Source organism: Microlunatus sp. YIM B11417, assembly GCF_059617205.1.
Map to the genome: position 1 here is coordinate 507873 of NZ_JCAMPJ010000003.1, position 229549 is coordinate 737421.

The 229549-nt window shown below is 70.8% G+C and carries 204 protein-coding genes, 1 tRNA gene and 3 pseudogenes (2 of these 208 only partly in view); 116 read left to right on the forward strand and 92 right to left on the reverse strand.

The genetic code is table 11. The annotated features are described in order from the left end of the window. The 5 genes from AC6CCG_RS17510 to AC6CCG_RS17530 form a co-directional block, all read left to right on the forward strand. Positions 1-235 carry the 3' end of a lactate racemase domain-containing protein gene (locus AC6CCG_RS17510; protein WP_496655877.1) on the forward strand. The gene continues 1295 nt to the left of window position 1, outside the view, so the window shows 235 of its 1530 coding nt (coding positions 1296-1530); its start codon lies off the left edge, out of view; its stop codon occupies positions 233-235. Beyond that, positions 232-885, forward strand: coding sequence for a hypothetical protein (locus AC6CCG_RS17515; protein WP_496655878.1), 654 nt, complete (start codon positions 232-234; stop codon positions 883-885). Before AC6CCG_RS17510 ends, AC6CCG_RS17515 begins: the two co-directional genes overlap by 4 nt. Positions 886-964: 79 nt before the next feature. After that, entirely contained in the window at positions 965-2011 is a 1047-nt protein-coding gene (locus AC6CCG_RS17520) for a GNAT family N-acetyltransferase (RefSeq protein WP_496655879.1), read from the forward strand. A gap of 10 nt (positions 2012-2021) precedes the next feature. After that, a complete protein-coding gene (locus tag AC6CCG_RS17525) occupies positions 2022-2780 on the forward strand; it encodes a YebC/PmpR family DNA-binding transcriptional regulator (RefSeq protein ID WP_496655880.1) in 759 nt (252 codons plus the stop codon). Between the two features lie 7 nt (positions 2781-2787). Continuing rightward, the gene (locus AC6CCG_RS17530; RefSeq protein ID WP_496655881.1) at positions 2788-3786 is read left to right on the forward strand and encodes a Gfo/Idh/MocA family protein; all 999 of its coding nucleotides are present in this window, start codon (positions 2788-2790) and stop codon (positions 3784-3786) included. Here the strand turns inward: AC6CCG_RS17530 and AC6CCG_RS17535 are convergent. Further along, entirely contained in the window at positions 3761-4765 is a 1005-nt protein-coding gene (locus AC6CCG_RS17535) for a helix-turn-helix transcriptional regulator (protein ID WP_496655882.1), read from the reverse strand. The genes AC6CCG_RS17530 and AC6CCG_RS17535 overlap by 26 nt on opposite strands. A 61-nt stretch (positions 4766-4826) precedes the next feature. Between AC6CCG_RS17535 and AC6CCG_RS17540 the strand changes: the two genes are divergently transcribed. After that, the gene (locus tag AC6CCG_RS17540) at positions 4827-6008 is read left to right on the forward strand and encodes an epoxide hydrolase family protein (RefSeq protein WP_496655883.1); all 1182 of its coding nucleotides are present in this window, start codon (positions 4827-4829) and stop codon (positions 6006-6008) included. Position 6009: 1 nt separating this feature from the next. On the opposite strand, the gene AC6CCG_RS17545 is transcribed toward AC6CCG_RS17540, so the two are convergent. Together AC6CCG_RS17545 and AC6CCG_RS17550 are read right to left on the reverse strand one after the other, a co-directional pair. After that, positions 6010-6786 (reverse strand): hypothetical protein, encoded by a 777-nt coding sequence (locus AC6CCG_RS17545; RefSeq protein WP_496655884.1) that lies wholly within the window; start codon positions 6784-6786, stop codon positions 6010-6012. A 55-nt stretch (positions 6787-6841) separates the two neighbouring features. Next, a complete protein-coding gene (locus AC6CCG_RS17550) occupies positions 6842-7951 on the reverse strand; it encodes an epoxide hydrolase family protein (RefSeq protein ID WP_496655885.1) in 1110 nt (369 codons plus the stop codon). A gap of 101 nt (positions 7952-8052) precedes the next feature. Here AC6CCG_RS17550 and AC6CCG_RS17555 point away from each other — a divergent pair, with 101 nt between their 5' ends. Beyond that, positions 8053-8571, forward strand: a complete 519-nt coding sequence (locus AC6CCG_RS17555; RefSeq protein WP_496655886.1) for a hypothetical protein — start codon at positions 8053-8055, stop codon at positions 8569-8571. A 10-nt stretch (positions 8572-8581) separates the two neighbouring features. Here AC6CCG_RS17555 and AC6CCG_RS17560 read toward each other — a convergent pair whose 3' ends face one another. After that, positions 8582-9526, reverse strand: coding sequence for a glyoxalase superfamily protein (locus AC6CCG_RS17560; RefSeq protein ID WP_496655887.1), 945 nt, complete (start codon positions 9524-9526; stop codon positions 8582-8584). 260 nt (positions 9527-9786) lie between these two features. Continuing rightward, complete coding sequence (locus AC6CCG_RS17565) at positions 9787-11892, reverse strand: GxGYxYP domain-containing protein (RefSeq protein WP_496655888.1); 2106 nt, start codon at positions 11890-11892, stop codon at positions 9787-9789. Positions 11893-12118: 226 nt separating this feature from the next. Between AC6CCG_RS17565 and ruvC the strand changes: the two genes are divergently transcribed. Continuing rightward, positions 12119-12700, forward strand: a complete 582-nt coding sequence (gene ruvC, locus AC6CCG_RS17570; protein WP_496656284.1) for a crossover junction endodeoxyribonuclease RuvC — start codon at positions 12119-12121, stop codon at positions 12698-12700. Then, on the forward strand, positions 12697-13305 hold the full coding sequence (gene ruvA / locus AC6CCG_RS17575) for a Holliday junction branch migration protein RuvA (protein WP_496655889.1): 609 nt from the start codon (positions 12697-12699) through the stop codon (positions 13303-13305). The genes ruvC and ruvA overlap by 4 nt, the downstream gene beginning before the upstream one ends. 19 nt (positions 13306-13324) lie before the next feature. On the opposite strand, the gene AC6CCG_RS17580 is transcribed toward ruvA, so the two are convergent. Further along, the gene (locus tag AC6CCG_RS17580; protein WP_496655890.1) at positions 13325-14848 is read right to left on the reverse strand and encodes a family 43 glycosylhydrolase; all 1524 of its coding nucleotides are present in this window, start codon (positions 14846-14848) and stop codon (positions 13325-13327) included. 168 nt (positions 14849-15016) lie between these two features. Here AC6CCG_RS17580 and ruvB point away from each other — a divergent pair, with 168 nt between their 5' ends. From ruvB to AC6CCG_RS17625, 9 genes and pseudogenes are all read left to right on the forward strand, one after another. Beyond that, positions 15017-16060 (forward strand): Holliday junction branch migration DNA helicase RuvB, encoded by a 1044-nt coding sequence (gene ruvB / locus AC6CCG_RS17585; protein ID WP_496655891.1) that lies wholly within the window; start codon positions 15017-15019, stop codon positions 16058-16060. A 9-nt stretch (positions 16061-16069) separates the two neighbouring features. Then, positions 16070-16849, forward strand: a complete 780-nt coding sequence (locus tag AC6CCG_RS17590; protein WP_496655892.1) for an SDR family NAD(P)-dependent oxidoreductase — start codon at positions 16070-16072, stop codon at positions 16847-16849. A gap of 156 nt (positions 16850-17005) precedes the next feature. Beyond that, positions 17006-17548, forward strand: a complete 543-nt coding sequence (gene yajC / locus AC6CCG_RS17595) for a preprotein translocase subunit YajC (RefSeq protein WP_496655894.1) — start codon at positions 17006-17008, stop codon at positions 17546-17548. Between the two features lie 55 nt (positions 17549-17603). Then, on the forward strand, positions 17604-19289 hold the full coding sequence (gene secD / locus AC6CCG_RS17600) for a protein translocase subunit SecD (RefSeq protein ID WP_496655895.1): 1686 nt from the start codon (positions 17604-17606) through the stop codon (positions 19287-19289). Position 19290: 1 nt separating this feature from the next. After that, entirely contained in the window at positions 19291-20544 is a 1254-nt protein-coding gene (gene secF, locus AC6CCG_RS17605) for a protein translocase subunit SecF (protein ID WP_496655897.1), read from the forward strand. Further along, a pseudogene (locus AC6CCG_RS17610) lies at positions 20541-21080 on the forward strand (adenine phosphoribosyltransferase); the annotation flags it as partial. The gene secF and the pseudogene AC6CCG_RS17610, both read left to right, overlap by 4 nt. A 134-nt stretch (positions 21081-21214) precedes the next feature. Continuing rightward, positions 21215-22246 carry a potassium channel family protein gene (locus AC6CCG_RS17615; protein ID WP_496656285.1) on the forward strand — a complete coding sequence of 344 codons (1032 nt, stop codon included), beginning with the start codon at positions 21215-21217 and terminating at the stop codon, positions 22244-22246. Positions 22247-22877: 631 nt separating this feature from the next. Then, positions 22878-25100 (forward strand): RelA/SpoT family protein, encoded by a 2223-nt coding sequence (locus AC6CCG_RS17620; protein WP_496656286.1) that lies wholly within the window; start codon positions 22878-22880, stop codon positions 25098-25100. Positions 25101-25179: 79 nt separating this feature from the next. Continuing rightward, a complete protein-coding gene (locus tag AC6CCG_RS17625; protein ID WP_496655898.1) occupies positions 25180-25668 on the forward strand; it encodes a GNAT family N-acetyltransferase in 489 nt (162 codons plus the stop codon). Between the two features lie 399 nt (positions 25669-26067). Here AC6CCG_RS17625 and AC6CCG_RS17630 read toward each other — a convergent pair whose 3' ends face one another. Together AC6CCG_RS17630 and AC6CCG_RS17635 are read right to left on the reverse strand one after the other, a co-directional pair. Then, complete coding sequence (locus AC6CCG_RS17630; protein ID WP_496655899.1) at positions 26068-26550, reverse strand: DUF1990 domain-containing protein; 483 nt, start codon at positions 26548-26550, stop codon at positions 26068-26070. A 13-nt stretch (positions 26551-26563) separates the two neighbouring features. Continuing rightward, positions 26564-27843: pseudogene (locus AC6CCG_RS17635) on the reverse strand (DUF349 domain-containing protein). On the opposite strand from AC6CCG_RS17635, the gene AC6CCG_RS17640 reads away from it, so the two are divergent. The 4 genes from AC6CCG_RS17640 to AC6CCG_RS17655 are packed head-to-tail and all read left to right on the forward strand — an operon-like array spanning position 27836 to position 32330. Continuing rightward, complete coding sequence (locus AC6CCG_RS17640; protein WP_496655900.1) at positions 27836-28546, forward strand: MBL fold metallo-hydrolase; 711 nt, start codon at positions 27836-27838, stop codon at positions 28544-28546. The pseudogene AC6CCG_RS17635 and the gene AC6CCG_RS17640 sit on opposite strands and share 8 nt — an antisense overlap. Next, positions 28543-29874, forward strand: a complete 1332-nt coding sequence (gene hisS, locus AC6CCG_RS17645) for a histidine--tRNA ligase (protein WP_496655901.1) — start codon at positions 28543-28545, stop codon at positions 29872-29874. Before AC6CCG_RS17640 ends, hisS begins: the two co-directional genes overlap by 4 nt. An 18-nt stretch (positions 29875-29892) precedes the next feature. Next, positions 29893-30849 (forward strand): SGNH/GDSL hydrolase family protein, encoded by a 957-nt coding sequence (locus tag AC6CCG_RS17650; protein ID WP_496655902.1) that lies wholly within the window; start codon positions 29893-29895, stop codon positions 30847-30849. Between the two features lie 38 nt (positions 30850-30887). Continuing rightward, on the forward strand, positions 30888-32330 hold the full coding sequence (locus tag AC6CCG_RS17655; protein WP_496655903.1) for a DUF2252 domain-containing protein: 1443 nt from the start codon (positions 30888-30890) through the stop codon (positions 32328-32330). A gap of 57 nt (positions 32331-32387) precedes the next feature. Here the strand turns inward: AC6CCG_RS17655 and AC6CCG_RS17660 are convergent, their stop codons facing one another. Both AC6CCG_RS17660 and AC6CCG_RS17665 read right to left on the reverse strand, forming a co-directional pair. Then, positions 32388-34700 (reverse strand): discoidin domain-containing protein, encoded by a 2313-nt coding sequence (locus AC6CCG_RS17660; protein ID WP_496655904.1) that lies wholly within the window; start codon positions 34698-34700, stop codon positions 32388-32390. A 128-nt stretch (positions 34701-34828) separates the two neighbouring features. After that, the gene (locus tag AC6CCG_RS17665; protein ID WP_496655905.1) at positions 34829-35449 is read right to left on the reverse strand and encodes a hypothetical protein; all 621 of its coding nucleotides are present in this window, start codon (positions 35447-35449) and stop codon (positions 34829-34831) included. 91 nt (positions 35450-35540) lie between these two features. On the opposite strand from AC6CCG_RS17665, the gene aspS reads away from it, so the two are divergent. Next, positions 35541-37325 (forward strand): aspartate--tRNA ligase, encoded by a 1785-nt coding sequence (gene aspS / locus AC6CCG_RS17670; RefSeq protein ID WP_496655906.1) that lies wholly within the window; start codon positions 35541-35543, stop codon positions 37323-37325. 44 nt (positions 37326-37369) lie between these two features. On the opposite strand, the gene AC6CCG_RS17675 is transcribed toward aspS, so the two are convergent. Beyond that, positions 37370-38518: a DUF418 domain-containing protein gene (locus AC6CCG_RS17675; protein WP_496655907.1), complete on the reverse strand. Its 1149-nt coding sequence runs from the start codon at positions 38516-38518 to the stop codon at positions 37370-37372. 142 nt (positions 38519-38660) lie between these two features. Between AC6CCG_RS17675 and AC6CCG_RS17680 the strand changes: the two genes are divergently transcribed. Next, the gene (locus tag AC6CCG_RS17680; RefSeq protein WP_496655908.1) at positions 38661-39374 is read left to right on the forward strand and encodes a hypothetical protein; all 714 of its coding nucleotides are present in this window, start codon (positions 38661-38663) and stop codon (positions 39372-39374) included. On the opposite strand, the gene AC6CCG_RS17685 is transcribed toward AC6CCG_RS17680, so the two are convergent. Beyond that, a complete protein-coding gene (locus AC6CCG_RS17685) occupies positions 39346-40239 on the reverse strand; it encodes an alpha/beta fold hydrolase (protein WP_496655909.1) in 894 nt (297 codons plus the stop codon). The genes AC6CCG_RS17680 and AC6CCG_RS17685 overlap by 29 nt on opposite strands. Further along, positions 40209-40682 (reverse strand): GbsR/MarR family transcriptional regulator, encoded by a 474-nt coding sequence (locus AC6CCG_RS17690; protein ID WP_496655910.1) that lies wholly within the window; start codon positions 40680-40682, stop codon positions 40209-40211. Before AC6CCG_RS17690 ends, AC6CCG_RS17685 begins: the two co-directional genes overlap by 31 nt. A 103-nt stretch (positions 40683-40785) precedes the next feature. On the opposite strand from AC6CCG_RS17690, the gene AC6CCG_RS17695 reads away from it, so the two are divergent. Both AC6CCG_RS17695 and AC6CCG_RS17700 read left to right on the forward strand, forming a co-directional pair. Next, entirely contained in the window at positions 40786-42177 is a 1392-nt protein-coding gene (locus AC6CCG_RS17695; RefSeq protein ID WP_496655911.1) for a replication-associated recombination protein A, read from the forward strand. A 254-nt stretch (positions 42178-42431) separates the two neighbouring features. After that, on the forward strand, positions 42432-43751 hold the full coding sequence (locus AC6CCG_RS17700) for an ABC transporter substrate-binding protein (RefSeq protein ID WP_496655912.1): 1320 nt from the start codon (positions 42432-42434) through the stop codon (positions 43749-43751). 18 nt (positions 43752-43769) lie between these two features. Here AC6CCG_RS17700 and AC6CCG_RS17705 read toward each other — a convergent pair whose 3' ends face one another. Next, the gene (locus AC6CCG_RS17705) at positions 43770-44525 is read right to left on the reverse strand and encodes an SDR family oxidoreductase (protein ID WP_496655913.1); all 756 of its coding nucleotides are present in this window, start codon (positions 44523-44525) and stop codon (positions 43770-43772) included. Positions 44526-44645: 120 nt separating this feature from the next. Between AC6CCG_RS17705 and AC6CCG_RS17710 the strand changes: the two genes are divergently transcribed. Further along, the gene (locus AC6CCG_RS17710) at positions 44646-45500 is read left to right on the forward strand and encodes a helix-turn-helix transcriptional regulator (RefSeq protein ID WP_496655914.1); all 855 of its coding nucleotides are present in this window, start codon (positions 44646-44648) and stop codon (positions 45498-45500) included. Between the two features lie 67 nt (positions 45501-45567). On the opposite strand, the gene AC6CCG_RS17715 is transcribed toward AC6CCG_RS17710, so the two are convergent. Genes AC6CCG_RS17715 through AC6CCG_RS17725 form a run of 3 tightly spaced genes read right to left on the reverse strand, consistent with a single transcriptional unit; the run spans position 45568 to position 48331 of the window. Then, a complete protein-coding gene (locus AC6CCG_RS17715) occupies positions 45568-46077 on the reverse strand; it encodes a flavin reductase family protein (protein ID WP_496655915.1) in 510 nt (169 codons plus the stop codon). Continuing rightward, positions 46074-46736, reverse strand: coding sequence for a Rid family hydrolase (locus AC6CCG_RS17720; RefSeq protein ID WP_496655916.1), 663 nt, complete (start codon positions 46734-46736; stop codon positions 46074-46076). Before AC6CCG_RS17720 ends, AC6CCG_RS17715 begins: the two co-directional genes overlap by 4 nt. A gap of 23 nt (positions 46737-46759) precedes the next feature. Beyond that, on the reverse strand, positions 46760-48331 hold the full coding sequence (locus tag AC6CCG_RS17725; RefSeq protein WP_496655917.1) for a flavin monoamine oxidase family protein: 1572 nt from the start codon (positions 48329-48331) through the stop codon (positions 46760-46762). 184 nt (positions 48332-48515) lie between these two features. On the opposite strand from AC6CCG_RS17725, the gene AC6CCG_RS17730 reads away from it, so the two are divergent. The 13 genes from AC6CCG_RS17730 to AC6CCG_RS17790 all read left to right on the forward strand — a co-directional run bounded on the left by AC6CCG_RS17730 (position 48516) and on the right by AC6CCG_RS17790 (position 61011). Beyond that, entirely contained in the window at positions 48516-50045 is a 1530-nt protein-coding gene (locus AC6CCG_RS17730; protein WP_496655918.1) for an APC family permease, read from the forward strand. Between the two features lie 10 nt (positions 50046-50055). Beyond that, entirely contained in the window at positions 50056-50811 is a 756-nt protein-coding gene (locus AC6CCG_RS17735) for an IclR family transcriptional regulator (RefSeq protein ID WP_496655919.1), read from the forward strand. Between the two features lie 117 nt (positions 50812-50928). Next, positions 50929-51354 (forward strand): DUF948 domain-containing protein, encoded by a 426-nt coding sequence (locus AC6CCG_RS17740; protein ID WP_496655920.1) that lies wholly within the window; start codon positions 50929-50931, stop codon positions 51352-51354. Further along, positions 51354-51584: a hypothetical protein gene (locus AC6CCG_RS17745; RefSeq protein ID WP_377497896.1), complete on the forward strand. Its 231-nt coding sequence runs from the start codon at positions 51354-51356 to the stop codon at positions 51582-51584. Before AC6CCG_RS17740 ends, AC6CCG_RS17745 begins: the two co-directional genes overlap by 1 nt. A gap of 34 nt (positions 51585-51618) precedes the next feature. Beyond that, positions 51619-54285, forward strand: coding sequence for an alanine--tRNA ligase (gene alaS, locus AC6CCG_RS17750; protein ID WP_496655921.1), 2667 nt, complete (start codon positions 51619-51621; stop codon positions 54283-54285). A gap of 93 nt (positions 54286-54378) precedes the next feature. Continuing rightward, positions 54379-54855, forward strand: a complete 477-nt coding sequence (gene ruvX / locus AC6CCG_RS17755) for a Holliday junction resolvase RuvX (RefSeq protein ID WP_496655922.1) — start codon at positions 54379-54381, stop codon at positions 54853-54855. 33 nt (positions 54856-54888) lie between these two features. Continuing rightward, positions 54889-55998, forward strand: coding sequence for an endolytic transglycosylase MltG (mltG, locus tag AC6CCG_RS17760; RefSeq protein ID WP_496655923.1), 1110 nt, complete (start codon positions 54889-54891; stop codon positions 55996-55998). Next, positions 55995-56855 carry a shikimate dehydrogenase gene (locus AC6CCG_RS17765; RefSeq protein ID WP_496655924.1) on the forward strand — a complete coding sequence of 287 codons (861 nt, stop codon included), beginning with the start codon at positions 55995-55997 and terminating at the stop codon, positions 56853-56855. The genes mltG and AC6CCG_RS17765 overlap by 4 nt, the downstream gene beginning before the upstream one ends. A gap of 144 nt (positions 56856-56999) precedes the next feature. Next, entirely contained in the window at positions 57000-57758 is a 759-nt protein-coding gene (locus AC6CCG_RS17770; protein WP_496656287.1) for a phosphotransferase, read from the forward strand. Between the two features lie 636 nt (positions 57759-58394). Next, complete coding sequence (locus tag AC6CCG_RS17775) at positions 58395-58961, forward strand: dihydrofolate reductase family protein (RefSeq protein ID WP_496655925.1); 567 nt, start codon at positions 58395-58397, stop codon at positions 58959-58961. Then, positions 58958-59302, forward strand: coding sequence for a DUF1801 domain-containing protein (locus AC6CCG_RS17780; protein WP_496655926.1), 345 nt, complete (start codon positions 58958-58960; stop codon positions 59300-59302). The genes AC6CCG_RS17775 and AC6CCG_RS17780 overlap by 4 nt, the downstream gene beginning before the upstream one ends. A 25-nt stretch (positions 59303-59327) precedes the next feature. Further along, a complete protein-coding gene (locus AC6CCG_RS17785) occupies positions 59328-59744 on the forward strand; it encodes a YciI family protein (protein WP_496655927.1) in 417 nt (138 codons plus the stop codon). 13 nt (positions 59745-59757) lie between these two features. Beyond that, positions 59758-61011, forward strand: coding sequence for an RNA polymerase sigma factor (locus AC6CCG_RS17790; RefSeq protein WP_496655928.1), 1254 nt, complete (start codon positions 59758-59760; stop codon positions 61009-61011). Here the strand turns inward: AC6CCG_RS17790 and AC6CCG_RS17795 are convergent, their stop codons facing one another. From AC6CCG_RS17795 to AC6CCG_RS17820, 6 genes are all read right to left on the reverse strand, one after another. Next, positions 61012-61623, reverse strand: a complete 612-nt coding sequence (locus AC6CCG_RS17795; protein ID WP_496655929.1) for a DUF1707 SHOCT-like domain-containing protein — start codon at positions 61621-61623, stop codon at positions 61012-61014. Between the two features lie 68 nt (positions 61624-61691). Beyond that, complete coding sequence (locus tag AC6CCG_RS17800) at positions 61692-62381, reverse strand: helix-turn-helix domain-containing protein (RefSeq protein ID WP_496655930.1); 690 nt, start codon at positions 62379-62381, stop codon at positions 61692-61694. An 89-nt stretch (positions 62382-62470) separates the two neighbouring features. Continuing rightward, on the reverse strand, positions 62471-63010 hold the full coding sequence (locus tag AC6CCG_RS17805) for a dihydrofolate reductase family protein (protein WP_496655931.1): 540 nt from the start codon (positions 63008-63010) through the stop codon (positions 62471-62473). Positions 63011-63056: 46 nt separating this feature from the next. Next, a complete protein-coding gene (locus AC6CCG_RS17810) occupies positions 63057-63746 on the reverse strand; it encodes a helix-turn-helix domain-containing protein (protein WP_496655933.1) in 690 nt (229 codons plus the stop codon). A 15-nt stretch (positions 63747-63761) separates the two neighbouring features. Next, positions 63762-64118: a YciI family protein gene (locus AC6CCG_RS17815; protein WP_496655934.1), complete on the reverse strand. Its 357-nt coding sequence runs from the start codon at positions 64116-64118 to the stop codon at positions 63762-63764. A 2-nt stretch (positions 64119-64120) separates the two neighbouring features. Next, entirely contained in the window at positions 64121-64735 is a 615-nt protein-coding gene (locus tag AC6CCG_RS17820; protein ID WP_496655935.1) for a DUF998 domain-containing protein, read from the reverse strand. 89 nt (positions 64736-64824) lie between these two features. On the opposite strand from AC6CCG_RS17820, the gene AC6CCG_RS17825 reads away from it, so the two are divergent. The 6 genes from AC6CCG_RS17825 to AC6CCG_RS17850 all read left to right on the forward strand — a co-directional run bounded on the left by AC6CCG_RS17825 (position 64825) and on the right by AC6CCG_RS17850 (position 71264). After that, the gene (locus AC6CCG_RS17825; protein ID WP_496655936.1) at positions 64825-65226 is read left to right on the forward strand and encodes a VOC family protein; all 402 of its coding nucleotides are present in this window, start codon (positions 64825-64827) and stop codon (positions 65224-65226) included. An 85-nt stretch (positions 65227-65311) separates the two neighbouring features. Beyond that, entirely contained in the window at positions 65312-67996 is a 2685-nt protein-coding gene (locus AC6CCG_RS17830) for an alpha/beta fold hydrolase (protein ID WP_496655937.1), read from the forward strand. Between the two features lie 5 nt (positions 67997-68001). Beyond that, entirely contained in the window at positions 68002-69198 is a 1197-nt protein-coding gene (gene aroC / locus AC6CCG_RS17835; protein ID WP_496655939.1) for a chorismate synthase, read from the forward strand. After that, entirely contained in the window at positions 69198-69743 is a 546-nt protein-coding gene (locus tag AC6CCG_RS17840) for a shikimate kinase (protein WP_496655940.1), read from the forward strand. Before aroC ends, AC6CCG_RS17840 begins: the two co-directional genes overlap by 1 nt. Further along, complete coding sequence (gene aroB / locus AC6CCG_RS17845; RefSeq protein WP_496655941.1) at positions 69740-70828, forward strand: 3-dehydroquinate synthase; 1089 nt, start codon at positions 69740-69742, stop codon at positions 70826-70828. Before AC6CCG_RS17840 ends, aroB begins: the two co-directional genes overlap by 4 nt. A gap of 64 nt (positions 70829-70892) precedes the next feature. Next, the gene (locus AC6CCG_RS17850; RefSeq protein ID WP_496655942.1) at positions 70893-71264 is read left to right on the forward strand and encodes a nuclear transport factor 2 family protein; all 372 of its coding nucleotides are present in this window, start codon (positions 70893-70895) and stop codon (positions 71262-71264) included. An 87-nt stretch (positions 71265-71351) separates the two neighbouring features. On the opposite strand, the gene AC6CCG_RS17855 is transcribed toward AC6CCG_RS17850, so the two are convergent. The 5 genes from AC6CCG_RS17855 to AC6CCG_RS17875 are packed head-to-tail and all read right to left on the reverse strand — an operon-like array spanning position 71352 to position 75002. Then, positions 71352-71738 carry a type II toxin-antitoxin system VapC family toxin gene (locus AC6CCG_RS17855; protein ID WP_496655943.1) on the reverse strand — a complete coding sequence of 129 codons (387 nt, stop codon included), beginning with the start codon at positions 71736-71738 and terminating at the stop codon, positions 71352-71354. Further along, positions 71739-71978 carry a type II toxin-antitoxin system Phd/YefM family antitoxin gene (locus AC6CCG_RS17860; RefSeq protein ID WP_496655944.1) on the reverse strand — a complete coding sequence of 80 codons (240 nt, stop codon included), beginning with the start codon at positions 71976-71978 and terminating at the stop codon, positions 71739-71741. A gap of 43 nt (positions 71979-72021) precedes the next feature. Then, entirely contained in the window at positions 72022-73581 is a 1560-nt protein-coding gene (locus AC6CCG_RS17865; RefSeq protein ID WP_496655945.1) for an alpha-amylase family protein, read from the reverse strand. 9 nt (positions 73582-73590) lie between these two features. Continuing rightward, positions 73591-74415: an SDR family NAD(P)-dependent oxidoreductase gene (locus tag AC6CCG_RS17870; RefSeq protein ID WP_496655946.1), complete on the reverse strand. Its 825-nt coding sequence runs from the start codon at positions 74413-74415 to the stop codon at positions 73591-73593. Positions 74416-74435: 20 nt separating this feature from the next. Further along, positions 74436-75002: a GNAT family N-acetyltransferase gene (locus AC6CCG_RS17875; RefSeq protein ID WP_496655947.1), complete on the reverse strand. Its 567-nt coding sequence runs from the start codon at positions 75000-75002 to the stop codon at positions 74436-74438. Between the two features lie 241 nt (positions 75003-75243). Between AC6CCG_RS17875 and efp the strand changes: the two genes are divergently transcribed. Beyond that, positions 75244-75807, forward strand: coding sequence for an elongation factor P (gene efp / locus AC6CCG_RS17880; RefSeq protein WP_496655948.1), 564 nt, complete (start codon positions 75244-75246; stop codon positions 75805-75807). An 8-nt stretch (positions 75808-75815) separates the two neighbouring features. Then, positions 75816-76229, forward strand: a complete 414-nt coding sequence (gene nusB, locus AC6CCG_RS17885) for a transcription antitermination factor NusB (RefSeq protein ID WP_496655949.1) — start codon at positions 75816-75818, stop codon at positions 76227-76229. Between the two features lie 92 nt (positions 76230-76321). Here nusB and AC6CCG_RS17890 read toward each other — a convergent pair whose 3' ends face one another. Beyond that, the gene (locus tag AC6CCG_RS17890) at positions 76322-78589 is read right to left on the reverse strand and encodes an MFS transporter (protein WP_496655950.1); all 2268 of its coding nucleotides are present in this window, start codon (positions 78587-78589) and stop codon (positions 76322-76324) included. 45 nt (positions 78590-78634) lie between these two features. Beyond that, positions 78635-79204 carry a MarR family winged helix-turn-helix transcriptional regulator gene (locus AC6CCG_RS17895; RefSeq protein ID WP_496655951.1) on the reverse strand — a complete coding sequence of 190 codons (570 nt, stop codon included), beginning with the start codon at positions 79202-79204 and terminating at the stop codon, positions 78635-78637. Between the two features lie 218 nt (positions 79205-79422). On the opposite strand from AC6CCG_RS17895, the gene carA reads away from it, so the two are divergent. The 10 genes from carA (at position 79423) to AC6CCG_RS17945 (ending at position 92189) form a co-directional block, all read left to right on the forward strand. Continuing rightward, the gene (gene carA, locus AC6CCG_RS17900) at positions 79423-80601 is read left to right on the forward strand and encodes a glutamine-hydrolyzing carbamoyl-phosphate synthase small subunit (protein WP_496655952.1); all 1179 of its coding nucleotides are present in this window, start codon (positions 79423-79425) and stop codon (positions 80599-80601) included. Continuing rightward, a complete protein-coding gene (gene carB / locus AC6CCG_RS17905) occupies positions 80601-83915 on the forward strand; it encodes a carbamoyl-phosphate synthase large subunit (protein ID WP_496655954.1) in 3315 nt (1104 codons plus the stop codon). The genes carA and carB overlap by 1 nt, the downstream gene beginning before the upstream one ends. 5 nt (positions 83916-83920) lie before the next feature. Further along, the gene (locus AC6CCG_RS17910) at positions 83921-85018 is read left to right on the forward strand and encodes a quinone-dependent dihydroorotate dehydrogenase (RefSeq protein ID WP_496656288.1); all 1098 of its coding nucleotides are present in this window, start codon (positions 83921-83923) and stop codon (positions 85016-85018) included. Continuing rightward, positions 85015-85845, forward strand: a complete 831-nt coding sequence (gene pyrF / locus AC6CCG_RS17915; protein ID WP_496655955.1) for an orotidine-5'-phosphate decarboxylase — start codon at positions 85015-85017, stop codon at positions 85843-85845. The genes AC6CCG_RS17910 and pyrF overlap by 4 nt, the downstream gene beginning before the upstream one ends. Positions 85846-86132: 287 nt before the next feature. Then, positions 86133-86477 carry an integration host factor, actinobacterial type gene (gene mihF / locus AC6CCG_RS17920; protein ID WP_312878793.1) on the forward strand — a complete coding sequence of 115 codons (345 nt, stop codon included), beginning with the start codon at positions 86133-86135 and terminating at the stop codon, positions 86475-86477. Beyond that, positions 86474-87112 (forward strand): guanylate kinase, encoded by a 639-nt coding sequence (gene gmk, locus AC6CCG_RS17925; RefSeq protein WP_496655956.1) that lies wholly within the window; start codon positions 86474-86476, stop codon positions 87110-87112. Before mihF ends, gmk begins: the two co-directional genes overlap by 4 nt. Positions 87113-87143: 31 nt before the next feature. Then, complete coding sequence (rpoZ, locus tag AC6CCG_RS17930; RefSeq protein WP_179747841.1) at positions 87144-87464, forward strand: DNA-directed RNA polymerase subunit omega; 321 nt, start codon at positions 87144-87146, stop codon at positions 87462-87464. 25 nt (positions 87465-87489) lie between these two features. Next, the gene (coaBC, locus tag AC6CCG_RS17935) at positions 87490-88725 is read left to right on the forward strand and encodes a bifunctional phosphopantothenoylcysteine decarboxylase/phosphopantothenate--cysteine ligase CoaBC (RefSeq protein WP_496655957.1); all 1236 of its coding nucleotides are present in this window, start codon (positions 87490-87492) and stop codon (positions 88723-88725) included. Positions 88726-88773: 48 nt separating this feature from the next. Beyond that, positions 88774-89967: a methionine adenosyltransferase gene (gene metK, locus AC6CCG_RS17940; RefSeq protein WP_496655958.1), complete on the forward strand. Its 1194-nt coding sequence runs from the start codon at positions 88774-88776 to the stop codon at positions 89965-89967. Positions 89968-90113: 146 nt separating this feature from the next. Continuing rightward, positions 90114-92189 (forward strand): primosomal protein N', encoded by a 2076-nt coding sequence (locus AC6CCG_RS17945; RefSeq protein WP_496655959.1) that lies wholly within the window; start codon positions 90114-90116, stop codon positions 92187-92189. Here the strand turns inward: AC6CCG_RS17945 and AC6CCG_RS17950 are convergent. The 5 genes from AC6CCG_RS17950 to AC6CCG_RS17970 form a co-directional block, all read right to left on the reverse strand. After that, a complete protein-coding gene (locus AC6CCG_RS17950; RefSeq protein ID WP_496655960.1) occupies positions 92179-92961 on the reverse strand; it encodes a glycerophosphodiester phosphodiesterase in 783 nt (260 codons plus the stop codon). The genes AC6CCG_RS17945 and AC6CCG_RS17950 overlap by 11 nt on opposite strands. Before the next feature lie 74 nt (positions 92962-93035). Further along, positions 93036-94586 carry an AbgT family transporter gene (locus AC6CCG_RS17955; RefSeq protein ID WP_496655961.1) on the reverse strand — a complete coding sequence of 517 codons (1551 nt, stop codon included), beginning with the start codon at positions 94584-94586 and terminating at the stop codon, positions 93036-93038. Further along, positions 94583-95557 (reverse strand): CE1 family esterase, encoded by a 975-nt coding sequence (locus tag AC6CCG_RS17960; protein ID WP_496655962.1) that lies wholly within the window; start codon positions 95555-95557, stop codon positions 94583-94585. Before AC6CCG_RS17960 ends, AC6CCG_RS17955 begins: the two co-directional genes overlap by 4 nt. 76 nt (positions 95558-95633) lie before the next feature. After that, positions 95634-96392 carry a creatininase family protein gene (locus tag AC6CCG_RS17965; RefSeq protein ID WP_496655963.1) on the reverse strand — a complete coding sequence of 253 codons (759 nt, stop codon included), beginning with the start codon at positions 96390-96392 and terminating at the stop codon, positions 95634-95636. Further along, a complete protein-coding gene (locus AC6CCG_RS17970; RefSeq protein WP_496655964.1) occupies positions 96389-97069 on the reverse strand; it encodes a FadR/GntR family transcriptional regulator in 681 nt (226 codons plus the stop codon). The genes AC6CCG_RS17965 and AC6CCG_RS17970 overlap by 4 nt, the downstream gene beginning before the upstream one ends. 71 nt (positions 97070-97140) lie before the next feature. Between AC6CCG_RS17970 and fmt the strand changes: the two genes are divergently transcribed. The 3 genes from fmt (at position 97141) to rpe (ending at position 100275) form a co-directional block, all read left to right on the forward strand. Continuing rightward, positions 97141-98064 (forward strand): methionyl-tRNA formyltransferase, encoded by a 924-nt coding sequence (gene fmt, locus AC6CCG_RS17975; protein WP_496655965.1) that lies wholly within the window; start codon positions 97141-97143, stop codon positions 98062-98064. A gap of 2 nt (positions 98065-98066) precedes the next feature. After that, positions 98067-99530 (forward strand): RsmB/NOP family class I SAM-dependent RNA methyltransferase, encoded by a 1464-nt coding sequence (locus AC6CCG_RS17980; protein WP_496655966.1) that lies wholly within the window; start codon positions 98067-98069, stop codon positions 99528-99530. Positions 99531-99633: 103 nt separating this feature from the next. Then, positions 99634-100275 carry a ribulose-phosphate 3-epimerase gene (gene rpe, locus AC6CCG_RS17985; RefSeq protein WP_496656289.1) on the forward strand — a complete coding sequence of 214 codons (642 nt, stop codon included), beginning with the start codon at positions 99634-99636 and terminating at the stop codon, positions 100273-100275. A gap of 143 nt (positions 100276-100418) precedes the next feature. Here rpe and AC6CCG_RS17990 read toward each other — a convergent pair whose 3' ends face one another. Then, a complete protein-coding gene (locus AC6CCG_RS17990; RefSeq protein ID WP_496655967.1) occupies positions 100419-101282 on the reverse strand; it encodes a PAC2 family protein in 864 nt (287 codons plus the stop codon). Between the two features lie 73 nt (positions 101283-101355). Here AC6CCG_RS17990 and metH point away from each other — a divergent pair, with 73 nt between their 5' ends. From metH to AC6CCG_RS18005, 3 genes are all read left to right on the forward strand, one after another. Beyond that, entirely contained in the window at positions 101356-104868 is a 3513-nt protein-coding gene (metH, locus tag AC6CCG_RS17995; protein ID WP_496655969.1) for a methionine synthase, read from the forward strand. Between the two features lie 296 nt (positions 104869-105164). Continuing rightward, positions 105165-105602 carry a hypothetical protein gene (locus tag AC6CCG_RS18000; protein WP_496655970.1) on the forward strand — a complete coding sequence of 146 codons (438 nt, stop codon included), beginning with the start codon at positions 105165-105167 and terminating at the stop codon, positions 105600-105602. A gap of 42 nt (positions 105603-105644) precedes the next feature. Then, positions 105645-106487, forward strand: a complete 843-nt coding sequence (locus AC6CCG_RS18005) for a class I SAM-dependent methyltransferase (protein ID WP_496655971.1) — start codon at positions 105645-105647, stop codon at positions 106485-106487. An 82-nt stretch (positions 106488-106569) separates the two neighbouring features. Here AC6CCG_RS18005 and AC6CCG_RS18010 read toward each other — a convergent pair whose 3' ends face one another. From AC6CCG_RS18010 to AC6CCG_RS18020, 3 genes are all read right to left on the reverse strand, one after another. Continuing rightward, positions 106570-107460, reverse strand: a complete 891-nt coding sequence (locus AC6CCG_RS18010) for an NAD(P)-dependent oxidoreductase (protein ID WP_496655972.1) — start codon at positions 107458-107460, stop codon at positions 106570-106572. A 119-nt stretch (positions 107461-107579) separates the two neighbouring features. Then, the gene (locus AC6CCG_RS18015) at positions 107580-109796 is read right to left on the reverse strand and encodes an NADP-dependent isocitrate dehydrogenase (RefSeq protein ID WP_496655973.1); all 2217 of its coding nucleotides are present in this window, start codon (positions 109794-109796) and stop codon (positions 107580-107582) included. 166 nt (positions 109797-109962) lie between these two features. Continuing rightward, complete coding sequence (locus tag AC6CCG_RS18020) at positions 109963-111513, reverse strand: alkaline phosphatase D family protein (RefSeq protein WP_496655974.1); 1551 nt, start codon at positions 111511-111513, stop codon at positions 109963-109965. Between the two features lie 339 nt (positions 111514-111852). Between AC6CCG_RS18020 and AC6CCG_RS18025 the strand changes: the two genes are divergently transcribed. The 4 genes and pseudogenes from AC6CCG_RS18025 to arc all read left to right on the forward strand — a co-directional run bounded on the left by AC6CCG_RS18025 (position 111853) and on the right by arc (position 116750). After that, positions 111853-112539, forward strand: coding sequence for an HAD family hydrolase (locus tag AC6CCG_RS18025; protein ID WP_496655975.1), 687 nt, complete (start codon positions 111853-111855; stop codon positions 112537-112539). After that, positions 112526-114007, forward strand: coding sequence for an ABC transporter substrate-binding protein (locus tag AC6CCG_RS18030; protein WP_496655976.1), 1482 nt, complete (start codon positions 112526-112528; stop codon positions 114005-114007). Before AC6CCG_RS18025 ends, AC6CCG_RS18030 begins: the two co-directional genes overlap by 14 nt. Before the next feature lie 31 nt (positions 114008-114038). Further along, positions 114039-114983, forward strand: a pseudogene (locus AC6CCG_RS18035) (tRNA (adenine-N1)-methyltransferase); the annotation flags it as partial. A 24-nt stretch (positions 114984-115007) separates the two neighbouring features. Further along, a complete protein-coding gene (gene arc / locus AC6CCG_RS18040; RefSeq protein ID WP_496655977.1) occupies positions 115008-116750 on the forward strand; it encodes a proteasome ATPase in 1743 nt (580 codons plus the stop codon). A gap of 60 nt (positions 116751-116810) precedes the next feature. On the opposite strand, the gene AC6CCG_RS18045 is transcribed toward arc, so the two are convergent. Genes AC6CCG_RS18045 through AC6CCG_RS18065 form a run of 5 tightly spaced genes read right to left on the reverse strand, consistent with a single transcriptional unit; the run spans position 116811 to position 120237 of the window. Beyond that, positions 116811-118160: a hypothetical protein gene (locus tag AC6CCG_RS18045; RefSeq protein WP_496655978.1), complete on the reverse strand. Its 1350-nt coding sequence runs from the start codon at positions 118158-118160 to the stop codon at positions 116811-116813. After that, the gene (locus tag AC6CCG_RS18050; RefSeq protein WP_496655980.1) at positions 118160-118687 is read right to left on the reverse strand and encodes a SigE family RNA polymerase sigma factor; all 528 of its coding nucleotides are present in this window, start codon (positions 118685-118687) and stop codon (positions 118160-118162) included. Before AC6CCG_RS18050 ends, AC6CCG_RS18045 begins: the two co-directional genes overlap by 1 nt. A gap of 41 nt (positions 118688-118728) precedes the next feature. Next, complete coding sequence (locus tag AC6CCG_RS18055) at positions 118729-119253, reverse strand: P-loop nucleotide/nucleoside kinase family protein (RefSeq protein ID WP_496655982.1); 525 nt, start codon at positions 119251-119253, stop codon at positions 118729-118731. A gap of 19 nt (positions 119254-119272) precedes the next feature. After that, entirely contained in the window at positions 119273-119839 is a 567-nt protein-coding gene (locus AC6CCG_RS18060; RefSeq protein WP_496655983.1) for a phosphotransferase-like protein, read from the reverse strand. Between the two features lie 5 nt (positions 119840-119844). Continuing rightward, entirely contained in the window at positions 119845-120237 is a 393-nt protein-coding gene (locus AC6CCG_RS18065; protein ID WP_496655984.1) for a DUF3054 domain-containing protein, read from the reverse strand. A 72-nt stretch (positions 120238-120309) separates the two neighbouring features. Between AC6CCG_RS18065 and dop the strand changes: the two genes are divergently transcribed. From dop to AC6CCG_RS18105, 8 genes are all read left to right on the forward strand, one after another. Further along, positions 120310-121824 carry a depupylase/deamidase Dop gene (gene dop / locus AC6CCG_RS18070; RefSeq protein ID WP_496655985.1) on the forward strand — a complete coding sequence of 505 codons (1515 nt, stop codon included), beginning with the start codon at positions 120310-120312 and terminating at the stop codon, positions 121822-121824. A 146-nt stretch (positions 121825-121970) separates the two neighbouring features. Then, a complete protein-coding gene (locus AC6CCG_RS18075; protein ID WP_496655986.1) occupies positions 121971-127490 on the forward strand; it encodes a DUF8616 domain-containing protein in 5520 nt (1839 codons plus the stop codon). A gap of 8 nt (positions 127491-127498) precedes the next feature. After that, on the forward strand, positions 127499-127864 hold the full coding sequence (locus AC6CCG_RS18080; protein ID WP_496655987.1) for a hypothetical protein: 366 nt from the start codon (positions 127499-127501) through the stop codon (positions 127862-127864). Between the two features lie 13 nt (positions 127865-127877). Beyond that, positions 127878-128159: a YrhB domain-containing protein gene (locus AC6CCG_RS18085; protein ID WP_496655988.1), complete on the forward strand. Its 282-nt coding sequence runs from the start codon at positions 127878-127880 to the stop codon at positions 128157-128159. Positions 128160-128480: 321 nt separating this feature from the next. Continuing rightward, positions 128481-128681, forward strand: coding sequence for a ubiquitin-like protein Pup (locus AC6CCG_RS18090; RefSeq protein WP_179747813.1), 201 nt, complete (start codon positions 128481-128483; stop codon positions 128679-128681). 5 nt (positions 128682-128686) lie between these two features. Beyond that, a complete protein-coding gene (prcB, locus tag AC6CCG_RS18095; protein ID WP_496656290.1) occupies positions 128687-129523 on the forward strand; it encodes a proteasome subunit beta in 837 nt (278 codons plus the stop codon). Next, the gene (prcA, locus tag AC6CCG_RS18100) at positions 129520-130326 is read left to right on the forward strand and encodes a proteasome subunit alpha (RefSeq protein WP_496655989.1); all 807 of its coding nucleotides are present in this window, start codon (positions 129520-129522) and stop codon (positions 130324-130326) included. The genes prcB and prcA overlap by 4 nt, the downstream gene beginning before the upstream one ends. Further along, positions 130323-131414, forward strand: coding sequence for a prephenate dehydrogenase (locus AC6CCG_RS18105; protein WP_496655990.1), 1092 nt, complete (start codon positions 130323-130325; stop codon positions 131412-131414). The genes prcA and AC6CCG_RS18105 overlap by 4 nt, the downstream gene beginning before the upstream one ends. A 112-nt stretch (positions 131415-131526) precedes the next feature. On the opposite strand, the gene AC6CCG_RS18110 is transcribed toward AC6CCG_RS18105, so the two are convergent. Beyond that, positions 131527-132216 carry a DsbA family oxidoreductase gene (locus tag AC6CCG_RS18110; protein ID WP_496655991.1) on the reverse strand — a complete coding sequence of 230 codons (690 nt, stop codon included), beginning with the start codon at positions 132214-132216 and terminating at the stop codon, positions 131527-131529. Then, positions 132216-132386, reverse strand: coding sequence for a hypothetical protein (locus AC6CCG_RS18115; RefSeq protein ID WP_496655992.1), 171 nt, complete (start codon positions 132384-132386; stop codon positions 132216-132218). The genes AC6CCG_RS18110 and AC6CCG_RS18115 overlap by 1 nt, the downstream gene beginning before the upstream one ends. Before the next feature lie 75 nt (positions 132387-132461). Here AC6CCG_RS18115 and AC6CCG_RS18120 point away from each other — a divergent pair, with 75 nt between their 5' ends. Continuing rightward, positions 132462-132824 carry a winged helix-turn-helix transcriptional regulator gene (locus AC6CCG_RS18120; protein WP_496655993.1) on the forward strand — a complete coding sequence of 121 codons (363 nt, stop codon included), beginning with the start codon at positions 132462-132464 and terminating at the stop codon, positions 132822-132824. On the opposite strand, the gene AC6CCG_RS18125 is transcribed toward AC6CCG_RS18120, so the two are convergent. After that, positions 132825-133826: an alpha/beta fold hydrolase gene (locus AC6CCG_RS18125; RefSeq protein ID WP_496655994.1), complete on the reverse strand. Its 1002-nt coding sequence runs from the start codon at positions 133824-133826 to the stop codon at positions 132825-132827. A 50-nt stretch (positions 133827-133876) separates the two neighbouring features. On the opposite strand from AC6CCG_RS18125, the gene AC6CCG_RS18130 reads away from it, so the two are divergent. After that, a complete protein-coding gene (locus AC6CCG_RS18130; RefSeq protein ID WP_496655995.1) occupies positions 133877-134992 on the forward strand; it encodes a DUF4272 domain-containing protein in 1116 nt (371 codons plus the stop codon). On the opposite strand, the gene AC6CCG_RS18135 is transcribed toward AC6CCG_RS18130, so the two are convergent. From AC6CCG_RS18135 to AC6CCG_RS18165, 7 genes are all read right to left on the reverse strand, one after another. Continuing rightward, positions 134965-137115, reverse strand: a complete 2151-nt coding sequence (locus AC6CCG_RS18135; RefSeq protein ID WP_496655996.1) for a glucosidase family protein — start codon at positions 137113-137115, stop codon at positions 134965-134967. The genes AC6CCG_RS18130 and AC6CCG_RS18135 overlap by 28 nt on opposite strands. A 14-nt stretch (positions 137116-137129) precedes the next feature. Next, entirely contained in the window at positions 137130-137954 is an 825-nt protein-coding gene (locus tag AC6CCG_RS18140; RefSeq protein ID WP_496655997.1) for a carbohydrate ABC transporter permease, read from the reverse strand. A gap of 10 nt (positions 137955-137964) precedes the next feature. Further along, a complete protein-coding gene (locus tag AC6CCG_RS18145; protein ID WP_496655998.1) occupies positions 137965-138837 on the reverse strand; it encodes a carbohydrate ABC transporter permease in 873 nt (290 codons plus the stop codon). Between the two features lie 82 nt (positions 138838-138919). After that, positions 138920-140194, reverse strand: coding sequence for an ABC transporter substrate-binding protein (locus tag AC6CCG_RS18150; protein WP_496655999.1), 1275 nt, complete (start codon positions 140192-140194; stop codon positions 138920-138922). Further along, positions 140191-142038, reverse strand: coding sequence for a class I mannose-6-phosphate isomerase (locus AC6CCG_RS18155; protein WP_496656000.1), 1848 nt, complete (start codon positions 142036-142038; stop codon positions 140191-140193). Before AC6CCG_RS18155 ends, AC6CCG_RS18150 begins: the two co-directional genes overlap by 4 nt. After that, on the reverse strand, positions 142035-143027 hold the full coding sequence (locus AC6CCG_RS18160; protein WP_496656001.1) for an ROK family protein: 993 nt from the start codon (positions 143025-143027) through the stop codon (positions 142035-142037). Before AC6CCG_RS18160 ends, AC6CCG_RS18155 begins: the two co-directional genes overlap by 4 nt. Positions 143028-143662: 635 nt before the next feature. Further along, positions 143663-144700 carry a LacI family DNA-binding transcriptional regulator gene (locus AC6CCG_RS18165; protein WP_496656002.1) on the reverse strand — a complete coding sequence of 346 codons (1038 nt, stop codon included), beginning with the start codon at positions 144698-144700 and terminating at the stop codon, positions 143663-143665. A gap of 123 nt (positions 144701-144823) precedes the next feature. On the opposite strand from AC6CCG_RS18165, the gene AC6CCG_RS18170 reads away from it, so the two are divergent. Next, entirely contained in the window at positions 144824-145933 is a 1110-nt protein-coding gene (locus AC6CCG_RS18170) for a DUF5005 domain-containing protein (protein ID WP_496656003.1), read from the forward strand. A gap of 17 nt (positions 145934-145950) precedes the next feature. Here AC6CCG_RS18170 and AC6CCG_RS18175 read toward each other — a convergent pair whose 3' ends face one another. Beyond that, positions 145951-146931, reverse strand: a complete 981-nt coding sequence (locus AC6CCG_RS18175; RefSeq protein ID WP_496656004.1) for an NAD(P)-dependent alcohol dehydrogenase — start codon at positions 146929-146931, stop codon at positions 145951-145953. Positions 146932-147083: 152 nt separating this feature from the next. Here AC6CCG_RS18175 and AC6CCG_RS18180 point away from each other — a divergent pair, with 152 nt between their 5' ends. The 4 genes from AC6CCG_RS18180 (at position 147084) to AC6CCG_RS18195 (ending at position 150758) form a co-directional block, all read left to right on the forward strand. Then, positions 147084-147947, forward strand: a complete 864-nt coding sequence (locus AC6CCG_RS18180; RefSeq protein ID WP_496656005.1) for a phytanoyl-CoA dioxygenase family protein — start codon at positions 147084-147086, stop codon at positions 147945-147947. 47 nt (positions 147948-147994) lie between these two features. Then, complete coding sequence (gene cmk, locus AC6CCG_RS18185; RefSeq protein ID WP_496656006.1) at positions 147995-148675, forward strand: (d)CMP kinase; 681 nt, start codon at positions 147995-147997, stop codon at positions 148673-148675. Positions 148676-148740: 65 nt separating this feature from the next. Next, complete coding sequence (gene der, locus AC6CCG_RS18190; protein ID WP_496656007.1) at positions 148741-150090, forward strand: ribosome biogenesis GTPase Der; 1350 nt, start codon at positions 148741-148743, stop codon at positions 150088-150090. After that, a complete protein-coding gene (locus tag AC6CCG_RS18195; RefSeq protein WP_496656008.1) occupies positions 150090-150758 on the forward strand; it encodes a response regulator in 669 nt (222 codons plus the stop codon). The genes der and AC6CCG_RS18195 overlap by 1 nt, the downstream gene beginning before the upstream one ends. Here AC6CCG_RS18195 and AC6CCG_RS18200 read toward each other — a convergent pair. After that, positions 150742-152049 (reverse strand): acyltransferase family protein, encoded by a 1308-nt coding sequence (locus tag AC6CCG_RS18200; RefSeq protein WP_496656009.1) that lies wholly within the window; start codon positions 152047-152049, stop codon positions 150742-150744. The genes AC6CCG_RS18195 and AC6CCG_RS18200 overlap by 17 nt on opposite strands. 121 nt (positions 152050-152170) lie before the next feature. Then, positions 152171-152596, reverse strand: coding sequence for a DUF5655 domain-containing protein (locus AC6CCG_RS18205; protein ID WP_496656010.1), 426 nt, complete (start codon positions 152594-152596; stop codon positions 152171-152173). Positions 152597-152703: 107 nt separating this feature from the next. Between AC6CCG_RS18205 and AC6CCG_RS18210 the strand changes: the two genes are divergently transcribed. Next, positions 152704-152777 (forward strand) — tRNA-Pro (locus tag AC6CCG_RS18210). Here the strand turns inward: AC6CCG_RS18210 and AC6CCG_RS18215 are convergent. Both AC6CCG_RS18215 and AC6CCG_RS18220 read right to left on the reverse strand, forming a co-directional pair. Beyond that, the gene (locus AC6CCG_RS18215) at positions 152759-153250 is read right to left on the reverse strand and encodes a hypothetical protein (RefSeq protein ID WP_496656011.1); all 492 of its coding nucleotides are present in this window, start codon (positions 153248-153250) and stop codon (positions 152759-152761) included. The genes AC6CCG_RS18210 and AC6CCG_RS18215 overlap by 19 nt on opposite strands. Positions 153251-153540: 290 nt before the next feature. Next, complete coding sequence (locus AC6CCG_RS18220; protein WP_496656012.1) at positions 153541-154005, reverse strand: NUDIX domain-containing protein; 465 nt, start codon at positions 154003-154005, stop codon at positions 153541-153543. Between the two features lie 32 nt (positions 154006-154037). On the opposite strand from AC6CCG_RS18220, the gene AC6CCG_RS18225 reads away from it, so the two are divergent. From AC6CCG_RS18225 to AC6CCG_RS18240, 4 genes are all read left to right on the forward strand, one after another. Next, positions 154038-154421, forward strand: coding sequence for a VOC family protein (locus AC6CCG_RS18225; RefSeq protein WP_496656013.1), 384 nt, complete (start codon positions 154038-154040; stop codon positions 154419-154421). 39 nt (positions 154422-154460) lie between these two features. Continuing rightward, positions 154461-154892, forward strand: coding sequence for a hypothetical protein (locus AC6CCG_RS18230; protein WP_496656014.1), 432 nt, complete (start codon positions 154461-154463; stop codon positions 154890-154892). A 31-nt stretch (positions 154893-154923) separates the two neighbouring features. Next, a complete protein-coding gene (locus tag AC6CCG_RS18235; protein WP_496656015.1) occupies positions 154924-155331 on the forward strand; it encodes an NUDIX domain-containing protein in 408 nt (135 codons plus the stop codon). Between the two features lie 209 nt (positions 155332-155540). Next, positions 155541-156353, forward strand: coding sequence for a helix-turn-helix domain-containing protein (locus tag AC6CCG_RS18240; protein ID WP_496656016.1), 813 nt, complete (start codon positions 155541-155543; stop codon positions 156351-156353). Here AC6CCG_RS18240 and AC6CCG_RS18245 read toward each other — a convergent pair. Further along, positions 156339-157523: an MFS transporter gene (locus AC6CCG_RS18245; RefSeq protein ID WP_496656017.1), complete on the reverse strand. Its 1185-nt coding sequence runs from the start codon at positions 157521-157523 to the stop codon at positions 156339-156341. The genes AC6CCG_RS18240 and AC6CCG_RS18245 overlap by 15 nt on opposite strands. A 208-nt stretch (positions 157524-157731) precedes the next feature. Between AC6CCG_RS18245 and AC6CCG_RS18250 the strand changes: the two genes are divergently transcribed. Beyond that, positions 157732-159309, forward strand: a complete 1578-nt coding sequence (locus AC6CCG_RS18250; RefSeq protein WP_496656018.1) for an alkaline phosphatase D family protein — start codon at positions 157732-157734, stop codon at positions 159307-159309. After that, entirely contained in the window at positions 159309-160163 is an 855-nt protein-coding gene (locus tag AC6CCG_RS18255; RefSeq protein ID WP_496656019.1) for a hypothetical protein, read from the forward strand. Before AC6CCG_RS18250 ends, AC6CCG_RS18255 begins: the two co-directional genes overlap by 1 nt. On the opposite strand, the gene AC6CCG_RS18260 is transcribed toward AC6CCG_RS18255, so the two are convergent. Then, positions 160164-161024, reverse strand: coding sequence for an AraC family transcriptional regulator (locus AC6CCG_RS18260; RefSeq protein ID WP_496656020.1), 861 nt, complete (start codon positions 161022-161024; stop codon positions 160164-160166). Positions 161025-161160: 136 nt separating this feature from the next. Here AC6CCG_RS18260 and AC6CCG_RS18265 point away from each other — a divergent pair, with 136 nt between their 5' ends. Then, positions 161161-161919: an SDR family NAD(P)-dependent oxidoreductase gene (locus tag AC6CCG_RS18265; protein WP_496656021.1), complete on the forward strand. Its 759-nt coding sequence runs from the start codon at positions 161161-161163 to the stop codon at positions 161917-161919. 171 nt (positions 161920-162090) lie between these two features. Here AC6CCG_RS18265 and AC6CCG_RS18270 read toward each other — a convergent pair whose 3' ends face one another. The 3 genes from AC6CCG_RS18270 to AC6CCG_RS18280 form a co-directional block, all read right to left on the reverse strand. Next, positions 162091-163527 carry a S9 family peptidase gene (locus tag AC6CCG_RS18270; protein WP_496656023.1) on the reverse strand — a complete coding sequence of 479 codons (1437 nt, stop codon included), beginning with the start codon at positions 163525-163527 and terminating at the stop codon, positions 162091-162093. A gap of 83 nt (positions 163528-163610) precedes the next feature. After that, on the reverse strand, positions 163611-165155 hold the full coding sequence (locus AC6CCG_RS18275; RefSeq protein ID WP_496656024.1) for a flotillin family protein: 1545 nt from the start codon (positions 165153-165155) through the stop codon (positions 163611-163613). Positions 165156-165169: 14 nt separating this feature from the next. After that, complete coding sequence (locus AC6CCG_RS18280; protein ID WP_496656025.1) at positions 165170-165658, reverse strand: NfeD family protein; 489 nt, start codon at positions 165656-165658, stop codon at positions 165170-165172. Positions 165659-165813: 155 nt separating this feature from the next. On the opposite strand from AC6CCG_RS18280, the gene AC6CCG_RS18285 reads away from it, so the two are divergent. From AC6CCG_RS18285 to AC6CCG_RS18295, 3 genes are read left to right on the forward strand one after another with little or no spacing between them, the layout of a single operon-like run. Continuing rightward, a complete protein-coding gene (locus tag AC6CCG_RS18285; RefSeq protein WP_496656027.1) occupies positions 165814-166518 on the forward strand; it encodes a FadR/GntR family transcriptional regulator in 705 nt (234 codons plus the stop codon). Beyond that, positions 166515-167327, forward strand: a complete 813-nt coding sequence (locus AC6CCG_RS18290; RefSeq protein WP_496656028.1) for an ABC transporter ATP-binding protein — start codon at positions 166515-166517, stop codon at positions 167325-167327. Before AC6CCG_RS18285 ends, AC6CCG_RS18290 begins: the two co-directional genes overlap by 4 nt. A 33-nt stretch (positions 167328-167360) precedes the next feature. Next, positions 167361-168254, forward strand: a complete 894-nt coding sequence (locus tag AC6CCG_RS18295; RefSeq protein ID WP_496656029.1) for a phosphodiesterase — start codon at positions 167361-167363, stop codon at positions 168252-168254. 30 nt (positions 168255-168284) lie between these two features. Here the strand turns inward: AC6CCG_RS18295 and AC6CCG_RS18300 are convergent, their stop codons facing one another. From AC6CCG_RS18300 to AC6CCG_RS18320, 5 genes are read right to left on the reverse strand one after another with little or no spacing between them, the layout of a single operon-like run. Next, the gene (locus tag AC6CCG_RS18300) at positions 168285-168965 is read right to left on the reverse strand and encodes a hypothetical protein (RefSeq protein WP_496656031.1); all 681 of its coding nucleotides are present in this window, start codon (positions 168963-168965) and stop codon (positions 168285-168287) included. A 5-nt stretch (positions 168966-168970) separates the two neighbouring features. Next, a complete protein-coding gene (locus AC6CCG_RS18305) occupies positions 168971-171316 on the reverse strand; it encodes a beta-xylosidase/alpha-l-arabinosidase (RefSeq protein ID WP_496656033.1) in 2346 nt (781 codons plus the stop codon). Between the two features lie 49 nt (positions 171317-171365). Further along, positions 171366-172271, reverse strand: a complete 906-nt coding sequence (locus AC6CCG_RS18310) for a carbohydrate ABC transporter permease (protein ID WP_496656034.1) — start codon at positions 172269-172271, stop codon at positions 171366-171368. After that, positions 172268-173287: an ABC transporter permease gene (locus AC6CCG_RS18315; RefSeq protein WP_496656035.1), complete on the reverse strand. Its 1020-nt coding sequence runs from the start codon at positions 173285-173287 to the stop codon at positions 172268-172270. The genes AC6CCG_RS18310 and AC6CCG_RS18315 overlap by 4 nt, the downstream gene beginning before the upstream one ends. A 26-nt stretch (positions 173288-173313) precedes the next feature. After that, entirely contained in the window at positions 173314-175002 is a 1689-nt protein-coding gene (locus AC6CCG_RS18320) for an ABC transporter substrate-binding protein (protein ID WP_496656036.1), read from the reverse strand. A 278-nt stretch (positions 175003-175280) separates the two neighbouring features. Here AC6CCG_RS18320 and AC6CCG_RS18325 point away from each other — a divergent pair, with 278 nt between their 5' ends. Further along, the gene (locus AC6CCG_RS18325; protein ID WP_496656037.1) at positions 175281-176321 is read left to right on the forward strand and encodes a LacI family DNA-binding transcriptional regulator; all 1041 of its coding nucleotides are present in this window, start codon (positions 175281-175283) and stop codon (positions 176319-176321) included. A gap of 18 nt (positions 176322-176339) precedes the next feature. Here AC6CCG_RS18325 and AC6CCG_RS18330 read toward each other — a convergent pair whose 3' ends face one another. Then, a complete protein-coding gene (locus AC6CCG_RS18330; protein ID WP_496656038.1) occupies positions 176340-176774 on the reverse strand; it encodes a MarR family winged helix-turn-helix transcriptional regulator in 435 nt (144 codons plus the stop codon). A gap of 83 nt (positions 176775-176857) precedes the next feature. Between AC6CCG_RS18330 and AC6CCG_RS18335 the strand changes: the two genes are divergently transcribed. Continuing rightward, positions 176858-177538: a maleylpyruvate isomerase family mycothiol-dependent enzyme gene (locus AC6CCG_RS18335; protein WP_496656039.1), complete on the forward strand. Its 681-nt coding sequence runs from the start codon at positions 176858-176860 to the stop codon at positions 177536-177538. A 59-nt stretch (positions 177539-177597) separates the two neighbouring features. Here the strand turns inward: AC6CCG_RS18335 and AC6CCG_RS18340 are convergent, their stop codons facing one another. Next, positions 177598-179712 (reverse strand): ATP-binding cassette domain-containing protein, encoded by a 2115-nt coding sequence (locus AC6CCG_RS18340; RefSeq protein ID WP_496656040.1) that lies wholly within the window; start codon positions 179710-179712, stop codon positions 177598-177600. 262 nt (positions 179713-179974) lie between these two features. Between AC6CCG_RS18340 and AC6CCG_RS18345 the strand changes: the two genes are divergently transcribed. From AC6CCG_RS18345 to dxs, 7 genes are all read left to right on the forward strand, one after another. Next, positions 179975-180796 (forward strand): hypothetical protein, encoded by an 822-nt coding sequence (locus AC6CCG_RS18345; RefSeq protein WP_496656041.1) that lies wholly within the window; start codon positions 179975-179977, stop codon positions 180794-180796. 146 nt (positions 180797-180942) lie between these two features. Continuing rightward, positions 180943-182268, forward strand: a complete 1326-nt coding sequence (locus tag AC6CCG_RS18350) for an MFS transporter (RefSeq protein ID WP_496656042.1) — start codon at positions 180943-180945, stop codon at positions 182266-182268. Positions 182269-182381: 113 nt separating this feature from the next. Next, positions 182382-182819 carry a MarR family winged helix-turn-helix transcriptional regulator gene (locus AC6CCG_RS18355; RefSeq protein WP_496656043.1) on the forward strand — a complete coding sequence of 146 codons (438 nt, stop codon included), beginning with the start codon at positions 182382-182384 and terminating at the stop codon, positions 182817-182819. A 34-nt stretch (positions 182820-182853) separates the two neighbouring features. Continuing rightward, the gene (locus tag AC6CCG_RS18360) at positions 182854-186702 is read left to right on the forward strand and encodes an ABC transporter ATP-binding protein (protein ID WP_496656044.1); all 3849 of its coding nucleotides are present in this window, start codon (positions 182854-182856) and stop codon (positions 186700-186702) included. A gap of 79 nt (positions 186703-186781) precedes the next feature. Beyond that, positions 186782-187699: a COX15/CtaA family protein gene (locus AC6CCG_RS18365; protein WP_496656045.1), complete on the forward strand. Its 918-nt coding sequence runs from the start codon at positions 186782-186784 to the stop codon at positions 187697-187699. 116 nt (positions 187700-187815) lie between these two features. Then, the gene (locus AC6CCG_RS18370; RefSeq protein ID WP_496656046.1) at positions 187816-188118 is read left to right on the forward strand and encodes a hypothetical protein; all 303 of its coding nucleotides are present in this window, start codon (positions 187816-187818) and stop codon (positions 188116-188118) included. Positions 188119-188191: 73 nt separating this feature from the next. Then, positions 188192-190123 (forward strand): 1-deoxy-D-xylulose-5-phosphate synthase, encoded by a 1932-nt coding sequence (gene dxs / locus AC6CCG_RS18375; RefSeq protein ID WP_496656047.1) that lies wholly within the window; start codon positions 188192-188194, stop codon positions 190121-190123. A 65-nt stretch (positions 190124-190188) separates the two neighbouring features. Here the strand turns inward: dxs and AC6CCG_RS18380 are convergent, their stop codons facing one another. The 3 genes from AC6CCG_RS18380 to AC6CCG_RS18390 all read right to left on the reverse strand — a co-directional run bounded on the left by AC6CCG_RS18380 (position 190189) and on the right by AC6CCG_RS18390 (position 194552). Then, positions 190189-192318, reverse strand: a complete 2130-nt coding sequence (locus AC6CCG_RS18380; protein WP_496656048.1) for a 3-hydroxyacyl-CoA dehydrogenase NAD-binding domain-containing protein — start codon at positions 192316-192318, stop codon at positions 190189-190191. Then, complete coding sequence (locus AC6CCG_RS18385) at positions 192315-193520, reverse strand: thiolase family protein (RefSeq protein ID WP_496656049.1); 1206 nt, start codon at positions 193518-193520, stop codon at positions 192315-192317. The genes AC6CCG_RS18380 and AC6CCG_RS18385 overlap by 4 nt, the downstream gene beginning before the upstream one ends. 75 nt (positions 193521-193595) lie before the next feature. Next, entirely contained in the window at positions 193596-194552 is a 957-nt protein-coding gene (locus tag AC6CCG_RS18390; RefSeq protein WP_496656050.1) for a helix-turn-helix transcriptional regulator, read from the reverse strand. Positions 194553-194645: 93 nt separating this feature from the next. Here AC6CCG_RS18390 and AC6CCG_RS18395 point away from each other — a divergent pair, with 93 nt between their 5' ends. Continuing rightward, complete coding sequence (locus tag AC6CCG_RS18395; RefSeq protein ID WP_496656051.1) at positions 194646-195476, forward strand: NAD(P)H-binding protein; 831 nt, start codon at positions 194646-194648, stop codon at positions 195474-195476. Between the two features lie 21 nt (positions 195477-195497). Here AC6CCG_RS18395 and AC6CCG_RS18400 read toward each other — a convergent pair whose 3' ends face one another. Further along, positions 195498-196781 carry an HRDC domain-containing protein gene (locus AC6CCG_RS18400; protein ID WP_496656052.1) on the reverse strand — a complete coding sequence of 428 codons (1284 nt, stop codon included), beginning with the start codon at positions 196779-196781 and terminating at the stop codon, positions 195498-195500. After that, positions 196778-197389, reverse strand: coding sequence for a DUF3000 domain-containing protein (locus AC6CCG_RS18405; protein WP_496656053.1), 612 nt, complete (start codon positions 197387-197389; stop codon positions 196778-196780). Before AC6CCG_RS18405 ends, AC6CCG_RS18400 begins: the two co-directional genes overlap by 4 nt. A gap of 107 nt (positions 197390-197496) precedes the next feature. Here AC6CCG_RS18405 and hemE point away from each other — a divergent pair, with 107 nt between their 5' ends. The 3 genes from hemE to hemQ are packed head-to-tail and all read left to right on the forward strand — an operon-like array spanning position 197497 to position 200691. Beyond that, entirely contained in the window at positions 197497-198561 is a 1065-nt protein-coding gene (gene hemE, locus AC6CCG_RS18410; RefSeq protein WP_496656054.1) for a uroporphyrinogen decarboxylase, read from the forward strand. 28 nt (positions 198562-198589) lie between these two features. After that, positions 198590-200026 carry a protoporphyrinogen oxidase gene (gene hemG, locus AC6CCG_RS18415; protein ID WP_496656055.1) on the forward strand — a complete coding sequence of 479 codons (1437 nt, stop codon included), beginning with the start codon at positions 198590-198592 and terminating at the stop codon, positions 200024-200026. Further along, a complete protein-coding gene (gene hemQ, locus AC6CCG_RS18420; RefSeq protein ID WP_496656056.1) occupies positions 200023-200691 on the forward strand; it encodes a hydrogen peroxide-dependent heme synthase in 669 nt (222 codons plus the stop codon). The genes hemG and hemQ overlap by 4 nt, the downstream gene beginning before the upstream one ends. 18 nt (positions 200692-200709) lie before the next feature. Here the strand turns inward: hemQ and AC6CCG_RS18425 are convergent, their stop codons facing one another. The 4 genes from AC6CCG_RS18425 to msrB form a co-directional block, all read right to left on the reverse strand. Further along, positions 200710-201192, reverse strand: a complete 483-nt coding sequence (locus tag AC6CCG_RS18425; RefSeq protein ID WP_496656057.1) for a 2,4'-dihydroxyacetophenone dioxygenase family protein — start codon at positions 201190-201192, stop codon at positions 200710-200712. 13 nt (positions 201193-201205) lie between these two features. Beyond that, on the reverse strand, positions 201206-201961 hold the full coding sequence (locus tag AC6CCG_RS18430; RefSeq protein ID WP_496656058.1) for an SDR family oxidoreductase: 756 nt from the start codon (positions 201959-201961) through the stop codon (positions 201206-201208). A 174-nt stretch (positions 201962-202135) separates the two neighbouring features. Beyond that, the gene (locus AC6CCG_RS18435) at positions 202136-203062 is read right to left on the reverse strand and encodes a TolB family protein (protein WP_496656059.1); all 927 of its coding nucleotides are present in this window, start codon (positions 203060-203062) and stop codon (positions 202136-202138) included. A 31-nt stretch (positions 203063-203093) separates the two neighbouring features. Next, positions 203094-203528, reverse strand: coding sequence for a peptide-methionine (R)-S-oxide reductase MsrB (gene msrB / locus AC6CCG_RS18440; RefSeq protein WP_496656060.1), 435 nt, complete (start codon positions 203526-203528; stop codon positions 203094-203096). A 120-nt stretch (positions 203529-203648) separates the two neighbouring features. Between msrB and AC6CCG_RS18445 the strand changes: the two genes are divergently transcribed. From AC6CCG_RS18445 to AC6CCG_RS18455, 3 genes are all read left to right on the forward strand, one after another. Next, a complete protein-coding gene (locus AC6CCG_RS18445) occupies positions 203649-204551 on the forward strand; it encodes a phosphotransferase family protein (protein ID WP_496656291.1) in 903 nt (300 codons plus the stop codon). A 52-nt stretch (positions 204552-204603) separates the two neighbouring features. Continuing rightward, entirely contained in the window at positions 204604-205689 is a 1086-nt protein-coding gene (locus AC6CCG_RS18450; RefSeq protein WP_496656061.1) for a DNA polymerase domain-containing protein, read from the forward strand. 165 nt (positions 205690-205854) lie between these two features. After that, a complete protein-coding gene (locus AC6CCG_RS18455; protein WP_496656062.1) occupies positions 205855-206256 on the forward strand; it encodes a VOC family protein in 402 nt (133 codons plus the stop codon). On the opposite strand, the gene AC6CCG_RS18460 is transcribed toward AC6CCG_RS18455, so the two are convergent. Next, positions 206241-207002, reverse strand: coding sequence for a dihydrofolate reductase family protein (locus tag AC6CCG_RS18460; protein ID WP_496656063.1), 762 nt, complete (start codon positions 207000-207002; stop codon positions 206241-206243). The genes AC6CCG_RS18455 and AC6CCG_RS18460 overlap by 16 nt on opposite strands. 55 nt (positions 207003-207057) lie before the next feature. Between AC6CCG_RS18460 and AC6CCG_RS18465 the strand changes: the two genes are divergently transcribed. Beyond that, entirely contained in the window at positions 207058-207966 is a 909-nt protein-coding gene (locus AC6CCG_RS18465; protein WP_496656064.1) for a PPK2 family polyphosphate kinase, read from the forward strand. 532 nt (positions 207967-208498) lie between these two features. On the opposite strand, the gene AC6CCG_RS18470 is transcribed toward AC6CCG_RS18465, so the two are convergent. From AC6CCG_RS18470 to AC6CCG_RS18500, 7 genes are read right to left on the reverse strand one after another with little or no spacing between them, the layout of a single operon-like run. Beyond that, entirely contained in the window at positions 208499-209284 is a 786-nt protein-coding gene (locus AC6CCG_RS18470) for a sirohydrochlorin chelatase (protein ID WP_496656065.1), read from the reverse strand. Next, a complete protein-coding gene (locus AC6CCG_RS18475) occupies positions 209281-210705 on the reverse strand; it encodes a sulfate adenylyltransferase subunit 1 (protein ID WP_496656066.1) in 1425 nt (474 codons plus the stop codon). The genes AC6CCG_RS18470 and AC6CCG_RS18475 overlap by 4 nt, the downstream gene beginning before the upstream one ends. Beyond that, positions 210705-211616, reverse strand: a complete 912-nt coding sequence (gene cysD / locus AC6CCG_RS18480; protein WP_496656067.1) for a sulfate adenylyltransferase subunit CysD — start codon at positions 211614-211616, stop codon at positions 210705-210707. Before cysD ends, AC6CCG_RS18475 begins: the two co-directional genes overlap by 1 nt. Further along, entirely contained in the window at positions 211613-212233 is a 621-nt protein-coding gene (cysC, locus tag AC6CCG_RS18485; RefSeq protein ID WP_496656068.1) for an adenylyl-sulfate kinase, read from the reverse strand. The genes cysD and cysC overlap by 4 nt, the downstream gene beginning before the upstream one ends. Continuing rightward, on the reverse strand, positions 212230-212928 hold the full coding sequence (locus AC6CCG_RS18490; RefSeq protein WP_496656069.1) for a phosphoadenylyl-sulfate reductase: 699 nt from the start codon (positions 212926-212928) through the stop codon (positions 212230-212232). Before AC6CCG_RS18490 ends, cysC begins: the two co-directional genes overlap by 4 nt. Next, positions 212925-213098, reverse strand: coding sequence for an Insertion element protein (locus AC6CCG_RS18495; RefSeq protein WP_179747695.1), 174 nt, complete (start codon positions 213096-213098; stop codon positions 212925-212927). The genes AC6CCG_RS18490 and AC6CCG_RS18495 overlap by 4 nt, the downstream gene beginning before the upstream one ends. Continuing rightward, entirely contained in the window at positions 213095-214828 is a 1734-nt protein-coding gene (locus AC6CCG_RS18500; RefSeq protein ID WP_496656070.1) for a nitrite/sulfite reductase, read from the reverse strand. Before AC6CCG_RS18500 ends, AC6CCG_RS18495 begins: the two co-directional genes overlap by 4 nt. 447 nt (positions 214829-215275) lie before the next feature. Here AC6CCG_RS18500 and AC6CCG_RS18505 point away from each other — a divergent pair, with 447 nt between their 5' ends. Together AC6CCG_RS18505 and AC6CCG_RS18510 are read left to right on the forward strand one after the other, a co-directional pair. Continuing rightward, complete coding sequence (locus AC6CCG_RS18505) at positions 215276-215899, forward strand: TetR/AcrR family transcriptional regulator (protein ID WP_496656071.1); 624 nt, start codon at positions 215276-215278, stop codon at positions 215897-215899. Then, positions 215896-216660: a maleylpyruvate isomerase family mycothiol-dependent enzyme gene (locus AC6CCG_RS18510; protein WP_496656072.1), complete on the forward strand. Its 765-nt coding sequence runs from the start codon at positions 215896-215898 to the stop codon at positions 216658-216660. The genes AC6CCG_RS18505 and AC6CCG_RS18510 overlap by 4 nt, the downstream gene beginning before the upstream one ends. Here AC6CCG_RS18510 and AC6CCG_RS18515 read toward each other — a convergent pair. Next, positions 216645-217220: a chloramphenicol phosphotransferase CPT family protein gene (locus AC6CCG_RS18515; RefSeq protein ID WP_496656073.1), complete on the reverse strand. Its 576-nt coding sequence runs from the start codon at positions 217218-217220 to the stop codon at positions 216645-216647. The two genes, AC6CCG_RS18510 and AC6CCG_RS18515, sit on opposite strands and share 16 nt — an antisense overlap. Before the next feature lie 131 nt (positions 217221-217351). Between AC6CCG_RS18515 and AC6CCG_RS18520 the strand changes: the two genes are divergently transcribed. Then, positions 217352-219337: a serine/threonine-protein kinase gene (locus AC6CCG_RS18520; RefSeq protein WP_496656074.1), complete on the forward strand. Its 1986-nt coding sequence runs from the start codon at positions 217352-217354 to the stop codon at positions 219335-219337. Here AC6CCG_RS18520 and AC6CCG_RS18525 read toward each other — a convergent pair. The 3 genes from AC6CCG_RS18525 to AC6CCG_RS18535 form a co-directional block, all read right to left on the reverse strand. Next, positions 219321-223784: a type VII secretion EssC family protein gene (locus AC6CCG_RS18525; RefSeq protein ID WP_496656075.1), complete on the reverse strand. Its 4464-nt coding sequence runs from the start codon at positions 223782-223784 to the stop codon at positions 219321-219323. The genes AC6CCG_RS18520 and AC6CCG_RS18525 overlap by 17 nt on opposite strands. A gap of 67 nt (positions 223785-223851) precedes the next feature. Continuing rightward, positions 223852-225135 (reverse strand): ABC transporter substrate-binding protein, encoded by a 1284-nt coding sequence (locus tag AC6CCG_RS18530; RefSeq protein WP_496656076.1) that lies wholly within the window; start codon positions 225133-225135, stop codon positions 223852-223854. Then, the gene (locus AC6CCG_RS18535; RefSeq protein ID WP_496656077.1) at positions 225132-227927 is read right to left on the reverse strand and encodes an AAA family ATPase; all 2796 of its coding nucleotides are present in this window, start codon (positions 227925-227927) and stop codon (positions 225132-225134) included. The genes AC6CCG_RS18530 and AC6CCG_RS18535 overlap by 4 nt, the downstream gene beginning before the upstream one ends. Positions 227928-228416: 489 nt before the next feature. Between AC6CCG_RS18535 and AC6CCG_RS18540 the strand changes: the two genes are divergently transcribed. Beyond that, complete coding sequence (locus AC6CCG_RS18540; RefSeq protein WP_496656078.1) at positions 228417-228698, forward strand: pyrophosphorylase; 282 nt, start codon at positions 228417-228419, stop codon at positions 228696-228698. A gap of 148 nt (positions 228699-228846) precedes the next feature. Continuing rightward, a protein-coding gene (locus AC6CCG_RS18545; RefSeq protein WP_496656079.1) for a DUF6531 domain-containing protein crosses the window boundary here: on the forward strand, positions 228847-229549 show its 5' portion. Its footprint extends 4712 nt past the window's final position; only the first 703 of its 5415 coding nucleotides appear in the window; it begins with the start codon at positions 228847-228849; the stop codon falls past the right edge of the window.

Sequence of the window (229549 nt, forward strand, 5' to 3'; positions counted from 1 at the left end):
CCACGCGTTCCACGGCGTGCACCCGTTCCTGACCTGGGCCGAGGTGACCGCGGCGACCGCCCGGCTGTCCGACGTGGTCTGGGTCGGCGGCAACCGGAACACGGTGGCGCGGATGGGCTTCCGGGCCGCGTCCAGCCTGACCGACGCGTTGGAGATGACCGCGGCCTCGGTCGGCTCCGACCCGACGATCAGCTATCTGCACAGTCCGCCGCGCCTGCTGGCGGAGGTGACATGAGCAGCGTCGCCGCGGCCGTCGAGGTCGCGTACCAGACGCTGCTCCGGCCGGCACTCCGGGCCGGTCTCTCGCTCGAGACGTACGGGTCCGCGGAACTGCGCGCCCGGACCGGGCCGCTGGTGTTCCTGGTCGGCGACGGGTCCCGGGCCGATCGCCAGCTCGCCGTGGCCGGCCTGCCCCGCCCGCTGCGCGGCCGTACGATTCCGGTCGCCGACGCCGGTCAGGCGCCCGGCCTGCTGGACCGCGGCTGGAACGTCGTCGGCACCGCCGATCAGGCGATCGCCGCGATCGCGGTGCGGTTCCGGGTGCCGATCATCCCGGTCGGGGTCCGCGGCAGCGTCGCGGCCATCGAGCCGGGCCGGATCCGGCCGGTGCCGGGCCGGCCCCGCGTCGTCGTCCGGTACGGCACGCCGCTGGAAACACGCGTCGGCGAAGCGCCGCTCGCCCTGGCCGCCCGCGCCGTCGCGGCGGTCGAGGCCCTGGTCGCCGAGGACGCCGCCACCTGGTGGACCGTACGGCAACGGCAGGCGAACGGGCTGCCGGCCGCTGCCGAGGCCCCGGCCGTCCGCGGCTGGCGACGGACCTGGCAGCAGACCGAACCGCCGGTCCTCGGCGGACCGAACCGGCGCGGACGGATCTGGCAGCGCTGAGCAGAGACCTCCGGCACGGCCACTCGCCGCAGAGTGGAGCTTCCCGCGTGCCGCCAACCCCGAGCAGGTAAGGAGCACAGTGGTAGACCAGCCGGCCAGCGACGGCCTGATCTGGCAACCCATCACCCCGGCCGACCTGGACGACCTGGGCGCCCTGCTGACCGCGATCGAGCACCTCGACGAACCGAGTGAGCGGCACAGCATGGACGCCCTGGCGGACGCCTTCGTCGGCGCCGAGACCAGCCCGAGCGCCGACACCCTGCTGGGCCGCGACGGCGGCGGCATGGCGGTCGCGTACGCCTGGAATCACCCGGTGGCCACCGACGTCGACCCGCGCCGGGTCTACCTGACCGGCGGCGTCCACCCGGGCTGGCGGAGGCAGGCGATCGGCCGGCAGTTGCTCGCCTGGCAGCTGGACCGGGCCCGCGCGTGGTACGACGAGAGCTACGCGCCGCCGATGGGACCACTGCAGCTCACCGCGTACGTCGACGAGAAGCTCGAGGTGCACCAGCGCCTCTACCGGGCCGCCGGGCTGGAACCGGTGCGCTGGTTCGCCGACATGGGCCTCACCTTCGACAAGGGTGCCGACGGCCGCCCGGTGCCGCCGCCGCCCGGCCCGGCCCCGGACGGGATCCGACTGGTCCCGTACAGCAAGAAGCTGTCCGAGGCGGTCCGGCTCGCGCACAACGACGCCTTCGCGGACCACTGGGGCTCGCAGCCGGTGGCCCGCGGCCCGTGGGAGGACCAGCTGAGCCGTTCGGTGGCCCGGCCGAGCTGGTCCTGGGTGGCGCTCGACGCGGCGACCAGCGAGGTGGCCGGCTACGCCATCAACTCCGCCTACGAGCAGGACTGGGAGGCGCAGGGCTTCTCGGAGGGTTGGACCGAACGGCTCGGGGTGCGGCACGCCTACCGCGGCCGCGGCATCGCCCGAGCGCTGCTGACCGCCTCGATGACGTCGTTCGCCGAGGCCGGGCTGGACGGCGCCGGGATCGGCGTCGACTCGGACAGCCCGACCGCCGGCATCAACCTCTACCCGGAGCTCGGCTACACCGCCTCCAGCACGATCGTCATGTACGCGAAGCTGGAGCAGCGCGGCCCTGAGCAGGCCGCGGACGATTCGCACTAGGATCGACGGCATGTCGGGTCATTCCAAGTGGGCAACCACCAAGCACAAGAAGGCCGTGATCGATGCACGGCGGGGCAAGCTGTTCGCCAAGCTGATCAAGAACATCGAGGTGGCGGCCCGGGTCGGCGGCGGAGACCCGGCCGGCAACCCGACCCTGTACGACGCGATCCAGAAGGCCAAGAAGTCGTCGGTACCGAACGACAACATCGACCGCGCCGTCAAGCGCGGCTCGGGCGCCGAGGGCGGCGGGGCGGACTACGAGACGCTGATGTACGAGGCGTACGGGCCGGCCGGCGTGGCGCTGCTGATCGAGTGCCTGACCGACAACCGGAACCGGTCCGCCTCCGACGTCCGGGTCGCGGTCACCCGCAACGGCGGCACCATGGCCGACGTCGGCTCGACCGCCCGGATGTTCAACCGCAAGGGCGTCGTCATCGTCGGCAAGGAGCAGGAGGGCAAGTCGCTCACCGAGGACGACCTGCTGGAGGCGACCCTCGAGGCCGGGCCGGAGGAGGTCAACGACCTCGGCGAGAACTTCGAGATCATCACCGACCCGAACGACCTGGTCCAGGTCCGGACCGCGGTCCAGGAGGCCGGCCTCGACTACGAGTCGGCCGAGGTGTCGTTCGTGCCGTCGTTCACCCAGGAGATCGACGTGCCGACCGCGGAGAAGGTGTTCAAGATCATCGAAGCCCTCGAGGACTCCGACGACGTGCAGAACGTCTACGCGAACTTCGACGCGCCCGACGAGGCGCTCGTCGACGCCTGAGCTCGCGATGGGCTCGGTGAAGGTCGGAGTCGTCGGCTGTGGTGCCGTCGCCCAGTACGGCCATCTGCCCGCCATCCTGCGGACGCACGGCCTGGAACTCGCGGCCGTCTGCGAGGTCGATCCCGACCGCTTGGCCGAGGTCTCCGACGCGACCGGCGCCCGCGCGTGCGCGTCGCTGGACGAACTGGCCGGCGTCGACCTGGACGCGCTGGTGATCACCTCGCCCGCGCCGCTGCACGAGGAGCACCTGGCCTGGGCGGCCGAGCACCGATTGCCGGTGCTCTGCGAGAAGCCGCTCACGCTGGACGAGGCGGGTTCGCTGCGGGCCATCGAGGCGATGGAGCGGGCCGGGCAGCCGCTCTACGTCGGCTTCACGTACCGGTTCGCGCCGGCCGCTCTGGAGATCCGGCGGCTGCTCCGCGAGGGCGCCGTCGGCGAGCCGCGGGCGTTGCGGCTGATCTATCTCTGGGACCTGCACGGCGCGTTCGCCGACCGGGAGCACTTCAGCGGCGTCAACGAACGCCGCGAGGGCCGGATCGCCGAGGGCGGTCCGATGATCGACTGTGGCGTGCACCAGATCGACCTGGCCCGCTGGTGGCTCGGCGGCGAACCGGTGCCCACCTCGGTGATCGGGATCCGCGTGGAGGGCCGAGAGACGCCGGATCACCTGGTCGCCCACCTCGACGTCGCCGGCTGCCAGGTCATGATCGAGATCAGCATCGCGTACGGGCACACGGCCCCGGCCACCCGGCCGACCTTCAGCTACGAGGTGATCGGCAGCGAGGGCGTGCTGCGCTACCGGCGCGAGGAACGCGAGTTCGTTGCGATCGGCCGGTCCGGCATCCGCGACCTGCCCTGGTCGCCGGAGAAGTCCTTCGACGGCATGTACGCCGCGTTCGCCGGCGCCCTGACCGCCGGCCCCACCGAGCTGCTGCCGACCGGCCGCGACGGCCTGGCCGCCACCAGGATCGCCACCGACCTCAGCGTTCGGGCCGCGGCGCGCTGACAGCTCGGTCGTCCGGTGCGACGGCCCGGGCGTAGCGCTCGGCCAGTTTCCGGACCTCGGCGGCGAGTTCGGGGGCGTCGGGCACCGAGAAGTCGAGATCGAGCATGCTCAGGTAGCGCAGCATCGTGGCCGGGTCGTCCGCGCCCGAGTCGAGGTCGCAGGACTCGTCGTCGACCGCGGTGAGTTCGCCGGCGGTCCGGGGGAGCCGGGCCGCGACCACCGCGAGCGGCGCGTGGATGCGGACCCGGGCGCGGTACTCCCAGGTCGACGTGGCGGCGCCGCGGGCGACGTGCTCGACCAGGCCCTCCGGGGGCGGCGGACGTGGCTCGAACCGCGGGCCGGTCGGGATCCGGGGCGTCAGCCGCTCGACCGGGAAGGTCTGCCATGCGTCGGCCTCGAGGTCGTACCCGACGAGATACCAGCGGCCGCCGTGGTTGACCAGCCGGTACGGCTCGACGGTGCGCCGGGTGGTCGTCCCGGAGTTCGAGGCGTGGTCCAGCCGGAGCCGTTCATGATCACGACAGGCCGCGACCAGCGTGGTCAGGATCGACGGGTCGACGGCCGGCGGGCCGAGCGGGCTGTCGTCCGCGACCGCGACGGTATAGGTCTGCATGGCGTTGATCCGGCGGCGCAACCGTGACGGCAGGGTCAACTCCAGCTTGGCCAGCGCCCGGACCGACGTCTCCTCGAGCCCGGTCACCGCGCCGCCGGCCGCGGTCCGCAGTCCCACCGCGACCGCGACCGCCTCCTCGTCGTCGAGCAGCAGCGGCGGCAGCGTCGCGCCCGGGGCCAGGCCGTAGCCGCCGCCGACGCCCGGCGTCGCCTGCACCGGGTAGCCGAGCTCGCGGAGCCGGTCGACGTCGTTGCGCAGCGTGCGCCGGGCAACGCCGAGCTCGGCGGCCAGGTCGGCGCCCGCCCAGTGCTGGCGCGTCTGGAGCAGTGACAACAGGCGTAGCAGGCGGGTCGAGGTCGTCAACATGAAGCCTATTCTCTCGCTAACGAGGCACGAAACGTGCCGCAATTGCTCGTACGGTCGTCCCATGACGAACAGCGAACTCCGCCCCTTCCGGATCGACCCGCAGTCCGACCTGGACGACCTGCAGGCCCGTCTCGCCAACACCCGCTGGCCGGCCGAGCTGCCCGGCGTCGGCTGGTCGCGCGGCGTGCCGACCGGCTACCTGCGGCGGATCGCGGAGTACTGGCAGCACGGCTACGACTGGCGCGCCGCGGAGGCGGACCTGAACCGGCTGCCGCAGTACCTGACCGAGGTCGACGGCCAGGAGTACCACTTCGCCCACGTCCGTTCGGCCGAGCCGACCGCCCGGCCGCTGCTGATGGTGCACGGCTGGCCGAGTTCGTTCGTCGAGTTCACCCGGCTGGTCGGTCCGCTGACCGATCCGGTGGCGCACGGCGGCCGGGCCGAGGACGCGGTGCACCTGGTGCTGCCGTCGCTGCCCGGCTTCGGGTTCTCGCCGCTCGCCGGGCCCGGCCGGGGCAATCTGTTCGGGGTCGCCGCGGCGTTCGCCGAGATCATGACCCGGCTGGGCTACGACCGGTTCCTCGCCCAGGGCACCGACGTCGGCTCCGGCGTCGTCGGTCTGCTGCCGATGGTCGCGCCGGGCCGCGTCATCGCCACGCATGTCAACGGGCCGAGCCCGTACCCGTTCGGGCCGGCGTTGTCGCTCGACGGCCTGTCCGGCGCGGACCGCGATCGCGCCGAGCGGTTCAACGCGTTCCAGCAGGACGGCGCCGGCTATCTGCACGTCCAGGCGACCCGGCCGCAGACCATCGGGTACGGCCTCACCGACTCACCGGTGGCCCAGTTGGGCTGGATCGTGGAGAAGTTCGCGGAGTGGACGGACCCGGCCAAGGAACTGCCGGAGGACGCCGTCGATCTCGACCAGCTGCTGACCAACGTGAGCATCTCCTGGTTCAACCAGGTCGGCGTCTCGTCCGCGCACGCCCTGTACGACGGCATGCAGGCGTACCGGGAGTTCGCCCGGTCCGCCTCGGACGCGGGGGAGCAGGGCGGCTGGGAGCCGCCGCCGGCGCCGCCGTCCGCGGTCGCCGTGTTCGCCGGTGATCTGACGGTCCGCCGGGAGGTCGACCCGGCCGGCGCCCACGCCCGCTGGACCGAGTACGACCGCGGCGGCCACTTCCCGGCGATGGAGGTGCCCGACCTGCTCGTCGAGGACCTCCGGGCATTCTTCCGGGAGCACTGAGTCAGGTTCGCCAGAGCCCGATCCGGTCGGCGAACGCCGCCTCGACCGCCGCGACGATCCCGTCCGGCGCCAGGGCCTCGCGCAGGCCGGCCGGATCGGGGACGACGATCGACTCGCCCCACTGGAACAGCGTGGTCAGCGGCCCGGCCCAGGCCGGTTCGAGTTCGCCCCCGCGGAGTGCTGCCGTACGGCGGTCGGTGGTCCAGGTCCGGTCCTGCACGCTGACCAGGCCGGCGACCGCGAGCAGCGTCTTCCGGCCGACCCGCCTGGCCAGCGCGGCCGGGTCGGCGTCCACGCCGTCCCGCCAGCCGGCCGCGTGGAGACCGAGGTCGCCGTTGAAGGCCCGGGCGGCCCGCCGGTCGGCGGGGTAGGGCGGCTCGACCGGGCGCTCCGTCGGGTTCAGCGGGACGCAGTAGTGGCGCCGGAACACCCGATTGCCGTACGGAACGTCGCCCTCGCCGTCGTACTCCTGCCACCCGACGACCCCCACGTCCACCGAACGGCAGAGCCCGGCGAACCGGGCCGAGAGCTCGCGGCCGAGGTCGGCGGCCGCCGTCGCCGGGAGCCCGACCGCCAGCAGGTCGACGTCGGACCGGCCGACCACCGCCTGCCCGGTCGCGACCGAACCGTACAGCTGCACCTCGACGGACCGGTCGGCCCCGGCGACCGCGGCCGACGCCGCCTCGAGGACCGGTTCGAAGGCGCCGGGCACCCGGCCGCGGGCGGCGCCGGTCACGATGCAGCCACGGTCGTCCACGCCCTCCCACGGATCTCGCACGGGCCACCTCCGATCCGGGCCGACGGTACACCGCGGAGCTCGGTGGTCCGGCAGCTCAGCGGCGCTCGAGGCCGGCGAAGAACTGGCGTACGTCGTCGATCAACAGGTCCGGCGCGTCGTAGGCGCCGTAGTGGCTGCCCCGGTCCGCCTCGGTCCAGGACACCAGGTTGTGGTGTCGCTCGACGAAGGCCCGGACCGAGGGCAGGTCCTGCGGGAACTGGATCACGCCGAGCGGCACGTCGGCCGCGTCCGGCAGCTGCTCCCGGTCGGCCTCGGCGTAGATCCGGATCGCCGAGCCGGCGGTGTTGGTCAGCCAGTGCACCGAGGCATGGGTGAGGATCGCCTCGATCTCCTGATGGCCCATGCACTGGACGTTCCAGCCGACCAGCCCGGCCGGCGAGTCGGTGATCGCGTGGGCGAGGCTCTGCGGCTGCTCGCTGTGCACCATCCCGTACGCGGCGGTCGTGGAGAACTGCTGCCAGGCCTCCATCGCGGCCCGGTCCCGCGGCGACAGGCCGGCGATCAACTCCGGGTCGTCGGGGGCGTCGAACCAGGCCTCGGTGACGTGCGCCCCGATCACCGCGGCGGGCGCCAGTCGCCCCATCTCCGGCGCGATGCCACAGCCCCAGTCGTTGCCGACCGTGCCGTACCGGTCGTAGCCGAGGCGCCGCATCAGCTCGACGAAGGCGGCCGCGATCCGGCCGACGCCCCAGCCGGTGTCCGGGGTCGGACCGGAGAAGCCGAAGCCGGGCAGCGACGGCAGCACGAGGTCGAACGCCACGCTCGGGTCCAGGCCGTGGGCGGCCGGGTCGCTGAGCGGGCCGAGGACGTTGATGTACTCGAAGACGGAGCCCGGCCAGCCGTGGCACAGGATCAGCGGGATCGCGTTCGGCTGCGGTGACCTGATCCAGCCGAAGTGGATCCGGGTGCCGTCGATCTCGGTCTCGTAGTGCGGGTACGCGTTCAGCCTGGCCTCCCAGGACCGCCAGTCGTAGCGGTCCTGCCAGTACGTCACCAGCTCCCGGACCCGGGCGCTCGAGGTGCCGTAGTCGACGTCGCCGCCGGCGGGTTCGGGCGCCCAGCGGGTCCGGGCCAGCCGGTCCCTGAGGTCGGCGAGGTCGGCGTCGGGTACGTGGATCGGCGCCGGCTGGATCTGGTCGGTCATGGGGGCTCCTTGTCTCGGTTCGGTCCTTCACCCCGGAGGTCGGAGCCGGTGCGCCGCCGTCGACATCGGGTTACCCTCGAATTCCCGCCGAGGATCCGATCATGACGACCGCCAGCGAAGCCGACTCCACCAGTCCCGCCACCGGGCCGATGAGCTGGGTGCTGGCGTCCCTGCTCGCCTTCAGCGCGATCCTGCCCCTGATGACCCTGGCCTTGGCCGTTCCGCCGCAGCTGATCGTGCCGGTCGCCGTGCTGGCGGGCGCCCTGCCGGCCGGCCTCGCCGCGAGCTGGGTCCGCAACGTCCTCGGCGCCGGCGTGCGCAGCCGCGTCCTGGCCGTGGTCGCGACGACAGCGGCGTTGTCGCTCGTGGTGGCGCTCGGCCTGTTCCTCGCCATCATGCTCGTGCCGGTGCCGATCCTCGTCCATCTGCCGGTCGCGGCCCTGATCCTCGGCGGCATCGCGACCTGGGCCGCCTGGCGATTCCGCCGTCCCGGCCGGCAGGTGGTCCGGGACGTCCTGCTCTCGCTCGCCCTGCTGCTGGCCGGTGCCTTGGTGATCATGCTCGTGCTCCGCGGCGGCTGCATGATCGTCACCTGCAGTGCCTACTCCGGACCGGTCTGACGGCCGGCGATCAGGACAGGTCGGTGTAGCCGGCCAGGATGATCGGCCATTCCGCGAAGTGGCCGCGCCGGCCGGCATTGGTCGCGTTCCAGCCGCCGTGCTCGAACCGGACCAGGGTGCCGTCGCCGTCCGCCGTGAAGCTGACCGCAAGGCTGGACGGGAAGTCCGGATCCTGGGCCAGGGTGAAGGTCTGCGCGTAGCGGCGGCCCGGCTGCCAGTCCGTGATCGTGCCGATCGAGAACGTGCCGTCGGGGTTCTCGAAGATCACCTCGCCGTCCTCGATCACGGCGCGGCCACCCTCCTTGATCCCGTAGTTGCGCCACCAGGAGAACGACGTGAACCGGTCGAACGCGGCCCCCGGGTCCAGCTCGATCCGGAGCTCGTGGACGATCGGCGGCAGCTCGTCGGGCACCCGGTCCGCCGGGCCGGACTGCTGCTGCAGGAACGTGATCCGGTTGCCGGCCGGGTCGTGCACGGTGACGGTACGGCCGCGCGGGGTGTCCTCCAGGCCGGGCCTCGCGTAGCCGTAGTCCCGGCCGGCCAGCTCGGCGTGCAGCGCCGCGGCATCCGGCACCATGATCAGGATCGCGCTGCCCGGGGTGCCGTCGCCGTGGTGCTCGGACAGATCCACCCGGATGCCGCCCGGCCCGGTCAGCCGGACGTACACCGGAAGATGATCATGGTCGTCGTGGGCTCCGTCCGGTGCCCAGCCGAGGAAGTCGGCGTAGAACGGCCGGGTCGCGGCCCAGTCGAACATGCGCAGGATCGGCACCACCGGAGCGGTCGCCGCCCCGGGGGACAGCGCCGCCAGGGTGTTCCAGTTGCGGACGCCGTGCGCCGCCGCGATCAACTCCAGGACCTGGGCATGGCCGAACTCGACGCCCTGGGCGGCCAGGGCGCGACGCAGCCGCTTCGCCTGGTCCTTGGCCTCGCGAGGGGTGGGCAGGATGATCATGAGATGTCCTCTCCGCGGAGCGAACCCCTGGGTGCCTGCGTTGCCCGGTGCTTCCGCGGATGGTGCCATCGTCGATGATCAACTTCTGCGGACGTACGGCATTCGCCGTCCCGAAGATCGGGGCAGGCGGCCGGCTGCCGCGGCCGTGCCCAGATCTTACGCCGTATCCGTCCCCTGAGCCTGTCGAAGGGGCAGGCCGGATGGAGCCTTGCCCTTCGACAGGCTCAGGGCCCCTTCGACAGGCTCAGGGAGCGTTCGGGCTAGCGCGGAGTGATCTGCGGCTCCGGGGTCGCGGCGCCGGTGCGCTGCCGGGCCGCCGCGGTCCGGGTAGGCGGCGGTGGGCCCGGGTTGGGCGTCCGGCGGAGCAGGTCGAAGAACGCGTCGCCGAGCAGCACCTGGTAGCGGTCGTCGGCCGCCAGCAGGTCGTTCAGCTGCGCGATGTCGGTCGGATTCCAGCCCCAGGCGAAGATCCCGGCCGAGATGAAGAACGGCGAACTCCCATCCCAGTCGGCGATGTAGGCGTCCAGCCCGGCCTTGAACTCGACTGCCTGACCCGGCGCCCCGAAGTGACCGATCACCGGCAGCTTCCCGGCGGCGATCACCCCGCCGCCGTCCCAGGACTGCATGATCCCGCGCAACGGCGTGTTCTCCCGGTACGACTCGATCACCCAATCCGGCATCGGGATCCAGCCGTTCTCGTCCCGGTTGTTGTAGGCGTACACAAGATCAAGTCCGGTCAGCCGGAGATAGCGCCCGGTCACCTCGGTGTAGGCGTCGAAGTCGTCCCGTGGCCAGGACCCGCCGTACGTGTAGCCGGCGCCGGACGGGCCGCAGACCAGCAGATCGTTCTCGGTCGCGGTCTCCTGGTAGTAGCGGTACAGCGCCGGAGCCGTGTCGGCCAGCACCGGGCTGATCGTCCAGTTGGTCGGCGCCTTGCCGCGGTCCGGGTTGTCCCAGAGGATCCGCATGTGCCGCTGGCAGTACTGGATGTTGTCGCCCTCGCCGACGGTCATCGTGACGTAGGCCTTGTTGGCCGGCTTGACCGGCGTGAACCTCGGCACCCGGGCCGAGATCCGGGCCGGGACTCCGCTGTGCACGGTGCCGTTGGTGAAGAAGTCGGCCGCGAACACCTCCACACTCTGGGTCGCCGCAAGATCGACCCCGCCCCATTCGCCGGCGACGTCGTTGGAGAACCAGCCCAGGTACGGCGTCGTCGGCTCGGTCGCGCCGAAGATCGTCCGGAGCAGTTCGCCCGGCTCGCCGTTCGGGTCCAGCCAGACCACCATCGCCCTGGTCGCGACCACGTAGTCCCGGAAGTGCGGGAACGGTTCGATCCGGGTCGGCGCCTTGTCGGTCGCCGAGACCAGGTACTGATTCCACAGGTCGACGGTCACCTCGAGCTTGGTGGTGCCGGCCGGCGGCGCGAACCGGTAGACGAAGAAGTTGCCGCCGTCGGCGAACCGGTTGGCGTCGCCGCCGATCGAGGAATTGCCGCCCTCGACCAGGTACTCGGCCTCCTCGGCCGTGTCCGGCAGGAAGTTCGCGATCTCGGTGCCGTCGGCGAGGACCTTCACCGAGGCGACCGAGGCGCCCCAGCCGTCGGTGCCGAACGCGTCGCCGAACTTCACGTAGACGGCCTCGCCGCCGAGCTCGGCGGACACGTCGAACGTGTAGAAGTCCCGGTTGGAGGAGTCCCGGATCTGCTCGGTCTCCCGGGCCACCTCGCGCCAGGTGACGCCGTCGACGTCGACCACCCGGGTCGGCGGCAGCCCGGTCAGCAACCGCTGCTCGCACTGCGGCCAGAGCTGGTCCAGCTGCCACTGGTAGATCTCGGTCTTGGACTGCCCGTCGAACTTCCCGCGGAGGTCCTCGATGATCTTGAGCTGGTACGTCTCCGCCTGCTCGGCCGTGGCCACCACGGCACCCTTCAGGCCGGCCAGCGTGGTGGCGATGTTGACCGTGTCCCGCACCGCGGGGTCGTACACGATCGCGCCCTTGACCTTGCCCGCATACTTCGCGACCAGGTCCAGCGGTTGATCATGAACGGTCTTCGGTACGTCGATGCCGGCGAGCCACTTGTCGTCGACACCCGAGTCGTCGTAGGCGAAGTAGAGCTCCGGCCGGTTCCGGTTGACCACGCCCTGCAGGGTCGTCAGCAGAAGTTGATCTTCGCCGAGCAGGGTGTGGATGTCGGCAACGTCGAGGTGCTTGGGCCGGGCGAACGAGGGGAGCAACCGACCCTCGGTCCAGGTCACGCCCGGCCCGGCCGCGGCGGCTCCGGTGGCCGTCACGCCGAGCCAGCCGGTCGTCAGGCCGGCCGTCGCGAGGGCGGTGTTGATCTTGAGAAAACTGCGTCGGGAAACCATGGCGCCACTCCTTTGTGTGGTGATCCCCGGGGTACGAGTCCCCGCCAGTTGCGGTGAACGTACCAACGCGAACCGGGCCCGGTCAGCGCCGCGGCGGCAGCTTCCCATTCTTTGGTCAAACAATTTGTGAAAATGGGTGCCGGGCCGTGGCTGTGGTCGCGGCGTGGCGCGCCGTGCGAAAGGTGTGACCAGAGATAGGGTTCCGAACGTGTGTTCGGATGGGTCGCTGCGTGTGCTCGGGGTGGACCCCGGGCTGACCAGGTGCGGGCTGGGCGTGGTCGACGGGCGGCCCGGGCGGCCGCCGACGATGGTCGCCGTCGGCGTGGTCCGGACCCCGGCCGACCTGGACCCGGCTCGCCGGCTGCTGCAGATCGAGCAGGGGATCGAGGAGTGGGTGGCGGCGCACCGGCCGGCGGCGGTCGCGGTGGAGCGGGTGTTCGCCCAGCACAACGTGCAGACCGTGATGGGCACCGCCCAGGCGGCCGGGATCGCGATGCTGGTCGCGGCCCGGCACGGCCTGCCGGTCGCGCTGCACACGCCGAGCGAGGTCAAGGCAGCGATCACCGGCTCGGGCCGCGCCGGCAAGGAACAGATAGGACAGATGGTGACCCGAATCCTCAAGCTGGACGCGATGCCGAAGCCGGCCGACGCGGCCGACGCCCTGGCCCTGGCGATCTGCCACGTCTGGCGCGGCGGCGGTGCGTCCCGGCTGGCCGACGCGGCCGGCGCGGCGACGGCACAGCAGGCCCGCCAGCGGGCGGCCTTCGCGGCGGCGACCGGCCGGGCGAGCCGGGGAGGTCGGGCGTGATCGCGCGGCTGTCCGGCGAGGTGGTCCAACTTGGCGCGACGTCGGCGGTGATCGAGGTCGGCGGGGTCGGGATGCTGGTCCAATGCGGTCCGAACACCACCGCGAACCTGCGGCTCGGCCAGCCGGCGACGCTGGCCACCTCCCTGGTGGTCCGGGAGGACTCGCTCACCCTGTACGGCTTCGGGACCACCGAGGAGCGGGAGCTGTTCGAACTGCTGCTCACCGCCTCCGGGGTCGGCCCGAAGCTCGCCCAGGCCTCGCTCGCCGTGCTCAGCCCGGACGACTTGCGGTCCGCGATCGCCACCGAGAACCTGGTCGCCCTCACCGCCGTCCCCGGCATCGGCCGCAAGGGCGCCCAGCGGATCGTGATCGAGCTCAAGGACAAGATCAACGCCGTCGGCCTGGCCGACCGCCCCGCCGCGCCGACGCCCAGCAGTGCGCCGGCCTGGCGGGATCAGGTGAGCCAGGGCCTGCAGGGTCTCGGCTGGTCGGCCCGCGACGCCGACGCGGCCTGTGACAACGTGGAATCACTGGTCGCCGAGGACCCCGACCTCGGCGTCGCCGAGATCATGCGGGCCGCCCTGAAGTCGCTCGCCAAGAAATGATGATCAACGCGCACTGGGGCTAGACCGGGTTCAGCTTCCACTTCTGGCAGTCGCCCTGCCAGTAGTTCCAGACCCGGACGTCGGCGCGCGGCGTGCTCGAGCAGCCGGCCACGTCGAGCGAGCGGCCGCCGATCCTGGACGTGATCCGGACGTAGTCGCCCGGCAGCCGGTCCACGTACCAGCGCTGGCAGTCGGCACCGGTGTAGCCGGACTGCACGACGTTGGCGTTGAGGTCCGGCGAACACCCGTCGAGGTGCAGCGCCTTCCCGGTGTCGGCGTTGATGATCTTGTAGGTCCCGGTGCCGTCGTTCAGATAGCTGAGCTGCCACTGCTGGCAGGCGCTGCCGACGTCGTTCCAGACCGACACGTCGGCACCGTCCGCGGTCGAGCAGTCGAGCACGTCCAGCGCCCCGGCCGGGATGTTCTTCGGCGCGATCCGGTACCTCCCGTCCGGCACCGGGGCGACGCCCGGATCACCGGACGGCAGTGCCACGTTCTGCCAGCTCGCCGACGGTACGCCGAGCTTCGGGGTGCCGTCCTTGGTGAAACCGACCTTGTCGATCCGCAGCGAGCGGTCGCCGCCGCAGCTGCCGTACGGTGCACCGCTGGAACTGGTCACCGCGTGGTAGGCGTTCCAGACCTCCTTGCCGTCGGGGGAGCGGAAGAAGCTGTTGTGCCCCGGACCGAAGACCCAGTTGGCGTCGTTGCGCTGGAACACCGGGCTGGCCGACTTCTTCCAGGACCGCCGGTCCAGCACGTTGCCGCCCTTGAACTCGAGCATGCCGACCGCGTAGTCGGGCGTCGCGCATTGGCTGGCGGAGTAGAACAGGAAGGTACGGTCGCCGCGGCGCAGCGCCGTCGGGCCCTCGTTCACCAGCCCGTGCTTCTCCCAGTCGTAGGTCGGCTCCGACAGCAGCCGGGTCGGTCCGTCCAGGGTCCACGGGTTCGTCATCCGCGAGATGAACAGGCTCTGCGGGCTGCCGTTGAGGTGGCCGGACCAGACCTGGTAGAGCTTCCCGTTCGGCATCGTCAGCACGGTGCCGTCGATCGAGAAGTCGTTCTGGGTGGCCAGTTTCGCCTTGAAGACGTACGGGCCCATCGGGTCGGAGCCCTGGCTCTCCAGCACGTACATCCGGTGCTTCCCGAGGTCGGAACTGTTCTCCTGTGCCGTGTAGTAGACGTAGAACCGGCCGTTGATGAAGTGGATCTCCGGTGCCCAGATGTGGCAGCAGCGTTCCGGCGAAGAGTCCTGCCAGATCGTCGTCGACGGCGCGGTGGCCAGTTCGGCCACCGACTTCGCCTTGACCAGGACGATCCGGTCCACCGTCGTGTACGTCAGGTAGTAGGTCCCGCGATGGGTGAACAGCCACGGATCCGCGACGCCCTCCCGGAGCGGGTTGCGCACCGTCTGCGCCGGCGTCGCGGCGGCCGGTTCGGCTTCCGCCCGGACCGGCGCGACCCACAGTCCCAGCGCCAGCAGGACGGGGAACAGCAGGGCCAGCATCAGGATCGGGTTCCGTCGGGGCACAGCTGTCACGTGCATCTCGCCTCCCGGGGTCGAGCTCACCTCAGGCGGCTCGTAGACGTCGTTGTATACGCATACATCGTCGCCAGCCGGTGCACGCCGCGTCAATGGCCCCCGCTGGACCAGTTCGACGGCCGGCGGCCCGTCGGCCCGTCCGAGCCGTCGGCCCTTGACACAATGGCCACGATGAGCGAGATCGATCTGACCAACCCGGACGCCGAGCCGGACGAGCGGGCGCTGGAATCGGCGACCCGTCCCGGCACGCTGGCCGAGTTCACCGGTCAGCCCCGGGTCTCGGACCAGCTCGGCCTGGTGCTGGACGCGGCCCGGCATCGCGAGGCCGTACCCGATCATGTGCTGTTGTCCGGCCCGCCCGGCCTGGGCAAGACGACGCTGGCCATGATCATCGCCGCCGAGCTGAGCGCGCCGATCAGGATCTCCTCGGGCCCGGCGATCCAGCACGCCGGTGACCTGGCCGCGATCCTGTCCGGACTGGTCGAGGGGGAGGTCTTCTTCCTCGACGAGATCCACCGGATGTCCCGGCCGGCCGAGGAGATGCTGTATCTCGCGATGGAGGACTTCCGGGTCGACGTGGTGGTCGGCAAGGGTCCGGGCGCGACCGCGATCCCGATCGAGATCCCGCGGTTCACCCTGGTCGGCGCGACCACCAGGGCCGGCCTGCTGCCGGGGCCGCTGCGGGACCGGTTCGGCTTCACGGCCCAGCTGGACTACTACGCCGACGACGCCCTGGAACGGATCGTCAACCGGTCGGCCGCCCTGCTCACGGTCGAGGTCCGGCCGGACGCGGCCCGCGAGATCGCCTCCCGGTCCCGCGGCACGCCCCGGATCGCGAACCGACTGCTCCGCCGGGTCCGCGACTACGCCCAGGTCCGCGCCGACGGCCTGGTCACCCGGGACGTCGCCCGCGCCGCCCTGGAGCTGTACGAGGTCGACGAGCTCGGCCTGGACCGGCTCGACCGCGCCGTACTGGACGCCGTCTGCCGGCGGTTCGGTGGCGGGCCGGTCGGCCTGTCCACGCTGGCCATCTCGGTCGGTGAGGAGGCCGAGACCGTCGAGGAGGTGGCCGAGCCGTTCCTGGTCCGGGAGGGCTTCCTGATGCGTACCCCGCGCGGCCGGGTGGCCACCGCGGCCGCCTGGCGGCACCTGGGCCTGACACCGCCGGCCGGCGTCCGGGGTGCGGTCGACGAACCGCCCGACCTGTTCAGTTAGGAAGGACCGTTGCCGCATCAGTTCCCTGAGCTCCGCTTCGACGGCCGTACGGCGCTGATCACCGGCGCCGGGTACGGGATCGGCCGCGCCTGTGCGGAGCGACTCGCCCGCGAGGGTGCCCGGATCGTGGTGACCGACCTCGACGAGTCCGCGGCCCGGGCCGTGGCGGCGGACCTGCCCGCCACGCCGGGCGGTGAACATCTCGCGTACCGGCTGGACGTCACCGATCCCGGCTCCGTGACCGGGGCCGTCGACCGAGCGGCCCAGGGCGGGCTCGACATCCTGATCAACGTCGCCGGGGGTGACACGCTGCACGGCTCGTTCGAGGAGACCGACGATGCCGTCTGGTCGCGGATGCTGGATCTGAACCTGCTGGGGGTGGTGCGCTGCTGCCGCGCCGCGGTGCCGTACCTCCGCCGGAGCACGTCGGGCCCCTCGATCGTCACGATCACGTCGATCAACGGGCTGACCTCGCTCGGCAGCGAGCCGTACTCGGCGGCGAAGGCCGGGCTCACGTCGCTGACCGGGAATCTGGCCGCCTCCCTGGCCTGGGACGGGATCAGGGTCAACGCGGTCGCCCCGGCCACGATCAGGACCCGGGTCTGGGACGAGCAGCCCGGCGGCGCCGACCGGCTCCGTGGCCTGTATCCGCTCGGCCGGGTCGGTGAACCCGAGGACGTCGCCGGGGCGGTGGCCTTCCTCGCCTCGGCCGATGCGGCCTGGATCACTGGCCACGTCCTCCCGGTCGACGGCGGTCTGCTGACCGGCTCCGGGCCGCCGTCCGATTGAGGCCAGGTCCGGACTCGCGGCCGCTGCCGTCTGTCTGTTCCCAGGGAGACTGGGTAGAGTACGGCGGTCGGCGCTTGCCGGCGCACATCCGGCGTGGGTCTCGCACCCCGCGCCCTGACGCTGATTTGTGGAGACATGGACCCCAATTCGCCAGTCATGACGATCGTCCTGATCGGTCTCATGGTCGTCGCGTTCTACTTCCTGATGATCCGGCCGCAACGTAAGCGGCAGCAGAAGCAGCAGGAGACGCTCAACGCGCTGCAGCCGGGGACCAAGGTGCTGCTGGGCAGCGGCGTGTTCGGCACCATCATTCGGATCGGCGACAAGCAGGCTGTGCTCGAACTCTCGCCGGGCAACGAACTCACCGTGCTCAAGCAGGCCATCGTGCGGGTGGCCGGGCCGGAGGACGAGGACAACCCGGAGTCGGTCAACGACACCGTGCCGGAGCCCGCCGAGGGACCGGCCTCCACGCTCGACCTGAAGGACGAGGCCGACGCCGCCAAGACCGAGGCCGACGAGCCGGGGGAGCAGACCTGGCGCGAGTACTCGATCAAGCAGGACGACGCCGACGAGACCCCGGCGGACAAGCCGGCCGACGATCAGCCGGCGGCGGAGCAGCAGCCGTCCGACCACGGCACCGGGCCGGGCACCGGCAGCGGACCGGGGACCGGCGGCGGCCCGGGCGCGCCCAAGGAATGACCGCGGCGCCCAAGGAATGACTTCGCACCAGCTCTCGACAAGGAACTAGCAGCACGTGGCATCGAACAGCGGCCACCCGGGCCGTATCCTGATCGTTTTCGCCGTCCTGGTCGCCGCCCTTTTCGGGATCATGGCGATCAACCAGACCTGGACCCCGAAGCTCGGTCTCGACCTGCGGGGTGGAACCACGATCACGCTGACGGCGAGCAATCTCACCGGCGGCGGTCCGGTCAGCGAGGAAAGTCTCAAGCTGGCCCAGACGATCATCCAGAACCGGGTGGACAGCCTCGGCGTCGGTGAGACCGAGGTGACGACGGCCAACGGCAACCAGATCACGGTCTCGGTGCCGAACGTCCAGCAGGACGAACTGGTCCGGCTGGTCGGGCAGACCGCGGTGCTGCGGTTCCGGGCGGTGTACGCGGCGGAGCAGGTGACTCCGCCGGCGCCGGAACCCACGCCGACCCCGTCGTCGAGCGAGACGCCGGCCCCGAGCGGCTCACCGTCGCCGAGCGCGTCGACCAGCCCGACCGCGTCGCCGACGGGCAACGGCCGCCCGGCGCCGCAGCTGCCGACCGCGCCGCCGCCGCCGAAGACGCCGCGGCCGACCGAGCCCGGCAAGGGCACGCCGGAGGACAAGGGCCTGACCTGGCAGCCCAGCCAGAACGACCAGGCCGAGTTCGCCAGCTACCAGTGCGGCGACGACTTCCCCGACGTGGCCGACCAGCCGCTGATGACCTGCAACCGGGAGAAGACCGAGAAGTACCTGCTCGGCCCGACCCTGATCACCGGCGACAAGCTGAGCACCGCGTCGGCGGGCATCCCGCAGAACGACGTCCGCTGGGTGGTGAACCTCCAGTTCAACGACGAGGGCACCAAGCAGTTCGCCGCGGTGACCAAGGCGCTCTCGGCGCAGACCGAGCCGAAGAACCGGTTCGCGATCGTGCTGGACAGCCAGGTGGTCTCGGCGCCGACGACGGTGTCGATCCCGGACGGCCGGGCTCAGATCGAGGGCAGCTTCAACCAGGCCACGGCGACCGAGCTGGCCAACATCCTGAAGTACGGTGCGCTGCCGCTGGCCTTCGAGGTCTCCTCGGTGGACAACGTGTCGGCGACCCTCGGCGGCGAGCAGCTGCAGGCCGGCATCATCGCCGGCATCATCGGCCTGATCCTGGTCATGTTGTTCGCACTGCTCTACTACCGCGGCCTGGCCATCGTCGTGCTGGCCTCGCTGGTCGTCGCGGCGGCCGTGACGTACGCGTTCATGGTGCTGCTCGGCTCGTCGGTCGGGTTCGCGCTCAACCTGCCCGGCATCGCCGGCGCGATCGTGGCGATCGGCGTCACGGCGGACTCGTTCGTCATCTACTTCGAACGAATACGAGACGAGGTCCGCGACGGGCGCAGCCTGCGCACGTCGGTCGAGACCGGCTGGCTGCGGGCCCGGCAGACCGTCCTGATCGCGGACGCGGTGTCGATGCTGTCGGCGATCATCCTGTTCATCCTGGCCATCGGAGCCGTGAAGGGCTTCGCGTTCACGCTCGGCCTGACCACGCTGATCGACGTCGCCGTGGTGTTCCTGTTCACCAAGCCGCTGATGAGCGTGCTGGCCCGGACCAAGTTCTTCGGCGGCGGGCACAAGCTGTCCGGGCTCGATCCGAACCACCTCGGTGTCGCGGCCCTGCCCGGCAGCCGAGGCCGCCGGCGCACCGTCAAGGTCGGCGACCCGGCCCCGAAGGAGGCCTGACATGTCCAGGCTGTCCCAGTTCGGCCACAAGCTGTACACCGGCGAGGTCTCGTACGACTTCGTCGGCAAGCGGAAGATCTTCTACCTGATCTCCGCAGCGCTGTTGGTGATCTCCCTCGCCGCGATCCCGCTCCGCGGGCTCACCCTCGGCATCGAGTTCGTCGGCGGTGCCGACTTCCAGGTCGGGATGCAGGTCAACGCCCAGACGGTCGACCAGGTGCGCGAAGCGGTCAAGGACTCGGGCGTCCCCGACCTCGACGACATCGAGGTCAACACGATCGGTGACAACACCGTCCGAGTGCAGACCCGGACGCTCGACGCCGAGACCGAGGTGCCGGAGGTCCGCAAGGCGATCGGCGAGGTCGCCGGCGTGCCCGGCGACGACGTGACGTACAGCCTGATCGGTGCGTCCTGGGGTCAGCAGATCACCCAGCAGGCCGTGATCGCGCTGTTCGTCTTCCTCGGCCTGGTCTCGCTGATGATCGGCGTCTACTTCCGCAACTGGAAGATGTCGCTGACCGCGCTGGCGGCCCTGATCCACGACCTGATCCTGACCGTCGGGATCTATGCGCTGTCCGGCTTCACGATCACGCCGGCGACGCTGATCGGCATGCTGACCATCCTCGGCTATTCCCTGTACGACACCGTGGTGGTCTTCGACAAGGTCAGGGAGAACGTCCGCGACCTCAAGACGAGCAATACCCGCACCTACTCCGAGGCCGCGAACCTGGCCGTGAACCAGGTCCTGGTCCGGTCGATCAACACGACGATCATCGGCGTCCTGCCGGTGGCCGCCCTGCTGTTCGCCGGTGCGTTCATCCTCGGCGTCGGGCCGCTGAAGGACCTGTCGCTGGCCCTGTTCGTCGGCATGGTCTCCGGTGCGTACTCGTCGATCTTCATCGCCACCCCGTTGCTGGCGCAGCTCAAGGAGCGCGAGCCGGAGATGAAGAAGCTGGCCGCCCGGGTGCTGGCCCGGCGGGCCAAGCAGGAGAAGGCGTCCGCGCCGGCCGAAGCCGCGGCGACCGCCGCCAAGCCGGCCGCGAAGAAGCCGGCCGAACCCGACGGTCCGGTCACCACCGAGGACCGGAACGACGACGCCGAGTTCGAGAACTACCCGAAGGCGAAGTCGTCGATGCCCATCTCGGTCGGGTCGGCCGCCAGCCCGCCGTCGCGGGTGAGCCGGCCGGTGTCCGACGCCGCGGCGAAGCGGCCGCAACCGCAGAACAAGCCAAGGAGCCAGCGGAGGAAATCGTGACCACCCTCGTCACCGACCAGACCAAGGAGCAGCTGGCGGGGCTGATCCGCGACGTGCCGGACTTTCCGACACCCGGCGTGTTGTTCAAGGACATCACGCCCCTGATCGCCTCGCCGGGCGGCCTCGCCAAGGCGGTGGAGGCGCTGGTGCGGCTGTCCCCGTCCGAGGTCGACACGGTGCTCGGCGTGGAGGCCCGCGGCTTCGTGTTCGCGAGCCCGGTCGCGCTGTCGCTGGGGGCCGGGTTCGTCCCGGTCCGCAAGCCCGGCAAGCTGCCGGCCGAGATCCTCGAGACCAAGTACGACCTCGAGTACGGTTCCGAGTCGCTGGCCATCCACGCCGACGCGCTGGCCCCGGGCGACCGGGTGCTGCTGGTGGACGACGTGCTGGCGACCGGCGGCACCATCGGCGCCGCGGCGGGCCTGATCCGGTCCACCGGTGCGGAGCTGGTCGGCGTCACCGTCCTGATCGAGCTGAACCACCTGGGCGGCCGGCAGCGGCTGGCCGAGCAGGGGATCACCGACGTGGTCTCGGTGCTGCAGTTCGAGGCGCCGGAGGGTACCGAGGAGGCGGCCGGCCCGGAGCACGCCGCCAGCGAAACCGCTGCACCTCGGTGAGCGCCTTCGGCCGGCAATGGGTCCGGTCCAATCGTGGGCACTGGCGCAACCAGGCGATGGTCAGCCTGCCCGACAACCGGCCGTCGCCGTCCCGGCAACTGGTCCAGCGGATCCTGCTGGCCGCGCTGCTGCTGTCGGTCTCGGTGGCGCTGGTCTGGTTCGACCGGGACGCGTACACGGACAACTACGACGGCCAGGTCTCGCTGATCGACGCGATCTACTATTCGACCGTCACCGTGACCACGACCGGCTACGGCGACATCACTCCGATCGCGCCGCACTCCCGCCTGCTCAACGCGATCCTGATCACGCCGCTCCGGGTCATGTTCCTGGTCTTGTTGGTCGGTACGACACTGCAGGTGCTGGCCACCGAGGGCCGGCGGATCTTTATGGACGGACGGTGGAGGAAACGGATGCGCAACCACGTCGTCATCGTGGGCTTCGGCACCAAGGGCCGCAGTGCCGTCGAGACCCTGGAGAACAGCGGCTGCGATCCGTCGAAGATCGTGATCATCGACGGCCGGGCCAGCGCGATCAACGATGCCAACCTGCGCGGCTACGCCGCCATCGAGGGTGACGCGACCCGGCGGGACATCCTGCGCCGGGCCGAGATCGTCAAGGCCCGCGAGGTGATCATCACCCTGGACCGGGACGACTCGGCGATCCTGGTGACGCTCACCGTACGGCAGTTGAACCCGTCCGCCCACGTCGTCGTCGCGGTCCGCGAGGAGGACAACGCCTCGCTGGTCCGGCAGTCCGGCGGCGACGCCGTGGTCACCTCGTCCGAGGCGGTCGGCCGGCTGCTCGGGCTGTCCGCGGTCAGCCCCAACCTCGGCACCGTCATCGAGGACCTGCTGTCCACGCGGGAGGGGCTCGAGGTGGCCGAGCGCCAGGTCACCGCCGACGAGGTGGGCCGGCAGCCCGCCGACATCCGTACCGAACACGTGGTCGCGGTGGTCCGCAACAAGACCCTGCGCCGGTTCTACGACCCGACCGTGGCCAGCCTGCAGACCGGCGACCAGGTGGTCGTCGTGCGGCGCGCCGAAGCGGAGCTGACCGGCGACCGGGAACCCGAGCCCGAGGTCTGATCTCCGCCCGGACCCCTGCCGCCACGCCCACCGTCGGTTTTTCACGTCCCGTGAAAAACCGTCGCTTTACCACAGACGCTTCTCTGGTATAGCGCCAACTTTTCATGTCCCGTGAAAAACCGCACCGGGGGTTCGGCACGCCTCACTGCACGAACCGGCGGCGAGGGCAAGATCGGCCCGGCGTTCCTGGCCGAGGACTTGCCAGCGGGAATGCCACAGGGCAGTCTGAGCGTTTCAACTGCGTGAACAGTCTCGGGCGTGGCGGGCGTGGGAGCCGAAGCGGTTGAACTCCCGGTCCGGTATGAGCCCTAGACTTGGCAGAACTGGTGAGGGGGTGTTCGCCGTGAGCGACCCGCGGACAGCCGTTGACGCGGCCGTCGACTCGGGCCCGGAGACGAGCCCGTCGCCCCGGCGCGCCCGCTCGGCCCCGGCTCCAACTCCGACTCCGACCGGCAACGGGTCCCGCCCGCCGTCGCCGTTGACCCCCAGGGTCCGGCCGCCGCTGGACGAGTTGGATCCCAACGCGAACGGCAACAACGGCACCTCGAACGGGACCAACGGGCACGCGGCTCCGGCCAGTCCGGCGGTGCCGGTCCGGCTGACCACCGGCCCGGAGCAGCCGCGGGTCCGGATGCGGCAGCGGTTGGCCCGGTTCGGCAGCGGCGGCCGCAGCGCCACGCCGGTGCTCGATCCGCTGTTCGCCGTGATCAAGGCGAACCACCCGAAGGCCGATCTGGGCCTGATCGCGCGGGCGTACCGGACGGCGGAGCGCTGGCACACCGGTCAGCTGCGCAAGAGCGGCGACCCGTACATCACCCATCCGCTGGCCGTCACCACGATCCTGGCCGAGCTCGGCATGACCGAGTCGACGCTCTGTGCGGCGCTGCTGCACGACACGGTGGAGGACACGCCGTACACGCTGGCCCAGTTGAGCCGCGAGTTCGGCGAGGAGATCGCCCTGCTGGTCGACGGCGTGACCAAGCTGGACAAGGTCAAGTACGGCGAGTCGGCCAAGTCGGAGACCATCCGCAAGATGGTGATCGCGATGAGCCGCGACATCCGCGTGCTGGTGATCAAGCTCGCCGACCGGCTGCACAACATGCGCACTCTGCACTACGTACGGCCGGACAAGCAGACCAAGACGGCGACCGAGACGCTGGAGATCTACGCGCCGCTGGCGCACCGGCTCGGCATGAACACGATCAAGTGGGAGCTCGAGGACCTCTGCTTCGCCACTCTGCACCCGAAGGTGTACGACGAGGTGGTGCGGCTGGTCGCGAAGGCGGCGCCGAGCCGCGACGAGTTCCTGTCCGAGGTGATCGCCCAGGTCGAGGCTGACCTGAAGGGCGCCAAGATCAAGGCGACGGTCACCGGCCGGCCGAAGCACTACTACTCGATCTACCAGAAGATGGTCGTCCGCGGCCGCGAGTTCAACGACATCTACGACCTGGTCGGCCTGCGCATCCTGGTCGACAGCGTGCGCGACTGCTACGCGGCGCTCGGCCAGATGCACGTCCGCTGGAATCCCCTGCCCGGGCGGTTCAAGGACTACATTGCGATGCCGAAGTTCAACATGTACCAGTCGCTGCACACCACCGTGCTCGGACCGCAGGGCAAGCCGGTGGAGCTGCAGATCCGGACCGACGAGATGCACCGCCGCGCCGAGTACGGTGTCGCCGCCCACTGGAAGTACAAGGAGGGCAAGGGCGGCCCGAGCCCGATCAAGGGCGACGGCACGGACCTGATGTGGGTCCGGCAGCTGCTGGACTGGCAGCGCGAGACCGCCGACCCGAGCGAGTTCCTCGACTCGCTGCGGTTCGAGATCAACAGCACCGAGGTGTACGCGTTCACGCCGAAGGGCGACGTGATCTCGCTGCCGCAGGGCGCCACCCCGGTCGACTTCGCGTACGCCATCCACACCGAGATCGGGCACAAGACGATCGGCGCCCGGGTCAACGGCCGGTTGGTGCCGCTGGAGTCGGTGCTGGCCAACGGCGACGTGGTGGAGATCTTCACCTCCAAGGCGGCCGGCGCCGGCCCGAGCCGGGACTGGCTGACCTTCGTCAAGAGCCCGCGCGCGAAGAACAAGATCAGGCACCACTTCACGCTGGAGCGCCGCGAGGAGTCGATCGAGATCGGCAAGGAGGCGCTGGCCAAGCAGCTCCGCAAGGGCGGTCTGCCGCTGCAGCGGCTGCTCACCTTCGAACACCTGACCGCGGTGGCCGGCTTCTTCAAGATGCCCGACGTGTCGTCGCTGTACGCGGCGGTGGGCGAGGGGACCGTCGGCGCCCAGGCAGTCCTGAACCGGCTGATCAGCGTCGAGGGCGGCGCCGACGCGGCCGCGGACGAGGCGGGCGAGGACCAGGTCGTCACCGGGCGCCGGCGGCGTCCGTCGACCTCGGCGAACGACTGCGGCATCCACGTCGACGGCTCCAGCGACCTGCTGGTGAAGCTGGCCAAGTGCTGCACCCCGCTGCCCGGCGACGACATCATCGGCTTCGTCACCAAGGGGCAGGGCGTCTCGGTGCACCGGACCGACTGCGTCAACACGTCCAGCCTGCGGGCCGAGCCGGAACGGCTGGTCCAGGTCAGCTGGGCACCGACGGCGAAGAGCTCGTTCCTGGTCGCGATCCAGGTCGAGGCGCTGGACCGGAACCGGCTGCTCTCCGACATCACCCGCGCGCTGTCCGACCAGCACGTCAACATCATGTCGGCCACGCTGTCCACCACGAAGGACCGGATCTGCAAGGCCCGGTTCACCTTCGAGACGGCCGATCCGACCCACCTGGACCACGTCCTGCGCGGCGTCCGCGGCGTCCCCTCGGTCTACGACGTCTACCGCATCAACCAATAAACACCCGCCGACCGGTCACAAAAGCAGGCGTTCTGACGGCGTGTCGCTGCAGAGTTGACCGGTCGCTACGGTTGGCGTCGTGGAGATCCGTACCGCGACGGCGGAGGACTGGCCTCGGATCTGGCCGTTCTTCGACCGCATCGTCCAGGCGCGCGAGACGTACGCCTACCCGCTGGACCTGACCTCCGACCAGGCCCGCGACCTGTGGCTGCAGCCGCCGCCGGATCACGCGGTGGTCGCGGTCGAGGGCGCCGAGGTGCTGGGCAGCGCCAAGATGGGCCCCAACCGGCCCGGCGCCGGCAGTCACATCGGCACCGCCAGTTTCATGGTCGACCCGGACCGCAGCGGGCGCGGCGTCGGCCGGGCCCTCGCCACGTACATGATCGACTGGCACCGCCGGAACGGCTACCACGGCATCCAGTTCAACGCCGTCGTCGAGACCAACACCGCTGCCGTGCACCTCTGGCAGGCCCTCGGCTTCACGATCATCGGCACGGTCCCGGAGGCCTTCGACCACCGCGAGCACGGCCTGGTCGGCCTCCACGTGATGCACCTGCCGCTGAACTGATGTCGCAGAAGTGACGCCAGTTCTCCCTTCCACCGTTGGAAAAGCGGGATTCGGTGAACTGGCGTCACTTCTGCGACAGAGATCGCGAGAGCCGAGGCCGATTCGGCGTGCTGCGACCTCGAGACGCGCGTGGCCGTCGTCGCTGGGGTCGAACGCGCGTTGAGGTGGCGCCGTCGTGATCGATCAGCGCCCGGCTGGTGACCACCACACCAGGGGAGCAGGAGGTCCGGAAGACCGGTGTCAGTGCGCGGGCGTGGACGGACAGGCCCGTCGCGCGCCTGCAGAACTGCGGCAGCGTCACCAAGATCACCGCGCGACCGGTTGCTCGCGCACACCTGAGTCGCAGAAGTGACGCTGGTTTCCCTTCTACCGTTGGAAGAGCGTTTCGGTGAACTGGCGTCACTTCTGCGACAGGGCACGGAGATAGCGGTCGGTGATCAAGCGCTGGACCAGGCGGGCGACCGGCCCGCCCAGGCGGGTCAGCAGGGTGGCCGGGCGGGAGAAGGCGGTGACGATCAGCCGGACGGAGTCGTCCTCGCCGTGCTCCACGACGAAGGCCTCCTCGCCGGACTCCGGGTGGCCGGGCAGGGTCCCGTACGCGAAGCCGGCCCGGCGCGGCTCGTCGACGACGTAGACGATCCGGACCGGAGCCTTCACCGGGCCGATCGTCAACACCGCCTGCAGGCCCTCGACGACCGGGCCCGTGGCATCGACGCCGAGACCGGAACGCCGTTGCAGGTCCCAGTTCAGGACACGTTCGGCAGCGGCCCGGAAACACTCGCGGCCCCGTCCGAGTTCGGCCGAACGGGCTACGTGGTGGTAGCCGGACGGCAAGGCTCCGCGGGTCGCGCCGACCTCGGCGTAACTGAGTTCGGCGGTCACCGCGCGACCAGGATCAACCGCTGAAGTCGCTGGCGGCGCGGCGGGCCTGCTCCAGCCACTGCCGGTACGTCTCGGCCGAGTTGGCCGCGTCGCGGGCGGCGCGGGCGTCGCCGCGGGCCTCGGCCTTGGCGGCCTTGGCCTCCAGCTCGCTGATCTGCGCCTCCAGCTTGGCCGCGGTGTCTTCGGCGCGGGCCCTGGTCTCCGGGTTGGTCCGGCGCCACTTGTCGTCCTCGGCCTGCCGGATCGCGGATTCGACGGCGCGCAGCCGCCCGTCCAGGGAGCGCATCGCCTCCCGCGGCACCTTGCCGATGTCGGCCCAGCGGTCGAGGATGTCGCGGTAGCTCGCCCGGGCGCTGGCCAGGTCGGTGATCGGGACCAGCCGCTCGGCCTCGACCAGCAGCTCCTCCTTCTTCACCTGGTTCTCCCGGTACTCGCTGTCCTGCGCCGCGAACGCCGCCTGCTTGGCCTCGAAGAACTGGTCCTGCGCCGCCCGGAACTGCTTCCAGAGGGCGTCGTCGATCTCGCGCGGGGCCGGGCCGGCCGCCTTCCACTCGGTCATCAGGCCGCGCAGTTCGCGGGTCGTGTCGCCCCACTCGGTCGAGTCGGCGAGCGCCTCGGCGGCCTTGACCAGCCGCTCCTTGATCACCCGGGCCGACTCGCGCTGCTCGGCCTGCTCGGCGAAGTGGGCCTTCCGCCGCCGCGTGTAGGTGGTCCGGGCGGACGAGAACCGGTGCCACAGTTCGCCGTCGGTGGTCCGGTCAAGCCGGGGCAGCTTCTTCCACTCGTCCAGCAGGGACCGGAACCGGTTCACGCCGCCGCGCCAGTCGTTGCCGCCGGCCAGCCGCTCGGCCTCGGCCACGCACTTCTCCTTGGCGGCGCGCGCCTCGTCCTGCTGCTTGGCCTTCTCTGCCCGGCGTACCGCGCGTCGCTCGTCCAGCACCGGCTCCAGCGCCTTCAGCCGGGTCAGCAGGCTGTCCAGGTCGCCGACGGCGTTGGCGTCGGTCACCGCGGTCCGTACGGTCTTGATCGACCCGGCGGCGTCGTCGGGGGACAGCGCGCCCGAGGCGATCCGCCGTTCCAGCAGGGACACCTCGAGTTCGAGCGCGGTGAAGCGGCGGACGAAGAACTGCAGCGCCTCGGCGGGGGCGACGTCGGGCACCTGGCCGACGCTGCGTTCGCCGGTCTCGGTGCGGACATACACGGTGCCGTCGGCGTCGACTCGTCCGAAAGAAGCAGGGTCAGCGTCGGGGCTCATGGATCCATCCTGCCCGATAGTGTCGCGGATGTGTTGATCGCATCCTTCCCGGCCGGTCCCTGGCAGGCCAACTGCTATCTGGTCGCGCCGGCGGCCGGCGCGGAGTGCGTCATCATCGACCCGGGAGTCGACGCCGCCGAGGGCGTCCGGTCCGTTGTCGCCGAGCACGACCTGCGACCGGTCGCGGTCGTGGCCAGCCACGGCCACCTCGACCACACCTACGCGATCGCCGAGCTGGCCGACGCCTTCGCGGTGCCGTGCTGGATCAACACCGCCGACCGGGACCTGCTGGCGGACCCGTTCGCGGCGATGCCGGCGGGGGTTGACCGGATGCTTGCCGAGTCGGGCTATCAGACCGAGTTCGCCGAGCCGGAGCGGGTGGAGACTCTCGCCGACGGGGACCGGGTGACGCTGGCCGGGCTCGAGTTCACCCACGTCGCCGCGCCGGGCCACACGCCGGGCTCGTCCCTGCTCCGGCTGCCGTACGACGACGAGGGCTTCACCGAGGTCGTCTTCAGTGGCGACGTCCTGTTCGCCGGCTCGATCGGAAGAACTGATTTGCCTCGCGGGAACCCGACCAGGATGCTGGAAACGCTGCGGACCACGGTGATCGGACTGCCGGATTCCGCGGCGGTGCTGCCCGGCCACGGGTCCCAGACGACGATGGCGCGGGAACGCGCCGCGAACCCGTACCTGCAGCCGGATCAGCTGCAGCAGAAGGAGCAAGGAGAACACACGTGAGCCGCCCCAAACCGTTGTCCGGGTTTCCCGAGTTCACCCCGGACCAGCGGATCGTCGAGCAACTCGTCCTGGACCGGCTGCGGGAGACGTTCGAGCTGCACGGGTTCGGCTCCGTCGAGACCCGGTCGGTGGAGCCGATCGACCGGCTGGCCAAGGGCGGTGAGATCGACAAGGAGGTGTACGCGGTCCGCCGGCTGTCCGCGCCTCCGGAGGCCAAGACCGACCTCGGGCTGCACTTCGACCTGACGGTTCCCTTCGCCCGGTACGTTCTCGAGTACGCGCACACCCTGCAGTTCCCGTTCCGCCGCTACCAGATCCAGAAGGTGTGGCGCGGCGAGCGGCCGCAGGAGGGCCGCTATCGCGAGTTCACCCAGGCCGACATCGACATCGTCGACACCGGCGAGCTGGCGGCGCACCACGACGTCGAGGTCGCCCTGGTGACGCTGGAAGCCCTGGAGCGGCTGCACGACGAGCTTGGCCTGCCACCCGTGCTGATGCGGGTCAGTGATCGCCGGCTGGCCCAGGGCTTCTATCTTGGCCTGGACATCGAGGACCCGACCGACGTGCTCCGGATCGTCGACAAGCTGGACAAGATCGGCCCGGACGCGGTCCGCGACCTGCTCACCGGCGAGGCCGGGCTGTCCGCCGCCCAGGCGGACCTGTGCCTCCGGCTGGCGGAGATCAACACCGCCGACGAGTCGTTCGCCGACCGGGTCGCCGAGCTCGGCGTCAAGCATGATCAACTCGAGGTCGGCGTGGAGCGGCTGGCCGAGGTGGTCCGAGCCGCGAGCCGTTACGTGCCGGGCCGGTTGATCGCCGATCTCAAGATCGCCCGCGGCCTGGACTACTACACCGGCACCGTCTACGAGACCGAGCTGGTCGGCTACCCGAACCTCGGCTCGATCTCCTCCGGCGGCCGGTACGAGTCGCTGGCCAGCGACGGCCGGACCAGCTACCCGGGCGTCGGCCTGTCGGTCGGCGTGACCCGGCTGTTGGTCCCGCTGCTCGCCGAGGGCAAGATCACCGCGTCCCGTTCGGTGCCGACGGTGATCTTGGTCGCCGTCGAGAGCGAGGAGACCCGGGACACCGCGATCGCCGTCGCCGAACGGCTGCGCCGCCGCGGCATCTCGACCGAGGTGGCGCCGAAGGCGGACAAGTTCGGCAAGCAGATCCGGCACGCGGACCGGCGCGGGATTCCGTACGTGTGGTTCGGTGGGCTGGAGGGCGGCGAGGTCAAGGACGTACGTTCCGGTGATCAAGGTCCGGCCGACCCGGACAGCTGGCGACCCGCCGAGGAGGAGTTGCGGCCCACCGTCAAACGATCATGAGCCGCTAGGCTCCTGATCATGGCTTCCGATGTGTTGATCATCCTCGGGGACTCGTACTCCTCGGGAGTCGGTGCGGGCGACTACATCGAGGACGGCACCGACTGCCTGCGCTCGCGCAACTGCTACGGCGCGGTGATCGGCCGGGACCTTCGGACCGACGTGCTGATCGCGGCCTGCGAGGGCGCGCTGACCTCCGACATCGAGGGGCAGTTGGCCAACGCCCAGGCCGGGCTGCCGGCCGGTGCGGAGCCGGCAGCGGTCGTACTGACGATCGGCGGCAACGACGCCGGCTTCGCCCGGGTGCTGACCGAGGCGGCAAGGCCGTGGTGGTGGGGCGACAGCGCCGCCGTGATCGAGGAGGCGCTGCGGTTCATCACCGATCAGCTGCCGGCCCGGCTGGCCGCGACGCTGACCCTGGTGGAGAGCCGACTCGGCAGCTCGATCGACCGGGTGCTGGCCGGCTATCCGCACCTGTTCGCCGGGACCGACTGCCACCTGGCGACCTTCTTCACCTCCGACGAGATGTACGCGCTCAACGACGCCGCCGACAACCTCGCCGACCGGCAGGCCGAGGTGGCCGCGGCCGCCGGCTGGACGTTCGTCGACGTCCGGCTGCCGTTCGCCGGCCACGCCACCTGCACCGAGGATCCGTGGATCCACAACGTCGACCTGCTGGACCAGGCCGAGTCCTTCCACCCGACCGCGGCCGGGCAGCTGGCCTACGCCGGCGCGGTGGCGCCCTCGCTGCCGAACCTGGGCCCGTCGCCGGTCCCGTCCCGGGTCACCTGCGTGCCCGGCGTGGCCTCGGACCCGTACCGCGGCCGGATCCGGGTGCCCGACCTGGACTCCGACGACGCCCGGAGCGCGGCCCGCCGGCACGACGTTCCCGACGCGGTACGGGAGCGGCTGCTGGCCGGCCAGCGGGCGGGCGCCCGGAACCGGCACCTGGTCGGCCTGGACTCCCGCCGCGGGTAGGCCGTGACCGCCATACTGAGCCTGGAGACAGGAGGGTGATGGCGCTGCCCAGGGATCCGGTCGTACGTCACGGCCACACCGTGCTGGCCACGGCCGAGAGCGACGCGTACTTCTCGTTGCGCAGGCGACCGACCTCGCGCGAGGAGCGGTACCGGATGGGCAAGGCGCTGCGGGACCGGGTGCCCCGGAAGTCGCTCGGCGAGTGGCGGGCGCCGTACGGCCGGCCGGACCCGGTGACGCTGATCCTGGAGTCGCACGAGGGCCGGCTGCCGGACCTGATCCCGATCCGGGTGGCCCGGATGACCGCGTCCCCGTACGGCTACCTGCGGGGCAGCGCGATCGTCATGGCCGAGGACGTGGCGCACCTGCCGGCGACCGGGATCATGCCGGTGATCTGCGGCGACGCACACCTGGGCAACTTCGGCTTCTACGCCTCGCCCGAGGGCGAACTGGTGATCGACCTGAACGACTTCGACGAGGCACACCCGGGCAGCTGGGAATGGGACCTGCGGCGGCTGGTGGCGAGCATCTGGGTGGCCGGTCGGCAGAACGGCTCGTCGGAGGACCAGTGCCGCGACTCGGTGGCGGCGTGCGTCGCGGCCTACCGGGCGGAGGTGCGGTTCCTGGCCGACCAGCCGCTGCTGATGCGGTCGTACAACCGGCTCGACGTGGAGCGGCTGCACGAGACCGCCTCGGAACAGACGCTCCGGGACGAGATCGACCGCTCGGCCAAGCGGGCCCGCAACCGGACCAGCGACCGTGCGCTGCCGCGGTTCACGGTGGAGCAGGAGGGCCGGCGCCGGATCGTCGAGGAGCCGCCGCTGATCACCCGGGTGCCGAAGGACGAGGCGGACGCGCTGGGGGCGGCGCTGGACCAGTACCTGGGCACGCTGGCGCTGCACTGGCAGCGGGCGCTCGGCGGTTACACGCTGGTCGACATCGCGCACAAGGTGGTCGGCGTCGGCAGTGTCGGCCTGCGCGCCTACGTGGCCCTGCTGGAGGGCAGCAGCCCGGACGACGTGGTGTTCCTGCAACTGAAGCAGGCCCGCCGGTCGGTGCTGGCGAAGTTCGTCCACGGCGACTCGGCCTGGCACGATCACCAGGGCCAGCGGGTGGTCGAGTACCAGCAGAGCCTGCAGACCGTCAGCGATCCCTTGCTGGGTTGGACTTCCGTCGGCGACCTGCAGTTCTACGTGCGCCAGTTCCGCAACATGAAGGGCACCATCCCGCTGGATGCGATCGACGCCGCCGCCCTCACCGACTACGCCGGGATCGTCGGCCACCTGCTGGCCAAGGGCCACGCCCGGACCAGCGGCGCTTCCATGATCGCCGGCTACGTCGGCTCCTCCGACAAGCTCGACCAGGCCCTCTGCCGCTTCGCCGCCGGCTACGCCGACCAGGTCGAGGCCGACCACGAGGAACTGATCGGCGCCGTCCGCCGCGGCGTTCTCCCCACCGCCGAGGACAACGAAGCGCCCTGAGCCTGTCGAAGAGCAGGTCCCCTGCAGTGGGGGACTTCTGCGACAACGTGCGTCGGATCAGCGGAGCGGGGTGATCAGGATGTCGTCGTAGCTGTGCTCCATGTTGCCCACGTCCTCGGGGTTGAGGCCGGTCTGGACGCGGAGGCCGGTCAGGGTGTCGACGTCGGCCAGGCGCTGGGTCGCGGTGCCGAGCACGGCTCCGTTGATCGCGATCTTGGTGCCGTCCGCAGTGCTGTCCAGGGCGACCGCCATCCATTGCTTGTTGGGGATCACCGGGCTGCCGGTGCGGCCTACCTCGACCCAGGCGGAGCCGTTCCAGGCCTTCACGGTCAGCACATTGGCGGTCCAGTCGGGTGCCAGCAGCAGCCGGTACGCGACCTTCTCCTCGCCGTCGCCGGACCGGCCGAGCACCTCCCAGATCGCGCCGGAGCCGTAGCCGTAGCCCTCGAAGCCGAAGCCGAAGCGCAGTCCCGCGGCCGGTTCCTGGGCCGGGATCGTCGCGGTCGCCCGGGCCGCCTGGTCGGCGTCGATCAGCACCATCCGCGCGTTCGAGTGGTCGTAGCCGGGAATGGTGCCTTTGTCGGCGACCAGGGCGTAGCGGGCGTCCTTGATCGTCCGCGGGACGGTGGTGATCGCGTCGTTCTCGAAGGTGAGCAGGTGGCTGGTGTACAGCTCGAGCTCGGTGATCGCCGACAGCGGCGCCCGGCTGTCCCGGGTGATCTTGACGAACTTCGCCCGGACCGGGTCGAGGTCCTGGTAGCGCATCGCCCAGTCGGTCCGGTCGCCGGTGCGCAGGATCGGCGCGCTCCAGGTCTCGCCGTCGGTGGAGACCTGCACCTTGGCGCTGTTCAGCTCGCCCTTGGCCAGCATCAGCCCGATCCGGTTCAGGGTGTACGTCCGGTCCAGCTCGATGATCAACTCCTGGCGCCGGTCGAACCGGGCCGCGGAGCGGTACTCGGAACTGCCGTCGACCACCGCGGCCAGCCGCTGCTCCGGGTAACGATCATCGGCCGGCGCGACGTTGCCGGTCAGTGTGACGATCTTGTCGCGGACCTTGGTGGCAAGATCAAGTTTGCCGACGCCCGGCCCGAGGGCGTCCACCTTGCGGGTCCAGATCTTGTTGTCGTGGCCGTACTCGCGGCAGAGCCAGATGTTGTGGCAGGTGTCGCCGAACGCCAGCGACGATCCGTTGTTCAGCGCGACCAGATCCATGTTGCCGCTGCTGCCGGACCAGCGCCGCAGCGGTTCGTCGGCGGGGTAGCGGGCGTAGAGCGTCTCGCCGGTGTCCCAGGTCCGGCCGGTGCCGTCCAGCGACACGACGACGTTGTTGTCCGGACGCCCGTACGTCATCAGCAGCTGGCCGTTCGGCTGCAACAGGAATTTCGGCATGATCCCGTTGTTCGGCATCCCCTCCGGCGGCTGGTACGGCTTCACATCGGTCCAGGTCTTGCCGTCGTCGTCGGAGAACGCCTGGGTGAGCGGCATCGCCGGCGGCCGCGGGTTCGGTTCGGTACCGCGCATCATCGCGATCAGTCGCCCGTCCGCGGTCCGGCCGAAGCCGAGCTCGTTCGTCGAGTACGAGGTGCCGGCGTTCACCGCGGACCGCTGCCGGAACGTCTTCCCGCCGTCGGTGGACTCGAAGACCACGCTGTATTCCTTGTCGACGCCGTCGATCACGCCCTTGCCGTAGCCGCCCAGCAGCAGGGTGCCGTCGGCCAGTTCGACCAGGTCGCGGTGCACCCGGTACCAGCCGAGCTTCCACTTGTTCTCGATCAGCGGCGCGGTCCAGGTGGTCCAGCTCTTCGCGACGTCGGTCGACTTCGCCATCGGGATCCCGAGCCGGTTCGGGGCCGGTGACGGCACCGGGACGAAGCTCGCCGACAGGATCGCGCCGTCCCGCAGCCGGGTGGTGGCGACCATGGTGAAGGTCGACGGCAACGCCTCGTACGGCGTGAAGATCTGGCCGTTGTCCTCGCCGACCGCGCGGGTGTTCAGCAGCGGCGCGGTGGGGGAGTCCTCATTGCGGCCCCAGGACGCGATCACCTTCTTGGCGGTACGGTCCTTGATCAGGTGATCCACCGAGAACGCCATCGGCACCGCGCCGAGCTCGCCCGGTCCGGGCGCCCAGGGATACCACAGCGCCCCACCGGACAGCGACGGACGATCACCGGGCAGTCCGTCGCCCGCCGGCGGCGGGTCGTCCGGGTCGCCGACGGCCCGCGCTTCTCCGGGCAACCGGACCACGGCGGCCGGATCCGGCGCCGACCCGGGCTGGACCACGGTGCCGATCCCGACCCCGATGCCGATCATGCTTGCCGCGAAGCCCAGCTGGCGCAGCCAGGTGGGTGCTCCCGTGCTCCGGTTCGTCATGGCGACCCTGCCTCCCGATGGACCAGTACATGGAACAATGTGCCATGTATCGCCGGAGCGCGGAAGGGCTTTCCATGATCAGTTCAGTCCATGATCAGGACTGGGCGAAGGGGTCGGGCGGAGGGGTGTCAGCGCGGCGCGCGGCCGGGCCGCCAGAGCCAGAACAGCGCGGCGCCGCCGACGATCGCGATGCCGAGGATCACCAGCGCGACCGTGCCGAGGGTCCGGCCGATGGCCGCGTCGGTGCGTTCTGCGGCGCCGACGTCGGCGGAGGATCCGCTGAGCGGCGCCAACGGCGTGCCGAGGTCGCGCGGCGGGCTGTTGGCCGGCATGCTGCCGTCGCACTGGGTGCTGACCAGTTCGTACGCATGCTCGACCGAGGGCTCCTGCCGCTCGGTGGCGAAGATCAGCATCGTGGACCCGATCGTCGGCACGAACCCGCAGGCCGCGGCATCGGGGGTCTGCACGATCTGCTCGGAGTAGGCGGTGCCCTTGTAGACGTACCGGACGGCGATGGTGAACTCGTGGCCGGTGGCCGGGTCGGAGACCGGCCGGACCGAGCGGACCGTCCCGTACATGATCACGTCGGCCCGTTGCACCGCCTGCGGCCGGGTGGGCGGCCGGCACTCGCAGGCATGGGCCGGCGGGGCGCCGACGACGACGAACGCGCAACCGGCGATCAGCACCAGGACGGCGGTGAGCAGGCCGGCGAAACCACGGGGTCGTCTCTTCAGCTGCGTCCTACCCATGTGTTCTAGTGTCACCCATTCTTAGGAGCCCGGGGAAACGAGCACTAGGATCGGGCGGGGCCTGGGCCAGATCGATGAAGGGACAGATGAGTTGATTCGCACGCACGACGCCGGGACGCTGCGCGCCGAGCACGCCGGAACCACGGTCACGCTGGCCGGCTGGGTCGGCCGGCGCCGGGATCACGGCGGGGTCGCCTTCCTCGACCTGCGGGACGCGAGCGGGATCGTCCAGGTCGTGGTCCGGGACGAGATCCTGGCCGCCTCCGGCGCCCACGACCTGCGCAACGAGTACTGCATCAAGATCATCGGTGAGGTCGCCCGGCGGCCCGAGGGCAACGCCAACCCGGACCTGCCGACCGGCGAGATCGAGGTCGTCACGGCCGAGTTCGAGGTGCTCAACGCGGCCGCGCCGCTGCCGTTCCAGATCGACGAGCGGGTCAACGTCGGCGAGGAGACCCGGCTCAAGTACCGCTACCTCGACCTGCGCCGGCCCGCCCCGGCGGCCGCCATTCGCCTCCGCAGCGAGGTCAACCGGGTCGCCCGCACGGTGCTGGCCGGCGAGGGCTTCGTCGAGGTGGAGACCCCGACGCTGACCCGGTCCACGCCGGAGGGCGCGCGCGACTTCCTGGTCCCGGCCCGGCTCCGGCCCGGCTCCTGGTACGCCCTGCCGCAGAGCCCGCAGCTGTTCAAGCAGCTGCTCATGGTCGGCGGCCTGGAGCGCTACTACCAGATCGCCCGGTGCTACCGGGACGAGGACTTCCGGGCCGACCGGCAGCCCGAGTTCACCCAGCTGGACATCGAGCTGAGCTTCGTCGACCAGGACGACGTGATCGCCCTGAGCGAGCGGCTGCTGACCCAGATCTGGAGCCTGATCGGCCACGAGGTGACCACGCCGATCCCGCGGATCACCTACCGGGACTCGATGAATCGGTACGGCACCGACAAGCCGGACCTGCGGTTCGACCTCGAGATCACCGAGCTGACCGACTACTTCGCCGAGACCCCGTTCCGGGTCTTCCAGGCCGACTACGTCGGCGCCGTCGTCATGAAGGGCGGCGCGGACCAGCCGCGGCGGACGCTGGACGCCTGGCAGGAGTTCGCCAAGCAGCGCGGGGCCCGCGGGCTGGCGTACGTGTTGTTCGGGGCGGACGGCGAACTCGGCGGCCCGGTCGCGAAGAACCTGTCCGAGACCGAGCGGGAGGGCCTGGCCAAGGTCACCGGCGCGGAGCCGGGCGACTGTGTCTTCTTCGCGGCCGGCGGCCGGTCGGCCTCGCAGGCGCTGCTCGGCGCCGTCCGGCTGGAGATCGGAAAGCGGATCGGCGCCATCGACGAGTCCGCCTGGTCCTTCGTCTGGGTGGTCGACGCGCCGCTGTTCGAGCCGGCCGGGGACGCCGTCGCCGCCGGTGACGTCGCGGTCGGCTCCGGTGCCTGGACCGCCGTGCACCATGCCTTCACCTCGCCCAAGCCGGAGTCGCTGGACACCTTCGACACCGATCCGGGCTCGGCGCTGGCGTACGCGTACGACATCGTCTGCAACGGCAACGAGATCGGCGGCGGCTCGATCCGTATCCATCGCCGCGACGTGCAGGAGCGTGTCTTCAAGGTGATGGGGATCGAGCCGGAGGAGGCGCAGCAGAAGTTCGGCTTCCTGCTCGACGCCTTCGCCTTCGGTGCCCCGCCGCACGGCGGCATCGCCTTCGGCTGGGACCGGATCGTCGCCCTGCTGGCCGGCTCGGACTCGATCCGCGAGGTGATCGCGTTCCCGAAGTCCGGCGGCGGCGTCGACCCGCTCACCGACGCCCCGGCCCCGATCACGCCGGCCCAGCGCAAGGAGGCCGGCGTCGACGCCAAGCCGGAGGCGGCCAAGCAGTCCTGAACCTGTCGACTTCAGCCACGACCTGGGTGGGGACCGTTGCAGGATCAGGTCCGAGTGGGACTCAAGGAGTGCCGGGTTCCGTTGAGTGCCGAGACGATCGTGGCGGAGAGCCACTCCAGCGGGCCGCGGTCGAAGCGGCGCAGCCAGACGTGGGCCAGGGTGAGGATGGTGGCACTGATCGCGGCCCAGGCCAGCACCGTGACCGGGAGGCGCAGGGCGGGGTCGAGGCTGTTCAGGCCGAGGCCCCAGCCGTAGAACAGGGCCGAGGCGATCAGGTTCTGCGTGACGTACCCGCTCAGGGCGACCCGGCCGAGCTCGGACAGTCGGCGACCCCACCAGCCGGGCTCCCGGTCCAGCGTGACGGTGGCGATCAGGGCCAGCAGGCCGAGCGAGACCAGCGGGGCGATCAGGTAGCGGACCAGGAAGAACGCGGCCGGCACCGTCGAGCCGAGGGCGAGATCGAGGGGGAGCGCCACGGCTCCGACGATGATCAGGGCGGTCCGCAGTCGGGCGCCGTCCGCGCGGAACAGGCCGGCCCGCCAGAGCCGGGCACCGAGCAGGAACAGGGCGATGCTGGAGCCGAGGATGAAGACCGGCTCGAACCGGAACGCGGTGACGTGGTCGAGCCGGAACAGCACCAGGTCCCACCAACTCCCTTGCTGGTACGGGCTCGGCAGCGGCATCGCGGCGCCCACGGTCTCGCCGCCGACCGCCAGCCCGGCCGTCATCAGCCCCACCGCGATCACCTGGATCGAGGCCGTCGCGACCATCCAGCGGCGCTGCGCGACGGGAGAGGTCAGCAGCAGCGCGGCCACCACGGCTCCGGTCACCGCATAACCCATCAGGACGTCGAACTCGACCACCAGGAGGAAGTGCACGATCCCGTCCAGGAACAGCACGACGGCCCGCCAGAGATAGCTCTGCGGCCACGGCCTGCCGCGCCGCCGGGCCGACTCGAACTGGATCGCCAGCCCGATGCCGAACATCAGCGTGAGCAGGCCGAGGAACTTGCCGTTCGCGAGTTGCTTGAGGAACGCCTCGACCGGGAGCTGCCAGGCCGGAACTCCCGGATCGGTTCGGCCCGACACGGCGCCGAGCATGCCGCCCGGATGACTGAACAACCAGATGTTGGTGCCCAGCGTGCCGAGGATGGCGATCCCTCGAGCAAGATCAAGTCCGGCGACCCGTGCCATCGGGGTGGCTCCTCTGCGAAGTTCGTACGGATGCATCACGCTTGTGATAAATAAAACGTAGCACAGTTGGGATAAAAAACTGTTCGGCTCAGTGAGTGAGGAGATACGCCGACGATAGGTACCGGCTCGTAGCGTCGGCGGGATGGATGCACGCCGCGGGCGGTTTCCCGCCGACCTGATCAAGAGTCTCTGGCTGATCGGATTCGGGCTGGCCGCGGTGGCGCAACTGATCTTCGTCGTCGCGCCGGTCCCATCGCTGGCCGACCTGATCGCCGTGACGATCGCGGCGCCGCTCCTCGCCGCCTGGGCCTGGCGCTCGGGCGGACCGAGGCTCCTGGTCCTGGCCCTGCTCTGCTGTGCCGCCGGCGACTTCTTGGGGAATCCGCGCAGGATCGGACTGAACGAGACCGGGCTGCTGTTCAGTGTGGCGGCGTTCGTCCTCGCGCAGTGCCTTCTTCTCCTGCTGTATCTGCGCAGCGGTGCGGTCGCGGCGCTGCGGGCCTCGGTCGGTGGCCACCGGCGGTGGCGGGCGGTCGTCGCGTTCCTGTACGTGGTCGCGGCGATCCTGCTGTTCTGCTTGATGTGGGGCGGCCTCGGACCGACCTTCCGGGCTGTCGCAGGCGGCTACCTGTTGCTTCTCGTCGCCACGGCCGGCGCCTCGCTCGCCGTGGACGCCTGGTCCGGGATCGGAGTCGCGGTGTTCGCCGGATCCATGCTGCTCGTCGGCGCCGGCATGGTCGGCTGGGTCGAAGGTGCGGGAACGTGGCACCGGCTGCAGGTCCGGTTGACCTACCAGCTTGGCCTCCTGCTGATCAGCGTCGCGGCGGTCACGCGGCTGGGCCGAGGAAGTCCTTGATCATCGGGTTGATCAGTGCGGGGGACTGGCGGGTGATCCAGTGACCGGTGCGTGGCAGGACCTCCAGCCGGGCGCCGGGCACCAGGCGGGCGGCCGCGACGGTGAAGCGCGGCTGGATGCCGACGTCGGAGTCGCCCTGGAGGAACAGGGTCGGGCACCGGATCTCGGCCAGCCGCGGGCGCAGGTCGACCCGCATCTGGAACGGGCCGATCGAGGCGTTCTGCCAGTCGCTCGAACTGGAGCCGGCCCGCGCCTCGGCCATGATCTCGTCGACGATCGCGTCGAAGTCGTCGGGCAGGTCGGCGAACAGGGCCCGGCGTGCGAACGCCGCGGTGCCGCGCCGGTCCCGGACCATCAGGCTGGGCAGGGTCTTGTTGAGGAACGGGACCTTGGCGGTCAGCCAGAGCAGTTGGTGCAGGCCCGGCGGGAAGTCGATGATCCCGCCGGGTGCCAGCGCGATGATCCTGGTCACCCGGTCCGGGTGGTCGATCGCGTACGAGAGCGTGACCGCGCCGCCCTGCGAGAGCCCGACCAGGGCGACCTGGTCCAGTCCGAAATGATCAAGGACCTCGGTCACGCACCGGACCAGTCGATCATGGTCGGCGATGCCCTGCCAGGGCCGGCTGTGGCCCTGCTTCGGCCAGTCCGGGGCGAACACCCGGAACGAGTCGGCCAGATCGGGGATCAGGTGGCGCCAGCTGAGAGTCGCGCTGTCGGTGCCGCCGCCACTGAGCAGGAGCACCGGTGGTCCGGTGTCGCCGGCGGTGATCACCCGCAGTCGCCCCTCCGGGCAGATCACCTCGTGCGTCTCGTACTCCAGATCAAGATCATCGATCATGGCTTCGCTCCGTTCCGGTTGTCCCACCGGTGCAGCAGCGCGGGCAGTTCGTCGGCCAGGAAGCCGTACAGGGCATGGACGTTCTGCAGGCGCTCCCGGCGTTCGGCCGGCGCGTCCCGGAGGACCTCCAGGCCCTGCCCGAGGAGGTCGCGGAACGTCGTCGCGTACCCGTAGCGGCGGGCCAGCATCCGGCTCCAGCCGTCGGCCGCGATCCGGAAGTACTCCTCCCGGTCGCCGCGCTTGCGGATCCCTTCGACGAGCCCGCTCGGGGTGAGCATCCGGGTCGCCGTGCCGATCGAGCTGCGACTGACCTGGAGCACTTCGGCGAGCCGGGCCGAGGTCTGCTCGGGTGGGTCGCTGATCAACAGCCAGCCGATCACCCGGCCCGGGATCAGCGGCATGCCCTCGCGGGCGAAGAACGCCGCGACGGCGTCGGTGAAGTCGAGCTCGGCCTCGGTCGGGGCGTCCATGCCGACCACCGTACCAGTCATTGCAGTCAGCACTGCAATGACTGCAATGTGCGCGATCCGAGGTCGGCGGGCGAACGTCGGACCCGTGTGATGAGGTGTGTGCGTGAGTGAGGACCTGTTCGGCGACCCGGTGCCGGAGCCGCGGTCGGGCCGGAGCGGCCAGGCGACCACCGGCGGCAGCCTCGGCGACACCGATCATGCCGGCACGCCACTGGCGGTACGGATGCGCCCGCGCACCCTGGAGGACATCGTCGGCCAGGGGCACCTGCTGGCGCCGGGGTCGCCGCTGCGCCGGCTGGCCTCCGGCGAGCCGATGTCGGTGTTCCTCTGGGGCCCGCCCGGGGTCGGCAAGACGACGATCGCGAGTGTGGTGTCGCGGCAGACGGACCGCCGGTTCGTCGAGATCTCCGCGGTCACGGCCGGGGTCAAGGACGTCCGGGCGGTGCTGGACCAGGCCCGCAGCGAGCTGCGGCACGGCCGGCAGACCGTGCTCTTCGTCGACGAGGTGCACCGGTTCTCGAAAGCCCAGCAGGACGTGCTGCTGCCGGCTGTGGAGAACCGGCTGGTGACGCTGATCGCCGCCACCACGGAGAACCCGAGCTTCTCGGTGATCTCGCCGCTGCTGTCCCGGTCGCTGCTGCTCACCCTGCGGCCGCTGACCGACGACGACCTGTCCGGCCTGTTGACCCGGGCCCTCACCGACGAGCGCGGGCTGCGGACCCCCGACGGCGAGACGTACGAGCTCGACGACGAGGCCCGGTCGACCCTGCTCCGGCTGGCCGGCGGCGACGCCCGGCGGGCGCTGACGTACCTGGAGGAATCGGCGGCCGGTGCCACCGCCGTGGACAGCGCGACGATCACCACCGAGACCGTGGAACGCGCCGTGGACAAGGCGGCCGTGCGGTACGACCGCGACGGCGATCAGCACTACGACGTGATCAGCGCGTTCATCAAGTCGATGCGCGGCTCCGACGTCAACGCCTCGCTGCACTACCTGGCCCGGATGATCGAGGCCGGCGAGGATCCCCGGTTCATCGCCCGGCGGATCATGATCCTGGCCTCCGAGGACATCGGGATGGCCGACCCGACCGCTCTGCCGCTGGCCACCGCGGCCGCCCAGACGGTCCAGTTGATCGGCTTCCCGGAAGCCGCGATCACGCTGGCCCATGCCGTGATCCACTGCGCGCTGGCGCCGAAGTCCAACGCCGTCGTGCTGGCCATCGGCGCGGCCCAGGCGGACGTCCGGGAGGGCCGGATCGGGCTGGTCCCGCCGCACCTGAGGGATGCCCACTACGCGGGGGCCAAGAAGTACGGCCACGGCGAGGGGTACAAGTACGCGCACGACGCGCCGCACGGCATCGCCGCCCAGCAGTACCTGCCGGACGAGCTCACCGACGCCGAGTACTACCAGCCGACCAATCACGGGTACGAGGCTCAGGTGGCCGACCGGCTGGCCAAGATCACCGGATTGCTGAAGGGCCGCGACCAGTCCTGAGCCGGCGGCGGTCCCTGGGCCTTCTCGGCAGGGTGAGCGGTCCTCGCCCGCCCGGGCCGAGCCCGGCAATCGGTTCCGTGAGCGTCCCGCGGTCGAGTCACGCCCAGGGCGCTCGGCTTGCTGCAAATACCACGGAGGTCCCGATTCTTGACGCCGTCGATCCGGTGGTGTGAAACTCCGGAAGATCAGAAAGCGGTTTCCGAGCCCTGGGCACAGACCAGGGCGCGACGTCGCAACGAGGCGAAGGGGTCGTGATGGAGTTGGCTGGGGTGAGTGCCGGTCGCCGGGCCGTGCTCGGGCTGGGCCTGGGTGCGGCGGCAGCCGCGTTGGCGGGATGCAATCGGTTCGGTGTCGGCGGCGGTGGTTCCGATGCGGCGTCGACGATCAACATGATCTGGTGGGGCGATGCCAGTCGGGCCAAGCTGACCGAGGCGATGCTCGACCTCTACCGGAAGGCCCATCCGGAGGTCACGATCAGGACCGAGTACCAGGACAGCGGCCCGTACCAGGACAAGATGGCGACCCGCTTCGCGGCCGGGGACGTACCCGATCTCTGCAACCAGCGCGGCGACGGCATCAGCGAGTACGTCGACCGTGGCGCACTGCTGGACCTGAACCAGCACCTGGACGTGATCAAGCTCGACGACGTCCCGCCGGAGCTTCCGTTCGCCAGGTTCGGTGATCGCCTGTTCGGGATCCCGGCCGGCCTGAACGCCTCCGGCATCGTGATCAACACCGCGGTGACGGATCGGTACGAGGTCGAGATCCCGGACGGCGACGCCTGGTCCTGGGAGGACCTGTGGTCGTTCAGCCAGGCCGTCACGAAGGCCGCCAAGGCTCGTGACGGCAAGGAGCTGTACGGAGTGAACCTTCCGTTCAGCGAGACCGATGCACTGGCCATCTTCCTGCGTCAGCGGGGCGAGGACCTGTACACCCCCGACGGCGACTTCGGCGGCAGCGAGGAGAGCCTGACGGAATGGTGGGCCACGTCGGTCGAGCAGCGTGCGAAGGGCGGCCTGCCGCCCGCCGGGTTCATCGAATCTGTCGGCGGCGGGTCCGCGCAGTCGCCGCTCGCGGCGGGACTGGTCGCCGCGCAGATGATCCCCACCAACAATCTGAAGGCCTACAACGATTCCGTGGACGGTGACCTGCAGCTGAACCGCTTCCCGGGCGAGACTCAGGGCGTCCGGCGGGGCATGCAGATCGGGGTCGCCATGTACTGGTCGATCGGGGCCAAGGCCCCGAACCGGGACGGTGCGCTGGACCTGCTGAACTTCATGATCAACAGCGTCGAGGCCAACCTGGCCGTCGGCCCGACCCGCGGGGTGCCGATCAGCACCGCCGTGGTGGACGGGATCTTCGACTCCCTCGGACCGGATGATCAACGGTCGGTGGAGTACATTCGCGACCTCACCCAGGAGGACCTGGTGGAGACGCGGCCGGCGCCCGCCGGTACGACGGCCGTGACGGACGCGGTCGAGGCGATCGACGCCGAAGTGATGTTCGGCCGGGTGGCACCCCGGGAAGCCGCCCAGCAGCTGGTCCGGGATGCCACCGCCGCGCTCCGCAGGTGAGCGCGACGCCGGCCGGGTTCAGACCTGGACGGTCGGCATCACCATCAACTGGCGGAGGTTGACCTGCTTGGGGCGACTGGCGGCGAAGCCGACGACGTCGGCGATGTCGGCCGGGCTGAGCGGCGGCACCTCCGCCCGCCAGGCGGCGAGGTGGGCGTCCACCGCCGGGTTGTCCATGTGATCACCGAGTTCGGTCGCGACCAGGCCCGGCTCGACGTTGGTGACCCTGATGCCCAGCGGCCCGAACTCGGTCCGCAGGTTCGCCGACAGATGGGTGACCGCCGCCTTGGTCGCGGTGTAGACGGCGTAGTTGGGGAAGGTCAGATGGGCGCCGATCGAGGAGACGTTGATCAGGTCGGCGGCGCCGTCCCGGCCGGCGGCCACCAGGTCGGCCGTGAAGGCCCGGGTGACGTTGAGCAGGCCGGTCAGATTCGTGTCGATCATCCGCCGCCACTCGTCCACCCGGCCCTCGGTGAACGGGTTGGCCAGCATCACGCCGGCGTTGTTGATCACGAGATCGACCCGGCCGTACGCGTCGTGAACGGCATCGACGACCGCGGTCAGATCGCCGGACACATCGGCGGCGATCGCCAGGGCCTGGCCGCCGTCGGCGGTCAGCTTGGCCGCGAGTTCCTCGAGCCGGTCGGCGCGGCGGGAGAGCAGGACGACCCGGGCACCGGACCGGGCCAGGGTGCGGGCGATCTCGGTGCCGATGCCGCTGGCGGCGCCGGTGACGACGGCGACCCGCCCGTTCAGTTCATAGGTGTTGGTCATGCCGACCACTGTGGTCGCGTTCCGGTGCCGGACCGGAGGCTCCGTTCGACCCTCGGTCTGCCGATCCTGGTCCTGGCAGTACCCAGCGTCCGGCGGCGCGACGTGGCCATACTGGGAGGCGTGTCCCATGACCTCGGCGAGTTCCTGCGCAGCCGGCGGGCCCGGGTCCGGCCGGAGGACGTCGGGCTGCCGGGTGGCGGCCGGCGCCGCGTCGCCGGCCTGCGCCGGGAGGAGCTGGCGCTGCTCGCGGGCGTGAGCGTCGACTACTACGTGCGGCTGGAGCAGGGCCGCACCCCGGCCGTCTCCGACGCGGTGCTGGACGCGGTCGCGCGGGTGCTGCGGCTGGACGAGACCGAGCGGACGCACCTGCGCAACCTGGTCCGCCCGGCCCGCCGGCGCCGGCCGGCCGCCACCCAGCGGGTCCGGCCCGGGCTGAGCCGGCTGCTGGAGATGGCCGGCGACGTCCCGGCGTTCGTGATGGGCCGGCGCTCCGAGATCCTCGCCTGGAATCCGCTGGCCGACGCCGTGTACGACTTCTCCGGCATGCCGCCGGCCGAGCGCAACTCGGCCCGGCACACGTTCCTGCGCCCGGAGGCCCGCCTGTTCTACCGGGACTGGCCGTCCGTCGCCGCCGACATGGTCGCCTTCCTGCGCCTGGACGCCGGCCGCTATCCCGACGACGCCGAGCTGGCCGCCCTGATCGGCGAGCTGTCGATGAAGGACGACACCTTCCGTACCCTCTGGGCGGAGCACACCGTGCTGGAGAAGACGTACGGGGCGAAGTTGATCAACCATCCGGTGGTCGGCGAACTCGACCTGGCCTACGAGTCGCTCCGGCCGTCCGGCGACCCGGACCTCACCCTCGCCATGTACACGGCGGCTGCCGGCTCGCCGACCGAGGAACGGCTCCGGCTGCTGGCCAGCTGGGCCGCCAGCCAGCCTGTCGAAGGCTCGGGCCAGAAGATCGTGCCCTGAGCCTGCCGAAGGGCCTTGGGGTCATCGGGCTTGGCCCTTCGACATGCTCGGGGAACGATGCCCGCGGTCAGCCGGCCAGTCGCAGCGCGGGCCCGCCGAGCCCGCGATAGTCGCCGCCGTAGTAGAGCAGCGGACCGGCCGCCGGATCGCCAAGCCGGAGCCGGTCGACGGAACCGATCATGATCACGTGATCACCGGCCGGCACCCTGGCCGAGACCGCGCAGTCGAGCCAGAGCAGGCAGCCGGGCAGTTCCGGGTGCCCGGCCCCGCTGGGCGTCCAGGGCAGGCCTAGCCAGCGGTCCGAGTGGGGCCGCCCGAACCGGTCGGACAACCACTGTTGATCATGGGCCAGGACGTTGACGCAGAACGAGCCGGCGTCCTCGATCACGGTCGTCGTGGCGGCGCCGGTACGGAGGCAGACCGAGATCAACGGCGGGTCGAGGGAGACGCTGCCGAACGACTGGCAGGTCATCCCGGCCAGCCGGTCTCCGGTGCGGCAGGTGATCACGGTCAGCCCGGAGGCGTACCGGCCGAGGGCCGACCGGTACGCCCGCTGATCGAAAGGATCCACGATCATCGCGGGTAGACGGCGTCGACCTCGACCTCGACCAGCCAGCCCTCGACCGGCAGCGAGGCGATCTCGAGCGCGAACCGGCTCGGCCGGGCCGGGTTGATCACCAGGGGTTCGGCCGGCTCGGCCGTGCCCAGCGGCACCTTGATCGGCTTCCCGGTCCGCAGGTCGGTGTTGGCGAAGAACTGCCGGTAGGCCCGGTTCCAGCCCGCGTAGTCGGCCCGGCCGGCGCCCGGCGGGTTGTCCAGGAACACCCGCATCGTCGTGACGTCGCTGAGCTTCAGGCCGCGGGCCTTGAGGTTCGCCTCGATCTGCCGGAGCGCGTTCATGCCCTGGGCCTCGGTGATCGTCACGCCGCCGGTCAGCACGCCGCCCGGGAACTGCCCGGCGTCGACGTAGGCGGCCGGCGTCCCGGGTGCGCCGCCCGGGTTGAGTGCCGCCGGCCCGAGCCCGCTGGACTTGTAGTTCCGCGCCCGGGACTCCAGCGTGACGCCGGTCGCGATCATGGGGTTGGCGTTGCCCGGCTCGACATGCCGGGTGTAGGGGACGCGGTGATCACGGCCGGGCTGGGCGACGGCGGTCGAGCTGCCGGCCAGGGCCGCGACGGCCGCGCAGACGGAGACGATGATCACGCTCTGCAGTGGGCTGCGACGGTTCTTGATCATGACAGGGGGTTCCTCTCGAGGGATCAGCGGTGGGCGCGCTCGTTGAGCCGCCCGACGACGGCACGGGCGGACACGAAGGCACCGTGCTGCCAGGCGATCGCGTTGGACAGGTGATCACCGGCGAAGTAGATCCGGCCGGCCGGTTCCAGCAGGGTGCGGTAGGCGGCCGACTCCTCGGCGCCGCCGGGCCAGCTGATCCAGGCGCCCTCGGAGTAGCGGGTCTGCTTCCAGGCACCGGAGAAGGTGGCGGCGATGCCCTTGCGGTACTTCTCGCCATGGACCTGGGCACCCTCGTCGAGCGCCTTGGCGACCCGGCCGGCGTGGTTCAGGACGTCGAAGCGTTCGTGCCGGGTGCCGGTGGAGTAGTAACCGACGACGACGCCGCGCTTGGCGTGCAGGTTGTCGCTCGGGTACATGATCTGGGCGATGTCCAGATCCGTGTTGGACGCGCCGCCGTAGATCCGGTCCTCCAGCTCCCACCAGCGCCGCTTGTACTCGATGCCGAGCTTGCCCGACGACACCGGGACCGGCGTCTTCAACGCGGACACGACCGTGGGCGACAGGTTGTGCTGCAGCCGCGGCACCAGGTGCGGCGGAATCGTGCAGATCACGTAGTCGGCCTCGATCCGGCGGACCCGCTTGTCGATCTTGTACTCGACGGTGACCCCGTGCGGCGTGTTCTTGCAGGAGATCACCTCGGCGCCGTAGGTGATCACGTCCCGGCCGAGCGCCCGGGCGAAGGCGCGGTGCAACTGGTCCATGCCGCCGGCCACGGTCAGCATCTGCATCGCCTGGTCGTAGCCGAAGTCGAAGGCGAAGTTGCGCCCGATCCCGCTGCGTACCGTCTCGGACAGCGATGCCGGGTCGCCGACCTCGCCGAACTCCGTGCCGGCTCCGGGCTCGGTGACGTAGCCGCGGCGGTCGCTGCCGAGATAGCGGCCGTCGGACGACAGATCGCCGTAGCTGCTCAGGAACTCGGCCAGCCGGTCCTTGTCCTCGGTGCTCAGCGTGTCGTCCAGGCTGCCGCGCTGGGCCGCCTTGGCGAGCAGCTCGCTGACGTACCCGAGCAGGTCGGCCTTGGCCTGCCGGTAGCGGATCGGCTTGTTGTTCAGTGAGGTCGGGCCGGCGTAGCGGACATAGGTGTTGGCGTTCTGGTTGCCGAACGGGATGATCGGCACGCCCAGCTCCCGGGCGTAGTCGAGGGTCAGGTGCTCCTGCGGGATCCGGGTGGCGCCGACGTTGAGATAGTGCCCGTCGCTGAACCGGCACTCCTGCGTCTCGCCACGCAGGTCGGTCTCGACCGTGCCGCCGCGGGCCGACCAGACCCGGCCGCCGGGCCGCTGCCGGGCCTCCAGCAGGGTCACCCGGTAGCCCGCCTTGCGGAGTTCGTACGCCGAGCAGAGGCCGGCCGGCCCGCCGCCGAGGACGACCACCGACCGGTGGCCGGGGCCGGGCCGGTCGCGCGGGGTCAGCGGCTGGAACGCATCGGCGGCAGCGGTGGGCGCCAGCTCGAGGCTGGCCAGGGCGCTGTACGCGAGCCCGGCGCCGCCGGCGGCGCCCAGGCGCTGGATGAAGGATCGACGAGTCGTGGCCATCGGGGCTCCTGTCGAAGAGGGGATGCCGCCGAGTCTGCTGAGCGGATGCGTCGGAGCCGGGTCGGCCGCGTTGCGGTCCGGAGGTTCCGACCAGGACCGGTCCAGGGCCGCCGTCCCACTCCGCGAAGGTCGTTCGATCCATGATCGTGACGCCGCCGAAACACGCCGGAGTTAGCGTCGGAACGTGTCGGCGTTGGGAGAGGCGATCGAGCGGTCCTTCCACGCCGCCGAGCATGATCAGCCGGTGCTGTCGCCGCATCGCCCGCTCGGCAGGCGGCAGCTGACCGGCTGGTCGGTCCTGGCCCAGGCGGTGTCCACGACCGCGCCGGCCGCGTCGATGGTGATCTTCGCGGCGTTGATCGCGCGGGCCGGCGATCCGGTCTCCGCCCTGCTGATCGCGGTCGCGGTGATCATCGGGCTCTGCCTGATCGCGGCCTGCCTGGCCCAGGTGTCGGCCCGGATGGCCGCCTCCGGCGGTCTGTACTCCTACACGGCGCGGGGTCTGGGCCGCCGAGCGGCCGGCGCGGTCGCGGCCGGCTTGTTGATCAAGTACCTGGGCAGTGCCGCGAGCTGCCTGGTCCAGCTGACGTTCGCGCTGTCGGCCCTGGCCACGGTGATCGGCGGCCGTCCCTGGGGTACGGCACCGCTGCTGCTGGTCGCGCTGACCGCGGTGGCCGGGGTCGGCTGGCTGGTCTGGCGCGGGGTCCGGGTCGCGACGTACGGCCTGATGATCATCGAAGCGGCCGCACTGGTCTTCATGATCATGCTGCTGGTGGCGCCGCCGGTGGTCCGGCTGCCCGACGTACTGCCGCCGCTGGAGACGGAACAGACGCACCGCGTGATCATGTTCACCGCGTTCGCGCTGGCCGGCTTCGAGAGCGCGGCCTTCCTCGGCCCGGAGACCCGGCGGGGGACCACGGTGGTGGCCCGCACGCTGCGCTGGACGCCGGCCCTGTGCGGGCTGGTGGTGCTGGCCGCCGGGGTGGCCACGCTGGCCGGCCGCGGCGACGTCCTGGTCAGCGCCTACCTGTTCGGCACCGGGCAGGGCGTGCCGGCCGCGATCGTCATCGCGCTGCACCTCGGCCTCGCCTCGTCCTGGCTCGGCTCCGCGCTCGGTTCCGTCAACGCGGTCTCCCGGCTGGTCTACACGCTCGGCCTGGAACGGGTCTGGCCGTCGGTGCTGGGCCGGGTCCAGGCCCGGTTCAAGACGCCCGGCTGGGCGATCCTGTTCGGCTGCGCGGCGATCGCCGCCGGGGTGGTCGTGCTGCAGCTGGCCGGGCGTGGTTCGCCGCCGTACGACTGGCTGTCGGTCTCGCTCCGGTTCGGCCTGCTCGCGGCCTACCTGCTGGCCGTCGTCGCGGCGGTCCGGCTGCTCGGCCGGCTCGGCGAGCTGACCCGGCGGGTGATCGTGCTGGCCGCGCTGGCCGTCCTCGAGCTGGTCGTGATCCTGGCCGTGCTCGTGTCCGGCAGCGCGCAGCGCGGCGACGGCGTGGTGGTGATCGTCGTCGGCGCGGTGCTCGTGCTCGGTGCCGGCTGGGCCGGCCTGGTCGCCCGACTGCGGCCGGGTCGGCGGCTGCGGGTCGGCACCTTCGACCGCCACGAGTCGATCGACGCGTTGCCCGGCGGCGCGGCGGTGCACCGGACCGCATCGGGGGAACTGGCACTGGCGGGCCGCGGCCTGCCCGGACCGGATCCCGGTCGGCGCCCGTCGTAGGCCGGCGACGGTGAGGGACGCCAGAGCCCCGGCGATCGGGGGCCATGAACCGCGAGCCGTGCAGAAGGCGCTGCATCTGCTCGAGGCGGTGGCCCGGCTCGGCCCGGGAACCACGGCCCGCGAGATCGCGGACTGGTGCCGGCTGCCCCGGTCGACCGCGTACCGGCTGCTGAACCTGCTGGTCGGCGACGGCTACCTGGTCCGGGTGGACGACCTGGCCGGCTTCGCCCTCGGCCGCCGCGCCCGCGAGTTGGCCGAGCCCGGCCCGGACCGCACAAGTCCCGGACCTGCCACCGTCAAGGAGGTGGCCGAGGACCTGCGCCGCCGGATCCGGCACGGCGTGCACCTGGTCAGTCTGGCCGGGGCCGAGCCCGCCTGGGCGGATCCGGACCCGGACCACGAGGTGACCGCCGACGACCCGATGCTGCGGGCCTGGCACGCGTCCGCGGTCGGGAAGATCCTGCTGGCGGACCGGCCGGAGCTGCTGACCGGCCAGCGGCTGGCCCGCTTCACCCCGTACACGATCACCGACTGGTCCCGGCTGCTGGCCGTCCTGGGCGAGGTCCGCAGCTCCGGCCTGGCCGTCGACCGAGAGGAGTCGGTGGTCGGCCGGGTCGGCCTGGCCGCCGCGGTCCGGTCCGGGACCGGCCGGGTCACCGGCTGCCTGCTCGTCGCCGGCCGCACCGGCCGGCTCAGCCCGGACGCCCCGGACCTGGTCCAGCCGGTGCTGGCCGGTGCCCGCCGACTGTCCGGCTGGCCCGGCTGAAGCGCATCCGGACCCTCCGGGCGCGTGCGCGTATCGGGGCTCGTGGCGACGCGATAAGGTCGTGCTGGCCCGACGGGGCCGTACCCCGCTGACTGCACTTTCCGATTGAGGAGCTTCATGACCCTGGGGGATATCGCCGGTCTCATCGCGGCCATCGCCTTCGCCATCCTGGTGATCCTCTTCGCCGTGCCGCTGCTGAAGCTGGGCCGGGTGCTCGAGGAGTTGCGGCTCGCGGTCCGCGACATCGGCCACGAATCGGTGCCGATCCTGACCGAACTGCAGGGCACCGTGCGGGCGACCAATAATGAATTGGAGAAGCTGAGCTTCGTCACGGAGGATGTGGCCAAGGTGAGCAAGCACGCTACCGTGGTCAGCGAGAACGCCGCTCAGATGGCGACCCTGTTCTCGGCGACGCTCGGCGGGCCTCTGGTCAAGACGGCGGCGTTCACGTACGGGGTGCGCAAGGCGTTCCGTGGTGAGTCGCCGACGCCGGCCCGAGCCAAGGGCGGTAGCGGCGGCGTGTTCTCGCGACGGAGGAAGTGATGATCAAGCGAGTGTTCTGGTTCCTGGTCGGGGCCGGCGTCGCTGCGTTCGTCGCGATCAAGATCAGGGACTACCTGCAGCAGGCGACGCCGGAGGCGATCGGGAACCGGGTGGCGGATTCGGCCGCCGGGATCACCGAACGCGCCCAGGACTTCGCCGACCGGGTCCGAGCTGCCATGGTCGAGCGCGAAGCGGAGATCAACGACGCGCTCGGCCGCAACCCGGAATGACCTGCTCGCACCCTCACCCTTAGGACACAGCACAATGAAAACCGCCGAAATCCGGCGTCGCTTCCTCGACTACTTCGGCAATCGCCGGCACGAGGTCGTTCCGTCGGCGCCCCTGCTCTACAACGACCCGACGCTGCTCTTCGTCAACGCCGGCATGGTGCCGTTCAAGCCGTACTTCACGGGCCAGGAGCCGGCGCCGTACCAGCGCGCCACCAGCGTCCAGAAGTGCGTCCGGACCCTCGACATCGAGGAGGTCGGCAAGACCACCCGGCACGGCACGTTCTTCCAGATGAACGGCAACTTCTCGTTCGGCGACTACTTCAAGGCCGAGGCGATCAGCTTCGCCTGGGACCTGATCACCGCGCCCCAGTCCGAGTACGGGCTCGGCTTCGACCCGGACAAGGTCTGGGTCACCGTGCTGCACTCCGACGACGAGGCGGCGCGGCTCTGGCAGAACATCGCCGAGCTGCCGCCGGACCGGATCCAGCGCCGCGGGCTGAAGGACAACTACTGGAACATGGGCATCCCCGGACCGGGCGGCCCGTGCAGCGAGATCTACATCGACCGCGGCCCCGAGTACGGCCCCGAGGGCGGCCCGATCGTCGACGAGGACCGCTTCCTGGAGATCTGGAACCTGGTCTTCATGCAGGAGGAGCTGTCCGCGGTCCGGGCCAAGGACGACTTCGACGTGGCGCGCGAGCTGCCGCGGAAGAACATCGACACCGGCATGGGCCTGGAGCGGGTGGCTTACCTGCTGCAGGGCGTCGACAATCTCTATGAGATCGACGAGGTCTTCCCGGTGATCGACGTCGCGGCGGACCTGGCCGGCAAGAAGTACGGCAGTGATCACGCCGACGACGTCCGGCTCCGGGTGGTCGCCGACCACGTCCGGTCCGGCCTGATGTTGATCTCGGACGGCGTGACGCCGGGGAACGAGGCTCGGGGCTACGTGTTGCGGCGACTGCTCCGCCGGGTGATCCGTTCGATGCGGCTGCTCGGCGTCGACCGGCCCAGCTTCGGCGACCTGTTCCCGGTCAGCCGGGACGCGATGAAGGGGTCCTACCCGGAGGTCGCGGACGACTTCGACCGGATCTCCGACATCGCCTACGCGGAGGAGGAGGCGTTCGGCCGCACCCTCACCTCGGGCACCCAGATCTTCGACACGGCGGTCTCGTCGGCGAAGAGCAGCCAGTCCGGCGTGCTGTCCGGCGACCGGGCGTTCCAGCTGCACGACACGTACGGCTTCCCGATCGAGCTGACCCTCGAGATGGCCGGCGAACAAGGGCTTTCGGTCGACGAGGCCGGCTTCCGGCGGTTGATGGACGAGCAGCGCGAGCGGGCCAAGGCCGATGCGAAGTCGAAGAAGGGGAGCGGGGTCTCGACCGAGATCTACGCCCAGCTCCGGTCGCGCGGCGAGACGCCGTTCACCGGCCTGGAGACCCTGACCGGCGAGAGCGAGGTGCGCGGCATCGTCGTCGGTGGCGAGTTGCGTGACCATGCCTCGGTCGGCGACGAGGTCGAGGTGATCCTGTCCGAGACCCCGTTCTACCCGGAATCCGGCGGCCAGTCCGGTGATCACGGCCGGATCACCGGCGACGATCTCGAGCTCGAGGTGCTCGACGTGCAGCGCCCGGTCAAGGGCCTGGTCGTGCACAAGGTCAAGATCAACTCCGGCGAACTGCGGCCAGGTGCCGTGGTCCGGTCGCAGGTCGACGCCGACTACCGCCTCGGCGCCTGCCAGGCACACTCGGCGACCCATGTGATCCACGAGGCGCTGCACCAGATCCTCGGCCCGACGGCGCTGCAGGCGGGTTCGTACAACCGGCCCGGTTACATGCGGCTCGACTTCTCCTGGAACCACGCGGTCGACGAGGAGCAGCGGCACCGGATCGAGCAGCTGTCCAACGAGGCGATTCGGGCCGACCTCGGCGTCTCGGCCTCGCTGATGCCGCTGGCGGAGGCCAAGGCGTCCGGCGCGATGGCCCTGTTCGGCGAGGTGTACGGCGACGTCGTCCGGGTGGTCGACATGGGCGACGGCTGGTCCCGCGAGCTGTGTGCGGGCACCCACGTCCTGCAGTCCTCCCAGATCGGCCTGCTGGCGCTGAACGCGGAGTCCTCGGTCGGCTCCGGCCTGCGCCGGGTGGAGGCGTTCGTCGGGCTGGAGGCGTTCCAGCACCTGGCGCGGGAGCGTGCCCTGGTGCTCGGCCTGGCCGACACCTTGAAGGTGCAGCCGGACCAGTTGGGCGACCGGGTCCGCAAGATGGTGGCGCAGTTGAAGGAGGCCGAGCGCGAGATCGCGGCGCTGAAGTCGGCGAACCTGATGACCACGGTCGACCCGATCATCGCCAAGTCGCACGACATGTGGGGCGTCGGGTACATCGCGCACCACGCCGACGGCGTGTCCGGCGGCGACCTGCGGCAGCTGGCCCAGGAGGTACGGAACCGGGTGTCCAACACCGCGGCCGTGATCTGCCTGGTCGGCGGCACCGCGGACAAGCCGACCGTGATCGTCGCGACCACCGCCGGCGCCCGGGACCGCGGGCTCAAGGCGGGCGAGCTGGTCACCATCGCCAGCCAGGCCCTCGGCGGGCGCGGCGGCGGCAAGGACGACCTGGCCCAGGGCGGCGGCAGCGACGGCACGAAGGTCGCCGACGCGCTCCGCGATGTCGAGTACGCGATCGGCGCCAAGGTCACGAGCTGACCGAAGTCGAGCCCTGAGCCTGTCGAAGGGTCCGGGTGACTGGGCCTTGCCCTTCGACAAGCTCAGGGAACGTTGTGGTTGCGGAAGGGGTCGATGGTGCGGACCGGGGTACGGGTGGCGCTCGACTGGGGCGCCGCCCGGATCGGGGTGGCGGCCTGTGACGCGGCCGGGACGCTCGCGTACCCGATCGGCACGGTGCCGGCCACCGCGGACCGGGCCGCGACCCTGCGTGCCGTGGTCGAGACGATCGCGGAGCGGGAGCCGGTCGAGGTCGTGGTCGGGCTGCCCCGGTCACTGTCCGGCGGCGAGGGGCCGGCCGCGCTGGCGATCCGGGAACGGGCCGGTGACCTGGCCATCGCGATCGCCCCGATCCCGGTGCGGCTCGTGGACGAACGACTCAGTACGGTGAGCGCCTCCCGCCGGCTCGGCGAATCGGGTCGGTCCACCAGGAAGCAGCGCTCGGTGATCGACGCCGCGGCGGCCGCTACGATCCTGGAGGACGCGCTGGCGGCCGAACGAAGCACCGGCCGGGCGCCGGGGGAAGTAGTATCGCCCGGTACCGACGACTAGCAACCTCCGAAGGAACGCCTCGACGTGTCATCGATGCTCGACCCCGAACACAAGCCGAGTGCTGGGCGGGAGGTCGCCCACCGGATCAAGGGTTATCTCGCCGTTCTGCTGGCGGCTGCGGTGCTCATCTTCGGCGTCTCGTTCGTCTGGAACAAGACGACCGAGTTCATCACGACGTTCGGCGAGGTGCCGGACTACCCGGGTCCGGGCGGTGACGAGGTGACCGTGGTCGTCCCGGAGGGCTCCTCGCTGGACCAGATCGGCGGCACGCTGCGGGAGGCCGACGTGATCAAGTCGACCCAGGCGTGGGAGAAGGTCGTCGACCGCGAGCCTCGGGCCAGCACGATCCAGGCCGGCCGGTACCGGATGCGGCTGCAGATGAAGGCGGTCGACGCCCTCACCCTGCTGGTCAACCCGGGCGATTCGCGGGTGCGGGCCCAGTTCCAGGTCAAGGAGGGCCTGCGGCTGTCCGAGCAGGTCGATGCGCTGGTCAAGAGCACCAAGATCAGCAAGAAGGATTTCGAGGCGGCGCTGAAGAAGCCGAAGGAGCTCGGCCTGCCCAGCTACGCGAAGAACAATCCGGAGGGCGTGCTGTTCCCGGAGACGTACGAACTCGTCGAGAGCGCCACCGCGAAGTCGGTGCTGAAGCAGATGACGGCGCAGTACGCCAAGGTGGCCCGGGACCTCAACCTCAACGAGCGGGCCAAGAAGCTCGGCAAGAGCCCGTACGAGGTGCTGATCGTCGCCAGCATCCTGGACAAGGAGGTCCGCCGCGCGGAGGACCGGCCGAAGGCGGCCCGGGTGATCTACAACCGGCTGGCCAAGAAGTGGAACCTCGGCCTGGACTCGACCGTGCTCTACGCGGTCAACTCCAAGAGCGCGGTGACCACCCCCGAGCAGCGGAACTCGAAGTCGCCGTACAACACGTACAAGGTGAAGGGACTGCCGCCCGGGCCGATCTCCGCGCCGGGCAAGGCGGCGATCGAGGCCGCGCTGGCCCCGGCCGACGGCGACTGGATGTACTTCGTCACGGTCAACCTGGACACCGGCGAGACCAAGTTCGTCAACACCAAGGCGGAGTTCGACCAGATCGTCCGCGAGTTCCAGGACTGGTGCCAGGCGAACACGGGGAAGTGTCGGTGACCCACCCGCTACCGGAGCGAGGCGGCGCGGTGACCCGCTGCGCCGTCCTCGGCTCACCGATCGCGCACTCGCTGTCGCCGGTGATGCACCAGGCGGCCTACGCCGAACTGGGCCTGGCCGACTGGGACTACCAGGCCTATCAGGTCGATGATCAGGAACTGGCCGGATTCGTCGCCGGCTGCGACGCGACCTGGCGCGGGCTCAGCCTGACCATGCCGCTCAAGTTCGCCGCGATGTCGCTCGGCGAGGTCGACGAGGTCGCCGCGCTGGCCGGAGCCGCGAACACGCTGATCTTCGAGTCCCTCGGCCGCCGGGTCTACAACACCGACGTCGGCGGCCTGATCTGGGCGCTGCAGTCGGCCGGCGACCGGCCGGGCCTGGACAAGATCGAGACCGCGACCGTGCTCGGCGCCGGCGCCACCTCCCGCTCGGCGCTGGTCTCCCTCGGCGAGCTCGGTGCCCGGCGGATCACCATCGTCGCCCGTACGCCGGCGAAGGCGGAACGCCTGCGCAGCCTCGCCGAAGCCCTGAAGATCGAACTCTCCGTCCAGGCCTGGGGGACCGACCTCCCCAAGGCCGACGTCCTGCTCTCGACCGTCACCGCCGGCGGCGCCGATGCCGTCGCCGACGAGGCCGCCGCCAGCGCCGACGTGATCTTCGACGCGATCTACGAAGGCTGGCCGACCGCCCTCGCCTCCGCCGCCGACCGGGCCGGCAAACGCGTCGTCAACGGCCTCGACCTGCTGGCCGGCCAGGGCGCCGTCCAGGTCCACCTGATGACCGGCCACCAGATCGACCCCCGCCTCCTCCTCGACGCCGCCCACCGAGCCCTCGCCCCGGCCCCCGAAGCGTCCTGAACGGAGAGTCCAGGAGTGACGGGCGCGCCGGACGAAGCGAGGGTGCGCCGGCTCCTGGGCGAGCAGCACCGCGATCTGGCTGATCTTGAACTCACCCACGCGGCGGGCGGCGGCGACCATTGACTGTGGCGGCTCGGTGCAGATCTGGCGGTTCGTCTGCCGGTGACGGCTGACGCGGCAGACCAGGGCGCGACCGAACTCATGTGGTTGCCCGGCATCGCCAGCAGGATGCCCGTGCCGATCCCCGTTCCGGTACGGGCGGGGCGGCCGTCGGCCACCTTTCCTCGATGTTCGATGATCACGACGTGGGTGCCGGGAAACCCGGCCGATGTCGCGCCGCTCGCTACGGCGGTCGCGGCGGATCGACTCGCGGACGCGCTCAAGGCGCTGCACGGTGTGGCGCCTCCGTCGCCCCCGGCGACGCAACGGCCCACCCTGGAACGTCTGTCCCAGCCGTTCGAGCAGAAGCTCGACTCTGTCGGCGAAGCCGAGGCTGTGACATTGCGCCGTGTCTGGCGCACGGCGCTTGCCGCCGATGTGTGGAGTGGGCCACCGGTCTGGATCCATGGTGATCTTCATCCGGCGAACGTGTTGACCGACGACGGTGATCTTGCCGGCATGATCGACTTCGGCCTGCTCTCGGCCGGTGATCCGGCGATCGATCTCGGGGCAGCCTGGGCGCTGCTGCCGGTCGCCGACGTGCCGCGGTTCCTCGAGCTGTACCAACCGTCGGACGAGTCGACGATCCTCAGGGCAGGTGGATGGGCGGCGTACATCGGCCTGAGCTTGATCTGGATGGGGCAGCCGCAGCATCGCGGCGAGCCCTGGTACCGATCAACCTTTCGTGGCGTGGGGGAGCGGACGGTGCGCGCACTGGTCGATCACTCGGCGGCGTGGTCATAAATCCGTTGACCGCCCAGGCGCCGCCTGTCAGCCTGGCGGTGATCTTGTCCGAGCGTGAGGGGAGACTGCCATGCGAGTTGCTGCTGTCACCTTCGCGTCAGCCTGTCGCTGACCTTCCTGCCTGATCCGGCGGCCCGTCGAGGCCGTCTGCGGCGCGTCGTCGCGCCTGAGTCGCAGTCACGCTTGTTCGCCCAGAAGGGCATCGTCATGAGAATCATCGCGGTCCACCTCGCCCTCCGGTACGGCGTGGGACCGATGGGCTGTCGCCCTTCCGCATAGCCGATCCCGTTTCCGCACGCCTTCCGGTGCCGGAGGAGTTCCCCCACCCCTCTGACATGTCAGCGAGCGTCACCGTGCGCGACCACGTACGGCGCTGCGCCCTGCCCGCTGACCGCGGGCGGGGCTGAGATGCGCCCCGCGAAAGCGAAGCTCAAGAAGTTCCGGCTGAACCCGAAGTACACCCATCACCGATCCGAAGGGCTCACCCGGCGGCAGAACGCCGGCACCAAGACCTTGATCATCGACCCGAAGAAGGCCGCGGAAAGATTCTTCGTCGGTGATGTCGAAAAGCGTGCCGGTCGCACGAAGGACGGGTGCGGGCCGGACCAGCCGGCCCCACGGCAGAGGAGAAATCCCGTGCGACGCATCATCGCCTCGACCTACACCACGCTCGACGGCTTCATCGACAACCCGCACGAGTGGTCGCTGCAGTACCACGACGCGGCGGCCCAGCAGTACGCCCTCGACCTGACCCTCGGCGCCGACGCGCTGCTGCTCGGTCGGGTCACCTACGAGGGGATGGCCCAGGCGTGGCCGGCGATGGGCGGCAACCCGTACGCCGATCACGTCAACAGCATGCAGAAGTACGTCGTCGCCTCCCGTCCCGTCGACACCGGCGCCTGGAGCCCGACGACGCTCATCCCCGGCGCCGAGTTGATCACCGCGGTCGAGCGACTCAAGCTCACCGAGGGCGCCGACATCCTGGTCTGGGGCCACGGCCGGCTCACCGACGCGCTGGCGACGGCCGGGCTGCTCGACGAGTACCGGATCTGGACCTACCCGGTGCTCAAGGGCACCGGCGAACGGCTGTTTCGCACCGAGAGCCGGACCGGCCTGGAGCATGTCGCCGGCACCACCTTCGCCAGCGGCGTGATCGTCTCGACCTACCGCGTCGCGCCGGCCGGGCAGGAGGGACCGCGATGATCACCGAGGTCACCGACTACCTGGCGAAGGCCCGTCCCTGGCAGCAGGAGCAGGCCGGCCGGCTCCGCGAGACCGTGCACCGCGCGCTGCCGCGGGTCGAGGAGGTCTTCCAGTACGGCAAGCCGCACTTCCGGCTGGACGGGAGGATGGTCGCGGTGCTCCACGTCGCCGCGGCTAAGGTCTCGTTCATGGTGTTCGACGCGGGCGACGTCGAACCCGTACCGGGGCTGCTCCGGTCGCTCGGAGCGGGCGACCGGAAGGTCGTCGACCTCCGCGAGGGCGACACCGTGGACCCCGCCCTCATCGCCGACCTGTTGCGCCGCACCGCCGGCCGAGACTGAGCAGAGGAGCACGAACGTGCGCGTCATGGTGATGACGAAGGGCGACGCCGCCGACGAGGGCCGCGGCGAGCCGACGACCGAGATGTTCGAGCAGATGCGCGTCTTCAACGAGCAACTGGTCAAGGCCGGGATCATGCTCGGCGGCGAGGGACTGAAGCCGAGCAGCGCCGGAGCCAAGGTCGCGTTCACGCGGTCCGGGACCGAGGTGATCGACGGCCCGTTCACCGAGTCCAAGGAGGTGATCGCGGGCTACTGGATCTGGGAGGTCAGCTCGCTGGCCGAGGCGGTCGAATGGGCCAGGCGGTGCCCGTACGATCCGGCGTACGGGGACGCGCAGGTGCTGGAGATCAGGCCGCTGTTCGACCTGGACGACTTCGCCCAGACCGTCGACGCCGAGACCCTCGACCGCAGCGAGCGGCTGCAGCACCCGGGCGCGGACTGAAGCCCGGCCGATCATGGAACTGCGTGCCTCGGTCGAGGCGCTCTGGCGGATCGAGTCGCCGCAACTGATCGCCACCCTGGCGCGGCGGATCGGGAACCTCGATCTCGCCGAGGATCTGGCCGCGGAGGCGTTCGTCGCGGCCCTGGAGCAGTGGCCCGCCGAGGGCGTACCGCCGCGCCCGGGCGCCTGGCTGATGACGACGGCGTGGCACAAGGCGATCGATCGGGCCCGGCGTGAGGAGACGGCTCGCCGGAAGGCTCCGCTGCTCGTCGCCGGGCAGGTCGGGCAGGCTCCGGACCTCGCGGCGGAGGCGCTCGACCCGATCCCGGACGACCTGCTCACCATGCTGTTCACCACCTGCCATCCGCTGCTGTCGCCGGAGTCCCGGGTCGCCCTCACCCTGCGGCTGTTCGGCGGGCTCACCACCGACGAGATCGCCCGCGCGTTCCTGGCCCCCTCGGCCACCATCGGGCAGCGGATCTCGCGGGCCAAGCGAACGCTCGCCGAGGCCAGGGTGCCGATCGAGGCACCCGCGGCCGCGGAACTGCCGGAGCGGCTGCTGGTGGTGCTGGACGTGCTCTACCTGATCTTCAACGAGGGCTACTCGGCGTCCTCCGGCGAGACGGTCGTCCGGGCCGACCTCGCCGTCGAGGCGATGCGGATGGGACGGGTCCTGGCCGGGCTGGTGCCGAACGAGCCCGAGGTGTTCGGGCTGGTGGCGCTGATGGAGCTGCAGGCCTCCCGGTTCCGGACCCGGGTGGACGACCGGGGGATCCCGGTCCAGCTCGAGGATCAAGACCGGCGACGGTGGGACCGGACCTTGATCGACCACGGCCTCGCGATGCTGGACCGGGCCTTCGCCCTGGCCCGGCCGCTCGGGCCGTATTCCCTGCAGGCGGCGATCTCGGCCTGCCACGCCCGCGCGGACCGCTTCGCCGACACCGACTGGGCCGCGATCCTGGCCCTCTACGACGCGCTCGGCCAGGTCACCACATCGCCGGTGGTGCAGTTGAACCGTGCGGTCGCCGTACTCCATGTCGACGGGCCCGCGGCGGCGCTGGCGGCGACCGAGCCACTGGTGGAGGACCGCCGGCTCGCCGGCTATCACCTGCTCGGCGCCGTCCGCGGCGATCTGTTCAACCGGCTGGGCCGGCCCGCCGAAGCCGCCGAGGAACTGGAACGCGCAGCCGGGCTGGCGCCGACGAAGCAGGAACGTCAGCTGCTGCTCAGCCGGATGACCGCCGCGCTGGCCGCCGCGGCGGAATGATCATGACCCCAGGGCGTCGGGGTGCGGGCGGCCGAGCAGCCAGTCGAGGAACCGGCGACGCGGGTGCCGCGCCTTGATCACGCCCGAGGTGACGCCGCCGGTGATTCGGAGGGTGTGACCGTACGGGCTGCCGTCGCCGTGCACCTTGTTGACGATGCTGCCGCTGGAACTGCTCACGTCCTCCATCACGACGGTCCAGCCGCGGTGTGGCACCACGAGGATCACCGAACCGGACCGTGCGCTGGCGTGGACGTGGATCTCCCGGTCCTGGACCCTGGCCTGGGTGAAGTCGAGCTTGATCGTTCCGGAGGTGCACTCGGCGACGATCTCGGCCGGCGCCGTCCAGACTCCGGCGCGCTTGATGGTGCCGCTCTTGGTCCGCAGGGTCAGCGGCCGGACCTCGCTGCGGACCGGCTCGAGGTCGAAGGTGACCGCGACCAGGTCGGCCCTGGTCTTCGCCTGGTACGCCGCCGTCAGCCGTTCGTCCAGTTCGCTCAGCTCGAGCCGGCCGTCCGACACCGCGTCACGCAACTGTTCGGCGGCGCGCTCGCGCTCGGCGTCGCTGACCCGCGCAGCCGGCTGCGGCAATGGGGGATCCGGAGTCTCTGACATCGCCGCCATGCTACCGAAGACCGCGCGCGGCCGAGGTTGTTGATCAAGGACCGTAGTTGATCTTGGCCTCAGAGCGAGACGACGATGTCGCCGCGGGCGACCTCACCGGGCGTGTGCCCGATCAGCCGCCGCACCACGCGGGTCAGCTGCGGCTGATCGTAGAACCCGGTCCGGGTGACGACATCGCGGATCGGGAGGCCGGCCCGGAGCAGGTCGGCTGCCTGCCGGGTGCGGTCGATCAGGTGCAGCGCCCGCCGGGACAGCCCGACGGCGCGCAGGAAGCGGCCCTGGGCCACCCGGGTCGAGACCGGCACCGTGCAGCCGTACCGGAAGTCCTCGACCAGCGGATCGAAGATCAACAGTCCGGCACGGTGCAGCCGGTCGACGAACACGTCGAGGTTGTCCGGCGTCGGTGCCTCCCAGGCCTGCCCGCCGAGCAGGATCCGGCCGTCCGGCAAGGTCGGCAGCACGATGTCGTTCAGGTCGAGCAGGCCGGCCGGCGGGGCCACGGTGAGGTAGGCGCCGGTCCGGAAGTCGGCCCCGAAGAACTCGGTGCCGGGCGGGCAGACCAGGGGAGTGGCGCGGGTGACCGGACCACGCAGATACACGGTGGTGACGCCGCCGGAGCGGATGCAGCAGATGCCGGAGTAGTAGGAGGCGAGCCCGGTGACCGGCGTGACGCTCTCGCAGTCGACCGCCCAGATCCGGTCCAGCAACTCGCCCGGCTTCGGCACCGCGTGCAGCCGCAACCCCGCCATTCAGACCCCCTCGCTCGGACACGTGTGTCGGCCCGCCGATCATGCCACGGGCCGACGGCCGCCACGGAGCGGAGCGAGGAACGCCCGGCCTACTTCGGGGTGTAGGTGAGCACGACGGCGCCGTTGCCGACGTCGGTGACCTCGACCAGGTCCAGTCGGCGCGTGATGCCCGGGAGCAGCGGGTCGCCCGAGCCGGCGACGAAGGGGAAGATCCACAGGTGCAACTCGTCCAGCTGGCCGCCGTCGAGGAGCGCCTGGCTGAACGTACCGGTGCCGTACTTGATCAAGGTGCCGGAGCCGCCCTGCTTCAACTCGGCGACCGCGGCGACGGCGTCGCCGGGCAACCGTTCGGCGTTCCAGGTCAGTTCGGTGTCGGCATGGGTGGCGACGTGCTTGGGCAGGGCGTTGAACTTATCGGCGAACTCGCCGGTCATGCCCGGCCAGGTCGCCGAGAACACCTCGTACGTGGCCCGGCCGAGCACCATGGCGTCGGCGGAGTCGAGCAGCTTCTGGTTGTGGGCGATGTGCCGGTCGTCGCGGAATTCGGTGTGCGCGGCCCAGAAGCTCTCCCCGCCGATCCTGCCGTCCAGCGAGAGATACGTGGATTCGATCAGTTTCCTCATGATCATGGACGGTAGGCAACGCGGCACCGCCGGTCTTGTACCGAACCGCAGCTCACAGGTCGAGGAACATCCCGCCCCGGGCGACCTCGGCCGGTGTGTGCCCGATCAGCCGGCGGAGCGCCCGGGTCAGCTGCGGCTGGTCGTAGAAGCCGGTGCCGGCGACGACCTCGCCGATCGGTACGCCGGACCGGAGTAGGCGGGCCGCGGCCCGGGTCCGTTCGATGACCCGGAACGACCGCCGGGACAACCCCACGGCGCGGAGGAACCGGCTCTGCGCGGTCCGGTCCGCCACCGTCACCCGGCTGCCGTACCGGAACTCCTCGACCAGTGGGTCGAAGGTGAGCAGACCGGCCCGTTCCAGCCGGTCGACGAACACGTCGATGGTGTCCGGCGTCGGCACCTCCCAGGCCTGGCCGCCGAGCACCACCCGGCCGTCCGGCAGGGCCGGCAGCACCGTGTCGCTCATGTTGATCAGGCGGGCCGGCTGAACGACGGTGAGAAAGGCGCCGGTCCGGAAGTCGGCGCCGAAGAACTCCGAACCGGCCGAGCAGGTCAGCGGAGTGGCCCGGGTCGCCGGGCCGCGCAGGTGCACGGTGGTGACGCCGCCGACTCGGACACACCCGATGCCCGAGGTGTACGAGGCGAGCGAGCTGAACGGGGTCGGCCGGTCGCAGGCGGCGGACCAGATCCGGGCCAGCCGACGATCGGGCTCGTCGACGGTGTCGATGCGCAGCCCGATCATCCCCGGCTCCTTCGCTCAGCCTTCGCGGCCGAAGACCTGGCGGATCTCCGACTCGCCGGACCAGCCCGGCCAGGTCCGCCGGTGCAGGTCCATGAAGCGCCGGGTCCATTCGATCACCTCGGCGCGGTCGGCGACATCGTAGACCGCGTAGGCCCCGACCGGGGCCGGCTCGTCGAACGGGCCGTCGCTGGTGGACAGCTCGCCGTCGGCGACGATGATCTTGGTCGCGGTCGTGATCGGCAGCAGCCCGGCGGTGTCGACCAACACCCCGGCCGCGGCGGCCTCGGCGCCGAGCGCGGCCATCCCCTCGTGCAGGGCGGGCGGCGGGAACCCGTACGCCTCGGAGGTGCGCAGGATGGCGATGAACCGCATGATCAACTTTCCTTTCCGGTCCGGTGGCGCAGCATCAGCAAGGTGATCCAGGTCCAGCCGAGCACCACCGCGACGCTGAAGGCGATGTTGAGCGCCGGCTGTCCGCCGCTGGCGCCGATGCCGACGAACGAGGCGAAGTAGAAGACGCCGGTGATCAACGAGAAGACCGCCCAGCCGGCCCGGCCGTCCCGGCGCAGTCGCCAGGCCAGCGCCAGGGCCGCGACGATCAGGCCGAGGAAGCCGATGGCTCCGGCCAGGAAGTGGCCGAGCCCGTGCCAGCTGATCGTCTCCGGCGGCGTGGTGGGCGTGCCGGGCGGGAAGCCGGCCACCGGGTCGGCCGTCATGATCCCGGCCGCCGTCACGCCGAGCCCGTAGATCGCCAGACCGACCGCGGTGACCCGGGGTACGGAGCCGCGCAGGCCGACGACGCCGAGCACGGTGAGCAGCCCGGTGGTGATCATCATCGCCGAGTGCACCCAGCCGCCCGGGCCGTTGGCGAGCACACTGAGCGGATGGATCCGGAGGTCGAAGCCGTCCCGGACGAGGGCCTCGACGGTTCCGATCCCGACGTAGAGGGGGCCGGCGATCGCGCCGGCGAGCAACAGGGTGTGCTTCATGGTCCCGACTCTGCGGTGCGGCACTTCAGAAACGCTTCAGATCCGGTTGTGGTCAAGAGATGTCCACAACCGTCGCTAGCCTCGGCGCCATGACTCGACTCGGTGATCATCCGCTCAATCCGATCCTCCCGGCTCAGGACGGCGATCGCGCCCGTGCGTTCTATCGCGACGTGCTCGGCCTGAAGCTGCTCTCCGCACCCGATCAGGATCCGATGGCCTTCGACGCCGCGGGCACGATGATCGTGCTGTCCGAGATGCCGGACCGGGTGCCGCCGCCGTACCCGGTGGTCAGCTTCATGGTCACCGGCATCGAGACCCTGGTCGACGAACTCGCAGCGGCGGGAGCGGAGATCCTGCCGTTGGGCGCGGGCAGCTTCGCCGGAGTCAAGGGCGTGCCGCGCGGCCGGATCATGGACTTCGGCCCGGTGAAGTCGGTCTTCGTCCGGGACTCGGAGGGCAACATCCTGGCCCTCAACGAGATCGTCGGCTGATCCGTCCCACCGAGCCGACCGGTCACAACGGCAGCGACACGCCGCGAAAACGCCTGCGTTGGTGACCGGTCGGCCATCATGAGTCATGCGTTTCGGGGTGTTGGGGCCGGTGGCGGCCTGGACCGACGACGGCGCGGCGGTGCGCGTTCCGGACCGGAAGGTCCGCGCCCTGCTCGCCCACCTGCTGCTGCACGCCGGCCGGCCGGTCTCGGCGGCCACCCTGATCGACGATCTGTGGGGCGACGCGCTGCCGGTGAACCCGACCTCGACGCTGCAGACCCGGGTCTCCCAACTGCGCCGGGCGCTGGAGGACGCGGAGCCCGGGGCCCGGGAGCTGGTCCGGACCGCGCCGCCGGGCTACCTGATCTCGGTGCCGGCGGAGGCGGTCGACGCGGGCCGGTTCCGGGCGCTGGCGGCCCGGGCCCGGCAGACCGGCAGCGTACGGATGCGGGCGGCGACCCTGGCCGACGCGCTGACCCTGTGGCGCGGCCCCGCCTACGCCGACTACGCCCAGGAGGCTTTCACCCGGGCCGCGATCGACCGGCTGGACGAGGAGCGGCTGGCCGTCCAGGAGGCCTACGCCGAGGCCCGGCTGGAACTCGGCGAGCATGATCAACTCGTGGCCGAGCTCGCCGAGCTGGTGGTGGCCCACCCGCTCCGGCAACGGCTGCGGGCGGTGCAACTGCGGGCGCTGGCCAGGGCGGGCCGGCAGGCCGAGGCCCTGCAGAGCTACGCCGACCTGCGGCACCGGCTGGCCGACGACCTGGGGCTCGACCCGAGCCCCGACCTGGCCGAGCTGCACCAGCGGATCCTCACCGACGACCCGTCCCTCGTGCCGCCACCGGACCGGGCACCGACCGGCAACCTGCCGGCGCCGCTGACCGACCTGATCGGCCGCGACGCCGACCTGGCCGCGCTGACCGCCCGGCTCTCCGGCTCCAGACTGATCACGCTGACCGGTCCCGGCGGCGTGGGCAAGACCAGCCTCGCCCTGGCCGCCGCACGACGCCACGGCGGCGACGCCTGGCTGGTCGAGCTCGCCGACCTGGAGCCGGGCGCCGGCCCGGACCGGCTGGCCGAGGCGGTCGCAGTCGCGGCGGGCGAGCGGAGACCGGACGCGCTGCTGGTCCTGGACAACTGCGAGCACGTGATCGACGCCGCCGCCGACCTGGCGACCCGGCTGCTCGCCGACGAGGCCGGGTTGCGGATCCTGGCCACGAGCCGGGAGTCGCTCGGCGTGGCGGGGGAGCAGCGCTGGCCGGTGCCGCCGCTGCCGCTGCCCGGCCCGGATCTCGAGGCGGCCGACAGCGCAGCGGTCCAGCTGTTCACCGCCCGGGCCGCGGCGGCCGACCCCGGCTTCCGGCTCGGCCCGGACAACGTCGCCGCGGTGGCCGACCTGTGCCGCCGGCTGGACGGACTGCCGCTCGCGCTGGAGCTCGCGGCGAGCCGGGTCGCCGCGCTCGACGTACGCGATCTCGCCGAACGGCTCGACGACCGTCGCCGGCAGCGCGGCCGGCCGGACCGGCAGCAGACCCTGACCGCGATCGTCGAGTGGAGCTGGGAGCTGCTGAGCACGCCGGAACGGGCGGTGCTGCGTCGGCTCGCGCCGCACCCGGGCGGCTGCACCCTCGCCGCGGCCGAGGCGGTCTGCGCCGGCGACGTGGTGCCGGTCGCCGACGTCGCCGAACTGCTCGGCCGGCTGGTCGACCGCTCGCTGGTGGTCCGGATCGACGGCAGCACCGGGTCCCGTTACCGGCTGCTGGAACTGGTCCGCGCGTTCGCCACCGAGCGGCTGGTCGCGGCCGGCGAGGCGGACGACGTCCGGCGCCGCTACGACCGCTACTTCGCCGGGCTGGCCCAGCGCACCGAGCCCCGGCTGTACGGGCACAACGAGCTGTTCGCCTACCTCGGCGGCCTCTACTCCGGCGAACCCGGCCGCCGCCGTGAGCCGGCCCGTCGGCACGAGACCGTGACCTCAGCGGACGGCACCGCGATCGCCGCCGAGGTGTACGGCAGCGGCCCGGCGATCGTCCTGGTCGGCGGCGCGCTGAACGACCGGCGCACGTTCCGGCCGCTGGCCGAGCAACTGGCCGGCCGGTTCACCATGATCACCTACGACCGGCGCGGCCGCGGCGACAGCGGCGACCCCGGCACCGACGGGCCGGCGGTGGTGGCCCGCGAGATCGAGGACCTGGCCGCGGTGGTGGGGCTGACCGGTGGCTCGGCCTATGCGCTGGGGGTGTCGTCCGGCGCCGTCCTGGCCGCCGAAGCCGCCGCCCGGGGCGTGCCGCTCGACGGGCTGCTGCTGATCGAGCCGCCGTTCATCCTCGACCCGACCCGGCCGCCGATGCCGCCCGACTTCGCCGACCGGCTGCGCGACCTGGTCGCTCGGGGCCGGCCCGGCGACGCGGTCGAGGCGTTCCTGGTCACCGCCGTCGAGATGCCGGCCGAGGTGGTCGCGCCGATGCGCAACGCGCCGCTCTGGCCCGAGCTGGAGGCGGTCGCGCCGACGCTCGCGTACGACCTCGAGGTGATGGGCGACTTCGGCCTGCCGCAGCACTGGGCGCGTTCGATCACGGTGCCCACGCTGGTCATCGACGGCGAGCAGAGCCACTCCTGGCGCCGGACCACCGCCCAGGTGGTGGCCGACCTGCTGCCGCAGGGCCGGCGGCTGACCATGGCCGGCCAGCCGCACGACGTCGAGCCGGCCGTGCTCGGTCCGATCATCGAGAGCTTCGTGCGGGAGCGTTCGGTGGCCGTGAAAGACTGACGTTCATGCTCCGTTGGCTCACCGCCGGTGAATCTCACGGCCCCGCTCTGGTGGCCACCCTGGAAGGACTTCCGGCCCACGTCCGGGTCACCTCCGACGACATCGCGCAGGCGCTGGCCCGGCGCCGGCTCGGCTATGGCCGCGGTGCCCGGATGAAGTTCGAGGCGGACGCGGTGACCATCCTCGGCGGGGTCCGGCACGGCGAGTCGCAGGGCGGGCCGGTCGCGATCCAGGTCGGCAACACCGAGTGGCCGAAGTGGGAAGACGTGATGTCGGCGGATCCGGTCGACCCGGCCGTGCTGGAGGGCCGCGCCCGCAACGCGCCGCTGACCCGGCCGCGGCCCGGGCACGCCGACCTGGCCGGCATGCAGAAGTACGACTTCGACGAGGCGCGGCCGATCCTGGAACGGGCCAGCGCCCGGGAGACCGCGGCCCGGGTCGCCATCGGCCGGGTCGCGCAGAACTTCCTCGAGCAGGCGTACGGGATCACGATCCTCAGCCACGTCGTCGAGCTCGGCACGGTCAGGGCGCCGTACGGGCTGCTGCCCAAGATCGCCGACCTGGCCGCGATCGACGAGAACCCGGTCCGCTGCTTCGACGCCGACGCCACCCAGGCGATGATCGCCGAGGTCGATGCCGCGCAGTCCGACGGCGACACCCTCGGCGGCGTGGTCGAGGTGCTGGCCTGGGGCCTGCCGCCGGGCCTCGGCTCGCACGTGCACGGCGACCGCCGGCTGGACGCCCAGCTGGCCGGAGCGCTGATGGGGATCCAGGCGATCAAGGGCGTCGAGGTCGGCGACGGCTTCGAACTGGCCCGGACCCGCGGCAGCGCGGCCCACGACGAGATCGTGCCCGGCCCGCACGGCCCGACCCGGGCCAGCCACCGGGCCGGCGGCACCGAGGGCGGGATGAGCACCGGCGAGGTGCTCCGGGTCCGGGCCGCGATGAAGCCGATCTCCACGGTGCCGCGGGCGCTGCGGACGATCGACGTCCGGACCGGCGAGGAGGCCGTCGCGCACCACCAGCGGTCCGACGTCTGCGCGGTCCCGGCGGCCGGCGTGGTCGCCGAGGCGATGGTCGCGCTGGTCGTCGCGAACGCCGCGCTGGAGAAGTTCGGCGGCGACTCGGTGGGGGAGACGCACCGCAACTACGAGGCGTACCTGAAGGCGATCGCCGACCGCGGGCTCGGGGTGAGCGGCTGATGCCGCCCGAGACCGTGACGGCCGAGGGCGGAGCCGCCGCCGCTCCGACGACGCCGACGATCGTCGTGATCGGCGCACCCGGTTCCGGGAAGTCGACCGTCGGCGCGCTGCTGGCGGACCGGCTCGGTGTGCCGTTCGGCGACGTCGACACCGTGATCGAGGAACGGGCCGGCAAGCCGATCGCGGAGATCTTCGCGGACGACGGCGAACCGGCCTTCCGCGAACTGGAGGCCGCGGTCACGCTGGAGCTGCTGGACCGGCCCGGGGTGCTGTCGCTCGGCGGCGGCGCCGTGACGTCGGTACGGATCCGGGAGGCGCTGGCCGGGCACCGGGTGATCTGGCTCAAGGTCACCGCCGGCACCGCGGCGCGGCGGGTCGGTCTGAACACGGCCCGGCCGCTGCTGCTCGGCAACGTGCACGGCACCCTGGTCAAGCTGCTCGCCGAACGCCAGCCGCTCTACGCCGCGGTCGCCACCGAGGAACTGGACACCGACGACCTGGACCCGGTCACCGTCGTCGAGCGGTTGCTCGAGGAATCGTCATGATCACCGAGATCGAGGTCGCCGCCGAGCAGCCGTACCAGGTGCTGGTCGGGCACGGACTGCTGGACCGGTTGCCGCCGCTGCTGACCGGGGCGACCCGGGTGGCGGTGCTGCATCCGCCGGCCCTGATCGGCGCCGCCGAACGGCTGGCGAAGGTGATCACCGACGCGGGCTGCGAGGTGACCCGGATCGACGTCGGGACCGGCGAGTCGGCGAAGACGGTCGAGATCGCCGCGATGTGCTGGTCGGTGCTCGGCAACGCCGGGTTCACCCGGTCCGACGTGATCATCGGCCTGGGCGGCGGGTCGACCACCGACCTGGCCGGCTTCGTGGCCGCGACCTGGCTGCGCGGGGTCGGCCTGATCACCGTACCGACGACAGTGCTGGGCATGGTCGACGCAGCCGTCGGCGGCAAGACCGGGATCAACACCGCCGAGGGGAAGAACCTGGTCGGCGCGTTCTGGGAGCCGCGCGGCGTGCTCTGCGATCTTGATCTGCTGGACGGGTTGCCCCGGGCCGAGGTGATCAGCGGTCTCGCCGAGGTGATCAAGTGCGGCTTCATCGCCGACCCGGTGATCTTGGAACGGGTCGAGGCCGACCCGGCCGCCGCCCGCGAGCTCGGCTCGCCGGTGCTGCGCGAGGTGATCGAGCGGTCCATCGACGTCAAGGCCAAGGTGGTCTCGGCCGACCTGCGCGAGTCGACCTCGGTGGGCGACCGGGTGGGTCGCGAGCTGGTCAACTACGGGCACACCCTGGGGCACGCGATCGAGCGCCGGGAGCACTACCGGTGGCGGCACGGCGAGGCGATCAGCATCGGCATGGTGTTCGTCGCCGAACTGTCCCGCCGGGCCGGCTATCTGGACGCCGAGACCGCGGCCCGGCACCGTGCGGTGCTCGGCGCGATCGGCCTGCCGACCAGCTACGCCGCCGACGCGTACGACGACCTGCTGGCCACCATGGCCGTGGACAAGAAGACCCGCGGCGGCACGCTCCGGTTCGTGATCCTGGAGTCGCTGGCCAAGGCCCGGATCCTGGCCGGCCCGGACCCGGACCTGCTGCGCGCCTCGTACCGGGCGATCGCGAGCTGATCGGCCGCCGCCGATCTTCCGGAGAATCCAGCGGCCCGGCCGGGCAGCTGGGATCGTGGTCGGCATGACCGATCACGCCGCCCTTGTCGACACCTGGGTGACCACGTTCAACGCCCAGGACGTCGCGGGCCATCTCGGCCTGCTGACCGAAGACTTCGCCTACCGGCTGCCCCGGTTCGGCCAGCAGACCGAGGGACTCGACGCCCACCGCCAGACCGTCGAGGGCTTCATCGCCGCCCTTCCCGACCGGACGATCACGCCGCGCACGTTGATCATCGACGGGGACGATGCCGCCCTCGTCTACACGTACCGCGGAACGAGCGCCGGCCTCCTCCCGGACCTGCTGCCGGCCGAGGGCGAGGAGTTCCTGCTCGAGGTGTGCGCCGTGCTGCGGTTCCGCGACGGGAAGCTGGCCGGCCAGGTCGACTACTGCTAGCCGGCCGATGACGCACACGTTCCCTGAGTCTGTCGAAGGGCAAGGCCGGCACTTCGACAGACTCAGTGCGCGTCCGGCACCAGCCTGCTAGACCTTCATGATCATTCCGGGATACTGCGCGAGGACCGGATCGCTGGTGATCAGGGTCAGCCCCTGGCGGCGGGCCTGGGCGACCAGGATTCGGTCGAAGGGGTCCTTGTGGTGCGGTGCCAGCTCCGCGACGTCCGCGGCGTGCTCACCTCGAACCGGCAGCTCGACGTACCCGGCATGAAGCAGGGCGCGATGAAAACCGAGCGCATCGACCAGGAAGTCCGAGCGGCCGAGCCCGGACTTGATCGCGATCTCCCAGATGCTCGCGACGCTGAAGTGCAACGCGTGGCCGGCATCCTCGATGATCGACCGGGCCGCTTCGGGCAGACGGTCCGGTTCGGCCGCCACCCAGAGCAGCAGCTGGGTGTCGAGCAGGTACCGCATCTACTCGGCACCGAAGACCTGCAGGATCTCGTCCCGGCCCAAGGCGTCGAAGTCCTCCGGCACCCGGAGTTGCCCGGACAGGAACCCGAGCCGCTGCTCGGCCACCGGGGCGTCGTCGAGTCCGGTCAGCTTCGCCAGCGGCCGCCCGGCCCGGGCGATCGTGATCGTTTCGCCTTGCGACGCCCGTTCGACCAGCTTGGAGAACTGGGTCTTCGCCTCGTGGATGTTCACCGTGGTCATCGCGACCTCCCGGACTTAGTCTGGTCGACTTAGTCCGGTCCGACTACCAGCTGTAGGTCACCTCGGCGGCACCCACGCGCCACCGCTGGGGATGCGAGGTGCCCAGCCAGTCCAGCGGCTCGATGCCGCCGGGGGACCCGCCGTCGAGGGCCAGCCGGATCGCGGCGCTGAGGTCGCTGTCGACCGCCTCGGTCCGGGACCGGGGATCGACCGAGACGAACAGGGCGGTGCCGGACCGGGCGACCAGGTCGAGGAACTGCCGGTTCTTCTCCCACGGAGTCTGTGGTGTCGCCGGGACGCAGTCGGCGTCGACGGTGAAGAACCGGTCCTGCTGGGCCAGCCGGAAGGCGAGCGTGTTGACCCCCATCTCCCGGGTCCGGGACCAGTCCCGGCCGGAGGTGTCGTCGCCGGTACGCTGCGCGTCGACCAGACCGGCGGCGAGGTGGCCGACGACGTTGCAGCCGAGCACGGTCGCCGCCCCGGCGGCCTCGCGGATCGCGGTGTAGAAGCGGACCAGCAGTTCGGCGTTGGTCAGCGACCGGTCGGCGAACGCCCAACCCTCGTCGGTCAGGTCCAGCGACATCCCGGGTCCCCAACGGGCGAACGTGTCGAAGGTCGAGAAGTCGTGCTTGAGGAACGTGAAGCCCCAGTCGACCAGGCGGGCCACGTCGGCCCGGACCAGGTCGATCACCTCGGGTCGGCTGAGATCGAGCGGCTGCTCGGGTACCGGCCGCGGCCCGGGCCGGAGCAGCGCCGGGTCCTCGACGGTGGTCAGCGCGGCCGGCCGGAACCAGATCCCCGGCTCGGCGCCGACCTCGCGGATCGCGGCGGCCAGTCCGGGCAGGTCGTCGAACAGGCCCGGGATCCCGTGCGTCCACGGGCCGCCGGGGGCGCCGCCGCCCTCCGACCAGCCGGCGTCGACCACGCCGTACGGCCGGACCGGGTGCCCGTCCGCCAGCTCGACGACGGTCCGGGCGTCGGCGATCACGTTCTCGGGCCCGAAGTCCTTGCCGTACGCGTAGTACCAGTTGTTGGCGCCGACCAGCGGCCGCCGAGCCGGGATCGGGTCGTCGCAGAGAGCGGCGCAGAGCCGCTGGTGCACCCGCCAGGGCGATTCGCGGGGCTCGCCGACGACGTGCACGATCGTCGCGGCATTGAGTTCGCGATCGCCCAGCAGCACGGGTGATCCGCCGTTGCGGACGTTGAGTTGCAGGGTCAGATCGCCGTCGCCGACCTCCCAGGCACAGAACGCCCCCGGCCGGACCCGGACGCCGACGCCGATCGTGACGTCGCCGGCCCGGGCCAGGAAGTACCAGGGCAGGATGCCGGTCGGGATCGGGCGCCAGGCCTGGTCGCCGTAGGTCCGTTCCCAGGCGTCGCCCAGCACCACCGTGCCCGGCGGCAGCGGGAACGGCCACCGCAACGCCACCCGGCTCACCTCGCCGGCCGACCTCAGCCGCACCGTCACGGCGCCGTCGTCATGATCAAGATCGACCCGGGCCGCCCCGGTGCCGAAGCCGGCTCCGGCGCGGGTCATCGGACTCGGCTGCCACCCGTCGGTGGCGATCAGGACGTCAACGGGCTGCTCGAACGCCGGCACCATCGCAGCAGCCTATCCAGGGGTGGGGAAGCGCGGATCGCGGGCATAGTCCTCGATCCGGAGCCCGAGGGCCTCGGCCACCTGACCGGGGGCGTCGTCGCCGACCAGCAGCCGGAGCCGCCCGTCGGCCGGGTTCGCGACGTGATCGATGATCACCCGCGCCGCGTCCGCGGGCGGCATCCCGCCGCCGGTGCCGTCGGTGGCCCACGGGACGTCGGCGGTGCCGAAGAGTTCGAGCCGGGAGTCCTGGTAGGCGGGATCCGGGGTGGCGAACCGCAGGCTGCCGGTGGCCCAGGCGGTGTCGATACCGCCGAGTTCGGCGATCGTCACCCGGATCCCGAACCGTGCGACCTCGGCCGCCAGCGCACCGCTGAAGCCCTCCAGTCCCCACTTCGCTGCGTTGTAGAGGCCGAAGAACGGCATCGTGCCGGCGGCGCCGACGGTCGAGATCTGCACGATGTGACCCGAGCCCTGGTCCCGCAGCACCGGCAGCGCCGCCCGGGTCAGCCAGAGCGGCCCGAGCAGGTCGGTGTCGATGATCTCCCGGGCCTCGGCCTCGGTGATCTCCTCGGTCGCGCCGACCAGTCCGTAGCCGGCGTTGTTGACCAGCACGTCGAGTCGGCCGCCCACCTCGACGGCGCGGGCCACGGCCGACGCCGCGGCGTCATGATCACGCACGTCCAGCCGGTGCAGGACGATCCGGTCGTGCTCCGGCAGGGTGTGCTCGCCGCGGACCGTCGCGACCACCGTGTCGCCCGCGTCGGCAGCGGCGACGGCCAGGGCGCGCCCCAGACCTCGGCCGGCGCCGGTGATCAACCAGGTTCGCGAAGGTGCCATGGCCGGCACGCTACCCGCGGTCAGGCCGGGCGCGGGTCGGTGGCCAGGATGGACATGATCAACTCGTCGTGCCACTCGCCGTCCCAGTAGAGGGCGTCCCGGTGCCGGCCCTCGAGGACGAAGCCGAGCTTGGCGTAGGACGCCTGGGCCCGCGGATTGAACGCGTACACGCCGAGGCTGATCCGGTGCAGGCCGAGCACGCCGAGCCCGAAGTTGATCACCGCGCGGCCGGCCTCGGTGCCGTAGCCCTGGCCGTAGAAGGCGCTGCCGTACAAGGAGATCCGGTAGTTCATCGACTGGTTGTCGACATCCAGGTCGTTCAGCACGACCTCGCCGATCACCTTCTCGTCGTCGGTCCGGACGATCGCCCAGTCGGCCCGGTCCGCGGCGCCGGGCAGCTTGGCGGCCCAGTCGCGGAGCTGCTGCTCGGTGAACCGCGCATGGGTCCCGGTCAACCGGCGCCCTTCCTCGTCGCCGTTGGCGTTGTCGGCGATCAGGGCCTCGGCGTGCTCCGGCCCGAACTGGGTCAGGCGCAGTCGCTCGGTCCGCAGCTCCGGTTGCCGAGCCAAGAGTTGGGTACGAATCACGCGGCAAGGCTAGTGCCCTCCGCCGGGCCTCCGACACCCGTGTCGGCGCCCTGAAGCGGCGATCTGCTGCGTTGTCGTCGGTCGACGTATGACCCGATACGCCTTCCTCCTCCGCCTGGCAGCTCACCACTTCAGCCCACCGACACGAATGCCGGATTCCCGGCGGAGGGCACTAGACTGACCCACTGCCCGGTCGCACCCGGGTTTGCCCCTTTACTCGCAAGAACAAGAAGGAACGCGCGTGGTCTCAACCAACGACCTGAAGAACGGCATGGTGCTCGACCTGGACGGCCAGCTCTGGACCGTGCTGTGGTTCCAGCATCACAAGCCCGGCAAGGGCAACACCGTGGTGCGGAGCAAGCTGAAGAACGTCCTCTCCGGCAAGATCGTCGACAAGACGTTCAACTCCGACACCAAGGTGGACACCGCGACGGTCGACCGGCGGGACATGCAGTACCTGTACCACGACGGTGCGGGCTTCGTGTTCATGGACCTCACCACGTACGAGCAGCTGTCGATCCCCGACGCCGTCGTCGGCGACGCGAAGAACTACCTGCTCGAGGAGCAGACGGCCACCGTCGCGATCCACGAGGGCAACCCCCTGTACATCGACCTGCCGGCCTCGGTCGAGCTGGAGATCACGTACACCGAGCCGGGCCTGCAGGGCGACCGCAGCACCGGCGGCACCAAGCCGGCGACGCTGGAGACCGGACTGCAGGTGCAGGTGCCGCTCTTCGTCACCAATGGCGAGAAGGTCAAGGTGGACACCCGGACCGGCGATTACCTCGGCCGGATCGGCAGCTGATCGCCTCCATGTCCGCCCGCAGCAAGGCCCGGAAACGCGCGCTCGACATCCTGTTCGAATCGGAGTTGCGTGCCCGGGATCCGCTGGAGACCCTGGCCGAACGGACCGCGGACGCCGATCCGCCGGTCCGCGACTACACCCGGGAACTGATCGAGGGCGTGGTCGCCCACGCGAGTGAGATCGACGAGCGGATCGTCGGTGCTCTGGCCGGCGGCTGGAGCCTGCAGCGGATGCCGCGGGTCGACCGCAACACGGTCCGGCTGGCGGTGCTCGAGATCGACTACCTGGACGTGCCCGACTCGGTCGCCGTCTCCGAGGCGCTGACCCTGGTCGGCGACCTGTCGACCGACGACTCGCCCGCCTACGTCAACGGCCTGCTGGGCAAGATCGTCGCGACCAAGCCGGCTCCGACCCCGGACTGAACCGGCGGCACACCCGCTCAGATCCGACGCAACCGCCGCCCTCGGCCCCGAATCGGGGCTCGAAGACGGCGGTTGCGTCGAATCTGGGCGGTTCAGCCGAGCGGCGCGTCCCGCAGCCGGTCGCCGACCTCGTCGCGCAGCTTCTCCTCGACCTTGCGCAGCTGCTCGATCCGCGACTCCAGGTCGGCCAGCTCCGTCTTCGCCTCGGTGAGCATCCGCTCGGCGTCCCGCTGGGCCTGCGTCGTCACCCGGTCGGCGGTCCGCTGGCTGTTCACCAGCAGGCCGTACTCGTAGGACCGGAGCTCGTTGCCGCCGACGCCGTCCCGGCCCAGCGAGGCCGCCTCGTTCGGCTCGGCCAGGCTGTCCCGGACCGCGGCCAGTGCCTGGTGGAAGTCGCCGATCGCGGTGTCGATCCGGCCCTCCAACTCGTCCAGCGCGGTCCGGACCTTGTCGACGGCCTCGTCGGAGGCCTTCGCCTGGTCCCGGGAGCTGGCCTGGGCCGCCGCCAGGACGTCGAGCGCGGCGACCGAGATCCGTTCGGTCGGATCGTCCAGTGCCTCGGGCAGGAACGGCTTCCCGGGCTCCGTGTCGTCCGGGTCCTGGGCGGGCTTCGCCGAGGAACCGGCAGCGGCGGCAGCCTCTGCGCGGACGGATTCGGCCTCGGCCACGGGTACGGCCGCCGGGGCGAGCGGAACCTCCGCCGAGGCGACGGCCACGTCAGCCGGCGTCACGGTGGCGACCCCGCCGGTCGCACCGGCCTGGGCGGCGGTGCCGCCCAGCTGCGGCGCCGGGCCGTCCGGCTCCGCCGCGGCCGGCTGCTTGACCAGCTCGACCGTGGTGCGCAGCGGCACCTCGCGGACCAGGATCACCGCGATCAGCGCGACCACGGCCACGATCGCCGCGATCTGGAAGATGTGCCCGGTCGCGTCGCCGTACGCGGCCCGGACGATCTCCAGCACGGCCGGCGGCAGCTGGGAGAAGTCCAGGGTCAGGTTGCCGCCGCCGCCCGGGATCTGGATCCCGTGGCTGGCCAGGCCCGCGGTGACGTCGGTCTTCACCTGGGCCGCGAGCACCGCGCCCAGCACCGAGACGCCGATCGCGCCGCCGAGGGTCCGGAAGAAGGCCAGCGTCGCCGAGGCGGCGCCGATGTCGCGGACGTCGATGGTGTTCTGCACCGCGAGCACGATGTTCTGCATCATCGCGCCCATGCCGAGGCCCATCAGCGCCATGTAGACCCAGGTCTGCCAGTCCGGCGTGGTGTGGGTGATCGTGCCGAAGCCGGCCAGGCCGGCGACCAGCAGGATGCCGCCGCCGATCAGGAAGCCCTTCCAGCGCCCGGTCCGGGTGATGATCTGGCCGGAGATCGTCGAGGAGAGCAGCATCGCCGTCATCAGCGGGATGATCATCAAGCCGGCGTGCGTCGGCGTGTAGCCCTTGGCCAGCTGGAAGTACTGACCGAGGAAGGTGGCTCCGCCGAACATCCCGATGCCGACCGCCGCGCTGGCGATGATCATCAGCGCCGCGGTCCGGTTGCTCAGCACCCGCAGCGGCACCAGCGGTTCCTTGACCCGCAGCTCGACGATGATCGCGATCGTGATCAGGATCGCGGTGGCGCCGAGGAAGGCCAGCGTCTCCCAGGACCACCAGGCGTACTCGGTGCCGGCGAAGGTCACCCAGAGCAGCGGCAGGCTGGCCCCGACGGAGATCAGCAGCGCACCGACGTAGTCGATCTTGACCGGCCGCCGCAGCGTCGGCACCCGCAGGGTCCGCTGCAGCACGATCAGCGAGATGATCGCCAGCGGTACGCAGACGAAGAAGCACCAGCGCCAGCCGAGGGCGCTGTCCACGATGAAGCCGCCGAGCAACGGGCCGGAGACCGTGCTGACCGCCATCACCGCGCCCATGTAGCCGGAGTACCGGCCGCGTTCCCGGGGCGCGATGATCGAGGCCATGATCGCCTGGACCAGTGCGGTCAGTCCGCCCATGCCGAGTCCCTGCAGGACCCGGAACCCGATCAGCCACGGCACCGTCGTCGCGAAGCCGGCGGCGACCGAGCCGATCACGAAGATCCCGATCGACAGCTGGATCAGCAGCTTCTTGTTGAACAGGTCGGACAGCTTGCCCCAGATCGGCGTGCTCACCGTGGTCGCCAGCAGCGACGCGGTGATCACCCAGGTGTACTGACGTTGGGTGCCGTTGAGATCACCGATGATCACCGGCAGTGCGGTCGCGACGATGTTGGAGGAGATCATCGCGGTGAACAGTGCGGCCAGCATCCCGGTCAGCGATTCCAGGATCCGGCGATGGCTCATCGCCTGCGGCTGCGGCATCCGTTGCTCGGCAACGGCGGTGGTGGACATGGGTGGAGAAGTTCCGTTCTGGTGAGGGGTTCGTCGGCCGGTCGATCAGGCCGGCACGGCCTGGGCGGTGGACTGGTTCGGCGGCGGGGGAGGCGGCTCGGCCCGTTCGGCCGGAGGTTGCAGGAGTTCGTCGGCGTGGGCCTGGATGGTGGCCTCCAGCCGCCGCATCAGGGTCGTCATGGTGGCGATGTCCTCCTCGGGCCAGTCCTGGAGCAGGCGTTCGATCTTGGCCTGGATCAGTTCGCGGCGTTGGGCCAGCCGGGCCCGGCCGGCCTCGGTCAGCGCCAGTCGGAACGAGCGGGCGTCGTTCGGGTCGAGCCGGCGCTCGATCTGCCCGTCGCGTTCCAGCGGCACCAGGGCTCGGGACACCACCGACGGCGCGATCTGCAGCTCCGCCGCGAGGTCGCCGGGCCGCCGGTCGCCGTCGGCGAGCAGCTTGATGATGCCGAACGGGGTGCCGCTGAAGCCCAGCTCCTCGGTCTGCCGGTGGTTCAGGGCCCGCGCGGTACGGATCAGTTGGCCGAACGTCTCGAGCAGCTCGACGGTCGGGGTCCGTTCCAGCCCGGCCGGATGCGGCGACCCGGGGTCGGGTCGCGGAGCCTGCGGGTCGGACACGTCCGCCATTGGGCGTGAGGAAGAACTGGACACGGTGGTGGCTCCCGAAGCGAGTTGTTTACTTAGCGAATGAAACTATATCGCGAATGTTTTCATAGGGCAACTATCGCTTCCGTGGCAGGGTCGTGCGTGACGCAGAACACTGGTGTGCCACTGATACGCTGCTACGGATCTCGCCAACCTTTAAGACCTGTCCCGTGAGGCAGGAAAGGACGGTCATGCCCGAATCGCCTTCGCGCGCGCCCGCAGACCCCACCTCCGGAGCCGACACTCCGGCACTCCTCGTGCTCGAGGACGGCACCACCTTCCGGGGCCGAGCCTTCGGCGCGGTGGGGGAGACCTTCGGAGAGGCGGTGTTCTCGACCGGGATGTCCGGTTACCAGGAGACGCTGACCGACCCGAGCTACCACCGTCAGGTCGTGATCGCGACCGCGCCGCACATCGGCAACACCGGCTGGAACGACGAGGACGACGAGTCCGGCAAGATCTGGGTCGCCGGGTACGTGGTCCGCGACCCGGCCCGGGTCCCCTCGAACTGGCGCGCCCGGCGCAGCCTGACCGACGAGCTCGAGGCGCAGGGCATCGTCGGCGTCAGCGACATCGACACCCGCGCGCTGACCCGGCACCTGCGCGAGCGGGGTGCGATGCGGGTCGGCATCTCCAGCACCGGCGCCTCGCCGGACGAGTTGCTGGAACGGGTCAAGGCGTCGCCGTCGATGCACGGCGCGCACCTGGCCGACGAGGTGACCGCGACCGAGCCGTACCTGGTGCCGGCGAAGGGTGAGGCCCGGTTCCGGGTCGCCGCCGTCGACCTCGGGATCAAGGCGATGACGCCGCAGCGGATGGCCGAACGCGGCATCGACGTGCACGTCGTCCCGTCCACGATCACGTATGACGAACTGCTGGCGCTGCAGCCGGACGGGGTCTTCTTCTCCAACGGTCCCGGCGATCCGTCGGCGGCGACCGGCCCGATCGCCCTGCTGCGCCGGGCGCTGGCCGACGGGCTGCCGTACTTCGGCATCTGCTTCGGCCACCAGGTCTTCGGCCGGGCCCTCGGCTACGGCACCTACAAGCTCGGGTACGGCCATCGCGGGATCAACCAGCCGGTGATGGACCTGACCACCCGGCGGGTCGAGATCACCGCGCACAACCACGGGTTCGCCGTCGAGGCGGATCCGGACGAGGTCCGCGAGACTCCGTACGGAAAGGCTTCGGTGAGCCATCTCTGCCTGAACGACCAGGTCGTCGAGGGCGTCCAGCTGAACGACGCCGACGGCAACCTGATCGCCTTCTCGGTGCAGTACCACCCCGAGGCGGCGGCCGGCCCGCACGACGCGGACTACCTGTTCGACCGCTTCATCGAAGTGATGGAGCGCAAGGCCGGAGGTGATCACTGATGCCGCGGCGCAACGACATCTCCTCGGTGCTGGTGATCGGCTCCGGCCCGATCGTGATCGGCCAGGCCTGCGAGTTCGACTACTCCGGCACCCAGGCCTGCCGGGTGCTCCGGGCCGAGGGCTTCCGGGTGATCCTGGTCAATTCCAACCCGGCGACGATCATGACCGACCCGGAGTTCGCCGACGCGACGTACGTCGAGCCGATCACGCCGGAGTACGTGGAGCAGGTGATCGCCAAGGAGCGGCCGGACGCGCTGCTGGCCACGCTGGGCGGCCAGACCGCGCTGAACACCGCGATCGCGCTGCACGAGCGCGGCGTGCTCAAGCAGTACGGCGTGGAGCTGATCGGCGCCTCGGTCGAGGCGATCCAGCGCGGCGAGAACCGGGAGACGTTCAAGACGATCGTCGAGGGCCTGACCGGGATCGCCGGCGGACCGGGCGAGGTGGCCCGCAGCATCATCTGCCACTCGATGGACGATGTGCTGGCGGCCGCTGATGATCTTGGTTACCCGCTGGTGGTGCGACCCAGCTTCACCATGGGCGGCGTCGGCTCCGGCTTCGCCCACGACGAGCATGATCTTCGCCGGATCGCCGGCGCCGGCCTGTCCGCCAGCCCGACCACCGAGGTGCTGATCGAGGAATCGATCCTCGGCTGGAAGGAGTACGAGCTGGAGGTGATGCGGGACGCCTCGGACAACGTGGTGATCGTCTGCTCGATCGAGAACCTCGACCCGATGGGCGTGCACACCGGCGACTCGATCACCGTCGCGCCCGCGATGACCCTGACCGACCGCGAGTACCAGCGGATGCGCGATGTCGCGATCGGCATCATCCGCGATGTCGGTGTCGACACCGGCGGCTGCAACATCCAGTTCGCGATCAATCCGGAGGACGGCCGGATGATCGTGATCGAGATGAACCCGCGGGTGTCCCGGTCCAGCGCGCTGGCCTCCAAGGCGACCGGCTTCCCGATCGCCAAGATCGCCGCCAAGCTGGCCATCGGCTACACGCTGGACGAGATCCCCAACGACATCACCCGGGAGACCCCGGCGTCGTTCGAGCCGACCCTGGACTACGTCGTCGTCAAGGTGCCCCGGTTCGCCTTCGAGAAGTTCCCCTCCGCCGACTCCACGCTGACCACGCACATGAAGAGCGTCGGCGAGGCGATGGCGATCGGCCGGAACTTCACCGAGGCGCTCGGCAAGGCGCTGCGCAGCCTGGAGGATTCCCGGGCCCCGTTCGACTTCGCGAACCCGGTCACGGAGTCCGTCACCGACCTGCTGGAGCGGGCGGCCCGGCCGCACGACGGCCGGCTCGGCCTGGTGATCAAGGCGCTGCGGGCCGGCGCGACGCCGGAACAGGTGCACGAGTCGACCAAGATCGATCCCTGGTTCATCGACCAGTTGATCTTGCTCACCGAGATCGCCGAGACGATCAAGGACGCGCCCGAGCTGACGCCGGAGCTGATCCTGCTGGCCAAGCGGCACGGCTTCTCCGACGCCCAGCTGGCGGCGTTGCGCCGGCTCAGCGAGGACGTCGTCCGCGGCGTCCGGTGGGCGCTCGGGGTGCGGCCGGTCTACAAGACCGTGGACACCTGTGCCGCCGAGTTCGCGGCCCGGACGCCGTACCACTACAGCTCGTACGACTTCGAGACCGAGGTCGCGCCGCGGACCAGGCCGGCGGTGCTGATCCTGGGCAGCGGGCCGAACCGGATCGGGCAGGGGATCGAGTTCGACTACTCCTGCGTGCACGCCTCGATGGCGCTCTCCGAGGCGGGCTACGAGACGATCATGGTCAACTGCAACCCGGAGACCGTGTCGACCGACTACGACACCTCGGACCGGCTCTACTTCGAGCCGCTGACCTGCGAGGACGTTCTCGAGGTCGTGCATGCCGAGGCCAAGGCCGGGCCGATCGCCGGCGTGATCGTCCAGCTCGGCGGGCAGACCCCGCTCCGGCTGGCCCAGGCGCTCAAGGACGCCGGGGTGCCGATCGTCGGCACCAGCCCGGAGGCGATCCATCTGGCCGAGGAGCGCGGCGCGTTCGGCGAGGTGCTCGCCGAGGCCGATCTGCCCGCGCCGAAGCACGGACTGGCCCGCTCCTTCGCCGAGGCGAAGCGGGTCGCCGACGAGATCGGCTACCCGGTGCTGGTGCGTCCCTCGTACGTGCTCGGCGGCCGGGGCATGGAGATCGTCTACGACGAGGCCTCGCTGGGGTCCTACATCGCCCGGGCGACCGAGGTGTCGCCGGCCCACCCGGTGCTGGTCGACCGGTTCCTGGACGACGCGGTGGAGATCGACGTCGACGCCCTGTACGACGGCACGGAGCTCTATCTGGGCGGCGTGATGGAGCACATCGAGGAGGCCGGGGTGCACTCCGGCGACTCGGCCTGTGCGCTGCCGCCGATCACCCTCGGCGCGGCCGTGATGGAACGGATCCGGACCTCGACCGAGGCGATCGCCCGCGGCGTCGGAGTGCGCGGCCTGATCAACATCCAGTACGCCCTCGCCGGCGACACGCTCTACGTCCTGGAGGCGAACCCGCGGGCGTCCCGGACGGTCCCGTTCGTGTCCAAGGCAACCGGCACCCAGCTGGCCAAGGCGGCCGCCCGGATCATGCTCGGCTCCTCCGTCGCGGACCTGCGTGGTGAGGGCCTGCTCCGGCGCGAGGGCGACGGCAGCGTGGACCGGCCGGGCGGCGCGATCGCGGTCAAGGAGGCGGTGATGCCGTTCAACCGCTTCCGTACCGTCGAGGGAATCTCGGTCGACACCATCCTCGGCCCGGAGATGAAGTCCACCGGCGAGGTGATGGGGCTCGACCACGAGTTCGGCACCGCGTTCGCGAAGAGCCAGGTGGCCGCGTTCGGTCCGCTGCCGACCAAGGGCACGGTCTTCGTCTCGGTGGCCAACCGGGACAAGCGGCACGTGATCTTTCCGGTCAAGCGGCTGGCCGACCTCGGCTTCCACATCCTCGCGACCACCGGCACCGCGTCCATGCTGCGCCGGCACGGCGTCGCCGTCACCTCGGTCCGCAAGCACACCCAGGGCCCCGGCCCGAGCGGCGAGAAGACGATCGTCCAGGCGATCCTGGACGGCGAGGTGGACCTGATCTTCAACACGCCGCACGGGCTGAGCGAGGACGGCCGGCCGCGCTACGACGGGTACGAGATCAGAACCGCGGCGGTGCTGCGCAACATCCCGTGCGTGACCACGGTGCAGGGCTTGGCCGCGGCGGTGCAGGGGATCGAGTCGGTCCGGACCGGGATCCTCTCGGTGCGCTCGCTGCAGTCCTGGTCGGCCGAGCTGGACCGGTGAGCGCCATGTACCGGCGGCTGGTGCGGCCGGTGCTGTTCTCCATGGCGGGCGGTGACGCCGAGGCCGTCCACGAACGCACCCTGGCCCTGATCGAACGCGTCGGGGCGTCGCCGGTGTTGCGCCGCCTGGTCCGGCTGGCGCTGGACCGGCGCGGCGAACCGGTCCGGGTCGCCGGGATCGACTTCCCGGGCCGGGTCGGCCTGGCCGCCGGCCTGGACAAGGACGGCCGGGCCGTGCTCGCCTGGTCGGCGCTCGGCTTCTCACACGCCGAACTCGGCACCGTCACCGCACGGGCCCAACCCGGCAACGACCGGCCCCGGCTGTTCCGGCTGCCGGCCAGCGAGGCGATCATCAACCGGATGGGCTTCAACAACGCCGGGGCCGAGGTCCTGGCCCGGCGGCTGGCGGCGGCCGGCGTCTGGCGCGGCAACGGCGTGGCCGGGATGCCGATCGGGATCTCGCTCGGCAAGACCAAGATCACGCCGCTGGAGCAGGCGACGGAGGACTACCTGACCTCCTACCGGCTGCTGGCGCCGCACGCCGACTACGTCGCGATCAACGTGTCCAGCCCGAACACGCCGGGCCTGCGCACGCTGCAGGAGGCCGGCGCCCTGCGCGACCTGCTCAGCGCGATCCGCTCGGCCGGCCAGTTCCGCCCGGTGCCCGTCTTCGTCAAGGTCGCGCCCGACCTCACCGAGGACGCGCTCGAGGAACTGCTCGGCGTCTGCACCGAGTGCGGCGTCAGCGGCCTGATCGCGACCAACACGACGCTCGCCCGGGACGGGATCCGCTACGCCGACCTCGGGCTGGCCGCCGAGGCGGGCGGGCTGTCCGGAGCCCCGCTGACCCGGCGGGCACGTGCCGTCGTCGCGTTCCTGACCGAACGCACGACGCTGCCGGTGATCGGCGTCGGCGGCATCCTGACCGCGGACGACGCGCGGGCGATGTTCGACGCCGGGGCGGCGCTGGTGCAGCTCTACACCGGCTTCATCTATGCCGGCCCGGGGTTGATCCGGGCGATCGACAAGGGGCCCAGCCGGGTCACGGCGGGGCGCGGCCGGCGCGCCCTCACGACCGGCTCTCGGAGAGAGGAATCGTCATGACGGCACCGTACGGACAGCGACTGACAGCCGCGGTCGGCGAACGGGGCGCCCTGTGCGTCGGCGTCGATCCGCACCCCGGCCTGCTGGACCGGTGGGACCTGCCGCGCGACGCCGCCGGCCTGGAGCGGTTCGCCCGCGGGGTGATCGAGGCGCTCGGCGAGACGGTCGCGGTGTTCAAGCCGCAGTCGGCCTTCTTCGAGGCGTACGGCTCGGCCGGGATCGCCGTTCTGGAACTGGTGCTGGCCGACATCGCCCAGGCCGGCGCGATCTCGCTGCTGGACGTGAAGCGCGGCGACATCGGCTCCACCATGGACGCCTACGCCGCGGCCTACCTGGCCGACGGCTCCACCCTCGCGGCGGACGCGATCACCGTCGCCCCGTACGTCGGCGTGGAGACGTTCGCCGCGACCGCCGACCTGGCCGAGAAGCACGGTCGCGGCATCTACGTGCTGGCGCTGACCAGCAATCCGGAGGCCCCGGCCCAGCAGCAGGCGCGGCTGGACGGCGGACTCAGCGTCGCCGAGACCGTGCTCGACTGGGCGGCCGCGCGTAACGCCGAGGCCGGCCCGCTCGGCTCGGTCGGTCTCGTCGTCGGCGCCACCATCGAACCGCCGGGCCTGGACTTCACCCGGCTGAACGGTTCGATCCTGGCCCCGGGCGTCGGCGCCCAGGGCGGCGAGCCGGAACACCTGCCGGCGATCTTCGGCGCGGCGACCCCACTGGTGCTGCCGTCGGCCAGCCGAGAGGTCCTCGCCGCGGGCCCCGACCCCGAGTCGCTCCGCCGCGTCGCCGCCGCCCTGAACGCCCGGATCGCCGCCATCCGCTGACCCTGCCGTATCCCGTCCGGCTGTGCTCGCACCGGGCCGGCGGACCGGCCGTTCGACGCCTCCGGACACGCCGATGGCCGCCCGGTCAGGCGGGAGGTTACCGGGGTGTCACAGGTCTGGTGGGTCGGGTGAACTCGGCGGGCGCCTTGCTATAGGTTTCCCCCTGACCCACCGCAGTGCCCGCCGCACCGATCTTGATCACGCCGCAGCGATGTTGATCATGCCGGGACGGGCCCGTTGCGACGGCGCTGCCGTACCGACGAACGAACCTGGAGACGAGGGGGATTGTGACCATTCCGCCGCTGAGTGACGCCCAGCGCGAGCAGGCCAGGCACGCCGCCACCGAAGCACGGCGCCGCCGGGCCGAGGTGAAACGCGCCCTGCGGGCCGGCGAGCAGACCCTGGCCGAGGTGTTGAGCCTGGCCGAGAGCGATGACGTGATCGCACAGATCAAGGTGGTCGACATCGTGAAGTGCGTGCCGCGGGTGGGAGACGTCCGCGCCGCGCAAGTCATGGATCGACTGGAGATCGCGCCGAACCGCCGGTTACGCGGGCTCGGCCGACATCAGGCGACCGGATTGCTGGCCGAGTTCGAGGCTCGGACCAGCCGTTCCAGCCGCAACGGATCGTGACCGGGTCAACTGCGGGACCCGGGAACGACGACCGGCGGCCGCGTCTCACCGTGTTGTCCGGGCCGACCGCGGTCGGCAAGGGCACCGTGGTGGGCCGGCTGCGCGAGACCCGGCCGGAGGTGTTCGTGTCGGTGTCGGCGACGACCCGCCCGGCCCGGCCGGGTGAGGTCGACGGCGTGCACTACCTGTTCGTCGACGATGCCGAGTTCGACCGGCTGATCGCCGACGGCGAGTTGCTGGAGTGGGCCGTCGTGCACAACTCCTACCGGTACGGCACGCCGCGGGAGCCGGTCCGGGCCGCGCTCGCGGCGGGCCGGCCGGCCATCCTGGAGATCGACCTGCAGGGCGCCCGCCAGGTGAAACTGGCCTGCGACCCGGGCCGGGGCGCCGGCGGCATCGAGCCCACCGACGTGCAGTACGTGTTCCTGATGCCGCCGTCCTGGGACGAGATGGTGCGCCGCCTGGTCGGCCGCGGCACCGAGTCCGCCGAGGAACGGGAGCGGCGGCTGACCACGGCGCGCGAGGAGATGCTGGCCGTCGACGAGTTCGACCACATCGTCGTCAACACCGAAATCGACCAGGCCGTGGCCGAGTTGGTAGTGTTGTTGGGTCTGTCCGCGCAGGTGGACCGATAACTCCCGTCCGAAGACCTTCCGAAGGACCACCTTGTCCAACACCGCCACGCCCGAAGGCATCACCAACCCGCCGATCGACGAGCTCCTCGAGCACACCGATTCCAAGTACAAGCTGGTGCTCTACGCCGCCAAGCGGGCCCGCCAGATCAACGCCTACTACTCGCAGCTCGGCGAGGGCCTGCTGGACAACGTCGGCCCGCTGGTGGAGACCTCGGTCCAGGAGAAGCCGCTGTCGATCGCGCTGCGCGAGGTCAACGCCGGCGTACTGACCTGCACCGACATCGACGGCGAGGGCGACGCGCCGGTCGAGGTGACCGACGAGCCGTTCGGCGACGGCCCCGCCTCCGCCTGATCCGACGACACCCAGAGGTGCCGAGATGAGCCGGATCGTTCTGGGTGTGGCCGGCGGCATCGCCGCGTACAAGGCGTGCGAATTGCTGCGCCGGCTCAAGGCCGACGGGCACGAGGTGACGGTCGTGCCCACCGAGTCGGCGCTGCGGTTCGTCGGTGAGGCCACCTGGGCCGCCCTCTCGGGGCAGCCGGTCAGCACCGAGGTCTGGCAGGACGCGCACCGGGTGCCGCACGTGGCGCTCGGCCAGCAGGCCGACCTGGTGCTGGTCGCACCGGCCACCGCCGACCTGCTGGCCCGCGCCGCGACCGGCCGGGCCGACGACCTGCTCACCAACATCCTGCTCACCGCCCGCTGCCCGGTCGTGTTCGCGCCCGCGATGCACACCGAGATGTGGCTGCACCCGGCGACCCAGCACAATGTCGCCACGCTGCGCGACCGCGGCGCCGTGGTGGTCGACCCGGACAGCGGCCGGCTGACCGGCGCCGACTCCGGGCCCGGCCGGCTGCCCGATCCGGAGGAGCTGGCCTCGATCGCGTTCGGCATCCTGGCCGATCCCGACCTCGCCGTACGAGCTGCCCGGCGGGACCTGGCCGGCCTGCGGGTCGCGGTCAGCGCCGGCGGCACCCGGGAACACCTCGACCCGGTCCGCTTCCTCGGCAACGCCTCGTCCGGCCGGATGGGCTGGTCGCTGGCCCGGGCCGCGGTGCTGCGCGGCGCCGAGGTCCGGCTGGTCGCCGCCAACGTCGAACTGCCGCCGCCGCCCGGCATCGAGCTCGACCGGATCGGCTCCACCGGTGACCTGGCCCAGGCGATGACCCGGGCCGCGAAGGACGCCGACATCGTCGTGATGGCCGCCGCACCGGCCGACTTCCGGCCCGCCGAGGCCAGCCAGACCAAGATCAAGAAGTCGGGCGACGACGGTCTGAGGCTCGAGCTGCAGCAGACCACCGACGTGCTGGCCGGGCTGGTCCGGGACCGGACCGATCCGGGCCAGGTGATCATCGGGTTCGCCGCCGAGACGCCGACCGAGACCGCAACGCTCGCCGAGCTCGGCGCCGCGAAGCTGGCTCGCAAGGGTTGCGACGCGCTGGTGATCAACGACGTCAGCGGCGGCAAGGTGTTCGGCAGTTCGACGAGCGAGATCTCGGTGTTCACCTCGACCCAGTACGGTGGCGGCCGGCATGGTCCTTGGTCCGGGACCAAGGACACGTTGGCGCACCGAGTTCTGGACATCGCGGTGGAGTTGCGCGCACGGCGATAGGGTGCGGGGCGAACCCACCGATACGAGACACACGCTAGGGGAGATGACATGGCTGGACGGCTCTTCACATCGGAGTCGGTGACCGAAGGGCATCCGGACAAGATCGCCGACCAGATCAGCGACTCGGTGCTGGACGCGATGCTCGCCGAGGACCCGAACAGCCGGGTCGCGGTGGAGACCCTGGTGACCACCGGACTGGTCGTGGTGGCCGGCGAGGTCACCACAGAGGCGTACGTCGAGATCCCGAAGATCGTCCGGGACCGGGTGATCAACATCGGCTATGACTCCTCGGCCAAGGGCTTCGACGGTGCTTCCTGCGGCGTCCAGGTCGCGATCGGGCAGCAGTCCCCGGACATCGCGCAGGGCGTGGACACGGCGTTCGAGAAGCGGACCGGCAGCTCCGCCGACGAGCTCGACCTGCAGGGCGCCGGCGACCAGGGCCTGATGTTCGGCTACGCCTGCGACGAGACCCCGAGCCTGATGCCGCTGCCGATCGACCTGGCCCACCGGCTGGCCGAGCGGCTGTCCGCCGTCCGCAAGGAGGGCACGATGCCGTACCTGCGGCCGGACGGGAAGACCCAGGTCACCATCGAGTACGACGGCGACCGCCCGGCCCGGCTGGAGACGGTCGTCGTGTCCAGCCAGCACGCGGCCGACATCGACCTGGACCGGCTGCTCACGCCGGACGTCCGCAAGCATGTCGTCGAGGCCGTCCTGGACGACTACGCGATCGACTCGACCGACTTCCGGCTGCTGGTCAACCCGACCGGGCGGTTCGAGATCGGCGGCCCGATGGGCGACGCCGGCCTGACCGGCCGCAAGATCATCGTCGACACCTACGGCGGCATGGCCCGCCACGGCGGCGGCGCGTTCTCCGGCAAGGACCCGTCGAAGGTGGACCGGTCCGCCGCGTACGCGATGCGCTGGGTGGCCAAGAATGTCGTGGCCGCGGGCCTGGCGAAGCGGTGCGAGGTGCAGATCGCGTACGCCATCGGCAAGGCGCAGCCGGTCGGCTTCTATGTGGAGACCTTCGGCACCGAGGCGGTCCCGGTGGAGCAGATCCAGCAGGCCGTGCTGGCCACCTTCGACCTCCGCCCGGCCGCGATCATCCGTGACCTGGACCTGAAGAACCCGGTCTACGCCCAGGTCGCCGCGTACGGCCACTTCGGTCGCGATCTGCCCGGCGTCACCTGGGAGCGGACCGACCGCGCCGAGGCGCTGGCCCAGGCCGTCAAGGGCTGACCCCGTCCTTCCGTTCCCTGAGCCCGTCGAAGGGCGAGCCCGAGCCGGCCCTTCGACAGGCTCAGGGAACGTTTTGGGTTTCCGGGCTCAGCAACGCCGTGTTCGGGCGGTGACGACTGTCAGTCCGGTCCGCCTATCATCCGGGTGTGCCCGACACCCAGCAACCGGCCCTCGATGTGGCCGCGCCCGCCCCGGCGAAGCCGGCGCGAGGCGACGCGAAGGGTGACCAGCCGCCGCAGGCCGCCGTCCGGCCGGTCGCGCGGGTGGCGGTCGACGTCTCACTGAGCCACCTGGACCGGCCGTTCGACTACCGGGTGCTGCCGGGACAGGACGAGGACGCGGTTCCGGGGGCCAGGGTCCGGGTCCGGTTCGCCGGGAAGCTGCGGGACGGGTTCATCCTGGAGCGGCTGGACGACTCCGAGCACGACGGCACGCTGGCGCCGCTGCACAAGATCATCTCGGCGGAGCCGGTGCTGACGCCCGAGGTGGCCCGGCTGATCCGGCGGGTGGCCGACCACTACGCCGGCTGCTTCGCCGACGTGCTGCGGCTCGCCGTACCGCCACGGCATGCGGCGACCGAGGCCGAGCCGCGCCGATCGTCGAGCCCCGAGACCCTCGAGAGCTCGCCCGACGACGCCTCGATCTGGACCGCCTTCCCGGACGGGCCTGGTCTGCTGGCGGCGCTCGGCGACGGCCGCAACCCGCGCGCGGTCTGGCGGCCGACGCCGAGTACCGATCCGAGCGGCGACTGGGCGACCGGCTTCGCGACGGCGGCCCGGGCCACCGTGGCCGGCGGCCGGGGCGTGATCATGATCGTGCCGGACCTGCACGACCTGGCCCGGCTGGCGAAGTCCTGCGACGAGGTGCTCGGCAAGAAGGGATACGTCCAGCTGACCGCGGAGCTCGGGCCCTCGGCTCGCTACCGCTCCTTCCTGGCCGCGCTGCGCGGCGACGTCCCGGTGGTGATCGGCACCCGGGCCGCCGCGTTCGCCCCGGTCCACAACCTCGGCCTGGTGGCGGTCTGGGACGACGGCGACGACCTGCTGTCCGAGCAGCGCGCCCCGTACCCGCACACCCGGGATGTGCTCGCCCTCCGGGCGGTGACCGAGCCGTGCGCCGTCCTGGTCGCCTCGTACGGGCGCAGCGTCGAGGTCCAGTCCTGGCTGGAGTCCGGCTGGGCGCACGAGGTGGCGCTGGAACGTACCGCCCTGCGCCGGCTGGCGCCCCGGGTCAAGGTGACCGCCGACAGCGACTCCCGGCTGGAACGTGACCCGCTGGCCCGGGCGCTGCGGCTGCCGCGCGAGGCGTTCGAGGTGATCCGGACCGGGCTCACCCAGGGGCCGGTGCTGGTCCAGGTGCCGCGGGCCGGCTACCTGCTGGCGCTGATCTGCCAGACCTGCCGGGAGCCGGTGCGGTGCCAGTTCTGCGGCGGGCCGACCCGGCAGGGGCCGGGCGACCAGCCGGCGTCCTGCACCTGGTGCGGCCGGCTGCAGGCCGACTGGGCCTGCCCGATCTGCGGCGGCCGTCGGCTGCGGGCCCCGGTCGTCGGAGCCGAACGTACCGCCGAGGAGCTGGGCCGGGCGTTCAGCCAGACCCCGGTCCGGCGGTCGGCCGGCGGTTCCGTGCTGACCGAGGTCGGCCCGGAGTCGGCGATCGTCGTGACCACTCCGGGCGCCGAACCGTTCGCCGCCGACGGGTACGCGGCGGCGCTGCTGCTGGACACCTCGATCCTGTTGCTCCGGCCAGACCTGCGTGCGGCGGAGGAGGCGCTGCGGCGCTGGTTCAACGCGACCGCGCTGGTCCGGCCCGGTGGCGACGGCGGCACCGTGCTGGCCGTGGGGGAGAGTTCCGGTCGCGCGCTGCAGGCGCTGGTCCGGCTGGACGCGGCCGGGTTCGCCGCCCGCGAACTGGCCGAACGCGGCGAGGCGCACTTCCCGCCCGCGGTGAAGTTGATCACCGCCGAAGGCCGCCGGGAGGCGCTGGACGAGTTCGTCGCGCTGGCCCAGTTGCCGGACGGCACCGAGCTGCTCGGCCCAGTCGAACTGCCCGAGCAGTCCCGGCTGTCCGAGGCCGACGATCAGGTCTGGCGGCTCACCCTGCGCGGCCCGCGGGCCTTCGGGGACCGGCTGGCCAGGGCCGCCAAGGAGGTCACCGCGATCCGCAGCGCCCGCAAGAGCGAGGGCGGCCTCCGGCTCCGGGTCGATCCCCAGGTCATCGACTGACCGGGCGGTCCGGCAGCAGATCGGTGAAGTCGGCCGGTGTCGAGGCCATCAGCCCGGCCGCGCCGTGCTCCAGGGCGATCTCGCCCTGGTCCCGGCTGGCGACGATGTGGCCGATCACCGGGCGGCCGAGCGCGGTGATGGCCTGCCAGGCCCGTGCCGGCGCGTCCCACTCCAGCCCGAGCAGGTCGAACCGCTCGGCGTCTTGGATCCGCTGGTCCAGGGTGGCCGAGTAGTGGATGCCCCAGGACGGGTAGCCGCGCTCGGCAGCCCGCCGCCGGGACTCCTGGGCCGGGGCGAACACCTTCCAGACGACCCGCTCGGTCAGTCCCGGCACGTCGTCGAGGAGGTCGAGCAGTCGGCGCTCCCGGCGGAGCACCTCCGGGTCTTCCTCACCGGCGCCGCCGGAGGTCTCCTTGTGGTCCAGGAACAGGATCTGGGACGGCGGCGCGAGGGACAGCAGGTCGGTGAGCAGCAGCAACGGGGCCGGCTCCTGGTCCGGGTCCGAGGTGTGGTCGGCGCGGGTCCGCAGCCGGCTCAGTTCGGACCACGGCGTGGTCGGGATGTCCCGGTCGACTCCCGTCACGCGCAGCGTCGAGCGGTCGTGCGAACAGACCCACTCGCCGGTGGCCGCCGGGTACACGCTCACCTCCAGCGCGCGGACGCCGAGCGCGACCGAGCCGTGGACTCCGCGTTCGGAGAACTCGGGCCAGTGCCCGCCGCCGCACCGGTGTGCCACCACGTACGGCCTCGACGCGAGAAACTCTTCGATCACCTGGACCCCAATCCCACGGCACTGGACAACCGGGGGAGTATCCCGAGCCCGAATCCCGACCGTCAACCCGCCGGTCAGCGGACCGGGGCGCCGGGGCCGAGCGGGATCCCGAGCGCCCACCAGAGGAAGAACAGGGCGGTCCAGGCCAGCGTCATGGCGACCGCGAGCGGCAGCGTGTAGGAGGCCAGGGTGCCGATGCCGGCGTTCTTCCGGTACTGCTGCAGGAAACCCAGGGCCATCACGAAGTACGGGCTCATCGGCGTGATCGCGGTCGAGCCGGAATCGGCGATCCGGAACAGCGCCTGGGTCGTCTCGGCCGGTACGGCGAGCAGCATCAGCATCGGTACCAGGACCGGTGCCGCGATCGACCACATGGCCGACCCGCTGGTGATCATGACGTTCACCACGCCGAGCAAGATCAACACCATCAGGAAGATCACCGGCACCGGGATGTTGTTCTGGTCCAGCAGCCGGGCGGACTCGACGGCGATCAGGTCGCCGATCCGGGTCCACTCGAAGTAGGCCAGGAACTGGGCGATGGCGAAGAACAGCACCAGCACCGGCGCCATCTGGCGCACGCCGCGGGCCATCAGCTTCGGTACGTCGGCGGGTCCGGTGATCGAGCCGGAACGAGCTCCGTACACGATGCCGCAGAGGGCGAACAGCAGCCCGACGACGGCCGCGATCCCGTCCAGGAACGGCGACTCGGCGAGCGAACCGCCCTCGCCGCGGAGCGGCGAGGAGGCCGGCAGCACCAGTGCGACCAAGATCAACAGGGCCAGGCCGAGCGCGATCAGGGCGAGCCGCTGCGCCGACCGCTCCCGCGCCGAGAGCTCCAGAGTGCCGAGATCGGTCAGGTCGGCGTCGGGATCCGGATCCAGGTCGGGCCGCTTGGCCAGGACCAGCTTCGTCACCACGGTGATCACGATCGCCAGCAGGATCGAGGAGGCGATGTTGAAGAACCAATTGCTCAGCGGCGAGACGTACGCGTCGGCGTCGATGATCTTGGCCGCGGCCGTGGTGATGCCGGCGAAGATCGCGTCGTTCGGTGTCGGGATCGGGCTGGCGTCGTAGCCGGACGCGATCGCCGTGTACGCGACGACGATGCCGAGGATCGGTGACCGGCCGACGGCGCGGAAGGCGAGCCCGCCCAGCGGGACCAGGATGATGTACGCGGCCGCGGAGGCGACGTGCGCGGCGGTGCCGGCGAACGCAACCGTGAAGACCACCCAGGAGGCGGGCACCCGAGACACGCCGGTCTTCATCGCCGCGGCCAGGAAACCGCTGTGCTCGGCGATCGCGACGCCCATGATCACGACGATGATCGTCGCCATCGGCGGGAACTCCGCGAAGTTGTCGATCACCCCGGACAGTGCCATCGCGAGCCCGTCCCCGCTGAACAGGTTGCGCACCGACACCGGTTCACCGTCGCCGGGGGAGATCACGGTGACGCCGGCCGTGGACAGCGCCGCACTGGCCACGCCGAGGATGATCACCAGGATCCAGAACAGCCAGAACGGGTGCGGCAGGGCGTTGCCGACGCGTTCGATCACCGCCATCGCGCGGACGATCCGGGGCAACTGGTCCGGCCGCTCGTCACGCGGCGCCTGCACCTCGGTGCTCATCGTTCGCCTCCTGCCACGGCGGCGGGTTCGGTGTGCCGGCGGAAGAACTGCCAGGCCAGGTCCTGGGCGGCGACGGTCCGGGTCAGGTAGCCGCCGCCGGAGTAGGCCCGGGCGTCGGGCCAGACGTGCCCGCCACCGGTGACGGCGACCTGCTCGACGTCGGCGGCGCAGCGGCCCCAGCGGCTGATCGTGACGTCGGTGCCGACGGTCCGCGTCGTCGGCCCGGTCCGGCACGCGTTGCGGTCCGCCGAGGCTTCGACCAGGGCGGGGATGGCCGGCAGGCCGCGGTCCGCGTCGCCGTCGTACGGGATCGTCGCGTCGCCGGTGCCGTGGATGATCATGATCGGCATCGGGCCGGCGTCGTCGCAGCCTTCGGTCGCGGCCGGGTAGAACGCGCCGGCCACGATCGCGACCGCGGCGAACCGGTCCGGCAGCCGGCAGGCGAGCAGCCCGGTCAGGCCGCCGCCGTTGGACTTGCCGGTGGCATAGCTGCGGTCCGGGTCGACGCACCAGTCGGCCTGCAGCCGGTCCAGCAGGACCGACGTGAACGCGACGTCGTCGATCCCCGGCGGCGCGTACGGGGCGCCCTGCCAGGCCCGCCGGTAGCCGTCGCCGGTGCCCAGCTCACCGTTCGGGTACGCGACGACGGCCGGCACCGTGGACAGTCCGGAGTAGCCCTCCAGCTCCGTCCCGGTGCCGCCGCGGCCGTGGAACGCGACGATCAGCGGCCAGTCGTCGCGGCCGGAGTAGCCGTCCGGCAGGTGCAGGATGTAGCTCCGCTCCCGGCCCTGGTCGGTCAGTTCGTACTTGTCGCTGGTGCCGTCCTGCTGGTCGGTCGGCTTCGCGCAGCGCGCCGCCGGTGCGGCGGGGCGCGGATCGGCCGCGGCGGACGGTGCGAGGAGCAGGGCGGCGGCGACCGCCGCGAGCGCGATCGGGCGCCAGGGCGATCGGAGTGGTCGGCTGCGCGTCATTGGTCAGGCCTTTCCGGTTCTCAGGGTGTGCTCGACCCGCCGAGTGGCGGACTCGGCCGAGCGGTGGATGCGGGAGCTAGCCTTCCGGCCACTCCTTCACGAAGGCGACGAGCCGGGCGGTCGCCCGGTCGATGATCGTGCGGCCGTCGTCGGCGGTGGCCCGACGCGGATCGCCCAGCACGCCGTCGGGGCTGAGCCGGTCGTACCCGACGGCGAGCGCGGGGTAGCGGCTGCGGGAGAGCCGGGGCAGTGGCTCGAGTTGATCAAGGGCGGTGGTGCCGGGCCGCAGCCGCTCCGGGCGGACCTGGTCGGGCGCGAGGTGCAGCATCTGCGCGGTCTCGGCCTCGCCGCTGTGGCCGTGGACCTCGCTGGTGTCCATCGCGGCCACCACGTCGCCGGCCAGGGCCGTCACCGGTGCCCAGGCGAACCCCAGGTCCGGCCGGTCCCGCAGCAGGTCCTGGGCCAGCACGTCGAGCGCGGCGTTGTTGCCGCCGTGCCCGGTGATCACCAGGAACCGCCGCCAGCCGTGCCTGGCCAGGCTGTCCAGGTAGTCCCGCAGCACCGCGACGAACGTGGCCGGCCGGAGGCTGACCGTACCGGCGAAGGCGAGGTGATGCGGCGAGACGCCGACCGGCACCGACGGGCCGATCACCGCGGCACCGCCGAGCTCGGCGGCCACCAGGTCGGCCAGCCGCTCGGCCCGGACCAGATCCGTGGCCAGCGGCAGCCCCGGCCCGTGCTGCTCGAACGCCCCGACCGGCAGCAGCACCACGGCACCCTGGGCGGCCGAGGCTGCTGCCTCGTCGGTGGTCAGCTCCGCCAGCCGGTACGTCATCGGCCCGGTTCCTCATTCGTGAGCGAGGTACGGATCGCGGTCAGGTGCTCCCGGGTCAGCCGGGCCGCGGCGTCGGGATCGCGGTCCCGGACCGCCTCCAGGATCCGTACGTGCTCGGCGTGGTCCCGCTCCCGGTCGTCGTAGCGGTGTCGGATCTCGATCTGCTCCCGCTCCCGTACCTGAAGGAGGGCCTCGACGGTCTCCCGCACGAGTGGGATGCCGGTGGCGGCGGCGAGCGCGACATGGAAGTGCAGCGCGGGCCGTTCATCGCCGCGCTGCGGGACGAGCGCGTTGCTGGCCGCGGTGCGCAGAGCGTCCAGGGCATCCTCGGTCCGGGACCGGGCGGCCGCGGCGGCCAGCTCCGGTTCGATCAGGATCCTGGTGTCGACCAGCTCCAGCACCGCGGCCAGCCCGGCCCGGTCGGCGTGCGGATTGGCCAGCAGCCGTCGGGTCAGCCCGTGGCCGACGTAGGTGCCCGACCCGTGCCGGAACTCGACCACGTCGGTCGCCTCGAGCCGCCGCAGCGCCTCCCGGATCGTCGGCGTGGTGACCTCGAAGTGCTTGGCCAGCTCTCGCGACGACCGGAACAGGTCACCGGGCCGCAGGCCGTCCTCGCGGATCAGGGCGACGATGCCGTCGGCGATCTGCTCGGACAGGGAGAGGGTGGATGCCTTCACGGCAACTGACTAAATCACTTAGACAGTTGGCTGTCAATGGGCCCGGTGGTCGACGTCTACACTCTGCGCTTGTGCGTCTCGTCTTCGCCGGAACCCCGGAAGTGGCCCTGCCCGCCCTGAACGCCCTGGTCGAGTCCGATCACGAGGTGGTGGCGGTGATCACCCGGCCGGACGCTCCGAGCGGTCGCGGCCGGACGCTGCACCCGAGCCCGGTCGCCGCTCGGGCCGCGGAACTGGGGATCGAGACGCTGAAGCCGGCCAAGGCCGGTGCGCCGGAGGTCGTCGCGCGGCTGACCGAGCTGGCGCCGGACTGCTGCCCGGTCGTCGCGTACGGGGCACTGCTGCCGCAGCGGTTGCTGGACATCCCGGCGCACGGCTGGGTCAACCTGCACTTCTCGCTGTTGCCCGCTTGGCGGGGCGCCGCGCCGGTGCAGCACGCGGTGCTGGCCGGTGACTCGGTCACCGGGGCCTGCACGTTCCGGATCGTCAAGGAACTCGACGCCGGGCCGGTGTTCGACGCGATCACCGAGGAGATCCGTCCGGACGACACATCCGGTGACCTGCTCACCCGGCTGGCCGTGCGCGGCTCGGGGCTGCTGGTCCGCACCATGGACGCCCTGGCGGCGGGCACCGCCACCGCGACCCCGCAGCCGGACGCCGACGTGAGCTACGCGTCGAAGCTGACGGTGGAGGACGGCTTGATCGACTGGACCCGCCCGGCCGTCGAACTCGATCGGCAGGTGCGCGGCTGCCAGCCGGCGCCGGGTGCCTGGACCACGTTCCGCGGCGACCGGTTCAAGATCAACTCCGCGACCCCGGTGGACGAGGACGGACTGGCTCCGGGTGAGTTGCGGGTGACCAAGAAGGCGGTCGTCGTCGGCACCGGCGGCGGCGCGCTCGACCTCGGTCAGGTGCAGGCCCAGGGCAAGAAGCCGATGCGGGCCGCCGACTGGGCCCGCGGGGTCACGTTCGCCGCCGACGACAAGCTCGGCTGATCATGGCCGGCGGCCGTACCGGCAAATCGCCCCGGGATCCCGCGCGGCGGGCCGCGTTCGACGCACTGCTGGCCGTGGAGACCAAGGGCGCGTACGCGAACCTGATCATGAACCGGCTGTTCGCCGAACGCGCGCTGGACCAGCGCGACGCGGCGTTCGCCACCGAACTGGTCGCGGGCGCCAGCCGGCTCGCCGGGACGTATGACTTGATCATCGCCTCCGCGTCCGGTCGCGATCTTGATCGGCTGGACCGGCCGGTGCTGGTGCTGCTCCGGCTGGGCGCGCACCAGCTGCTGTCGATGCGGGTGCCCCGACACGCCGCCGTCGGCACCACGGTCGAGCTCGCCCGGGAGGTGGCCGGGCCCAAGATCACCGGCCTGGTCAATGCGATCCTGCGCAAGGTCGCGGTCGAGGGCTACACCGGCTGGACGGACTGGCTCAGCCGGGACCTGCCGGCGCGGGAGGCGCTGGCGATCCGTACCGCGCACCCGCCCTGGATCGTCGACGCGTATGCCGAGGTTCTGGACGAGGACGAACTGGAGCCGGCCCTGCTGGCGAACAACGAGCCGGCGGCGGTGACCCTCGCGGTCCGGCCCGGGCTGGCGGACGTCGCGGAACTGATCGAGGCCGGCGCCGGACCGGGTCGCTGGTCGCCGTACGCCGCGACCTGGCACGGCTCGCCGTCCGACCTCGCCGTGGTACGGCAGGGGAGGGCCGGCGTCCAGGACGAGGGCTCCCAACTCGTGGCGGCGGCACTGGCCGGGCGGACAGGCTCAGGGAACGCGATCGGTGCCGCGCCCCATGGTGGATCGCCGCGAACGCGCACTGAGCCTGTCGAAGTGCCCGGCCCTTCGACAGGCTCAGGGATCGAGGTCGGCCTGGTGCCCTGGCTCGACCTCTGCGCCGGTCCCGGCGGCAAGGCGGCGCTGCTGGCCGGCCTGGCGAAGGCGGCCGGCACCAGGGTGGTCGCGGCCGAGGTGAGCCGGCATCGGGCCGACCTGGTCCGTGCGGCGGTCCGCGGGTACGACTCGGTCGAGGTGATCGTCGCCGACGGCACCCGGGCGGCCTGGGCCGCGGGTCGCTTCGACCGCGTGCTCGCCGACGTGCCGTGCACCGGCCTCGGCTCGCTGCGCCGTCGGCCGGAGTCCCGCTGGCGCCGGGACCCGGCGACGCTGGACGAACTGGTGCCGCTGCAGCGCGCCCTGCTCGGGTCCGCCCTGGACGCGGCCCGGCCGGGCGGGCTGGTCGGCTACGTGACCTGTTCGCCGCACCGCCGTGAGACCGTCGAGGTGGTCGAGGCCGTGCTCGCGGAGCGGCCCGGAGTGACGGTCGTCGACGCGGCGAGCGTGCTCGAGGAGGCCGGGCTGCCGGTGCCGCCGGACTCCGCCGTCGGCCCGTACCTCCAACTGTGGCCGCACCGGCACGGGACCGACGCGATGTTCGCGGCCTATCTGCGGGTCGGCTGACCGAAATCCAGCGGACTTCGCCGGAAAGGCGGCGAAACCGGGTCGGGGGCGAAGCGTCCGCTGGATTTCGGTCAGTAGAGTGCCGCCCGTGGGGATCAAGATCATGCCGAGCCTGCTGTCGGCCGACTTCGCCAACCTGCAGTCCGAGATCGCGGCGGTGGGCAGCGCGGACGGCATCCATGTCGACGTGATGGACTACCGGTTCGTCCCGAACCTGACCCTCGGCCTGCCGGTGGTCGAGTCGCTGCGCAAGGCGACCGACAAGCTGCTCGACATCCACCTCATGATCGAGGAACCGGACCGCTGGGCGCCGTCGTACGCGGAGGCCGGTGCGGAGTCGGTCACGTTCCACGTCGAGGCCTCGTCGGCCCCGGTCCGGCTGGCCCGCGAACTGCGGGCCCGCGGCGCCCGGGCCGGGATGGCGCTCCGGCCGGCGACTCCGATCGAACCGTACGCGGACCTGCTCGGCGAACTGGACATGATCTTGATCATGACCGTCGAGCCCGGCTTCGGCGGCCAGAAGTTCCTCGACGTGATGCTGCCGAAGCTGCGCCGGACCCGGGAACTGCTCGATGCCACCGGCGCCGACATCTGGCTCGAGGTCGACGGCGGCATCTCGGCGGACACGATCGCCCGCTGTGCCGAGGCCGGCGCCGACACGTTCGTCGCGGGTTCCGCCGTCTTCGGCGCCGACGACCCGGACGCCATGGTCACCACCCTGCGGAACACCGCCTCCGCTCGTTGATCATCCGGCCCTGCCGGTTTTCACGTCCCGTGAAAAACCGGCGCTTTACCACAGATACTTCTCGCGGGAAGCGGGGGTTTTTCACGTAACGTGAAAAACCGGCAGCGTCCTGTGACGGCTGTGATTCCGGGGACGCCCGCGGGTCAGGACTCGCGGCGGCGCAGGTAGCGCTCGAACTCGGCAGCGATGGCCTCGCCGGACGCCTCCGGGAGTTCGGTCTCGTCGCGCTGCTGCTCCAGGGTCTGGACGTATTCGGCGATCTCGTCGTCGGACTCGGCGAGCTGGTCGACGCCGCGTTCCCAGGCCCGGGACAGCTCGGGCAGATCGCCATGATCCAGCGGTACGTCCAGGGTCGACTCGAGCTTCGACAGCAGCGCCAGCGTCGCCTTGGGGCACGGGGTCCGGGACACGTAGTGCGGCACCGCGGCCCACAGCGTGACCACCTCGGTGCCGGCCCTGGTCAGCGCGTCGCCGAGCACGCCGACGATGCCGGTCGGCCCTTCGTACGTCGACATCTCCAGGCCCAGCCGCTCCGCCGTCTCGGGATCGTTCGCGGTCTGCGAGACCGGGATCGGCCGGGTGTGCGGGGTGTCGGCGAGCAGCGCGCCGAGCAGAAAGACCCGGCGCACCCCAGCCGACTCCAGCGCCGAGGTGATCAAGGTGCAGAACTGCCGCCAGCGCATGTTCGGCTCGTAGCCGTCGATCAGCACCACGTCGCGGCCGTCGGACAGCCGGCCCGCCTTGACCTGGGTGACCGGCCACGTCAGCCGGCGCACGCCGTCGTCGTCGAGCCGCACCTCCGGGCGGTTCACCTGGAAGTCGTAGAAGTCGTCGCCGTCGATCTCGTACCCGAGCTTGGCGTCGGTGATCTCGGCGAGCCGCTGTACGGTGTCCGAGGCGGCGTTGCCCGCGTCGTTCCAGCCCTGGAACGCGATCACCGCGAGGGGCTCGTTCAGCCCGCGCAGGTCGACGGTCTCGGCGGGTGATTCGGGGGAGGGATCCGGCACAGGGACAACCCTACGTCTCTCGACTGGTGGCCGGGTCCCCCGACTGTTCATCGGTCGTCGCTATCCTCGGTCGGTGAGTTCGTACAGCGCAGCCCATCAGGATCTTCGAACCGCGCTCGCCGAGCGGGTGGTCATCGCCGACGGCGCGATGGGCACCATGCTGCAGGCGTACGACTTGTCGCTGGACGACTTCGACCAGCTGGAGGGCTGCAACGAGGTCCTCAACGTCACCCGGCCGGACGTGGTCGAGGCCATCCACGCCGCCTACTACGAGGCCGGCGTCGACGCGGTCGAGACCAACACGTTCGGGGCCAACCTCTCCGCCCTCGGTGAGTACGACATCCCAGAGCGGATCGAGGAACTGGCCGAGGCCGGCGCCCGGATCGCCCGCCGCGCCGCCGACCGGTACGCCACCGCCGAGCGGCCGCGCTACGTCCTGGGCAGCGTCGGCCCCGGCACCAAGCTGCCCACCCTGGGTCACGTCACGTACGCCAAGCTGCGCGATGCGTACCAGCGGCAGATCGAGGCCATGCTGGCCGGCGGCATCGACGGCGTCCTGATCGAGACCTCGCAGGACCTGCTGCAGACGAAGGCCGCCACGGTGGCCGCCAAGCGGGCCCGCGAGGTGGCCGGCCGGGACGTGCCGATCATCGTCAACGTCACCGTCGAGACCACCGGCACCATGTTGCTCGGCACGGAGATCGGGGCCGCCCTGACCTCGCTGGAGCCGCTCGGGATCGACCTGATCGGGCTCAACTGCGCCACCGGCCCGGCCGAGATGAGCGAGCACCTGCGGCACCTGTCCCGGCACGCCCGGATCGGCGTGGCCTGCATGCCCAACGCGGGACTGCCGGAGCTGACCGCCGACGGCGCCCGCTACCCGCTGACGCCGGTCGAGTTGGCCGACGCGCTGGAGCAGTTCGCCGGCGAGTTCGGGTTGGGCCTGGTCGGCGGGTGCTGCGGTACGACGCCGGAACACCTGCGGCATGTGGTGGACCGGCTGCAGTCCAGGCCGGTCCAGGAGCGGACCCCGCAGCCGGTCGCCGCCTCCGCCTCGCTCTATGCCGAGGTGCCGTTCCGGCAGGACACCAGCTACCTGTCGATCGGCGAGCGGACCAACGCCAACGGGTCGAAGGCCTTCCGCGAGGCTCTGCTGGCGGAACGCTGGGACGACTGCATCGAGATCGCTCGGGCCCAGATCCGCGACGGCGCGCACCTGCTCGACCTCAACGTCGACTACGTCGGCCGGGACGGCGCCGCCGACATGCGCGAGCTCGCGTTCCGGGTGGCCACTGCCTCGACGCTGCCGATCGTCATCGACTCCACCGAGCCGGCGGTGCTGCAGGCCGGGCTGGAGTGCCTGGCCGGCCGTGCGGTGATCAACTCGGTGAACTACGAGGACGGCGACGGTCCGGACTCGCGGTTCACCAAGATCATGAAGCTGGTGGTCGAGCACGGCTCCGCGGTGATGGCGCTGACCATCGACGAGGAGGGCCAGGCGCGGACCCGGGAGTGGAAGGTCCGGGTGGCTCAGCGGCTGATCGAGGATCTGACCGGCAACTGGGGCCTGAAGACCTCCGACATCGTGATCGACTGCCTGACCTTCCCGATCGCCACCGGCCAGGAGGAGACCCGGCGGGACGGGATCGAGACGATCGAGGCGATCCGGGAGGTGAAGCGGCTCTACCCGGAGGTGCAGACCACTCTCGGCCTGTCCAACATCTCCTTCGGGCTCAGCCCGGCCGCCCGGGTGGTGCTCAACTCGGTGTTCCTGCACGAGTGCGTCGAGGCCGGCCTGGACTCGGCGATCGTGCACGCGGCCAAGATCATGCCGATGGCCCGGATCCCCGACGAGCAACGGGAAGTCGCTCTTGATCTTGTCTACGACCGGCGTCGGGAGGACTACGACCCGCTGCAGCGCTACCTGGAGATCTTCTCCGGCGTGAAGATGGCCGACACCAAGGCCGAGCGGGCGGCCGAGCTGGCCAAGCTGCCGGTGACGGAGCGGTTGAAGCGCCGGATCATCGACGGCGAGGGTAAGGGCCTGGCCGAAGATCTTGATCTTGCCCTGGCCGAGAAGCCGGGCCTGGCGATCATCAACGACGACCTGCTGGCCGGCATGAAGGTGGTCGGCGAACTGTTCGGCTCCGGCGAGATGCAGCTGCCGTTCGTGCTGCAGTCGGCCGAGGTGATGAAGACCGCGGTGGCCCACCTGGAGCCGCACCTGGAGAAGACCGACTCGGCCGGCAAGGGCACCATCGTGCTGGCCACGGTCAAGGGCGACGTGCACGACATCGGCAAGAACCTGGTCGACATCATCCTCACCAACAACGGCTACACCGTGGTGAACCTCGGCATCAAGCAGCCGATCACGACGATCATCGAGGCGGCCGAGCAGCACAAGGCCGACGCGATCGGGATGTCCGGGCTGCTGGTGAAGTCGACCGTGATCATGAAGGAGAACCTCGAGGAGCTGAACAGCCGTGGCATGGCCAAGGACTTCCCGGTGCTGCTGGGCGGTGCGGCGCTGACCCGGTCCTACGTCGAGGAGGACCTGCGCGCGGTGTTCGACGGCGAGGTCCGCTACGCCCGGGACGCGTTCGAGGGTCTCCGGCTGATGGACGCCGTGATGGCCGTGAAGCGGGGCGACGAGGGCGCCGCGCTGCCGGCACCGCGGGAACGCCGGGTCAAGGCGAAGGGCAGCTCCGCGGTCGCGGTGGAGGAGCGGGTCGAGCTGCCCGCCCGCTCCGACGTGGCCCGCGACGTCGACGTACCCACGCCGCCGTTCTGGGGCGAGCGCATCGTCAAGGGGATCGCGCTGGCCGACGTGGCCGGCTACCTGGACGAGCGGGCGACGTTCATGGGGCAGTGGGGCCTGAAGGGCTCCCGCGACGGCGAGTCGTACGAGGAGCTGGTGGAGCGCGAGGGCCGGCCGCGGCTGCGGATGTGGCTGGACCGGATCCAGACCGAGTCGATCGCCGAGTTCGCGGTCACCTACGGCTATTGGCCCTGCTACAGCGACGGCGACGAGCTGATCGTGCTGCGGCCGGGCAGCGAGCTCACCGACCCGGGCGCCGAGCTGCACCGGTTCGCCTTCCCGCGACAGCGCCGCGGCCGCTTCCTCTGCCTGGCCGACTTCTTCCGGGACCGCGAGCTGGCCACCGAGAAGGGCCCCGACGTGATCGCGTTCCACCTGGTCACGATGGGTTCGGCGGTGTCGCGGGCGACCGCGGAGCTGTTCGAGAAGAACGCCTACCGGGACTACCTGGAGCTGCACGGCCTGAGCGTCCAGCTGACCGAGGCCCTGGCCGAGCTGTGGCACGCCCGGATCCGTACCGATCTCGGCCTGGCCGGCGACGACGGCGCGATGGACGACATGATCCGCGACCAGGCCTACCGCGGCTCCCGCTACTCCTTCGGCTACCCGGCCTGCCCGGACCTGGAGGACCGGGCCAAGCTGGTCGACCTGCTGAAGCCGGAACGGATCGGCGTCGAACTGTCCGAGGAACTGCAGCTGCACCCCGAACAGTCCACCGACGCCCTGATCGTCCACCACCCCGAAGCCAAGTACTTCAACGCCCGCTGACCGGTCACCAAAGCAGGCGCTCTGGCGGCGTGTCGCTGCGGAAGTGACCGGTGGATGGTCGCCGGCTGGGTGCGGCGGTGGTCGGGTTGGCTGTCCGTGGTGATCGGCCCCGGTCGGGTGGATCGAATTGGCGGGCGCTGACCGAGCCGGGCTCCGCTGACGGAGCCGGGTCGCACCGATCTGACCGGCGGGCCGTGCGGGTGACCGGGCCGGTTGATCGAGCTGCCCTGGCTGAGCGCCCAAGGTGCGCCGAGTGGACGCCTTGACCCGATCTCGGCGCCGATCTGCCGGTCAAGGTGCCCATTCGATGGTCCCGTGGCCGGGCCGGCTTGCGCCGCGGCGCGGACGTCGCGGGCCGGCGTGCGGAATGCGACTTCGCCGGGCGCCTGGTCGCCGGCAGACGTACGGCGGCCGCGGCCCTGGCCGCCGTACGTCTGCGGTCCCGGTCGCCCTGGCCGCTCCGTGATCCGTACCTCGGCCGGCCCGGTCGTCCCGCCGGCGTTGTCGGTCGCCCGTCCGGCTGGCCGGCGCGGGCGGCCGGACTGTTCGGCCCTCGCGATCACCGAGGTGGTGACCAGGGCGGGCAGGCCGAGGACGAGGCGCTGCCGCGGGACATCGAGCGGCTGGTGGCGCTGCTCCGGTCCACCGCCCACGGCCGGGCGACCTGGAACTCGCCGGTCATCTGCGGAAGCGGCCGGGTGCTCCCGGGCCGGACGATCTCATCGACGAGTTGATCACCCTCGTCCGGAGGGGCTGACCGGCCTAGGATCGATACCGTGACCGACTCTGCTCGACCGACGGCCGCGGACGGGCCCCGGGTGGAACTGCGTGGTGCCGAGGCGACCATGCTCGCCACCCTGTACGGGCGCGCGCTCGACGCGCGTTCCGCCGATCCGATCCTCGGCGACATGCTGTCGGCGGAGACCCTGGACAAGATCAACTTCGATCCGACACAGACCGGCCTGCGGCCCGGTGATCACTACTCGGTCGCGATGCGGGCGGAGTTCCTGGACGGCTGGACCCGGGAGTTCCTGGCCCGGCACCGGACCGCCACCGTGCTGCACCTCGGCTGCGGCCTGGACACCCGGGTCTGGCGGGTCAACCCCGGCCCCGGCGTCGCCTGGTACGACATCGATCTGCCGGACGTGATCGCGCTGCGGCAGACCCTGTTCGGCGACCGACCGGGCAGCACCATGATCGCCTCGTCGGTGACCGACCCGGCCTGGCTGGCCGAGGTGCCGCGGGACCGGCCCACCCTGGTGGTCGCCGAGGGCCTGGTCTACTACCTGACCGAGACCGACGGCCGGGCCCTGCTGCGCCGGCTGGTCGACTCCCTCCCGTCCGGCCAGTTGATCTTCGACGGGTTCAGCCGGCTCGGCATCCGGCTGCAGCGGCTCAACGGCGCCGTCCACAAGGCGGCGGCCACCCTGCACTGGGGGATCGACTGGCCGACCGAGCTGGAGACGATCCACTGGAAGCTGCGGTGCACGGATGCCGTCGGCGTGTTCGACGCCAGCGACTTCTCCGTGCTGTCGGCGCGCTATCAGGTGCTCGCCGCGCTGGGCAAGAACCTGCCGGCGATGGCCAACATGGCCCGCTACTACCGGCTCGAGTTCTAGGGGCGACCGCGCTTCCGGGATCGCCGTTCCAGGTTGATCACGATCAGGATCGCGATGATCGAGATGATCAGTCCGGCTTCGTTCATGAGGGGTTCCCTTCCTGAGACTCGTGCCGGAGCAGGCCCGACAGACCGTCCCGGCCGTGGCCCGCGTCGATGAGCCGCCGAGCCCGGGCCGCCGCCTGGCCGATCCCGCCGTCGGCCAGCCGGTTTCCGGTACGGAGCTCGGCGAGCTGGTCCAGGACCCGCAGGTGTTCGGTCAGGTCGGCCGGGCCGCGCGGATAGTCCCTGGACTCGACCTCTCCGGCCGTGGCGGTCGCGGAGCCGACCACGTGGCCGGGCTGGATCGCGGCGGTCCCGGCGAACTCGGCCAGGTCGATGCCGTACTGGTCGGCTGTGTGCAGCGCTCTGAGCAGGCCGAGCTGGGCGTCGTACCAGACCCCGAAGAGGGCCAGGTCCCAGACAGCCGCCGCGCCCGGCGCTGGGCCGACGTAGCGCGGCGTACTCAGTCGCTCCAGGGTGGTCCGATGCCGGACGAACGCCGGCTCCGGCCCTGCATAGAGGATCGTCGCGTGTTCGGTGCCGAGGTCCTCCGGGCCGGTCTGCAGCCCAGCGGCGAGATGGTCGGCGCCGAGGGCCTTCACCCGGTCGGCCGCTCGACGCGCGTCCTCCGGCGATCCCGTGGTGAGCGTGATCACGGTCCGGCCCGGCAGGCCGCCGGTGGCCTGGTCGAGCACCGCGGCCACCGCCCGGTGGTCGGTCAGGGTCAGCAGACTGAGCGGCGTGGCGGCGAGCGCCGCACCGGCGGAGTCCGCGACCTCGGCGCCCGCCGCTGCGAGTTCCTCGGTGCGACGGCGGGTCCGGTTCCACACCACCACGGGTTGCCCGGCGCCGAGCAGGATGCGGGCCACCGCGCTGCCGATGGCACCAGTGCCGAGGACAGAAACCGGGCTGGGATCGGTGAAGTACGCCATCGCCCCAGGGGTTCAACTTCAAGGAAGCTTCAGGTCAACCCCGACGGGCGGAAAACCGTGCTGGACAACGAAAAACCCCTCCTCGGCAGGTCGTGCGCCGAGGAGGGGCTTCGTCCAGGTCAGCCGCGCAGGGCGTCGACCGTCTCGTTCAGCACCGGCGACGGCCGCATCACGGCCGACGTCTTGGCGGCGTCCGGCCGGTAGTAGCCGCCGATGTCGGCGGGCGTTCCCTGCACCGCCAGCAGTTCCGCGGCGATCGCCGACTCCTGCTCGGTGAGCCGCTCGGCGACCGGGCCGAAGGTGGCGGCCAGCTCGGCGTCCGCGGTCTGCGCGGCGAGCTGCTGCGCCCAGTAGAGAGCCAGGTAGAAGTGGCTGCCGCGGTTGTCGATCGATCCGAGCTTGCGGGCCGGCGACTTGTTCTCGTTGAGCAGTGTCTCCGTCGCTCGGTCCAGCGCGTCGGCGAGCACCTGGGCCCGCGCGTTGTCGGTGGACTCGGCCAGGTGACGCAGGCTCTCGGCCAGCGCCAGGAACTCGCCCAGGCTGTCCCAGCGCAGGTAGTTCTCGCTGATCAACTGCTGGACGTGCTTCGGCGCCGAGCCGCCGGCGCCGGTCTCGAACAGTCCGCCGCCGTTCATCAGCGGCACCACCGACAGCATCTTGGCGCTGGTGCCCAGTTCCAAGATCGGGAACAGGTCGGTCAGGTAGTCCCGGAGCACGTTGCCGGTCACCGAGATCGTGTCCTCGCCCTTGCGGATCCGGTCGATCGACACCTTGATCGCGTCCACCGGTGCCAGGATCTGCAGGTCCAGACCGTCGGTGTCATGATCACCGAGGTACGCCTTCACCTTCGCGATCAGATTCCGATCATGGGCCCGCGACTCGTCCAGCCAGAAGATCGCCGGCGAGCCGGAGGCCCGGGCCCGGGTCACCGCGAGCTTGACCCAGTCCTGGATCGGCGCGTCCTTGGTCTGGCAGGCCCGCCAGATGTCGCCGGCCTCGACGTCGTGGCTGATCAAGGTCTCGCCGGCGGAGTTGATCACGGCCACCGTGCCCGGGGCCGCGATCTCGAAGGTCTTGTCGTGGCTTCCGTACTCCTCGGCCTTCTGCGCCATCAGGCCGACGTTCGGCACCGAGCCCATGGTGGCCGGGTCGAACGCCCCATTGGCGCGGCAGTCGTCGAGCACCACCTGGTAGATCCCCGCGTACGAGCTGTCCGGCAGCACCGCCAGGGTGTCGGCCTCGTTCCCGTCCGGCCCCCACATGTGCCCGGAGGTGCGGATCATGGCGGGCATCGACGCGTCGACGATCACGTCGCTCGGCACGTGCAGGTTGGTGATGCCCTTGTCGGAGTTGACCATCGCCAGCGCCGGCCCGTCGGCCAGGCCCTGCTCGATCGCGGTCTTGATCTCGGCGCCGTTCGGCAGCTCGGCGAGCCCGGCCAGGATCGAGCCCAGGCCGTCGTTGGGGCTCAGGCCGGCCTCGGCCAGCTCGCTGCCGTACGCCTCGAACACCTTCGGCAGGAAGGCCCGCACCGCGTGCCCGAAGATGATCGGGTCGGACACCTTCATCATGGTGGCCTTGAGATGCAGCGAGAACAGCACGCCCTCGGCCTTGGCCCGGGCGACCTGTTCGGTCAGGAACGCGTCCAGCGCGGCGGCGCTCATGAAGGTGGCGTCGACCACCTCGCCGGCCAGCACCTTCAGGCCGTCCTTCAAGATCGTTTCGGTGCCGTCGGCCGCCGTGTGCTTGATCGTCAGCACGTCGTCGGCGGGCAGCACGACGGACTGCTCGTTGCTGCGGAAGTCACCGGCCTCGAGGTGGGCCACGTTGGTCTTGGAGTCGGCGGTCCAGGCACCCATCGAGTGCGGGTGCGACCGCGCGTAGTTCTTCACCGACGCGGGCGCCCGGCGGTCCGAGTTGCCCTCCCGGAGCACCGGGTTGACCGCCGAGCCCTTCACCTTGTCGTAGCGGGCCCGGACCTCGGCGTCCTCGTCGGACTCGATCTCGTCGGGGTAGTCGGGCAGCGCGAAGCCCTGGGCCTGCAGCTCGGCGACGGCCGCCTTCAGCTGCGGTACGGAGGCCGAGATGTTGGGCAGCTTGATGATGTTGGCCTCGGGCGTGGTGGCCAGCTCGCCGAGCTCGGCCAGCGAGTCCGGCACCTGCTGGTCGGCCGGCAGCCGGTCGGCGAACGCGGCCAGGATGCGCGCCGCGACCGAGATGTCCCGGGTCTCCACCTGGACCCCGGCGCCCTTCGTGAAGGCCTCGATGATCGGCAGGAACGAGTACGTCGCGAGCAGCGGCGCCTCGTCGGTCAGGGTGTAGATGATCTTGGACAAGACGGTCTCTCCTTTAGCTGCCATGTTGTCTTGACATCAAGATATCCCATGCGTGCCCGCCCTGCGACACCACCCCGACCCCGCCCGGAAGGCCCCGGGCGGGTTCGGGGAGCCAAGACCGCACGATCGTCGCACACAACGACGATCGGCTCCATCGCGCTGAGGGCTAGGCCGACCTGACGTTGACCTCCGTGATGCCGGGCACCCCGTCGAGCACCACGAACGTCGCCTCGGTCCGGACCTGGGACTCGGGCTTGGTCACGGTGTCCACCAGCTGCAGCTTCGTGGTCAGCTGCTTCCGGTCGGCCTCCATGATCAGATAGCCGCGCTGGTTGTCGATGTAGCGCCAGTGCGGGCTGTCGGCCATGATCGGGTCGTAAGTCCGGTGGAAGGCGGCCGGGTCGGCGTCGCCGCCGGAGGTGATCGAGGTGCCGGTGAACTCGGCACCGACCACCTCGGCACCCTCCTGGTCGAAGTCGGTCTTCAGATCGCAGGCCCAGGTGCAGTGCCGGTCGCCGGTCATGATCACCGGATTCCGTACCTGCCGGAACTCGTTCAGCAGCCGGCGCCGCTGCCAGCGGTAGCCGTCCAGATTGTCGAAATCGAAGGACTCCGCGGGCCCGGCGGTGCGGTCGTTCTGCGCCCACATGACCTGGTTGGCGAGCACGTTCCAGCGGGCCGGGGAGGAAGTGAGCCGGTCCATCAGCCACTTCTCCTGCTTCTCGCCGGTGATCGTCCGGCCCGGCGCTTCCGCCTCGGCCAATGTCGTGACCTGGTCCGACCGGTACTGCCGCGTGTCCAGCACCGGTACGTCGAGCAGTCGGCCGAACCGGAAGGCCCGGTAGAGCTGCATGTCCGGGCCGTGCGGGCGCGAGGTCCGGCGGAATGGCATGTGCTCCCAGTACGCCTGCAGCGCCGCGATCCGGCGGGCCCGGAACGCCTCCGGTGTCTGGTTCTGCGGGTCCTGTGGCACGTCGTCGGCCCAGTTGTTGTCGATCTCATGATCATCGGGCGTGCAGATGAACGGGTGCGCGGCGTGCGCCGACTGCAGGTCGCCGTCGGTCCGGTACTGCGCGTGCCGGTTGCGGTAGTCGGTCAGCGAGTACGGCTCGTCGGTGCCCTGGTGCACCCGCAGCGCGTTCGGATTCGGCTTGCCCTCGTAGATGTAGTCGCCCAGGAACGCGACGAAGTCGAGATCCTCGGCGGCCAGGTGCCGGTGCGCGTTGTAGTAACCGGCCTCCCAGTTCTGGCAGGAGGTGACGGCCCAGCGCAGCTTCGCCGGGTCGGACTTCGCGGCCGGCGCGGTCCGGGTGCGTCCGGCGGGGCTGAAGTGGTCGCCCTGCCGGAACCGGTACCAGTAGGTGTGGCCGGGCTGCAGCCCGCGCACGTCGACGTGCACGCTGTGCCCCTGGTCGGGATCGGCCGGTGCCACGCCGGAACGGACGACGCGACGGAACCTCTCGTCGGTGGCGACCTGCCACTCGACGCGGTAGGTCCGGTCCGGCATGCCGCCGCCCTCCAGCGGCTTCGGCGCCAGCCGGGTCCAGATCACCACGGCGTCGGGCAGCGGGTCACCGCTGGCCACGCCGAGCGTGAACGGGTCGTCCAGTCGCGGCGGCGGGGCGGCGGCCGCGGAGTCGTACCTGATCGGCAATGTGGAGCCGACCGCGGCGGTGCCGGCGGCCAGGCTGAGGAAGGAGCGGCGGGGGAGGCTCATGATCAACAGCGTCGGAAGCCACCGTGACCACCGGCTCCGGCGCCGCGTGACCAACCGGCGAACCTTGCCCGACCGCTGCCGCAGCTTGGTCACCCAGTGGCGCCACGAGTTCGGTCAGGCGTGGCCGTCGCGAAAGCTCTTGAACTCGACCGGTTCAACGTGGCCAGCGGCCCGAGCGCTTCACCAGCAGTGATTTCGCGACAGCGACTGGGTGGCAGGGGCGCGCGGAATGGTCTGCGAGAATGGCCGCGCCATGAATGCTTCTCGCGGATCCCGCCGCTTCCCGACCGCCTCTTCCTGCCGCTCCGGCCCGGCGCGCACGTATCCCGGAGTGACCCGATGACGAACTCGCTGCCCAGCCTCGCCGCCGCCCTGTGGGACTTCGACGGCACCCTGGCCGACACCGAGCCGCTCTGGGTCGCCGCCGAGTACGAACTCGTCGGCAGCCTCGGCCACGAGTGGTCCGACGAGCATGCCGAGCAGCTGGTCGGGAACTCGCTGCTCGACTCGGGTGCGTACATCCTCAACACGATCGGCCGGACCGATCTTGAGCCGGCCTGGGTGGTCGACCAGCTGTTGACCCGGGTGGTGGCGCAGTTCAAGAGCGGCGAGGTGCCGTGGCGGCCGGGCGCGCTCGATCTGCTGGCCTCGCTCAACGAGGCCGGCGTGCCCTGTGCGCTGGTCTCGGCGTCCTACCGGGTGCTGCTCGACGCGGCGATCGAGCGGCTGCCGCGGGGAACGTTCCAGACGTCGGTGGCCGGCGACGAGGTGACCAACGGCAAGCCGCATCCGGAGCCGTACGAGACGGCCTGCCACAAGCTCGGGGTGGCCGCGCACGACTGCGTGGTGTTCGAGGACTCCGGCACCGGGGCCCGGTCCGGCAACACGGCCGGGGCCGTCGTCATCGCGGTGGAGAACCTGGTGCACATCCCGTCCGCGCCGCGCCGGGTGCACGTCCGGTCGATGACCGAACTGGACGCGAAGGCGGTGGCCCGGCTGCTCGAGGAGATCAATGCCGAGTCCTAGGAGGGGCCGGATCGCCGCACTGGTCGCGGCGGCCGGACTCCTGTTGGCCGGGTGCTACACGCCGAGCGAGCCGCCCCCGCCGACGCCGAGCCCGAAGCGGCCGTTCACCGTGATGTCGACCGACCCGATCCGGGTGGTCGACCCGGCCGGCGTCGTCGACCAGGGCTCGGCGATCCTGGCCCAGAACGTGTACCAGCGCCTGATGACCGCCGATCCCGGCAGCAGCACGCCCAAGCCGGACGGTGCCCGCGACTGCATGTTCACCTCGCCGACCGTCGTCACCTGCCAGCTGAACTCCGAGCTGAAGTTCCACAACGGGCACGACCTCACCTCGAGCGACGTGAAGTTCAGCATCGAACGGCTGATCCGGCTCGACGTGCCGAACTCCTCGGCGATCCTGTTCTCCTCGCTGCGCCGGATCCAGACCCCTGACCCGCTGACGGTCGAGTTCGTGCTCAGCCGGCCGGACAGCCAGTTCCGCTGGGCGCTGGCCTCGATCGGCGCGTCGATCGTCGACGAGGAGACGTACGACGCGGACGAGCTCCGGCCGGCCGACCAGCCGATCGTCGGCTCGGGGCCGTACCAGGTCAGCCGGTTCGCCGAGAACGAGCTGCAACTGGCGATCTTCACCGGCTACAAGGGCCGGACGCCGGGCCGGTTGCAGGGGCTGGTCTATCGCACCGAGCCGGACTCCGGGGTCATCGAGGAGGCGATCGCGGACGCCGAGGTGGACGTGGTCTGGCGCGGCCTGAACGCGGCCGCGGTGACCCGGCTGCGGCAGCAGGCGACCGCGGCGCCCAACTCGCCGGAGGGATTCGCCAGCCGCGAGCTGGCCGGGGCCCGGGTGCAGCAGCTGATCTGGAACCCGGATTCGCGGGCCGGCCAGAACGCCGCGGTACGGAAGGCGATCGCACTCGCCCTGCAGTCGGACCGAACGCTGGACTCGATCGTCCCGCCCACGGTGACCGGCTACGTGTCGAGCTTTCCGGTCGGCGGCGTCGCGGACCCGAAGGTGACCTGGTCGAAGCGGATCCAGCTCACCCTCTCGTACGATCCGACCAGCCCGGACGAGCGGGACCTGGCCAACCAGATCCGCAGCCGGCTCGAGGACACCGGCGGCCTGAGCGTACGGCTGCGGCCGATGGACGCCGCCGCCGATCTCACCCTGGCGGACCGGAAGGCCTGGTCGGCCACGCCGGTGGCCTGGCTGCAGCCGTACCTGTCCGCGCCACCGGAGTCCAGCAAGACCGCGGTCCAGACGCTGGAGGCGCAGTACCGGGCGACCTCGGACAACGCACAGGCGCAGACCGTGATCGCTCAACTGCAGACCAAGGCGGCGGCGGACCTGACCGTGCTGCCGATCAGTCAGAGCGACGAATACCTGTTCATCCGGGTCGGGGTCGACGTCGACCCGCTGTCCTTCGGGCCCGGCTGGCAACTCGGATTCTGGGGGATGAGCGGTGGTTGAACCGACGCAGGACTACTCCGGTGTCCGCCGCGGCGACCTGCGCCCCGGCGAACGCGTCACGCTGACCGACCCGAAGGGCCGCCGGCACTCGGTCGTGCTCGCCGAGGGCGCCAGGTTCCACACGGCCAAGGGCGTCGTCGAGCACGACGAGCTGATCGGGAAGCCGGAGGGCCGGGTCGTCCGGTCGGTCGGCGGCACCCAGTTCCTGGTGATGCGGCCGCTGCTCGGCGAGTTCACCACGACGATGCCGCGCGGCGCCGCCGTGGTCTATCCCAAGGACGCCGCGCAGATCGTCACCGGGGCGGACATCTTCCCCGGTGCGCGGGTGATCGAGGCCGGCGCCGGGTCCGGCGCGCTGACGCTGAGCCTGCTCCGCGCGATCGGGCCGACCGGCCGGTTGATCTCGTACGAGCGCCGGCAGGACTTCGCCGAGGTCGCGGCCCGCAACGTACGGAACTTCCTCGGCACCGAGCACCCGTCCTGGACCTTGATCACCGGGGACCTGGTGGAACGGCTGGCGGCCGAGGACCCGGGCCCGGTGGACCGGGTGGTGCTGGACATGCTGGCGCCCTGGGACTGCGTCGAGGCGGTCGGCCGGGTGCTGATCCCGGGCGGCGTGTTCTGCTGCTACGTGGCGACGGTGACCCAGCTCGGACGGGTGGTCGAGACGCTGCGGGTGCACGGCGGCTACACCGAGCCGGAGGCGACCGAGTCGATCATCCGCGGCTGGCAGGCCGAGGGACTGGCGATCCGGCCGCAGCACACGATGGTCGGCCACACCGGGTTCCTGATCACCAGCCGGCGGCTGGCGCCCGGCGAGACCGCCCCGGTCCGCAAGCGCCGGCCCGCTCCGGGAGCGTACGGCGCCGACTACGACGGCCCCCGGGCCGCGGTGCAGAACGGGCCGACAGCCCCGGACGACGCCGCGTCCCAGGACGGTGATCAATTCCCGGGCGGGAGTTCCGCTGCCGGGTAAGGTCTTCGGAGGAGGTGAGGGGGAGTGACCACACCGAACGAAGGCCGGGACGTCCTGGTAGCCCAGATCGCATCCCTGAGAGCCGAATTGGATCGCCTCCGCGAGCGCATCGCGGCCCATCCACACGACATCGCCGTTCTCGAACGCCGACTGGCGGAAGCCCGCCAGGACGCCCGGAACACGGCGGCCAACAATGATCGACTGGCGTCCACCCTGCGTGAGGCGCGAGACCAGATCGTCGCCCTGAAGGCCGAGGTGGACCGGTTGGCGCAGCCGCCGGCGAGCTTCGGGGTCTTCCTCGGGGCGCCGGAGGACGGCACCGAGGGCACGGCCGACATCTTCACGGCCGGCCGCAAGATGCGGGTCAGCGTCAGCCCGGACGTGTCCGCCGACCTGCTCGAACCGGGCCGTGAAGTGATGGTCAACGAGGCCCTGAACGTGGTCGGCGTGCTCGGCTACGACCGGGTCGGCGAGGTGGTGCTGCTCAAGGAGGTGCTGGACGACGGGCTGCGTGCGCTCGTGGTCGGGCACGGCGACGAGGAGAGCATCGTCTGGCTCGGTCTGGCGCTGCGCTCGACGCAGCTCCGGTCCGGCGACTCGCTGCTGATCGACCGGCGGGTGCACTTCGCCTACGAGCGGATCCCGAAGCTCGACGTCGAGGAGCTGGTGCTGGAGGACGTACCGGACATCGACTACGAGGATCTCGGCGGGCTGGGCGGCCAGATCGAGTCGATCCGGGACGCGGTGGAGCTTCCGTACCTGCACAAGGAATTGTTCGCCGAGCACCAGTTGAAGGCACCCAAGGGCGTCCTGCTGTACGGGCCGCCCGGCTGTGGCAAGACCATGATCGCGAAGGCGGTCGCGAACTCGCTGGCCAAGAAGGTGACCGAGCGGACCGGCCAGGAGGGGCGCAGCTTCTTCCTCAACATCAAGGGCCCGGAGCTGCTGAACAAGTACGTCGGGGAGACCGAGCGGCACATCCGGCTGGTCTTCCAGCGGGCCCGCGACAAGGCCTCCGACGGCATGCCGGTGATCGTCTTCTTCGACGAGATGGACTCGTTGTTCCGGACCCGCGGCTCGGGCGTCTCCTCCGACGTGGAGAACACGATCGTGCCGCAGTTGCTCAGCGAGATCGACGGCGTCGAGGGCCTGGACAACGTGATCATCATCGGTGCCTCGAACCGCGAGGACATGATCGATCCGGCGATCCTGCGCCCGGGCCGGTTGGACGTCAAGATCAAGATCGAACGCCCGGACGCCGAGGCTGCCCGGGAGATCTTCAGCAAGTACCTGACGCCGAACCTGCCGCTGCACGCCGATGATCTTGCCGAGTTCGAGGGCGATCCGAAAGCCACCACGGCGGCCATGATCGACCGCGTGGTGACCCGGATGTACGCCGAGTCGGAGGACAACCAGTTCCTCGAGGTGACGTACGCCGGTGGCGACAAGGAGGTCCTGTACTTCAAGGACTTCAACTCCGGCGCCATGATCCAGAACGTCGTCGACCGGGCCAAGAAGATGGCGATCAAGGACCTGCTCGACACCGGCGTCCGCGGCCTGCGGATCGAACATCTGCTGCAGGCCTGCCGGGACGAGTTCGCCGAGAACGAGGACCTGCCGAACACCACCAACCCGGACGACTGGGCCAAGATCTCGGGCAAGAAGGGGGAGCGGATCGTCTTCATCCGCACCCTGATCTCGTCCTCGAAGGGCACCCAGCCGGGTCGTTCCATCGACACGGTGTCGAACACCGGTCAATACCTCTAGGTACGCAACGGTCGAAGGCCCCGGGTTCGCAGGAACCCGGGGCCTTCGCCTTCGGTACGGTCAGCGCAGCCGACCGGTGTACCACGCCGTTCCGTCGCGGTCCGGGTCCTGCACGGTCCAACCGATGGTCCGCCCAGCGAGCCGCACGGCCGCCCGCTCCGGAAGATCGGTCAGTCGGTGCAGGCGGCAGCCGTCCCGGAGATCGAGCAGCAGAGCGAGCCGGATCGAGTTCTCGCTCCTGCGGACCGTGTCTCTCGAGATGATCGCGATCACGCCGTCGCCGGCGACGACCGAAGCAGGGGTCTGGCCTTGGCCCGGGACGACCCGGGCGATCGGCGAGGCGCCGCGGTAGACGATCACCTCGGAGCCATCGATCCAGGCGGTGAGGTCCCCGAAGGCGACCAGGCCGCCGCCGCTGGCGCCTTGGTGGACCGCCTCGGTCTGCCCGCCGGTCAGTGAGGTGCGAAAGAACCCATGGTCATCCGAACCGAAGGAGTACGGCTGGTAGTAGAGCCAGCCCTCCGTGATGACCGGGTCGATGGCGTTCTCAGCGACCAGCCGAATCGGCTCGTCGCCGGCAACCTTGCGGCCATAGACGTTGTAACCCGGATTCGGGTCGGTCTCGCCGCGCAGCTCGGCCCAGTACACCGTGCCGTTCCAGATCAGCACCTGATGTGGCGAGGGATCCCTCTCGGATGAACCGCTCGAGCCGGCCACCCGGCTGATCTTGCTCGTGGAGCGGTCGAAGGCGTAGATCTCCCAACCGGCCTCGCTGCCCACCTCGACCCAGACCACGAAGCTCTCGTCGAGTGACGCTGCCACGGTCATGGTGCGCGGGTGCAGGTCGTCCGTGCCGCGGACCTCGGTGCGACGGCCGGAGTCCGGGTCCTCGACGTACAGTCGCCCGGGCTGCGGATCCGTCGTCTTCTCGTTCGGGTTGACGTTGCCGGCGCCGGCCCGGTGGCCGACCTCCAGCAGGACCTCACCGTTCGGCGCGACCTCCAGCACTCGGACCGCCTCGCCACCATCCTCGGCCGGGCGGAGCTTCGCCTCGACGACGAGCCGCTGGGCGGGGTCGGTGACGGCGTCGGTGATCGAGATCCTGGCCGGCGCGCAGACACCCGCCGGCGCGGGCGAGGCCGGCGCGGTCGGCTGCGGTGCCGTCGAAGGTGGCACGGCCGAAGGTGGCACGGCCGGGTCGAAGATCGGGCGGGTGGCTTGCGACGTCACGAAGGGAACGGCGACCACCAGGGCCGCGACCGCGATCCCGACTGCGGCGACGGTACGCCGCCGGCGGCGGCGCAGGCGGTACTGACCGCGAGCAAGGTCGTCTTCGGTGGACATCGGTGCGGGCTGGCCCGCGAAGCATTCTTCGAAGTCGTCCCGGTTGAGCTGGAGATCGTCAGACATCAGGGTTCTCCGATCATTTCGGCCTTGGGCTGCGGTGAGTCAGGTGGCGCTGCGAGGAGGACCTTGAGTCGTTCCAGCGCGCGGGCGGTCTGGCTCTTCACCGTTCCCTGGGTGATCCGCAGGTCCCTCGCGACTTCGGCTACCGAGCAGCCCCACCAGTGCCGCAGAACGACCACCTGGCGTTGTCGCGGCGGCAACCGGCGCAGGGACTCCAACAGCACGCTGCGCTCCTCGTACGCGAAGCCCTCCGGTGCGGCCGAGGTGAGCTCGATCAGGCTGCCGCCCGGCAGGACCGCCCGGCGGCTCAATCGCCATTCGTCGACCGCGGTCCGGGCGATCATCTTGCGTACGTAGCCGTCGGCGCCGTCCTTGCGAACCCGAGGCCAGGCCAGGTAGGCCTTGACCAGGACGATCTGGACCACGTCCTCGGCCCGCTCCCAGTCACCGCAGAGCAGGTACGCGGCGCGTAGGAAGGTCGTCCGTCGTTTCGTGACGTACTCGGTGAACTCTGCATCGCGTTGTGCCATCGATCCTCCCGAGTCCGGGACCTGCCGAGCCTGAGTGACATCTATACGGCGCGGCCGCCGGATCGGTTGTCATCCGTGGCGAAATTCGTTTCCCGGCGGTGGACCGTCACCTCGTCCACGGCCGCCATCTCCTCCTGGGTCGGTGGCTCGAACCGGGCCAAGATGATCTCGAGGTCGGTACCGCTCACCGGCGCCGAGCCGGGTGCCGCAGTCCGGCCTCGTTCCTCGAGCCGGCGCCGCAGTTCCGCCGGCGGGACGTCGAAGACGTGCCAGCTGATCCGGGCGCCGCGGGCCCGGGCGTCGGCGAAGACCCGGGTCCGTTCCTCGCGCCGCCAGAGGCCGTCCTCGAGGATCACGTCGACGCCGCGGGAGAGCAACTCCATCCCCAGCCGGTAGAGCCGCAGCTGGAGCCGGCCGTGCGCCGCATCGTCGGTCAGCGGGATGCCGAGCTCGTCCTGCCCGTCGTCGGTGCACAGGCGGAGGCCGGCGCCGGCCGTCTCGAGCCGGCGGGCCAGGGTCGTCTTGCCGGACCCGGGCGGTCCGCAGAAGAGGGTGAGGGTGCTCACGCCGGAGCGGTCCTTTCGGCTAGGCCGGACGGTGCGGCACCGGCGGGCGGGCTCGGAGCCGTTCGAACGCGGACGGCTGCGGCGGGTCGTCCAGGACCGGCAGGATCAGGTCGACGACCTGGTCGGGCGTATTCCGCGCGGTGTCCACGACCAGGTCGTAGCAGTCGTGATCATGAAGTTCGCGCAGCTCCGGTTGATCAAGATCCATCGGGCCCTTCCGCCGGTCGTCCCGTACGTCCTCGCGGGCCTGGGCCACGGCCAGGTCGCAGGTCAGCCCGACGAAGATCACCGGGAGCCCCTCGAACAGGTCGAGGTAGAGCGCCTCGTTGTGCGGCGCCAGCATCGCCTCGGCGATCACCGGATGCCCCGCCCGCACCATCCCCGCCAGCATCGGCAGGTAACCCCGGACCGTGCGCTGGAACAGGTCACCGTGATCGGCCAGCCAGACCCGGTCCAGGTAGCCGCGGCGGAACTCGTCCAGGCCGAGATAGAAGTGCGGCTCGGCGAGCCGCTGCTGCAGCGCCCGCGCCGTGGTCGACTTGCCGGCGCTCGGCGTACCGTTCAGGAAGATGATCCGCGCCGCCATGCCGATCAGCCGGCGGCGGCGTGCCTGGCCTGGCGGATCAGCCGGTAGCCGAGGCGCCAGCCGATCAGCAGCACGGCCAGGCTGATCGTGGCGACGACGATGAACGGCGTCTCCGCCGTGTCGCCGCTGGCCAGCCGGAGTGCGATGCCGCCGACGACCGTGCAGGCCCAGACGACGAGCCCGGCGGTGAGACCGGCCGGTGCCGCCGACTGCAGCGACGGCCGGAGCCGGTGCCAGAGCAGCGCGAGCAGGGTGCCGACGGCGGTGCCGACGAGGAACGGCCAGGCGGTGAGCGTGACGCCGACCAGATCGACCGACTCGGCGTGGCTGTTGCGGCCGACGATGGCGAAGCCGAGGACCGCGATCAGATCGATGGTGAATGCCAGCGGGAGCTTCACGGCAGCACTGTAGCCGCAACCCGGGCACGATGCTGCCGCCCCGGGCGGTCGGCCGGAACGTAGGCTGATGCCGTGGACGGTGTGATGGGGATCGAGACCGAGTACGGGATCAGCGCGATCGGGATGCCGGCCGAAGAGGAACTTCATCCGATGCAGCTGTCCAACCACGTCGTGAAGGCGTACGGCTGGTCGTCGGCGGGCGGTGCGTCGGGCTGGGACTACGAGACCGAGACCCCGCTGCGGGACCTGCGCGGGTACGAGCTCACCCGCGGCCAGGCCCACCCGGACCAGCTGACCGACACCGACCTCGGCATGGCCAACCTGATCCTGACCAACGGCGCCCGGCTGTACGTGGACCACGCCCACCCGGAGTTCTCCGGCCCGGAGGTCACCTCGGCCCTGGACGCGGTCCGCTACGACAAGGCGGGCGACGCGATCATGGCGATCGCGGCGCGCCAGGCCAGCGAGTCGATCGGCCGCCAGATCCGCCTCTACAAGAACAACACCGACGGCAAGGGCGCCTCGTACGGCACCCACGAGAACTACCTGCTGTCCCGGACCACCCCGTTCGACCGGATCGTCACCCAGTTCTCCGGCCACCTGGTCAGCCGGCAGGTGATCACCGGCGCCGGCCGCGTCGGCCTGGGCCAGTCCAGCGAGCAGGCCGGCTTCCAGATCAGCCAGCGGGCCGACTTCTTCGAGGCCGAGGTGGGCCTGGAGACGACGCTGAACCGGCCGATCATCAACACCCGTGACGAGCCGCACGCGGACGCCACCAAGCACCGCCGGCTGCACGTCATCACCGGCGACGCGACGATGTCGGAGATCTCCACCTACCTCAAGCTCGGCTGCGCCGCCTGGGTACTGCGCGCGATCGAGTACGGCTCCGTCGGCCCGCAGGTCCGGCTGGCCGCGCCGGTGGCGGCGATGCGGGCGATCAGCCACGATCCGGCCTGTACGACGACGGTCGCGCTCGCCGACGGCCGGTCGATCACCGCGATCGGCCTGCAGGAGTTGTACCTGGAGGCCTGCCGGGCCACCTACGACGCGGTCGCCGAGGACCTGTCCGAAGCGGCCCGGATCGAGGCGAAGGACCTGTTCGCCCGCTGGCAGAGCTGCCTGGACGCCCTGCGCCGGGACCCGTTCGAGCTGGCCGACCAGCTGGACTGGGTGGCCAAGCTGCGACTGATGAACTCGTACCGGGAACGCGACGGGCTGGGGTGGGATGCCGCCAAGGTCGCCCTGATCGACCTGCAGTACTGCGACGTCGATCCGCGACGCAGCCTCTACCAGGCGCTGGTCGGCAAGGGCCGGATGCAGCGGCTGGTCAGCGACGCCGAGATCGAGCAGGCCCGGACCGAGCCGCCCGCCGACACTCGGGCCTACTTCCGGGGCAGGGTGATGGCCAAGTTCTCCGAGGCCGTCGTCGCCGCCTCCTGGGACTCGGTGATCTTCGACGTCCCCGGCCGGGCCGCCCTGCAGCGGATCCCGCTGCTGGACCCGCTCCGCGGCACCCGGGCCCAGGTGGGCCGGATCATCGACGAGAGCCGGACGGTCACCGAACTGGTCGAGGCCCTGGGCCGCTGAGTAGCGACCGAATTCGCCGCAACGGACGGGCGTACAGGGCTGCGAGTTGACTCCGCCAACGCATAGGTTTGTCGGGCTTCTGTCGGGTGCGCGGCGGGTTCGTCGCGCTGGAGCCGCGGTATACGAGCGGTCGGAAGGGAAGAGTTGTGGCGAGTAGCAGCGATCCGAGTACCTGGGGTGGGCTTCCCGATGTCAAGATCAACGAGTCGGCGGCGGATTCGCTGATCTCCTGGTGCACCGACACCGCGACCAAGCTCCGCAGTCAGTGCAGCACCCGCCGGACCGGCACCACCACCGCGCTGCAGGACTTCAAGGGCCGGTTCTCTCAGCTCTTCGAGCGCAATCAGGACATCGCCGACGAGGACGGCGAGAACATCGCCACCGCGCTGGACGACGTCGCCCGCCAGGTGCGCTACATCAAGGACCTGGTGCCCGACGAGAACCGGCGTCGGCACGAGGCCCGGGAGTGGAAGAAACGGCACGACGAGGACAAGGCGCACATCACCCTGTCCGACCTCGGCGGTGACGAGGACCCGCCGGAGGGGCCCAAGCCGCCGCCACCGCCGAAGCAGTTCTCGGCCGACGCCAAGGACCGGGAGAACCCGATGCCCGGTGGCGGCGGGAGCAGCGAGGGCGGCGGCGGTACGTCCTCGGCCCGCCCGAGCGCGCTGCGCACGTTCGTCAGCGGCCTGACCGACTCGCTGCAGGAGCTGAGCGGGAAGCCCGCCAAGCTGCGGGGCTTCGAGACCGAGTTCAACAACGGTTTCGACTGGGGGGTCGACGGGACGTCCGGCATCGACGGCTCCGCGGTCTACAACGCGCTGGGGCTGTACAACCAGCTCAACGACCTGGACAAGACCTGGGTGGAGACGGTCGCGACGGCCTTCGAGCAGGCCGGCGGCTCCGGCGACATGGTGACGGTGTCCAACAGCGCGCTGGAAGCCAGCCTCCAGTCCGCCGGCGTACCGGTCAATCGCCAGGACATCCCGCCCACGTCGCCCGCCCGGCTCGGTGTGGCACCGACCACCGGCTACTCCGACGATCCGGTGAACGCCTCCACCGGCAACTTCGTCGAGCCGGAGACGGACCTGTCGTTCGCCGGCGGCTGCGCGTCGCTGGTGCTGAGCCGGATGTACAACTCCTTCAACCGGGCTCGTGGTGCCTTCGGTCCGGGTTGGTCGAGCTGGACCGAGGTCGGGCTCAGCTTCACCGACGAGGCAGCGCTGCTGACCCAGCCCGACGGCCGGGTGGTCGAGTTCCCCCGGCTGGGCACCGGCTGGGGCCGCGGCCGCAACGTGTCGCTGTGGCTGGACCGCGACGAAGCGGCGAACGAGCTGCGGGTCACCGACAACGACGGCGGGACCTGGCGCTTCACCAGCTCCGGGCTGCCGCTCTCGTACGACCGCGGCGCCGGCACCATGATCAGCTTCCGCTATGCCGAGGGCCGGCTGATCCGGCTCGAGCACGAACGAGGCCGTTGGCTGAGCCTGGAATGGAGCGGTGACACCGTCGCCGCCGTGGTGGTCTCCGACGGACGCCGGCTCGACTACGGCTACGACGCCGCCGGCCGGCTGACCTCGGTCACCGGCGAAGGGGGCACCCGCCGCTACCGCTGGAACGACGCCGGCCTGATCGAGGAGGTCGTCGACGCCGACGGGGTGGTCGAGGTGCACAACACCTATGACGATCAGTGCCGGGTGGCCACCCAGCGGTCCCCGCACGGCCGGGTCAGCCGCTACAGCTATCTGCCGGGCAACGTCACCGAGGTCGCCGATCTCGACGGGAGCCGGGCGAACACCTGGATCCACGACGGGCGCGGCCGGCTGATCGGCATCATCGACAGCTTCGACCGGCGGCAGTCCACCAGCTACGACGCCCAGGGCAATCCGGTCCTGGTGGTGGGCCGCGACGGCGGGGCCACGGTCCGCGAGTTCGACGACCGCGGGCACGTGGTGCGGGAGGTCAGCCCGTCCGGCGCCGAGTTCCAGTACGCCTACGACGACCACGACCGGATCGTGACCGTGATCACCGGCGAAGGCGCGGTGACGACGTACACGTACGACGGCACCGAACGCAATCCGGCGACGATGACCGACCCGGAGGGCGGCGTCACCCGGTTCGAGTGGCGCGACGGACTGCTGATCCGGCTGGTCGACCCGGTCGGGGTGCCGTTGCAGTTCGAGTACGACGAGCACGGCGATCTCACGGCCACCACCAACGCGGCCGGCGACTGCGCGCGGCTGAGCTACGACGCGTCCGGTCGGGTCGTCGCGGCGACCACGCCGAGCGGTCGCCGCACCGTTTTCGTCCACGGGCCGCACGGCATCAGCGAGCGCCACGACCCGGACGGTGGGATCTGGAGGTTCGAGTACACCGCCGGGGGTCGGCTGGCGGCCACGCTCGATCCGACCGGGGCGCGGACCGAGATCGAGTACGGCGCCGACGGCGAGGAGTCCCGGACCATCGATCCGCTGGGCCGGGCCGTCGAACGCAGACTGGACGACCTCGGCAACCTGGCCGCGGTCGAGCTCCCGGACGGCAGCACCTGGCGCTTCGAGCACGATTCGCTGTCCCGGCTCAGCCGGACCACGACGCCGGACGGGCATGCCTGGACCTGGGGTTACGGCGTCGGTGGCGCGCCCGACACCGTGATCGATCCGCTCGGCCACGAGCTCTCGGTCGCTGCCGATCCCACCGGCGGCGTCGTGTCGCGCGACGCCACGGGGGAGATCACCCACCGGTTCGACGAACTCGGCCGGCCGGTCGCCCTCGGCCAGGCCGACGGGTCGGCGGCGATCACCGCCTACGACCGGTGTGGCCGGCCGGTGGAACTGCTCGATGCCGAGGGCGCGCTGACCAGGATCGAGCGGGATGCCGCCGGCCGGGTGGTCGCGGTCACCTCACCGGTCGGTGACGTGACCCGGTTCGAGTACGACGCCTGCGGCCGGCGCAGCGCGACCGTCGATGCGCTCGGGAACCGCACCACGATCAGCTATGACGCCGACAGCCGTCCGGTGCAGCTGCGGCTGCCGACCGGCGAGCTCGGCTGGCTGAGCTACGACCGCGGCGGGCGCCTGGCCGCCAGCTTCGTCCCCGGGGTCGGCCGCACCCGCTATGCGTACGACCTCGCCGGGCGGGTGGTCGCGATCTCCGACCCGAGCAGCGGGCGGCGCCGCTTCCGCTACGACGCGGCCGGCCAGCTGATCGCGGTCATCAACGGCAACGGCGGAGTCACGCATTACGGCTACGACGAGGCCGGGCGCAACACGACGATCACCGACCCGTTGGGCCAGGTGACCCGGCGTGAGTTCGATGCCCAGCATCGATGCGTCGCGGAGACCGATCCGCTCGGCCGGACCACCCGGGCGGGCTACGACGCCGCCGGTCGCCAGACCTGGCAGGAGGAGCCCGGGGGCCGGCGGACCGAATGGACCTACGACGCGGCCGGCCGGGTGGTCTCGATCGCCGTCGACGGACGTACGGTCAGCACGATCAGCCGCGACCTGCGCAACCGCCGGGCCACGGTCACCGACCGCTCCCGCCGGGACCGAGTCAGCGTCAGCGAGCTGGAGTGGAACCGCCGGCACCAGTTGATCCGCCGGGAACGGGACGGCCAGGCCGTCAGTTGGACCTACGACGCGGCCGGCCGGCGGACGGCGATGACCACCCCGGACGGCACCACGACGACGTACGGCTACGACAGCGCGAGCCGGCTCACCACGATCGATCATCCGCTGCTCGGCCGGACCCGGCTCACCCTCGATCGGTCCGGCCGCCTGGTCGCCGCCGCGGCGGACGGGGTGTCCCAGTCCTGGAGCTACTCCGACGGCTTCGTCACCGGCCATGTCCTCACCGAGGCCGGCGGGTCGACGCGCACCACCGTCGGCCGGGACGAGGACGGCCGGATCGTCACCCTCGACAGGTCGGCCGCGGACGGCTCGCGCGAGTCCGCCCGGTTCGACTACGACGCTGCGCACCAGCTGATCGCCAAGACCGTCGACGCGGCGGTCTCCCGCTGGAGTTATGACCTGGCCGGCCGGCTGGTCGCCGAGAGCCACGATGACCGGTCCTGCGACTACGGCTACGACGCCGCGGGACAGCTGACGTCGGTGACCGATGCCGTCGGCACGACCCGGCACCAGTACGACGGCGCCGGCCGGCGGGTGCGGACCTCCTTCGCCGACGGCGGGGTGCGTACCTATTCCTGGTCGCCGACCGGCTATCTGGCCGAGGTCGCCGACCGTTCCGGCCAGCGCGTCCAGCGCACCCGGATGCACGTTGACCCGACCGGCGAGCTCGCCTCCATCTCGTCCGGGATCGGTCCGGACGCCACGGAACTGCCGACCTTCTGGGACAGCGCCGACCCGTACGCACCGGGTCTGGTGCAGGTCGGGGCGACCTCGGTGCTCGGCGCGGCCGGGATGACCGGCGTCGGCGACCAATGGCTGGCCTCGGGGTGGCGGTCCAGCCGGGCCATGGGCGCCGACCCGTGGAGCGTCGAGCCCGGCCGTGCGGTCGGTCTGCCCGGCGCTCCGGGCCTGGTCAGCGTCGGCGCGGGCGGCGAGCTGGGCATCGCCGGGCTGGAGTGGCTGCACGCGCGGGCCTACGATCCGGCCACGCGGGGCTTCCTGTCGGTTGACCCGCTGGATCCGGTGCCGGGGGCCGGCTGGGCCGGGAACCCGTACTCCTATGCCGGCAACGATCCGTTGCATGCGGCCGATCCGACCGGGCTGCGGCCGGTGTCGCAGGCCGATCTCGAGAACGCCCGCAAGCCGTGGTACGAGAAGGCCTGGGACGCGACCACGGAATGGGTCGGAGACAACTGGGAGTACCTGGCCGGCGGCGCGATGGTGATCGCCGGCGGCGTCCTGATGGCGACCGGCGTCGGCGGCCCGGCCGGCATGATGCTGATCTCGGCGGGCGCCGACACCATCATCCAGAAGGCGACGACCGGCGAGGTCAACTGGGGCCAGGTCGCCGTCTCCGGTGCGCTCGGCGGCATCGGCGGGCTGGGAGTGGCGGGCCGGCTCGGCGCGACCGGCTGGAAGGCGGCTGCGATCAACGGCGCGGTCTCCGGCGGCGTGGGCGGCGCCGGAATGGGCGGCTATCGCTACGCCACCGGCCCCGGGCCGCACAGCGTGAGCGGCTTCCTCTCCGCGACCACGACAGGTGCCGTGCAGGGCGCGGTCCTCGGCGGCGCCGGCGGCGCCGGTGGACACGGGCTGGTCACCGGGGTCCGGACGCTTCGGGGAACAAGGGCGGTCCCGGGTGGCACGGTGCTGACGACTCCATCGGACACGTTCGGACAGTACGCAGGGAAAGCCAAGCCCATTCCGGGCCACCACGATGTCGCGATTCACGGCTCGCCTACCGATTTCGGCAGAACGCCGGGTGCTTGGGGTAGCGGTGAGAACTTCAATCACCGGGTGCTGGCCAGACTGATCCAGAATGATCCGAGCTATCCCGGCGGAGACATCAGATTGATCTCGTGTCAGACGGGCAGCTTGCCGGATGGAGCGGCACAGAATCTGGCCAACAAGATGGGGGTGAATGTGAGGGCCCCCGACGATACTGTGTGGGCTTGGCCGAACGGCCGCCTGACGATTGGACCGACGGCCAACAGCAACTCGGGGGCGTGGCAGGATTTCACGCCAGGACCGCCCTAGGAGGATGAATGTCTTTGGGTCAGCTAGGGCTCTATCGGGAGCTTTCCTACGGCGACCCGGATGGTGAGAGTATTCACCGCACCCTGAAGCTTGATGCGGTACGGAAAGCCCGGGTTGTTGCGTATCTTCGGAATGCGCCCGTGCTGGCCGCGTCAGGAATCCTGGGTACGGACTATTTCACCGGCGGCGACCTCGGCCCGTTCCATTCCCACACGGACGGCCGATGGGAGTGGTACAGCGATCTTGCTCACTATGTCGAGCATTACGACACCTGGCTACCCGACGACTTCGTCGCCGTCGCTTCGCAGTCGGACCCTCCAGAACTCACCGAAGAAGAGTTGATAGCGCTCGCAGATTCGTTGTTTCCGGAGTGAGGAATGGGGAAGCGTGCGTCTGGACGACGCTCTCGAACGAGTGACTGATGTGCTGAGCAGGCTCTCTCCGTCGATGGATCCGGATCGCCTGATGATCACGCGGGCGGAATTGAGGGAGCATGGCTGGCTGTTCCTCTATGACAGTTCTGCCTTTGTCCGGTCCGGGTCCTTCCTCGATGCGTTGGGCGGGGACTCGCCGATCTTGGTGCCCTCAGATGGCGTGGCCGTGGCCATTCCGTACGACGAGGTTCCGCTCAGGGCTGGAGAGCCGATTCATCCTGGGTATCAGGGCTGAGGTGAGGATCGCCCGCCGGTCACGGGCTGGTGCACCCCGCCTCATCGAGCGGACACTTTGACCTCGATTCCGGCGCGGGCTGCGGGTCAGATCGTCCACTCGGCGAGGACGGTGCGGCGAGGACCGTGGCCCTGGCGGGCCGGTGCCTCGACGAGCGCGAGTCCGTCGCCGGCTCGTCGAGGCGCTCAGGACCCGATCCGACAACTCTTCGGCCGGAGCGTGGTATCTCCGGGGCGCTGTCGTACGTGGACACTAGGCTTGATCTGACAACCAGACACGGGTCACCCACCGGAGGCCCCGACGCTGGAGGAGGAGAACGTCATGGCTGAGACAGAGCACACCCGGCGACGAGCCCGTACTTCCCACGAGGAGCAGGAGGTCGACGAGATCGCCCCGGCTGACACCGCGCACAAGGCGGAGCTGGATTCCGACGTCGATTCGCTGTTGGACGAGATCGATGATGTGCTCGAGGTCAACGCCGAGGAGTTCGTCCGGAGCTTCGTTCAGAAGGGTGGGCAGTGAGCGATCTGTCGTCGATAGGTCTGTCACCGGAGTATCTGAAGGTCGGAACGTCGTCGTTCTACGAGTTCGCCGCCGCGGTCGCGCCGCACGTGCTGCCGGCCGGTAGGGCGGGGGAGCTCGGGAGCGGCGACGCCGGCGCGCTGTCCCCGCACGGCACGACCATCGCCGCGGCGACGTTCGCCGGCGGTGTCGTGCTGGCCGGGGACCGCCGGGCCACCGCGGGCAACATGATCGCCCAGCGCGACATCGAGAAGGTGTATCCGGCCGACGAGTTCTCCGTGATCGGGATCGCCGGCTCCGCGGGCCTCGGGATCGATCTGATCCGGTTGTTCCAGTTGGAGTTGGAGCATTACGAGAAGTTGGAGGGGTCGTCGTTGTCCCTGGTGGGCAAGGCGAACCGGTTGGCCACGCTGGTGCGTGGGAATCTGCCGTTGGCGATGCAGGGGCTGGTGGCGGTGCCGTTGTTCGCGGGTTGGGATCAGGCCGCGGGCCGGGGCCGGATCTTCTCCTACGATCCGACCGGCGGGCGGTACGAGGAGCACGAGTTCCACTCGATCGGTTCGGGGTCGGTGTTCGCGCGGGGGGCGTTGAAGAAGCTGTATCGGCCCGAGCTGGATGCGACTGGGGCGGCGACGGCGGTGATCCAGGCGTTGTACGACGCGGCCGATGACGATTCGGCGACCGGTGGGCCGGATGTGGCTCGCCGGATCTATCCGGTGATCATGATCGCCGGCCCGGACGGCGTGGAACGCGTCGCGGAGCAGCGGGTGGCCGAGTTGGTCGACCGGATGCTCGCGGGCCGGCTGCAACGCCCCGACGGACCAGGAGCCCCTCTTTCATGAGCATGCCGTTCTACGTCGCGCCCGAACAACTGATGAAGGACCGGGCGGACTACGCCCGGAAGGGGATCGCCCGCGGCCGCTCGGTCGTCGTGCTGCACTTCGCCGACGGCATCCTGTTCGTCGCCGAGAACCGATCCCAGGCGCTGCACAAGGTGAGCGAGATCTACGACCGGATCGGCTTCGCCGCGGTCGGCCGCTACAACGAGTTCGAGAACCTGCGCACGGCCGGCATCCGGTACGCCGACCTGCGCGGCTACAGCTACGACCGGACCGACGTGACCGGCCGCGGCCTCGCGAACGCGTACGCACAACTGCTCGGGACGATCTTCTCGTCCGGCGGCGAGAAGCCGTACGAGGTCGAGATCGTGGTCGCCGAGCTCGGCATCGAGCACGCCTCGGACCAGATCTACCGGCTGACCTACGACGGCTCGGTCAACGACGAGGACGACTTCGCCGTGATGGGCGGCTCGGCCGAGGCGATCGCCGAGGTGGTCCGGGCGGGCTACCGGCCCGGTCTCGGGCTGACCGAGGCGATCAAGCTCGCCGTACGGGCGCTCGGCTCGGACCAGGGCTCAGGGGCGCCGGCCCGCGAGCTCGGCGTGGAGGCCCTTGAGGTCGCCGTGCTGGACCGCACCCGCGCGCTGCCCCGGAAGTTCCGCCGGATCCGCGGCGACCGCCTCGCCGAGCAACTCAGCGAACCCTCGGCCGTGGAACCCGCCCAGGAGCCGGTCACACCGTCCCCTGAGTCTGTCGAAGGACAGAGCCCGACGTCACCTCAGACCGCGGATCCTGAGGAGCAGTGACCGCACCCCGGCCCGTCACCGCTGAGCCCGTGGGCCCGACGGTGATCATCGGCGCCGGCCTGGTCGGTGCCTCGGTCGGTTGCGCGCTGACCGCGGCCGGCTGGCCGGTGCACCTGGTCGACGCCAAGGCCAGCCATGCCCGGGTCGCCGCCGAACTCGGTGCCGGCACGGTGACACCGGCGGACCCGGACGAGGTCCGCCTGGTGGTGGCCGCCGTGCCGCCGCGCGTGCTGGCCGGCGTGATCAGTGACGCGCTGCGGACCTACCCGAAGGCGACCGTCACCGATGTCGGCTCGGTCAAGGCCGGCGTGCTGCATTCCTTGTGGGACAGCGAACCCGAGCTCGCCCGCTACGTCGGCTCGCACCCGATGGCCGGCTCCCAGCACTCCGGCCCGATGACCGCCCGGGCCGACCTCTTCGTCGACCGGACCTGGGTGATCACGCCGCACCGCCGGTCCGCCGAGACCGCGGTCGGCACGGTCCGGTCGCTGGTCGAGGCCTGTCACGCCCGCACGGTGATCATGGACGTCGATGATCATGATGCGGCCGTCGCCCGGGTCTCCCACCTGCCGCACCTGATGTCGGTGCTGACCGCCGGCCGGCTCAACGACATCCCCGCCGACGACCTGCTGCTGGCCGGCCAGGGCCTGCGCGACGTGACCCGGATCGCCGGCTCCGACCCGGGTCTGTGGGAACAGATCCTGGGCAGCAACTCCGGCGCCGTGCTGTCCGAGCTGCGCCAGGTCCATGATCAACTCCAGGTGCTGATCAAGGCCCTGGAACAGCCCGAGACCGACGAGCTGCGCACCGTGCTGTCCCAGGGCGTGACCGGGACCCGCCGGATCCCCGGCAAGCACGGCCGGGCCGCCGTCGCGTACAGCAGGGTCGTGGTGCAGATCCCCGACGAGCCGGGCGCCCTGGGCCGCCTGTTCGCGCTGATCGGCGAGTCCGGCGTCAACGTCGAGGACATCGCGATCGAGCACGACCAGGTCCGCGAGGTCGGCTACCTGTCCCTGTCGGTCGATCCCGCCACCGAGGCCGACCTGATCCGCGCGATCACCGCCAACGGCTGGACCGTCGCCCCCTGACCTCTCTCGCCGCCGCGCAGTTTTTCACGTTAACGTGAAAAACTGGCGCTTTGCACGAGATGTAACCCATGCAAAGCGCCAGGAAACCGTGTGAAGTCGTACGGGAGTGACGTCAGCCGGCGGGAGCGGGGGTCAGCTCGCCCCAGACCGTGTCCAGGGTCTGGCGGAACACCTCGACCGGCTGGCCGCCCGAGACCGCGTACTTGCCGTTGAAGACGAAGAACGGGACGCCCTGGATGCCGAGCTCCCGGGCCAGCGTGAGATCGTCCTGGACGTCGCTAAGGTGGGCGCCGCTTTCCAGCGCGCCGCGGACCTGGTCGCCGTCGAGGCCGACCTCCACGCCGAGTTCGGTGAGCGTGTCATAGTCGGCGACGTTGCGGCCCTCGGTGAAGTAGGCGAGGAACAGCCGCTGCATCATGGCCCGCTGCACCCCGGCATCGAGCGCGACGTGGCTGAGCCGGTGCGCGGAGGTGGAGTTGATCGCGATCGCACGGTCGAACCGGTAGTCCAGGCCGAGGGCGCGGCCCCGCTCTTCGAGCATGGCGTGGCCGGCGTCGACTTCTTCCCGGGAGACGCCGCGGCCGCTGCTGATCAACTCATAGAGATCGGTCGGTCGGTCGGACGGCAGGTCCGGCCGGAGCAGGAAGCTGCGGTAGCGGATGTCGACCTGGTCGGCGTGCGGGAAGTCGAGCAGCGCATGGTCCAGGGCGGCGTCGCCGAGGTAGCACCACGGGCACATGATGTCGCTCCAGATGTCGACCCGCAGCCGGCCCTCCGTGAGCGGGAACGGTTCGGCGGACATCAGGCGCACACCCCGTCCGGGCCGCAGACCTCGGCGTCGCCGCCGTCCACGGTGACGAAGCTGAAGCCGCCGGACGCCGGCGCCGGCGTCTCGGCCGGCGCTTCGGTGAACTGGTCGTCCGTACCGGTGTCGGGGCGGGTCGGAACAGAAGCGAGTGGTGGTGTGGTCACAGCCCGCACAACGACAGGGGATCGTCCTGCATTCCAATGGTTGGGTACGCACTATTTGGTGAGTAGAATCCGGGCATGTCCGTGCCCGGCCCGAACGACCTCCGGCTCGCCTTGGCGGCCGACTGCCCGAGCCGGCTGGTGCTCACCCATGTGACCAGCAAATGGGGTGTCCCGACCGTGCTCGCGCTGGCCGGCGGCACCCGGCGCTGGAACGAACTGCGGGACGGGATCGACGGAGTCAGCGAGAAGATGCTCGCGCAGACCCTGCGGGTGCTGGTCGACGACGGCTTCGTGGTCCGGGACCAGAAGCCGACCTTGCCGCCGCACGTCGAATACTCGCTGACCGAGGCCGGTCGGGAGATCGCCGAGCTGCTGCTGCCGCTGGTGGAGCGGGTGGCCCGGCATGTCGGCGACGAGGTGCCGTGGACCCGCTGTTGATCATCGGCCGTACGGCAGCAGGTGCCGCAGCACGGCGGTCTGGAAGTGGCCGGGCTCCTCGTACATCGGCAGATGCGCCGAATCCTCGAACCACTCGATGATCTTGGCCGGCGCGGTCAGCCGGTCCAGCCAGGCCACCGCGGGAGCGGTCGGCGTCACGTAGTCGTGCCGGCCGAGGAAGATCACGAGCGGGACCTCGAACGACCGCACGGTGGTGAAGTCGATCTCGATGAACCGGGGCAGCAGGTGCTCGGCGAGGAACTCACGGCCGGCCCGGGCGGACTCCCGGTCGGCCGGGGTGTAGTCCGGCGCGGTGCTCTCCCCGTCGTCGAAGTACGCGCTGTCGGCGCGGCCGGCCGCCATCCCGCCGAACCTGGTCACCCAGTGCCGTTCCACCGTCAGCGTCCTACGGCTGAACGACTCCGGGTACGGCGCGATCGCGTCCAGCTCCTCGGCCGCGACCCGTTCGCCGCGCCGGTCCGCCTCGGCGCGCACCCACCGCCAGCTCTCCGTCTCCCCGGCCGCGGTCGAGGCGATCTGGCAGACGCCGAGGTAGGCGGCGAACAGGTCCGGCCGGAGCAGGGCGGCCCGGGTGGCGACCGCCGTACCCCAGCTGTGCCCGGCCAGCAGCACCCGGGCGACGCCGAACTCGGCCCGGATCAGCTCGGCCAGCTCGACCGTGTCCCGGGCGCAGTGGTCGAGGCTGAGCGCGTTCCGGAGCCGGTCCGGGTCGTCGTGCTGGAAGCTCCGGCCGGCACCGCGCTGGTCGTACTGGACGATCGTCAGCGACTCCTCGAGCGGTCGTTGCCACATCCAGGACGTCGCGCTGAGCGGCGTGCCCGGTCCGCCGTGGACCATGATCAGGACCGGGTTCCGCCGGTCCCGGCCGCGGATCGTCACCACCTGCGGGCTGCCGCCGAGTTCGACGATCCGGGTCTCCTCGATCGCGTGCGGCGTGGTCAGTCGGCCCAGGTCGGCGATGATCATGCTCGGATCGGTCATGCAGGCATCCTTCCCGATGCCCGCGAGGGTTCGACCGTTAGGTTGGGCGGATGATCACGAACGCGGCGGTGTACGCAAGGTTCGGCGGGCGGCTGGCGGCCTCGCACTGGCAGGCGCTGGTGCCGCCCGGCGTGGAGTGTGCGGTGGACCTCGCCGGCGACGGCAGTGCGGCGACCTTCACGTCGGACGAGGGGACGATCACGTTCACCCGGCTGGCCGACGACCAGGTCGGTCCGCATCTGCTCGGCCTGGAGGGCTACCTGCGCGGCATCGGCGCCTCGGACGGCCTGCTGGTGCGGGCGCTGTCGACCTCGGCCGTGTACGGTTCGGTGGCGGACCGGGACCTGGGCGAGGGACTGCCCGGCCAGCTGGTGCTCGACCTGACCGACCGCACCGGCGGCTTCTGCTTCCTGGACGGCCGGATGATCATCGACGCCGACGGCCGGGACCTGGTAGCCGACCCGGAGCGGCCGGATCCGGATCGGGTCGCCCGACGGGCCCTGGTCCTGCTCGCGACGACGTACCGCAGCGCGATCGAGGCCGGCCTCGAAGATCATCCCGCCTTGATGGCCGAGGAGGCGGTGCGGTACCGGGCCTGGCTGGACGAGGTCGAGCTGGGCTCCGAGCCGGAGCCGGACGAACGCGATCTGCTGGACCAGCCGCCCGGCGCCGTCGGAGAGGACCTGGCCGCCGAGCACGCGTTCGACGCGGAGGCGGCGCTGGCGCTGCTCTGGGCGCTCGGCATCACCGATGCCGTGCCGGCCCTCGATCCGGGCCGTCAGCCGTTCGACACGGTGACGGAGTTCCAGGTGCCGGGCCCCGGCCCGTTCGACGGCGGCCGGCCGGAGCCGTCGCTGCGCCCCGCCGGCGAGATCGAGCGGGAGTGGCGCCGGCAGCAGGCGCTCGACTGGCGGCTGGCCGACCTGCAGGTCACCAGGCGTCACGTCGACTTCGCGGCGTGGGCCCGGGACACCTGGTTCGGGGCGGTCGAGTTGGACGGGGTCGCGCTGATCGACGGTGATCTCGCCGTCGGCGGAACCCCGATCTCGGAACTCGACGACCGCTCGTCCTGGTGGCTGTGGCGGCAGACCGCCGAGCGTCACCGGGCCCTGAACTGGCTGATCGGCGCCAACCCGGTCTACGGAGCCGTCGGCACCCCGACCTGATCGAGCGCGACCACCCGGCCGTCGGCGTGCACGTCGTAGGTGCGGCCGGCGACCCGGAGCCCGTGCAGCACGGCGCCGGGATCGAGGTCCCGCAACACGGGCCGGGCGGTGACCGCACCGTCGGGGCCGACCCGGACGCCGAACAGCGACTCGATCACCAGTGCGACCCAGGCTCCCGAGGAGGAGCAGGACCAGTCGATGATGTACGGCAGCTGCGGCGGGGCCTTCCGGGCGCCGCCGTTGATGCCCGGCTGGGCCTCCTCGACGAAGTGCGCCTGGCCGGTCGGGCCCTGGTTCGCGGTCCGGGCCAGGCCGGGCAGCCAGTCCAGCGCGACATCGGCGGCGCCGAGCTCGACCAGGGCACGGGCGGCGTCGGCGGGCCAGGCCGGGTAGGCGCCGTTCCACTGGTGGTCCGGCCGGACACTGAAGCTGGCGTCCGGGTCGTACGGCGACAGGGCGCGGATCCAGTTCGGCGTCTGCAGCTCGCGCCGGAAGAAGTCGATCATCTCCGTCCGGACCTGCGGGTCAAGATCATCGGCGATCGTGGTGCCGACGATGCTGAAGTCGTAGCAGTGCCGGACGCCGAGCCGGGTGCCGTCCGGCTGCCGGGCCGCGAAGAACCCGGTGCCGTCCTCGTACAGGTCGATCACGTGCGGCAGCAGCTCGTCCGCCGTCTTCCGGAGTTGATCACCGTCCTGGCCGACCCGATCCAGCAGGTCCGCGGTGGTTCGCAGGTTCCACACGTTCGCCGCATTCAGGCTGGCCACCTCGTGCGTGTACGAGCTCACGCACTCGAGCAGGTTCTCGATCTCGCCGTAGTCCGCCAGCGGAGAGGCCTTGCGGAAGTCCTGCCAGGCATGGGCCCACTGTCGAAGATGATCATGGACCGGGCGACCGGCCAACTCCTCGGTCAGGAAGTCGTGATCACCGGTGTAGTGGACGTAGTCGTCGACCAGCCGGGTCATCGCGTAGTCGTTGACCGAGTACCACTGGCCGACCGGACCGCCGGTCAGCGACGAGGTGCCGAAGTGGGTGTGGATGTCGCTGGCGATCCAGTGCGCCAGCTGGCGCCGCATCGGCTCGGGATCGAGCAGCGCATGGGTGAGCGAGCTGAGACTGAAGTCCCAGATGAACGTGGTGGTGGACCAGTAGTTCGGCATCAGCGTGTCGTAGCTGCGACCGAGCACGTTGCCGGCGAAGTCGCGCCGGAACCAGATCACGCCGAGCACGGCCCACCAGTAGAGCCGGCGCAGCGCGTCGTTCTCCGTGGTCAGGATCGGCAGGCTGCCGGAGAACTCGCCGCTGCCCGGCGTGAAGGCCGCACTGAGCTGGGTGTTCCAGAACACCTCGGCGGCGGTGACCGCGGCCGGGACGTCGGCGGCGACCCGCCCGAACGTGGCCTCCGCCTCGGCTTCGGTGGCCGCGATCGCCTGCACGTAACCGATCCGGGCCGAACCTCCGGCAGGTACGTCGAGCGTCGTGTCCGCCGTGCCGCCGCGGGCGGTGCCGCCGATGCCGACCTCGTACGCGTCACCGGGCGCCCTGGCGACGCCACTCGCCCGGACCGTGGCCGGCCGGTCCAGCCCCTGCACCGACACCGCGGCGCCGCCCGGCTGGGTGAAGATCATTCTTCCGATCCCTGAGCCTGTCGAAGGGCAAGCCACGGTCTCGTTGGCCGCACTCGGTGACTCGGCCGACAGCCAGGCACCGTCGGCCGCGCGGACCCGGGCGTTCAGGGTGAACCCGAGGACGACCTGCCGATCCTCGGTGCCCAGGTTGTGCACCTCGATGTCGATCGCCACGGCGGTCTCGCCGGGCACGGCGACGGTGGTCGTCTCGATCCGCAGCCCGGGCAGTTCGGCGCTGCGCACCACCCGGTCGGGCCGCCAGGCATGGGTCACCTCGGCGCCGTACGAGGCGAACAGCCGGCCGTCCACGAACAGCGTCGCGGTGGCCGTCAGGCCCTGCGACACCGGCGGGAAGGTGACGGCGCTGACCTGGGTCAGGTCATGATCGACGCGCAGGGTGCCGAGCAGGTTGGTCAACCCGCTCGGCGCGATCAGGTCGTCATAGTGATGACTGACCTGGTCGGCCGCAAGATCATCAACGGTCGGAACGCTCACGGATTCGAGACTCCTCAGTACTGGCCGAGGGCGAGGCCCTTGGCGAAGAAGCGTTGGGTGCACAGGAACAAGATCACGGTCGGCAGCGAGACCAGCACGCCGGCCGCGAGCACGGTGGACAGCTGCGCTCCGCCGTACGTGCTCTGCATGCCGGCCAGCGTCGTCACGATCGGCCGAACGGCGTCGGACTGGGCCAGCACCAGGCCGAGCAGCAGGTCGTTCCAGATGAACGTGGCCTGCAGGATGAAGATCGCCACCAGCGCGCTGACCGACATCGGCAGGTAGACTCGGGTGAAGATCGACCAGACCGATGCGCCGTCCAGCCGGGCCGCCTCGAAGACGCTGTGCGAGACGCCGGTGAAGAAGTTGCGCATGACGAACGCCGAGAACGGGGTCGCGATCGCCGTGTAGATCAGGATCATGCCGATCCGGTTGTCGTACAGGCCGACCCGGGAGTAGCCGTCGAACAACGGCAGCAGGATCATCTGCAGCGGGAAGATCGTTCCGCCGAAGATCACCACGAACCAGGCGAAGCCGTGCTTCAGGCCGAGTGCCACGATGCCGAAGCCGGCGGCCGCGCCGATGATCACGGCCAGCGCGGGGGAGACCAGGCTGTAGAGCACTGTGCTGAGCACGCTGTCGGCCATCCCGGACAGGCTGAGGGCCTCGGCGATGTTGGAGAACAGCGCGAACCCGTCCGGGAGCCAGGACTGCCGCGAGTCGTACACGGTCGGGTCCTTGCTGGCGTTGATCAACAGCAGGTAGACCGGGATCAGCCAGAGCAGGCCGAAGACGACCAGGACCGTGGTGCGGACGATCTGGGAGGCCTTTCCGTTCATGATCGTCTCCTCAGATCTCGTTCTTGCTGGACAGTTGGCGGCGCAGGTAGAGCACCGAGGCGATCAACGTGATCACGGTCAGGAACAGGGCGATCGCCGAGCCGAGACCGTACTCGCTGTTGACGAAGGTCTCCTTGTACATGGTCAGGGCCAGCGTCTCGGAGGCCCGTCCGGGGCCGCCCTTCGTCATGCCCTGGACGATGTCGAACGTCTTCAGGCTGGCCACGATCGACAACCCGATCACCACCGTGGTCAGCGGACGCAGCATCGGCCAGATGATGTTGCCGAGCAGCTTGGCCCCGGTCGCCCCGTCCAGCCGGGCCGCCTCCAGCGGCTCCTTCGGGATCGAGTTCAGCCCGATCGTGAACAGCAGCGCGTTGACGCCGACGCCCTGCCAGGCGCTGGCCAGGATCATCATGATCGTGTTCAGCGGAGCGTCCACCAGCCAGCGCGGCCCGCCGAGGCCGAACGCCCCCAGTGCCTGGTCGAGCGCGCCGCCACTGGACAGGATGAACGACCAGATCAGGCCGACCCCGATCCCGGACAGCGCGTACGGGATCAGGAACGGCAGTCGCAGCCACGCGCCGCCCGGCAGGTTCCAGGAGAGCAGGGCGAGCACCAGGCCGAGGCCGACCGGGACCAGCAGGGTCCCGGCCACCCAGAGCAGCGTGTTGCCGACCGAGCCGACGAAGCCGCCGTCGTCGAACATCTCGGCGAAGTTCGCCAGCCCGACCCAGTCGGGACTGCCGAGCCCGTTGTAGTCGGTGAAGCTGAGGAACACCGTCCACAGCAGCGGTGCGTACAGCAACACCGCGACGATGATCACGCCCGGGGCGACGAACCCCAGCCCCGATCGCTGCGTCCGCACCGCAAGACTCGCCATCTATCTTCCTCTCGGTACGTGCCCTGAGCCTGTCGAAGGGCCTTGTTCGGTTGGGCTTCGACGGGCTCAGCCCGCGTGATCGCTACTTGTTCTCGGCGAAGTACTTGTCGGCCTCCGCCTGGATCGCCTCGAGGACCGGCAGCGGGTCGCCGGGGTTGGCGTTGAAGGCGCCGAACTGCTCCAGCGCGACGGTCAGGATCGGCGTCGGGGTGGCCTCGTAGTAGCGCTCGACCAGGGTGTACTTGTCGGTCGCCACCTCCTTGCCGAGTTCCTCGAGGCTCTTGTCGGCCACCGTGGCCTTCGGGTTGAACGGCACGTCGCCGCGGGCGGAGGACCAGGCGCTCTGCGCCTCCGGCGACATCCACCACTTCGAGTACGCGAGCCCGAGCGCCTTCTGCTTGGAGTTCTCCGCGACACAGATCGGGCCGGTCTCCACCGCGACCGGGGTCGCCGGCAGCTCCGGGTTCTTCGACGGGATCACGAAGAAGCCGTAGTCCTCGCCGGACTTCATCCCGGCGCCGTCCAGCGAGCCGTTGAAGAAGCTGCCGAAGTTGATCATGGCGAAGTCGCCCTGCTTGAGCCCGTTGGCCGGGTCGGTGTTGCTGCCGGCGTCGGAGAACCAGCCCTTCTTGTGCTCGTCCAACCACTCGTTCATGATCGCGACGATCCGCGGGTCGGTGTACTTCACCTCGCCGGTGGCCAGGCCGTTGTAGAGCGCCGGGTCGGTGCCGGCGACGAGCTGCTGGAACCACTGGAAGGTGAACAGCGTGCTGGTCTGGTAGTACGGCGTGACGCCGGCCGCCTTGAGCTTGGTCGCCGCAGCATCGAGCTCCTGCCAGGTGGTCGGCACGGCGACGTCGTTCTCGGCGAAGATCTTCTTGTTGTAGTACATCACCCAGTAGGCGATGTTCATCGGCACGCAGTACTGCTTGCCGTCGTAGGTGTACGTCTCGCGCAGGTCCTCGGTCACCCAGCCCTGCTCGACGGCCTCGGTCCAGACGTCCGTGGTCTCGGCGACCAGCTTCTCGTCCACCAACTCCTTCAGTGAAGGACCGGTCTGCCAGGTGAACAGGCCCGGGCTCTTGTCGGTCCGGAACGATTGCTTGATGAACGCGTCGTACTGGTTGGCGTCGGAGTAGCCGGTGGTGTTCAGCGTGATCTTGGCGCCCGGCTCCGAGGTCTTGTTCAGCTCGTCGAAATCGGGCTTCCAGGCGGCCTTGTTGGTGAAGAAGTCGAGCGTCCCGGTGACCGGCTGATCATCGGTGCTGCCCGAGCCCGGGCTGGAACAACCGGCGAGCAGCAGCCCGGCGGTCGTGGCCGCGGCGATCACGCCGGTGGCGAGGGAACGGAACTTCATGATCGAACTCCTTTGTTGTCGGCTGCGAGTGCCGGATCGTCGTTGTCGGTGAGGGAGGTGCCGCGGACGTACGCCTTCACGGTGGCGAATCGTTCCGAGCGCGAGTTCTCGGTGCGCCGGATCCGGTACGGTCCGACGGCGGCCGGGATGATGAAGGTCTCGGCGTAGTGGATCCGCAGCGGGGCGAAGGCGCCGGTCGGGCTGATCACCTCGACCTCGTCGCCCTCCACCAGATTGAGGACGTTGACCGTACCGTCGGTGTCGTGGTCGGCGTGGTCGCCGAACCAGTGCCGGCGGACCTCGATGAACTCGAGTTCGTGCAGGCCGGTGCGTTCCTCGATCACGTCGCCGTCGCGATGCAGTTCCTCGGGCCCCTGCAGCAGGTGCTCGGTGACCCACTCGGTGTTGCGGTCCCACTGGATGTTGGCCGCACCATGATCGACATGGACCGGCCGCGGGATCCCGTCCAGCCCGACCCGGCCCCAGTCCCACAGCTTGAAGGTGAAGATGAACGGTGTCGCGGAGATCTCCAGCACCATCGAGTTGGCACCGGAGCAGTGCACGGTGCCGGCCGGGATCGAGAAATGATCATGCTTGCGGGCCGGGAAGGCGTTCACGTACTTCTCGGTGTCGAACGGGTGATCGGCCTGCTGGGCCGCCCGAAGGTCGGCGATCATCGCGTCCGGGTCGATGCCGGACTTGAGGCCGAGGTAGACCACCGCGTCCTCGTCCGCGTCGAGCAGGTAGTAGCTCTCGTCCTGCGTGTAGTGCATGCCGAACCGGTCGGTGATGTAGTCGGTCAGCGGGTGCACCTGCAGCGAGAGGTTGCCGCCGCCGACCGTGTCCAGGAAGTCGAACCGGATCGGGAACTCGGCACCGAACCGGGCGTACGTCTTCGCGCCGAGCAGGCCGCCCGGCTGAGTCAGCACCAGGTCCAGCGCCGGGATCTCGACGGCATGATCACCGTCGGCCAGCAGCAGCGAGTTCTCCTCGGGCACGCAGTCGAAACACCAGGCGTAGTTGGGCGTCTCGGTGTCCAGGCCCAGCTTGTCCTGCATCCAGTGGCCGCCCCAGACCCCCGGGTCGAAGAAGGGCACCACCCGCAGCGGCGCGTTCACGGCCGCCGCGAGCGCGCCGCGGAACGCTTCGCCGGTGATCATTCCCGGCTCGCGGGCGACGCCGGAGCTGTGCCCGATCGCGTTGCCGTCGAGCAGGAAGTCGATCTTGCCGAACAGGTCGCGCTTGTGCCGGTCGGCGACCCGCCACTCGACGAAGAAGCCGCGCTTGTACTTGCGCAGGTTGTCCTCGGCGCCGTTGGCCGAGCGCCAGTTCGGGGCGCCGGCGCGCTGCCGCTGCTGGATCTCCCAGCGGGCCAGGTCGACCAGCACCAGGACGTCGGGCCGGCCGGCGGCGAGCGCCGCGCCCCAGCCGATCAGGACCGTGGCGGCGGTCCGATCGGCCAGCCGCGTCGTCAGCGCGGCGAGCCTTTCCTGGTCGTAGAAGGCGTCCAGCCGCAGATGGCTCATCACGCCGAACACACGGTCGTCGGTGAGGTTGTCCGCGATCCGGGCGTCGATCTCCTCGATCGGCCGGGCCGCCTCCCGTTCCACGTCGACGATCACCGCCGTCGGCCAGGCCTCGGTCAGCTGCCGGGTCAACTCGGCCAGGTCGACACCGGGGTAGGTGTCGACCACGATCAGCGGCGGCCGGTCCGCGGCTCGGTCGTAGGCCAGGTCGCGGATGCGGTGCCAGGCCTCGGCGCCGGTGATCACCGCCTCGCCCGCCGGCAGCGGCACGGTGGGGTAGCGGTCGTAACTGGACTTCTGAACGGGTGCGGTCGTCAACGCTTCCTCGCAGCGGTCGTGGGATCGGTGGACTCTGGGGTCGTGGTCTGCGCGGTCGCGGCCAGGGCGGCCAGTCCGCGCAGCACCGAGTCCTCGGGGCGGTCGGGGGTGATCAACTCCGGCCGGTGGGCGGAGGACCAGAGATGGCGATGCACGTAGTCGGTCAGCGACGGCAGCACCCGGTCGCGGGCCCGCAGCACACCGCCGGAAACGATCACGACCTCGGGGTCGTAGGCGTGGCAGAGGCTGACCAGCGCGGCGCCCCACACCTTCAGGAAGCGCGCCCGCAGGTCGGTGGCCGCCGGATCGTCGGCGGGCGCGGCGAACAGATCGGCCAGTCCGGGTCGGGCGGTCCGGGCCAGCGCGGAGGCTTCCCGCTGCGGGTGCCGGGCCAGGTGCAGTGGCAGGCTCCAGGTGCTCGCCTCGGCCTCGGCGCAGCCCAGGTTGCCGCAATTGCAGGGGATTCCGGCGAGGTCGACAGTTTGGTGGCCGCCCAGGATGGCCGCGTGATCATGGCGGCCACGGAGCAACCGACCGTCGATCAGGGCCGCGGTGCCGATCCCGGTGCCGAGCGTCATGATCACCGCGTCCGTCGCGCCCCGGGCACAGCCGTAGGTCACCTCGCCGAGCAGGGCCGCCCGGGCATCGTTCTCGATCATGGTCGGTACGCCGAGCGCCGCGGCACCCCAGGCCCGAAGATCCCGATCACCCAGATAGCCGTACTTGTCGTGCGCCCGGACCAGGCGTCCGGCCGCGCGATCGACGACGCCGGGGAGTGCGATGCCGGCCCCGTCGACCGCCACCCCGGACTCCTTGATCAACCGTCCGGCCAGCTCAGCGGAGCGGTTCAGGTCGGCCGGCTCCCCGGTGACGACGAACTCGTCCCGGAGCAGCACCAGCCCGTCCTGATCGAGCACGCCGATCTTGACCGAACTGCCCCCAAGGTCGATCGCCACCCGCGCCTTCGCGCCCTGCTCGCCTCCCGTCACCTTGGTAACGTTACCACCTTTATGCCACCCAATTTCGCCGACCGGTCACAAGAGCAGGCGTTTTGGCGGCGTGTCGCTGCGGAAGTGACGTGTCAGCATGCGGATCGGGTGCCGGGACTGCCGTGCGGGTGGAAGACAAGATCACCAACAGGACGGATCGCCGGGTCGAGCCATGCCTGCCGAAGGCGAGCGATCGCCAAGGTCAGGAGAGTTGGTCGGGGCGTGCAGCTGATCAAACTGTCCACTGGACAGCGGTCATCTGGCCCGGTGAACGTCGGAGTGGGTACCGCACGCCCCTGGTGGGCAGGGCGCCCGGTCTTCGGCCTGAGATGCAGTCGGATCCCTCGCGGCCGCCGTCGAGCGTGACAACCCGACCGACATGGTGTGGGCGGCAGGGGCGCCGGATGAACTCCGGCGAGCGCCGGGAAGGAGGGCGGGCGGCATCGAGGCCAGGGCTCAGCCGGGTGCCCCGACGCGGTGCACGCGCCCGGCCGCTCGCCGATCACGGGTCTGCACGATGCCCTCCTGTCCGGTTGCCGTCCCTCATGTCGACTCCGCGCGTCCTGAATCGACCGGTCATTTCTGCAGCGACACGCCGCCGAAACGCCTGCTTTTGTGACCGGTCGGCGGATTTGTCAGGGGCGGATGATGCGGAGGGTGACGGGGAGTTCGATCGTCCGGGCCGGTACGGGCTCGGTGGACTCCATCCGGTGGAACAGCAGCCGGGCGGCCTCGGCGCCGAGTTGGTGCGGGTCGTGGGCGATCACGGCGAGCGGCACGGGGGAGAGGTCGGCGAGTTCGAAGTCGTCGAAGCCGACCAGGGCCGGCAGTTGGCCCGGGTCGGCGCCGGCGCGGATCCGGCGGCCGATCTCGGACAGGGCGCCGATCGTGTTCCGGTTGTTCGCGCTGAAGATCGCGGTCGGCGGGTTGTCGGAATCGAGGAGTCGGGCCAGGGCGGCGCCGGCCGACTCGACATCCTGCTGGCCGCGCTGGACCAGTTCCGGGTCGACGGCGAGCCCCTGCTCGGCCAGGGCGCGTTCGTAGCCGGAGAAACGGCGCTGCCCGGTGAAGACGGAGAGAACGTTACCGAGATACCCGATCCGCTGGTGCCCGGCATCGATGAGGTGCCGGGTGCCGCGGTAGGCGCCGCCGACGTCGTCCAGGACCACGGTGTCGAGCTCGAGTCCGTACACCCGACGGGAGGCCAGAACCGCTGGCAGGTCGCCGATCCGGTCGGATCCGAGGTGGTCGGCGGAGCTCGCCGACGGGACGATGATCAAGCCCTCGATCTGCCGTCCGATGAAGTCCGCGACGAGCTGGGTCTCCCGGTCGGCGTCCTCGCCGGTGTTGCCCAGGATGATCCGCCGCCCGTACCTCGCGGCAACCTCCTCGACCCCCAGGGCGAAGGTGCCGTAGTACGGGTTCGCGAGGTTGGTGATCGCGACGCCGATGAGTCCGCTGCGATGCCCGGGCCGCAGGCTGCGGGCGTTCTCGTTGCGGTGATAACCCAACTCCTGAACGGCTTCCAGGACTCGCTGCTGCACCTCGGGGCGCACGCCGCTGCCGCCGGCGAGGGTCCGGGACACCGTCATCGGGCTCACGCCGGCCCGCTCGGCCACCTGTTTGATGGTCGGCTGTCTGCCTTCCGGCCCCGGCCGGCGTGGTCTGCTCATCGTTGGTAACGTTATCGCATCAGGATCGGCAACTCCGGGGTCCCCGCGAAACTGTTCGGGGGAGCGGAGCGGCGGAGAAGAGTTTCGTGGGGTGGAACGGCGACGACGAGGGGGACTTTGATCATGGAGCGACCGACCATCCACCGGCGGGCCCTGCTGGCGGCGGGTGCAGGCCTGGCCGCCTTCGCCGCGCTGGGCCAGCGCAGCGCCGGAGCCGTACCGAAGGACGGTGAACCGACCGCCGTGATCAACGAGCGGCTGACCCGCCTGTTCGGCGACTACGCCGACACGGCCGGCGCCTGGACCGGCGCCGACTCGGCCTACAGCGTGCCGCTGCCCGACGGGCGCACCGCCTGGCTCTACTCCGACACGTTCCTCGGCACCGTCAACCCGGACGGCTCCCGGCCGCTCGACTCCCCGTTCATCCACAACTCGATCATCCTCCAGGACCGCGACCGCCTGACCACGATCACCGGCGGCACCCCCGACGCGCCCGCCTCGCTGGTCGCCCCGGCCGGCGCCGACGAGTCCAAGACCTGGTACTGGTTCGGTGACGGCACGGTGGAGGGCCGGCGGCTGCGCGTCCTGCTGCTGGAGTTCGAGAAGACCGGCGACGGCCCGTTCGACTTCGCGTTCAAGCGCACCGCGATCGCCTCCTTCTCGTTGCCGGAGGTCCGCCTCGAGACGATCACCCCGCTGCCGGAGCCGGCACCCGATCTGCCGCTGCACTGGGCCTCCGCGGTCGTGGAGCAGCCCGACCACACCTACGTCTTCGGGGTCGAGGACCGGCAGGCCGAGAAGTACGCCCATCTGGCCCGGGTCCGGCCCGGGCGGCTGATCAAGGACCCGTGGCAGTACTTCACCGGCGACGGCTGGTCGGACGACCCGACGGCCTCGGCCCGGATCCTGGCCGGCGTCTCGAACGAGTTCAGCGTCAGTCGGCATCAGGGGCGTTGGTTGTTGATCACCGGCGACGCACGGCAGCCGCTGAGCGCCGACATCGTCGCGTACCGCAGCCGTTCGCTGACCGGTGGCTTCGGCGAGCCGATCAAGCTCTACAGCACGCCCGAGACCGGCGGCAACGTGTTCACGTACAACGCGAAGGCCCATCCGCAACTGACCCGTGGCGGAACCCTGGTGATCACGTACAACGTGAACAGCTTCGAGTCCGACGACCTCTACGCCGACGCCCGGCTCTACCGCCCGCGGTACGTGAACGTCTCCTTCTCCTGACCTGGTTGGGCGGAGCCTCACACCGTGATCACGACCTTGCCGCGGGCGTGTCCGCCCTCGACGTAGCGGATCGCTTCGGCGGCGGCCGCGAGCGGATACGTCCGGTCCAGGACCGGGGTGAGCCGGCCGGCCTCGGCATACTTGCGAAGGGTCGTCAGGTTGGCCCGGCTGGGCACCGCGTCGAACAGCGCCACCCGTTGCGGCACGAACCGGGCCGCCAGTCGGCCGCGGATCATCAAGCCGAGCGGACCGAAGAAGCTGCCGCCGCGGTACAACCCGCCGCCGGACAGGACCAGCGTGCCGCGCGGGACGAGGACGCGGCGCAGCGAGGTCAGCGACCGGTTGCCGATGAGATCGAGGAGGACGTCGAACCGCCGTTCCAGACGGCTGAAGTCCGAGGCCGTGTAGTCCACGACGTCATCGGCACCGAGTGAGCCGACCAACTCGACGTTCCTCGTACTGCAGACGGCCGTCACCGTCGCGCCGAGGATCTTCGCGATCTGGACCGCGAAGGTGCCGACCCCACCGGCCGCGCCGTTGATCAGGACCTGGTGCCCCGGCCCGACCCTCGCGGTGTCACGCAGTCCCATCAGCGCCGTGTTCGCTGCCAGCGGCAGCGCTGCCGCTTCGGCGAAGCCGAGGTTGGCCGGCTTCGCCGCGACCAGATCCTGCGGCGCGGCCACGTACTCCGCGAAGGCTCGCGGCGCCTCCCCGAAGACCTCGTCTCCGATCGTGATTTCCGTGACGCCGGCACCGACCGCCTCGACCCGACCGGCGAAGTCGGTGCCGCGGATCGTCACGTTCGGCCGGCGCCAGCCCAGGTCCGCGGATGGGCGTGCGATGTACGGATCGCCGCGCAGCACGTGCCAGTCCCGTGCGTTGACCGACGCGGCCCGGACCCGGACCAGGACCTCGCCTGCGGCCGGCCGCGGCGTCTCGACGTCGGCCAGCGCCAGAACGTCCGGTGATCCGTACTCGTGCTGAACGATGGCCTGCATCGCACCCCCCACTTACGTTGTAAGCCCCTGCTGCCAAGGCTGCCGTGCGCCATGAGGGACGTCAAGTGGTTCGGCGGCGGTCGGCGCCGCGAACGTCTCGTTATCCTGACCGGGTACTGGCGTCGGTACGGCAACCGGCGCAGCCTGGAATCATGGCAACGGCGCGACAACCCAGTGATCTTGACGACTACCTGTTCGACCTCCGCGGGTATCTGATCTTGCGCGACGCGATCGAGCCGGAGTTGATCACCCGGCTCAACGAGGCCTTCGACACCTTTCCCGCCGAGCTGGAGCCGTGGGGCTGGTGGGGCAACGTGCAGCGGTCCGACGACGGCGACAACGCCAAGGGCTACGAGTTGCAGAACATCGTGGAGGCGGGCCCGCCGTTCGAGGCGCTGATCGACCACCCGAGCTGGATCGAGTACATGCGGCGCTATGCCGGTGAGGTCGATTCCTACGTCGAGGGTCTGTTCATCGACGAGTGCTTCGCGTCGATCCGGCGCAGCGGCGGCTATTTCTATCTGCACTCGGGCGGCTACCACGGCGCGATGCGCGGGCAGTACCGCTACCTCAACGGGGTGTTCCGGTGCGGCCAGGTGAACGCGCTGATGGCGCTGACCGACATCGGTCCCGGGGACGGCGGCACCATGGTCATCCCGGGCAGCCACAAGTCCAACTTCGCCCACCCGCAGTCGATCGGGCGCGACCCGATGCCGATGGACGACGTCGAGGGCGCCATCGAGGTGCATCTGAACGCCGGCGACGTCCTGCTGTTCTGCGACGGGATCACCCACGGTGGGAGTTCACGGACCAACCCGGACGGCGAACGCCGGGTGGTGATCTACCGGTACGGGCCGTCCTGGGCGGCGACGCGGCACGGCTACCGCTACTCGGAGGACCTGCTGCGCCGGGTCAGCGGGCCGCAACGCAGGATCCTGGAGCCGGTCCGGCCTCGGCATCCGGGCGACGCGCGGCAGGTCACGGACGAGTATCCAGAGGATGCACCGACAGGCTGAGCCGGTCGGAAAGCGGTGCGCCGCGGGAATCCCGGTACGCTGTCGGCGTGCCTGGGGTAACCGAACGACTGGTGATCGCGATCGACGGACCGAGCGGGTCCGGCAAGTCGAGCACGTCCCGGGGGGTGGCCCAACGCCTCGGACTGGCCTACCTGGACACCGGTGCGATGTATCGGGCGGTGACCTGGCTGGCGCTCGAGCGCGGCCTGGACCGGACCGACGCCGCCACCGTCGCCGGGACGATTGCGAACGCCCGCCTGGAGATCGCGACCGACCCCGCCGCGCCGACGATCTCCGTCGACGGGACCGACGTGACGGCGGCCATCCGGGACCCGCGGGTGTCGCAGGCGGTCAGCTCCGTGGCCACCAACCTGGCCGTCCGCAAGGATCTGATCGCTCGCCAGCAGGCGATCATCGCCGCCGCCGAACCGGGCATCGTCGTCGAGGGCCGTGACATCACCACCGTCGTCGCGCCGGAGGCCACGGTCCGAGTGCTGCTGGTGGCCGACCCGGCCGCGCGGGTGGCCCGGCGGCAGGCCGAACTCGGCGACCGCGTTGATCATGAAGCGGTGACCGACCAGGTGATCCGGCGGGACCGGGACGACTCGACCGTCGCCCAGTTCACCGACGCGGCGCCCGGCGTGACCGTGGTCGACTCGACCGACCTCAACCTCGAACAGGTCATCGACGTGATCTGCGGTCTGGTGCCGCAACACGCCGGCTCCTGATCAGGAACGGGACGCCCTCCGACCTGGTCGAAGGGCCTGAAATCCAACACACGAAGGAAACACCGATGACCGAAACTGCTGCCGACCCTGCCCCGGCGGTACCGGTCGTCGCCGTCGTCGGCCGCCCCAATGTGGGCAAGTCGACCCTGGTGAACCGGATCCTCGGGCGCCGTGAGGCCGTGGTCCAGGACGTACCGGGCGTGACCCGGGACCGGATCTTCTACGACGCCGACTGGAACGGGCGGAAGTTCGTCCTGGTCGACACCGGCGGCTGGGCCCCGGACGCCGCGGGGATGGCGGCCCGGATCACCGAGCAGGCCGAACTGGCGGTCGCCACGGCGGACGCGGTGCTGTTCGTCGTGGATGCGACCGTCGGCACGACGGACGACGACGAAGCGGTGGTACGGGTGCTGCGCCGGAGCAAGAAGCCGGTGCTGCTCGCGGCCAACAAGGTCGACGACCTGCGCACCGAGGGCGAGGCCGCGAGCATGTGGAACCTCGGGCTCGGCGAACCGCATCCGGTGTCGGCCCTGCACGGCCGCGGTTCCGGCGATCTGCTCGATGCCGTGCTGAAGCTGCTGCCGGAAGCGCCGGAGGACACCGGTGCCGAGGTCGGCGGACCGCGCCGGGTGGCGTTGATCGGCAAGCCGAACGTGGGCAAGTCGAGTCTGCTGAACCGGATCGCCGGGTCGGACCGGTCGGTGGTCGACGACGTCGCGGGCACCACGGTCGACCCGGTCGACGAGCTGGTCAGTCTGGCCGGTGTCACGTACCGCTTCATCGACACGGCCGGGATCCGGCGCCGGGTCAAGGAGGCGACCGGGCACGAGTACTACGCCAGCCTGCGTACCCAGGGCGCGATCGAGCGGGCCGAGGTGTGCGTCGCGCTGATCGATGCCAGCCAGCCGGTCAGCGAGCAGGATCTGCGGATCCTGTCCAACGCCGAGGAGTCCGGCCGGGCGCTGGTGATCGCGTTCAACAAGTGGGACCTGACCGACGACGAACGGCGTCGCTACCTGGAACGCGAGATCGAGCGCGACCTGATCCAGTTCGGCTGGGCCAGCAAGATCAACATCTCCGCGCAGACCGGGCGCAGCGTCGACCGGCTCGGCCCGGCGATCGAGGAGGCCTTGCGGGGTTGGGAAACCCGGATCCCGACGGCGAAGCTGAACGGCTTCCTGGGTCGGCTGGTGGCGGCGCACCCGCATCCGGTCCGGGGCGGCAAGCAACCGCGGATCCTGTTCGGGACCCAGGCCAAGTCCGCCCCGCCGACCTTCATCCTGTTCACCTCCGGCCAGCTCGACGACAGCTATCTGCGCTTCGTGGAGCGCCGGCTGCGTGAGGAGTTCGGCTTCGTCGGCTCGCCGGTGCACGTCCAGGTGCGAGCCCGGGAGCGGCGCGGCCGTACCCGCTGATGGCCGACGACGGCAGCATCTCGCTGATCATCGCCGATGATCATGCGATGGTCCGGGCCGGCTTCGTGGCCCTGCTCACCGAGCAGCCGGGCTTCGAGATCGTCGGACAGGCCGAGAACGGTGCCGACTGCGTCCGGCTGGCCGCGGAACTGCGCCCCGACGTCGTGCTGATGGACGTCAGCATGCCGATCATGAACGGGATCGAGGCGACCCGCCAGGTGGTCCGCGACTCGTCGTCGCGGGTGTTGATCTTGACCACGTACGACAGCGACGACTACGTGTACGAGGCGCTCCGGGCCGGCGCGAGCGGCTTCCTGTTGAAGGATTCACCGCCGGCCGAGCTGATCAACGCGATCACCGTGATCGCCGCCGGTGACGCGCTGCTCGCTCCGGGCATCACCCGCCGGCTGATCGAGCAGTTCGCCGCCGCGGGCGGACCGTCGGCGCCGAACCGGGAGACGCTGAGCCGGCTCACCGACCGGGAGCGGGAGGTGCTGACCGCAGTCGCCCGCGGCCGGTCGAACGCCGAGATCGCCGCCACGCTGGTGATCGCGGAGCAGACGGTGAAGACGCACGTCTCCCGCATGCTGACCAAGCTGGGCCTGCGGGACCGGGCCCAGCTGGTCGTCGCCGCGTACGAGTCCGGGCTGGTCACGCCGGGACGCTGACCGGTTGCCGGACGGCCTGGATCGAGGGCCGGTGCACCGGGCCGCCGACCAGCCGGAGCGACCCGGCCAGACCGAGCGCGGCCGCGGTGGCCGAGAGGACCGAGAACCCGGCGATCAGGACCGCCGCGACGGCGGCGATCGCGACCAGGACGGCACCGAGGACCTGGGCCGTGGACCGGGCTGGGTGATCGGCCCGGGGCCGAGCGGCGTGCTCGAACCGGCCGAGCAGCCGGGCCGCGATGATCATGACCAGGGCGATCGCTGCCAGCCAGTAGGCGCGGGTGATCCACCAGGCCGGGCTGAGCGGGTCCGGGAACGGCAGCCCGGCGGCGAGGCCGACCAGGGCGACGCAGACCAGGACCGCCATGTGCCAGAGGTAGATCGTCAGCGCCCGGCCGTTGATCGCGTCGGTGGCGGCCGCCACGGCGGGACGGGCAGTGAGCCGGCGCAGGGCGCGTTCGGCGAAAGTGAGGGCGAGCGCCTGGACGACGCCGAGCACCAGCAGCAGGCAGGTCGGCGGGTTCAGGTTGTCGATCAGGTTGGGCGAGTAGCCACCGGCGCAACCGATCACGATCATGGCCGCGACGCCGAGCAGGACGGCCGCCGGAAGTCGGCGCCGGTCGATCCGGCGGAACCAGCCGTCGGTGTAGCCGAACCCGAGCTGCTGCACGGCGAGCCAGACGAAGCCGAGGTTGAGGAACCCGATCGCCTCGAGCCCGGTCGCGGACCGGACCAGATCGATCAACACGGCACCCGCGGCGAGCGTCAGCAGGGTCCGGCGCGGCGCGGTCTCGTGCAGCCGGGCCATGATCGGCACCAGGGCGGTGACGCCGAGATAGACGCCGAGGAACCACATCGGCTGACCCATCCGGTAGCCCACCTGGGCCAGCAGGTCGCCCGGGACGCCGAGCAGTGAGGCCAGCCCGAATCCGGCCGCGATGGTGCCGAACGTGATCACCGCCGGCCTGGCCAATCGAACCAGCCGCACGTGAACGTAGGCGGCCGGCGTGGCGCCGCGGGCCCGGAGCCGGCGCCAGTGGGTGAGGCTGGCGAAGCCGCCGGCCAGGAAGAACAGAGGCATGATCTGGACCAGCCAGGTGAGGACGGCGAACCAGGACTGGCCGTGCGTCGCGTCGAACACCGCGAGCTGCCCACCGTCGACGGAGATCCCGGCCATGAACGCATGCAGCGCGACCACGATGATCAGACACCCGGCGCGAACCAGGTCGATCACCGGGTCGCGGCCGACCAGCGTGGGGGAGTGCGGTCCATGATCATTGTTCATGATCATGACCCTAGGAACGCGGGACCGCTGTGACGTCACCCGGCGGAGCGGTCTTCGAGGCCGTACCGGAGTAGTTGGAGATCCCTCCAGCACCCGGCGCTGGGGCTAACAGCACCAGCTGCTGGGGCTAACCGGAACCCTCGGACGCGAAGTCGTACGCGACACCGACGAGCGCGAGCAGTTCGTCGTCGAGATCCGCGGCCGACCGGAGCGTGAAGTAGTGCACCACGCGGACCGCCGAAGGGTCCGGTGCGGAGATCAATTTCGGGTGCTCGACCCGGCCCGGCAGATACAAGATCAGCTGCACCGTTCGCGCCCGAGGCCGGAATTCCGCCAGCTTACGGTCGGTCTTCAAGAACACACCGACCCGCACCGCGTCCTCGTGCACCGGCCCGTGCTGCCGTACCTCATCGATGATCATGGTGTAGCAGTCCCGCATCCACGGCGCCGCCGGCGCCAGCGACTCCGCGACCGTCGACCCCGGCACGCAGCTGTGCCCCTGCCCGGTCGCCGCGAACTCGCGGTCACACCGGGGACAGATCCACCGAGCCATGCCGCCCATTCTCGGTCACCGCCACGCGGACCGGGAACCGCGTTGGGCCGGACGCCGCGCGCATAGTAGAGTTCCCGCTGTTGCCCTGATCCTCGGACCGGGGCGAACGGGCTGTGGCGCAGTTTGGTAGCGCACTTGACTGGGGGTCAAGGGGTCGCAGGTTCAAATCCTGTCAGCCCGACATCGCATGATCGACGTTCCGCTGGGCACGATCGGGTGCCCGTGGTGCAGTTCCCCTTCATCGGACCGATGCGACCAGAAGGCAGTCGGATCTGGTGCGATCCGGTGGGGGGAGAGTCGTCGGCGGCGGCCCGTCGAACGTGTCTCGCCAGCCGCTGCCCTCACCACCTGATCCTGCTCGAGCTTGCGCCCATCGGGAGGCTGGACGCCCCGCAGAGCGCCCTCGACATACCCGCGGGTCCCGTCGGGCCAGGTGATGAAGGTCAGGACGCGCTCCGTATCGTCCTCCTCGAGCAGGATGCAATCGCAGCTCTCGACGTAGCGGAGCTTGCCGGTCCAGTCGATCCCTTCGAAGTCATCGGCGGGACCGTACGGGGCGGTGAGCAACAGAACCTTCGGGTTGCTGCCGGTGAACCCAACCTTCTCATCGCCGGAGAGGCCCGCATCCCCGGACCCGGTGCAGGCTGTCGCCATCAAGAGCACCAGAGCGGCCGGAAGCACAGCCGCGAAACACCTCGGAATCCTCATCGATCCCCCCCCCGACGCCAGGTAACCCCTCGATCGTAGTTCAGCTGTGCAACGGCCGACTCGGGACGGCGGATCCAACGTGCCTTCCGATCGGGGTGCTGGTCGTCTGCGTGCTGACCCCCACCCATCCGGCCGTGACGATCGTCTGCGCCTGCGCGGTGATCCTGTGCCTGGCCGTGATGACGATCGGTCGCGCGTACCGGGCGAGGCTGACGCGCTGAGCCTCCCTCGGCGTTTCAGAGGTCTGGCCGGAGTGCTGCAGGGTCCTGTGCGAGCCGGAACAGTTTCAGGATGTCCGGCAGGCTGGCTGGGTCGGCCAGTTCGAGTTCAGCGACGTCGGCGGGTCCGAACCACGCGAGTTGGTCGTGTTCGTCGGGCGCAGCATTGACCGGCTCCCCGTCCCAGCGCTCGACCACGAAGGCATGCAGTTCGATCGTGGGGTCGGAGAACGCCATCGGAACCGGTCGCGGGTCGCGGACGCGGATGGGGAGTTCCTCCAGGCACTCACGGATCACGGCTTGCTCCGCGGTCTCGCCAGCCTCGATGTGGCCGCCGACCAGGTCCCAGCAGTCGGGATACCAGCGGCGGTCCGGGTGCCGGTGGACGAGCAGGATCCGTCCGTCGCGCACCAGTGCCGCGGTGGCGATGGGGATCGGGGCAGGCATGCGGGCATCGTAGTGGGCGGCCGCCACGATGATCATGGAGCCCGGCACCGACCGGTAGCGTGACGGGCATGGCGGGCATCGTGTGGTGGGAGATCGAGACGGCTGACCCGGAACGGTTCCAGCGGTTCCACGCCGCGTTGTCCGGATGGTCGTTCGAGCCGGCGTTCGGTGACACCGACCTGGGTGCCGACTACTGGATCATCCGGCACGGGGACCGTGGCATCGGCGGCCTGCAGCGCGCCGCCCGGTCTGCACCGGCGCCGGCCGTCGGGACGCGGGTCTACCTGGCCGTCGATGATCTTGAGGCTGCACTCGAGCGGGTGGTCCAGCTCGGCGGCGAGGTAGAACGGTTCCGGATCGCGCTCGGCGGAGACGACCGCTGGTTCGGGGCGTATCGAGACCCGACCGGCGTCTCGTTCGGGTTGTGGACCGAGGTTCCCGGGCCCGGCTGAACCCGCCCGCAACGCTGCGCCCGGTGGCAGACTCGTCGCATGAAGCGGGCCTGGACGGCGGCCGTCCTCGCCGGAACGGCCCTGGTCGTCCTCGGCGGCTGCGCCATCGCCGATGAACCACCGGCTGAGGGAGGCGAGCCGGGGACCTGGGAGTTGCTCGATCCGGACTCGGTGACCGCAGGTACGACGGTCCTTCACCTTGGCGTGACCCGCGTCGACTGCTCCAGCGGTGTCACCGGCAAGGTCCTCGAGCCGAAGGTGACGTACGAGCCGACGCGGATCGTGATCGAGACGGACGTGGAAGCGCTGAACCTCAAGGAGGCAACCTGTCCGGGTAACCCACCGGTACGGGTTCGGCTCCTATTGTCCGAGCCGATCGGCGATCGTGATCTCGTCGACGGCTACTGCGTCAGTGGCGAAGGGCACCACACGAGCTACTGCTTCACTGCCGTGCGTCGACGTGGTCGCTAGTCCCCGGGTTCGCTCCTGAGATGCTGACCTCATGAGCGGGGTACGGAAGCCGGGCGGCGCGATGACCGCGGTGATCAGCGATTCGCCCGAGGGCCTGCGCTACCTGCTCCTGCACAGCGCCGAGACGGCCGACGAGGGCGACTGGGCGTGGGGCTCGCCGTCAGGTTGCCTCGAGCCGGGCGAGGACATCGCGGAGTGCGCGGCGCGGGAACTGTTCGAGGAGACCGGGATCCGGGCCGAGCCGATTCCGGTGATCACCGAGGACATCGACTGGGCCGTGTTCCGGCTGCGCGTCCCGTGGGGGACTCCGATCCAGCTGGATCCGCTGGAGCACAAGGGCTTCGAGTGGGTCGAGGTCGACGAGGCGCGCCGCCGCTGCCGCCCCGAACGTCAGCTCCGCAGCTTCGATCTCGCGGTCGCGGCGATCGAAGCGGCGTGAAGCGGCTGGCGCTGATCGGCTCGGATACGGCGTCCCGACGGTCCAGCTGAGCACTCGTACCCGTCCCGAGGACGGGGCACGCGACCTCGCCATGGCGGACGTGCTTGGCAGAGCACGACGTGGAGCTGATCGTCCTCGCCGGCTACCTGAAGAAGATCGGTCCGCCGGCCGGTCGGAATAGCCGTCGGTCCTTGGGCGCTGCAGGGAGGGTGATCGACGCTGCCCTGACCGCCTCCGTGCCCGTCGTCCCGGCGCACCAGCCCGCCTGGGAACTGGTCCGGCTGCGCCACCGGGCGCTCACCCCGGAACAGCCGCTCGAGTCGGAGGCCGGAGCGGTCTGGGCGTTGGTGCTGGACGGGAGGGTGACGCTCGAGACCACCGGCGACCGCACACACCTCGACGCCGGCGATGCGGTTCTGCTCGACGCGCTCACGCCGCATCGGCTGCTGACCGAGGACGGGGCGAGGGTGGCGACGGCGGATCTGCGGTTGGTGGTGCCGCCGTTCCCGGTGCCGAGCCCGTTGCTGGTGCGGGACTTCGCGAGCCGGCACTACGGCGTGGCCGAGCTGGTCCGGAGTTGCCCGCTCGGGCGGGAGTGCCGGCCGTCGGCGTTCGCGTCGAGCTATGGCGGGCTGATCGGTGCCTCCATGTTGGCCTCCTGGGAGGAGGACGAGCCGCGTGGCTCCGGGACCGACCAGGATCCGGCCGTCGCCGCGGTGCTGGCGGCGCTGGCCGAGCAGCCCGGCGCGGATTGGACCGTGGAGCGGATGGCGGGCCTGGTGCATCTGTCCCGGTCGGCGCTCAACGACCGGTTCCGGAGGGCCCTCGGCCGCAGCCCGGTGCAAGCCCTGCGTGAGGTACGGATGCTGCACGCGCGCCGCCTGCTCGCCGAGGCGGACCGGCCGATCGAGCAGATCGCCCACGCCGTCGGATACGGATCGACGGCCGCGTTCAGTCGGGCCTTCGCCGCCCAGCACGGCGCCGCGCCGCGATCCTGGCGGTCCCCGTCAGACCCGGGCTGACCGCAGCAGGACGAAGCCGATCCCGCTCGCGAACGCGAGCCCGGCGCCGACGAGCAGCACCACGCCGACCGACGAACGGTCGAGCACGGCGCCGCCGACTGCCGAGCCGAGCGTGATCGCGACCTGGAACGCGGTCACCTGCAGCGACAACGCGGACTCGGCGCGCTCCGGCTCCACCCGGGTCACCCACAGCTGCGTCGCCACCGGCACCATGTTGAACCCGACGCCCCAGAGCACCACGCCGACGATCAGGACGACCGGCCCGGAGGCGATCATGGTCAGCAGCAGCCCGAGGCCGAGCAGCACCGGGGCCGCGACGACCGCGACCCGGAGCCGCCGGGTCAACGCACCTGCGGCGAGGTTGCCGGCCAGGCCGCCGACGCCCCAGACGAGCAGCAGCCACCAGCCGCCACCGGGCACGATCCGTTCGATCGCCAGCCTGATGTACGGGTACGCGGCGAAGTTGCCGAAGGCGACGAGCACGATGCAGCCGACCCCGGCGAGCAGACGGCGGTTTGCCAGCGCCCGGCGGAGCATGGCCAGTCCGGCCGACGGATGCGGGGTGACGGAGGGCAGTGTGAAGAACACGATCACCGTGGCGACGGCCGCGAACCCGGCCGCGACCAGGAAGACGACCCGCCAGCCGGCCACGTCGCCGGCCGCCGATGCCAGCGGTACGGCAACGATGGTGGCCACGCTGACGCCGACCGAGAGCGACGCCGAGACCACGTGATCCCGGCCGGGCACGGCGGAGGTCCCGGCCCCGAACGCGAACGACCAGTAGCCCGCGATCGCCGCCCCGAGGATGAGCCGGCCGATCAGCAGGACGACGAACGACGGAGCGACGGCGACGACGAGGTTGGACAGCACGGCTGCCACCAGCAGTCCGATCAGGACGATCCTTCGGTCGGTCCGCGGCAGGATCACGGCGATCGTCGGCGCGGTCAGCGCACCGGCCAGCGCGGTCGCGGCCACCGCCAGACCGGCGACCCCCTCGCTGACCCCGAGGTCGGCAGCCATCGCCGGCAGCACACTGGCCGGCAGGAACTCGCTGGCGACCAAGATCGCGATGCCCACCGCGAGTGCGATGATCGGCGCCCAGGTCGCGAGCGGTCGGTCGAGGGCGGCGGTCTGCTGGCCGGCGGACGGCGGCTCGCACTGAGTGGTCACGGCTCCATGATCGTCGCCGGAGCGCCGTTGCGGTTGATCGTGTGTCGCCATCACTTGATCACGACACCGGATCCGCCGGTTCCGCCCGGCGGCGACCCGCTGGACGGGATGCCGGTGATCTTTTTACTATGCAGGTCCGCATCGTGTTGGTGATCGTTCCGGCGCCACGCTCCTCGGGGACCCGGAGATCGGACCAAGGGAGCTGAGCGTGCCACCGGACCCTGTTGATCATGCCCACCCGCGGGATCCTCGGCTCAGCCGCCGGCTGCTGTTGCAGGCAGGCGGGGTCAGCGCCGCGATGCTGGCGCTCGGGGTGAACGCGCCGGACGCGGAGGCGGAGCCGCTGCCGGCCGACCCGTTCACGCTCGGCGTCGCGTCCGGCAGCCCGAGCGATCGCGGCATGGTGCTGTGGACCCGCCTGGCGCCCGAGCCGCTGGCGGCCGACGGGCACGGCGGGATGCCGCAGGAGGACGTCACGGTCCGCTGGGAGGTCGCGGTCGATCAGGACTTCGACACCATCGTCCGACGCGGCTCGGCGCTCGCGCAGCCGGCCCTGGCCCACGCCGTTCACCCGCAGGTGACCGGCCTCGAGCCGGCGACGACGTACTGGTACCGCTTCCGGGTCGCCGACCGCACCAGCCCGGTCGGCCGCTTCCGTACCCTCCCGGCGGCCGGCACCGAGCCGGAGAAGTTCACCTTCGCGTCGGCGTCCTGTCAGGCCTGGTATCACGGCCACTTCACCGCGCACCGGCACCTCGCGGACGAGGCCGACCTCGATCTGGTGATCTTCCTCGGCGACTACATCTACGAGTACGGGATCGTCGACGGCTACAACCTGTGGCGCCAGGGCGTCGCGGTCACCGAGCCCGAGGAGGTCGAGACCGAGACCCTCGAGCAGTACCGGCTGCGGTACGCCAGGTTCAAGGCCGATCCGCACCTGCAGGCGGCGCACGCCCGGGCCGCCTGGGTGTTCACCTGGGATGATCATGAAGTCGAGAACGGCTACGCCGCGCGGCACAGCAACGACGGCATCCCGACCGACCTGTTCGTGCACCGGATCGCCGTCGCCTATCGCGCGTTCTACGAGAACCTGCCGGTGTCGATCGACCTGCTCCCCGAAGGCCCGAGCACCTCGCTCTACGACAGCTACGACGTCGGTTCGCTGGCCCGGCTGATGTTGATCGACGGCCGGCAGTACCGCGACCGGCCGCCGACCGCCGACAACCGCCACGACCCGAAGCGGACCATGCTCGGCGAGACCCAGGAACGCTGGCTGCACGAGAAGCTGCAGGGATCCACGGCCCGCTGGAACGTGATCGGCAACTCCGTCACCCTGATCCCGGTCCGGCCGGACTCCGAGCTCGACTCCTGGGATGCCTTCCCTGCCGCTCGCCAGCGGTTGATCACGTCGCTGGACGGAGTCTCGAACCCCGTCGTACTGACCGGCGACATCCACCGCGCCGTCGCCGCCGAGGTGCCGGCAGACCCCGCCGACCCGGACGGGGCGAAGATCGCGATCGAACTGATCTGCAGTTCCATCGCGTCCGACGGCGACGGCGCGGAGACCGACGGTTACGCCGACGACTGGCTGCGCTATCCGTACGTGCGCTTCTATCACGCCCGCCGCGGCTACGTCCTGACCAAGATCACCCCGGAGCGGCTGACGGCCAGCTACGTCTGCGTGGATTGGATCGAGGAGGACGACACCGCGGACCGCCGGGTGGTCGCGACCTTCGCAACGCCCGACGGCACCTCGCGACTGGACCAGATCGAAGGAGCATCCTGATGGCAGGACCCGATCCCGTCACCGGGCTCAAGATCACCGGCGCGCTGCGGACGATCACGGTCGGCTGGCAGCCGCTGCCCTGGAGCACGGTCGTCGATCACTATCGGGTGTACGGGATCCAGGCCGAGGGCCGGGCGGCGGAGCGGAAGCTGCGCGGCCTGCCCGCCGAGCTGCTGCTCGCGAAGTCGGTCTATCCGCGCTGGGAACATCGCGGCCGGTCGGCGGCGGGGGAGACCTGGACCTATCTCGTGGTGACGGTCGACGCCGCCGGCAGCCGCTCGCGCCCGTCGGCGGTCGTGACCGGCAGCTCGACGACCTCGATCAGCCACTCCGGCACGCCGCTCGCCGTCGTCGGCGCGTTCGACGGCCGGACCCTGGAACTGAAGTACGCGCCGGGCAGCTACGCGTCGATCCCGACCGCATACCCGGGCGCGGTGATCGATGTCGCGCACGGACCCGACGCCGCCGAACGCTGGCCGTACCTGCTGCCCGGTCCGGGCGACGCCTGGGCCGGTCGCAAGAGCTACACGCTGCACTGGACCGTGGACCTGGCGGCGGCTCCGACCCGGCCGGCGCTGGCGCTCTGGCTGGTCGACACCACCCGCCTCGCCGGCCGGCTCGATCTGCTGATCAACGATCAAGCGGTGGAGCAGCTGGAGTTGATCATCGGCGGCACCCAGGGCTCCCGGCAGGGCGATGCCAATCTGCCCGGCAGCCCGCTGATCCCGTCCTACGACGAATTCGAACTGCCGCCGGATGTGTTCCGGACCGGCGCGAACAAGATCACCTTCACCCTGGCCCAGGGCGGCTGGGTGGCCTGGGACGCCGTCGGCCTGTACCAACTCGACGGCTGATCAGGACCGCAGCCGGGCGATGTCGGCGGACGGCGGCGCACCGAACCGGCGGCGGTACTCACGGCTGAACTGGGAGGCACTGGCGTACCCGACGGTGTAGGCGGCGCCGGCGATGTCGGCCGGGTCGGCGAGCAGCCGGATCCGAGCCTCCTGGAGCCGGAGCTGCTTCTGGTACTGGATCGGGCTGAGCGCGGTGATCGCCTGGAAGCTGCGGTGGAAGGCGGACGGGCTCATCCCGGCCCGGCGAGCGAGCTCCTCGACCCGGAACGGTTCGGCCAGGTGATCACGGATCCAGCCGACGGCGCTCCGGATCCGGCTGAGCGTGCTGTCGGCGAGCCCGAGTTGCCGGACCGGGCCGCCGAGCGGCCCGGTCAGCACCAGCCAGTGCAGCTCCCGTTCCAGCAGTGGGCCGAGCACGGCTCGATCCCGGGGTCGCTCGAGCAGGCGCACCATCCGGCCGACCGCGTCGATGAGCTCCGGCGCGGCGTCGGCGATGGCGATTCCGGACCCGGTCGGCCGGCGTCGCAACGGCGGGTTCTGCAGCAGCAGGTCGGCGATCACGGCCGGGCGGAGGGTCAGCGCGAAGCCGAGCGCGGGCCGGTGGCGGTCGACACCGACGAAGTGCCCGGTGACCGGTACGTCGATCGACGTGACCAGGCACTGTCCGGCGCGGTACTCGTACACCTGATCACCGACGGACATCCGCTTGGCACCCTGGACCATCAGGACGAAGGCCGTGTCGGTGATCGAGATCTCCGGCGCGCCGGACCTGATGATCTTGGAGACGACCGCCCCGTCGGTGATCGCCGTCAGCTCACCGGCGTGCCGCGCGATCAACCGGCCGATCTCGTCCACCTGCATGGATCCAGTCAAGCACGCTGTTGAGCCTCGCGGTCGAGAATTATGCAGGATCAGGCAAGAGATCGACTCGATCACGCTAGGGCAGGCACCGCCGGATCGGTTGACTGGCTGCATGGTGACGAGTGAAGGAGGATCCATGCAGATCGCCCTGGTGATCGGCGGCAGTGCGGGAATCGGGCAAGCGGCGGCGATCGAGCTCGCCCGCAACGGAGCGGGGGTGATCATCACCTACCGCAGTCATCCCGAGGGCGCCGCCGAAACGGTGGCCGAGATCGAACGGCTCGGTGGCCGGGCCGTGGCCCTGCCGCTCGACGTCGGGGACAGCGCCGGCTTCGGAGCGTTCCGGGACCGGGTCGCGGAGACGCTCGCCTCGACCTGGGGCGCCGACCGACTGACGGCCTTGATCAACAACGCCGGGTTCGGCCGGCAGGCTTCGATCGAGGAGACGACCGAGGAACTGTGGGACGCGCTGCACGACGTGCTGCTCAAGGGTCCGTTCTTCCTGACCCGGGCCTTGCTCCCGTTGATCAAGGACGGCGGTGCGATCGTCAACACGACGAGTTCCTCGACCCACGCGACCGGCATCTCGATCGGTTACACCGCGTACGCGACGATGAAGGGCGGCCTGGTGGTGCAGACCCGCTATCTGGCCAAGGAACTCGCCGGCCGCGGGATCCGGGTGAACTCGGTGTCGCCGGGGGTCACCCGGACCCGGCTGGGTGACGACGCCTTCAGCCGGTTCCCGGAGTTGATCCCGGCGCAGGCTGCGCGGTCGGTCTTCGGCCGGATCGGCGAGCCGGAGGACGTCGGCGCGGTGATCGCGTTCCTGGTCCGCGACGACGCCCGCTGGATCACCGGCCAGGACCTGGAGGCCTCCGGCGGCTACGACCTCTGAGGCGGGGGGCCCGGAACCAGGCCACCGAGTGGCGGACGATCTCGGCCCGGTGTCCGGGCGACGGCGTGTGTTCCTGGTCCGGGAACGACCGGAACTCGGAGTGGGGAAGGCTGCTGCTCCACCGCGCGTGCGTTCGCGCGGCCACCCGGTCAGGATCCCCGGAACTCATGATCAACACGGGGGTCGTGGTCCGGGAGGCCAACGGCTGCAGGGAGATCCGGCGCCAGACCTCCGGCACCTCGGTGGCCGACCCGCCGAGCTGGCCGGGTCCCAGAAGGCCGCGGACCGGATCCGGTGATCACGGGCGATGACGTGACCGCCGACCAGGCCGCCCATGCTGAAGCCGAAGAGGTGAAGCCGTTCCGGCTCAGCGACGCCGTCGGCCAGAAGTTGATCAAGGCCGGCGATCACGTCGTCGTGCGAGGTCCGGGCACCCGGCTCGAACCGTCCGGCGGCCCGCTTGGCCTCGAAGCCGAGGATGCCGCTGTCTCGATAGTCGGGGGCGAACACCGCGAAGCCCTCCCGCACCCAGGTATCCAGCGGCACCGCGTACGAGCTCAGCGAGGCCTGCAGGGTCATGTTGTCCGGTCCGCCGTGCAGATCGATCACCAGCGGGTGCGGCCCGGGGCCGGGCGGAGTGAGCACGAGTCCCTCGAGTTCGTCCGCGCCGGACTGCCAGCGGAACAGCTGGGCCGGCCGGTCGGGCCACCAGTCGGGGCCGTCCTGCAACGGCGCCCATGACGTGCGGCCGGTGGGCGTGGTCAGGACGACGGACGGACGGGTGCCGAGATCCTGCCAGACGCTGAGACAGCCGCCACCGGCCGTCGGCGCCGGGCTGACGTGGACTCCCTCGGGCGGCGCCAACCAGCGCGGAGCACCGCCGTCCGGAGCGCAGCCGGCGATCCCGCCACGGATGCCCTGCAGCGCGGCCGTGGCGAGCACGGCGCCGTCCGGCGACCAGACCGGCCTGACTCCCGTACTGCGCAGATCGTCGTCGGGCAAGGGAAAGCGGGGCTCGCCATGATCAAGAACGCCGAGCCGGAACGTGTACGGACCCGGCAGCGCGGTGTGCTGGAACGCCAGCCGAGCCGGATCAGCGGGCGACGGGACGACCGCATCCACCCAGCCGTCGACCCCGGGCAGCCGGTCGGCCAACCCGTCGCCGGACCGGTCGATCACCAGCGGACGCCGGAGGTCGGGCGCCTCCAGAACCACGCCGGGCAGGCCGGAGGAGGAGTACCGACCGAATCCGACCCGGCTGCCGAGACCGACCGGGTCATGCAACGGATCCGAGCCTCGGTGGAGCAGTCGGGCCGGACCCGCGAGCGGCAGCCACCAGAGCTCGCACCGGTCCAGGATCGCGACGAACCCCTCGGGTCCGTCCCAGGCGGCGTCGGTGACCGGGCCGGGAGCGGGCACCGGGATCCCGTCCGTGATCAAGCTCCCCGTCTCGATCACGGCCGACCGGCCGCCCGGCCCGGTGATCAACCGTCCGGCACCGTCGGCCAGCAGCCGCGCCTCCGGCCAGCTGAGCACCCGCCAACCGGACGGTTCCTGGATCACGACCCGGTCCGTACCCCAGAAGCGCACCGTCGCTCGACTCCGCACCGGCTCACCCTAGCCATGATCAGCAGCCAGCGAACCGGGCCGGCCTCCGTCAGGAGACCGGCCCGGCTCAGGGGCGTTACGCGTTACGCGTGGCCCGGCACCGCTCCGTCGACCGTGGCCGGAGCGGTCACGGTCACCGGGGCGGTGGCCTCCGGGTCGCGTTCGGTGTAGCGGCGGACCAGGGTCTCGAGATCGACACCGGTGGTGTTCTTCAACATCTCCAGGGTCTGCACGACGCCGTTGGTGACCTGCTTCGGCATCGCACCGGCGCCGTCGGTGGAGATGACGGTGAGCTTGTCGATCGTGCCCATCGGGGCGGCCACCTCGCGGGCCACCTGAGGCAGGACCTCGATCAGCATCTGCAGCACGGCGGCGTCGTTGTAGGCGGCGAAGGCGGCGGCCCGCTTGTCCATCGCGTCCGCCTCGGCCTGGCCCTTGGCCTGGATCGCGGCGGCCTCGGCGTCGCCCTCGGCCCGTACCGCGTCGGCCTCGGCGATCCGGCGGGCCTTCTCGGCCTCGCCGCGCTTGGCACCCTCGATCGCCTCCGCCTCGGCGAGGGCGGCGCGGCGGGACTTGTCGCCCTCACCGGTGAGCCGGGAGGCCTCGGCCTGCGCCTCGGCGTCCGCGATGGCGGCGGCCTTGCGGGCTTCGGCCTCGAGGATCTCGGCGTTGCGGCGGCCCTGGGCCTCGGTCTCCACCCGATACCGCTCGGCGTCGGCGGGCTTGCGGACCTCGGTGTCGAGCTGGCGTTCCTTCAGCGCCGCCTGGCGTACGGCGACCTTCTCCTGCTCGGTCAGGATCGCCTGATCGCGATCGGCCTGGGCGAGCGGACCGGCCGCCGCGGCCTGCGCCTGAGCCGCATCGGTCTCGGACTTGATCTCGGCCTGCTTCAGCGCCAGCTGCCGGTTGGAGATGGCGATCTGCTCCTCGGCCCGCAGCTGAGCCTGCTCGGCCTCCTGCCGGGCCGCAGCCTCGGCGATGGCGGCGACCTGGCCGATCCGGGCCGCTTCCGGCCGACCAAGATCAGAAAGGTAGCTGCCCTCGTCGGTGATGTCCTGGATCTGGAACGTGTCCAGCACCAGGCCCTGGCCGGTCAGCGAGGACTCCGACTCGTCGGCGACCCGCTGCGCGAACGCGGCCCGGTCCCGGATGATCTGTTCCACCGAAAGGGAACCGACGATCGAGCGCAGCGAGCCGGCCAGCGTCTCCTGGGTGAACGTCTCGATCTCGTCCTGTTGGGTGAGGAACCGCTGCGCGGCGGCGCGGATCGAGTCCTCGTTGCCGCCGACCTTGACGATCGCGACCCCGTCCAGGTTCAGCTTGATGCCCTGGCCGGACACGGCACCGCGGATCTGCACCATGATGCGGCGGCTGGACAGGTCGAGGATGTGCAGCTTCTGGACGAACGGGACGACGAACATGCCGCCGCCCATGACGACCTTCTGGCCGGACAGGTCGGTGGAGATCTCGCCGGTCTCGACGTTCTTGACCGGCTTGCCCTTGCGGCCGGTGACGATGTAGGCCTCGTTCGGTCCCGCCACCTTGTAGCGCGACGCGACGAGGATGGCGAGCAACACCAGGACGGCCACCAGGCCGATGATGGAGATCACCGTGGACGATATGATCATGATCAACTTCTTCCTCAGTTCAGCCGTGCCACCGACACCGAGGTGGCGGAGAGCACGGCCGTGATGTACACAGACGCACCCGCTTCGATGGGCTCCACCGAGCGGGCGTTGAGCTTCGTGATCTGGCCGGCGGCGACGATCCGCACCTCGCCGTAGCCGTCGGACGGGATCGGGTTGATCACCACGGCCTGCCGGCCCACCAGCGAAGGCGTACGGACCGTGGAATGATCACCGCCGCGGCGCAGTTGCAGCGACAGCCACCCCGCCGCGAGGCCGACCAGCAATCCCGCGACGATGCCGCCGCCGATCGCCCAACCGAGGCTGTCGGACAGGCCCAAGATCAACGCGCCGACGAAGCCGAACGCGCCGAGCAGTCCCGCGAGCGCCGCCCCGGACAGCAGGTCACCGGCGAAGTCGAGCAGCCCGTCGAGCAGATCGCCGACGACCAGGAACAGCAGCAACAAGGCAACGCCGACCCCACCGATGATCAGGAAGACGATCACGGCTGACCTGGCGGGCAGTCGGAAGGGGGCGGCACCATGCCCGAATCCTAGGGGTATCCAGGTCACCCCGTGGGGCCGCACCGACGGATCGGAGCGAACCGTTATGCTCTCAACTCCTCAGACAAGTTGTCCGGGAATTCCGAGAGGCGGCGATCATGGCGCGACCCGAACGCGAGCCACTGGCCCGGCGTGCCGCCGCGCAGTTGCTGGACCGGGTGCGGGCCGGTGAATGGGAACTCGGGCGGAAGCTGCCGGGGGAGACCACCCTGGCGGCGGAGCTCGGCGTCGGCCGTTCGACGGTACGGGAGGCGATCCGCGACCTGGCCGGCCGCGGCGTGCTCCAGCCGCGCCAGGGCGCCGGAGTGTTCGTGACCGCCGTCGACGTACCCGAGGACTGGGACGCGATGCTGCGCCGGGCCGGGATCCGGCAGGTGATCGAGACCCGGATCGCGATCGAGTCCGAGTCGGCCGCCCTCGCGGCGCAGCGGCGCACCCCGGCCGACGTACGGAAACTGCGGCGGGCTCTGGCCGAGCGGGGACAGGCCGAACGGGACCTGGCCGACCGGGCGGCGGGCCGGGACGGCTCCGGTGTCGCGGCCCTCGTCGACGCGGACCTCGCCCTGCACCGGGCCGTCGTCGCGGCGGCCCACAACGTGATCATGGTCGACCTGTACGACGGCTTCGTGCCGCGACTCCGGCAGGCCATGATCGAACTGCTCCGGCTGCAGACCAGGAGACGGCCGCTCGAAGATCATCCGGAGCACGCCGACCTGGTCGCCGCCGTGATCGACCGGGACGCCGACGCCGCGGCGCGGCTGAGCCGGTCCCACCTGGACACCTTGAAGGAGACGTTCGCGTGACCGAAACGATCTTGGAGCTGAGCGGCGTCACGTTCCGGCGCGGCACGACCCAGATCCTGGACGGGATCGACCTGACCGTGCGGCCGGGGGAGCACTGGGCTCTGCTCGGCCCGAACGGTGCCGGCAAGAGCACCGTCCTCGGGCTGTGCGGGGCGCTCAGTCACCCGACCAGCGGCACCGTCGAGGTGCTCGGTCAGCGGCTCGGCCGGGTGGAGTTGCAGCGGCTGCGCCGTTCGATCGGTCACGTCGATCCGCGGCACCCGCTGCGGTCACCGCTCGGTCTCGAGGACGTCGTGATCACCGGCGCGACCGGGTCCGTCGAGCTGCCGCTGCGCTGGAGCCCGGCCCCGGAGCAGCGGCAGCGGGCCCAGGAGTTGATCGAGCTGGTCGGGCTCGCCGGCCGCGGCGACGCCCGCTGGACCACGCTGTCGCAGGGCGAGCGGGGCCGGGTCCTGATCGCGCGGGCCCTGATGCCCGGGCCGCGGCTGCTCCTGCTCGACGAGCCGACCACGGGGCTGGACGTAGCGGCCCGGGAACAGCTCCTGGAGACCATCGACGAGCTGGCCCGGACCGGTGGGGATCGTGCTTCCGTCCTGGTCACCCATCACCTGGAGGAGTTGCCGGAGTCGACCTCGCACGCCCTGGTGATCAGCCGGGGTCGCGTCGTGGCCGCCGGCCCGATCGCCGAGGCCGTCACGACGGCGACGATCAGCGAGGCGTTCGGCCACCCGATCAAGGTCGACCGGGCCGACGGCCGATGGACGGCGCGGGCGGTACGGTCCGGCCGGCCGACGCGCGACGCCGCCTGATCGGGCCGTCGGCGGATCGGTCAGAATCGGGGCGTGACCACCTTCAGCCAGTACCCGGAGCCCGACCACACGCTGGTGCACCTGAGCGACACCCACTTCCTTGCTGATCATGGTCCGCTGTTCGGCAAGGTCGACACCGACCGCGGACTGCGGCGAGCGCTGGACCGGCTGCGCACCGAGCTCGGGCGAGCCGACCTGATCGTGATCACCGGCGACGTGGCCGACCTGGGCGAGCCCGAGGCGTACGAACGGGTGGCCGCGCTCATCGAACCGGCGGCGGCCGATCTCGGTGCCGAACTGCTCTGGGTGATGGGCAACCACGACGTGCGACGCCCGTTCTCGTCCCGGCTCTGGGGTACAGCGACCGACGAGCCGCTGGACCGGACGCTGATGATCGGCGGGCTGCGCGTGATCGCGCTCGACTCGACCGTGCCCGGCTACCACCACGGTGAACTCACCGATGATCAACTCGACCGGCTTGCCGAGACCCTGGCCGAGCCGGCGCCGCAGGGCACGATCCTGGCCCTGCACCACCCGCCGCTGCCGACCCGGGTCACGCTGATGGGCCTGGTGGAGCTCCGGGCCGCGGACCGGCTGGCCGAGGTGATCACCGGCACCGATGTCCGGGCGATCCTGGCCGGCCACCTGCACTACTCGACCTTCGGCACCTTCGCCGGCGTCCCGGTGTCGGTGGCCGCCGCGTCCTGCTACACGATCGATCCGCTGCCGGGCGAGCGTCGCTTCGACGGCGTCGACCTGAACCACGCCTTCTCCCTGGTGGACGTGTACGGCGACCGGATCGTCCACTCGGTGGTGCCGATCGAGTCCGCCGAGCCGGTCTCGGCCTACTCGGCGGAGTTCGTGGCCGAGCTCGCGGCGATGACCCCAGCGGAACGGGACGAGGCCTTCTCCCGCAAGGCCCGCTGACCCTTTCGGACCCAGCACGCCGGCCGGGCGTCAGCCCGGCCGGACGAAGCGGGCCGTGACGTCGGCCTCCACCGGGCGCAGCACCAGCCGGAGCAGCCCGGCGAACGCCCACCCCGTCGCCAGCAGGACGGCCTCGGAGGTCAGCACCACCGTCGCGACGGCGACCACCAGCAGCGCGGCGAGCCCGAGCGTCGCCCGCCACTGGGCCAGCTCGGCGGCGGCGACCCGTACGGCATCCCTGGTCCGGAACGAGAAGTACGCGGAGACCGCGAGCAGGTGGCCGGACCAGAGGGCGAGGACGGCGAGCAGGACCAGGTAGATCGGCCGGAGCACCTGGCCGCCGGCGACCGTGTCGGCGTGCGCGACGTTGATCGTGAGCACCGCGGCCACGGCCAGGACCGGCAGCCACCACTTCAGCGTGTCGACCAGGTTCGTCTGCAGTCCCCGCCAGAGGGCGCGGCCGGGGTTCAGATCCGGCGACCGGGACCAGTCCCGCTGCGCGTACAGGGCCGCGGAAAGGGCCGGCGCGACCGGCGCCAGGGCGGCGACGAACAGCGCGGCGTTGCCGACGCTCGGCACCAGCAGCGTCCAGACGACCAGGGTGGGCGCCCCGAGCAGGGCGAGGAAGACGCCGAGGACGAGATAGCGGTAGACGAGCGCTGAGGCCCGGGCGAGGATGCCCCGGCCGACCTCGTCGCGCTGCTCGGTCATGATCATCACGGATGGCCGCGATCGAGCTCGTACACGGTCGCGCGAGCCAAGAGTTCCCGGTCGTCACCGGTACGGCGCTCGGCTCCGACGAGCGTCCGGCGGATCACGGCATGGTGGTCGGTGCTGGACCGGGCGATGCGGAGCTCGACGTCGCCCGGCTCGACGATCCGCTCGCCGTCGAGCCCGATGAACGAGGTCAGGTCGGCATGCAATCCGAACTCCACCCGGACCCGGGCGCCGGGCTCGAGCGACACCCGCTGGTAGGCGACGAGCCGCTGGTCGGGCCTGGTCACCTGCGCCACCGGATCGTGCAGATAGACCTGGATCACGTCGTCGATCCGCCGATCGTCGGCGTTCTCCAGCACGACCGCGATCGTCGTGGTGCCGTCGACCGGCCAGTCCGCACCCGGGTCGTCCACCGGCTGCCACCGCAGCGAGCCGTACGAGAGCCCGTGGCCGAACGGGTACAGCGGGGTCGGATCGAGTCCGGAGACACCGGAGCTCAGGCCCAGCGGGGGAGTCAGGTAGGTCCCCGGCTGCCCACCCGGCACGCGGGGGACGGCCATCGGCAGGTGGCCGCTCGGGTTGATCTCGCCGGTGAGCACCTCGGCCACCGCCGGCCCGCCGCGCTGGCCGGGGAAGAAGGCCTGAACGATGGCGGCACACCGGTCGGCGAGGGCGCCGAGCGCGTACGGCCGGCCGGTCAGCAGGACCAGGACCACCGGAGTGCCGGTCGCCAGGACGGCCTCCGCCAGCGCCTTCTGCTCGCCGGGGAGCCGCAGATCGACCGCGTCGGACCCCTCGCCCGAGGTGCCGCGCCCGAACATCGCGGCCCGGTCGCCGAGCACGACGACCGCGACATCGGCCGCCGCGGCCAGCTCGACGGCCGCCGGGAACCCGTCCCGGCCCTTGTCGCTCACCGCACAGCCGGCGGCGGGCCCGATCACCTCGCGCCGAGCGGCGAGCTCGCCGAGGACGGTGGGGATGTCGATCCCCAGGCCCGAATCCGGATGCTTCACCCCGACGTGCGAGGGGAAGGAGTAGCAGCCGAGCATCGCGTACGGGTCGTCGGCGAGCGGCCCGATCACGGCGACCCGGCGGTCCGGCGCCAGCGGCAGCGTACCGTCGTTGGCCAGCAGGACGACGGATTCGCGGGCCAGCCGGAGGGCGAGCTCGCGACCCCGGTCGCTGTCCAGGTTCGGCTCCTCGGTCGGGACCGGGTCGTAGTCGGTGTCGATCAGGCCGAGCTCGATCTTCTGTTCCAGCACCCGCTGCACCGCGCGGTCGACCAGGGCCTCGTCCACCTCCCCGGCCCGGACGGCCTCGACCAGCGGCAGGCCGTACGCCGAAACGGTCGGCAGCTCCACGTCGATCCCGGCCCACAGCGCGCGGCCGGCGGCGGCACCGTCCGAGCCGGCGACCCGGTGCAGCGTCCGCAGGAAGGTCACCGCGAAGTAGTCCGCCACCACGACACCGTCGAACCCCCAGTCGCCGCGCAGCAGCTCGGTCAGCAGCCGCCGGTCGCCGGCGGCGGGCACCCCGTCGACCTCGGCGTACGAATTCATCACCGACCGGGCCCCGCCGAGGTGCAACGCCATCTCGAACGGGAGCAGGAACACCTCGGCGAACTCCCGCGGCCCCGCCGAGACCGGCGCGTGGTTGCGCCCGGCCCGGGACCCGGAGTAGCCGGCGAAGTGCTTGAGCGTCGCCACGATGCCGGTGCTCTCCAGACCGCTGACGTACGCGGCGCCGATGGTGCCCACCAGGTACGGATCCTCGCCGACGGCCTCCTCGACCCGGCCCCAGCGATAGTCCCGGACCACGTCGAGCACCGGAGCCAGGCCCTGGTGCACCCCGACCGACCGCATCGTCGCGCCGATCTCCTCCGCCATCTCCCGGACCAGGTCCGGGTCGAAGGCCGCGCCCCAGGCCGGCGGGACCGGGTAGGCGGTCGCGCCCCAGGCCGCGAAGCCGGCCAGGCATTCCTCGTGCACCTGGGCGGGAATGCCGAACCGATTGGCCGCCATCACCTGCCGTTGCGCGCGGGCCAGGGACCGGGCGCCGAGACGCGGATCGACGGGCTGGGTGCCGAACGGGCGGGTCAGCTGACCCAGTCCGTTCTCGATCACCTCGGCGAACGGCGGTACGTCCTTGGTCAGGTCACCCTGGTGCGGCGCCACATCGCCGCCGGCCGCGTCGGCCCCGACCCAGATGCCCACCAGTTGGCCGGTCTTCTCCTCGAGTCTCATCTCGGCCACCAGGGCCGCGGCACGGTCCGCACCGCTCAGGCTGCGGTCGTGCCACGGCGCGCCGTTCGGGTCGGTCGCGGCATCCGGGCGGTCAGCGGGCATGGTGATCATTTCCGTTCGTGTGGCGGGTCTGGTCGGAACTGCTTCCTCGTCATCCCTTGATCGATCCGAGCATCACGCCGGAGACGAAGTAGCGCTGGACGAAGGGGTAGACGCACAAGATCGGGATCACCGTGAGGATCATTGTCACGGCCTGGATGTTCGACGCCACCATCGCGGTCGTCGTGCCGGCCGCGGCGGCGCCCTCGGACGCCGTCGTCGAGGCGCCGGCGATCAGGTTCCGCAGGAACAGGGTGACCGGGAAGAGCTCGCTCTTGTCCAGGTACAGGAACGCCGCGAACCAGTCGTTCCAGAAGGCCACCGAGTAGAACAGCACCATCGTCGCGATCACCGCCTTCGACAGCGGCAGCACGATCCGGACGAAGATGCCGAACCAGTTGAGGCCGTCGATCTGCGCGGCCTCCTCGAGATCCTGCGGCAGGCTCTCGAAGAACGCCTTCATCACCAGCAGGTTGAACACCGAGATGGCGCCGGGCAGGACGATCGCCCACATCGTGTTCTTCATCCCCAGAGCGGAGATCAACACGTAGTTGGGCACCAGGCCGCCGTTGAAGAACATCGTGAACACGGCGATGCCGATCAGTGCGCCCCGGCCCCGGAGGTGCTGTTTCGACAGGACGTAGGCGTAGGTCGTCGTGAGCGTCATGGCGATGGCGGTCCCGACCACGGTGTACAGGATCGTGTTGCCGTAGTTGCGCCAGAAAGTGCCGTTCGACATCACGGCGACGTACGTGTCGACGTTGAAGCCGACCGGCCAGAAGCTCACCTGGCCGGCCTTGATCGCGCCGGCCGAACTGAACGACTGGGCCAGTACGGTGATGAACGGGTAGAGCATGATCACGCAGAGCAGCACGAGCAAGATCAGGTTCAGGACCGTGAAGGCGCGGTAGCCGACGCTGTCCTTCACTCCGGCGGTACGGGTCGTCGAGGTGATCACCACAGGCTCGTCCCCACCACTCGGCGCGCGATGAGATTCGCGGACAGGACCATGACGAGGCCGATCAACGCCTGGAACAGGCCGATCGCGGCCGCGTAGCTGAGGTTGTTCGACATCAGCCCGACCCGGTAGAGGTAGGTCGAGATCACGTCGGCCGTCGAGTACGTCAACGGGTTGTACAGCAGCAGCACCTTTTCGAACCCGACGTTGAGGAAGGTCCCGATGTTCAAGATCAACAGTGTGATCATGACGGGGCGCAGCCCGGGCAGGGTCACGTGCCAGGTCTGCCGGAGCCGCCCGGCCCCGTCGATCTTGGCCGCCTCGTAGAGCGCTTCGTCGATCGAGGTCAGCGCGGCGAGGTAGAGGATGGTGCCCCAGCCGAGCGTCTGCCACAGCTCGGAGCCGACGTAGATCGTTCGGAACCACTCGGGCCGCTGGATGAACGCGACCTGCTCGCCGCCGAACGCCCCGATGATCTGGTTGACCGTGCCCTGCAGCGACAGCAGCTGCAGCACCATGCCGGCGACGATCACGATGGACAGGAAGTGCGGCAGGTAGGTGATCGACTGGACCACCTTCTTGAACGCCTTCTTCCTGACCTCGTTGAGCATCAGCGCCAACAGGATCGGCAACGGGAAGCAGACGATCAAGGTGGTGCCGCCGAGGATCGCGGTGTTCGCGAACACCTTCCAGAAGGCCGGGTCGCCGACGAACATCTCGATGTAGCGGAGCCCGACCCATTGCTCGCCGAAGATGCTGCCGCCGGGCCGGAACCGCCGGAACGCGATCACGTTGCCGAGCATCGGCCCGTACTTGAAGATCACGAAGAAGATCAACGGCAGCAGCGCCAGCGCGTACAGCTGCCAGTCGCGTCGCAACGCCTGCCGCCAGCTCCGCCGCCGGCGCCCGGTCGGCCGGGGTGGGCCGAGGAACTCCGGTCCCGGCCCGGCCGACGGATCGGCCGGTGCCGCGCCGGTCCCGGACCGGAGTTCGAGGTCCGTTCGTGTGGTCGCCATGAGTCAGCTCCGCGCCGCCGGCGGCCTCAGCCGTTCTGCTCGACGAAACGCTTCCGCGCCCCGTTGAGCAGATCGAGATAGTTCTGCAGACCTTGGCCCTCCAGCTCCGCCACGTACTTGTCCCACTCGGCGATGTCGCGGTCGCCGAGGATGAACTTCAACGTGTTGGTGTCGACGGTGTCCTTCAACGGGGTCGCCATCAGGGAGGCCTGCTCGAGCTCGGTCTCGTTCAGCGGAGCCGGCGGGTACGGATCCCGCGGCTTCCGGCTGGACAGCACGGCGTCGATGTAGCTGACGAACTCGGGCGCGTTGTAGGACTCCTTCAGCGCTCTCGACTCCGTCGAGTCGGCGAACACGGCGTTCGACCAGCCGAGATCCTTCTGCAGGTCGGTCTTCCCCTTGGGGTTGAGGTTGTACGCGTCGAGCGAGAACTCCGGCTTCAGGGCGATCTTGCCGTCGGCACCCTTCGTGTAGGTCTCGCCCTCGACGCCCCACCGGATCAGTTCCCGGGCCTGCGGGTTGTAGTAGAGCCAGTCGAGGAACTGCAGCGTGGCCAGGAAGTGCTCGGAGTCCTTGATCTCGGAGTTGAGCATGAAGCCGTTCCAGAAGTTCCGCGGCTCGACCACCTGGCCGGCGGGCCCGCCGGGCGGGGCGATCTGGAGCACCTCGAACTTGCCCTTGCCCACCGTCTGTTCCAGGGCCTGGGCGAACTCGATCGCCGTCCCGGCCGAGCCGGAGGCGGCGAAGACACGGTGGTTCGCGAACTTCTCCGCGACGCTGCCGCCACCGCCGCCGTCGTTCGACGCGGTCATGGACTCGGTGTCGACAAGATCATCGGCGACCAGTCCGCGGAAGTACTCCACCATCTGCTTGTACTCCGGCGAGGTCGCCGTGTACTTGAGGCCGCCGGCGCCGTCGTCGACCATGCCGTCGCCGAAGCCCCAACCGGCCCGGGCACCCCAGGCGTGCGAGGCGTAGTTGAGCAGCGACTGTCCCTCGAAGCCGTCCGCGAGCGGCTTCGAGTCCGGATACTTCTGTTTGATCTTGAGCAGCGCCGTCCGCATCTCGTCCCAGGTCTGCGGGACGGCTGCCCCGACCTCGTCGAAGACGTCCTTCCGGATGATCACCGTGAACACCGGGACGGACACTTCCTGCAACCCGGGCACCATGTAGGACTTGCCGTCGGACTGCCTGAGCCGGGTGATCATCTCGGCCAGGTCCCACTCCTGGACGTACTTGTTGAAGTTGGGCATGTGCTGGACGTAGTCGCTCATCGGGAGGATCGCGCCGGAGGAGACGAACGACTCCTCCTCGCCCGTGTAGACCAGGGGAATGACGCTCGGAGCGTCGCCGGCGCTGATCAAGAGGTTCCGCTTCTCGGTCGCGTCGCTGAACGGGATGTGCGTGGTCTCCAGAGTGACGCCGGTGCGCTTCTCGATCTCCTTGAAGAACGTCCACGATTCCTTGACCGGCAGGTCCGGCCAATCGGTCCAGAGCACCGACAGGGTGAACGGCTCGGTCGCCTTGAACTGGGTGTCCGCCGCGAACCCCTCCATCGCGCCCTTGGACTTGCCCGCGAGATCGTCGGCGCCGGGATCGCCGCCGCCCGTTTCGGCACTGCAGCCGGCGACCATCAGTCCGGCCGCCGCGGCCGAGTAGCCGAGGACCTGTCGGCGGCTGGCTCGCAGCGGCCCTCGCCCGAACACGTCTGACATAGCTCTCCTCATTGAGATGGATCGGATCCGTCGGCCCTCGACCGACGACAGAAAGTTTCGATCACGATGCGATACTTTCCCTGAATCTAAGAGGGGCTCGCCGCGAGTGTCAAGGATCCGCGGACGTCCGTGATCCTTCGGTGACACGGGGCAACTGTGCTGCTCGGCTGGCTGTGCCCGTGCTTCGAAAGTTTCGTGGTGACAGGTCGCGTCCTGGTTAGGCTGGACGAAAGTTTCGGTACGATCCGGTGCCACGAACATCGGAGTCGAGGAGGACCATGGCCGGCAAGCGTCCCCGGATCACGATCGCCACGATCGCCGACCAGGCCGGGGTGTCGATCCCCACGGTGTCGAAGGTGCTCAACGGGCGCGGCGACGTCGCGCCGGCGACCCGTGAGCTCGTCGAGGCACAGTTGCGCGAGTCCGGCTACCAGCGACGCCGTACCGCGGCGCCGAGTCCGGTGCCGATGATCGACCTGGTCTTCCACGATCTCGGCAATCCCTGGGCCGTCGAGCTGATCCGCGGCGTGGAGGAGGCGGCCCGGGACGAGAACGTCGAGGTCGTCCTGTCCGAGTGCGGCGCGGGCCGGCGACCCCGCCAGGAGTGGATCAACTCCGTGCTGGTCCGCCGCCCGGCGGGTGTGATCATGGTCTTCTCCGACCTCGCGCCGGACCAGCGGGCGCAACTCGATGCGCGTCAGATCCCTTATGTGGTGGTGGATCCGATCGGCGAGGAGGATGACTCCGTGGCCTCGATCGGCTCGAACAACTGGAGCGGTGGCCGGGCGGCGACCCGGCACCTGATCGAGCTGGGGCACCGCCGGATCGGCGCCATCAGTGGCCCGGTCGACACGATCTGCGCGCGGGCGCGGATGGACGGCTACGTCGACGCGCTGCGGCGGGCGGGACTCCCGGATGCCCCCGAGCTGGTGCGGGTCGGCGATTTCAGCGTCGAGGGCGGCTACCGGTGCGCGCGCGACCTGCTGGCGCTGCGGGACCGGCCCACCGCGATCTTCGCCGGCAGCGACATGCAGGCCCTCGGGGTGCTCCGGGCTGCGCGCGAGCTCGGCTGGGACGTGCCGCGCGACCTCTCCGTCGTCGGGTACGACGATCTGCCGCTGGCGTCCTGGGTCTGGCCCTCGCTGACCACCGTCGCTCAGCCGCTGGTCGAGATGGCCGGTCAGGCCACCCGGCTGGTCCTGGCGATGGCGCGCGGCGAGCAGCCGGCCGTCCGCAAGATGGACCTGGCGGTCCGGTTGGTGGAGCGGGAGAGCACCGCGGCCTGGACCCGGTCGGCCGCGGTCGAAGGCGCGTCCTGAGTCAGGAGCCCGCGGTGATCACTGGTACGGGTCGACGATCGGGCGGAGCTCGGCCAGCGTCGCCTTGAGCTGGGCCATCCGGCGGGACCCGAGGTGCCGGGTCCACTCGGCGTCGATCTCGGCCTCGACCTTGCGGGCGATCGCCACCACCTTGCGGCCCTTGCGGGAGATCCGGACCAGCCGGGCCCTCGCGTCGGACGGGTCGACCACCCGCTCGACGTACCCGGCGGCCTCGAGGCGGTCCACCAGTGCGGTCGCGGTCTGCTTGGCAACCTGGGCCTGCTCGGCCAGCTCGCTGAGTCTCGTCCCGTGCGGGCCGATCCGCGCCGCGATCCGGCCCTGGGCCACGGTCAGGTCGGAATAGCCGGCCGCCTGCACCGCCTCGATGACGCGGGTCTCGACGGCCCGGCTGGCCACGAACATCAGGACTCCGACGTGCGGTTGATCAGCCACCTGCGCCCCTTGTGATAGTCCCACAATCGAACTAAATTAGTCCCATCATCGTACTAGTTGCTGCGGTCGGGCGGGAGTGGGGGATGGCGGTGGACGAGACGGACGAGCTGTGGTCGATGATCGACGCGCAGCGGGAGCGGACGGCGACGCTGCTCGAGCAGCTGACCGAGGACGAGTGGCAGCAGCCATCACTGTGCGCGGGCTGGACGGTACGCGATGTCGCCGCCCACCTGACGCTGCAGCAGCTCGGTGCCGGAGACGTGGCCGGATTCGTGATCCGTCACCCGACGGTCCTCGGCAGCATGAATCATCTGATCAACGGCATCGCCCGGATCAAGGCCGCCGAACCCGCGGACGGGCTGATTGCCGAGATCCGGGGGATGATCGGCTCCCGCCGGCACAACCTCGGCGTCACGCCGGGGGAGACCTTGATCGACATCGCCGTGCACGGTCAGGACATCGCCGTGCCGCTGGGTCGCGAGCTGGAGCTGCCGCCGGTGACCGCAGCCCGGGCGGCGACCCGGGTCTGGTCCTACGGCGGCCGCGGCAAGGCGGCGGTGTTCGCCAGGATCCCCGTCACGGGATACCGCCTGGTGGCGACCGACACCGCCTGGGAGCGCGGCGAGGGCCCCGAGATCCGGGGGCCGATCACCGCGCTGCTGCTCCTGATCACCGGCCGCCGCTCCGGCCTCAGCCGACTGGACGGCCCCGGCGCGGATCAGCTCCGGGCCGCCGGCCACGGCCCTTCGCGCCAGGTCACCTGACGGCTGGACTCACCTGACGGCTGGACTCACCTGACGGCTGGACTCACGGGACGGCGGGATCACCGGGCGGCGGCCCCGACGTAGTCGGCGAGGTGCTGCCCGGTGAGGGTGGAGCGGGCCGCGACCAGCTCGGCCGGGGTGCCCTCGAAGACGACGCTGCCGCCGTCGTGGCCCGCGCCCGGACCGAGATCGATGATCCAGTCGGCGTGCGCCATCACGGCCTGGTGGTGCTCGATGACGATCACCGACTTGCCGGCGTCGACGAGCCGGTCCAGCAGGCCGAGCAGTTGTTCGACGTCGGCCAGGTGGAGACCGGTGGTCGGCTCGTCCAGGACGTAGGTGCCGCCCTTCTCGGCCATCCGGATCGCCAGCTTCAGTCGCTGCCGCTCGCCGCCGGACAGCGTGGTCAGCGGCTGGCCGAGCGTGAGATAGCCGAGCCCGACGTCGGACATCCGGGACAGGATCGCGTGCGCCGCCCGGGTCTTCGCCTCGCCGGCGGAGAAGAACACGTCGGCGTCGGCGACCGACATCGCGAGCACCTCGCTGATGTTCTTGCCGCCGAGCCGGTACTCCAGGACTTCGGCCTGGAACCTCTTCCCGCCGCACTCCTCGCAGACCGTCGCGACACCGGCCATGATCGCCAGGTCGGTGTAGATCACGCCGTTGCCGTTGCAGTTCGGGCAGGCGCCCGAGGAGTTCGCCGAGAACAGGCCGGGCTTGACCCCGTTGGCCTTGGCGAACGCGGCCCGGATCGGGTCCAGCAGTCCCGTGTACGTCGCCGGGTTGCTCCGCCGGGAACCGCGGATCGCCGTCTGGTCCACCGACACCACGCCCGCGTCCTTCGGGATCGAACCGTGGATCAGTGAGCTCTTGCCCGAGCCGGCGACGCCGGTGACGACCACCAGCACGCCGAGCGGGATGTCGATGTCGACGTTGCGCAGGTTGTGCCGGTCGGCGCCCCGGATCGGCAGCGTCCCGGTCGGCTTCCGGGTGGTCTCCTTGAGCCTGGCGCGGTCGTCCAGATGCCTCCCGGTGAGGGTGTCGCTGGCGCGCAGCGCGTCGACCGTACCCTCGAAACAGATCGTGCCGCCCGAACCGCCGGCGCCAGGGCCGAGATCGACGACGTGGTCGGCGATCGTGATCGTCTCCGGTTTGTGCTCCACCACGAGCACCGTGTTTCCCTTGTCCCGCAGGCGAAGCAGCAGATCGTTCATCCGCTGGATGTCGTGCGGGTGCAGCCCGATGGTCGGCTCGTCGAAGATGTACGAGACGTCGGTCAGGCTGGAACCGAGGTGCCTGATCATCTTCGTCCGCTGCGCCTCGCCACCGGACAGGGAGCCGGACGGCCGGTCGAGGCTGAGGTAGCCGAGCCCGATCTCGACGAACGAGTCGAGGGTCTGCTGGAGGGTCTTGAGCAGGGGAGCGACCGCCACGTCGTCGAGCTTGCGGACCCACTCGGCCAGATCGCTGATCTGCATCGCGCAGGCGTCGGCGATGTTGATCCCGTCGATCCTGGACTCCAGCGCCGCCCGGTTCAACCGGGTGCCGCCGCACTCCGGGCAGGCCGCGAACGCCACCGCCCGCTCGACGAAGGTCCGCAGGTGCGGCTGCAGCGCGTCCTTGTCCTTCTGCAGGAACGACTTCCGGATCCGGGGCACCAGTCCCTCGTAGGTCAGGTTCATGTCGCCGACCTTGACCTTGCACGGGTCCTTGTGGAGGAAGTCGGCCAGCTCCTGCTCGGTGTAGTCGCGGATCGGCTTGTCCGGGTCCAGGAATCCCGACTCGATGTAGATCCGGACCTGCCAGCCGTCGACCCGGCTGAACACGATCCGCAGCATCGCGTTCGCGTCCGTTGCCGTGCCGACCGTCGACCGGGAGTTGGCGCCCATCCGCTCCTGGTCGACGATGATCGCCGTCGTCAGACCCTCCATCAGGTCGGTGTCGGGCCGGTCCAGGCTGGGCATGAAGCCCTGGACGAAGGTGCTGTAGGTCTCGTTGATCAGCCGCTGCGACTCGGCCGCGATGGTGCCGAAGACGAGCGAGCTCTTACCGGAGCCGGACACTCCGGTGAACACGGTCAGCCGTCGCTTGGGGATCGCGACCGACACGTTCTTGAGGTTGTTCTCACGCGCGCCGTGGACATGGATCAGGTCATGGGAATCCGCCGGATGCATGGACGAGAACGTAGTCGTACCCACTGACAAACCCGGTGCTGAACGGGCGAGCCGCCGACCTCCGACGGCGTGTCGCCGACCCGATCAGTTCGCGTCAAGGCTGCAACGCCGATCATGGTCGGCACCGGGGTCGCCGAGTGGACGCGTTGACCTCGATTTGACGCTGTTCAGAGGTCAAGGAGTCCACTCGGTGGGAGAAGACCTGCGCAGGGAATGTCGGTGCCCTCGGCAAGAATCGTCGGTCCCTGCGGGAGGAGATGCTGTGCTCGGAAACCTGAAGACTGCGATCGAGTTGATGGCGCAATGGCGGAAGGCAGGTGACCTTCCCTATCAAGCAGTCGCCGGGATAGGAGCGATGCTCGCCGTGGTGTCGATCGGGACTGCTCGGCGTCCGAGCGACATCGTCGTGCAGTCCCTTGACCTCATCAGCGTCGGGCTCTTCTCAAGGAGCTTCGTGCTCGTCGCGCCGCCCTTGGTCGCTGGCCGGTCTGAGCTCGTGCAGGAGATCTGCCTCCTGATCGCCGCGACAACTTACACCGCGATGGTCGGCATGACTTTCGCTCTTCGTGATCGCGCCACTGACATCGAGACAGTTGCCGATGGCATGGTCAACTGTCGGGCCGCGTCAACGTTCTGGCTCGCAGTCGCGGTTGCGGCGCAGCAAGGGCCAATCGTCGAGCAGGCGAAGTCGGCCGGGCGGATGATCGGGTACTCCGCCGGCATGTTCCTGGCAGTGTGGGTGTTCATCGGATTGCTGTACTGCGCGGTCCGATGGCTGGGTCGAGCTTCTGCCACCACCTTCGTGGTTGAGCGGATAGCCCGACCTGTGGTGCATTTCTCCCTCATCGTCTTCATGGCACTCGTCGCGATCGCTGTCGTCCCGCTCAAGGTGCCCTTCGCAGTGGCTGGATGGTTGTGCCAGTTCGAATCGGAGACACGCCGCGAGGAACGCGAACGGGCGGCACGCCGGTGTACAAGCCGACTGGCCGGGTCCGGCAACGTTGCCTCCAGATCTCGCCGCGGATCCGCCGAGACTCGAACTCATGTCGGTGTCCGGACGGTCGGCTTGCGGGTTCGTGGGTGAAGGGTTGCCGGCGTTCCGGAAAGTCCAAGCGGACTGTCGGAGGCAGCAGGTAGGTTCGGGCTCGCGTCGAGGCCTTGCGGTCCTTGACCTTGACCCCGCTTGAAGTTCTACGGTGCGAGTCCGTACCGACGTTGACTGAGGAGACCATGACCGAGACCGAGGTTGTCGCCGTTCCGGCACACTGGCGACGCAACCTTGCCATCTTCCTGTCCGGCCAGACCGTGTCCCTGTTCGGCTCGATGATCGTGCAGTACGTGGTGATGTGGTACGTCACGCTCGAGACCCAGTCCGGGATCGCCGTCGCTCTCTACGCGGTGGCCGCGTTCGCGCCGCAGGGCATCGTGTCGATCTTCGGCGGCGTGCTCGCCGACCGGATGAACCGGAAGGTGCTCGCGATGTCGGCCGACATCGGCATCGCCTCCGCGACCCTGGTGCTGGCGTTGCTGATGATGAACGGGATCACCGACCTGTGGATCATCCTGCTGGCAGTGGGCGTCCGGTCGTTCGGCGCCGGCGTGCAGACACCGACCGTCCAGGCGATGATCCCGCAGCTCGTCCCCGGTGATCAGCTGATGCGGGTGAACGGCATGTTCCAGACGATCCAGTCGGTCATGTCCCTGATCGCACCGGCGTTGGCGGGCGCGATCTACGCCTTCGCCGGGATCGTGCCGGTGTTCTTCCTCGACGTGGTGACCGCCGTGATCGGGGTCGTCCTGCTGGGTCTGGTCACCGTGCCCACGCTGGCCCGGGCGACCGAGTCGACGACGACGTACGGGCAGGACCTGGCGGAGGGCGCCCGCTACATCACCAGCCATCCGATCGTCCGCTGGCTGCTGGCCGTGTTCGCGATCCTGTTCCTGCTCACCGTCGCGCCGTCCTTCCTGACGCCCTTGATGGTGGCGCGCAGCTTCGGCGACGAGAAGTGGATGCTGGCCGTGCTGGAGATCGTCTTCAGCGTCGGCATGATGCTGGGCGGGATCCTGGTGTCGACGCTGCTGGCCAAACGGAACCCGATGCAGTTGATCTTGGTCGCGACGTACGGGTTCGCCGTGTTCACCATCCTGCAGGGCCTGGCGCCGAACCTCTGGGTCTTCTACGGCTTCATGTTCGCCTTCGGCCTGATGGTGCCGCCGTTCTCGTCACCGTTCATGACCCTGATCCAGCGCACGGTGGAGCCCGCCAAACACGGCCGGGTGTTCAGCTACGTGGGGATCGTCATGGCCCTCGCGACGCCGATCGGGATGGTTGCCTTCGGGCCGCTGGCCGACGTGATCAGCGTGCAGCTGCTGCTGATCATCGCGGGCATCGTGACCATGATCGTGATCACGATCGCGATCATGCTCCCGTCCGGCCGGGCGGCGCTCGCGGCGGCCCGGGAGACCACGCCGGACGAGGATGCGGGCGAACCGGCCGAGCCGGGCCAGAGCGACTCCGACACCCCGGAGCCGGAGGCTCCGGCCACGCTGCGCTGACCTCGGTGCCGCGGCCCGGACCCGGGTCGCGGCACGGACCGGCCTGCTCACCTGATGGACCCGGCGGAACAGTTAGTTAAGCAGATTAACTATACTGTCCGGCGGGAGGTGCCATGGGGAAGCGGCAGAGTCGTCGCGACGCGGTACGGACACTGCTCCGGGCCGGGCGGATGTTGGACCGGGTGAACACCGGACTGACCCCGCCGCAGTACCGGTTGCTCTCGCTGCTCGCCGACGGCACCGAACGTTCGACGGCGCTGGCGCAGCGCCTGACGGTGTCCAAACCGGCGATCAGTGCCGCGGTCGAGTCGTTGACCGCGGCCGGATTCGTCCGGCGGCGCAGCGACGAGTCGGACCGGCGGATCACCTGGCTGGAGATCACGACGGACGGCGAGACGGCGCTGGCCGTGGCCGACGACGCCCTGGTGCGGCGCCTCGACGAGGTGCTCGCCCAGCTGGACGACCCGGCGGCTGTGCTGACCGCCCTGGCGGAGCTGGACGGGGCCATGGAGAGAAATCGGGAGGAACGACGGCGTGCTCGACAGGCGTGATCAACCCAACTCGGAGCCGAATTCACCGCAACCCGTGACCACGGGCGAGGCACCGCCGGGTTGGATCAAGCGCCTCGCTCGCTACTGCCTCCGGCATCCCGTGCTGTTCGCGGTCGCCTTCGGCGGAGCGCTGGTCGGGATGGCGGCGAACGCGATCTCGCCGCTGATCGTGCGCGAGGTCGTCGACGACGTGATCTTGACCCAGGCGCAGCCGATGCTGCCCTGGATCATCGCGCTGATCGCCGTCGGGCTGGCGAACTTCGGCGCCGGCTTCATGCGGCGGTTCCTCGGCGGCCGGCTCTCGATCGACGTCCAGCATGATCTTCGCCGCGAGGTGTTCGCCTCGCTGGAGCGGATGGACGGCCGCAGCCAGGACGAGCTGCCGCCGGGCCAGATCGTCAGCCGCTCGATCTCCGACCTGAACCTGGTCCAGGGCCTGCTCGGCATGATGCCGGTCATGATCAGCAACGTGCTGCTGTTCATCGGCTCGGTGATCATCATGTTCACGCTGTCGGCGCCGCTGACCGTGGTCGCGCTGCTGGTCGGTCCGGTGCTGTGGTGGATCGCGATCCGCGGCCGGCGTACCCTCTTCCCGGCCAACTGGGACGCGCAGCAGCGGGTCGGCGAGGTCGCCGGTGTGGTCGAGTCGGCCGTCACCGGGGTCCGGGTGGTCAAGGGCTTCGGCCAGGAGGAGCAGGAGCTCTCCCGGCTCGACGGCACCGCCCAGGGCCTGTACGGATCCCGGACCCGCACGATCAAGCTGAACAGCTTCTACAACCCTTTGATGCAGGCGATCCCCGCGCTGGGGCAGGTCGGCATCCTCGGCGTCGGCGGCTGGATGGCACTGCACCAGCAGATCACGCTCGGCACCTTCCTCGCCTTCTCCACCTATCTGGCCTCGATGGTGGCGCCGGTCCGGATGCTGTCCGGCCTGCTCACCATCGGGCAGCAGGCGAAGGCGGGCGTCCTGCGGGTCTTCGAGGTGATCGACGCGAAGCCGGGCATCGTCGACGCGCCGGATGCGACCACGCTGCCGGACCGTCCGCTCGAGGTGACGTTCGACCGGGTCAGCTTCGGCTACACCGAGGACCAGCCGGTGCTCGACGACGTCAGCTTCACCGTGCAGCCGGGGGAGACGCTGGCCCTGGTCGGCACCGCCGGTTCGGGCAAGTCCACCGTGTCGCTGCTGCTGCCCCGCTTCTACGAGGTGGGTGACGGCGCGATCCGGGTCGGCGGCCAGGACATCCGCGACGTCACCCTGGAGTCGCTGCGCGGCTCGATCGGGATGGTGTTCGAGGACAGCTTCCTCTTCTCCACGACGGTCCGGGAGAACCTGGCGTACGGGCGCCCGGACGCGACCCAGGACGAGATCGAGGAGGCGGCGCGGGCTGCCGAGGCGCACGACTTCATCATGCAGCTGCCCAAGGGCTACGACACCGTGGTCGGCGAGCAGGGGCTCACCCTGTCCGGCGGCCAGCGCCAGCGGGTCGCTCTGGCCCGGGCCCTGCTGACCGATCCGCAGGTCCTGCTGCTGGACGACGCGACCTCGGCGATCGACGCCAGGATCGAGGCGGAGATCCACACCACCCTCCGGCGCGTGATGGCCGGCCGGACCACGCTGCTGATCGCGCACCGCCGCAGCACGCTCGACCTGGCCGACCGGATCGGCGTGCTGGACCGCGGCCGGCTGGTCGACATCGGCACCCACGAGGAGCTCGAGCGCCGCTGCCCGCTGTACACGATCCTGCTCACCGGCCCGGAGGACCTGGACCGGCTGGACGAGGACGAGGTGAACGCCGAGATCGAGGGCCGCACCCCGGCCGCCGACGAACCGGAGCCCGACCAGGAACCGCAGGTGGACGGCATCACCCCGTCGGCCTGGCGGGAGCCCGACCTGACGCCGGAGGAACAGGCGCTGGAGCGCGCCTACGGCCTGGTCGAGCGCAGCGGCGGTGCGATGGCCGGCGGTGCTCCCGGCGGCATGGGGATGCGGGCCGGTGGCGGTGGCCGCGGCATGGGGCCGATGGGTTCGATGGTGGCCGCGCTGCCGCCCTCGCCTGAACTGCTGGAACAGGTGGCGAAGCTGCCGCCGGCGACCGACCGGCCGAACGTCGACCCGAAGCACTACCGGACGCCCGACCCGGCCTTCCGCTTCGTCCGGCTGCTCCGGGTGTTCCGGGCACCGTTGCTGATCGGCCTGATCCTGGTCGCGGCCGACGCGGTGGCCCAGCTGATCCTGCCTGCCGCGATCCGGCTCGGCGTCGACCAGGGCGTCACCGAGAACCGCGGCGACGTGATCATCATCGCCGCCGTGCTCGCCTTCGTCGTCACGGTCGGTGACTGGCTGGTCCAGCGTGCCCAGATCCAGGTGACCGGGAAGAACGGCGAACGGATCCTCTATCTGCTCCGGATGAAACTGTTCGCGCACCTGCAGCGCCTCGGGCTCGACTTCTACGAGCGCGAGATGGGTGGCCGGATCATGACCCGGATGACCACCGACGTCGACGCCCTGTCCACCTTCGTGCAGACCGGGCTCGCCACGGCCGTGGTCAGCCTGCTGTCCTTCTTCGGCGTGCTGGTGGCGATCCTGGTGATCAACCCGTCGCTGGCCCTGGTGGTGCTGGCCGTGCTTCCGTTGGTGATCATCGCGACCTTGATCTTCCGGGCCAGGTCGTCGAAGGCGTACCAGATCTCGCGGGAGCGGATCAGCATCGTCAACGCCGACCTGCAGGAGAACGTGGCCGGGGTCCGAGTGGCGCAGGCCTTCCGGCGGGAGGCCCGCAACGAGAAGGTCTTCGGCGATCTCTCCGAGGGCTACCGGGTCGCCCGGGTGCGCAGTCAGCGCTACATCGCCACCTTCTTCCCGTTCATCGCCTTCGTCTCCGATCTCGCCACCGCCCTGGTCCTGCTGTTCGGCGCCGGGCAGGTGCACAGCGGCGCCCTGACCGCGGGCGGCCTGATCGCCTTCATGCTGTACGTGACGATGTTCTTCTCGCCCGTGCAGCAGCTCTCCCAGGTCTTCGACGGCTACCAGCAGGCGGCCGTGGGCCTGCGCCGGATCTCCGAGCTGCTCCGCACCAAGCCGTCGACCCCGGAGCCGAAGGACCCGGTGCCGGTGCCGGACCGGATCGCCGGCGACCTGGAGTTCGACGACGTGGAGTTCAGCTACGGCGGTGCCGACGAGCCGGCCCTGCGCGGGATCTCGTTCCGGGTGCCGTCCGGCCAGCGGGTCGCCGTGGTGGGGGAGACCGGTGCCGGCAAGTCGACCGTGATGAAGCTGCTGGCCCGCTTCTACGACCCCGGCGACGGGGCGGTCCGGGTCGACGACGTCGACCTCCGCGCCTACGACCTGGCCGGGTACCGGCATCGCCTCGGCTACGTCCCGCAGGAGGCCTACCTGTTCTCCGGCACCGTCGCCGACGCGATCCGCTACGGCCGGCCGGACGCGACCCCGGCCGAGGTGGAGGCGGCAGCCCGTGCGGTCGGCGCGCACGACATGATCCGCGAACTGCGGCACGGCTACCACCACCAGGTCGGCGACCGGGGCCGCAACCTCAGTGCGGGGCAGCGGCAGCTGATCGCGCTGGCCCGGGCCGAGTGCGTCCAGCCCGACCTGCTGCTCCTCGACGAGGCCACGGCGGCGCTCGACCTGGCCAGCGAGGCGGCCGTGACCCGGGCCGCGGACCGGCTGGCGCAGCGGCGGACCACGGTCGTGATCGCGCACCGGCTGACCACGGCGGCCCGGGCCGACCGGGTCCTGGTGCTGGATCACGGCAAGGTGGTCGAGGACGGCACGCACGCCGAACTGCTCGAGTCCGACGGCACCTACCGCCGGCTCTGGCAGGCGTTCGCCGGGGACCTGGTGGACACGCCCTCGCGCTGAGTCGCTCTCGGTTCGCCAGGTATCGTGCCGTTGGCACAACACCTGCGAGGACGCGTTCTGCGCTCGCGAAGGGAGATCGGTGAGCGACCAATCTGCGACCCTGCCCGGACCCTGGGCGGGGTTGGTTCGGCGATGGCGGGCCGTGACCGCGGCCACCCTGCTGCCGCGATGGGCTGTCGCGGCGTTCGTGGCCAACATCGGGATCGTGCTCACCGGTGGGCTGGTGCGGCTGACCGACTCCGGGCTCGGCTGCCCGACCTGGCCCCGGTGCACCGCCGATTCGTACGTGCCGCACCCGGCCTACGGCATCCACGGCGTGATCGAGTTCGGCAACCGGCTGCTCACCTTCGTGCTGGCCGCGATCATGATCATGACCTTCTTCACGGCACTGCGCGTTGCCGACCGGCACGCCCGGCCGCGCGCCTGGTTGATCGCTTTCCTGCTCGGGCTCGGCATTCCGGCCCAGGGCGTGGTCGGCGGCTTCACCGTGCTGTCCCAGCTGAACCCGTTCGTGGTCGCGTTCCACTTCCTGATCTCGATGGCCCTGATCGCGCTGAGCGTGCTGCTCGTGCACCGTGCGTTCGGCATCACCGGCACCGCGGTCCGGTCGGTCGCCCGACGCGCGGTGGTGATCGCGACCTTCGTCGTGGTCTGGATCGCGCTCTGGCTCGGCACCGTCGTGACGGGCTCCGGTCCACACTCCGGGGACGTCAACGCCAAGCGCACCGGCTTCGACCCGACCATCGTCACCCACATCCATGCCGGCGCCGTCTATCTCCTGGTGGCGCTCACCGTGCTCGGGGTCGTCTGGTTCCGCAGCCGCGCGGTCCTGATGCTGCTCGCCGTCGAGCTGTTCCAGGGCCTGGTGGGCGTGATCCAGTTCAACACCGGGCTGCCGATCGTGCTGGTGCTGCTGCACCTCGTCGGGGCGGCGCTGGCGGTCGCCGCGGCCACCCACTACCTGCTGAGCCATCGGGGACCCGCACGTTCGGGTTGACGATTGAGATTCGAACACACGTTCGATAGTATCGGTGCATGGCAGGGGATGGAAGTAGGTATGTGCCGCCGGGCTGGCCGCCGATGGTCAGGCCGCCGGGGGCTGTCGACTGGGAGATGACCGCATCCGCGTTTCTGCTCGACTGCTGTCCGCCGGACTTCCGGCTCTACCCGGTGCTGCGGCGGCACCCCGTGGTGCTGGCACGGTTCGCGGCCAGATCGCTGGAGGGTCAGGCCAAGGCGGTCGAGACGGGGGTGGCGGAGGTCCGGACCGAGCTGGGTCCCTGGGTCGCGCCGGAGGTGGTCGAGCAGGCGATCGAGGCCTGGCAGCGGTTCGGTGCGCTGTTGCCGCGGACCCGGCGGGCGGTCGACCTGGTCGAGCGGGCGCTCCGTGGAGAGGAGTTCATGCCGACGCTGTGATGATGCCGACAGTCGTGCGGGGGCTTGGCCCGGAGCCGGGTTGGGCGCCTGACGACGCCGTAAACTCGGGGCCATGCCATCCGCATCAGTCCCGGACAAGTCGTCGCTGCTGGCGACGATCCGGCGCCCGAGCGATCTGCGGTCGCTGAGTCAGGATCAGCTCCGTCAGTTGAGTTCGGAGATCAGGTCCTTCCTGATCGAAGAGGTGAGCCGGACCGGCGGACACCTGGGGCCGAACCTCGGGGTGGTGGAGCTGACGCTGGCCGCGCACCGGGTGTTCGATTCGCCGGCCGAGCCGATCGTGTTCGACACCGGACACCAGGGGTACGTGCACAAGATCGTCACGGGTCGGGCGGACCGTTTCCACACCCTGAAGCAGCGGGGCGGGCTGTCCGGCTACCCGAGCCGGTCGGAGTCCGAGCACGACTGGGTGGAGAACTCGCACGCCTCCACCTCGCTGTCGTACGCGGCGGGGCTGGCGAAGGCGAAGCTGCTCCGCGGTGAGCGCGGCTCCGTGCTGGCGATGATCGGGGACGGTGCGCTGACCGGCGGCATGGCCTGGGAGGCGCTGAACAACATCGCCGCGGACGACAAGCTGCCGCTGGTGATCCTGGTCAACGACAACGGCCGGTCCTACACGCCGACCGTGGGCGGGCTCGCGGTGCACCTGGCCGGCCTGCGGACCAACCCGCGCTACGAGCAGATCCTCGAGGTGATCCGGCGCAACCTGGTGCGGGTGCCCGGCGTGGGCGGTGCGGCGTACGACCTGCTGCACGGGATCAAGATCGGGCTGAAGGACGTGCTGGCTCCGCAGGGGATGTTCTCCGACCTCGGCCTCAAGTACGTGGGCCCGATCGACGGTCACGACGTGGCGGCCGTCGAGACGGCGCTGCAGCAGGCCAAGCAGTTCGGCGGTCCGGTTCTGGTGCACTGCCTGACCCAGAAGGGCCGCGGGTTCCCGGCCGCGGAGAACAACGAGGAGGACCAGTTCCACCAGGTCGGCAAGATCGACTCGACCACCGGTGAGCCGCTCTCGACGGGCGGGCCGGACAGCTGGACCGACGTGTTCTCGCGGGAGATCGTCAAGCTTGCCGCGACGGACCAGCGCATCGTCGGGATCACGGCGGCGATGCTGTACCCGACCGGGCTGCACCGGTTCGCCGAGGCGTTCCCGGACCGGGTGTTCGACGTGGGCATCGCCGAGCAGCATGCGGTGACCTCGGCCGCCGGGCTCGCGCTGGGCGGGCTGCACCCGGTCTTCGCGGTCTACTCGACGTTCCTCAACCGGGCGTTCGACCAGGTGCTGCTGGACGTGGCCCTGCACAGGTGCGGGGTGACGTTCGTGCTCGACCGGTCGGGCGTGACCGGCACCGACGGGCCGAGCCACAACGGCATGTGGGACATGTCGATCCTGCAGGTCGTGCCGGGTCTCCAGCTGGCCGCGCCGCGGGACGCGACCCGGCTGCGCGAGGCCCTCGCCCGCGCGGTGACCGTGGACGATGCGCCGACGGTGATCCGGTACTCGAAGGAGAAGGTCCCGGCCGACCTGCCGGCCGTCGACCAGGTGAACGGTGTCGACGTGCTGCGCCGCACCGAGTCGCCGCGGGTCCTGATCGTCGGGTACGGGGACTTCGCCGGCCTGGCCCTCAAGGCCGCCGACCTGCTGGCGGCCCAGGGGATCGGCGTCACCGTCGTCGACCCGGTCTGGGCGTTGCCGGTCAACCCGGCGCTGACCGACCTGGCTCGCGAGCACGAGCTGGTGATCACGGTCGAGGACAACGGCGTGGTCGGCGGCTGCGGCTCCCGGCTGGCCCAGGAACTGCGCCAGCACGACGTGTTCACGCCGCTGCGCGAGTTCGGCGTCGAGCAGCGCTTCCTGGATCACGGCAGCCGGGCCGAGGTCCTGGAGGAAGTGGGCCTGACGCCGCAGCGGATCGCCCGCTTCGCCGTCGAGGCGATCGCGCGGGCCGACCAGAACGCCGCGCAGCCCAGCAACATCCACTGAGAAGTCCGGACGACAAGAGACCCGAGCGGCCGATCAGCCGCTCGGGTCTTCGCTCGTCCGGGGATCTACTGGGGCAGGCTCGCCGCGCCCGCCGGCAGCAGCCGCCGGCCGAGCACCTTCTCGCTGTACCCCTCCCGGTCCAGGTAGGGCACGATCCCGCCGAGATGGAACGGCCAGCCGGCCCCGAGGATCAGGCAGAGGTCGATGTCCATCGGCGCCGCCACGACCTGCTCGGACAGCATCAGGCCGATCTCCTCGGTCAGCGCGGCCAGCACGCGCTCCCGAAGTTGATCTTCGGTGCTCGGCCGGTCGCCGACGGTGAACAGGGCCCGGGTCTCCTCGGCGACGTACGGCTTCCCGTCCGCCGTCCAGTCGTAGACGCCCGGACGCTTGGCCGCCACCAGGGCCCGGAGGTTGTCCGAGACCGGGAAGCGGTCGCCGAAACGATCATGGAGCGTCTGGTTCACGTGCAGCACCACGGCCGGCCCGACCAGCTGGGCGAGCACGAACGGCGACATCGGCAGCCCCAGCGGACGCAGCGCCCGGTCGGCCACCTCCAGCGGTGTGCCCTCGTCAACGGCCGCGTCGATCACCGTCATCAACCGCAGCAGCAGCCGGTTGACGACGAAGGCGGTCCGGTCGGCGACCAGCACGGCGTTCTTCTTGAGCGTCTTCGCCACCGCGAGCGCGGTGGCCAGGGTCGCGTCGTCGGTCTTCTCGGCCCGCGCCACCTCGAGCAGCGGCAGGACGGCGACCGGGTTGAAGAAGTGGAAGCCGACCACCCGCTCGGGATGATCGAGGTCGGCCGCCATCTCCGAGACGGACAGCGACGAGGTGTTGGTGGCCAGCAGGCAGGTCTCGGAGACATGCTGCTCCAGCTCGCCGAACACCTGCTTCTTGACCGCGAGCTCCTCGAACACGGCCTCGATCACGAAGTCGCAGTCGGCGAAGTCGGACCGGTCCGTGGTGCCGGTGATCAGGGCCTTGAGCCGGTTGGTCTCGTCCGGTGACAGCCGGCCGCGCCCGGCCAGCTTGTCGATCTCCGCCGTGACGTAGCCGAGTCCGCGATCGACCCGTTCCTGATCGAGGTCGGTGATCACGACCGGCACCTGGAGCCGGCGCAGGAAGAGCAGCGCCAGTTGGCTGGCCATCAGCCCGGCACCGACGATGCCGACCTTGGTGACCGGTCGGGCCAGGTCCTTGTCCGGGGCACCGGCCGGCTTCCTGGCCCGCTTCTGCACCAGGTCGAACGCGTACAGGCTGGACCGGAGCTCCTCGCTCATGATCAGGTCGGCCAGCGCCTCGTTCTCCGCCGCGTAGGCGGATTCCCGGTCGGCCGTCTTGGCGTCCGCGATCAACTGCAGCGCCCGGTACGGAGCCGGCGCTGCCCCCGAGGTCTTCAGGTCGGCGATCGCCTTGCCGCGGGCGACGGCGGCATCCCAGGCCTCGCCCCGATCGGGCTCCGGTCGGTCGAGCTTGATCGTGCCGGCCACGATCTGACCCGCCCAGCCGAGCGACTGTTCGATGAAGTCCGCCCCGTCGAACATCGCGTCGGCGATGCCGAGCTCGTACGCCTGCGGGCCCTTGAGCATCCGGTTCTGGTTCAGGGCGTTCTCGATGATCACCGTGACGGCGCGGTCGGCGCCGATCAGGTTCGGCAGCAGGAAGGCACCGCCCCAGCCGGGCACCAGGCCGAGGAAGCACTCCGGCAGCGCGATCGCCGGCGCGGCGGCCGACACGGTGCGGTACTGGCAGTGCAGGGCGAGCTCCAGTCCGCCGCCGAGGGCCAGCCCGTTGATCAAGCCGAACGTCGGCACCTTCGCGGTGTGCAGCTTGTCGTAGATCGCGTGGCCGATCTCGGCGATCGTCAGCGCCTGGTCCCGGTCGGCCAGGGCGCCGAGCTGGGTCAGATCGGCGCCGGCCGCCAGGATGAACGGCTTGCCGGTGATCGCGATCGCGGCGACGTCGTCGCGGGCGAGCGCGGTGTCGAGGGCCGTGTTCAGCTCACGGAGGCTGCGCGGGCCGAGCGTGTTCGGCCGGGTGTGATCGCGGCCGTTGTCGAGCGTGATCAACACGCCCGTCCGGCCGGTGTGCGGGACGGCGAAGTCGCGGCTGTGCGCGTGCGTGACGACCTCGTCCTCGGCCAGGGCCGACGCGGTCTCGAGCAGCTCGTTGAGCCGTTCCGGAGTGGTCACTGTGCGGCCTCCTGGGCGCTGTGGTTGGGGTTCTCCCAGATCACGGTGCCGCCCATGCCGAGGCCGACACACATGGTGGTGATCCCGTACCGGATCTCGGGATGATCATGGAACGTACGGGCGAGCTGGGTCATCAGCCGCACCCCGGAACTGGCCAGCGGGTGGCCGAAGGCGATCGCGCCGCCGTACGGGTTGACCCGCGGGTCGTCGTCGGCGATCCCGAAATGATCAAGGAACGCGAGCACCTGGACGGCGAACGCCTCGTTGATCTCGAAGGCCCCGATGTCGGAGATGGACAGGCCGGCGGAGCGCAGCGCCTTCTCGGTGGCCGGCACCGGGCCGACGCCCATCACCTCGGGGTCGACGCCCGCGAACCCGTACGAGACCAGGCGCATGGCGACCGGCAGGCCGAGTTCGGTCGCGACGTCCTCGGCGGCGACCAGGCAGGCGGTGGCCCCGTCATTGAGGCCGGCGGCGTTCCCCGCGGTGACCCGCCCGTGCGGCCGGAACGGCGTCTTCAGCGCAGCCAGGCCCTCCAGTGTCGTGTCGGGGCGCGGCGGCTCGTCGGCGGTGGCCAGGCCCCAGCCGAGCTCGGTGCTGCGGGCGGCCACCGGGACCAGCATCGGCTGGATCACCCCGTCGGCGTACGCCTTCGCGGCCCGCTGCTGGCTGGCCACGGCGAAGGCGTCGGCGCGCTGCTTGGTGATCTCCGGGAATCGATCATGGAGGTTCTCGGCGGTCGAGCCCATGATCAACGCGGACGGGTCGACCAGCTTCTCGGCCACGATCCGCGGGTTGGGGTCGATGCCGGAGCCCATCGGGTGGTGGCCCATGTGCTCGACTCCGCCGGCGATCGCGACATCGTAGGCACCGAAGGCGATCCCGGAGGACACCGTGGTGACCGCGGTCATCGCGCCGGCGCACATCCGGTCGATCGCGAACCCGGGTACCGAGCGGGGCAGCCCGGCCAGCAGGGCCGCGGTGCGACCGATGGTCAGACCTTGATCACCGGTCTGGGTGGTGGCGGCGATCGCCACGTCGTCGATCCGGTCGGCCGGGAGTTCCGGGTGCCGGCGCAGGAGTTCGCGGATGCAGTTGATCACCAGGTCGTCGGCACGCGTCTCGGCGTACATCGACCCGGCCTTGCCGAAGGGGGTACGGACGCCGTCGACGAAGACGACCTCGCGGAGAGAACGGGGCATGGCCCTATATTACTCACGAGTAACAACGGCCTGGCAAGCCTTCCGATCCTGCGGGTCGCGCGCCGCCGACGACGGTCACGGCGCCCCGGCCGCGGCGAGCAGCCGGTGTCCCATGGTGCGCACGTACTCGGCGAACTCGGGCGGCTCGACGACCTGGAACGGCACGCCGATCAGTCCGATGCTGATCGCCGCCAGCTCGTAGGAGTCGGAGGCGGTCCGGAACCGGCAGGTCCGCTCGTCGATCGCGGTGACCTCGCCCCACTCGGGCTGCATCCAGCCGACCACCTCGGCGGCCGGCACCTCGAGGGTGACGGTGACCTGGATCCGCCGCGCATGTTCGCCGAACACCCGGGCCAGGTAGGCGGCCGCGTCACCGTCCGGGTCCGGCCGCGGGCGGAACCGGGGCCCGCCGGGCGTGCGCAGCCGGATCCGGTCCAGCCGGAACGTCCGCCAGTCGTCCCGCTCGGTGTCGTACCCGACCAGGTACCAGCGGCGATGGTGGACCAGCCGCTGCGGGTCGACCCGGCGCAGGGCCGTGACCCCCTCGGCGGTGGTGTAGTCGAAGCGCAGGCCTTCGTGGTCGCGGCAGGCGTTGGCGATCGCCGTGATGGTGGCCGGGTCGACTCGCGGCTCGGACCGGCGGACCGTCGCGGTGGTGTCCCGCAGCACCGCGGTCCGCGCCCGGAGCCGCGGTGGCAGGACCCGGTCCAGCTTCGCGAGCGCCCGGACCGAGCTCTCCTCGACGCCGCTGACCGACCCGTCGGCGACACCGATCAGCCCGAGCACGATCGCCACCGCCTCGTCGTCGTCGAGCAGCAGCGGCGGCAGCACGGCGCCGGCGCCGAGCCGGTAACCGCCGCCGACCCCGGAGACCGCCTGCACCGGATAGCCGAGGTCGCGGAGCCGCTCGACATCGGTCCGCACCGTCCGCGTGGTCACGCCCAGTCGCTCCGCCAGCTCCGGGCCGCTCCAGGCACGAGAGGCCTCCAGCAGCCCGAGCAGGGTCAACAGCCTGGCCGAGGTCGACGTCATGATCAGATGCTCGTCCCGATCGCGGAAGAAAACGTTCCGCGATCGATTCTAGGCTCCCGGCCGACGGCAACCGAACGAACGAAGGGACCTCAGATGACGATTCTCGTGGCCGGAGCGACCGGAACGGTGGGACGCACCCTGGTGCGGGCGCTGCTGGAGCGCGGTCAGCAGGTACGGGCGCTGACCCGCGACCCGGCGACCGCGGACTTGCCGGCCGGTGTCGAACGGGTCGCCGGCGACCTGGCCGAGCCGGGCACCGTGGCCGACGCCTTCGAGGGTGTGACCGCCGCCCACCTGATCGGCTTCGACGGCCCGCGCGGCGCCGGCGGCGGTGCGGCCCTCACCACCGGGTCTGAGCTGCTCCGGCTGGCCGAGCAGGCGGGGGTGAGCCGGGTGACCCTGCTGCAGAACGGGCACTCCGGGCCGATGGAGGACGCGGTCCAGACCGGGCCGCTGCCGTGGACGATCATCGCGCCGGTGGGCTTCATGGCCAACGCCCGCCAGTGGGCGCCGGCGATCCGGGCCGGCGAGCCGATCCGGGAGGCGTTCGGCGACAGCGTCGGTGCGATCATCCACGAGGACGACATCGCCGACGTGGCCGCGGCGGCGCTGGTCGAGGAGGGCCACGCCGCGCAGACGTACCTGCTCAGCGGGCCGGAGGCGCTGACCGTCCGGGAGCAGGTACGGCAGCTGGGCGAGGCGCTCGGCCGGGCCGTCGGCTACGTCGAGCTGTCCGAGGAGCAGGCGATCGCCGAGTGGCGGGGCCAGGGGATGGACCAGGAGTCGATCGACTTCTTCCTCGAGATGGGCCGGACCACGCCCTGGGTCGGCCGGACTCCGCTGCCGACGGTCGAGCGGGTCACCGGCCGGCCGCCGCGGACGTTCGCCCAGTGGGCCCGCGAACACGCCGCCGAGTTCGGCTGACGCGTCAGGACTCCGACAGGGTCAGGGTTCCAACAGGGGAGTGATCAGCGGCACGGTCAGCTCCCGCTGCCAGGCCCGGGCACCGTGGCTCGCCAGCGCGGCGTCGACGGCCTCCTCGGTGACCGGCTCCGGCGGGCGCCAGGCCAGCCGGCGGACGTACTCGGGAGTGAGCAGGTTCTCGGCCGGCAGCTCGAGGGCCGCGGCGCGCTTGGCCAGCGCCTCCCGGACCCGGGCCAGCCGCTTCGCCGCGACGGGATCGCGACTCGCCCAGAGCCGGGCCTGCGGCGGCCCGTCGGAGGCGATGTGCATCGGCGGCAGGTCGGACTCGGACAGGGCCAGTGCGGCCGCGATGGCGTCGGACCACTCGGCCTCGTACTGCCGGGCGACCCGGCGCCGGAACCCGCCGATCCCGCGGAACGACCGCGGTGTCAGGGACTGGTCGCCCGCGGCCTCGGCGATGGACAGGTCGGTGAGCACCTTGCCCGGCGCCCGGTCCAGTTCGGCGGCGATCGCGTCCCGGGCCTGCCAGAGCGCCCGGACGACGGCCAACCCACGCCGGCTACGCACCTTGTGGATCCCGGAAGTCCGGCGCCACGGATCGGGCCGGGCCTCCGGCGGTACGGATGCGCCGGCGATCAGCGCGTCGAACTCCTGCCGGGCCCACTCGCTCTTGCCCGCCTCGTCCAGCTGTTCGGCCAGCCGGTCCCGCAGCCCGACCAGCAACTCGACGTCCAGAGCGGCGTAGGTGATCCAGTCGGCGGGCAGCGGTCGGGTCGACCAGTCCGCGGCGGAATGCTCCTTGAGCAGCCGGATCGAGAACAGTTCCTCCAGCATGGTGCCGAGGGCGACCCGCGGATAGCCGAGCAGCCGGCCGGCCAGTTCGGTGTCGAACAGCCGCCGCGGCAGCATCCGTACCTCGTTCAGGCACGGCAGATCCTGGCTCGCCGCGTGGATCACCCACTCGGCGTCGGCGATCGCGTCCGCCACCGGGGAGAGATCGGCCGGGTCGCCGAACGGGATCGGGTCGATCAGCCACGTGCCGGAGCCCTCGCGGCGGAGCTGGATCAGGTAGGCCCGCTGGCTGTAGCGGAAGCCGTTGGCCCGCTCGGCGTCGACGGCCACCGGTCCGGAGCCGGACCGCAACGCCGCGATCGCCTCCTGGAGCCGGTCCGGAGTCGCGACGATGGGCGGTGCACCCTCCGCAGGGCGAGTGAGTACGGTGACGTCGGGCGAGTCCGTCGGATCGCCGTCCTGGTCCGCCAAGGGTCGGGCCGGGCCGGCTGCGCCGGGTGTCGTGGTCGTCACCGTCTCCGTAAGGGTCGATTCTGTGGCTTGCGCCGGGACGGGATCGGCACCACACCGGCGGGCAGGGGCGGCAGCCCCGCCGTCGTACAGAGTAGTTCACTCCACGCAGCCAGGTGCCTGGACAGTCCCGCTCCGTCGTCCAGTTGCGGTGTCCAGGAGGCCCGGATCTCGACCTCGGCGCGGGCCGGCTCGTCCTCCATCCCGCCGAACGATTCGCTGTGCACCGAGGTGACCGTGCCGCTCGGGGCCCCGAATTCCGCCTGATGGGCCTGTAGCGCGTCGATCAGCCAGGACCAGCCCACCTTGGCCAGCAGCGGATCGGTGACCATCTCCGGATCGACGTCGGCCCGGGCGAAGGTGACGCAGCGGAACGTGCCGTCCCAGGCCGGATTGCCGGCCGGATCGTGCAGCAGGACCAGCCGGCCGCTGCCGACCTCCTCGCCACCGCTCAGCACGTCGGCCGTGATCGCCACCGCGTACGGTGCGATACGCTGCGGGGCACCGATCTCGGTGACGACGAGTTCGGGGCGCCACGAAGCCGCTCTGAGGTCCTGCACCGCGCGGCCGAAAGGGGCCGGCATCGAAGCGGGTTCCGTCTTTGCTCCCACGTGTGTGACCTTATGTCAGCGCACCCCCGTGTGCGGTTTTCGACGCGCCGTAAGGTCGGCCCGGACGCGGTCGCAAGCGGTCTTCGGGGGCGTGACAAGATGCCAGCGTGTCCCCGACGGAATCGGAATTCCTGGCGGCGTGCCGCCGGCGGCAGACCGGCGTCCCGGTCTGGTTCATGCGGCAGGCCGGCCGATCGTTGCCCGAGTACCACCAGGTGCGGTCGGGCATCGGCATGCTGGAGAGCTGCGCCCGGCCCGACCTGGTCACCGAGATCACGCTGCAACCGGTGCGTCGGTACGGGGTCGACGCCGCCATCTACTACTCCGACATCATGGTGCCGCTCAAGGCGATCGGGATCGACCTGGAGATCGTCAGTGGCACCGGACCGGTGATCGCCGAGCCGATCCGGCGCCGGGCCGACCTGGACCGGCTGCGGCCGCTGGAGCCTTCCGACGTCGCGTACGTCAGCGAGGCGGTCACCCAGCTGGTCGGCGAGCTCGGCCGGACCCCCTTGATCGGCTTCGCCGGCGCCCCGTTCACCTTGGCCAGCTACTTGATCGAGGGCGGGCCGAGCAAGGACTACGCCAGGACCAAGGCGCTGATGGTCTCCGAGCCCGCGCTCTGGGACGTGCTGTGCACCCGGCTGGCCGATCTGTCGGCGATGTTCCTGCGGGTCCAGATCGAGGCCGGTGCCTCGGCGGTCCAGCTGTTCGACTCCTGGGCCGGCAGTCTGTCAGCCGCCGACTACGAACGGTCGGTGCAGCCGCACTCGGCCCGGGTGTTCGCCCAGCTGGCCGAGTTCGACGTGCCGCGGATTCACTTCGGGGTCGGCACCGGGGAACTGCTCCGGCTGTTCGGCGAGGCCGGCGCCGACGTGGTCGGGGTGGACTGGCGGGTGCCGCTGGCCGAGGCGAGCCGCCGGATCGGGCCGGGCTACGCGGTGCAGGGCAACCTCGACCCCGCCCTGCTCTCGGCGCCCTGGCCGGTGCTGGCCGACCGGGTCCGGGCGGTGATCACCTCCGGCGCCGCCGCGCCGGGTCACATCTTCAATCTCGGCCACGGCGTCCCGCCGACCGCGGACCCGGACGTGCTGGGCCGGATCGTCGACCTGGTGCACGCCGAGGGTCCCGCGCTGCGGGCCACCGCCTCGGCCCTCGCCGGCGCGAATTGATCATGCCGCGGCGAAGGGCTCACGCGGGATGACGGACCGGGTCGCGGTGGTCGGCGGCGGTGTCGCCGGGTTGACGGCTGCCCGGACGCTGGCCCGGGCCGGTCGCTCGGTGATCGTTCTGGAGGCCTCGCCGCGGCTCGGTGGCAAGATCATCTCCGTGACGCCGGACGGGGTGGCCCTGGACGGCGGCCCGGAATCCCTGCTGGCCAGGCGTCCCGAGGCGGTACGGCTGGCCGAGGAGCTGGGTCTGCCGATCGTCCACCCGACCGGTGCCTCGTCGAAGTTGTTGATCAAGGGACGGTTGCATCCGCTGCCGCGGCAGGCGATGGGGATCCCGGTCGACCTGGACGGGCTGGCCGAACTGCTGACCCCGGATGATCTTGACCGGGCCCGGCGGGAGCCGGAGCTGCCGGCGCCGCCGCTGACCGGCGACGTCGGGATCGGCGCGTACGTCGACGCCAGGTTCGGGCCGGCGGTGACCGACCGACTGCTGGAACCGATGCTCGGCGGCGTGTACGCGGGCCGGGCCCGGGACCTGTCCTTCGAGGCGGTGAACCGGGCCCTGTACGAGCGCGCCCGCGCCGGCGGCTCCCTGCTCGGGCACGCCGCGGAGCTGGTCGCGGCGGGCAGCTCCGGCGGCGGTCCGGTGTTCGCCGGGCTGCCCGGCGGTGTCTCCGGGCTGCTGCCGGCGCTCGCCGCTGATCTTGAACGGTCCGGGGTCGAGCTGCGGACCGAGGTCACCGTACGGGAGCTGGAGCGGGCCGACTTCGGTTGGCGGCTGCGGGTCGGCGCCGCCACCGACACGCCGCTGACGGTTCTTCGCCAGGCTCAGGGTGCCGAGAGCCTGGCCGCGGACGCCGTCGTGCTGGCGGTACCGGCCGCCCCGCTGAGCCGACTGCTCGACGGCCTCGCGGGACCGGTCGCCGCCGACGTCGCCCGGGTGCCGTACGCGTCGATGGCCGTGGTCACCCTGGTGGTCCGCGGCTTCACCGGTGACGGCTCCGGCGCCCTGGTGCCGCCGGGGGAACTGCCGACGATCAAGGCGTTCACCCACTCGTCGGTCAAATGGGAGTGGGTGGCCGACGCGGCGCGCGCGGCCTGGGGACCCGACGTCGCCGTGATCCGGGCCAGCGTCGGCCGGATCGGCGAGGAACGGCTGCTGCAGCTGGACGACGAGCGGCTGGCGGCCCGGACCTACGCCGAGGCGCGGGACCTGGTGCCGGGCTGGTCGGACACCGAGTTGATCACGCACGCGGTGACCCGGTTCGGCGGCGGGCTGCCGCAGTACCTGGTCGGGCACCTGGATCTGGTCCGGCGGTTGCGCGCGGCAGTCGGTGCGCACCCGGGCCTGGCCGTCTGCGGTGCGTTGTTGGACGGCGTCGGGATCGCTGCCTGCATCGGCAGCGGGCTGGCCGCCGCTGAAACGATCATGAACGATCGATCATCGACAGGGACGAGGTCATGAAGGCACGGGAGATCAACGAGACGATCCGCTACACGATGTGGTCGGTGTTCCGCCGGCCCAGCGAGCCGGTCGGCCCGGCGCGGGCCGTCGACGTCGAACAACAGGTGGCCGCGGCGATCGGTGAGCGGGACCTGGAGATCCGCGGCTGGTACGACGTCGCCGGGCTGCGCGCCGACGCCGACCTGATGGTGTGGTGGCACGCGCCGGACATCGAGACCGTGCAGGACGCGTACCACGCGCTGCGCCGGTCCGACCTCGGCCTGGTGCCGGTCTGGTCCCAGGTGGCGCTGCACCGGCCGGCCGAGTTCAACAAGGGGCACGTGCCGGCGTTCATGTCCGGCGAGGACCCGAAGGCGTACCTCTGTGTGTATCCGTTCGTCCGCTCCTACGACTGGTACGTGCTGCCGGACGAGGAGCGCCGGGCGATGCTGGTCGAACACGGCCAGCAGGCCCGTGGCTACCCGGACGTCCGGGCCAACACGGTGGCGGCGTTCGCGCTCGGCGACTACGAGTGGATTCTGGCCTTCGAGGCCGACGAACTGCACCGGATCGTCGACCTGATGCGCGACCTGCGCAAGTCGAAGGCGCGGCTGCACGTGCGGGAGGAGATCCCGTTCTTCACCGGTCGGCGGCGCGAGCTGACCGAGATCGTCGCCTCCTGGTGATCTTGGTCCGGCGGCGGCTCAGCGGATGAACTGATCGACGAAGTCGGCCCCGAGCCCCACCTCGGCGTAGTGCGCCCGGCAGAGTTCGATCTTGGTCCAGACGTCCTCGTAGCCGGTCTGCCGGCCCTCGGCGTCGACGTAGATCATCGCGCCGGTCACGTTGAAGAACGTGATCATCTCCGGGCAGTCCGCCGGTACCGCGAGCGTGTGGATCTCGCCGGGCGGCTCGTACACGAAGTGGCCTTCCTCGGCCACCCAGTCGTGCTCGTGGTAGTGCCAGGTGCCCTTGATCACGTAGCCGAAGACGGCGGCCGGATGGCGGTGCCGCGACACGATGCCGGACCGGGTGACCTTGAGCAGGTTGCACCACTGGCCGAGCACGGTGTTCAGCATCAGCGGGCGGAAGAACACGCCCGACTCCTGCTCGACCCAGAGCCGGTCGTCGTCCGGGAACGCCGGGATCGCGATGTCGCGCAGATACTGGTTGACGTTGCCTTCCATCGATCCTCCTTGATCAGGCGACGGAGTAGCCGCCGTCGACGGGCAGAACGGCGCCGGTGATGAAGCCGGCCGCCGGTGAGGCCAGGAACGTGACGACCTGGGCGACGTCGCGGGGCGTACCCCAGCGGGCCTGCGGCGTGCGGTCCAGGATCCGGCGTTCGGCGGCCGGTTCCTCCCGGATCGCCGCCGTCATCTCGGTACGGATCCAGCCCGGCGCGACGGCGTTGACCCGGACCCCGTCCGCCGCGTACCGGACGGCGAGGGCCTTGGTCAGCTGCGCCACGCCGCCCTTGCTCGCCGTGTAACCCGGCACCAGCGGACCGCCGAAGTAGCTCCACATCGACGCCACGTTGACGATGCTGCCGCCGGACGCGGCGAGCAGGGGCTGGGCGGCGACGCAGCCGCGCATGGTGCCGGTCAGATTGACCTCGAGCACCTGGGCGAAGACCTCGGGCCGGTACTCGTCCAGCCTCTTGATCATGCCGGCCGCGTTGACCAGGACGTCCAGCCGGTCCTGCGCGGTGATCAACGTCTCCAGGTCGCCCGGCCGGGTGAGATCAAGATCGACTTCGGTGACCCTCGGATCGGTCGGGCCGGGGCGCTGACCGGGCAGGCCGGCCGCGATCACCCGAGCGCCCAGCCCGGCGAACTCCGCAGCCGTCGCGCCGCCGATGCCGCCGGTCCCGCCGACCACCAGGACCGTGCGGTCCCGGAACAGGTCCGGGCGAAGTGACGTGGGGGAGTCGTCATGGCTCGGCTCCGATTCCATGGCACGACATTAGCCTGCGTGTTCATCGGGTCTGCGAACGTGGGTTTGTCGACAACCTCACGCAGGTTCGCCGATCGGGGGTCGGGATGTCGACAACCGACGCGGCTGTTCGGGTCACGAAGCTCGGGCGGTGCTGGGCGGGGACCAGGGGCGCCGCGCGCACGGCTCGGCTGATCAGGCGCGGATCGACACGCCCTGGGTGGTCGGCTCAGCGGCCAGAGGGTAGGCGACGAAGGCGAACCGCTCGCCGTCCGGGGCCCAGCTGTTCACGTTGATCGTCCCCTGGCCGCCGAACAGCGCGAGATCCATGATCGGCACGCTCCAGTCGGAGGTCCGGACGACCCGCAGTTCGACCGGCTGGTCGGCCGGATGGCCCAGGGTTCCGGCCGGGAAGCTCAGGTAGCAGGCGAGGTCGCCGCGCGGTGCGAGATGCGGGAACCAGTCCACGCGGTCCGACCGGAGCAGCGGCTCGAAACCCGTGCCGTCCGTGCGGACCCGGGCCAGCTGGGCGTGGCCGGGCGCCTCGGTGAACGACTCGGTGTTGATCAGGATCCAGTCGCCGTCGGGGGCGTACTCCGGGCCGTCGCAGTGACCGTCGCCGACGTCGACCAGGCGCCGCTCCCCGCCGCCCACCGGCAGCACGGCCAGCCGACCCGGCACGCCGAACTGTCCGCGCGGCAGCTCCACGTACGCCAGTTCGGCACCGTCCGGGCTCACCCCGTGCAGGTAGTGCGCCGTCTCCGGATCGTCGGTGATCTTGGTCGCCCGTCCACCGGCCAGCGGGGCACGGTAGATCTGCCCGTCGTTGGCCGAGAGCAGGATCGAGGTCCCGTCCGGGTGCGGTACGTGATCATTGTTGATCGGCGGCAGCCCGTCGAACGCGATCGGGCTCAACGCGCCCGATCCGGTGTCGACCGACCAGAGCAGGCCATCGCCGTTCACCACCATCCGGTCGGCGCTGAGCCAGTTCGGCGCCTCGATCAGCAGATCGGTGAACTCGGCCAGCCGCTGCACCCGGCCCGCGGCCGGCTCGGCGATCCAGAGCTCGGCGGTCTGGCCGGGACGAAGCGTCCGGCCGCGGTGAACGTGATCTTGAGGCACGCTCACCAGGATGTCATGCCCCTCGGCGGGCTCAGCCGGCGCTGTCGGGCTCGAGGGTCAGGCTGATCGAATTGATGCAGTAACGCTGATCGGTCGGGGTGTCGTAGCCCTCGCCCTCGAACACGTGGCCGAGATGCGAATCACAGGCGGCGCAGCGCACCTCGACCCGGCGCATGCCGAAGGAGTCGTCCTCGATGTAGCGGACCCGGTCCTCGGCCAGCGGTGCGAAGAACGACGGCCACCCGCAGTGCGACTCGAACTTCGTGTCGCTGCGGAAGAGCTCGGTGCCACAGGCACGGCAGCGATAGACGCCGGCGGTCTTGGTGTCGGTGTATTCGCCGGTGAACGCCCGCTCGGTGCCGGCCTCGCGGAGCACGTGATACTCGGCGGGCGACAGCTGGGCCTTCCAGTCGGCCTCCGACTTGATCACCTTGCCGACCGTGCTCGCCGGTCCGGACTCGGTCATAGCGCCCTCCTCGCACTCGTGGGTGTCGCACCCGCTCAACCGCGGCCCGCTCCAGGGTATTCCGGCCCGGTGAACCGGTGGTGCACGGCGCCACGGTTCGGCAGAGTGGAACGGGTGCCGATGCCGTACGACCAGCAGACGCCGGGCGCGCGGAAGGCGCGCGGCCTGATCCGCCGCGTACTCGGGGCCGAACCGGTCCGGGTCTGGCCGACCGACAGTCCGGACGCGAAGTTCGCCGAGCTTTCCGGTGGCCACCGGGTGGTGGTCAAGTGGCCGGAATGGCGCAACGACGAGGAGTCCTTGCGCGCGGAGGCGTGGGCGTACCGGCGGTGTCGCGAAGCCGGACTCCGGGTCCCGCGGGTCGTCGCTGTCTCGGCCGAACCGGCCTGTTTGATCATCGAGGTCGTTCCGGGCGAATCGCTCGCCGACCGGGTTCCGGCCGACCCGGACGTTCGGCGGGGTTGGGCGGAGGCCGGGGCCCAGCTGCGCGCGCTGCACGAGCTCCGGGTGCCGGGATTCGGGCCGCTCCGGGTCCGCGACGACGAGGCACGCGGGTCCTCGGACCGCTGGTGCCCGTTCGTCGACGAGGCGAGGGATCGCGGCGTCCCGTGGCTCGTCGACCGAGGCTTCGTGCAGCCTGCCGCCGGGGACGCCTTGGTACGGCGACTCGGCGAGGCCGGGCCGTGGCTGGGTGCCGTAGGGGACGGTCGCTTGTTGCACGGTGATCTTTCCGGCGGGCACGTGATCTTCGACGCGGGACGCGACGTTCGGCTCATCGACTTCGGGCAGGCCCAGGTGGGCGACCCGCGCTGGGACTTGGCCCGGATCCTGTTGTGGGATGGCGATCCTGCGCTGGAGGCCCTGCTCGACGGCTACGGGCACGACCTGATGACGGCGGAGGAGCGGCGCACCGTTCTGCCGCTGTACCTGTTCGCCTACTGCAGTCACCACGTCGTCGGACATCCGAACGACGGCCACATCGCCAGGGTGCTGGACCTGTCTCGCTGGCGGGAACTGCTCTGACTCGGCGGCTGAACGGGAACAGGCTGTGGGCGCGGCCTCCTATGCTGTGGCCATGCCAGCGTCCGCGACCGAGTTGACCGTCGGAGACCGTACCGTGCGGGTGTCCAGCCCGGAGAAGATCTACTTTCCCGAGGTCGGGCTGACCAAGCTCGACATCGTCAACTACGTGGTGGCGGTCGGGGACGGGTTCCTGCCTGCGTTGCAGGACCGGCCGGTGACCATGGAGCGGTGGCCGGGCGGGTACAGCCCGGACGCGAAGCTGAGCACCCGGGAGAGCCGGTTCGGCGAGGCGTTCTACCAGAAGCGGGCGCCGGCCAAGGGGATGCCGGACTGGGTGGAGACGGCAGTGATCACCTTCCCGTCCGGCCGGACCGCGACCCAGGTCTGCGTCACCGAGCTCGCGACGATCGTCTGGATGGCCCAGCTCGGCACGCTGCGGTGGCACCCGTGGGCGGTCAGCCGGGCCGACACCGAGAAGGTGGACCAGCTGCGGATCGACCTCGATCCCCAGCCGGGCACCGATTTCGCCGATGCCGCGGTGGCCGCGGCCGAGCTGCGGTCGGTGCTCGCCGATGCGGGGCTGACCGGGTTCTGCAAGACCAGCGGCGGCCGTGGGGTGCACGTCTTCGTCCCGATCCGGCCGGACCACGGCTTCATCGAGGCCCGGCACGCGGTCATCGCGCTCGGCCGGGAGCTGGCTCGCCGGATGCCGGAGCAGGTCACCGTCGACTGGTGGAAGGAGGAGCGCGGCGAGCGGATCTTCATCGACTTCAACCAGATGGCGCGGGACCGGACGATCGCGTCCGCCTACTCGATCCGGCCGATGCCGACCGCCCAGGTCTCGGCACCGCTGACCTGGGACGAGCTGCCCGACGCGGCGCCGGAGGATTTCACGGTGCCGACCATGCTGACCCGGTTCGCCGAGCGCGGCGACGTCTGGGAACCCTTCTACGCCACGGAACCGGCCGGCATCGACACCGCCCTCGAGTGGTACGAGCGGGACGCCCGTGATCATGGTCTGGGGGAGCTGCCGTACCCGCCGGACTACCCGAAGATGCCCGGCGAACCGCCGCGGGTGCAGCCGAGCAAGAAGGTCTCCGAGCACTGGGACGAGCAGGGCAACCGGATCGAGAAGTAATCCCGTCGCCGACGCGGCCGCGTCCGGCTAGAGTGGGCGGGACGTCACGCCAGGAGCGGAAGGAGGTGCGCCAGTCATGATCACCATCACCGTGCGCAACCTCGCCGTTCTCTTGCCCTGTTGACGATCGACGGCGGGTTGCGCTCCTGAATCCAGGAGATTCGCATGTCAGTCAAGATCAGAACGATCACCTTCGACGCCGGTCCGGACCACTATGCCGTCGGCAGGTTCTGGGCCGAACTGCTCGGGTACGGAGACGTCCCCGGCAACCCGAACCATCCGGACGACCCGGAGACCGTGATCATCGGGCCGGACGGAGGCCCGGCGATCCTGTTCCTCCCGGTCCCGGAACCGAAGACCGCAAAGAACCGGGTGCACCTCGACCTCGAACCCGAGGGCGAGACGCGGGACGAGCTGGTTCGACGGGCCCTCGGGCTCGGCGCGACCCAGGTCGCGGACCACCGGAGGCCCGACGGGAGCGGCTTCGTGCAGCTGGCCGATCCGGCCGGCAACGAGTTCTGCGTCGAGCGCTCCGCGGCGGAGAAACAGGCTCAGCCGGCGACGTAGCTGAGGAACAGCGTCTGGTCGTCGGCGAGCAGGACCTTGTCCGGTCGATAGCCCGGAGCCGGGGCGATCCAGTCTCCGTGCACCGTCCGCGGGCCTTCGCCGCCGACGACCGTCGGCGCCAGCGTGATCGCCAGCTCGTCGACCAGCCCGGCCGCGATCAGGCCGTGGTGCAGCCGCGGGCCGCCTTCGCAGAGGATCCGGCCGGTTCCCTGGGCGGCCAGCCGGTCGACCAGGTCGACGAGCCGAACCGTGCCGTGACCGAGCTGCCAGACCTCGATGCCCGCGTCCCGGAACGGGGCGGTCGCGGCCGCGTCATGATCATCGGTGGTCGCGATGATCACCGGGCCGCCCGGCGCGCCGTCGGCCCGGGCGATCACCGGATCGAGGTCGAGGGTCGCGGTGACGATCACCAGCGTCGGGAACTCCGCCAGGCTGCTTCGCTGCCGTACCTCGCCCTGCCAGGGAGCAAGATCGGCGGCGCGGTAGCCCTCGACCCGCGCGGTGCCGGCGCCGACCAAGATCACGTCGGCCAGGGCGCGCTGCAGCGCGAACAGGTGGTGATCACTCTCGGTGTTGATGCTGCCGGAGCGGCCGTCCGGCCCGTAGATCGAGCCGTCCAGGGTGGTGACGAAGTTGGTCCGCAGCCAGCGACCCCGCGGCCCGACCGGGTGGGCGTAGAGCTGTTCCAGCTCCGACCCGGTCAGGGACTTCGGCGGACGGCCGGACTCGTCGTACAGGAGGCGCACGCCGCCATCCTTTCACCCGCGCCCGCGATGCCCGCGGATCGGGCAGAATGCCCGCATGGCGAAGAGCAAGAGCTCCAAGAAGAAGGCCGCGAAGCCTGCGGGCCCGGTCACCCTGCGGGACGGAGAACGCCTCGGCGACCTGGTCCGGGTGCCCGCCGGCGAGGTCGACCTGGCCGGCTTCGACCCGCGGGCGACGCCCGGCTTCGCCGGCGACAAGACCGACGCACCGGCCGCGATCGCGGCGCTGAGTCCGGAACTGAGCGACCTCCAGGAGCGGCTGTACGCCTCCGGAAGGTCCGAGCCGGAGCAGGCGCGCCGGATCCTGCTGGTGCTGCAGGGGATGGACACCTCAGGCAAGGGCGGCGTGCTGCGGCATGTGATCGGCCAGCTGGATCCGCAGGGGACGTCGATCAAGGCGTTCAAGGCACCCTCCGCGGAGGAGTTGGAGCACCACTTCCTGTGGCGGATCGAGCGGGAGCTGCCGACGCCGGGCATGATCGGGATCTTCGACCGTTCGCAGTACGAGGACGTCCTGATCGGCCGGGTCAACCAGTTGGTCACCGAGGACGTGATCACGACCCGCTACGACGAGATCAACGCCTGGGAGGCGGACCTGGTCCAGACCGGAACGGTCGTGATCAAGTGTTTCCTGCAGATCTCCAAGGACGAGCAGAAGGCCCGCCTCTCGGAGCGGCTGACCGACCCGGCCAAGTACTGGAAGTACAACCCGGGCGACCTCGACGCGCGTGCCAAGTGGGACGACTACACGAAGGCGTACGAGGCCGCGCTGACCCGCTGCAACCCGGAATCCGCGCCCTGGTACGTGATCCCGGCCGACCGGAAGTGGTATCGCAACTGGGCGATCACCCGACTGCTCACCGAGCACCTGCGCGACCTTGACCTCGGCTGGCCCGCCGCCGAGTTCGACGTCGAGGAGGAGCAGCGCCGCCTCGCCGAAAGCTGATCATCGTCCCCACAGCCCCGGATCCAACGGGTGTCGCGAGAACTCCACAGCTCGAACGCTGGACGGCTCTGAAGCGCTTCAACGGTCGAGCCGAGGAGGAAAAACGACAGCGCCTGCGGCCCCTCGGCGGGCTCACAGGGCGCGGTGGAATCGTGCGCGGGCCGAGCGTCTCCGCCTGCTCGGTCAGCCGCTGGTCGAACGTGGCGATCGTGCCCGCGACGTGCTCGGCGGCGAGCAGCACACCACAGTCGGGCATCTTCAAGCCGGTGGCGACCCGGAGCACGGCCAGGCGCAGCGGCGAGTCGTGCCCGAGATCGATGGTGCCCAACGGGAGCTGCCCCAACCGGTTCATGATCATCTCGGCCTGGCCGGCCCGAGCCGGATCCACCAGAACCTCGGCGATCGTGATCGGGCTGGTCACCGGGACGACGGTCATCACGAGCGCGCCGTCACGCTCTTGACTGAGGTCGCCGAGGAGGTGTGCGACCTCGTCGGTCTCGGTGCGGCTGGGTCCGGAGCCGCTGGAGGAGGCTCAGGCGCCGACCACGGAGAGGTGCCGGACCGGGGTCTCGACGACGTCCAGGTCGATCAGCTCCATCGCGGAGACGACGTAGCGGCCGAGGATGATCGAGGCGACCTCAGGGGCCGCGCCGATGGGCGGCGCGACGGCGACCGCGTGGGCGGACTGGGCCAGGGCGGCCTGGCGGCGGAAGCCCTCGTCGGCGGTGAGGAACCAGCTGCCGACGGCGATGTGCCGGCGGCCCTGGGCGCGCAGCGAGCGGATCGCGTCGGCGACCGAGGGACCGGAGCCGCCGGTCGCGACCAGGCAGGGGAGCCGGTGCCGGGTGGACCACTGCCGGGCCCGGCGGGCCAGCAGGGCGTTGCTGCGGACGTCGGTGGTCGGCTCGGTGGACAGCACCAGGCCGTCCAGCTGGTCGGCGCGGCGGGCGCGCAGCGCGTCCCGGAGCCGCTGGTCGACCACGGCGAGCAGCTGGGCCTCCGGCCCGACCGGGGCGGCGGCGATCACCCGCAGGCCGGGGTGGGCGGCACGGATCTGGGCGATCAGGGCGGCGGTCTCGGGCTGCCGCGGGTGGGCGTCGGCCAGGTGCAGCGGGACCACGACGACCTCGGTCACCCCACGCTTGGCGAGCTTGCCGGCGACCTGCAGGCAGCGCGGGTAGCCCTCGTCCAGGAACGCCACGGCCACGTCGAGTTCCGGGCGCTGGGCGTGCAGCATCGCGCGCAGTTCGTGGCTGACTCCGGCCACCCGGGGATCGGAGCCTCCGGTGCCGAGCAGAATCAGGGAAGGTGCGGTCATGGTCGTCCCCTTTCGGGATCGCTACTGCTGGTCGGCGCCGCCGGAGCGGTGCCTGGGTTGGGTCGGTCATCGACCCGGGTGGCTGCGAGCGAGGACGGGCCGGCCATGCCGGCGCCGAGGGTCCAGCCGTCGGCCTCGTCGACGAGGATGAAGGCGCCGGTGGACCGGTGCTCCCGGTAGTTGTCGATCGGCAGCGGCGAGGCGAGCTTCAGCCGGACCCGGCCGATGTCGTTCAGCCCGAGCCGGTCGGCGGCGACCCAGGCCGGCCGGGTCCCGTCGCCGAGGTCCAGGTCGAGCGCGCCGTCGATGGCGGACACGATCGCCTTGCTGATCGACGTGCCGTGCTGGACCAGCAGCCGGGCCCCGACGGTCAGCGGCCGCTCGGCCAGCCAGCAGACGGTGCCGGTCACCTCGCGGACGGGGGCCGGCGGCGCGTCGGTCGAGGCCACCAGGTCGCCCCGGGACAGGTCGATGTCCGCGTCCAGCCGGATGATCACCGACTGGCCGGCGGCGGCCTCGTCGAGCGGGCCGTCGGGGGTGTCGATGCCGACCACGCTGGCGTGGCTGCCGCGCGGCAGCACCACCACTTCCTCGCCGGTACGGATCCGGCCGGACTCGATCTTGCCCGCGTAGCCGCGGTAGTCGCCGTCGACGGCCGGCGTGCTGGCCGCCCAGGGTGCCCGCGGCGCGTGCTGCGGCCGGATCACCTGCTGCACCGGGAAGCGGAACTCGGCGCCGACCGCGGTCGGGGTGTCGTCGACCCCTTCGAGGAAGCCGAGCACCGTCGGGCCGTCGTACCAGGGGGTCTGGGTGGACCGGGTGACGACGTTGTCGCCCTCCAGCGCCGAGACCGGGATGCAGTGGGTCTCGCCGACGCCGAGGGCCCGGGCGAGCACCGCGAAGTCGGTGGCGATCTTGCTGAAGACCGCCTCGTCGTAGCCGACCAGATCGATCTTGTTCACCACCAGCAGCACATGCGGTACGCGGAGCAGGGAGGCCACCGCCAGGTGCCGGCGGGTCTGTTCGACGACGCCGGCCCGGGCGTCCACCAGGACGATGATCACGTCGGCGGTGGAGGAGCCGGTCACCGTGTTCCGGGTGTACTGCACGTGCCCGGGGCAGTCGGCCAGGATGAACTTCCGGGCCGGCGTGGTGAAGTAGCGGTAGGCCACGTCGATGGTGATGCCCTGCTCGCGCTCGGCCCGCAGCCCGTCGGTCAGCAGGGCGAGGTCGGCCCGCTCCAGCCCGCGCCGCTTGCTCACCTTCTCGACATGATCAAGGGTGTCGCTGAGCACCGAGTTGGTGTCGTAGAGCAGCCGGCCGACCAGCGTCGACTTGCCGTCGTCCACCGAACCGGCAGTGGCCAGCCGGAGCAGGGTACGGCCGCCCGGCGCGACCGGTTTGGTCAAAGGCGCGGTCATCAGAAGTACCCCTCCCGCTTGCGATCTTCCATGGCCGCCTCGCTGAGTCGGTCGTCGGCGCGGGTGGCGCCACGTTCGGTGATCGTGCTCAGGCCCACCTCGGTGATCACGTCGGCGACGGTGGTCGCGTCGGAGAGCACCGCGGCGGTGCAGGACATGTCACCGACGGTCCGGTAGCGGACCGACTTCAGTTCGGCCGTCTCGCCGTCCCGGACCGGGGTGACCCGGGTGACGGCGACCCACATGCCGTCCCGGTTGATCACCTCGCGCTCGTGCGCGTAGTAGATCGACGGCAGGTTGATCTTCTCCGCGGCGATGTAGTCCCAGACGTCCAGCTCGGTCCAGTTGGACAGCGGGAACACCCGGACGTGCTCACCGGGCAGATGCCGGCCGTTGTAGAGCGACCACAGCTCCGGCCGCTGGTTGCGGGGATCCCATTGCCCGAAGGAATCCCGCAGGCTGAACACCCGCTCCTTGGCCCGGGCCCGCTCCTCGTCGCGGCGGCCGCCGCCGAAGACCGCGTCGTGCTTGCCCTCGGCGATCGCGTCCAGCAGCGGCACCGTCTGCAACGGGTTCCGGGTGCCGTCCGGCCGCTCGGTCAGCCGGCCGTCGTCGATGTAGTCCTGCACCGAGGCGACCTTGAGCCGGGCGCCGTAGAACGCCGCGGACTCGTCACGGAAGGTGATCACCTCGTCGAAGTTGTGCCCGGTGTCGACGTGCAGCACCTCGAACGGCACCGGCGCGGGCCAGAACGCCTTCGCGGCCAGGTGCAGCATCACCACCGAGTCCTTGCCGCCGGAGAACAGCAGCACCGGATTGGCGAACGTGGCCGCCACCTCGCGGAAGATGTGGATCGACTCCGACTCCAGCGCCTGCAGCTCGGTCAGTGGACGGATCGGCGCCTGGCTCATCGCGCTTCCTCCCCGTGGTCGGTGATCGAAACGATCAGGTCGCGGCCCAGCCGGACCGCGCTGGCAAGATCGACTTCGGCGGTGTCGATCACCAGCTCGGCCTCGGCCGGCGGTTCGTACGGGTCGTCCAGCCCGGTCAGGCCGGTCAGCTCGCCGTTGCGGGCCTTGGCGTAGAGCCCTTTGACGTCACGGGATTCGGCGACCTCGAGCGACGTGGCGACGTAGACCTCGGCGTACCGGACCCCGTGTTGATCATGGTCGGCCCGGACCGCGGCCCGGGTCTCCGCGTACGGCGCGATCACCGGCACCAGGACGGTCACGCCGTGCCCGGCGAGCAGCCGGGCGACGTAACCGATCCTGGTCACGTTGCGGTCCCGGTCGGCCTTGCTGAAACCCAGCTCGGCGGACAGGTACGGCCGCACCTCGTCGCCGTCGAGCACCTGGACGCGACGGCCCTCGGCGACCAGCTCGGCGGCCAGGGCGTGCGCGATGGTGGACTTGCCGGCCGACGGCAGACCGGTCAGCCAGACCGTGACGCCTCCGTGCCCTGAGCCTGTCGGACGGTTCCGGTCGGGGGCTTCGACAGGCTCAGCCCACGTGTTCGCATTCGTGGTCACAGGTGGATCCCGCATTCCGTCTTGGCGAGTCCGGCCCAGCGGCCGGCCCGGGGGTCGTCGGCGGAGGCACGCTGGGTGCACGGCGCGCAGCCGATCGACGTGTAGCCGTCGTCCAGCAGGGGATTCACCAGCAGTCCGTTCTCCTCGATGTAGGCGGCGACCTGATCATCGGTCCAGCGGGCGATCGGGGCGAGCCGGACCAGCTTGCGCCGGTGGTCCCAGGACACGATCGGCGTGTTGGCCCGGGCGGGGGAATCGGCCCGGCGGATCCCGCTGGCCCACGCCGCGTACCCCTGCAGGGCCTCGTCCAGCGGGGCCACCTTGCGCAGCGCACAGCACTGGTCCGGGTTCCGGCCGAACAGGTCCTTGCCGTGCTCGGCGTCCTGCTCCGCCACGGTCTGCTTCGGAGTGATCGTGATCAGGTTCACGTTGTGTACCGTAGCGACGGCGTCCCTGGTCCCGATGGTTTCGGCGAAGTGGTAGCCCGTGTCGAGGAAGATCACGTCGATCCCCGGCACGACCTGCTCGGCCAGGTGGATCAGCACAGTGTCCGCCATCGACGACGTCAGCACCAGCTTGCTGCCGAACTGATCATGAGCCCAGCGCAGCACGTCCAGCGCGTCCGCCTCGGCAAGATCACGATTGGCCGCCGCGACCTGCTCGCGCAGCGCGCGCTCGTCCACGTCGGTGATCATGATGCGCTCGCACCCTGCTCCGCGGGTCGCAGCCCGAGGAACTTGATCGAGAAGGCCCGCCAGCAGCTGCGGCACTCCCACGCCCCGCCCTCGATCGGGAAGAGCGTCTCCTCCGCGCAATAGGGGCAGTACATGACCGCCTGCCGGGTGGCCGTGGTGCCTTCACTCATGACAGCAGGCTCTCGTCGGCCCGGCCGGCCCACTGGGCGAACCGCTCGCCGTCCTGACGGTCGGCCAGGTAGGCCTTGGCGACCCGCTCGACGTAGTCCGGCAGTTCGGTCGCGGTCACCTTGTGGCCGCGCAGCTTGCGGCCGAAGCCGGCGTCCAGGCCGAGGCCGCCGCCGAGGTGCACCTGGTAGCCCTCCACCTGGCTGCCGTCCGGCCCCGGCACCAGCTGGCCCTTGAGGCCGATGTCGGCGGTCTGGATCCGGGCGCAGGAGTTGGGGCACCCGTTCAGGTGGACGGTGATCGGGTTGTCCAGCGAGCCGAGCCGGGACTCCAGCTCGGAGACGACCCGCGCCGCCTGGGCCTTGGTCTCGACGATGGCCAGCTTGCAGAACTCGATGCCGGTGCAGGCGATCACCGACCGGCGCCAGCTGGTCGGGTCGGCGGACAGGTCGATCTCCTTGGCCGCGGTGATCAGCGAGTCGATCTTGTCCTCGGCGACGTCGAGCACCAGCAGCTTCTGCATCGGCGTGGTCCGGATCCGGTACGAGCCGTGCGCCTCGGCGATCTCGGCCAGCCGGACCAGCGCCCGGCCACCGGTACGGCCCGCGATGGCGGAGAACCCGACGAAGTAGTTGCCGTCCTTCTGCCGGTTGATCCCGACATGATCACCGGGCGCGGTCGGGGTCTCCGGTGCCGGGCCGTCGATCAGCTTGCGGTGCAGGTATTCGTCCTCGAGCACCTGGCGGAACTTCTCCGCGCCCCAGTCGGCGACCAGGAACTTGATCCGGGCCCGGCTGCGCAGCCGGCGGTAGCCGTAGTCGCGGAACACGGCGACCACGCCGGCCCACGCCTCGGCGACCTCGTCGACCGGGATCCAGGCGCCGAGACGCTGGGTGAACATCGGGTTGGTGGACAGGCCGCCGCCGACCCAGAGGTCGAAGCCCGGGCCGTGCTCGGGGTGCACCACGCCGACGAACGCGACGTCGTTGATCTCCGGCACCACGTCCTGGGACGGGTGGCCGGTCAGCGCGGTCTTGAACTTGCGCGGCAGGTTGGCGTACTCGGGATCGCCGACGTAGCGGTCCGCGATCTCCCGGATCGCGGGCGTCGGGTCGATGATCTCGTCGGCGGCGATGCCGGCCACCGGCGAACCGAGGATCACCCGCGGGCAGTCGCCGCAGGCCTCGGTCGTGCTCAGCCCGACCTCCTCGAGGCGGCGCCAGATCTCCGGCACGTCCTCGATCCGGATCCAGTGCAGCTGGATGTTCTGCCGGTCGGTCACGTCGGCGGTGTCGCGGGCGAATTCGACCGAGATCTGCCCGATCACCCGCAGCTGCTCGGTGGTCAGGGCGCCGCCGTCGACGCGGACCCGCAGCATGAAGTACTCGTCGTCCAGCTCGTGCGGCTCCAGCGTCGCGGTCTTGCCGCCGTCGATGCCGGGCTTGCGCTGGGTGTAGAGCCCGAACCAGCGGAACCGGCCGCGCAGGTCGCCCGGGTCGATGCTGGCGAAGCCGCGGTGCGCGTAGATGTTCTCGATCCGAGCCCGAACGTGCAGCGGGTGGTCGTCCTTCTTGGACTGCTCGTTGGCGTTCAGCGGCTCGCGGTAGCCGAGGGCCCACTGGCCTTCGCCCTTCTTGCGCTTCGCCGGGCGCACGGCCTTGCCCGGGGTACGGGCGGGCCGTCCACTCTCCGAGCGGCGGGCGTCGGGTGCGGGTCGATCGACGGTCGTCATTCGCTGTCCTCGGTCGGGGTCGTCATCCGGACTGACTGCGGGTTCGGGCCCGCAGGGGTGCATCCTTGGCGGCGTGCGGCTGACTCACGCACAGCGAGGCCGGGCATGCCCGCACAGCAGCGGCCGGTCGCGCGGTCAGCGCTGACAGGAAGGCGGACAGATCATCGACTCGGTTCGTCCGTAATCGACGAACCGGCGCTCCGTGAGGCCGAGCGAGGCAGGCTCGCCGGTCAACCGGCGGTAGCTTCGCTGAGTCGGGCGCATGGCTCAACGATCCGCCAGCCCTCCGGAATCCACCAAACACTTTCTCAATATTCGGTACGAATGACTGCGATATGAGACGGGCTTCGGAGTCGTGGCTCGGAGGCCGGTCGCGTCCACATAGCTGGACAGGTTGAGGACTTTGGTCCCTGGTCGCGGTGAGTCGACGCGGCGCAGCATGGCCTAATGGCGTTAGGCATTCCGAATCGGGATAGGCGTTCCGAGCGACGGGCGGCCGTCCGGGCCGAGATCCTGGACGCCGCCTGGGCCGTGGCCCGGGAGAAGGGTCTGGCCGGTCTCACGCTGAACGACGTGGCCGCCCGGATCGGCATGCGGGCGCCGTCGCTGTACACCCACTTCGCCGGCAAGCACGCCATCTACGACGCGATGTTCGGCCAGGCCTGGTCGGCGTACGACGAGGCCGACCGGGTGGCCGGCGAGCGCGTCTCGGGGTCACCCCGGGAGCGGGTGCTGAACCGGTGCCTGGTCTTCTTCGACTTCGCGGTGGCCGATCCGGCCCGGACCCAGCTGATGAACCAGCGGACGATCCCCGGCTTCGAGCCGTCCGAGGAGGCGTTCGCCCCGTCCCGGCGAGCCGTCGCCCGGGCCGTCGCGGAGCTGGCCGAGCTCGGCGTCACCGACCGCGGTGACGTCGAGATCCTCTTCTCCATCATCGGCGGCCTGGCCGACCAGCAGCTCGCGAACGATCCCGGCGGCGACAGCCGGCGTCGACTGCTGGAACGGGCCGTCGCCATGTGGGCCGACGGGGTCGGCCTGCCTCGAGAACGTACCGAAGGACGAGCATCATGACCCTGACCAACGCGGCGACCGGATCCCGGCGCTCGGCGCACGATCACGAACGGGCGGCCGTCCTGGCCGCCGAGGAATACCGCCGCTGCGCCGACGCGGTGGCGGCGCTGGCCGACGACGACTGGGACCGCCCGACCGACTGCCCGCTCTGGACCGTCCGCCGGCTGGTGGCCCACGTGACCGGGATGGCGCTGATGGCGTCGTCCCCGGTGCAGCAGTTCCGGCAGCAACGCGCAGCCAGGGCCAGGCTGCGGCCCGGAACGCCCGCCATCGACGCCTTGACCGCGCACCAGGTCGACCTGTTCGCGGATCGACGCCCGGCCGAACTGGTGGCCCTGCTGGCCCGGCTCGGGCCGCGGGCCGCCAGGAGCCGGCGCCGGATGCCTGGCTTCGTCCGCGGCCGGGACTTCGCCGAACGGCAGCGCATGAACGGGGTCGACGAGACCTGGACGATCGGCTACCTGGCCGACACGATCCTGACCCGCGATCCCTGGATGCACCGGATCGACCTGGCCCGGGCGACCGGCCGCCCGCTGGTGCTGACCGCGGGGCACGACGGGGTGATCGTCGCCGACGTCGTGGCCGAGTGGGCCGGGCGCCACGGCAGGCCGTACCGACTCGAGCTCGAGGGCCCCGCCGGCGGCCGGTTCGGCAGGGACGACGCCGGTGAGGTGATCACGCTGGACGCGGTCGAGTTCTGCCGGGTGCTGTCCGGCCGGGCGCCGGGCGCCGGTCTGCTCACGACTCAGGTCCCGTTCTGAACGGTGACGGCGGCCCGGAGCCGGCTGAAGGCGTTCGGCTCGCCCATGCCGGGTACGGCCGCGAGGATCTCTGCGGCGCAGTCGGCGGGGGAGCGCTCGGTGGTGTCGACGGTGAGGTCGTCGTCGCCGTGGGCGTGCACCAGCTCCAGCTGGGCGGCGGCGGTGCCGGGTCGGCGGTCGCCGCGGGCGCGTTCCCGGCGGGCCAACTCGTCCGGCGCACAACGCACGCCGACCAGCAGCACCGGGAACGGCCGGAAGAGGTCCAGGCAGTCGGCCAGCCGCCACGGCTCGCTGAGGACATGGTCCATGATCACGTCGTTGCCGGCGGCGGCCATGCCGGCGACCACGCGGTGGAAACCGGCCCGGGTCCGGCGCAGCGTCTCGGCCAGCTCGCGCTCGTCCAGGGCGAGGGTCTGCGCCTTCGCCCGCATCGCGTTCAGGTCGTCCACGGCCAGCCGGAACGCCGGGGTGGGCCAGCGCCGCAGCAGTTCCTCGGCGATGCTGGACTTGCCGGACGAGGACGTACCGTTCAGGAGCACGATCCGGCCCGGTTCGGTCATGGGCGAAGTCTGCCCGACGGCGGCCGCGAAGCGACGCCCGGACGGCGGGGTTCGGCGCGGGGAGTTGCCCGGTCCGATGGCATGATGGCAGTCGTTTGAGACCACCCTTCCAGGACGGGGAATCGACCGAGATGCAGTTCAGCGAGGCGCTTGGGGCTTCCTACCGTCTCAGTGACCGCATCGGCACCGGCGCGGCCGGCGAGGTCTGGCGAGCGATCGACACCCGTACCGGCGAGACGGTGGCCGCCAAGCTGCTCCGGCCGGAACACGCGGCCGACCTCGCGGTCGTCGAGCGGTTCATCCGGGAGCGGTCGCTGCTGACCGGCCTGCGGCACCCCAACATCGTCGCCGTCCGTGACCTCGTCGTCGAGGGCGACCGGCTCGCCATCGTCATGGACTACCTCGAGGGCGGCTCGCTGCGCGACCTGCTGGCCGACCAGCGGACCCTGGCTCCCACCGTCGCGGTCCACTTCGCGGCGTCGGTGCTGGACGGGCTGGCGGCCGCGCACCAACGGCAGATCCTGCACCGCGACGTGAAGCCGGACAACGTGCTGCTGGAGGGGGACTGGCGGACCAGCCGCCAGGACGGGGTCAAGGTCACCGACTTCGGCATCGCCGAGATGATCTCCGAGCAGCCGCGGACCGACAGCGGCGGCCTGCTCGGCACCCCGGAATACATGGCCCCCGAGCTGGTCAGCACCGGCGAGGCCGGACCGCCGGCCGACGTCTACGGCGCCGGCATCCTCTTCTACGAGCTGCTCGCCGGACGGACGCCGTTCGCCGGTCCGGGCACCGACTTCACCATCGCGCAGCGGCACGTGACGGCCCGGGTCCCGGCGCTGAAACTGCCGGCCGAACTGTGGCGGCTGGTCCGCAATCTGCTGGACAAGAACCCGCGGTCGCGGCCCACCGCCGCCGAGGCCGCCGCGGAACTGCGCCGGCTCAGCGGTTCGGTGTACGTGGTGCCCCCGCTGGCCCTGGTGCCGCTGCCCCAGACGTTCGAGCGGGCCGACCGGCCGGCCACCGCGGTCCGCGGCGTCGCCGAGCCGACGCCCGACGAGGTGATCCCGGACCGGGCCGCCCGGCACACCTCCGGCCCGGCGCCGGACCTCGGCACGCCCGGCCAGGCCACCATGCACCGCCCGCTGCCGCAGCGTCCGGTGACCCCGGCCGAGCCGGAGCGCCAGCCCGAGGACGGGCCGCCGCGGCCCTGGTGGAAGACGCCGCGGGTGATCATCATGGCCGCCGGCGCCCTGGTGATCCTGATCGGCGCCGGCGTCGCGGCGATCCTGCTCACCCGGCCCCAGGTCGCGGCGCCGCCACCGGCCTCGACGGCTCCGGCACCGCCGGCGATGCAGGCCAGCCAGCAGGATCAGCCGACCCCGACCGGGCTCGGGATCAGCCGCCGCGCCGAGTACGACCCCGGCACCGCGACGATCCGGCTGACGATCACGTACAGCGCCCAGAACGCGGCGCTGCGCGGGCCGTTCCTCGAGGTGCTGCCCGGGCTGGACCCGAAGGCCGCCTGCCCGACCGTGAGCTGGACCGGGGCGAAGCAGGAGCAGAACCTGCCCAGCGTGACCGGGATCAGCCAGCGCTGCGGCTGGAGCGTCGACGGCGTGACCGTACCGGCGCAGGGCAGCAAGGAGGTGTCGGTCGCGGTACGGCAGCCGATCGCGGACTCCTCGCAACTGCAGACCTGGCTGCAGACGGCGGCCGAGACCACCGCGGCCGCGGTCGAGGACGACGAGGTGACCGGCACCGCCTATCCGGTGCAGCGGCTCCGCGACATCCAGCTGAGCACGCCGTCCAGTACGGTCAGCCAGCAGATCCTGCCGGTCACCCTGGTGCCGGTCTGGCCCAGCGGCACCGACAAGGTGAACCCGCTCTACAAGAGCCCGTCGGTCGGTGCGCCTTCCGAGATGCTGGTCGCGATCGCCGGCGGCGAGAAGGGGATCCGGTTCAGCGACGGCTGCTCCGGCGCCGTCTCGGTGTCGTCCGACGGCCTCACCGTGACCGCCCTGTCGCAGACGCCCGAGTGCACCATCAACGCCAAGGTCGGCAACTTCTCGGACCTGCAGAGCCCGCCGTTCGCGATCGTCACCCGAGGCGGCTGAGCCGCTCCGCTTCGGCCGGCTCGGCCGGCGACGGGCTGGCCGCCTGGATCAGCGCCATCCCGCCCGCCACGCAGGCGTAGCCGCGGCCCGCGGTCATCGCCACCGGCGCCCGGCGGGGCAGCGTGACCCCGAGCAGTTCGCCGTCGTAGTCGACGTTCGGCTGCAGCAGCACCCCGCAGCGGGACTTCCGGACCGTCTTGGTCCAGTGGCTGTACAGGCTGCGCAGGTCGTCGGAGCGGCCGGCGGCGAAGATCCGCAGGTCCGGCGACGCCGAGTCCAGCAGCCCGCTGATCGCCTGGTCGGAGTCGTCGAAGCGTTCCGCATCGTCGATCAGGACGGCCAGCGGGCCGTCGTGCATCCGGGCCGCGGCCAGCAGCGGGGCGAGTTCGTCGCCGGAGGCGGACCGGTCCAACAGCGGGGACCCGACCAGCGGCGAGCGGCGGTCGCCGACGCCCCAGACCTGGATCGGCGGGCCCGGGTGGTCGGCGGTCCGCAGCACCTCGGCGATCGACAGCAGCAGCGTCGACTTGCCGGAGCGGGCCGGGCCGGTGACCATCAGGTGCTCGCCCTCGTACAGCTCGAGCTGCTGGGGCTCCAGGTCGACCTCGCGGATCCCGACCGGGATCAGCCACGGCTCGGCCGCGATCGTGGCCTTGGCGCCGAGCTCGGCGACCGACACGTGGTCCGGCAGCTGGCCGACCACGTCCTGCTTGCGGCGGCTGCCGCTCCACTTGCCGGCGATCCGGGCGACCGCGTCGCGGAGGCCGCAGCCGGGGGTCGCGACATGGGTCTGCAGCCGGGTCTCACCGAGCACGCAGCGGCCGGCGACCGCGGCCGGAGCCTCGTGCGGCTTGACGCCGGCGGCCGAGTAGTCGTACTGGTCGGCGAGGCGGAACAGCCACTTCTGGGTGGTCACCTCGTCGATGGCCGGGGGGACCGACTTGGCCCGGGTGGTGGATGCGGCGAAGAAGAGGCCGAGGTCCGGCCCGTCGGCGTACGCGCGGTAGAGGCTGTCCAGCAGCGCGATGCCCTCGAAGTCCTGGAACTCCTCGCGCAGTGCGGCCAGGCCGTCGATCAGCACGACGGTACGGCGACCGTCGGCACCGTCCGCCTTCCGGCGGTCCAGCTCGGTCCGCAGGTAACGCAGGAACCGGACCTGCTGCTCGCGGGCGCCGCTGCCGGAGCCGACGTAGCCGACCGTGTGCGGCAGGTCGATCAGCGGCCGCAGGTCGCCCGAGCCCATGTCGAGGATCAGCAGGTCGAGCTCCTCGGGGGCGACCGAGTCGGCCAGGGTCAGCGCGAGGGTGGACAGCGTGGTGCTGGTGCCGCTGCCCGGGATGCCCATCAGCAGCAGATTGCCGCGGGCGATGTCCCAGCCGGCCGGGATCTGGCGCTGCCGGTCCGGGTCGTCGGAGATGGCGAAGGAGGCGCGCAGATGCTCGTCGACGCCGCCGACCACCGGCAGCGGCGGCGCATCCGGGTCCCGGTCCTCGGCGCCGGCCTCGGCCTGGAACCCGGCCAGCTCGACCCGCTCGCCGAGCGGCTCCGGCCAGACCGGCCGGGGCGGCGCGATACCGGCTGCGGCGGCGGCCTCGACGATCGCGTCGATCATCAGGTCCAGGTCGGCCGGGGCGTCGTCCGCGGTCTGCGGCCGGGGCGCCACCTCGACCCGGCCGAAGTGGACCGGGTGGGCGTCGATCTTGGTCGTCGACTGCTGCTCGGACTGGCCGGTCACCAGGGCCGTCTGGACCGGGGTGATGTCGTCCTGGCCGAGCTTCACGTACGCGCGGCCCTGTTGGCGCCGGCTGATCGCGGCAGCGTCGGCGACCCCGATCACGTTGGAGGAGTCCTCCCGGCTCTGCACCCGCAGCGCCACCCGGAGGTTGGTGTTGGCCAGGATGTCGTCGTTGACGACGCCGGCCGGGCGCTGGGTGGCCAGGATCATGTGCACGCCGAGGGTACGGCCGACGGCGCCGACGCTGACCAGCGACGACAGCACGTCCGGGAACTCCTTGGCCAGCATCGCGAACTCGTCCACCACGAGCAGCAACCTTGGCATCGGCTCGCTCGGGTTGGTGGCGAGGTAGGTGTCCAGGTTGTCGACGCCCTCGCCGGCCGCGGCGAACTTGCGCTGCCGGTACTGCATCTCGGCCTCGAGCGCGCGCAGCGCCCGGTTGGCCAGCTGCTCGTCCAGGTTGCTGATCGTGCCGATCGTGTGCGGCAGCCGTTCACAGGTCTTGAACGCCGCGCCGCCCTTGAAGTCGATCAGGATGAAGGTCAGCTTCGTCGGGTCGTTGCGGGCCGCCAGACCGGCCACCAGCGAGCGCAGGAACTCGCTCTTGCCTGAGCCGGTGGTGCCGCCGACCAGACCGTGCGGGCCGTCCCGGACCAGGTCCAGCGAGAAGGCGCCGCCCTCGCCGATGCCGACCGGGGTGGACACGCCGGTCGGGGCGGACCAACTCTGCCGGATCGCCTCGGCCGAGATCTCCTCGAAGTCCAGCAGCGGCGGCAGCCGGACCAGCGACGGCAGCGCGGCGCCGGGGACGACCAGGTCCGGGTCGTCGAACCGGGCCAGGTCCATCGCGGTCCGGCGCGCGGTGTCCAGACTGATCCCGGCCAGCACGACGTCGTCGACCTGCTTCAGGTCGCCCGGCCGGGTGACCGTGCCGGCGGCGTCGGCGCCGACCCGGATCACCACCGTGCAGGAGGCCGGAAGTTGATCTTCGGAGGAGGCGACGACGATGCCGGACACCTGCGTCTCGGGCCGCTTGTTGGCGGTCGGCTGGACGCCGCGGCCGTGGCCGAGCAGGGTCCGCGCCGGCGCGTTGCGGCCCTCGGTCAGCACGTCGGAGTCGAGCACCAGCAGCACGGCCCGGGTCGGGTGGTCCTGGATGCCGTCGCGCAGCGCCCGGAGCAGTTCGTCGCTGCGGGACCGGTTGTCGGAGAGCCAGCGTTCGCCGGCGCCGCCGCCGTGCCGGCGCAGGTGGGGGAGCCAGGAGGTCCAGGCCCAGTCCTCGTCCCGGCCCTGGTCGCAGAACACGCCGACCGTGACGTCGGCCGGCCCGCTCTGGGTCGAGGCCTGCGCGACCAGGCTGCGGGCGACGGCCAGCGCGCCGGCCCGTTCGCCGACGATGCCGACCACGCCGGCGTCGGACAGGTCGACCTCGACCGCACCGGCCGGCAACCGGCTCTCCTTCATGGCGGCGCGGATCTTCTCGTCGAGCCGGCCGCCGGACCGGTTCTCCACCGGCGGCGTCCACGGGACGTCGCCGACGCCGGCGTGCAGGTGCAGGAAGTCCTCGGCCGCCGGCCGTCGTTCCCACAGAGTCATGGTCGGGATCGCGGCCCGCCGGATGACCGTCGCCGGGTCCGGCGTGTCCAGGTACGACCGCCGGCCGCCCTCGGCCGCGGCCTCCCGCAGCTCGCCGCGGAACGTCTCGATCGCCTCGTCGAACCGCTTCTCCTCGGCCTTGAGGTTCTTCGACCGGCGGTGCTTGCCCTCGATCCAGGTGCCGATGCCGAGCACCGGGCTGAGCGCCGACAGCAGCGCGAACCTGGGGTCACCGATCACCAGCACCATCGCGCCGGCCAGCACCAGCGGCGCCAGGATCATCGCGATGCTGAACCGGCTGGCGTCCGGTACGTCCTTGCGGGCCGGCGGCTGGACCGGCTCCGGTTCGCCGAGCCGGCCGGGCCGCGGCGGCCGGTTGAACGGGGCGGTGCCGGCCGGAGTCAGGTTGTGCAGGGAGCCCGGCTTCGGCGCCGGCGTCTCGACGAGTTCCTTGCGGACCAGGATCGTCACGCCGCCGGCGGTGATCACGGCCTGCTCGGTGGCCAGCACCCCGTCGGGCTTCGGCTCGGCCGGCTGCTCGCGCCCGGTCCGGCGCCGGATCAGGTCGGCCGCGCGCTGTCGCCGGTTCGGCTTGTCCGCCTCGTCCTCGTCCTCGGCCCCGTCGGGGTCGTCCTCGTCGGCCTCCTCCTGGGCGCCGCCGATCCGCCGGCCGTCGACCAGGGTGCCGTTGGTGGAGCCGGCGTCGCGGATCCGTACCCCGTCCTCCTCGAGGGTGACCGTGGCGTGCTCCCAGGACGTGCTCGCCGAGTCGACCGACAGGTCCGCCTGCGGCGACCGGCCGATGATCAGCGGCCGATTCGCCGGTACGGGGACCACGCGGCCGGCGTCCAGGCCGCCGGACAGAGTGGCGGTCCAGCCCGAGATCGGCTCCGGCCGCTGCAACGGCGACCGCGAGACCGTACTGCCCTCGAGCAGCATCAGGTCGGACAGCAGGGTGTCGGCCGGGTAGGCGGTCTCGTCGACGCAGAGCGTCGTGTCGTCGCTGATCCGCTGCCCGCAGGTCTCCGCCACCAGGTCGGCCAGCGTCGCCGTGTGGGTACTGCGGCTCACCTCGATCTCGTGCGGAGAGCCGTCGAGGTCGATCAACAGACGCAACGCCGTTCCCTTCCCGAAGCTGTGGGCAACAACCCCCGTTTCACTCTAGTGCCGCGCGTTCCACCGGTCAGGGGGCGAAGAACCAGATCAGCCGAGGCGCCGCACCGTCCGCGGCCGGGCGCAGCCCGAGGTCCTGGCCCGAGGAACGCAGCGCGACCACGGCGTCCTCGGCCAGCGCGTCGCTGTGCGAGAAGTCCAGGGCCGGGCCGGCCAGCCCGTTGCTGTGGTCGAGCCGGAGCGAGGGGATGGCGCCCATCGGGTTGCCGTCCTCGCGGGCCGCGGTCGCCGCCGCCGCGTAGGTCAGTGCGATGACCGCGTCGTGGCTGCGGGCGTCCGCCGCGTCGGCCACCTTGACGAACGGCTGGTCGCCGAGCAGCGTCTTCTGCTCCGGATCCGCCGCCCGGAGCCGGATCGCGGCGAGGAACGCCGACATGGCCTTGCCGGTCTCGTCGGAGGCCAGCGCGGCCGGGTCGTCCGAGTCCGTACCGACGGTGCCGAGGCTGGTGGAGAGACTGCCGCCGGCCTTAACGAGTGCCGCGGTGAAGGCCGGGCTGGTCGCGTCGGGGGACAGGAAGATCGGCAGCGTGACGTCGGCGCCCTGCAGGGCCTGGACCACGACGGCCTGCTGGGCGGCCGGGCCGGAGATCAGTACGGAGTCGATCTTGTCCTTGCCCTCGGTCCGCTCGACCACCTCGCTGAGCAGGTTCTTGACGTCGTCCCCGGGCTTGAAGTGGACCTTGCCCGACACCTGGACCGACTCCGGCGTACCGCCGCCGACGTCGATCAGCAGGGTCTGCTTGAGCTTGTTCGCCGTGAGCGTCTGCTGCAGCGCCTCGCCGATCGCCGCGTCCATCGGGCCGGTGCTCCAGACCAGCTTGCCGAGCAGCTCCGGGTCCGTCTCGTACGGCAGCAGCAGCGGCAGCTTGGCCTGCTGGGCGGCCTTGACCGCGCCGCGCAGGTGGGTGCCCTGGGTGGCCCCGACGATGCCGCTGACCCCTTCGTCGGCGAGCTGCTCGACGGCACGCTGGGCGCCCTCGGTCGAGCCCTTGTCGTCGACCGTGACCAGCTTGACGTTGACGCCGCCCATCGACAGCCGCTGCGCCGCGACCTGGGCGCCCTCGGCCGCGTACTTCTGCTCGGAGCCCTCGCCGGGCTTCGACGACAGCGTGACGATCACGCCGAGCTTCAGCTCCGGCGGGGCGCCGGGGACCGCGACGGCCACCGGCTGCGCGACCGCCGGCTCGGTCTTCGGGGCGTCCGCCTGGGTCCGCCACCAGACGAACCCGCCGGTGCCGCCGCCCAGGACCAGGAGGACGACGGCCCCGAGGATGATCCAGCGCTTCTTGCTCACTGAGCCCCGATTCGGAAGGTGTACACGGTCTGGCTCTCCGCGCCCTCCGGCACCTCGAGCTGGAAGGCGGGCAGTTCGGCGCCGGCGCGCAGGGCGGCCTGCAGCTGGGCCTGCTGGAGCAGGATCCCGTTGATGTCCTGGCCCCGGACGTTGGCGTACGCCTCGGTCTGGCCGGACGCCAACGCCAGTTGGTAGTCGGCCGTGCCGACCCGCGCCGCGCTGGTGGTCATCGACCCGAGCAGGCCGGAGCCGTTGACCTTGCGGTCGCCGAGGTCGAGCAGCACCTTCTTCAGGCTGGCCTGGAGCAGGACGAAGGAGGCGTCCATGTCCCGGGTCGAGGCGGAGACGCCGCGGGCCAGGTCGTTGAGCGAACGGTCCACCTGCTCGGCCGCAGCCGCGGCGGTCCGCTTCTCCGACTCCCGCAGCTCGCGCCGCTGGCCCTCGATGATCCGGGCGCCGTTCCGGTTCAGCGCCTCGGAGGCGTTGGACAGGCCGGCCGCGGATTCCTCGAACATCTTGCCCACGGCCTCGCTGTCGATCTCGGCCTGGGCGGCGATCTTGCGGATCGCCGGCTCGAGGGCCTTGGCGAGTTCCTTCTTGGCCGTCTCGGATGCGTTCTTGAATCCGGCGCGAATCTGCTTCGGCAGGTTCTCCTCGTAATTCCAGAGAGCCTTCATCGGCTTCTCCATCGCGGTGTACGACGCGTTGAACTCGGTAACAGCCCCCTTCAGAGCTTTGACCTGCTCCGCCAGTTCCTCCACTTCGGGAAGTTCGGAGTCGATCTCGACCTCTTCTGGCGTCTGGTCCCGAAGCTTCTGAATGACTTCCTGGACCTTCTCGATCTGACCCAACGCCGCCGTCAACTCCCCTCTGGCTGCCTTGAGCGGGGCGTAGAGGCTGTCGTCGCGCTCCTCATCGGTCAGATCCGCGACCTTTTGCCAGCCGGCGGCCTGTTCCAGAGTCCGTTCCAGCAGTGAACCTTCGCGGCTGAATGGTGGTGGCGGGGTGAGTTCTTCGGGCTCCTCGGGTGGAGTCTCCGGGTCACCGTCGTCTTCTGGGGTGCAGCCTAATGGGACGAGGTAGCGCCGCATTTCCCGGATGTCCCGCTCGCTGGCGCCCTTGCCCGGGTCGAAGATGCCGCCGCCATCACCCATCTCGCAGGCGAATTCGGCCGCAGCTTCAATCTGCGCCTGCATGGAGCGATCTACTCCCGGAGTGCCCTCGGGCGGGCTCTTCAACTCGGCGACGGCCTTCTCGGCATCAGTGTGTACGCCCGCCAGTCTTTCGGCGAGTTGTTCCAGTTGATCCTCGGCACGCTCCAACTGGCCTTTCTGTTCGAGCAGCTGTGCGTCCATCTCGTCGAGTCGTTTGATGTAGCCGGCGAGTTGAGCTTCGATCTGATCCTTGACCTCCCTGAACCGTGCGTCGGACGCGGCTTTAAGCTCTCGCGCCGACGTCTCAAGGTCCTCCGCGGTCTGGTCGACCGAGGCCACCTCTTTCGCGAGGTCTTCGTACTCCTTGCGCGCGGTAGCGACGATCTCCGGCTGCAGCTTGCCGATCAACCGCTCACCGTCGTCGACCAGCTGCTTCATGATCGCCGCGAAGGTCTGCTCAGCGGCCCAAATGGAACAGGTCGTGGACTTGTCGTCCTTGCAGAGTTCGGCGTTCGGCTCGGCTGGGCCGACCGAGCGGAGCAGCACCTGCTGGGCCTCGGCCTTGCAGTTCTTGCTCGCGGTCGCGTAGCCCTCCAGCTGGGCGGACACCTGGACCAGGTTCCCGTACACGCTGCCGACGGCCTGCGGGGCGCCGACCACGGTCGAGCAGCCCTTGCCGCTGACCCGCGGCGCCGGCGGGTCGCCCGAGGTGTCGCCGAGCAGCTTGTCCATCGCGTCGACGGTCTGGCCCAGTTCCTGCAGCACGGCCGACTGGGCGCCGGCGACGGTGCCCTTGATGTCGGAGTTCAGCTGGGTCAGCTGGCCGTCCAGCGCCTTCATCGAGGTGGCGACGCCCTTCGTACTCTCCTGCAACTCCTTGACCGAACGGGTGCCGAGGGTCTTGGAGGTCGAGTCGAGGTTCTTGCGCACCTTGGAGATGTCGGTGCTGGCCCGGGTGAGCACCTGGTTCACGTCGGTGATCACCTGGATCGTCCGCTGCTCCAGCGCCAGCTGGGAGGTCGGGCTGGTGTTGAACGCCGACTCCAGCACCCGGCTCACCGACGGGTCGGTGACCAGGCCGGCCTGGACCGACATGTCGAAGGTCGGCACCTTGAAGTCCTTGGCGTCGGCGACCAGGGTCAGCGTCGCGTTCGCCCCCATCTGCGGGGAGGCGAGCAGCGCGGCCCACTGGACCACGGCGTCACCGTTCTCGGACCGGCTGAGCACACCGTTGGTGGCGGCCGCGGTCGACGAGCCGGTGGCCGTGATCACGTCGGTCGGGGCGACCCCGGCCAGCGCCGTGGAGGCGACCACGGTCAGCGGCGCCCCGACCAGGGCGGGCTGGGTCCGCGACGTACCGGCGACGTCATAGGTGAGGTTCTCCGGCTGCATGGTCAGGTTCTGCACCGTGATGTCGATCTCGATCCGGCCGTTGTGGCCGGCCAGGTCGTTCAGGTCGGTGCCGGTCCGATCCGCCGTCCGGTACGCCGTCGTGACCCGGACCGGGAGCTTGTCGGCGACCTCCTTCGGCGAGTACTTCACGGTCTCGGTGGTGGCGTCGCCGGCGTTCTCCCGTACCGAAACCGTGGTGGATTCGATGTCGGTCATCGTGCTGTCCGGCGCCATCTTCACGGCCACGGACTGCAGGATCCGCTGCGGCGGCAGGTCGGGCCCCTGATTCGGATTGGTACAGCCGGCAAGGAGCAGGAGCAGCGCCACTCCGGCGGCTACGGGTCCTCGCGCAGAAGCGAAGGGGAGGCGGGTGTCGGACCTGCCGAGACGGGTCCGGCCGGGCCTGGTGAACGTCATCAGTTCCTTCGTCAGTCGGTGTTCAGGCGGCTGGATGATGCGATCTCGAACGCCCCGGGCGTCGTCATGCTGCGGCAGCGTACCGCAGTCGCGCGTCACGTCGGCGGCCACGCCACGCCCGTTCTTTCCTTCATGAACGCCAGAAGAACAGTCGGTGGCGAGAAGCTCGGGCCGACCTCGGCGCCCTTAAGTTGATCTTGGTTCCAGTCGGGCCGTACCGGGCGGGCGGTGTGCCCGCGCGTCCGTGTCCGGGTCGGTCAGGAGCCATCACCCAACAGGTAACCGGTGATCGGGCCGGTGTCAAAGGAGGAGGGGCGAATGAGCCGCGTTCTGTCCACGGAGGAAGCGAAGTCCGCGATCCGTCAGATTCAGGCGATCGTGACCGGTGGACTGACGGACCAGATCTCGCAGCTGGACACGCAGGGCCAGAAGCTGTCCCAGCCGGATGTCTGGGACGGGCCCCTGGCCGCGACGTTCCGGAGCTCGACCTGGCCGGAGACCAAGGCCGCGCTGGACAAGGCCAAGCAGGAGCTGGACGACTTGCGGGGCCAGCTGGAGAAGATCTCCGCCAACATCTTCTCGGCCGGCGGCGGCAGCTGAGTCCCTTGTCGTGAGTCGGGCACGGACGAGTCGCCGCGGCGGTCGGTCGCGGCGACTCGCTGCCTGACGCCAGTCATCAGTCTTCGGTACGGGGAGCGGGGCTCGGTGCCCTGGCCCTTCTCAGCTGCGTCTCTGGAAGGTTGCGGAAGTGGTAGACATCTCGGATCTGGGCGCGATCGATGAGAACGTGCCCTTCAACAACGACGTGGCCGACGCGCTCATCGCCGCGTTCGACGGCGCGGCGTCGACGATCGAGGATCAGGCGGGTACGCGCTCGCAGGGCGTGACGGACGCCAAGGACGACTTCAGGGGCCACTTCTCCGAGCTGTTCTCCGGCAACGCCTCGGTGGCGGCCGCCGACGCCACCGAACTGGTCGCCCGGCTGCGCGAGGTCGCGACCGGCGCGCGCACGCTCAAGACCGAGGCCGAGAAGGAGCAGCAGCGCCGGGACAAGGCGCGGCAGTGGAAGCAGGAGCAGGACGACCGGAACGTGTTCGAGGAGTTCGGCGACTGGGTCAGCGGCGGCGAGGACCCGCCGGTCGGCCCGCCGGCCGATCCGGTGTCGATCACGGCGTCAGCGCCGCAGAACGGGACCAGGCAGACGCCGGCGCCGGGCACCGGCCCCAGCGGCGGCAGCTCCACGACCACGTCGGCCCGACCCTCCAACCTGCGCAAGTTCGTCACCGCGTCCCAACCGCTGAACGAGGCGCTCAACGGGAAGCCGGCCGCCCTGCGGGGCCACCTGACCAGCTTCGCCAGCTCCTGCCAGTGGGGCCGGCTGGAGGCCGAGGGTGTGGTGAGCGGCTTCGAGAAGTGGCTGACCGCGAACGGCGAGGACGTGCGCTGGGTGA

Excerpts from the sequence above, each read along its gene's own strand:
- AC6CCG_RS17515 (WP_496655878.1), top strand. The coding sequence starts at position 232 with ATGAGCAGCGTCGCCGCGGCCGTCGAGGTCGCGTACCAGACGCTGCTC.
- AC6CCG_RS17525 (WP_496655880.1), top strand. The coding sequence starts at position 2,022 with ATGTCGGGTCATTCCAAGTGGGCAACCACCAAGCACAAGAAGGCCGTG.
- AC6CCG_RS17530 (WP_496655881.1), top strand. The coding sequence starts at position 2,788 with ATGGGCTCGGTGAAGGTCGGAGTCGTCGGCTGTGGTGCCGTCGCCCAG.
- AC6CCG_RS17535 (WP_496655882.1), bottom strand. The coding sequence starts at position 4,765 with ATGTTGACGACCTCGACCCGCCTGCTACGCCTGTTGTCACTGCTCCAG.
- AC6CCG_RS17540 (WP_496655883.1), top strand. The coding sequence starts at position 4,827 with ATGACGAACAGCGAACTCCGCCCCTTCCGGATCGACCCGCAGTCCGAC.
- AC6CCG_RS17550 (WP_496655885.1), bottom strand. The coding sequence starts at position 7,951 with ATGACCGACCAGATCCAGCCGGCGCCGATCCACGTACCCGACGCCGAC.
- AC6CCG_RS17555 (WP_496655886.1), top strand. The coding sequence starts at position 8,053 with ATGACGACCGCCAGCGAAGCCGACTCCACCAGTCCCGCCACCGGGCCG.
- AC6CCG_RS17560 (WP_496655887.1), bottom strand. The coding sequence starts at position 9,526 with ATGATCATCCTGCCCACCCCTCGCGAGGCCAAGGACCAGGCGAAGCGG.
- AC6CCG_RS17565 (WP_496655888.1), bottom strand. The coding sequence starts at position 11,892 with ATGGTTTCCCGACGCAGTTTTCTCAAGATCAACACCGCCCTCGCGACG.
- AC6CCG_RS17580 (WP_496655890.1), bottom strand. The coding sequence starts at position 14,848 with ATGCACGTGACAGCTGTGCCCCGACGGAACCCGATCCTGATGCTGGCC.
- ruvB (WP_496655891.1), top strand. The coding sequence starts at position 15,017 with ATGAGCGAGATCGATCTGACCAACCCGGACGCCGAGCCGGACGAGCGG.
- yajC (WP_496655894.1), top strand. The coding sequence starts at position 17,006 with ATGACGATCGTCCTGATCGGTCTCATGGTCGTCGCGTTCTACTTCCTG.
- secF (WP_496655897.1), top strand. The coding sequence starts at position 19,291 with ATGTCCAGGCTGTCCCAGTTCGGCCACAAGCTGTACACCGGCGAGGTC.
- AC6CCG_RS17615 (WP_496656285.1), top strand. The coding sequence starts at position 21,215 with ATGGTCAGCCTGCCCGACAACCGGCCGTCGCCGTCCCGGCAACTGGTC.
- AC6CCG_RS17620 (WP_496656286.1), top strand. The coding sequence starts at position 22,878 with ATGCGGCAGCGGTTGGCCCGGTTCGGCAGCGGCGGCCGCAGCGCCACG.
- AC6CCG_RS17650 (WP_496655902.1), top strand. The coding sequence starts at position 29,893 with ATGGCTTCCGATGTGTTGATCATCCTCGGGGACTCGTACTCCTCGGGA.
- AC6CCG_RS17655 (WP_496655903.1), top strand. The coding sequence starts at position 30,888 with ATGGCGCTGCCCAGGGATCCGGTCGTACGTCACGGCCACACCGTGCTG.
- AC6CCG_RS17660 (WP_496655904.1), bottom strand. The coding sequence starts at position 34,700 with ATGACGAACCGGAGCACGGGAGCACCCACCTGGCTGCGCCAGCTGGGC.
- AC6CCG_RS17665 (WP_496655905.1), bottom strand. The coding sequence starts at position 35,449 with ATGGGTAGGACGCAGCTGAAGAGACGACCCCGTGGTTTCGCCGGCCTG.
- AC6CCG_RS17675 (WP_496655907.1), bottom strand. The coding sequence starts at position 38,518 with ATGGCACGGGTCGCCGGACTTGATCTTGCTCGAGGGATCGCCATCCTC.
- AC6CCG_RS17680 (WP_496655908.1), top strand. The coding sequence starts at position 38,661 with ATGGATGCACGCCGCGGGCGGTTTCCCGCCGACCTGATCAAGAGTCTC.
- AC6CCG_RS17690 (WP_496655910.1), bottom strand. The coding sequence starts at position 40,682 with ATGGACGCCCCGACCGAGGCCGAGCTCGACTTCACCGACGCCGTCGCG.
- AC6CCG_RS17700 (WP_496655912.1), top strand. The coding sequence starts at position 42,432 with ATGGAGTTGGCTGGGGTGAGTGCCGGTCGCCGGGCCGTGCTCGGGCTG.
- AC6CCG_RS17705 (WP_496655913.1), bottom strand. The coding sequence starts at position 44,525 with ATGACCAACACCTATGAACTGAACGGGCGGGTCGCCGTCGTCACCGGC.
- AC6CCG_RS17715 (WP_496655915.1), bottom strand. The coding sequence starts at position 46,077 with ATGATCGTGGATCCTTTCGATCAGCGGGCGTACCGGTCGGCCCTCGGC.
- AC6CCG_RS17720 (WP_496655916.1), bottom strand. The coding sequence starts at position 46,736 with ATGATCAAGAACCGTCGCAGCCCACTGCAGAGCGTGATCATCGTCTCC.
- AC6CCG_RS17725 (WP_496655917.1), bottom strand. The coding sequence starts at position 48,331 with ATGGCCACGACTCGTCGATCCTTCATCCAGCGCCTGGGCGCCGCCGGC.
- AC6CCG_RS17740 (WP_496655920.1), top strand. The coding sequence starts at position 50,929 with ATGACCCTGGGGGATATCGCCGGTCTCATCGCGGCCATCGCCTTCGCC.
- AC6CCG_RS17745 (WP_377497896.1), top strand. The coding sequence starts at position 51,354 with ATGATCAAGCGAGTGTTCTGGTTCCTGGTCGGGGCCGGCGTCGCTGCG.
- alaS (WP_496655921.1), top strand. The coding sequence starts at position 51,619 with ATGAAAACCGCCGAAATCCGGCGTCGCTTCCTCGACTACTTCGGCAAT.
- ruvX (WP_496655922.1), top strand. The coding sequence starts at position 54,379 with ATGGTGCGGACCGGGGTACGGGTGGCGCTCGACTGGGGCGCCGCCCGG.
- mltG (WP_496655923.1), top strand. The coding sequence starts at position 54,889 with ATGCTCGACCCCGAACACAAGCCGAGTGCTGGGCGGGAGGTCGCCCAC.
- AC6CCG_RS17780 (WP_496655926.1), top strand. The coding sequence starts at position 58,958 with ATGATCACCGAGGTCACCGACTACCTGGCGAAGGCCCGTCCCTGGCAG.
- AC6CCG_RS17785 (WP_496655927.1), top strand. The coding sequence starts at position 59,328 with ATGGTGATGACGAAGGGCGACGCCGCCGACGAGGGCCGCGGCGAGCCG.
- AC6CCG_RS17790 (WP_496655928.1), top strand. The coding sequence starts at position 59,758 with ATGGAACTGCGTGCCTCGGTCGAGGCGCTCTGGCGGATCGAGTCGCCG.
- AC6CCG_RS17795 (WP_496655929.1), bottom strand. The coding sequence starts at position 61,623 with ATGTCAGAGACTCCGGATCCCCCATTGCCGCAGCCGGCTGCGCGGGTC.
- AC6CCG_RS17800 (WP_496655930.1), bottom strand. The coding sequence starts at position 62,381 with ATGGCGGGGTTGCGGCTGCACGCGGTGCCGAAGCCGGGCGAGTTGCTG.
- AC6CCG_RS17805 (WP_496655931.1), bottom strand. The coding sequence starts at position 63,010 with ATGATCATGAGGAAACTGATCGAATCCACGTATCTCTCGCTGGACGGC.
- AC6CCG_RS17810 (WP_496655933.1), bottom strand. The coding sequence starts at position 63,746 with ATGATCGGGCTGCGCATCGACACCGTCGACGAGCCCGATCGTCGGCTG.
- AC6CCG_RS17815 (WP_496655934.1), bottom strand. The coding sequence starts at position 64,118 with ATGCGGTTCATCGCCATCCTGCGCACCTCCGAGGCGTACGGGTTCCCG.
- AC6CCG_RS17820 (WP_496655935.1), bottom strand. The coding sequence starts at position 64,735 with ATGAAGCACACCCTGTTGCTCGCCGGCGCGATCGCCGGCCCCCTCTAC.
- AC6CCG_RS17825 (WP_496655936.1), top strand. The coding sequence starts at position 64,825 with ATGACTCGACTCGGTGATCATCCGCTCAATCCGATCCTCCCGGCTCAG.
- AC6CCG_RS17830 (WP_496655937.1), top strand. The coding sequence starts at position 65,312 with ATGCGTTTCGGGGTGTTGGGGCCGGTGGCGGCCTGGACCGACGACGGC.
- aroC (WP_496655939.1), top strand. The coding sequence starts at position 68,002 with ATGCTCCGTTGGCTCACCGCCGGTGAATCTCACGGCCCCGCTCTGGTG.
- AC6CCG_RS17840 (WP_496655940.1), top strand. The coding sequence starts at position 69,198 with ATGCCGCCCGAGACCGTGACGGCCGAGGGCGGAGCCGCCGCCGCTCCG.
- aroB (WP_496655941.1), top strand. The coding sequence starts at position 69,740 with ATGATCACCGAGATCGAGGTCGCCGCCGAGCAGCCGTACCAGGTGCTG.
- AC6CCG_RS17850 (WP_496655942.1), top strand. The coding sequence starts at position 70,893 with ATGACCGATCACGCCGCCCTTGTCGACACCTGGGTGACCACGTTCAAC.
- AC6CCG_RS17855 (WP_496655943.1), bottom strand. The coding sequence starts at position 71,738 with ATGCGGTACCTGCTCGACACCCAGCTGCTGCTCTGGGTGGCGGCCGAA.
- AC6CCG_RS17860 (WP_496655944.1), bottom strand. The coding sequence starts at position 71,978 with ATGACCACGGTGAACATCCACGAGGCGAAGACCCAGTTCTCCAAGCTG.
- AC6CCG_RS17865 (WP_496655945.1), bottom strand. The coding sequence starts at position 73,581 with ATGGTGCCGGCGTTCGAGCAGCCCGTTGACGTCCTGATCGCCACCGAC.
- AC6CCG_RS17870 (WP_496655946.1), bottom strand. The coding sequence starts at position 74,415 with ATGGCACCTTCGCGAACCTGGTTGATCACCGGCGCCGGCCGAGGTCTG.
- nusB (WP_496655949.1), top strand. The coding sequence starts at position 75,816 with ATGTCCGCCCGCAGCAAGGCCCGGAAACGCGCGCTCGACATCCTGTTC.
- AC6CCG_RS17890 (WP_496655950.1), bottom strand. The coding sequence starts at position 78,589 with ATGTCCACCACCGCCGTTGCCGAGCAACGGATGCCGCAGCCGCAGGCG.
- carA (WP_496655952.1), top strand. The coding sequence starts at position 79,423 with ATGCCCGAATCGCCTTCGCGCGCGCCCGCAGACCCCACCTCCGGAGCC.
- carB (WP_496655954.1), top strand. The coding sequence starts at position 80,601 with ATGCCGCGGCGCAACGACATCTCCTCGGTGCTGGTGATCGGCTCCGGC.
- AC6CCG_RS17910 (WP_496656288.1), top strand. The coding sequence starts at position 83,921 with ATGTACCGGCGGCTGGTGCGGCCGGTGCTGTTCTCCATGGCGGGCGGT.
- pyrF (WP_496655955.1), top strand. The coding sequence starts at position 85,015 with ATGACGGCACCGTACGGACAGCGACTGACAGCCGCGGTCGGCGAACGG.
- coaBC (WP_496655957.1), top strand. The coding sequence starts at position 87,490 with ATGAGCCGGATCGTTCTGGGTGTGGCCGGCGGCATCGCCGCGTACAAG.
- metK (WP_496655958.1), top strand. The coding sequence starts at position 88,774 with ATGGCTGGACGGCTCTTCACATCGGAGTCGGTGACCGAAGGGCATCCG.
- AC6CCG_RS17955 (WP_496655961.1), bottom strand. The coding sequence starts at position 94,586 with ATGAGCACCGAGGTGCAGGCGCCGCGTGACGAGCGGCCGGACCAGTTG.
- AC6CCG_RS17960 (WP_496655962.1), bottom strand. The coding sequence starts at position 95,557 with ATGACGCGCAGCCGACCACTCCGATCGCCCTGGCGCCCGATCGCGCTC.
- AC6CCG_RS17965 (WP_496655963.1), bottom strand. The coding sequence starts at position 96,392 with ATGACGTACCGGCTGGCGGAGCTGACCACCGACGAGGCAGCAGCCTCG.
- AC6CCG_RS17980 (WP_496655966.1), top strand. The coding sequence starts at position 98,067 with ATGGCCGGCGGCCGTACCGGCAAATCGCCCCGGGATCCCGCGCGGCGG.
- rpe (WP_496656289.1), top strand. The coding sequence starts at position 99,634 with ATGCCGAGCCTGCTGTCGGCCGACTTCGCCAACCTGCAGTCCGAGATC.
- AC6CCG_RS18010 (WP_496655972.1), bottom strand. The coding sequence starts at position 107,460 with ATGGCGTACTTCACCGATCCCAGCCCGGTTTCTGTCCTCGGCACTGGT.
- AC6CCG_RS18020 (WP_496655974.1), bottom strand. The coding sequence starts at position 111,513 with ATGAGCCTCCCCCGCCGCTCCTTCCTCAGCCTGGCCGCCGGCACCGCC.
- AC6CCG_RS18025 (WP_496655975.1), top strand. The coding sequence starts at position 111,853 with ATGACGAACTCGCTGCCCAGCCTCGCCGCCGCCCTGTGGGACTTCGAC.
- AC6CCG_RS18030 (WP_496655976.1), top strand. The coding sequence starts at position 112,526 with ATGCCGAGTCCTAGGAGGGGCCGGATCGCCGCACTGGTCGCGGCGGCC.
- AC6CCG_RS18045 (WP_496655978.1), bottom strand. The coding sequence starts at position 118,160 with ATGTCTGACGATCTCCAGCTCAACCGGGACGACTTCGAAGAATGCTTC.
- AC6CCG_RS18050 (WP_496655980.1), bottom strand. The coding sequence starts at position 118,687 with ATGGCACAACGCGATGCAGAGTTCACCGAGTACGTCACGAAACGACGG.
- AC6CCG_RS18060 (WP_496655983.1), bottom strand. The coding sequence starts at position 119,839 with ATGGCGGCGCGGATCATCTTCCTGAACGGTACGCCGAGCGCCGGCAAG.
- AC6CCG_RS18080 (WP_496655987.1), top strand. The coding sequence starts at position 127,499 with ATGTCTTTGGGTCAGCTAGGGCTCTATCGGGAGCTTTCCTACGGCGAC.
- AC6CCG_RS18090 (WP_179747813.1), top strand. The coding sequence starts at position 128,481 with ATGGCTGAGACAGAGCACACCCGGCGACGAGCCCGTACTTCCCACGAG.
- prcA (WP_496655989.1), top strand. The coding sequence starts at position 129,520 with ATGAGCATGCCGTTCTACGTCGCGCCCGAACAACTGATGAAGGACCGG.
- AC6CCG_RS18110 (WP_496655991.1), bottom strand. The coding sequence starts at position 132,216 with ATGTCCGCCGAACCGTTCCCGCTCACGGAGGGCCGGCTGCGGGTCGAC.
- AC6CCG_RS18120 (WP_496655993.1), top strand. The coding sequence starts at position 132,462 with ATGTCCGTGCCCGGCCCGAACGACCTCCGGCTCGCCTTGGCGGCCGAC.
- AC6CCG_RS18125 (WP_496655994.1), bottom strand. The coding sequence starts at position 133,826 with ATGACCGATCCGAGCATGATCATCGCCGACCTGGGCCGACTGACCACG.
- AC6CCG_RS18130 (WP_496655995.1), top strand. The coding sequence starts at position 133,877 with ATGATCACGAACGCGGCGGTGTACGCAAGGTTCGGCGGGCGGCTGGCG.
- AC6CCG_RS18140 (WP_496655997.1), bottom strand. The coding sequence starts at position 137,954 with ATGAACGGAAAGGCCTCCCAGATCGTCCGCACCACGGTCCTGGTCGTC.
- AC6CCG_RS18145 (WP_496655998.1), bottom strand. The coding sequence starts at position 138,837 with ATGGCGAGTCTTGCGGTGCGGACGCAGCGATCGGGGCTGGGGTTCGTC.
- AC6CCG_RS18150 (WP_496655999.1), bottom strand. The coding sequence starts at position 140,194 with ATGAAGTTCCGTTCCCTCGCCACCGGCGTGATCGCCGCGGCCACGACC.
- AC6CCG_RS18165 (WP_496656002.1), bottom strand. The coding sequence starts at position 144,700 with ATGAGCAGACCACGCCGGCCGGGGCCGGAAGGCAGACAGCCGACCATC.
- AC6CCG_RS18170 (WP_496656003.1), top strand. The coding sequence starts at position 144,824 with ATGGAGCGACCGACCATCCACCGGCGGGCCCTGCTGGCGGCGGGTGCA.
- AC6CCG_RS18175 (WP_496656004.1), bottom strand. The coding sequence starts at position 146,931 with ATGCAGGCCATCGTTCAGCACGAGTACGGATCACCGGACGTTCTGGCG.
- AC6CCG_RS18180 (WP_496656005.1), top strand. The coding sequence starts at position 147,084 with ATGGCAACGGCGCGACAACCCAGTGATCTTGACGACTACCTGTTCGAC.
- der (WP_496656007.1), top strand. The coding sequence starts at position 148,741 with ATGACCGAAACTGCTGCCGACCCTGCCCCGGCGGTACCGGTCGTCGCC.
- AC6CCG_RS18195 (WP_496656008.1), top strand. The coding sequence starts at position 150,090 with ATGGCCGACGACGGCAGCATCTCGCTGATCATCGCCGATGATCATGCG.
- AC6CCG_RS18200 (WP_496656009.1), bottom strand. The coding sequence starts at position 152,049 with ATGATCATGAACAATGATCATGGACCGCACTCCCCCACGCTGGTCGGC.
- AC6CCG_RS18205 (WP_496656010.1), bottom strand. The coding sequence starts at position 152,596 with ATGGCTCGGTGGATCTGTCCCCGGTGTGACCGCGAGTTCGCGGCGACC.
- AC6CCG_RS18215 (WP_496656011.1), bottom strand. The coding sequence starts at position 153,250 with ATGGCGACAGCCTGCACCGGGTCCGGGGATGCGGGCCTCTCCGGCGAT.
- AC6CCG_RS18220 (WP_496656012.1), bottom strand. The coding sequence starts at position 154,005 with ATGATCATCGTGGCGGCCGCCCACTACGATGCCCGCATGCCTGCCCCG.
- AC6CCG_RS18225 (WP_496656013.1), top strand. The coding sequence starts at position 154,038 with ATGGCGGGCATCGTGTGGTGGGAGATCGAGACGGCTGACCCGGAACGG.
- AC6CCG_RS18230 (WP_496656014.1), top strand. The coding sequence starts at position 154,461 with ATGAAGCGGGCCTGGACGGCGGCCGTCCTCGCCGGAACGGCCCTGGTC.
- AC6CCG_RS18235 (WP_496656015.1), top strand. The coding sequence starts at position 154,924 with ATGAGCGGGGTACGGAAGCCGGGCGGCGCGATGACCGCGGTGATCAGC.
- AC6CCG_RS18255 (WP_496656019.1), top strand. The coding sequence starts at position 159,309 with ATGGCAGGACCCGATCCCGTCACCGGGCTCAAGATCACCGGCGCGCTG.
- AC6CCG_RS18260 (WP_496656020.1), bottom strand. The coding sequence starts at position 161,024 with ATGCAGGTGGACGAGATCGGCCGGTTGATCGCGCGGCACGCCGGTGAG.
- AC6CCG_RS18265 (WP_496656021.1), top strand. The coding sequence starts at position 161,161 with ATGCAGATCGCCCTGGTGATCGGCGGCAGTGCGGGAATCGGGCAAGCG.
- AC6CCG_RS18275 (WP_496656024.1), bottom strand. The coding sequence starts at position 165,155 with ATGATCATATCGTCCACGGTGATCTCCATCATCGGCCTGGTGGCCGTC.
- AC6CCG_RS18285 (WP_496656027.1), top strand. The coding sequence starts at position 165,814 with ATGGCGCGACCCGAACGCGAGCCACTGGCCCGGCGTGCCGCCGCGCAG.
- AC6CCG_RS18300 (WP_496656031.1), bottom strand. The coding sequence starts at position 168,965 with ATGACCGAGCAGCGCGACGAGGTCGGCCGGGGCATCCTCGCCCGGGCC.
- AC6CCG_RS18305 (WP_496656033.1), bottom strand. The coding sequence starts at position 171,316 with ATGCCCGCTGACCGCCCGGATGCCGCGACCGACCCGAACGGCGCGCCG.
- AC6CCG_RS18315 (WP_496656035.1), bottom strand. The coding sequence starts at position 173,287 with ATGGCGACCACACGAACGGACCTCGAACTCCGGTCCGGGACCGGCGCG.
- AC6CCG_RS18320 (WP_496656036.1), bottom strand. The coding sequence starts at position 175,002 with ATGTCAGACGTGTTCGGGCGAGGGCCGCTGCGAGCCAGCCGCCGACAG.
- AC6CCG_RS18325 (WP_496656037.1), top strand. The coding sequence starts at position 175,281 with ATGGCCGGCAAGCGTCCCCGGATCACGATCGCCACGATCGCCGACCAG.
- AC6CCG_RS18335 (WP_496656039.1), top strand. The coding sequence starts at position 176,858 with ATGGCGGTGGACGAGACGGACGAGCTGTGGTCGATGATCGACGCGCAG.
- AC6CCG_RS18340 (WP_496656040.1), bottom strand. The coding sequence starts at position 179,712 with ATGCATCCGGCGGATTCCCATGACCTGATCCATGTCCACGGCGCGCGT.
- AC6CCG_RS18350 (WP_496656042.1), top strand. The coding sequence starts at position 180,943 with ATGACCGAGACCGAGGTTGTCGCCGTTCCGGCACACTGGCGACGCAAC.
- AC6CCG_RS18355 (WP_496656043.1), top strand. The coding sequence starts at position 182,382 with ATGGGGAAGCGGCAGAGTCGTCGCGACGCGGTACGGACACTGCTCCGG.
- AC6CCG_RS18370 (WP_496656046.1), top strand. The coding sequence starts at position 187,816 with ATGACCGCATCCGCGTTTCTGCTCGACTGCTGTCCGCCGGACTTCCGG.
- dxs (WP_496656047.1), top strand. The coding sequence starts at position 188,192 with ATGCCATCCGCATCAGTCCCGGACAAGTCGTCGCTGCTGGCGACGATC.
- AC6CCG_RS18385 (WP_496656049.1), bottom strand. The coding sequence starts at position 193,520 with ATGCCCCGTTCTCTCCGCGAGGTCGTCTTCGTCGACGGCGTCCGTACC.
- AC6CCG_RS18390 (WP_496656050.1), bottom strand. The coding sequence starts at position 194,552 with ATGACGTCGACCTCGGCCAGGCTGTTGACCCTGCTCGGGCTGCTGGAG.
- AC6CCG_RS18395 (WP_496656051.1), top strand. The coding sequence starts at position 194,646 with ATGACGATTCTCGTGGCCGGAGCGACCGGAACGGTGGGACGCACCCTG.
- hemG (WP_496656055.1), top strand. The coding sequence starts at position 198,590 with ATGACGGACCGGGTCGCGGTGGTCGGCGGCGGTGTCGCCGGGTTGACG.
- hemQ (WP_496656056.1), top strand. The coding sequence starts at position 200,023 with ATGAAGGCACGGGAGATCAACGAGACGATCCGCTACACGATGTGGTCG.
- AC6CCG_RS18425 (WP_496656057.1), bottom strand. The coding sequence starts at position 201,192 with ATGGAAGGCAACGTCAACCAGTATCTGCGCGACATCGCGATCCCGGCG.
- AC6CCG_RS18430 (WP_496656058.1), bottom strand. The coding sequence starts at position 201,961 with ATGGAATCGGAGCCGAGCCATGACGACTCCCCCACGTCACTTCGCCCG.
- msrB (WP_496656060.1), bottom strand. The coding sequence starts at position 203,528 with ATGACCGAGTCCGGACCGGCGAGCACGGTCGGCAAGGTGATCAAGTCG.
- AC6CCG_RS18445 (WP_496656291.1), top strand. The coding sequence starts at position 203,649 with ATGCCGTACGACCAGCAGACGCCGGGCGCGCGGAAGGCGCGCGGCCTG.
- AC6CCG_RS18450 (WP_496656061.1), top strand. The coding sequence starts at position 204,604 with ATGCCAGCGTCCGCGACCGAGTTGACCGTCGGAGACCGTACCGTGCGG.
- AC6CCG_RS18455 (WP_496656062.1), top strand. The coding sequence starts at position 205,855 with ATGTCAGTCAAGATCAGAACGATCACCTTCGACGCCGGTCCGGACCAC.
- AC6CCG_RS18465 (WP_496656064.1), top strand. The coding sequence starts at position 207,058 with ATGGCGAAGAGCAAGAGCTCCAAGAAGAAGGCCGCGAAGCCTGCGGGC.
- AC6CCG_RS18470 (WP_496656065.1), bottom strand. The coding sequence starts at position 209,284 with ATGACCGCACCTTCCCTGATTCTGCTCGGCACCGGAGGCTCCGATCCC.
- AC6CCG_RS18475 (WP_496656066.1), bottom strand. The coding sequence starts at position 210,705 with ATGACCGCGCCTTTGACCAAACCGGTCGCGCCGGGCGGCCGTACCCTG.
- cysD (WP_496656067.1), bottom strand. The coding sequence starts at position 211,616 with ATGAGCCAGGCGCCGATCCGTCCACTGACCGAGCTGCAGGCGCTGGAG.
- AC6CCG_RS18490 (WP_496656069.1), bottom strand. The coding sequence starts at position 212,928 with ATGATCACCGACGTGGACGAGCGCGCGCTGCGCGAGCAGGTCGCGGCG.
- AC6CCG_RS18495 (WP_179747695.1), bottom strand. The coding sequence starts at position 213,098 with ATGAGTGAAGGCACCACGGCCACCCGGCAGGCGGTCATGTACTGCCCC.
- AC6CCG_RS18500 (WP_496656070.1), bottom strand. The coding sequence starts at position 214,828 with ATGACGACCGTCGATCGACCCGCACCCGACGCCCGCCGCTCGGAGAGT.
- AC6CCG_RS18505 (WP_496656071.1), top strand. The coding sequence starts at position 215,276 with ATGGCGTTAGGCATTCCGAATCGGGATAGGCGTTCCGAGCGACGGGCG.
- AC6CCG_RS18510 (WP_496656072.1), top strand. The coding sequence starts at position 215,896 with ATGACCCTGACCAACGCGGCGACCGGATCCCGGCGCTCGGCGCACGAT.
- AC6CCG_RS18515 (WP_496656073.1), bottom strand. The coding sequence starts at position 217,220 with ATGACCGAACCGGGCCGGATCGTGCTCCTGAACGGTACGTCCTCGTCC.
- AC6CCG_RS18520 (WP_496656074.1), top strand. The coding sequence starts at position 217,352 with ATGCAGTTCAGCGAGGCGCTTGGGGCTTCCTACCGTCTCAGTGACCGC.
- AC6CCG_RS18540 (WP_496656078.1), top strand. The coding sequence starts at position 228,417 with ATGAGCCGCGTTCTGTCCACGGAGGAAGCGAAGTCCGCGATCCGTCAG.